The sequence below is a fragment of the Roseivivax isoporae LMG 25204 genome, from assembly GCF_000521865.1.
GTDB classification, from domain to species: domain Bacteria; phylum Pseudomonadota; class Alphaproteobacteria; order Rhodobacterales; family Rhodobacteraceae; genus Roseivivax; species Roseivivax isoporae.
Window position 1 is genome coordinate 1 of the sequence record NZ_JAME01000002.1, and the last position, 220,432, is coordinate 220,432.

Here is a 220,432-nt window from a genome sequence, read left to right on the forward strand (position 1 = left end):
ACTCCAAAGGGAGCAGGTCACGGTTGTCACGAACGACGGCGCGACAAGGAGTATCGGCATGTTTCACAAGATGGACAGGGTCAAGGTTGAAAACCCGAGAGCTCGAGTGATCGTGGTGAAGGAGATCTTCGACCCCAATGGCGAGGCTCTCCTGGGCGCGGTGGCGACCGTCGGCGGACCAAGGGCGCACCTGGGTTGTCTGCAACTGATGTGTGACATCGCGAGTTCTGCGCAGTTATCGAGGCCCATGCAGGCCGATCTCGAGCGCCGCCATCAGCTCCTGGCAAAGGCACGGACCGTAGGCGCTGCGCACGACGATGAAACGGATCGGTCTCGTGAGGAAGTCGGGCACATGACGGACCGACTCACCGAACTCCTGGAGGAGATCGGACCGGCGGGCCGAAAGGTCGATCTCAGTGAATGGCTCGTGCGACGGGCATGACCAACGCCCGGCCTCCGAGCCGGGATCTTGACGCGCGCAGCAAGGTGCTGCGCCGAGAAAAACGAGGAGTTGGCCATGAACAAAGACTATCTGGAAATGCCCCTGGAAAACCTCTGCGCGAAGATCCTGTTCGATCTCGAGGCCGCATCTGACGGACTGCTGTCGGCAGACATTGCGGGGAGTGCTCACGACCGCGCCGTAATGGCGCGATGGGCCGCGCGTGTGCGCGGAGGCGGCGGCCTGAGGCATGGCGTGTCGGCAACGATAACGCCCATACTCGCGCTGCTGCAAGCCGAGATGGACGAAGAAACGAGAGGTTACCGGAACGTTTTCGAGGGTCATCTCGACACGGAGGAGGGGCCGGTCGGCCACGTGGTCCGTAGGCGGTTCCTTACGGAACGTGGTGAGCGCATCCGCGCCTGGCACGACGGTCTTCGCCGTCTCAGGCATATGCTTCAAGTCGCCGAGGCCCGCCTCGACGCCGAGCGGGCGGTCAATCGGAGGATGGCGCGGTGAAGCGGGACAGAACCGTCTGCCGCTCCGCATCGGAGGTGTGGGCATGATAAGGAGGTCCGACCCCTTCGGCGGCGACCGGGCACGGCTCGCGTTTGATCTCGGCAAGGCGTGGGCCTGGTGCGAACATGTTCATCGCGATATCGGGCCGTTCACCCTCGTCGCAGGGGTGTTCGATCTGGGCGACGGCCGCTTCGGCGTCGAGCCCGGTATTGAAGAAGCAGAGTGGTATTTCGAGTGCGGTGTCATACGTGAGACGGCCCTCGAAGCGCTCGGCACGCTCGGCTATCTCGAAGCCCCGGTAGAATGGTATGCCCGATACCCAACCGCTTTCATATTCGCGCGGCGTCTCTCTGCGCATGAGGCGTTGCCGGCAGTCGGCTTCTTTCATGGTAAGGGCCTGCCGACACGCGGATAGCTCGGCGGAATGAAAAGACGAAGAAGGCCCGGGCAGTTGCGCGGGCCTTCTTCCAGTATCTATGGCTCAAGGATAAGGCCCTACATTGTCGAGGCACCTGCGGCAGAGCGAACCCTTTGCATGCTTCAGGTTTCATCCGACTGCCTGCATCACTCCGGGAATTTTCCTTCGACCACCTTCATGATGAGAGAGCGGCGCCAGCGGCTCGAACGCCCTTGTTTCTGTGCTTTGGGAAACGTTCCGCGGGCTATGTCGCGGTAGATGCTTGCCTTGGAGCGAGCCACGATCTCACAGACCGCCGTGATCGGCAGCAGAACATCGTGGGGGGTGTCTTCGTGGTTCATTCTTCTTCTCCGATTGCTGAACTGGAGAAGAAATGATGTCGATCAGGTTTCGCCGGAAACGCGGATATGCCAGTAATCGTGTCTGAGCCAATCGATCAAGGGAGGGGAGTCTGTCGTCCCGCTGTCGTCCCGGAGCAGCGTCCGCACAATTTCGACCAGCTCTTGGGTGCTAAAAACCATTGCCAATCAATGGTTTATGAGTGGTGCCCGGGGGCGGAATCGAACCACCGACACGAGGATTTTCAATCCACTGCTCTACCCCTGAGCTACCCGGGCACGGGTGAGGGCTGACCCTCGGGGTGAGCGGGGGGATAGCCGAGGGCCGCGGCGGTGTCCAGAGGGCGGGGACGAGAAAAATCGCGCCGCGTGCGGGCGGCCGTGCGTGCGGGCTTTCGCTGGTCCGCGGAGGGCGCTAGGTCAGGCGGATGAGCTACACAGCGACTTCTGCCGACGACCTTCTCGCGCATGGCTTCGACACGGTGATCGACGTGCGCTCGCCGTCGGAATTCGCCGAGGACCACGTGCCGGGGGCAATCAACCTGCCGGTCCTCGACGATGCCGAGCGGGCCCGCGTCGGCACCATCTACAAGCAGCAATCGCCGTTCCTCGCGCGCAAGATCGGCGCGGCGCTGGTGTTCCGCAATGCCGCGGCGCATGTCGAGGGGCCGCTCGCCCTGCATGACGGCGCCTGGCGGCCGCTGGTCTACTGCTGGCGTGGCGGGCAGCGCTCGGGGTCGATGCGCTGGATGCTCGAGCAGATCGGCTGGCGGGCCGAGGCGCTCGGGGGCGGCTATCGCACCTGGCGGCGACTCGTGACGGACCGGCTCTACGCGGCGCCGCTCGGTTTCTCGCTCGTGCAGCTCGGCGGCTACACGGGCACGGCCAAGACCGCGCTGCTGCCGCGGCTTGCCGCGCGGGGCGTGCAGGTGATCGACCTCGAGGGGCTCGCGCGGCACCGCGGCTCGCTTCTCGGCGACCTGCCGGGCGGGCAGCCGTCGCAGAAGGCCTTCGAGACGGCACTGGTGCAGGCGCTGCACGGACTCGACCCGGCGCGGCCGGTGGTGGTCGAGGCGGAGAGCTCGAAGATCGGGCGCATCCTGCTGCCGCCGTCGCTCTGGGAGGCGATGAAGGTCGCGCCCTGGATCGAGGTCGAGGCGCCGGTCGAGGCCCGGGCGGCCTATCTTGCAGAGGCCTACGACGACATCCTGTCGGATGAGGCCGCGCTCAGGCAGAAGCTCGACCCGCTGCGCCGGCACCGCGGCCACGAGGTGGTCGACCACTGGACGGATCTCATCCGCGCGGGCGACCGCCGGGCGCTCTGCGCCGCGCTGGTCGCGGACCATTACGACCCGGCCTACCGGCGCTCCATGCGCGCGGTTGGGCCGGTCGTGGCGGGGCGCGTCGACACCGCGCGGCTCGATCCGCCGGCGCTCGAGGCGGTGGCGGACCGCGTCGCCGCCATGGTGGCGGGCATGGGACCCGCCGCGCGGGTCAGTCCGTGACGTCGATCTGGCCGGCCATCCCGCCGGTCAGCCAGCCGATCTGCGCCGCCTCGGTGTAACCCTCGGCGTGGAGCGCCGCGAGAAGGCCGCGGGCATCCTCGGGGGCGACCGCGGCGAGGAGCCCGCCCGCCGTCTGCGGGTCGAAGACCAGCGCGATTTCGGCGGTTTCGGGCAGGTCGGGCATCACCGCGCGGTTCTGGGGGTAGAGCGAGGACCGCACGCCGCGGGCCGCGAGGGCAAGTGCGCCGTCCAGATGCGGGATCGCGTGCAGCCAGAGTTCCGCGCCGGTGCCGGAGGCGGCCGCGAGCGATTGCAGGTGGCCGGCGAGGCCGAAGCCCGTGACGTCGGTCATGGCGCGCGCACCCCGCAGGACATGCGCCGCGAGCGCCTCGGACCGGGTCATGGCGGCAAGTGCCGCGGCGACCGTGCGGGCGCCGGCGCGGCGGTCCATCTCGGCCGCCATGATCGTTCCGGAGCCGAGGCCCTTGGTCAGGATCAGCGCGTCGCCCGGGCGCCCGCCCGAGAGCGTCACCGGCGCGCCGTCGCAGAGGCCCGTGACCGAGAAGCCGATGCTGAGCTCGTCGCCGACGGAGGTGTGCCCGCCCACGAGATCGGCGCCCGCAGCCCGCAGGACCTCCTCGGCGGTCTGCAGGATCTCCTGCAGCGTGCGCGCGGCGAGCGCGTCCGAGAGCCGCGGCAGGATGACGTTCGCGGTCGCGGCCTGCGGGGCCGCCGCCATGGCGTGCACATCGTTCAGTGCGTGCACGGCGGAAATGCGGGTCATGACGGCGGGGTCGGGCCAGAGCGCGCGCAGATGGTCGGTGCTGATGACCTGCCGCACGCCGCCCACGACCAGCACTGCGGCGTCGTCGTTGGCCAGCCGCTCCACGTCGTCGCGCTGCGGGGGCGAGATGCGGCGGAGCGCGTCGTTCAGCGTGCCGCGCCCGACCTTGGCGCCGCAGCCGCCGCACATGGGCTTTGGACCCAGCGCCTCGCGCAGGCCGCGGGCGCGGGGCCAGGGCAGGTCGGGCGCGGGCATGCGCGGCAGGTCCGACAGCTTCTCCATGAAGCGGCGGTCGATGCGGTCCTTCCAGCGCCAGACCCAGCCGCCCGAGAACGACAGGCCGAACCGGTCGCCGAGCGCGCGCGTGCCGCCGAGCGAGACGAGCTTGAGGTAATCGCGCTGCGGCCGGTAGCGGCGATAGCCGCCGCGCCCGAGCGCAACGCGCAGGTTGTGGTCGAGAACCGGCGCCTGCCGCACCGCGTAGACGCCGGCCTTGGGGCGCGGATGCTCCGCCATGTGCGCGCAATCGCCCACGGCGAAGATGCCCTCGGCCGAGCTCTGCAGTCGCGGGCCGACGGTCACGAAGCCGTCGGTCATGTGGAGCCCCGAGCGGGCGAGCCAGGGCTGTGCCCGCGCGCCGGCGGCGCCCGCGACGAAGGCTGCCGGGATCGCGGTGCCGTCGGCCAGCACGAGACCCGCGGCGTCGACGCGGGTGATCTCGACGTCCTCGTGCAGGACGATCGCCGCCGCCCGCAGCGCCTCGCCGAGCCGCCGCCGCGTGCCCGCGCGCAGGCCCGCGACGGCACGGCCGCTGTCGAGGAGGTGCACCTGCCGCTCTGGCGCCACCGCCGCGAGCCGGTGCGCCATGGCGAGCGCGAGCTCGGTGCCCGCGATGCCCGCGCCGATCACAGCCGCGTCGCCTTCCGCGCCCGAGGCGAGGAAGCGCTCCCACCGTTCGGCGAAGGGACCGAGCGGCTTGGCCGGGACCGCGTGGGCGCCGAAGCCCACGAGGTCGGGCATGTCCGAGGTCACGCCGATGTCGAGCGAGGCCACGTCGAAACCCACGGGCGTCCGCCCCTCGACCGCGATCTCGCGGCGGTGCAGGTCGAGGTCGCAGGCCCGCCCGAGGATGAGCCGCGCGCCGGCAAAGCGCGCAAGCCGCACGAGGTCGATCTCGAGCGCCTCGCGGGGGTAGTGCCCCGCGACGAAGCCCGGCAGCATGCCCGAATAGGCGGTGGCGGGCGTGGGGTCGATCACCGTCAGCCGGACGCCCGGCAGCGGCTTCATCCCCCAGCGCCGCAGCACCAGCGCGTGGGTGTGGCCGCCGCCGATCAGGACGAGGTCGCGGGTCAGCGGCAGGGGCGGGGCGGCAAGCATGGGCAGTCTCCGGCTGTCGCCACCCGCAATAGCATGCATGCCCCGCCACTCAAGGGCGGACGGGCCGCGGCGTCAGATCGACACGCGCGACAGGAGCGCCTCGCGGTCGATCTCGCCCGCCTTGCCCGAGAGGGACACCGCGCCGCGCGTGACCGCCACGAAGCGGTCGGCGAGGCCCCAGGTGAAGTCGAAATACTGTTCGACGAGGACGATCGCCATCTCGCCCTCGTCGCGCAGCTCGGCGATGACGCGGCCGATCTGCTGGATGATGTTGGGCTGGATGCCCTCGGTCGGTTCGTCGAGCAGAAGCACGCGCGGCCGGGTGATGAGCGCGCGGGCGATGGCGAGCTGCTGCTGCTGGCCGCCCGACAGGTCGCCGCCGCGCCGCGCGCGCATCTCGCGCAGCACCGGAAAGAGCCGCCAGATGCGGTCGGGCACGCCGCGCTCGGGCCCCGACAGGCAGGCAAATCCCGTCTCGAGGTTCTCCATCACCGTCATGAGCGGGAAGATCTCGCGCCCCTGCGGCACGTAGGCGATGCCCGCGCGGGCCGCCTGCATGGCGGTCGGATGGTCGAGCCGCCGGCCATCGAGCGTGACCGTGCCGCCGGAATAGGGATGCCGGCCCGCGATCGCCTTGAGCAGCGACGTCTTGCCCACCCCGTTCGTGCCCATGACGGCGGTCACGCGGCCCGCTTCGGCCACGAGGTCGATGCCGTGCAGGATCTGGCTCTGGCCGTAATGCAGCGTCAGGCGGTCGACCTCGAGCATGTGCGGCGCCTCCTCAGCGTCCCAGGTAGACGTCGATGACGTCGCGGTTTGCGGTGACGTGGTCGAGGCTGCCCTCGGCCAGGACCGAGCCCTCGTGCAGGACGGTCACCTTGCAGCCGAGCCTGCGGACGAAGTCCATGTCGTGTTCCACCACCACCACGGCGTGGCGTTCCGCGAGCCGTTTCAGCAGGTCCGTGGTGTGCGCGCGCTCTGCCGGGGTCATGCCGGCGGCGGGCTCGTCCACGAGCAGGAGCCGCGGATCCTGCGCCAGCAGCATGCCGATCTCGAGCCATTGCTTCTGGCCGTGGGACAGCTCGCCCGCGATGCGGGGCAGGTCGTCCGAGAGGCCGATCTCGGCCGCGATCGCGGCGATGCGGTCCGCGCTCGCCTGCGTAGGCCGCAGGCGCAGCACGTCGAGCGGCCCGCGCGGCGCCTTGAGCGCCATGGCGAGGTTCTCGCGCACGGTCTGCGCCTCGAACACGGTCGGTTTCTGGAACTTGCGCCCGATGCCCGCCCGCGCGATCTGGCTTTCCGAGAGCTTGAGGAGCGACACCGACTTCTCGCCCCAGAGGACACGGCCGGTGTCGGGCCGGGTCTTGCCGGTCACGATGTCCATGAACGTCGTCTTGCCGGCGCCGTTCGGACCGATGATGGCGCGCAGCTCCGGCTCGCCGATCTGGAACGAGAGGTTGTTGATGGCGCGGAAGCCGTCGAAGGACACCGAGACGCCGGACAGCTCGAGCAGCGACGCCATCACTCCGCCGCCTCCGCGCGCGTGCGGGCCGGCGCGGCCGTCGGTGCCGGGCGGCGGGCCACGAGATCGAAGAGGCCGCCGATGCCCTTCGGCGCGAACAGCGTGACCGCGACGAAGGACAGGCCCAGCAGCACCAGCCACCAGTCGGTCCAGCGGATCTCGTAGACCCCGAGGTCGATGTCGGGGGCTCCGCCGCCGGTGAACCACGAGGACAGGAGCGACACGAAGGCCGCGCCGATCACCGCGCCGTAGAGCCGGCCGCGCCCGCCGATCGCCACCCAGACCGCGAGGTAGATGGAGGCGATGGGCGCCACCTCGGCCGGGTTGATGATGCCCGCCTGCGGGTAGTAGAGCGCCCCCGCGATGCCCGCGACCACCGCGGAGAGCGTGAACACGAAGAGCTTGAAGCCCTCCACGTGGTAGCCGAGGAAACGCACCCGCGCCTCGTTGTCGCGGATGCCGCGGATTACCGACCCCATCCGCCCCGAGACGACCCAGGCAAAGAGCACGTATCCGAGCGCGAGGGCCAGCGCGGAGGCCCAGAAGAAGGCGATCGAGATGACGCTCTGCGGCGTGTCGCGGAAGAAGGGGATGTTCTGCAACCCCGAGAGGCCGTTGTTGCCCCTGAGACCGCTGTCGTTCTGGAAGAGGTAGAGCGCCAGCGCGAGCGTCATGGCCTGGGTCAGGATCGACAGGTAGACGCCGGTCACCCGGCTGCGGAAGGCGAGCCAGCCGAAGACCAGCGCGAGAAGCCCCGGCACCAGCACGACCATCAGGAGCTGCAGCGCGAGGCTGTCGGCGAAGGCCCAGATCAGCGGGAACTCGTTCGCGCCCACCACTCCGAAGATCTGCGTGGCGATGGCGTCCTCGATCTCGGCCGGGGTGGGCGGGATCGGCGCGTTGGCGAGGCTCCCGGTCACGATGATCTCGGTCCGGGCATACATGAGCCACATGCCGATCGCGTAGCCGCCGAGCCCGAAGAACGCCATGTGCCCGAGCGAGAGGATGCCGCAATAGCCCCAGACCACGTCCATCGCGATGGCGACGAGGCAGAGGCAGAGCGTCTTGCCCAGCGTCTTGACGAAGGACGTGGACAGCATCCCGACGCCCGTCGCCTCGGCCATGAGCGTCACCCCGAGGCAGAAGGCCGCGAGAATGGCGAGGAACCACGGGATCGAGGGGTTCTCGCGGATCAGCGTGCGGGTCATGGACGGGCCTCCCTCGCGGGGGACGCGGGGAACGGCGCGCGCAAGGTGAGCCGCAGGGCGCAGGCCCGCGCCTTCTTCAGAAGATGCGCTGTGCCCGGCGGGACAGGAAGAAGCCGTGCCCGTCGGCGTTGTGGCAGGTGAACCCCGTGCTCTCGGAGGTGCAGGCGATGGCCCCGAAGCGGCCGGTCACGCCGTAATCCGCCACGTCGGTATAGGTCGAGAGCCGCTTGGGGCCGTTCACGCACTGCGCGTGCGCGGGACCGCGTTCGCCCATGCCCACGTGCAGTTCCAGCCCGGTCGGGCATGTCTGGCCCTCGTGGTTGACGATCACGCAGTCGAGGAGCGCGCCGCCCTCCATCGAGCCGTTGCAGTAGATGTTGCCCGTCGGGGTCCGGAAGCCGAAGCCGTCGGCGAGGGAAGGGGCCGGCGCGGCGGCCAGGAAGGCGAGGGTCATGAAACGGCGCATCGTCAAATCCCGCTGATGAAAACGGGTGGACGATAGCAGCCCGGAGCGCGCAGGTCATGCTCAATCTCCCGCCGCACGGCCCTTCAGGGCGACGATGCCCTTGGGACGGAACTGGATGAAAAGGATGATGAAGAGGATCATGTAGGTCTGCGCGGCGAGCGTGTTCGACGGGTTGAACCACTCGATCCCCTTCTGCAGGACGCCGATCAGCGCGGCGCCGGCGAGGGTGCCCCAGACATTGCCGACCCCGCCCACGACCACGGTCATGAAGCTCTGCACGATGTAGTCGGCGCCCATTTCCGAGGTCACCTTGGCGTAGAGGCCGATGGCGACCCCCGCGATCCCCGCGATCCCCGAGCCGAGCCCGAAGGTCAGCATGTTGATGCGGTCGGGATCGATGCCCATCGACCCGGCCATCCCGGGATTCTGCGTCACCGCGCGCACCTCGAGCCCGAGCCGCGTGCGCTTGAGGATCCACAGGAGCAGCGCGAGGAAGATCAGCGCGAGGACGAAGATCGCGATGCGGATGTTGGCAATGGCCACCACGTCGTTGACCACCCACGCGCCGTCGAGCCAGGACGGCGCCGTGAGCGGTCGGGCCTGCGTGCCGAAGACGTTCTTGGCGATCTGCTGGAGCGCGATCGAGATGCCGAAGGTCGCGAGAAGCGTCTCGAGCGGGCGATGGTAGAGGTGGCGGATCACCAGCCGTTCCATCGCGACGCCCGCGGCGAAGGTGACGACGAAGGCGAGCGGCAGCGCCACGATCAGCGAGGCGGTGTAGTTCGGCACCACCTGCTGCACCACGTAGCCCGTGTAGGCGCCCATCATGATGAACTCGCCGTGCGCCATGTTGATCACGCCCATGACGCCGAAGGTGATGGCGAGCCCGATCGCCGCGAGAAAGTAGATCGAGGCGAGCGAGACCGCGTCGAGCCCGATATCGAGGACCTGGTAGCGGGCGACGCGGGCCTCGACCTCGTCGAGCGCCGTGCGGGCCGCGTCCGTCACCGCCGGGTCGTCCTCGGCGTAGACCTCGTAGAACACGTGGTCGGCAACCGCGGCACGGCGGTCCGCGTCGGTCACGAGCGGGGCGACGGTGCCCGCCTCGGCGAGCGCCGCATAGGCCTCGGCCCGAGCGGCGGGATCGGACAGGCGGCCGACGGGGATGCCGCCCACGCGCCCGTCCACGACGTTCGCGGCGAGCGCGTCGCGCACCGCCGCGTTGGTGACGGCCGGCGGAGCGAGGTCGGCGGCGACGAGCCGGCCGTAGGCGTCGGTCTCGCCGAGGTCTGTGCCGACTTCGAGCACGCGGGCCACGTTCGCGTCCGAGGGCATGGCCGGCGCCACGGCGCTGTCGGCGGCGAGAATCTGCGACAGGACCGAGCGCGTCTCGAGGTCCATGGCATCCGACAGGCTCTCGATCGCGGCGACGCGGGTCTCTGTGCCCGCGCCGAAGCGCGCCTCGAGCATGGCGACGAGGCGCGTCTTGCGCGCGGCGAGCACCGCGTCCGGTTCCTCGGCGATGGAGTTGCGCAGGGGGGCGAGCTGGTCGGGATCGGGCCGGCGCGAGATCGCGTCGAGCGCGGCCACGCGCGCCGCCCGGTCCGGGTCCGACAGCTGGAACTGCACGAGGGCGCCGGCGATCACCCGACGCACGCCGCCATTCGGCCGGATCTCGGTCATCGCGTCCGCGGGGGCGGTGCCGGTCCCGGCGTCGCTCGAGATGTCGCGCAGCGTGTACGTGTCGCCCGCGCGGTCGGCATAGTAGAAAAGCCCGTCTCCGGCGTTCCGGAACACGCCCTTGTTCTGCCAGCGCTCGAGAAACAGCGCGACGCCCGGCAGGTCCGAGGCCAGCAGGTCCGCGATCACGGGACCGACGGTCTGGCGCCCGGGATCGGCGACCTCCTCGGCGTGACCCTGCAGCAGCGCCTGCAGCGTTCCCGCCTCCTGCGCGCGCAGCGCGGCGGGCAGCGCGAGGGCCGTCACGGCAAGGACGAGGGCAGCGAGGAGCGCGCGCAGCATGAGGGGCACCGGGGTCATGAGGGAAAGGGGTGCGGCGCCGGGCGGCATGCGCGGGGGCGGCCTGTCGCCCCGCCTGTCGCCGGCGCCGCGCGGGGCCGCGTCAGTAGTTCGACTTCATCTGCACGCAGCTCGACGTCTCGGTGTTGTACATGCCGCAGCCCAGGTCCTTCCAGTCCGAGGTCAGCACGGCGCTGTCGGGCAGGTAGTCGGTCCACGCGTCGCCCGGCACCTCCTCGGTCTCGCTGATGATGTCGAACTGGCCGTCCGCCCGGATCTCGCCGATCAGCACCGGTTTCGAGAGGTGATGGTTGACGCCCATGACCGCCGTGCCGCCGGTGAGGTTGGGGAATTCCTGGCCCCACATCGCCTCGCGCACCGCGTCGACATCGGTGGTGCCCGCCTGCTCGACGGCGTTCACCCACATGTTGAAGCCGATGTAGTGCGCCTCCATCGGGTCGTTGGTCACGCGGGCGTCGTCGCCGATGAACGCATGCCAGGTCTCGATGAATTCAGCGTTCTCGGGCGTGTCGGCGGACATGAAGTAATTCCACGCCGCGAGGTGGCCGACGAGGTTCGAGGCGTCGAGGCCCGACAGCTCCTCCTCGCCCACCGAGAAGGCCACGACGGGGATGTCGTCGGCCGAGACGCCCGAAGCGGCGAGTTCCTTGTAGAAGCCGATATTGGCGTCGCCGTTGATGGTCGAGATGACGCCCACCTGCTTGCCGTCTGCGCCGAGCGCCACCACGTCCGACACGATCGTCGCCCAGTCGGAATGGCCGAAGGGCGTGTAGTTCACGAAGATGTCCTCTTCCGCGATGCCCTTCGACTCGAGGTAGCTTTCGAGGATGTTGTTCGTGGTGCGCGGGTAGACGTAGTCGGTGCCGAGCAGCGCGAACTTCTCGACGCCGAGCTCCTCGAGGAAGTAGTCGACCGCCGGGATCGCCTGCTGGTTCGGCGCGGCGCCGGTGTAGAACACGTTCCGCGAGCTTTCCTCGCCCTCGTACTGCACGGGGTAGAACAGGAGCCCGTTCAGCTCCTCGATCACCGGCAGGACCGACTTGCGGCTGACGCTGGTCCAGTTGCCGAAGATCACGTCGACCTCGTGCACGCTCAGTAGCTCGCGCGCCTTCTCGGCAAAGAGCGGCCAGTCCGAGGCGGGGTCGACCACGACCGCCTCGAGTTCGCAGCCCAGAAGGCCGCCTGCCTCGTTCTGCTGCGCGACGAGCATCAGCATCGTGTCCTTGAGCGTCGTCTCGGAGATCGCCATCGTGCCCGACAGCGAGTGCAGCACGCCGACCTTGATCGGGCAGGACGCCTCCTGCGCCAGCGCGCTGCCGGCGCCGCAGGCGACGGCGAGCGCGGTGGCGGCGGCCAGTCTGGATTTCGAAACCATCGTCGTTCCCCCTTCGGACGCTCGAGCGGGACCGGTCGGGCGCACGTGGCCCGGCCGGGCGGTTCGCGCCCCCTGAAGCGTCGCAGATTTTGCGGTTGTGTCGGGCTGCCTCACCTGACGCGGATCGGCCCCTTGCCCGACGGCCCGGGGCGCGCCGGTCCGGGCGCGTCCCGACCACCTGAGTAAGGGACGCCTCCGCGCCGCGCAGAGGGATCAGTGCACGCTGACCATGCGTAAACCGGATTCTGCGCGCGTTCTCACCGTTTTCGCAGGGGCCTGCCCGGAAAAGCGGCAGGACGGGCGCCGCGCCGGCCCCGGGCGGTCCTGCATCTGCCCGTTCGGCGGGCGGAGGGCGCGGTCGTGATGCGGAATCACGGCGCGCCGGGCGCCTGCTGTGGCGGCGGGGGCGCGGCCTGCGTGCCATGACATTCAAAGTGTTTGCGGATCAGCGTGTTCCGGTGCTTGTCTGTGCGGGAAAGGGGCTCAGCACATGACGCAAGACTTATCGGGTACGTTCAACGAGATGATGAACGGCGCGGACATCCGGGCTGCGTACAGCAACCTGGAACGCTGGCACAACGAGATGCCGGCCGACCTGCGCAGCCTGAAGCAGCACGAGGCGGAGAACCTGTTCCGCCGCGTCGGGATCACCTTCGCCGTCTACGGCGAGGGCGGCGACCCCGAACGGCTGATCCCGTTCGACATGTTCCCGCGCGTCTTCACCGCCGCGGAATGGCGCCGGCTCGACCGCGGCATCCGCCAGCGCGCCGCGGCGCTGAACGCCTTCCTGGCCGACGTCTACGACCGGCGCGAGATCATCCGCGCGGGCCGCATCCCCGAACACCTGGTGACCCGCAACGCCGCCTTCGAGAAGGCGGTGGTGGGCGTCCGGCCGCCACGCAACGTCTGGAGCCACATCGTCGGCATCGACATCGTGCGCACCGGCCGCGACCAGTTCTACGTGCTCGAGGACAATTGCCGCACGCCGTCCGGCGTCAGCTACATGCTGCAGAACCGCGAGATCATGATGCGCATGTTCCCGCAGCTCTTCGTCGACAACCGCATCGCGCCGGTGGACGGCTACGCGGCGCTCCTGAAGAAGACGCTGGCCTCGGTCGCGCCGCAGAAATGCGAAGGCGAGCCAAACGTGGTGATCCTGACGCCCGGCCAGTTCAACTCGGCGTATTACGAGCATTCCTTCCTCGCGGACCTCATGGGCGTCGAGCTGGTCGAGGGGCAGGACCTCTTCGTCGAGGGCGATTTCGTCTGGATGAAGACCACCGAGGGTCCGCAGAAGGTGGACGTCATCTACCGCCGGATCGACGACGCCTTCCTCGACCCGCTCTGCTTCCGCGCCGATTCCATGCTGGGCGTGCCGGGGCTCATGAACGTCTACCGCTCGGGCGGCGTGTCGATCTGCTCGGCCCCCGGTGCGGGTGTCGCCGACGACAAGGCGATCTACACCTTCGTGCCCGAAATGGTGCGCTTCTACCTGGGCGAGGCGCCGATCCTCGAGAACGTGCCGACCTGGCAATGCGCAAAGCCCGACGAATGCCAGTACGTGCTCGAGCATCTCGACGAGCTGGTGGTCAAGGAGGTGCACGGCTCGGGCGGCTACGGCATGCTGGTCGGGCCCAAGGCAGACCGCGCGCAGATCGACGCGTTCCATGCCAAGATCACCGAGCGGCCCGAGAACTACATCGCCCAGCCGACGCTGGCGCTGTCGACCTGCCCGACCTTCGTGGAAGAGGGCATCGCGCCCCGCCACGTGGATCTCAGGCCCTATTGCCTCGTGGGCGAGACGATCGAGCTGGTGCCCGGCGGTCTGACCCGCGTGGCGCTGAAGGAGGGCTCGCTCGTGGTCAATTCGAGCCAGGGCGGCGGCGTCAAGGACACCTGGGTCCTCGCGGACTGAGAACGGAGCGACGTGACAAGATGCTGAGCCGGACGGCCTCCCACCTCTACTGGATGGCGCGCTACATCGAGCGTGCCGAAACCACCGCGCGCCTTCTGCAGGTGGGGGCGCGCAACGCGCTCCTGCCGGACATCGGCGGCGGTTTCCGCAACGACTGGGAGGCGATCCTGCAGGCCACCGGGTCGCTGCACGCGTTCCGCGACAAATACGGCGAGACCAAGCAGCGCAACATCGAGACCTTCATGTTCTTCGACACGGAGAACCCGTCCTCGGTGGCGTCCTGCCTCGCCATGGCGCGCGAGAACGCCCGCGTGGTGCGCACCGCGCTCACGAGCCAGGTTTGGGACGGGCTGAACGGCGCCTACCAGGAGCTGCAGGAGTTCCACCGCACCGAACGTTCGCGGATGCAGCTCACCGACCTGACCGAGTGGACCATGAACGCCTGCGCGCTCGCGCGCGGGGGCATCGCCTCGACGCAGCTCCGAAACGATGGCTACTACTTCATGGGGCTCGGCTTTTCGATCGAGCGCGGCGACAACACCGCGCGGCTGCTCGACGTGAAATACTACGTGCTGCTGCCCTCGCTCAGCTACGTGGGTTCGGGCCTCGACCAGACGCAATGGGTCACGCTCCTGCGGTCGATGTCGGCGCACCGGGCGTTCAACTGGACCTATCGCGGCGAGATCACCGCGGCCAAGATCGCGCATTTCGTGATCCTGAACACCAAGTTCCCGCGTTCGCTGCTGAACTCGGTGCAGATGACGGTGGACAGCCTCGACCATCTCTCGCGCGGCTACGGCCAGCCCTCGCGGGCGCAGTCGGTGGCGCGCGCGCTGCTCGCGGAACTTGCCGAGGCGCAGGTCGAGGACATCTTCGACGAGGGGCTGCACGAGTTCCTCACCCGCTTCACGCGCCAGAACGCCGAGATCGCGGGCACCATCCAGGACACCTACCTGCAGGGAGAACCGGCATGAAGCTGCACGTGCGGCACGAGACGCGCTACGCCTTCGACGCGCCGGTCAAGCGGCTGGTGCAGTCGCACCGGCTCTGGCCCGCGGACAATGCCGCGCAGCGGGTCCTCAGCTGGTCGGTCGACGTGCCGGGCGGCGTGGTGGGCGCAAGCTTTCGCGATGGCGCGGGCGACATGACGCAGACCGTCAGCGTGCGCGGCCCGGTGACCGAGCTGACCGTGACGGTCGAGGGCCAGATCGAGACGGCGGATACCGCGGGCGTCCTCAAGGGGCACCGCGAGCTGGTGCCGCCCTCGGCCTACCTGACCGCGACCCGTCGCACCGCGCTGACCGCCGAGCTGCGCGGGCTCTCGCGGGACGCGCTCGACGGGCTCGAGGGCGCCGGCACGCTCGACCGCGCGCACGCGCTCATGCGCGCGGTGGCGAACGCCATCGCCTTCGTGCCGGGCGAGACCGAGCCCGCGACCACCGCCTCGGAGGCGCTGAACGGCGGGCAGGGCGTCTGCCAGGACCACACCCACGTCCTCATCGCGATCGCACAGGCGGCGGACATCCCGGCGCGCTACGTGACCGGCTACCTGCTGTCGACCGCGGACAGCGTGGGCGACGAGGCGGGCCACGCCTGGGCGGAACTCTGGGTCGACGGGCTGGGCTGGGTCGGGTTCGACGCGGCCAACCGCAAGTGCCCGGATGCGACCTATGTCCGGCTCGGTTCTGGATTCGATTCGCACGATGCGGCGCCGATCCGGGGCGTCCTGCACGGGCAGGCGGGCGAGACGCTGGGCGTCTCCGTCAGCGTGTCGCAGGCCGGGCAGGCGCAGCAGCAATCGCAGGGGGCCGGGCAGCGGCAGCAGTAACCGCGCGGTCACGCCTGCGTGTCATCCTGGGCCCGCGACGCGCAGCCGATGGACGCAGGGTCCGCGATCGGCTAGCTCGGGGTGTCTTGAGGGCAGGGGGCCGGGACGATGACCTATTGCGTGGGACTTCTGCTGGACGCCGGGATCGTGCTCCTGTCGGACACGCGCACGAATGCCGGGCTCGACAACATCGCGACCTACCGCAAGATGTTCACCTTCGCCAATGACGGCGAGCGTGTCGTCGCGATCATGACCGCAGGCAGCCTGTCGGTCACGCAGACCACGCTCGCGCGCCTGACCGAGGCGGCGGAGGATCAGGATGCCGACGAGAGCCGGTCGATCCTGAAGGCGCCGTCGATGCTGAAGGTCGCCGAACTGGTGGGCCAGACGCTATCGGACGTGACCGCCGAGGTGTCGGGCAAGATGGACCGCATGCGGCAGGCGGCCTCGGCGTCGATGATCGTCGCGGGGCAGCGGCGGGGCGGGCCCATGCGGCTGTTCCTGATCTATCCCGAGGGAAACTTCATCGAGGCGACGTCGGACACGCCCTACCTGCAGATCGGCGAGCACAAGTACGGCAAGCCGATTCTCGACCGGGTCATCACCCCCGGCACGCCGCTCGCCGACGCGGAGAAGGCGGTGCTCCTTTCCATGGATTCGACGCTGCGCTCGAACCTGAGCGTGGGCATGCCGCTCGACCTCGCGGTGATCGAGGCCGACGCGCTGCGGATCACCCGCCAGCGGCGGATCGAGGCGTCGGACGAGGGGTTCGCGCGCATGAGCCGGGCGTGGTCGGACGCACTGCGCGACGCCTTCCAGAAGATCGACCCGGTCTGAGCGGCGCTCAGCCCGCGGCCGCGATGCGCCCGAGCATGGCGGCAAGCCAGTCCCGCGCCTCCGGCCGGTCGCCCGCGTCGCAGACGAATTCCTGACCCCGTGACACGCTCCGCAGGATGCCCGGCTCGGACCAGCGGTCCGGATGGGCGTGGTAGCTGAGCCCCGCCTCGCGCAGCCAGTCGGGCACCCGCCAGTGGCAGAGCGGCCCGCCCGGCCGGGTCAGGCGCAGCGCGTCGGGCGCCGTCCGGGCGAGGGTGCCGCGCCCGAGGTAGAGCGCGTTCGCCGCGGGCCAGCGCCCCTCCGTGTGCGGGTGCCGGCGGGTGAAGCCATGCGGCTGACCGGCGGCGTCCGGTGCAGGCCCGAGCGGCACGACCTCCTCGACCTCGAGCGCGCCGAAGATTCGGTGATGGCGCTCGCGCGTGCCGGGCGTCTCGAAGAGGCCGAAGAACAGGAACACGTCGCCGGCGCCCACGCCGCGATTGGCAAGGTGGGCCTGCGCCGCGCCTGCCTGCCCGAAGGCACAGCGCCCGTTCTCGAACATCGGGTCGAGATGGCAGGGATCGTCCGCGGTGACGCGCCCGCGCGACGCCGCGGCGACCGCGTCCCCGAGCCCGAGCGCGCCGTAGGGGATGCCCCTGCCGCGGCGTTCCGGGATCGGCAGGCTGACCGGGCGGCCGTCCACGACGGGCGAGGCCCCGCCGCCCGATCCGGTGTCGAAGCCCTTGCGGCTGAACACGATCTTCATGGCGTGCGACCCTCGGTCCTGCGCGCCCGGATGGCAACCGCGCTCAGCGCGCGAGCGCCTCGTCGAGCTCCTGCGTCAGCCGGCGTTCCTCCTCTGCGCGGGGCGAGGAGAACCGCGCGAGGAGCAGGTAGGCCACCGGCGTCAGGAACAGCGTCGAGAGCGTCGCGAGCCCGAGCCCCCCCACGATGATCCAGCCCAGGGCCTCGCGCGCCTCGGCGCCCGCGCCCGCGGACAGGATCAGCGGCACGCCGCCCAGCACCGTCGAGGTCATGGTCATCATCACCGGGCGCAGCCGGATGGTCGAGGCGTCGAGGATCGCGTCGCGCACGCTCGCGCCGCCGTCGCGCAGCTGATTCGCGAACTCGACGATGAGGATGCCGTTCTTGGCCATGATCCCGATCAGCATGACGAGCCCGATCTGGCTGTAGACGTTCAGCGAGAGCCCGGTGAAGACCAGCGCGAAGATCGCGCAGGCCAGGCCCAGCGGCACCGTCGCCATGACCACCACCGCCGAGATGAAGCTTTCGAACTGCGCCGCCAGCACCAGGAGCACCACCGCGATGGCGAAGCCGAAGGTCAGGAGCAGGCCGGACGACGTCTGCTCGAGCTCCGCGGCCTCGGCGAGCGGCACGATCCGGTTCTCCTCCGACAAGACCTCGGCGCCCATGCGCTCGACCTCGGCGAGGGCGTCGCCCAGCGCCAGGTCGGGGGACAGCGAGGCGGAGATTTCGACCGACCGGTTCTGGCCCTCGCGGTTCAGTTCGGGCGCGATCGCGCGCTCCTCGAGGCTGACGAAACTCGCCATCGGCACCATCGTCCCGTCGCCCGCCTGGACGAACACGTTCTGCAGGTCTCCCGGATCGTCCACCGGGTCGGAGGTGGACAGCATCTGCACGTCGTAGCTCGTGTCGTCGATGAAGACCGACCCGGCTGTGCGTCCGTCGAGCACCGCCTGCAGCGCCTCGCCGAGGCCGGTGATGTCGACCCCCAGATCGGCGGCGCGCTGGCGGTCGATCTCGATGAAGAGCTGCGGCTGCGTGGTCTCGTATTCGAGCTGGACCTGGCCCATGGCCGGGTTTTCCTGCATCCGCGCGACGAGCGCCTCGGCGACCTCCGAAAGCTGCGTGTAGCTCGTGCCGGTGATGGCGAAGGACAGACCGCGCCCCGCGCCCCGGATGCCGAGCGAGTTGGGCTGGATGGCGAAGGCGCGCACGCCCACGATGTCGCGCAGGCCGCGGTTGATGTCGCCGACGATCTCGTCCTGGCTGCGGTCGCGCTCGGACCAGGGCGCGAGCGAGAACACCATGAAGCCCGAATTGTCCGCGCCGAAGCCCGTGATCGAGAAGGTGTTGCGGATCTCGCCCGAGGCCTCGAGCGGCGCCACCATCTCCTCGATGGCGCGCATCTTGGCCTGGGTGTAGTCGAGCGACACGCCCTGCGGCGCGGTCACCCGCAGGAGGGCCACGGCCCGGTCCTCGCGCGGGGTCAGCTCCTGCCGGACGCTGCCGAACATCGCGACCGCCGTCAGGGCAAAGAGCACGGCGGCGAGGACCACCACCATCGGCAGGGCGAGCGCGGCCTCGAGGCAGCGCCGGTAGAGCCCGGCCAGCCGGTCGCCGAGCCATGCCATGGGCCCGCGCGCCTCGCCCTCGGGCGGACGGGTCAGGAAGCGGCTCGCCAGCACCGGGCAGAGGGTCAGCGCCACCACCGAGGACAGCATCACCGCGAAGGCGAGGGTGAAGCCGAACTCGCGGAAGAGGCCGCCCGCCTGCCCGGGCAGAAAGGACAGCGGCACGAAGACGGCGGCGAGCGTCGCGGTGGTGGTGACGACCGCGAAGAACACCTGCCGGGTGCCGAGCACGGCGGCGGCGCGCGGCCCCATGCCCTCGGACCGCCGCCGCACGATGTTCTCGAGCACGACGATCGCGTCGTCGACCACCATGCCGGTGGCCAGCACAAGCGCCAGCAGCGTCAGGATGTTGACCGAGAATCCCACGAGGTAGATCGCGGCGAGCGTGCCGATCAGCGCCACCGGCATGGTCAGCGTCGGGATCAGCGTCGCGCGCAGGTCGCGCAGGAAGACGTAGATCACGAGGACGACGATGGCGACGGCCATGCCGAGCGTCTTCAGCACCTCCTCGATCGAGCCGTTGATGAACACCGCGTCGTCAGAGGTGACGAAGATCGACACGTCCTCGGGCAACGTCTCGTTCAGCTCCGCCACCGCGGCGCGCACGTCGGCCGAGATCTCGAGCGTGTTGGAGGTGGCCTGCCGGATCACCCCGATGCCGACGCCGGTCTGGCCGTTCGCGCGCAGCACGGTCTCGTTCGGGGCGGGGCCGAGGGTCACGCGCGCGACCTCTCCGAGCCGCACGTCGTCCGTGATCGGCAGGTCCTCGAACGCGGCCTCGGTGTCCACCGTCGCGGTGGTGCGCACGTTGATCGACTGGCGCGATCCCACGAGGTCGCCGGCCGGCGTGTCGTAGGCCACGTCCGCCAGCGTGGTGCGCACGTCGGCCAGCGTCAGCCCGCGGGCGGCAAGCTGCCCGAGGTCGATGTCGACACGGAAGATCGGTTCGCGGTCGCCGTAGATCTGCAGGTCCGCCACGCCGTCGATCGAGATCAGGCGGTCCTCGATCCGCTCCTGCACGATCTGGGTCAGGTCCTGCGGCGAGCGTCCGGCGGCGGTGACGGCCACGCGCAGCACCGGCTGGGCGTTGTCGTCGGCCTTGACCACGCGCGGCGTCTCGGCGCCGTCGGGCAGCTGGTTGGTGATGCGCGCGACCGCGTCGCGGGCATCCGTCGCCGCCACGTCGAGATCCACGTCGTCCTCGAACTCGATGGTCACCCGGCTGTCGCCGAAGCGCGACTGGGACGAGATCGTGCGGATGCCGGGGACCCGGCCCACCGCGCCCTCGATGCGGCCCGTCACCTCCTGGTCGACGCTTTCGGGCGAGGCGCCGGGATAGTCCGTGCGCACTGTCACCACCGGCCGGTCCACGTTCGGCAATTCCCGGATCTCGACGCCGAACAGGGCGGCGAGGCCCGCGAGGACCAGAAGCGTGCTGAGCACGAAGGCGAGGATCGGCCGGCGCACGAACAGGGCCGTGCCCGAGCCCGAAACCAGCGCCGCGTCCTGGGGATCGCTCATGCGGGCACTCCTCAGAGCTCGGCGCGCGGGGCGGACCCGTCGCGTGCCAGTTCCGCGTCGCGGCCGTCCACCACGCTGACCGCCGCGCCGGGCCGGAGGCTCTGCACGCCTTCGACCACGACCGGCTCGTCGGGCGCGAGATCCGCCTCGACCAGCACCCGGTCCGCGTCGCGCTGCCGGATCGTCACCGGCACCCGCACCGCGGCCGCGTCGCGCACGACCCAGACATAGGACCCCTCGGCCGACCATTGCACCGCCAGCGGGTCGACCGAGGGCAGCGTGTCGCCCGGGAACGTCATCTCGACGGTGAAGGCCATGCCCGCGCGCAGGAGATCGTCCGCGTTGTCGACCCGGGCCTGCACCCGCAGCGTGCGGCTCGCGCGGTCGACCACGTTGTCGATGGCATGGATCCTGCCCTCGAGCGTGACGCCGGGCCGCGCCAGCGGATGGGCGATGACCGGGCTGCCGGCATCGATGCGTCCGATCACGCGTTCGGGCACGCGGAAATCGATGAGGAGCGCCGAGCGGTCGGTGATGGTGCCGATCTCGTCGCCCGCCGACAGCCGGTCGCCCACCTGCACGTCGAGCACGCCGAGCCAGCCCGACAGCGGCGCGGGCACCACGCGCTGGGCGAGGTCGTATTCCGCCTGCCGCAGCGCCAGTTCCGCCGTCCGCAGCGCGAGGCGCACCTCGCGCGAGCGTACCTCGGTCACGGCGCCGGTCTCGCGCAGCTGCTCGATGCGCTCGGCCTCGACGCGTGCCTCCTCGAGCAGGAGCCGCGCACGTTCGACCTCGATGCGCTCGGCCGCGTCATCGAGCCTCAGGATGACCTGGCCCTCCTCGACATAGCCGGTCGTCGACAGGCCGATCTCGGCCACCTCGCCGCCGACCTCGGCGCGCAGCGTCACCGCGCGCAGGGCCTGGCCGTCTCCCAGCGCCTCGACCCGGTCGCCGATGGTGCCCGAACCCGCCGGTGCCACCACCACCTGCGCGGGGCCGCCGCCGCCGAAGCCGCCCGCGGCAGGCGCCGCCGCCTCGGCCACCTCGATGCCCAGCATGTCGGCGATGCCGTAGCGGTCGAGGACCTGCGCGGCCGAGGGCACGTAGCGCGCCCAGAGGACGACCGCCGCCGCCAGCACCGCGACGCACAGCAGGAGTTGCTTCAGGACGGACATGCGCATTTCCCCGTTGGTGCCGGCACGGTTCGCCGTCCGTGCACGGTCGTGTTACGGCACGACTGCACGATCCAGTTCACACATCCACCGCACGATCACGTGATGATGCGTCGCCCGGCGCAGGCGGGCAAGACGCCGCGGCACTTCGGTCACGCCGCGAAGAGCGGAAAGCTCACGCCGAGGGCCCAGGCGAGCACGAGGCCCAGCGCGATGCCGGGGGCGAGGGGTCCGGTGCGCGCCGACACCGCCCGGCCGGCGGTGCCGAAGACCGCGTAGAAGAGCAGGATCACCGGCGCGATCATCACGAGGAAGAACAGCTCGCGCGGGGCCAGCGCCACCGCCAGGCCGAGCGAGACGAGGAAGGCGCCGCGCAGCGCGATCCGCCGCCCGAGCGGCGCGCCGTGCGTCAGGACAGCGTCGGCCAGCATGAATGGGAGGGCGCCTGCCGCCAGGGCCGCGATGATGGGCAGCCGCTCCGCCACCGGCCAGAAGTTCGCGGCATAGCGGTCGAGCGCCACGCCGAAGAGGACCGACCATGCCAGCAGCAGCCCGAGCCCCGCGAGGGACAGCCCGCCGGGGCGCGCGCCCCAGCGCCACAGGAGCGCGAGCTGCAGCGCGCCGAAGAGGCCCAGATGCACCGCGAGGTGGTCGGCGACGAGCACCGGCAGCGCCGAGACGTCGAGAAGGACCGCCCCTGCCGGCGCGGCGATCGCGGGCACGAGCGTGACCGCGGCGAGCCGTCCGCGGCCGAGCGGGAGGGGCGGTGCGGCGCGGGCGGGCAGGCGGCGCGCGAGCGGCACGATGCCCGCCACGAGGCCGCCCAGCACCGCGAGGATGGCCCAGCCCGTGGGCGGGATCGTCACCGGGTGCGTCCGCCCGTAGGCGCGGTCGAGCCAGCCCACGGCCTCGGCCCGGCCGACGCGGCTTTGCAGGACCGCCACGTGTTCGGAAAAGGGCGCGGCGACCGCCCGCCGGATCACCGTGCCGGCCCGCGCGGTGTCGCCCTCGTCCGCGGCGGGATCGACCATGCGCAGGGCCTCGCGGGCGAACCCGCGCAGCCCGGGCTCCCATGCTCCCGCGATGATGAGGAGGTCGCGCGGCGTCGTGGCGTCGATTGCCCCCGAATAGGCCGAGACCAGCACCACGGGACCGATGTCGTCGCGCGCGGCGGCGACCCGCGCCAGAACGTCCGTCGCCATCGAGTGCCCGAGGAGCGCCACGGGCGTGCCCTCCGCCACGGCGTCGATCACCGTCTCGGTCTGCACGACGAGGCGCCGCGTGGCGCCGTCCTGCGCGGTCACGTCGCCCGACATGGGCACCGGGTTCCGCCCGTGCCCGAGGAAGTCGAAGGCGTGGACACGGTAGCCCGCCCGCGCCAGCGGAAGCGCGTAGCCCGCCATCATCTGCCGCGACCCGGCGAACCCGTGGGCGATGACCACGACGGGCCCGTCCGCCCCGGGGCGCGCGTAGCGCGTCACCGGCGTCGCGCCCACGTCCGCGCGCGTGATCGCGACGCCCGAGCGCGCCGCCTCGAGGCACCAGAGCCCCGCGACGACGAGGACGAGGGCGAGCAGGCTGCGCAGCACGGGCGGGACCTCCTGTCGCGACGGCCTCTCGCGCCGCCGGTTCCCGCGCAATTTGGTCCGCCGGGCCGCGCGGCCAAGGGGGAGGGGCGCACCGACTGGGTCGAAATCTACGGATTGTCCCGCCCGCAGGCGGAGCCGCCTTTACTGCGCCTTAAAGGCTTCTCGGCGAATGTCGCCGGCGACCGGAGCGGCGCGGTCCCCATGCGCCGCCGGACCTCGGCACGCCAACCAGCAAGGAGCTTTCGGCATGCACGGCAAGATCACGTTGACCGCTCTCGGCCTCACCGCGGCCCTGGCGACCGCCGGGTGGGCGTCCGGCGACACTGCCGCCATGACGTCCTACGTGCAGGAGCAGGTCGCCGCCTGGGCGTCGGATCCCGAACTCGTGGCGGCGGTGCAGGCCAGCAATGTCCGCCATGCGGGCATGGCCGAGGCCGACCTCCTCGCGCTCGACGTCGCCTGGCGCGCCGAGGTGGGCGCCGCGACGGCCCCCACGATCGGGGCTGTCGCCGACAGCGCCGCCTCGGGCATCCTCCGCGCGGCGGTCGCGGCGTCGGGCGGGCGCATCACGGAGATCATCCTGATGGACGATCACGGCATGAACGCCGCCATCAGCGCGGTCACGTCGGATTTCTGGCAGGGCGACGAGCCGAAGTTCCAGGAAACGTTCCCCACGGGGGCCGTACACGCCAGCGAGGTCGAGTTCGACGAGTCGACCCAGATCTACCAGGTCCAGATCTCTATGCCCTTTACGACCGCGGACGGCGTCGCCATCGGCGCGGTCACCGTCGGCGTCGACGTCGACGCGTTCTGATCCCCCATCACGGCCCCACTTCCCCCGCGAGACCGGAGTCCCTGCCCATGACCTCCCGAAAAGGTTCGATCCTGCGCTCCCTGTCCCTCAAGATCGCGCTCCTCACGGTGGCTTCGATCCTCCTCGTCGCCGCGGTCGTCGCCACGATCTATTCCCGCGGGGTCGAACGCGCAGTGCTCGACGAATTGCGGAGCGCCGCCCGGGCCGAGACCATGCTCTTCCGCAGCATCGTCGTCGGCGCTGCGCGGTTCTCGCGCCCGGACCATGCCGGGCTGCTGATGGACGAGTTCTTCGTCTCCGCCAGCGACGACCTCGAGGCCGTCACCATCCTCGATGCCGGCGGGCAGGTCCTGGCGCGCGAGGCACGGGCGCTCGATGCCGGTGCGGGGGTCGACGACCTCGCCCGCGCGGCCCTGCAGGCGGGGGAGCCCGCCTTTTCCGCGGACGGTCTGACCATCGCCTACCCGATCCTCCACGGACCGGAGGAATCGGTGGTTGGCGCCGTCGCCACGCGCTGGAGCACGGCGAAAGCCATGGCCGGGATCACGTCGATCAACAACAGGGCACTGGGTGTCGCCACGGGCGCGCTCGTGGTCACGCTGCTCTGCGCGCTCTTCGCCTACAACCTCGTGATCTCGCGGCCCGTGCGTGCGCTGCGCCAGACTGTGGGTCGCCTGCGGGACGGCGCCTACGACGACCCGGTGGCGCAGACCAGGCGGTCGGACGAGTTGGGCGAGATCGCCTCCGCGCTGGACGAGCTGCGCGTCTCGCTGGCCAATGCCGCCGAGACCCGGCGCGCGGTCGAGTACCAGAGCACCGCCTTCAGCAACGCCTCCGCGCCCATCATGCTGGTCGACGCCGACACGAAAATCGTCGAGGTGAACCGCGCGCTGGTCGACCTCCTGCGGCGCTACGCCCCCGAATTGCGGCAGGGCGCCCGGACGAATTTCGACCCCGACGATCTGGTGGGGCGCAATGTCGACCATTTCCACGGCCACGGCCAGGGCGACCAGATCAAGAACCGCATTCGCAGCCTCGGCAAGGAAGCGCTCGAGATCGACATTCCCGTGGGCCTCGGCCGGCTGATGCTGCGGGTACAGGCGATCCATGGCGGCGATGGCACGATCATGGGCTATCTCCTCGAATATTCCGATGTGAGCGAGCTCTGGCTCAAGAACGCCATGATCGACACGATCGAGGGCAACCAGATGCTGGCCGAGTTCACGCCTGACGGCCGCGTCACCCGCATGAACGCGCTGATGCGCGATGGACTGCGCGTGGGCGAGGCCGCGATGGGCACGCGGCGACTGGCGGACCTCGTGTCGGGCTTCGGCGACGATGCGCGGCGACCGGCCGCCGTGGTGGACGCGGTCCTGAAGGGCGAGCCCTTTGCGGGCGTTGTCCAGTTGGCCTGCGCGAACGGCTCCAAGGTCTTCCTCGAGGGCAGCCTGAGCTGCGTGCGCGACCGCAAGGGTGAGGCGATCCGCCTCCTGCTCCTGGGCACCGACATCACCGCGGCGCGCGAGGCGCTGCAGGCGGCGGAAACCGAGCAGAAGGCGGTCGAGGCGCAGCGCGTGCAGGTGGTCGAGGAACTCCGGGTGGGTCTGCGCAAGCTCAGCGACGGCGACCTCACAGCCTGGATCGACACGCCCTTCGCCGGGGGGTATGACGCGCTTCGCCAGGACTTCAACGCCACCGTGCAGACGCTCGAGCGCGCCCTCGTCGAGATCGCCGAGAGCGCGTCCAACATCCGCAACGAATCTGGTGACATCAGCAACACCGCGGACGCGCTCTCGCGGCGCACCGAAAGCACCGCCGCGACGCTCGAGGAGGCAGCCGCGGCGCTCGACGCGCTGACCACTTCGGTACGTGCGACCGCCGAGGGCGCGCTGCGTGCCGACACGGCGGTCAGCGCCGCGAAGGTCAACGCCGAGGAAAGCGGCCAGGTGGTGGTCAAGACGGTCGCGGCCATGGACCAGATCGCGGCCTCGTCAGAAAAGATCACCTCGATCATCAAGGTCATCGACGACATCGCCTTCCAGACCAACCTGCTGGCCCTCAACGCCGGCGTCGAGGCGGCGCGGGCGGGGGACGCGGGCCGCGGCTTCGCGGTCGTCGCCTCGGAGGTGCGCGCGCTCGCGCAGCGCTCCTCGGACGCCGCGCGCGAGATCAACGGCCTGATCGCAGACAGCGGCGCCCAGGTGCGCACGGGCGTCGACCTCGTCGGCCGCACCGGAGACGCGCTGCACCAGATTTCGCAATCCGTGGCCGAGATCTCGACGCTGGTCTCGGAGATTGCGGGGTCGGCCCAGAAACAGTCGCTGAACCTCGAGGAGATCAACGCCTCCGTGAACCAGCTCGATCAGACCACCCAGCAGGTCGCCGCACGTCTCGAGGAAACCACCGCTGCCAGCGAGGCGCTGCGCAACGACGCGGTCGGCCTCGTCGAGACCATCTCTCACTTCCGGCTGTCGCGGCCGGCGGAACCCTCGGCCCGCCGCGGCTCCCCCGAGCCCGCACAGCGGGAAGGCGGCACGGCCGCGGCGCCGGCCCGCGCCGCGGCGGGCGGCGGCCGGGCGGCGCCCGTCGCGGAGCAATGGACCGATTTCTGACGCGGCGCGCGCCGACGAGCCGGCGTGCGGACCGAGAGACCCGATGGCCCGAGGAGCGACCGGATGCCCGATGCCCAGACACGCGACGACCTCGACAATGCCCGGACGCACCTCGTGGTGCAGGGCGAGTACGAGGTGACCGACGACCCGGGTGTGGTTCTTTCCACGCTTCTCGGCTCCTGCGTGGCGACCTGCCTGTGCGACCCGGTCGCGCGCGTGGGCGGCATGAACCACTTCCTGCTCGCGGAGGGTGACGGTTCCGGTCGGTTCGACGAGCGCTACGGCACCTACGCGATGGAAGTCCTGATCAACGCCCTGCTCAAGCGCGGCGCGCGGAAGTCGCGGCTCGAGGCGAAGCTCTTCGGCGGCGCGGCCATGGCCGGACGTATGGCGCGGATCGGCGAGAGCAACTGCGCCTTCGCGCTGAACTTCCTCGAGACCGAGGCGATCCGCCTCGTCTCGAGCAGCCTCGGCGGCGAGCGGGCCCGGCGCATCCGCTACGTGCCCACGACCGGACATGCCCGGCTCCTCTTCGTGCGCGACGAGCTTCCCCCGCTCAGCGCCGCCCCTGCGGGCGCGCCGCAGGGCGACGTCACGCTGTTCTAGAAAGGTTCGCAATGACCACGGACATCCTCCTGCCGGACAAGCTCGACACCGACGCGGCGGCACCGCTCTTCGACGTGCTCGCCGAGGCGCTGGGAACCGACGCGACGCTCGACGGTCGCGGTTGCCGCGGCATCGGCACGCTCTGCGCGCAGGTGCTCCTGCTGTTCGTGCGCGCCTCGGAAGGACACGGCACGACGATCCGGCTTCTGCCCTCGGACGGGCTGGCCGACGACCTCAGGCTGCTCGGCCTCGACGGCCTGCTGCCGGACCAGGGAGAGCATGCATGACGCTGAAGATCCTTGCCATCGACGATTCCCGCACGATCCGCGAGATGCTCCGGCTCTGCCTCGTGCGCGCGGGGTTCGACGTCTACACTGCGGAGGACGGCGTGGACGGGCTCGAATCGCTCGACGAGGTCGATCCCGATGTGGTCATCACCGACATCAACATGCCGCGGCTCGACGGCTTCGGCGTGATCAGCGCGATCCGTGCCGCAGAATCGCGTGCAAGCCTGCCGATCCTCGTGCTCACCACCGAGAGCGCGGCGGAGCTCAAGGAACGTGCCCGCCGCAGCGGCGCCACGGGCTGGATCGTCAAGCCGTTCGACGACGTCAAGCTCGTCGCCGCGATCCGCCGCATCGCAGCCATGTGAGTGCCGCCATGTCCTCGCTCGACGACATCAAGCAGACCTTCTTCCTCGAATGCGAGGAATTGCTCGAGGCCCTGAATGACGGGCTCGCCGACATCGAGGCGGCGATCCCCGACGACACGTTCGACACGGAGACGATCAACGCCGTGTTCCGGACGGTACATTCGATCAAGGGGGGCGCGGCGTCCTTCGGGCTCGAGCCCATTGTCCGGTTCTCCCACTGTTTCGAGACGGTCCTCGATCTGATGCGTTCCGGCAAGGTGCGGCCGGACACGACGAACGTGCGCGTGCTGCATCGCGCCGCGGATCACCTTGCCGATCTCGTCGCCGCGAGCCGGTCCGACACGCCGCTCGATGCCGCAGCCGGCGATGCGCTGCTTGCGCAGCTGAACGCGCTCGCAGGACATGCGCCGCAGGTCGCGGCACCCGTCGTCCCGATCCCGGACGTCACGTCCGCGGGTCCCGACGACGGGGATCTGGCGTTCCTGCCATTGGCGATCCCGTTCGACTTCGACCCTGCAGGGGCGGGGGAGCCGATCCCGCGCACGTTCCGCATCGAAATGACCTGTTCGCGCGAGCTCTTCGCGAACGGGCACGACCCGGTCCACCTCTTCCGGGAACTTGCGGCGCTGGGCGATCTGACGGTCGAGGCGGACCTGTCCGCGCTGCCCGACTTCGATGCGCTCGATCCGCTCGTGTGCCTGCTGTCCTGGCGCCTCGAACTCCTGAGCGAGGCCAGCGAGGAGGACCTGCGCGAGATATTCGAGTTCGTCGAGGGACTGGCGCAGGTCCGGATCGAGGCATCCTCCGGTGCACAGGACGCGACCGGCAGTCAAGACGCGGTGGAGGCGCCGCACGAGCTGCCGCCACCGCCGGTCGCCACCTTCGATGCAGATCCGGCGGCCCGACCACCGGCGCCTGAAACGTCGGAGGCCGACGCGCCCAGCACGCGGCGCGAGGCGAAGGCCGCCCCCGGGCGGGCACCGAAATCGACCGTGCGCGTGGATCTCGACCTCGTCGACAGCCTGATCAACATCGTGGGCGAGCTGGTCATCAACCAGTCGGTCCTGAGCCAGAGCCTGAGCGACGCCAACGTTGCGCACCGGTCCGAGATCGGCGGTTCCCTCGACGAGTACAAGAACCTCGCGCTGCAGATCCAGGAATGCGTCATGTCGCTGCGGGCGCAATCGGTGAAGCAGCTGTTCCAGCGCATGGCGCGGATCGTGCGCGAGACGTCCGAGATCGCCGGCAAGTCCGTCGCCTTCGAGACCGATGGAGAGGACACCGAGATCGACAAGACCGTCATCGAGCGGCTGATCGAGCCCCTCACCCACATCCTGCGCAACGCCATCGATCACGGGCTCGAGGCTCCGGACAGGCGCCGCGCCGCCGGCAAGACGCCCACCGGCACGGTGCGCCTGTCGGCCGGTCACCGGTCGGGGCGGGTGGTCATCGAGGTGTCGGATGACGGGTCGGGCATCAACCGGCCCAAGGTGCAGGCGATCGCGGTGAAGAAGGGCCTGATCGCCCCCGATCTGCAGCTGTCCGACAACGAGATCGACCGGCTCCTCTTCCTGCCGGGCTTCTCCACCGCGGACAGCGTGACCGATCTGTCCGGACGCGGCGTCGGCATGGACGTCGTGCGCAGCGAGATCCAGAAACTCGGCGGACGCGTGGGCATCTTCTCGCATCCGGGGAAGGGCACGACGTTCTCGATCTCGCTGCCGCTCACGCTCGCCGTGCTCGACGGGATGGTGGTCGACGTGGCCGGCCAGACCATGGTCGTGCCGATCACCTCGGTGGTCGAGACGATCCGCCCCGACCTGTCCGACCTGCACATGATCGGTGCGACGAGCCAGGTGATCAAGGTGCGCGACGCGCTGGTGCCGATCGTCGACCTGGGCATGATCTTCTCGTACCGCGACGAGCCGGTCGACCGCGCGCGCATGGTGATCCTGCTCGTCGAGACCGAGCAGAGCGAACGCTGGGGGCTCGCGGTCGACCGGATCATCGACCAGCGCCAGGTGGTCATCAAGAGCCTCGAAGGCAATTACGGTCATGTCGACGGGGTGGCCGCGGCCACCATCCTCGGCGACGGCAAGATCGCCCTCATCATCGACCCCGAGGAGACCGCGCGCATGGCCGACAGCGGGTCGGCGGTCGCCTCACTCATGTCGGCCGCGGGAGGTTGAGTGATGACGGATGCTCTCGACATGCAAGGCAACGCGACGCGCGAACTGGTGTCCTTCGCCATCGGCGAGCAGGATTTCTGCATGGACATCATGCTGGTGCGCGAGATCCGCGGCTGGACCAACGTCACCATGCTGCCGCACGCCCCGGCGCACATCCTGGGCGTGATCAACCTGCGCGGCGCGGTGGTGCCGATCGTGGACCTCGCCGCGCGCCTCGGGCTCGAGCCCATCACCCCGACCGAGCGGCACGTCATCATCATCGCGGTGCTCGGCGACCAGACCGTCGGCTTCCTGGTCAGCGCGGTCTCGGACATCATCGGCATCTCGCCGAGCGAGATCCAGTCGCCGCCCCGGGCGACCTCCGAGAACGCCGCGGACTTCATCGAGGGGGTGATCGCGGACGAGCGGCGCATGCTGCGCATCCTCAACATCGCGTCGGTCCTGCCGAGAACAAGGGTGGTCGAGGAGGCATGACCCCGTCGCTGCCCGCCGAGACGGCCGCGTGGACCGGCGCCTACGACTGCGCCTTCACCGACCGCGATTTCGCCGAGATCAGCGCGATGCTGCGCACGGATGCCGGCATCTCGCTCGGGCCGGAGAACCGGCAGCTGGTCTTCGCCCGGCTGGTCAAGCACGTGCGGCGGCTCGGGCTGTCGTCCTTCGCGGACTATGTCGACCTCGTGCGGCACGGCGACCCTGCGGAACGTTACGGCATGGTCATGTCGCTGACCACGCACACGACGCGCTTCTTCCGCGAGGGCCAGCATTTCGACATCCTCGCCCGCGACGTGCTGCCCGGGCTCGTCGACCGGGTGCGCGGCGGCGGGCGGCTCCGGCTCTGGTCGGCGGGCTGTTCCACCGGAGAGGAGGCCTACAGCATCGCCGCGGTCCTTCTCGGCGCCTTTCCCGATGCCGGGCGGTTCGACGTGCGCATCCTTGCCACGGATATCAGCCGAGAGGTCCTCGAGGTCGCGGCACTCGGCCGCTACCGCGATGCAGGCCTGAATGCGGTACCCGAAACGCTGCGTCCCGTCCTCTTCGAGCCGGGCGGCGCGGACATGGTGCAGGTCCGGGCGGACGTGCGGCGCCTGGTCAGCTTCCGCTACATGAACTTCATGGAGCCCTGGCCCATGCGCGGGCCCTTCGACGCCATCTTCTGCCGCAACGTGGCAATCTACATGGACGAGGGCACGCAGGCGCGCATCTGGCGCGGCCTCGAACAGGTGCTGGGCCCCGAGGGATACCTCTTCATCGGTCACTCGGAACGGCTCGGTCCGGAATTCCGCGACCGGCTCGAACTGTGCGGCAAGACGACGTTCCGGCGCCCGCGTGCGCCCAAACCAGACAGCAGGACGCTTACCCATGTCACTTAAGAACTCGCTCTCGGTGATGGTCGTCGACGACATGAGCACGAGCCGCTCGCTCATCCTCATGGCGCTGGAACAGATCGGCATCAAGAACGTCGATTTCTGCAAGGACGGCCAGTCCGCGCTGCAGAAACTCGCGGCAAAGCCCGTGCACATCGTCATCTCCGACTACAACATGCCGGGGCTGAACGGCCTGCAGCTGCTGAAGGCGCTGCGCGAGAACAAGACGACGCAGCGCATCGGCTTCGTGCTCGTCAGCGGCCGGCTCGACAACGAGATCCTGACCACCGGCAAGAAGCTCGGCCTCAACAACTTCATCCAGAAACCCTTCGACACCAACCAGATGCGCACCTGCCTTCAAGCGGTGGTCGGGCCGCTGTGACCGATCCGCGTCCCATCCGGCCTGCGGCGGTGCCGCTGGCCGACCTCTTCCGGCGGCTCTCGACCGAGATCCTGCGCCTCGAGGAGGATGGCCTCGTGGTCGAGGACTGGATCACGCGCAGCCTGCAGGCCGGCGCGGCGGGCCCCTCCATGGACCCGCTCACCCTGCAGCGGCTCGATCGCAAGCTGCAGACCCTGCGCGAACTGGGCGAGCTTCTCGAGAAGGTGGCCGAGACGGTACCGCCGGGCCTTGCGCTCGACATCGGGGAACTCTTGCAGGGCCTGCGGTTGCGCGACCTCGCACGCGCCCTCGACGGGCAGGACCATGCGCGCCCGGGCGCGGCGGATGGCGAGGTCGACTTCTTCTGACCGGGGGCCGGCCGGCGTGCGTCCGCCCGCAAATCGCCGCATTCCGCGCCGCTGGCGCGCTGCCCGATTTCCGTCCGATTCGCCTGCCGCTCCCGGTCTGACGCGTCGAAGCGCACGCAAACGCGGAACAAATGCGCGATGTGAGGCGCATTGACGGCTTTCAAGACAACAATGACGTGCATTCGGATCCGCGCACTGCCGCAATTGCGCGCCGTGCCGCCCGATTTGCAGATCGTTTCCGGTATGGAAACCTAATCCGCGTCCCGAGTCGGCATTTGCCTTGTTTTCCGAAGCGCGGAGATGGGCATTGTCCCGGCGTTTGGAACGAACCTTCAATCAGAACGTGTCGAGATCGGCAAAAATGCGCCGCAAAGCGGGCAGGGCGGCCCTGATCAAGACGCTTTTCCGACACTTTTGCTCTTTGTGCCCCGGTGCGCTGCGGCTAAGACTCGGATCACGCCCGACTGGGGGGCGACAACAATAGGCCACGGGGGCGGCCGCCAGCATGAAGTGAGTTCGCAGGGATGCGACGGGTCGCATGTGCCGGGCAATCGGCCGTGCTCCGACGGGATCGGCTTGCCTGACGGCAGGTTCGGGCCCGACGACGATCCATCCTCCGGCAGCCCGTCATGCGTGCAGACCAAGGTACCGGATCAAACGGTGCCGCAACGCCGCCGTGCCGGGGATGCGTCCCGGTTGTTTTTTGGAAGGGTCGAGTAATGGTAGATCGCATCGGGAACGTCGCGCCGGACGCGCAGGACGACACCGTCAACACCGCCACCGGGACGGCCGTCAACATTCCCGTCCTCGCCAACGACAGTGATGCCGAGAACGACATCCTCGGTGTCACCTCGGTGACCCAGCCGGCCAATGGCACCGTGGTCGTGAACGACGACGGCACCATCACCTACACGCCGACCGGCGCCTTCACCGGCGTCGACACATTCACCTACGAGATCGATGACGGCCACGGCGGTACCGACACCGCGACCGTGTCCGTGACCGTATCGAACGACGGTGACGGCAACGTGGCGCCGGTGGGCGTCGACGACACCGCGATCACCACCGCGGGCGAGGCCGTGTCGATCGACGTGCTGGCGAACGACACCGACGGCGACGGCGACATCCTCGGCGTCTCGGCGTTCCTGTCGGGCCCGGCGAACGGCACGCTGAGCCAGGCCGATCCGCTCGGCCCCGTGATCTACACCCCGGCGCCGGGCTTCGTCGGCACCGACACTTTCACCTACGAGGTCGATGACGGGCAGGGCGGCATCGACACCGCGACGGTCACCGTGACCGTGACCGGCGGGCGCGACGGCATCGTGACCGGCACCGACGACGGCGACCTGATCGACGAGGATTATCTCGGCGATCCCGACACGCCGCCCGACCGGATCGACAACGACGACGCGATCATTCCGGGCGATGCGCCGAACGACGACCGCGTGGTCGCCGGCGGCGGCGACGACACCGTGCAGTCGGGCGAGGGCTCGGACACGGTCGAGGGCGGGGACGGCGACGACCTGATCGACACCGGCAAGCCCTTCGCGGACGGCGCCATCGACACCGACGTCCTTCCCGTCGAGGACCTGCCCGCGGGCTCGCCCTTTTCCCAGGCCGACGATCCGTTCGACGGCTTCGACGAGGATGCCGACCCCGAGGACGACCGCGACAGCGTCGACGGCGGGGCGGGCAACGACACCATCTCCACCGGCGACGACCGCGACACCGTTCTGGGCGGAGCCGGCAACGACGTGATCGAGGCGGGCGTCGACGACGACCTGGTCGACGGCGGCACGGGCGACGACCTGATCACCGACGCGCAGGGCGCGGACACCATCACCGGCGGGCAGGGCGACGACACCATCGTGGCCGGCACCGACACCTATTCGGACTATCCCGACGGCGCGTTCCCGATCCCGCTCGGCTTCGAGGCGGACCCCAACACCGGTGACGGCCGCGACAGCGTGCAGGGCAACACCGGCAACGACCTGATCTTCACCGGGGACGATGCCGACACGATCGACGGCGGCGCGGACAACGACACCATCGACGCGGGCATCGACGACGACCTCGTCATGGGCGGCATCGGGGACGATTCGATCCTCGGCGGCCACGGCTCCGACACGCTGGACGGCGGGCAGGGCGACGATTTCATCGACGGATCGAACCTCGCGGCGCTCGAGTTGACCGACGACGTCGACCCGTCGCCCGAGAACGACCGCGACTCGATCGACGGTGCGCTGGGCAACGACACGCTGATCGGCGGCGACGACGACGACACGCTGAACGGCGGCTCGGGCAACGACCTGCTGGACGGCGGCATCGACGAGGACGTTCTGAACGGCGGCGACGAGTCCGACACGCTGCTGGGCGGGCAGGGCGCCGACCTGCTGAACGGCGGCGCAGGCATCGACGACATCGACGGCGGCGCAGACCGCGACCGCATCGTGGTGGACACGGCCGCCGATGGCGCGGGCGACGTGGTGCGCGGCGGGTCGGAAGGCGACGATTTCGACACGCTCGACCTGTCGGGCGTCGGCGCGGGCAACTATCGCCTGACCAACGTCACGGCAGACGACGACGGCCCGGATCGCGACCCGAACGGCATCGACGGCACGGTCGAGTTCCTCGACGGCGCCGGCAACGTGACCGGCACGATGGACTTCTTCAACATCGAGGAGGTCATTCCCTGCTTCACCCCCGGCACGCTGATCGCGACGCCGCAGGGCGAACGCCTGGTCGAGGAACTGCGCGAGGGCGATCGCGTCATCACCCGCGACAACGGCATCCAGGAGATCCGCTGGGTCGGCCGCAAGGACCTGACGCCGTTCGACCTGGCCCGCAAGCCGCACATGAAGCCGATCCTGATCCAGAAGGGATCGCTCGGGAACGGCCTGCCGGCGCATGACCTTCTCGTGTCGCCGAACCACCGGGTCCTCGTGAACAACGACAAGACCGCGCTCTACTTCGAGGAGCGCGAGGTCTTGGCCGCGGCCAAGCACCTCACCGGTCTGGCAGGCGTGGACGAGGTGACGGCCCTCGGCGTGAGCTACATCCACTTCATGTTCGATGCCCACGAGGTGGTGCTGTCGAACGGCGCGTGGACCGAGAGCTTCCAGCCCGGCGACTACAGCCTCAAGGGCATCGGCACCGCGCAGCGCCAGGAAATCCTCGAACTCTTCCCGGAGCTCGAGCACGCTGACGGCATCCGCGCCTATACCTCCGCGCGCCGGTCGCTGAAGAAGCACGAGGCGCAGCTGCTGACGCGCTGACGGGGTCTGTGACGTAACGAGTATATGCAGCTGCCGGGGCACCGTTTGCCTCGGCGCACCCGGACCGGGACGGCCGACCGCCGTTCCGGTCCTTTTTTCAGGTGCGGCCCGGCCGCTCCGCCCGCCACGCGGCCCACGCCTCGGGCGTGTCGAGGTCGGTGAGTGCCCGCCGGTCATGCAGCGCCACGTGCCGCAGCCGCGCCCGGTGCGCGCGCAGCACGTCCCGGGCGCCGCTGTCGCCCGCAACGGTTGCGAGCGCGTCGAAGCAGTCCGCAGGGAAGAGCACCGGATGGCCGGGCGTGCCATCGGCCGCGGTGGCCTGCACCAGCGTCGGCGCGTCCGGGTCGAAGGCCTGCGCGATCGCGGCGAGGTCGGCCGCCGCGAGGTCCGGCATGTCTCCGGGAACGATCATCGCCGCGGGCGTGCCGGGCGGCAGCGCGGCGATCCCGCGGCGCAGCGAGGCGGCCATGCCTTCCGCGCGGTCCGGGACGGGAACGAGGATTGCCCCGACGTCCGCGAGCGCCTGCGCGCGCGGATGGTCGGCGGCAGGCACGGTGACCACGACCGGCCCCGGCAGGGTGCGGGCCGCGGCGCAGATGCGGCGGAGCTGCGGCACGCCGTCCACAAGCTCTAGCAGCTTGTCGCCGCCCCGCATGCGCCGCGACAGCCCGGCGGCCGGGATCAGCAGCGCGATGCCGGCCGTGATCCGCCCGTCGGACGTCATGCGGGCTCGGCCTCGAGGTACGGGGCAGGGGTCGTCATGCCGTAAAATGTCATGCAATTGTAATATGCAAATGACATCCATTTTTGTCCGAGCGTGTTGACATGGCGTTGCTCAACCTGCGAAATTGGAATGTGAAGCAGCGCCAGATTGCATTCCGTCCACATCCTCGGGATCTACACCCACGCCGCGAACCGCAAGGTTCCGGTGCACCCTTAACGCGAGTTCGAAACACGAGACCATGCGCGCACCGACTCCCGAAAATCAGGCCGAACGGCTCGAGGAGCTTGCGAGCTACGGTATCCTCGATACGGCGGCCGAGGCGAGCTTCGACGAGGTGGCGGCCCTGGTCAAGACGCTGTGCGACGTGCCGATCGCGCTGGTCAGCCTCGTGGACCGGGACCGGCAATGGTTCAAGGCGCGGGACGGCTTCGACCTGCCCGAGACGCCGCTCGACCAGTCGATCTGCTCGTACACGATCCTCGGCGACGACATCCTCGAGATCCCGGACACGCTGAACGACGTCCGCACCTGCGAGAACCCGCTCTGCACGCGTCAGGAAAAGCCGATCCGGTTCTATGCCGGCGCGCCGCTCGTGTCCCGGGCGGGCTACGCGCTCGGCTCGCTCTGCGTGCTCGACACCCAGCCGCGCACGCTGTCGAAAACACAGCGCGACGCGCTCGGCACGCTGGCGCGGCAGGTGATGCGGCAGCTCGAGCTCGCCCGCGCGCTCCGCAACGAGGAGGTGTTGCGCAGCGAGATCGACCACCGGGTCAAGAACTCGCTGCAGACGGTGTCGTCCTTCATCCGGCTGCATTCCGTGCGGGCCCGGCAGGACGAGACGCGCGATGCGCTGGCGGCGATCCAGCGGCGCGTCACCGCGATCACGCAGCTCCACAGCGAGCTGTACCGCACCTCGGAATTCGACATGATCCGGCTCGATACCTATCTCGACCGGGTGACGGATCTCCTGAGGGGCTCGTTCGAGGGCAATGTGCGGCTCGAGACGCGGCTGGCGCCGGCACGGGTGGATTCGCGCAAGGCGGCGACGCTCGCCATGATCGTCAGCGAGTTCACGGCGAACGCCATCAAGCACGCCTTTCCCGACAACCGCGACGGCGTCGTGACGATCAGCCTGACCCGCGATGCGGACAACGCCATCCGGCTCGAATGCCGCGACAACGGGATCGGGAACCGCGCGACGCGCCTGCCGCGCCCCGAGACGGAGATCTCGTCGATCGGGATGCGGCTCATGGAAAGCGCGGCCGAGCAGATCGGCGGCCAGATGAGCGTGGAGGCGACGGCCGAAGGCTACTGCCTGCGGCTCGTCACTGATCCTGGGATTGCCGAGCCTGGGCCTCGAGCGGTCGTATTTTCAGCCGAGTGAGGCGGTTGTTCTCGCGGGCCACGACCTCGAAGCGGAAGCCGTGGAACGTGAACGCCTGGCCGACGGTGGGGATCATCTGCGCTTCGTGGATCACCAGGCCCGCCACGGTATTGGCCTCGTCATCGGGCAGGCTGTAATCCGTCGCGCGGTTGAAGTCGCGGATCGTCATCTGCCCGTCGATCCAGTAATAGCCGTCGTCGTGTACCGAGATCGTGTGGTCGGCGTCCGGGTCGAATTCGTCCGTGATCTCGCCCACGATCTCCTCGAGGATGTCCTCGAGCGTGATGAGGCCCTGCAGGGCGCCGTATTCGTCCACCACCAGCGCGAAGTGCGTCCGCCGGCGCAGGAACTGCCGCATCTGGTCGTCGAGCGACGTGGTGTCCGGCACGAAGTAGGGCGGCATCGCCACGTCCGCGATCTTGAAGCTCTTGAGCGCCTCGAGCGACGCCTCGGAGCCCTCCATCAGCTTGTACATGGCGCGCAGCAGGTCCTTGGCGTGGATCACGCCGACGATGTTCTCGGGGTCGTCCTTGAAGACCGGCAGCCGGGTGTGGCTGCTCTCGAGGCATTGCTGCAGGATCTCGGCCGGCTCGGTGTCGGCGTTGATCATCTCGATCCCCGAGCGGTGCAGCATGATCTCCTCGACCGTGCGCTCGCCGAGGTCCAGCGCGCCGAGGATGCGGTCGCGGTCCTCCTTCTCGACCACACCCTCGGAATGGCCGAGGTTCAGCGCGCCCGCGATCTCCTCGCGCACGGCGAGGATGCGGCTGTCGGGGTCGGTCTGCACGCCGAAGAGCCGCAGCACCTGCCGCACGAAGGCCCGCACCGCCATGACCACCGGCGAGAACACGAGGATCACGAGCTGGATGATCGGCGCCACGCGCGTCGCGGCGCTCTCGGGATTGGTGATGGCGTAGGTCTTGGGCAGCACCTCGGCAAAGATCAGGACGAGAAGCGTCATGATGAGCGTCGCGAAGGCCACGCCGGATTCGCCCAGGAGCCGCGTGAAGAGCGCGGTCGCGAGCGAGGTCGCGAGGATGTTGACGAGGTTGTTGCCCAGCAGGACCGAGCCGATCAGGCTCTCGTTGTCCTCGGTGATCTTCAGCGCGCGTTCCGCTCCTTTCGATCCCTTGTCCATCGCCGCGCGGAGCTTGCCTCGGGAGGCCGCGGTCAGCGCGGTTTCGGAGCCCGAGAAGAACCCCGACAGCACGAGGAGGAGAAGGATGGCGCCGGACGTGATCCAGAACGCGGCGTCGAAGGCAGGTGCGGTTTCCATGGGTCCGTTGTGTTGGGGACAGGCCAGACGGTTATGTGGCCCTACGCCGCGCGCTTCAAGTGCCGCCGTCGCGGGCCAGGGGATGGTGTTCGAGCACGAGTTCGCGCAGGCGTTCCTCGAGCACGTGGGTGTAGATCTCGGTCGTGGCCACGTCGGCATGACCGAGAAAGGACTGGATGGCGCGCAGATCGGCACCGTTTTCCAGCAGATGCGTGGCGAAGGCGTGGCGCAGCGTGTGGGGCGTGACCTTGGCGGGCGAGACGCCGGCAGCGACCGCGATGTCCTTGATCAGCGCGTAGAACCCGTGGCGCGTGAGGTGGCCCGCCCGTCCGCGCGAGGCGAAGAGGTGCGGCCGTGCCGGGCGGCCCTCGCGGCGCGAGACCTCTTCCTGCGCCTCGCGTTCGGCCAGCCAATCGGCCAGCGCCGCGCGGGCAGGCGGACTGAGCGGCACCATGCGTTCCTTGCCGCCCTTGCCGCGGATCAGCAGCATCCGCGGATCGCCCCGTGCGGCCGACAGCGGCAGGGTCACGAGTTCCGACACCCGCATGCCGGTGGCGTAGAGGAGCTGCAGCAGGCAGGCATTGCGGAGCCTGTCGGCGGTGCTGCGCCCGTACACCGCCGCGGCCTCGAGCAGGCGGTCGACCTCGGCGGTGCTGAGGGTCTTCGGCAGGCGCTTGTCGCGCCCGGGCCCGGCGATGCGGATCGCGGGATTGTCCGCGCGGAACCCCTCCTCGAAGGCGAACCGGTAGAGCTGCTTGATCGACGACAGTCGCCGGGCACGGGTGGCACGCGCAAAGCCCTGTGCGTCGCAATGCACGAGGTAGGCCTCGATCCCGGCCGCAGAGGCCGTCGCGAAATCTTCGTGTCGTGCCTGAAGAAAGGACGAGAAGTCTTTGAGATCCCTCGCATAGGCCAGCTGCGTGTTCTCGGCCGCACCCCGTTCGGCGGCCTGCGCCTCGAGGAAGGCCGAGATCCAGCGCATGTCGTCGGCGGCACCGCTCATGGACGCGCGTCCTCCGACCCGAGGATGGCGAGCTGCAAGGCCGCGCGGCGGGCGGTGTCCTCGAGCCCGAGCGCGCGCAGGGTCGCGATCGCCTCGGTCAGCGCGCCGCCATTGCCCGCGGCGCCGCTGCGGAACAGCGCCATCGTCTCGAGGATCGCCTCGCCGAGCCGCGCCTCGCCGGCCAGCACCGTGAGCGGGGTCGCCGGGCGCGGATCGGCGAACGCCGCGGCAAGCGCGTCGGCCTGCGGCAGGTCGGCATCGGTCACAGGGGCGCGGCCGCGCGCGAGCGCGGCGAGGAACCGCGCCTCGGCACCGCCCGTCCGAACGGCGCTGTCCGCCGCCTCCTCGTAGTCCTCCGACAGGAACCGCGTGCGCAGCGCGAGGTCCGCGGCCGGACCGTCGAGCCGCAGGCCCGCGAGCTGCCCGCCGAAGAGCCGCGCGAAGGGCACGAGCAGGCGCGCCTCGCGCATGCGCGCCCAGGCCCGCGTCAGCGTCCCGCCGATCCGGTCGGCATCGCCAGATTGCAGCGCCGCTTCGAGGTCCTGCACAGCCTCGACGCGTTCCCAGACGCCGCCCGACGCGGCGGGGCTGCGTTCGGTGTAGATGCCGAGGAGCCGGTTCTCGGCCAGCGCCCCGGTGCGCGCGAGCCGCTCGGCGGCCTCGATCTGCGCCTTCCAGCCGTGATCGCCCGACAGTTCCGCGACGGCGAAACGGCGCTTGAGGCTGCGCGCGGGCAGCGGTTCTCCCACCGCCTCGTGCAGGCGGAACTGCAGGGGCGAGGGGTCGCGCGGCGGCGGCAGCGCCGGCAGCTCCTCCGCCATCTCGGGCGACAGGAACCGCTCCAGGAGGTCGGCGTCCCGGCCGCGCAGCTCGCCCAGGGCGCGCCCGGTTTCGAACGCGAGCTGCGCCCGCGGCCAGTCGCTGGAGCGCGCGGCGCAGAAGACGCGCGGGGCCACGGCCTCGGTCAGGCGCGGATTGGCCTCGAGCGCGGCGCAGGGTTCGGCCTCGCGCCCGGTCAGGAGCGCCACGTCGAACCAGAGCCCGAAGAGCGCGCGCCGGTCCGGACCCGCCCGGTCGAGAAGCGCCGCCGCGGCGTCGAGCGCGCCGTCCTCGATCAGCCGCATGACCCGCACGGCCAGAAAGCCCGCGTCGCTGCCGCCCGCGGCATCGGGAGGATCGGCCTCGGCCAGCATCAGCGTGTTCATGAGCGCGGCGAGCGCGGGCACCGCCGGTTCGGCCTCGGCGATCAGCGCGGAGAGCCGGTCCGGCGTGCTGCCCTGCCAGAGCGACACCGGCAGCCCGGTCACCCGCGTCGGCAACAGCCCCACGGCCGAGACGTCCGGCGCGCCGAGCGGGCGCACCTCGATCTCGGGAACCACCACGCGGTCGGCCACGGGCGGCTCGTCGGGACGGAAAGGCTGGGTGGAACGCGGGTCCGAGGGGGGCGGCGCCGCTCGCGGTGCAATCGAGGGCTGCGCGCCCTCGCGGCCGAGCCAGTCGATGGCGGACAGCGGCGCCTGCGCACCCGCACCGGTCGCGAGCACGATCAAGCAGGCCGCTGCGGCCCTACTCCACATTCAGGTCGACCGGCTGGCGCACCTCTGTCTGCGGAGGCGAGAAGTCGGCGCCGAAATATGGCCCGACATAGGCGTAGCCCACCAGGAGGATCGCCCCCAGTACCGCCAGATAGAACAGCCATTTGAGGATGCGGCCCATGCTCTCGCCCCGAATTTTTTTCCACTTATAACTGGCCTTTCATGCGAGTTCACGTCATTGACGCGATTATTTTCGGATTGGGCGCGGGATGGCCGAAAGACTGGCAGTCAGCGATCTGCGGTTGCGCAGGACCGTCGTGCTCGTGGGCATGATGGGCGCGGGAAAGACCGCCGTGGGACGCGCGGTGGCAACCGCGCTGTCGGTGCCGTTCCGGGATTCGGATGCCGAGATCGAGAACGCCGCGAACATGTCGATCGCAGAGATCTTCGCCCGTGACGGCGAGCCGTTCTTCCGCCGCAAGGAGGCGCAGGTGATCGCGCGGCTGCTCGCGGACACGCCGGCGATCCTGTCGACGGGCGGCGGCGCCTTCCTGCAGGAAGAGAACCGCCGCGCGATCTCGGGGACCGGGGTATCGGTCTGGCTGAACGCGGACCTGTCGCTCCTCTGGGCGCGGGTGCGCCACAAGGACACGCGGCCGCTCCTGCGCACGCCCGACCCCTACGGCACCCTCGCGGCGCTCTACGAGGCGCGGGTGCCCGTCTACGCGCTGGCCGACATCGAGGTGCGGACCCTGCCGCGCATGACGATCGAGCAGACCGCGGGCAAGGTGATCGAGGCGCTGCGCGACCGGGGCGTCGTCACGCCGGAAGAAGGAGCCTGAACATGGACGCAGCTGCAGCCGCCGACACGGCCGAGGTGGTGCACGTGCCGCTCGGGGGGCGCGCCTACGATGTGCGCATCGGGCGCGGACTGATCGCGCGGGCGGGCGCCGAGATCGCGCCGCTGCTCGCGCGCCCCCGTGTGGCGGTGGTGAGCGACACCCACGTGGCCGAGGCGCACCTGCCGGCCTTCCGCGCGGCGCTCGCTGCAGAAGGCATCGCCTGCGAGGCGCTGATCCTGCCGCCGGGCGAGGCGACGAAGTGCTGGGCAGAGCTGTCGCGGACCGTCGAATGGCTGCTCGAGCGGCAGGTCGAACGCCGCGACGTGGTGGTGGCCCTCGGCGGGGGCGTCATCGGCGACCTCGTGGGCTTCGCCGCGGCGATCCTCCGGCGTGGCGTGCGCTTCGTGCAGGTACCGACCTCGCTCCTCGCGCAGGTGGACAGCTCGGTGGGCGGCAAGACCGGCATCAACGCGCCGCAGGGCAAGAACCTCGTCGGCGCATTCCACCAGCCGTCGCTGGTGCTGGCCGATACCGCGGCGCTCGACACCCTGCCCGGGCGCGACCTCCTGGCGGGCTACGGCGAGGTGGTGAAGTACGGGCTGCTCGGCGACGCCGACTTCTTCGCCTGGCTCGAGGCGAACGGCCCGGCGCTGGCACGCGGCGATGCCGCGGCCCGTGCCCGCGCGGTGCGCCGCTCGGTCGAGATGAAGGCGGAGATCGTCGTGCGTGACGAAACCGAGCAGGGGGACCGCGCGCTCCTGAACCTCGGGCACACGTTCTGCCACGCGCTCGAGGCGGCGACCGGCTATTCCGACCGTCTCCTGCACGGCGAGGGCGTCGCGGTCGGCTGCGCGCTGGCGTTCGAGCTGTCCGCGCGGCTCGGCCTCTGCGCCCAGGAGGAGCCGGGCCGCGTGCGCGCGCACCTGCGCGCCATGGGCATGAAGACCGATCTCGCGGACATTCCCGGCGACCTGCCCGACGCCGACGCGCTGCTTGCGCTCATGGCGCAGGACAAGAAGGTGGTGGACGGCACGCTGCGCTTTGTCCTCGCGCGCGGGATCGGCGCGGCCTTCGTGACCCCGGACGTGCCCGGCCCGACCGTGCATGCGCTCCTGACCGACGCCCTCGCCGCGCGCGGCTGAGGCTCAGGCGGCGCGCGCCGTCGTGAGCCGCGGCAGCATCAGGGGCGTCAGGTACATGGGGATCTGGTAGCAGCCGACGAAGACCATGAGCGGCGCCGCGACCTCGGACGGCACCGCGGCGAGGAACAGGGCGAGGTTGCGGTTCGCGGCGACGATGGCCACGGCCTGCGCCTCGGGTCTCGGCAGGGTCCGGCGGGCGGCGTGCCAGCCGCCGAGCGTCTGCGCGAGGTGCAGAGCGAAGGCGAGCGCCAGCGTCACGGCCAGAACGAGCGGGGTGCCCGCCGCCGCGGGCGCCACCGCCGACATGAGGCCAACGACCACGAGCGCCATGCCGATCGCCATCAGCCCGTCAAGCGCGGGCCGTGCGGCAGGCCGCGTCACCGCCGGGACCGCCGCGCGCAGGCCCGCGGCCACGAGCGCCGCGAGCCCCACGAGCAGGAGGAGCCGCAGCGCGCCCGCGAGCACCGCGAAGGGATCGGGAAAGACCGGCAGCAGCGCGAAGACCGGCGCCGCGGTGAACGGCAGGAGTGCCGTGCCGAGGGTCAGGTGGCGCAGCGTCGCGCCTGCATCCGCGCCGGTCATCACCGCGAGCCCCGGCGCCCCGGTGATGGGGGCGGCGGCAAGGGCCAGCAGCATGCCCGTCACCACCGGCTGGCCCAGCACGCCCGCGGTCCAGAACGCGGCCCCCGCCGCGAGCGGCAGCGCAAGCTGCAGGACGAGCGTCGCGGCAAGCGCGGGCCCGAACGCGCCGCGCCGGGGCAGCGCCGCCCGCGGTCCCTCGCGCAGTGCCGCGACGCAGAGCATGGCGGCAAGCGTCGGCACGAGGGCGGGCGCGAGCCACGCGGCGAGGTCCGGGAGCGCCACCCCCGTCACGAGCCCGCCGATCAGCAGCCACCGCCCGTGGCGCGCGCAGGCGGCGAGGAGCCTCACAGCGTTGTCGCCGCACGCGCGGCATGGTCGTAGCTGCCCGAGATCGCCCGCAGGAGCGCGGCGAGGCGCGACATCTCCTCCGGCGCGAAGCCGCTCTCGCGGGCGAGTTCCACCAGCAGGCCCGCACGCACCTCGGCGTAGCGGGTGCAGAGGGCTGCGCCCGCGGCGGTGATCTCGACCGACTTCTCCTTGCCCTTGCGGGCGGTCGCCACGAGCCCGCGCTCGTCGAGCTTGCGGACCGCGTAGCTGACGAGATGCGCGTCCTCCACGTGCAGGACGAGCCGGATGTCGCCCAGCGTCTTGGCCCGGTCTCGGTGGTTCACGAGGTGCAGGATCAGCACCTCGAGCGGTGCCATGCCCGGGGCGCCGGCGGCATCCATGCAGCGCACGATCCAGCGCTGGAAGGCGTGGTTCGCCATGGTCAGCGCGTATTCGACCTCGGACAGCTCGGGCAGGCCCGAGGCGGCGAGGTGGGCCGAGCTGACGACGGGCCCGATGGCCGATGGTCTGCGCTCGTCGGAGGTCATCGCGACAGCATCGTGCCCGGCAGCCAGAGCGCGATCTGCGGAAAGACCGACAGGATCGCCACGGCGAGCACCAGCAGCAGGAAGAAGGGCAGCGCGTAGCGGGCCACCGCGAAGATGTCGCGCCCGGTGATGGTCTGGATCACGAAGAGGTTGAAGCCCACGGGCGGCGTGATCTGGCTCATCTCGACCACCAGCACGAGGAAGATGCCGAACCAGATCGGGTCGATGCCCGCGGCCGTCACCATCGGCAGGATGATCGACACGGTCAGCACCACGATCGAGATCCCGTCGAGGAACATGCCCATGACGATGAAGAACACCGTCAGCATGGCGAGCAGCGCGTAGGGCGAGAGCCCCATCTCGCCGATCAGCCGGGCGAGGTCGCGCGGGATGCCGGTATAGCCCATGGCGACGGTCAGGAACGACGCGCCGGCGAGGATGAAGGCGATCATGCAGGTGGTGATCGTGGCCGAGCGCAGCGCCTCGAAGAAGCCCGGGAGGGACAGCGCGCCGGTCGCGGCCGCGAGGACGAGCGCCCCCGCGACGCCGATCACGGCGGCTTCTGTCGGGCTCGCGATGCCGAGATAGATCGACCCGATCACCGCCACGATGAGCCCGATCACCGGCAGGAGCCGCGCCGCGGCGGCCATGGTCTCGCGCCGGTCGACGGGCGGCTCGGCGGCGGGCATCCGGTCGCGGTTCATCAGCGACCAGAGCATGATGTAGCCGCCGAAGAGCGCCGCGAGCATGATCCCAGGCACGACCCCCGCGAGGAAGAGCCGCGCGATCGACTGCTCGGTGGCCGCGCCGTAGACGATCAGGATGATCGAGGGCGGGATGAGGAAGCCGAAGGTGCCGGACCCCGCCAGCGTGCCGATGGCCATGCGGTCGTCGTAGCCGCGTGCCTTGAGTTCCGGCAGCGACATCCGCCCGATCGTGGCGGTGGTGGCGGCCGAGGATCCCGACACCGCTGCGAAGAGCGCGCAGCCCAGCACGTTCACGTGCAGGAGCCGCCCGGGCAGCCGCGCGGTGAACGGCGCGAGGCCCGAGAACATGTCCGAGGACAGGCGCGAGCGCACGAGGATCTCGCCCATCCAGATGAACATGGGCAGCGCCGTCAGGTCCCAGACGGTGAGCCCGCCCCAGACCTTGGTGGCGAAGACAAGCTCGGGCGGGGCGGGGGCCGCGGCCAGCATGGCGACGAGCCCGACCGCGATCAGGGCGAAGCCGACCCAGAGGCCGAGCGCCAGCGCGCCGAAGAGCACGAAGACGAGAAGGGGCGCGAGCGTCGCGATCTCCATCACTCGCGCTCCCCGCCGGTCTCGATCTCGGAGGTGGCATAGGCCGGGCGCCCGCCGCGCAGAAGCGTCGCCATCGCGTCGAGGAGCGCCACGCAGAGAAGCGCGAGGCCGAGCGTCATCACCGCCTGCGGGATGACGAGGGGGATGGGGATGGTGCCGTAACTCACCGACCCGAACCGCAGGCTGTCGAGCGCCTGCAGGGCGCTCGACCAGGTGGCGAAGGCGCCGAGCGCCGCGCCGCCGAGGCAGACCAGCGCGGCAAGCCAGCGCGCCGGCGTCTCGGGCAGGGCGCCTGTCAGGAGCTTGACCCGGACATGCCCGCCCGCCTGCAGCGTGCCCGCAAGGCCGAGGAACACCGCGCCCGCAAAGAGGAAGGCGCCGAACTCGGCCAGCGAGGGCACCGTCACGCCGGGGGGCGGCAGGGCCAGCGCGCGCGCCGCCCGGTCGGCCAGCCGGCCGAGGATCTGCACGAGCACCAGCACCGCGATCAGCGCGAGGGTGAGCGCGGCCAGCCACAGGGCCGCGTCGTAGGTTCGGTCGAGAAACCGGCGCATCCGTATCCTCCGCGACGGAAAATGGGCGTCGGGCGGGACCGCGGCCGGCCCCGCCCGCGGGCGGTCACTCGGCGGAGCGGTAGGCGTCGATCACGCCCTGTCCCGCATCGCCGGCCTCCTCGAGCCATTCCTGCGTCATGGTCTCGCCGATCTCGGACATCTCCTGCGACAGCGTCTCGGAGGGCTGCGCGACGGTCATGCCGTTTTCCTCGAGCGTGGCGATCTGGCTCTCGGTCTCGGCCTCGGACATCTCCCAGCCGCGGGTCTCGGCGGCTTCGGCCGCCTCGAGCAGCGCGGTGCGCTGGTCCTCGGGCAGCGCGTCGAACATGCCGGTGTTCACGATCACCATGTTCTTGGGCAGCCAGGCCTGGGTGTCGGTGTAGTACGAGGTGAAGTCCCAGGCCTGGCTCGACACGCCGGTCGAGGGCGAGGTGATCATCGCGTCGACGCGGCCGGTGGCGAAGGCCGTGGGGATGTCGCCGGTCTCGATCTGCGTGGGCACCGCGCCCATCAGCTGCGCCAGCCGCTCGGTCGCGGCGTTGTAGGCGCGGAACGACGCGCCCTCGAGGTCGGCGCTGCTTTCCACCGGCTCCTGGGTGTAGAGGCTCTGGCCCGGCCAGGGCACCGCGAAGAGCAGCGTCAGGCCCTGCGCCGCGAGCTTCTCCTCGACGATCGGGCGCGAGGCGTCCCAGAGGCCGCGGGCCTCCTCGTAGCTCGACGCGAGGAAGGGGATCGAATCGATGGCGAAGATCGGGTCCTCGTTGGCGAGCCGCGACATCAGGGTCTCGCCGATGGGCGCGAGGCCGCGGCGCACGGAATCCTTGATCTCGGGGTGTGCAAAGAGCGAGCCTGCGGAATGCACCGTGATCTCGATGTCGCCCTCGGTGGCCGCCGACACGTCCTCGGCGAACTGCATGATGTTCTGGGTGTGGAAGACGCTGTCGCCGTAGGGCGTGGGCATGTCCCATTCGGCCGCGGCGGCCGGCAGGGCGGCGAGCGCGGCAAGGGCCGTTCCGGCAAGCAGGCGGTGGAGGTTGATGGTCATCGCGGTCATCCCTGTTGTCCTGTCGGTTTCGGGCGGTTCTCTGCGCCGTTCGGCGCGTCCGGACCCGAAGCCCGTTTCGGGGTCCGATGACGGAAGCTTGACCAGACGTCGACAATTTGTCAACGTTTTGTCATCGAATGATCAGCGAGGGACGCGGCATGGCCGAAAACGGGGGCACGACGACGGATCGCGGCCGGTGGGATTTCTGGATCGACCGCGGCGGCACCTTCACCGACGTGATCGGCCGGTCGCCCGGCGGCACGCTCTCGGCGATGAAGCTCCTGTCCGAGAATCCGGGCGCCTACGACGATGCCGCGATCGAGGGCATCCGCCGCTTCCTCGACGTGGCGCCGGGCGCCATCCCGCCCGAGCGCGTCGGCACCGTGCGGATGGGCACGACCGTGGCCACGAACGCGTTGCTCGAACGCAAGGGAGACCGCACGCTCCTGCTGATCACCAGGGGGTTCCGCGACGCTCTGCGCATCGGCTACCAGGACCGGCCCGACATCTTCGCGAAGGAGATCGTGCTGCCGGAGATGCTGTATGACCGGGTGGTCGAGGTCGACGAACGGGTGCGGGCGGACGGCACGGTCGAGCGTGCGCTCGAGCCCGACAGCGTCGCCGACGCGCTCGCGGCGGCCAGGGCCGACGGCATCGACGCGGTCGCCATCGTCCTCATGCACGCCTGGACCGCGCCCGATCACGAGCGGCAGCTGGCCGAGGCGGCGCGTGCCGCGGGCTTCGGGCAGGTCTCGGTCAGCCACGAAGTGTCGCCGCTCATCAAGCTCGTGGGCCGCGGCGACACCACCGTGGTCGACGCCTACCTCACGCCGATCCTGTCGCGCTACGTGCGCAAGGTGGCCGACGCTCTGGGGGCGACGCCGCCCGACGAGGAGGGGCCGAGCCTCCAGTTCATGATGTCCTCGGGCGGGCTCACCGCGGCCGACCGCTTCAAGGGGCGCGACGCGATCCTGTCGGGGCCGGCGGGCGGCGTCGTCGGCATGGCGCGCACCGGCCAGATCGCCGGCGAGGATCGCGTGATCGGCTTCGACATGGGCGGCACGTCCACGGATGTCGCGCATTTCGACGGCAGCTTCGAGCGCGCCTTCGAGACCCAGGTCGCGGGCGTGCGGATGCGCGCGCCGATGCTGCGCGTGCACACCGTGGCGGCCGGCGGCGGGTCGATCCTGCACGCCGATCCCGGCCGATTCCGCGTCGGGCCCGACAGCGCCGGCGCCGATCCCGGCCCGGCCTGCTACCGCCGGGGCGGGCCGCTCACCGTGACGGATGCGAACGTCATGCTGGGCAAGCTCAATCCCGACTACTTCCCGGCGATCTTCGGTCCCGGCCAGGACGAGAAGCTCGACCGCGACACCGTCGCCGCGCGCTTTGCCGAGATCGCCACCGACGGCAAGGCGCCCGAGGAGGTGGCCGAGGGGTTCCTGCGCATCGCGGTCGAGAACATGGCGAACGCGATCAAGAAAATCTCGGTCCAGCGCGGATACGACGTGACGCGCTACCTGCTCAACGCCTTCGGCGGCGCGGGCGGACAGCATGCCTGCCTGGTGGCCGATTCGCTCGGGATGACAAAGGTGCTGGTGCACCCTCTCTCGGGGCTGTTGTCGGCCTACGGCATCGGGCTCGCCCGGGTGACCGAGGCGCGCCAGCGCGCGATCGAGGCCGATCTCGACGATGCCGGCGCGGCGGCGGCACAGTCCGCGCTTGACGCGCTGGCGCGGGAGGTCCGCGCCGAGCTCGCGGCGCAGGGCGTACCCGACGCGGGCACGACGCTCACGCCGCTCCTGCACCTGCGCTACGCCGGCACCGACACCGCGATCCCTGTGGCGTGGGACGGCGACATCAAGGCGGCCCGCGCGGCGTTCGAGACCGCGCACGAGGCCGAGTTCGGCTTTACCGATCCCTCGGCGACGCTGGTCATCGAGGCGGCCGAGATCGAGGGGCAGGCGGCGGAGCCCGCCGCCGATCCCGAGCCGCGCGAGGCGCTGAGCGAGGGCGCGGCCGAGGCCGAGGCGACGGTGCCGGTCTTTTCCGGCGGGCGCACGCACGAGGCGCGCGTCGTGCGCCGCGAGGCGCTGACGCCCGGACGTCACGTCGACGGGCCGGCCCTCGTGATCGAGCCAAACCAGACCATCGTGGTCGAACCCGGCTGGCGGGCGGAGGTGACGCGCCACGACCACGTGCTGATGACCCGGCGCGCCGCGGCCGAGCGCGAGCTCGCCATGGGCACCGAGGCCGACCCGATCCTGCTCGAGGTGTTCAACAACCTCTTCATGAACATCGCCGAACAGATGGGCGTCGCGCTGCAGAAGACCTCACGCTCGGTCAACATTAAGGAACGGCTCGATTTCTCGTGCGCGGTCTTCGATGCCGACGGCGCGCTCGTCGCGAACGCGCCGCACATGCCGGTGCATCTCGGCTCCATGGACCGCTCGGTCGAGACGGTGATCCGCCTGAACGAGGGCGAGGTGCGCCCGGGCGACGTCTTCGCGCTGAACGCGCCCTACAACGGCGGCACGCACCTGCCGGACATCACGGTCGTGACGCCGGTCTTCGACGCGGACGGCGCGCACATCCTGTTCTGGGTGGCCTCGCGCGGGCACCATGCCGATGTGGGCGGCGTCGCGCCGGGGTCGATGACGCCGCTCGCCACGAATGTCGACGAGGAGGGCGTGCTGATCGACAACTTCCGGCTCGTCGAGGGCGGCCGTTTCCGCGAGGCCGAGATCCACGCGGTGCTGACGGACCACGCCTATCCCGCGCGCAATCCCGCCCAGAACATCGCCGATCTCAAGGCACAGGTCGCCGCGAACGCCCGCGGTGCGGCCGAGCTGCGCGCCATGATCGACCAGTTCGGACTCGACGTGGTGCAGGCCTACATGGGCCATGTGCAGGACAACGCCGCGGCCGAGGTGGCGCGCGTCATCGGGCGACTCAAGGACGGGGACTATGCCTACCCGACCGATACCGGGCAGGTGATCCGGGTCAAGGTGACAGTCGATCGCGAGGCGGGCAGGGCCGTCGTGGACTTCACCGGCACGTCCGAGGCGCAGGCCAACAATTTCAACGCGCCCGAACCGGTGACACGTGCCGCCGTGCTCTATGTCTTCCGGGTGATGGTCGAGGCGCCGATCCCCATGAATGCGGGCTGCCTCAGGCCCGTCACGATCATCATCCCCGAGGGGTCGATGCTGTCGCCGCGCTACCCGGCGGCGGTGGTCGCGGGCAATGTCGAGACGAGCCAGCACGTCACGAACGCGCTCTTCGGCGCGCTCGGGGCCATGGCGAACAGCCAGGGCACCATGAACAACCTGACCTTCGGCAACGCGCGCCACCAGTACTACGAGACGCTCTGTTCCGGTAGCCCGGCGGGGCGGCGAAACGACGGGACCGGCTTTGCCGGAACCGACGCGGTGCACGTCCACATGACCAACTCGCGGCTGACCGATCCCGAGGTGCTGGAGCTGCGCTATCCGGTCCTGCTCGAGGAGTTCCGCGTCGATGCGGGCTCGGGCGGGGCCGGGCGCTTCAGGGCGGGCGACGGCACCACGCGGCGCATCCGGTTCCTCGAGGACATGGAGATGGCGATCCTGTCCTCGCACCGCGATCGCGCGCCGCAGGGGCTCGACGGCGGGGCGGCCGGCCGCGTCGGCCGGACAGAGATCGTGCGCGCGAACGGCGCGACCGACGTGCTGCGCGCCGCCGACCGTGCCGAGCTCGGGGCCGGGGACGCGGTCGTGGTGGTCACGCCGACCGCCGGCGGCTACGGCGCGGACTAGGGGGCGAGCGCGTCGCGGCCGTCGGCGCGCAGGATGCACGCCGTCGCCACGTGGCCCTGCCAGTGCCAGAGCCGCGCGTGGATCGCCGCCCGCCCGCTGTCGCGGGCGAGGCGGGGGCCGAGGTCGAGGCGGAGCCGCTCGGCGTCACAGGGCGTCGCGCGCACCTCGTCGAAGCCCACGAACCGGCCGAGCCGCGGGTGGAGCGCCTTGTAGAGCGCCTCCTTCGCCGAGAAGACCGCGGTGAAGGCCGCCTCGCCCAGGACCTCTGCCGCGCGGGCATGCTCGCCCGCGTCCATCACCTGCGCGACGAGCGGGGCGGCCTCGTCCGCGGCCACCGGGCGTTCGATGTCGATGCCGATGGCCGAGAACGCGGCGGCGCGGCCGGCCGCGCAGATCACCCGCGAGTCGGTGTGGGACAGGCTGCCCAGGCAGCCCTCCGGCCAGACCGGACGGCGATCGGCGCCGAAACGGGGCCACGGATCGGCCATGTCCTGCCCGGCGCTCAGTCCGAGCGCCGCCAGCGCGCGGGACGCGGCAGCCCGGCCCGCGCGGAACTCGCCCTGCCGCTTCGGCACGGCGCGCGCGAGGGCAGGCGGCAGCGCGACGCCCAGCCTGTCCTGCGCGCTGCCGTCGAGCGGCAGCCAGGCGGACGCGATGCCCAGGGCGGAAAGGTCCGCCGGCAGCGCGTCGTGGTCCTGTCGTTCCGGTCCGTCCATGGCATGCCCCGTGAGCTTGCCCGGTCATAGCGCACGCGCGGGGGCGGCGATACGGGCCTCGCGTCAGGACCCGCCCGGCAGCGCCTCGAGATAGGCCGCGACGGCCTCGCGGTCGGCGGCCGGCAGCTGCGCGAAGTTCTCGATGACCGCGACCATGTGGCCGCCGGCGCTGTCGTAATCGGGGGTGAAGCCCGTCTCGAGGTAATAGGCGATGTCCGTGGCGCTCCAGTCCAGGTCGGCGGGCTGCAGCGACGGGATGCGGCCCTCGCCCGCGGGGTTCGGCGCACCGCCGAGCCAGTCCGACCGGTCGAGCGCCCCGAGCGCGTTCCGCGGCGTGTGGCATTCGCCGCAATGGGCGAGCGCCTCGACGAGGTAGCGCCCGCGTTCGAGCGTCGCGTCCGGCACGTCCGTCATCACCCATGCGTCGGTCAGGTAGAGCGCCTTCCACGCTCCGATCCCCCGGCGGATGTTGAAGGGAAAGCCCACCTCGTGCGGCGCGCTTGGCGTCGCGTCGGCCGGCAGCGTCTGGAGGTACGCCCAGAGATCCGTGACATCCGCATCCGCCATGCGCGCGTAGGCGGCGTAGGGAAAGGCCGGGTAGTAATGCGCGCCGTCCGGCGAAACCCCGCCCGTCACCGCAGAGGCGAACTCGGCGAGCGTCCAGTCGCCGATGCCCGCGTCGGGATCGGGCGAGATGTTGGGCGCAACGAAGGTGCCGAACTCGGAGGGAAAGCGCTGTCCGCCGGCAAGGACGCGCTTGGCCTCGCCCTCGGCCTCGGGCGCGTGGTGACACGAGGCGCAGCCCGCCGCGACGAACACGGCTTCGCCGGCCTCGGCATCGCCATCGAGCGCCGCGAAGCGGTCTGCGGCGACGGGGGCCGCGCGCGTCAGCCAGAGCCCCGCCGCGATGGCGGCGAGGGCAAGGCTCGCGAGGGCGAGAAGGGGCCTGCGCATCGCTCGGCCCGGTCAGTTGTCCGAGGCGCGGTACTCGTCGTGGCAGGCCTTGCAGGCGTTGCCCACCTGTCCGAGCGCGGGGCCGAGCGCTTCCTGGCCGGTCGCCGCGACCTCCTGCAGGTTCGTTGCCGCGTCGCCGAGCGCGTTCCACTTCGACACCACGTCGTCGAGATCCTCCCAGATCGCGGGCAGGGCGCGGGTGCCCTCGATCGCGGCATTGTCCGACCCCTCGGGGAAGAGCGGGGCGGGGTTCACCATCGACACGCCGACGATGCTGTCGGCCGCGGCCTGCGCGGCGTCCGCGTCATAATCCGTCTCGCCCTTGGCCATATCGCCGATGATCCCGAGATTGATGGAGAGGATGTTGAACATCCCCTGCCGCGCCTTCAGCGGGGCCTCGAAATCCTGCGCGAGGGCAGGCGTGGCGAGCAGGCCGAAAGCGGCCAGCGTGGCTGCGGTTCTGATCATCGTTGGCTCCCTGTTGCCATGGTGCGGCGTTTTCGCCGCGCCCCAGAGCTTAGGCCGCGGATCCGCCCGTGCAATCTGCGCGTGCAGCGTCGGGCGGGGGATAACGCGGTTGTGTCCGCTCGTTCAGCCGCGCGTGCGGCCCTCGAACCGCGGCAGCATGGCCGAGAAATCGCGCCCCGCGCCGTCCTCCTCCTCGACGAATTGGGCGTAGAGCGCGGTGGCCGCTGCGCCCATGGGCGTGTCGGCGCCGGCCTGCTCGGCGGCCTGCATGGCGAGGCGCAGGTCCTTCAGCATGAGCTCGGCGGCAAAGCCCGGCCGGTAGCCGGTGTCGGCGGGCGAGGTCGGTCCGACGCCCGGGGCCGGGCAGTAGGTGTTCATCGACCAGGACGATCCCGACGAGGTCGAGACCACGTCGAACATCGCCTGCCGGTCGAGCCCCAGCCGGTCGGCGAGCGCGAAGGCCTCGCAGGTCACGATCATCGTGGCACCGAGGATCATGTTGTTGCAGATCTTGGCGGCCTGCCCGTTGCCCGAGGGCCCGCAATGCACCGCCTTGCGGCCCATCACGTCGAAGAGCGGGCGAGCGGTCTCGAAGCCTTTCGCGTCGCCGCCCACCATGAAGGTCAGCGTGCCTGCCTGTGCCCCGCCGACGCCACCCGACACCGGCGCGTCGAGCGCCGAGAGCCCCGCCGCCCGCGCCTGCTCCGCCACCGCGCGCGCGCTCTCCACGTCGACGGTCGAGCAGTCGAGGAAGACCGCGCCCGGCTGCATCGCCGGCACGATCTCGTCCGCGACGGCGCGCAGGATGTTCCCGTTGGGCAGCATGGTCAGCACGACCTCCGCGCCCCGGACGGCCTCTGCCGCGCCGGCGGCCATGGTCACGCCCGGCACCACCACGTCCGCTCGGTCGTAGCCGGTCACGTCATGGCCGGCGGTGACGAGGTTCGCGGCCATGGGCGCACCCATGTTGCCGAGGCCGATGAAGGCGATCTTCATGACGCGGTATCCTCCCAGTCGTGAAAGTCGAGGCCGACGCCGTCGAGCGGCTCGAACATGTGCGCGACGTCCTCGGACGTCAGCGCATCGGCGGCATGGCGCCAGCGCGGGCGCTTGTCCTTGTCGACGATGAGCGCGCGCACCCCCTCGAGGAAATCTGCCTCCGCGAGCGCGCGGTGGGTGAAGCGGTATTCGAGCTCGAGCGCGCGGCGGATGCCCGCGCGCTCGGCCTTGAGCCGGTGCAGGAGCGCGAGCGTGCAGCCGAGCGACAGCGGCGCGCCGCGGTCGAGGGCCGCGCGGGCCTCGGCGGCAAAGGCCCCGTCATCGGCCTGCAGCGCCGCGCGGACATCCACGAGCGTCTCGCCCGCAAAAAGCGCCTCGGCCTCGTTCAGCAGGTCGGGCAGCGTCGCCGCGGGGGCCGGCGCCGCGGCAGCGGCCACCGCGGCGGGCTGGCCTGTCTCGACCAGCGCGCGCTTCAGCTCGGTCCAGCCGTCCTGCGGCACGTGAAGGTCGGCGAAGCCCGCGTAGATCGCGTCGCCCGGTCCCATGCGTGCGCCCGTCAGCCCGAGATATTCGCCGAGCCGGCCCGGCACGCGGGCGAGCAGCAGCGATCCGCCCACATCGGGGATGAGCCCGATCCCGCATTCCGGCATGGCGATGCGGGCGCTCTCGCAGACCACCCGGTGCGAGGCGTGGCAGCCGAGCCCGACGCCCCCGCCCATGACGTAGCCGTGCAGGAAGCTCACCACCGCCTTGGGGTATTCCGCGATCATCGCGTTCATGCGGTACTCGTCGCGCCAGAAGGCCTGTACCTCGGCCTGCCGGCCCCCGGTTGCCTCGCGGTGCACGCGCGCCACGTCGCCGCCCGCGCAGAACGCCCGCTCGCCCTCCGCGTCGATCAGCACGACCGACACTTCGGGGTCCTGCGCCCAGTCGATCAGCGCGGCCGAGATCGCGCGGCACATCTCGTGGTCGAGCGCGTTCAGCGCCCCGGGCCGTGTCAGCGTCACGCGCCCGGCGCGCCCCTCGCGTCGGATCGACACTCCGTCCGTCATGCCTGCTCCAGCATCTTGCGCGCCACGATCAGGCGCATGATCTCGTTCGTGCCCTCGAGGATGCGGTGCACGCGCAGGTCGCGCACGATCTTCTCGATCCCGTAATCCGCGAGGTAGCCGTAGCCGCCATGCATCTGCAGGCATTGGTCGGCGACGCGGCTGCCCGCCTCGGTGACGAAGGCCTTCGCCATGGCGCAGCGCTTGGTGGCATCCGGCTGGCCCGTGTCGAGCGCCCAGGCGGCCTGACGCAGGAAGGTGCGCGCCGCCTCGAGCTCGATCTCCATCTCGGCCAGGCGGAACTGCAGCGCCTGGAAGCTGTCGAGGCGTTGCCCGAAGGCCGTGCGCTCGCGCATGTAGGCGAGGGTCGCGTCGAGCGCCGCCTGCGCGGCCCCGAGCGAACAAGCCGCGATGTTGAGCCGCCCGCCGTCGAGCCCTGCCATGGCGTAGGAAAAGCCGCGCCCCTCCTCGCCGAGCAGGGCGTCGGCCGGGACCTCGCAGCGGTCGAACTGGACCTGCCGTGTCGGCTGCGCGCGCCAGCCCATCTTGTCCTCGAGCCCGCCGAAGCTCAGGCCCTCGGCCCCGTCGGGCACCACGATGGCCGAGATGCCGCGCGGGCCGTCCGCACCCGTGCGGCACATGACGACATAGGCATCGCTGTAGCCGCCGCCCGAGATGAACGCCTTGGTCCCGTCGAGCCGCCAGCCGGCATTGGTGCGCTCGGCGCGGGTGCGCAGGGCCGCGGCGTCCGACCCGGACCCGGGTTCGGTCAGGCAATAGGCCAGCACCGTCTCCATCGACAGCGCCCCGGGCAGGAGCCGCGCGGCCATGTCCTGCGATCCGAAGCGGTCGATCATCGACGCGCACATGTTGTGGATCGACAGGAACGCCGCGACCGACGGGCAGGCCATCGACAGCGCCTCGAACACGAGCGTGCCGTCGAGCCGGGAAAGACCGGCGCCGCCCGCGTCCTCGGAGACGAAGATGCCGGCGAGACCGAGCCCGGAGACCTTCGGCCAGAGCGCGCGGGGGATGCTGCCCTCGGCCTCCCAGCTCCGCGCGTGGGGCGCGATGTGCTCCGCGCCGAAGCCGCGCGCCATGTCGAATATCGCGCGCTGTTCCTCGCTCAACCCGAAATCCATCGCCTGCCGTTCCTCCCTCGAACGCCGGGGCATGCCCTCTCTCCGAGACGGACTGTCTCAGCAGCGTGACGGAACCGCAAGGTTCGAGGCTCGCCCGGTCCCGCCGACAAAGGTCTGGGCGGGCGGCGGCGGACCGCCGAACCGGGCGGGTGCGCCGGAACGGAAGGAAGCGGTGGCAGGTTGTCAGCGCGAGCCCGCGGCCGCCGTGGTCGCGGCCGCAGACGAAGGAGGAAGCCATGTCTTCCCGGACACTTCTCATCGCGCTTGCCGGCGCCACCATGCTCGGCGGCGGTGCCGCGCTGGCCCAGGGGCAGGGCGAGATGACCTGCCGCGACTTCCTGCTGCTCGACGATGCCGAGCAGGGCAACATCGCGGTGGAACTCGCGCCGCTGCCCGAGGGCAGCACCGCCGATGCCGCCACGACGACCGATGTCGAGGGAGACGTGGCCGTCGGAACGCTCGATGCCATCGTGCAGATCTGCGAGGAAAATCCCGAGATCGCGCTGAACGACGCGGCCGACCGCAACGGCGAGGACACGCTGACCGGCGGCACCGAACCGCCCGAGAGCTGGACCGGCGGGGCACCTGCGGACGTGGAGGAAGGGATCGATCCCGCAACGGGCGATCCGGTCGGCGAGGACGACGCGGTCGGCGGCACGACCGCGGACGGCACCGCCGCGCAGCCGGGCGCCGAGACCGGGGCAGCGGCCAGCGCTGACGCCGAGGCCGGCGACGCGACGGACACGGGCGATGCGTCGGGGGCCGACATCACGGGCGACACGGCGAGCGACCGCGCAGGCAATGCGGCGAGCGATGGCGCGGGCAATGCCGGCAGCGGCGGGGCCGGGGACGCGGGCAGCGACGGCGCGGGCGATTCGGGCAGCGACGGTGCGGGCGACGGCGGCAGCGACGGCAGCGCCGACTGAGCCCCGCAAAAGGAAAGGGACGGCACCGTCCGGCGCCGTCCCTGCTCGTGTTACCGGAACATGGGCCCGGTTTCAGTCCATGGCCCTGAAGTTGAACTCTCCGCCTTCCTTGATGCCCGACGGCCAGCGCGCGGTGACGGTCTTCGTCCGCGTGTAGAACTTGAAGCTGTCGGTGCCGTGCTGGTTCAGGTCGCCGAAGCCCGATTTCTTCCACCCGCCGAAGCTGTGATAGGCGAGCGGCACGGGGATCGGCACGTTCACCCCGACCATCCCGATGTTCACGCGGTTGGCGAAGTCGCGCGCGGTGTCGCCGTCGCGTGTGAAGATCGCGGTGCCGTTGCCGTATTCGTGGTCCATGGCAAGGCCGAGCGCCTCCTCGTAGCTGCCCGCGCGCACGGTCGACAGCACGGGGCCGAAGATCTCCTGCCGGTAGATGTCCATGTCGGGCGTCACGCGGTCGAAGAGGTGGGGGCCGACGAAGAAGCCGTCCTCGTAACCCTGGAGCGAGAAGTTCCGACCGTCGACCACGAGCTCCGCGCCCTGGTCGACGCCGGACTGGACGAGGCCCAGGATCTTCTCCTTCGCGGCGGCGGTCACCACCGGGCCGTAATCCACGTCGTCGCCCGCGGTGTAGGGGCCGACCTTCAGCTTCTCGATCCGCGGCACGAGTTTCTCGATCAGGCGGTCGGCGGCCTCGTCGCCCACGGGCACCGCCACCGAGATCGCCATGCAGCGTTCACCCGCGGCCCCGTAGCCCGCGCCAACCAGCGCGTCGGCGGCCTGGTCCATGTCGGCATCGGGCATGACGATCATGTGGTTCTTGGCGCCGCCGAAGCACTGCACGCGCTTGCCGGCCGCGCAGCCGCGCGAATAGATGTACTGCGCGATGGGCGTCGATCCGACAAAGCCGATCGACTGCACGACCTCGTGGTCGAGAAGCGCGTCCACCGCCTCCTTGTCGCCGTTCACGACCTGCAGCAGGCCCTTGGGCAGGCCAGCCTCCTCCATGAGCTCGGCCAGCATCAGCGGGCAGGACGGGTCGCGCTCGGACGGCTTCAGGATGAAGGCGTTGCCGCAGGCGAGGGCGGGCGCGAACATCCACATCGGGATCATGGCGGGGAAGTTGAACGGCGTGATGCCGGCGCAGACGCCGAGCGGCTGGCGCATGGAATACATGTCGATGCCGCGGCCCGCGTTGTCGGTATACTCGCCCTTCAGCAGGTGCGGCGCGCCGATGCAGAACTCGACCACCTCGAGCCCGCGCTGCACGTCGCCCTTGGCGTCGGGAAAGGTCTTGCCGTGCTCGCGGCTGATCGCCTCGGCGAGCTTGTCCATGTCGCGGTTCAGGAGCTCGACGAACTTCATCATCACGCGCGCGCGGCGCTGCGGGTTGGTCTCGGCCCAGGCGGGCTGGGCGGCAGCGGCAATCTCGACCGCGCGGTCGACCTCGGCCGCGCTGGCGAGCGGGGTGCGCGCCTGCACCTCGCCGGTGGCGGGGTTGAAGACATCGGCGAAACGGCCCGACGTGCCCGCGACGCGGGCCCCGTCGACGTAATGGGTAAGGTCCTGCATGAGATCCTCCTTCTCTGGTTGCGGGGACCATAGGCTTGCATTTTCGCCGGGCATAGCCGCAAGTTTTCAAAAGGGCTTTGCAGAAATGCCGGCACGCTGCCGGACGGGGGGACATGACCGACTGGGACGACCTGCGCATCTTCCTGGCCGTGGCGCGCGGCGAGAGCTTGTCGGCGGCGGGCCGGGCGCTGCGCCTCGACCCCGCCACGGTGGGCCGCCGGGTGGCGCGGCTCGAGCAGGACACCGGCGCGGCGCTGTTCGTGAAGGGCCCGCAGGGCTATGCGCTGAACGGTGCGGGGGAGCGCATGCTGCGCCACGCCGAGGCGGCCGAACAGGCCATGCAGGCCGCCGAGGAGGCGGTGGCGGGCGGCGCCGAGACGCTGTCGGGGCAGGTGCGCATCGGCGCGCCCGACGGCTGCGCGACCTTCGTGCTGCCGCAGGTCTGCGCCGCCATCGCCGACGAGAATCCCGATCTCGAGGTGCAGATCGTCGCGCTGCCCCGCGTCGTGAACCTGTCGAAGCGCGAGGCGGACATGGCAATCGCGGTCTCGGCCCCGACCGCCGGGCGGCTGACCGTGCAGAAGATCACCGACTACAAGCTGCACCTCGCCGCGTCGCGCGCCTATCTCGAGGCGCATCCGCCGATCCGCACGCTCGACGATCTGCGGGGACACCGCATGGTGGGCTACATTCCCGACATGATCTTCGACAAGGAACTGGATTATCTCGCGGATCTCGGGCTCGTGTCGGTGCCGCTCGCCTCGACCTCGGTCGCGGTGCAGTTCCGGTGGCTGCAGGCCGGGGCGGGTGTCGGGATCGTGCACGACTTCGCGCTGTCCTCGGGCAGCGATCTGGTGCGCGTTCTCCCCGAGGCGTTGTCGCTGACCCGCGCCTTCTACCTGGTGCGGCATGCGGACGACCGGCGGCTCGCGCGGCTCAACCGGTTCGCGGCACGGCTCGCCGATGGTGTCCGGCGCGAGGTGGCCGCCCTCGAAGGTAGGTCTTGACAGGAGCGGCCCCCGGCAAGGACGCTTCGGCCAGGCACTTCGCCGAAGGAGGCAAATCGATGCAGGTCCAGCACATCCTGAAGAGCAAGGCGGATGACGGCGTGGTCACCGTGCCGCCGGGCGCGACGATCGCCGAGGCGGCGCGCATCCTTGCCGAGCGCCGGATCGGCACCGTGGTCGTGTCCGAGGACGGAGAGACCGCCGAGGGCATCCTGTCCGAGCGCGACATCGTCCGCGTGCTCTCGCAGCGTGGCGCGGCGGTGATGGAGGCGCGCGTCTCCGAACACATGACGTCCAAGCTCGAGACCACCACCCGCGCGGAATCGGCCGACCAGGTCCTGTCGCGCATGACCGAGGGGCGGTTCCGCCACATGCCGGTGGTCGAGGAGGGCAAGCTCGTGGGCATCATCACCATCGGCGACGTGGTGAAGGCGCGCCTGACCGAGCTCGCCATGGAGAAGGACGCGCTCGAGGGCATGATCACCAGCAACTGGTGAGCAGTCGGCAAGAGACCGCTTGCATTCACTTGCGCAATATCGTTGCGTGCGACCCCAAGACGGCACGGAGGGCTGCGCATGCGAACCGGTCTCTACCCCGGGACGTTCGACCCGATCACGCTCGGGCATCTGGATATCATCCGCCGTGCCACGATCCTGGTGGATCGGCTGGTGATCGGCGTCGCCATCAATCGCGACAAGGGGCCGCTGTTCGACCTCGATGCGCGGGTGGCCATGATCGAGGCCGAGTGCGCCGAACTCGGTCGCGAGACCAGCACCGAGATCGTGGTGCACCCCTTCGAGAACCTGCTGATCGATTGCGCCCGCGACGTGGGGGCCGCGCTGATCGTGCGCGGCCTGCGCGCGGTCGCGGATTTCGAGTACGAGTTCCAGATGGTCGGCATGAACCGCACCCTCGATCATTCGATCGAGACCGTGTTCCTCATGGCCGAGGCGCGGCACCAGGCCATCGCCTCGAAGCTCGTGAAGGAGATCGCGCGTCTGGGCGGCGACGTGTCGAAATTCGTCACGCCCCGAGTGAACGCCGCGCTCAAGGAGCGCTTTGCCTGCGCTCAGCCGTAGATCGCGCTGCGTGCGACGGCCTTCTCGTCGCCGGCGATGTCGAGGTCGAGGCGCACGTCGAGCGGCGCCGCGCGCAGCTCCCTGAGGGTGCGGCGATAGGCTGCGCGCTTTTCGATGCGGGTGCGGAACGTGCTGAAGAGGCTGGTCATCGAGGGCCCCCTTTCGGTGTATGTGTGTGTCTGACTGTCGAGACCGAACCTAAGCATGCTGCGCCGCGGCACAACTTCGCGGTGGCAAGACCCGTCATGCACGCCGTGCAAGGCGCGCGTTAACCGTCCGGCAAGGTCCGCGCGTGCATGCTGTCCGCGCAGACCCGGTGTCAGGAGGTGTCGGATGGATCAGGTAACGGCCACGGGCGTGGCGCAGGCCCGCGTCGCGGGCCCGGCAACGGGGACACGTCAGCCGCCCGCCACCCGCGCCGATTTCGCGGCGGAGCTTGCGCGCGCGGCCCTTGCGGCGACGTCGCTGACCGTGGCATTTCGGGCACCCCCGGAGGTATCGAGCGCACCGCTGCCGCCCGCCGATGCGGTTTCTCCGAAAAGGTGAGGGGACGCGCGTCGGGCCGGGCCCGGGGCGGCGCCTACCAGCGCAGGACCACCGCGCCCCAGGCCAGCCCGCCGCCGATCGCCTCGGTCACGAGCAGGTCGCCCTTGCGGATCTGTCCGCGCGCCTGTCCCACCGAGAGCGCCAGCGGGATGGATGCGGCGGAAGTGTTGCCGTGATCCTGCACGGTGACCACCACGCGCTCCATCGGCAGGCCGAGCTTGCGCGCGGTGCCCTGGATGATGCGGATGTTGGCCTGGTGCGGCACGACCCAGTCCACGTCCTGTCCCGTGAGGCCGGCCTTGCCGAGCGCCGCCTCGGCGGTGTCGGCGAGCTTTTCGACCGCGTGGCGGAAGACCTCGCGGCCCTGCATCCGCAGGTGCCCGGTGCTTTGCGTGGACACGCCGCCGTCGACGTAGAGGATGTCGCGGTGACGGCCGTCCGAATGCAGGTCGGTCGACAGGACGCCGCGGTCCGACACGTCGCCGGTACCCGCCTGCGCCTCGAGCAGGAGCGCGCCGGCCCCGTCGCCGAACAGCACGCAGGTCGACCGGTCCGTCCAGTCCATGATGCGCGAGAACGTCTCGGCGCCGATCACGAGCACGCGGTTCACCTGGCCCGACACGATCAGCGCATGCGCGTTGGCCAGCGCGTAGACGAATCCCGCGCAGACCGCCTGCACGTCGAAGGCGAAGCCGCCGGTCATGCCGAGCTCGGCCTGCACCATGGTCGCGGCCGACGGAAAGGTCAGGTCGGCGGTCGAGGTCGCGAGGATGATGGCGTCGACATCCGCGGGCGTGCGTCCCGAATCGGCGAGCGCCGCGCGGGCGGCGCGGGCCGCCATGTCCGACGTGGTCTGGCCGTCCGCGGCGAAATGCCGTCGTTCGATGCCCGAGCGGGCCCGAATCCATTCGTCCGAAGTGTCGAGGGTCTTTTCGAACTCGGCATTCTCCACGATGCGATCCGGCAGGTAGTGGCCGCATCCCGCGACCACGGCACGTGTCGTCATGAGTGGGTTCCGTCCTTTCCGGTGGCCGGATCGGCCGCCTTGGGCGCATCGTGGGCAAGCTCCGCCGCGGATGCAACCCGCGCTGCCAGCCGGTCCGAAAAGCCCGATTCCGCCAGCCGGTAGGCCAGCTTGACCGCGGCCGAGATGCCGGTGGCATCGGCCGCGCCGTGCGACTTCACCACCGTGCCGTTGAGGCCGAGGAAGACGCCGCCGTTCACGCGGCGCGGATCGATTCGCTTCTGCAGGCGCTTGAGCGAGGTCAGCGCGAGCAGCGACGCGATCCGCGACAGGAAGGAATAGGCGAAGGCCTCGCGCAGCAGCGCGCCGATCAGGCTGGCCGTGCCCTCGCCGGTCTTGAGCGCGATGTTCCCGGTGAAGCCGTCGGTGACGATCACGTCGGCCCGGTCGCCGGGGATGTCGCCGCCCTCGACGAAGCCCACGAACTCGTAGTTCGCACCGCCCGCGCCCGCGGCCATCAGGTCGTGTGCCGCCTTGAGCTCGGCTCGGCCCTTGTGCTCCTCGGTGCCGACGTTCAGCAGCCCGACGCGCGGACGGTCGAGCGCCAGGCCGTTGCGGGCATAGGAGGCGCCCATCAGCGCGTATTGCAGCAGGTCCTCGGCGTCGGCGCGGATGTCCGCGCCCACGTCGAGCATGATGTTGAACCCGTGCGGATTGCGCGACGGCCAGAGCACGGCGATCGCGGGACGGTTCACGCCCGGCAGCTTGCGCAGGCGCACCATCGACAGCGCCATCAGCGCGCCGGTATTGCCGCAGCTCACCGCGACCGTCGCCTCGCCGTCCCGCACCGAATCGAGCGCCGACCACATGGAGGTCGACCGCCCGTGGCGCATGACCTGGCTCGGCTTGTCCGCCATGGTGACCACGTCGTCCGCCTGGCGGAACGTGCAGCGGCCCTCCAGGTGCCGCGCCACGCCCCGCTTGGAGGCGAGGCGCTTCAGCTCGGCGACGTCGCCGTGCAGGATGAACCGGATGTCGGGGTTCTTCTGCGCCGATTGCGCGATGCCGGCGATGACTGCGGACGGTCCCTGATCGCCGCCCATGGCGTCGATCGAGATCACCACAGGCTCCGAGCCCGCCGTGGACCGATCCTGTTCGGAAGTCATGTCACGCGGGCCTTCGGCCTTTGCTTGCTCAGGCGGCGTCTTCGTCCAGGTCGATCTCGTCGTTCGTCGCGACGACCTCGCGCTCGGCGTAGTGGCCGCAGGACGGGCAGACGTGATGCGGACGCTTCAGTTCGCCGCAATTGTCGCATTCGTTCGGGTTCGCCGCCACGAGTGCGTCATGCGCGCGCCGGTTGTTGCGGCGCGATTTGGAAACTTTGTTCTGTTGGACGGCCATGTCTCAACCTCGGTGCTGTTTCTGGCGGGCGCGCGGACGCTGTCCCCGGGTTTCGTCGTGTCGGAAATCACCGCGCTCATAGTGCGTGACGCCGGCCGGTGACAACCCTGAATCTGTCGTGAGGGCGCGAACATACGCGCGTTCTGTCCGAGCACAAGGGGAATCCGGCGCGCAGGCGGAATGTGGCGGCCTCAGTCCGCCTCGCCGTCGCCGTCCGCCATCCGATCGCGCAGTGCCGCGAGACCCGAGAACGGCTTCGTCTCCTCGGGGCGGATCGGCTCGGCCCCCTCGGGGCGCGCCTCGGCCTGGCCAAGATGCGCGCCGTCGGCGCGGGGATAGTCGGGCAGGGCAAGCGCCAGCGCCTCGGCCATGACGGCGGCGGGGTCGATGACGTCGGGCAGCGGCTCGGTCGTGTCGTCCTCGGGCATCTCCACCTCCGAACCCGGTTCGGGCTCGCCCAGGATGGCGGGCGGCAGGAAGGTGCGCACCACCTCGGTGTCGATCCGCGTGGTCACGGGATCGAGCGTCACGACGCAGGGCTGGACCACCGTCGCGCCGAGCTCGGCACGCAGCTCGAAGCCGCGCTTGCCGACGGGCCGAATCTCTCCGGCGAACCGCAGCTTGCGCACGCGGGTGATGCCGAGCGTCTCGGCAAGGGCGGCACAGGTGTCCGCGTCGGGGGCAACCTCGAACGCGGTCGGGACCGCCTGCGAGAGCTCTGCGGTGCGGAAGGGGCCGGGATGCGGATGGGATGCAGGCATTGAGGGTCGTGTTTTCCGTTACTTGATCGCTGGACGCCGAATGTATAATCGACATGAAGGAACGATGGCAGCCGGGTGCAAGGGCGTCGAGGGGCAGGAATGCAACGCAAGAGCTACGGGATCCGGCGTGTGGTGCCGTTGATCGCCGCACTCGCGCTCGCGGCGTGCAGCGCGCAGTACAGGAATCACGGCTACGTCCCGCGGGACGAGGACCTGGGCCAGATCGTGCCCGGGATCGACACGCGCGCCACCGTCGAGGAGGTCGTGGGCGTGCCCACCTCCTCGGGCGTGCTGAACGAGAGCGGGTTCTACTACATCTCCTCGGAGATGCGTCAGTTCGCCTGGCGCGCGCCCGAGGTGATCGACCGGGAGGTCGTCGCCATCAGCTTCGACGGCGCGGGCGTGGTCACCAACATCGAACGCTACGGGCTCGAGGACGGCAACGTGGTGCCGCTGTCGCGGCGCGTCACGCAATCGGGCGGCGGCGACATCAGCTTCATCCGCAAGCTCTTCGGCAATATCGGCCGGATCGGCACCGAGGGTCTTCTCGGCGGAAGCTGAGGCGCGGGCGCGTCCTGTCATGGTCGTGTCGCGGAACGGCGTCACATCCCGGCGCGGGCCACCATCGGGGAACGCGATGCTCAACTTGGTCAGGGGCCGCTACGCCGTGCGCACCGCCGCCGGGGAAGACGACGTGGCCCGGGCGCAGCGTCTGCGGCATCTGTGCTTTCGCGGCAACGATCGCGGACTGGATCGCGACGGGTTCGACCCCGTCTGCGTGCACGTCCTGATCGAGGAGCGCGCGACCGGGCGGCTCGTCTCGTGTTTCCGCCTGCTGCCGCTGTCGGGCGGGGCGGAGATCGAGGCGTCTTATGCCGCGCAGTTCTATGGCCTCGCGGGGCTGCGCGACTTCACGGGCCCGATGGTCGAGATGGGCCGCTTCTGCATCCATCCCGAGGCGCGCGATGCCGACATCCTGCGCGTCGCATGGGGCGCGCTCACGGCCTACGTGGACGGGCAGGGCGTCGAGCTCATGTTCGGCTGCGCGTCTTTCGCGGGGACGGACACCGCCGCCCATCTCGACGCCTTCGCGCTCCTCGGGGCGCGCCACCTCGCGCCGCGGCGCTGGCTGCCCCGGATCAAGGCGCCCGACGTCTTCCGCTATGCCCAGCGTCTGGCGTCGGTACCCGCCGACGCGCGCAAGGCCATGGCGGCGATGCCGCCGCTCCTGCGCACCTACCTCGCCATGGGCGGATGGGTCAGCGACCACGCGGTGGTCGACCGCGACCTCGACACGCTGCACGTCTTCACCGGGGTCGAGATCGGGCGCATCCCGCCGGCGCGCAAGCGGATCCTGCGGGCCGTCGCGGGGCGCGACGCCGGCGCCGTTGACGCGGCGCGCGCCGCGCGGTAGCGCGCAGGAATGGCACAGCCCCCCCTTCTGCAACTGACCGACATCTCGCTGACCTATGGCGGCGATCCCGTGTTCGACGGCCTCAGCCTCAACGTCCAGCCGGGCGACCGCGTCGCGCTCGTCGGCCGCAACGGGTCGGGGAAATCGACCCTGATGCGGGTGATGGCGGGCCTGACCGAAACCGACCGCGGCGACCGCGTGGTGCCGCCCGGGGCGACCGTCGGCTACATGGAACAGGACCCGGACCTGTCGGGCTACGAGACCCTCGGCGCCTTCGCGGCCTCGGGTCTCGACCCGGCCGAGGCGTACAAGGTGGAACGCGCGAGCGAGGGGCTGAAGTTCGACCCCGCGCGGACCGTGGCGACCGCCTCTGGCGGGGAGCGGCGGCGCGCGGCGCTGGCCAAGCTCATGGCCGAGGACCCGGACCTCATGCTGCTCGACGAGCCGACGAACCACCTCGACATCGAGGCGATCGGCTGGCTCGAGACTGAGCTGCGCGCCACGCGCAAGGCCTTCGTGCTCATCAGCCACGACCGGCGCTTCCTGACCGAGCTGACGCGGGCGACGCTCTGGATCGACCGCGGCGCGGTGCGCCGGTCCGAACAGGGCTTCGCGCATTTCGAGACCTGGCGCGACAAGGTGTGGGAGGACGAGGACACCCAGCGTCACAAGCTCGACCGCCGGATCAAGGCCGAGGCCCGCTGGGCGGTGGAAGGCATCAGCGCGCGGCGCAAGCGCAACATGGGCCGCGTGCGCGCGCTCCAGGACATGCGCGAGACGCGCGCCTCGATGATCCGCCGGCAGGGCACCGCGGCCATGGATCTCGCCTCCGGGCCGACCTCGGGCAAGCGCGTGATCGAGGCCGAGGGCCTCGCCAAGCGCTTCGGCGAGCGGACCATCCTGCGCGACTTCTCGCTGCGCGTGCTGCGCGGCGACCGGGTGGCCTTCGTCGGGCCGAACGGGGTGGGAAAGACCACGCTGATCCGCATGCTGACCGGCGAGATCGCCCCGGACGAGGGCACGGTGACACTCGGCACCAATCTCGTGCCGGCGGTGTTCGACCAGACCCGCGCCGCGCTCGATCCCGACATGACGCTCTGGGACAGCCTGACGGGCGACCCGGACATGCGGGTGTCGGGCAAGGCCGACCAGGTGCTGGTGCGCGGCGAGCCGAAGCACGTGGTGGCCTATCTCAAGGATTTCCTCTTCGACGAGCGGCGGGCGCGGGCGCCGGTGCGCTCGCTCTCGGGCGGCGAGAAGGCGCGGCTGCTGCTCGCCCGGCTCATGGCGCGCGAGTCGAACCTGCTTGTGCTCGACGAGCCGACGAACGACCTCGACGTCGAGACGCTGGACCTGCTGCAGGACCTGATCGGCGAATATGACGGCACGGTGATGCTCATCAGCCACGACCGCGACTTCCTCGACCGGGTGGCGACCACCACCGTGGCGATGGAGGGCGACGGTCTTGCGGTGGTCTATGCCGGGGGCTGGAGCGATTACCGCGCCCAGCGGGCCGAGGGGCAGGCCGAGGCCGCGCCCGCGCGTCCCGCGGCGAAACCGGCGACCGCGCCCAAGGTGGAGCCGAAGCCCGCGGCCGCGAGGAAATCCGCGGGTCTCAGCTTCACCGAGAAGCACCGCCTGCAGGCGCTGCCCGACGAGATCGCGCGGCTCGAGGCCGAGATCGGCAAGCTCAACCAGCTGCTGACCGATCCCGACCTCGCCCTGCGCGAGCCGGTGAAGTTCCGCAAGGCGACCGAGGCGCTGGCCGAACGCCAGTCGAAGCTCGACGCGGCCGAAACCGAATGGCTGTCGCTCGAGGAAAAGGCGGAGGCGGCGGAGTGACCGCGCGCCGCCCGTGAGCCTCCTGTCGGCCAGCGCGCTGTCGGTGTCGCGCGGCGGCGTGCCCGTGCTCGACGGCGTGTCCTTCACGCTCGGGGCCGGGCGCGCGCTGGTCCTGCGCGGTCCGAACGGGGCCGGCAAGACCACGCTCCTGCGCACCGTCGCGGGCCTGCAGCCGCCCACCGCCGGCGCGGTCGACGGAACCGACCGGGTGGCCTATGCCGGCCATGCCGACGGGCTGAAGGCGATGCTGAGCGTGTCCGAGAACCTGACCTTCTGGGCGGCCGTGTTCGCCACGCGCGGCATCGACGCGGCGCTCGACGCCTTCGAGCTGCGCGAACTCGCCGACCGTCCCGCGGGCACGCTGTCGGCCGGGCAGAAGCGGCGGCTGGGCCTCGCGCGGCTGCTCGTGACCGGGCGGCCGGTCTGGGTGCTGGACGAGCCGACAGTGTCGCTCGACACCGCCTCGGTCGCGCTCTTTGCCGAGGCGGTGCGCCGGCATCTCGGGCAGGGCGGCGCGGCGCTTGTCGCCACGCATATCGACCTCGGGCTGCCCGAGACCGACACGCTGGACGTGACGCCGTTCCGGGCGGCGCCGCGCGCGGCGGTGCAGGACGAGGCGTTCCTGTGATCGCGCTCCTCCTGCGCGATCTGCGGCTCGCCGTGCGCGCGGGCGGCGGCTTCGGTCTCGGGCTCGCCTTCTTCCTCATCGTGGTTGTGCTGGTGCCCCTGGGCGTCGGTCCGGAGACCGCGCTCCTGTCCCGGATCGCGCCCGGCATCCTCTGGATCGGCGCGCTGCTTGCCTGCCTCCTGTCGCTCGACCGGATCTTCGCGCTCGACCGCGAGGACGGCACGCTCGACCTCCTCGCCACCGCGCCCCTGCCGATGGAGGGGATCGCCGCGGTCAAGGCGCTGGCCCACTGGATCACCACCGGGCTGCCGCTCGTCCTCGCGGCACCGGTGCTGGGAGTCCTGCTGAACCTGCCGGCCGGGGGCTTCGCCTGGCTCTTCCTGTCGCTCCTTCTCGGCACGCCGGCGCTGTCGGTGATCGGCACCTTCGGCGCGGCGCTGACCGTGGGGCTGAAGCGCGGGGGGCTCCTTCTGTCGCTGCTCGTCCTGCCGCTCTACGTGCCGACGCTCATCTTCGGGGCCGAGGTCGCGCGCCGCGGCGCCGAGGGGCTCGCGGTCGAGGCGCCGCTGCTGCTGCTCGCGGGCGTCAGTCTCGGCGCGCTGGCGCTCCTGCCCTTCGCCTCGGCCGCGGTGCTGCGCGTCACGCTGCGCTGACCGGTCGGCTGGACATTCCGCGCCGGGACATGTGATTTGGTGCATGGGTCCGCAGCACGTAGAGGAGCGTCCATGTCGCTTTGGGAATACGCCAATCCGGTGCGCTTCATCCGTTTCACGGATCGCGTGCTGCCGCCGCTCGCGGTGCTGGCGGTGGTCTGCCTCGTGGTCGGCCTGATCTGGGGCTTCTTCTTCACCCCCGACGACTACCGGCAGGGATCCACGGTCAAGATCATCTACCTGCACGTGCCCGCGACGCTCATGGCGATCAACGCGTGGCTCATGATGCTGGTGGCCTCGATCATCTGGATCGTGCGGCGGCACCATGTCTCGGCGCTGGCGGCCCGTGCGGCGGCCCCGGTGGGCGCGACGATGACGGTGATCGCGCTTGCGACCGGCGCGATCTGGGGCCAGCCCATGTGGGGCACCTGGTGGGCCTGGGACCCGCGGCTCACGTCCTTCCTGATCCTGTTCCTCTTCTACCTCGGCTACATGGCCCTGTGGGAGGCGATCGAGAACGACGACACCGCGGCGGACCTCACCTCGATCCTCTGCCTCGTGGGCTCGGTCTTCGCGCTCCTGTCGCGCTACGCGGTGAATTTCTGGAACCAGGGCCTGCACCAGGGCGCGTCGCTGTCGCTCGACAAGGAGGAGAACGTGGCGGATGTCTTCTATTTCCCGCTGCTCGTGTGCATCGCGGGGTTCGTGCTCCTGTTCGTGGCACTCGTCTTCCTGCGCACGCAGACCGAGATCCGGGCCCGGCGGACCCGGGCGCTCATCGCGCGCGAGAGGGCGGCATGATGCCCGATCTCGGTGATTACGCGGGCGCGGTGCTGTCGGCCTATGCCGTCTCGCTGGGCCTTATCGTGGGGCTGGTGGTGCTGAGCCTCTGGCGCGCCCGCCGAGTCCGCGCGGCGCTCGACAAGGTGGAAAGACGGGGACGCCGAACATGAAGTTCAAGCCGCTCATGGTGCTGCCGCCCCTGATCTTCGCGGCCTTCGCGGGGCTTGCGTATGTGGGCATGTATCGCGAGGATCCGCAGGGCCTGCCCTCGACCCGCGTCGGCCAGCCGGCACCCGCCATCACGCCCGAGGCGCTGACCGGCTACCCGCCCGTGGGGCAGGAGATGCTGGCCTCCGGCGAGGTGACGCTCGTCAACTTCTGGGCCAGCTGGTGCCCGCCCTGCCGCGCCGAGCATCCGAAGCTTCTGGAATATGCGGGCGACGGCATCCGCATCGTCGGCGTGAACTTCAAGGACCAGTCGAACGCGGCGCTGACCTACCTGCGCGACGAGAGCAATCCCTTTGCCGCGGTCGCGTTCGATCCGCAGGGACGCACCGCCATCGACTGGGGTGTCACGGCGCCGCCCGAGACCTTCATCGTCGACGGCGACGGCACCGTGCTGTTCCGTTTCCAGGGACCGCTCGTGGGCTCCGATTACGAGCAGCGCTTCGTCCCCGCGCTCGAGGAGGCGCTGAGGGACGCGTCGTCCTGATCCGGCCGGCGGGGAGCTAGCGGGTGCAGCCGTCGTGGCTGAGCGTCACGCAGGCGGGATCCGCGGCCGTCTCGACCGAGGTCTCGCTCGCCGCGTAGGCGCCGAGCACGGTCAGCACGACCAGCGCGGCGGCCTGGATCAGGGTGAGGAGTTTCATGCTGCTCTGCCACTTCATTGCGACGACCTCCGCTCAGATGGGGGCTTTTGCCCTCATTGGTAGGCCCGCGGGCGCGGCGTGTCGTCTCACGTGGACGTGACGGAGGGGCGGGCGCGGCGGAAACCGGCCGGTTGCCGAAACAACCGGCCGGCTCGTGCAACACTGCCCGCCGTGCGGGCGCGCGCCGAAGCTCAGAGCAGGGTCAGGCCCGCCCCGATGATGAGGCCCGACAGGATCAGGTGCATGGTGCAGAAGCCCATGATGTCCTTGGCGCGCAGCCCCGCGATGCCGAGGATCGGCAGGGCCCAGAACGGCTGCACCATGTTCGTCCACGCGTCGCCCCAGGCCACCGCCATGGCCGCGCGGGCCGGGTCGAGGCCGAGCGCCTCGGCCGCGGGCAGGATGACCGGCGCCTGCACCGCCCACTGGCCGCCGCCAGAGGGCACGAAGAAGTTCACGATGCCCGCCGACAGGAACGACCAGAGCGGCAGCGTGGTCGTCGAGGCGAAGCCCACGAGCCCTTCCGAGATCGCGGCGGCGAGGCCCGACTGCACCATGATCGCCATGATCCCGGCGTAGAACGGGAACTGGATGACGATGCCCGCGCCGCCGCGCACCGCCTGGCTGAGCGAGGCGAGAAGGTTCGCGGGCGTGCCGTGCAGGATGATCGCGAGCGTCAGGAAGAGGAAGTTGATGACGTCGAGCGTGAGCCCGCCGCCGGTGGCGAAATGCTGGATCAGCCAGGCCGCGCCGCCCGCTCCGATAAGGCCGGCGAGGATGCGGCTCTGCTCGGCGCGCTCGGCCGGTGTCCGGGCCGGCGGGATGTCCGTCTCGCCCTGGTCGAGAAGCGCGCGGTCGACCAGCACCCGGTCCTCGTCGCGCGGCATCATCGCGCGGTTGATGAGCGGCACCGCGATGAACAGCGCCACCACGATGGCGAGGTTGTAGAAGGCGAAGATCGTCTCGGACGTGGGCACCACGCCGATCTGGTCGGCGAAGGGATGCCCCTCGGTCGCGATCGACAGCGGGATCGACCCGGCAAGCCCGCCATGCCAGACGATGAAGCCCGAATAGGCCGAGGCGACCAGCAGGCGGTAATCCACCTCGATCTTGCGCGCGAGTTCCTTGGCGAACAGCGCGCCGACCACGAGGCCGAAGCCCCAGTTGATCCAGGACGCGGCCAGCGACACGACGCTGACCAGCAGGATCGCCCCGCCGGCACTGTCGGCGAAGCCCGCGAGCGTCGCGAGGCCGCGGCGCACGAGCGGCGTCGACGCCATCATGTAGCCCGTCACGAGCACGAGAAGCATCTGCATCGAGAACTGCAGCAGCGACCAGAACCCGTCACCCCACATGGTGACCACGGCCAGGGGCGTCGTGCCCTGCGTCAGCATCGCGGCGAGCGCGGCGACGAGCGTCAGCACCAGCACGAACACGAACGGGTCGGGCAGGTAGCGGTCCATCAGCCGCACGAGCGGCCGCGACAGGACGTTGAGCATGGATTTCCTCCTCTGATCTCCCTCGACGTGCCGGCCGGCCGGCACGTCGCATCATTGTCGAACGCCGGGTGCGCGATCCGGTTCTGGGCCCGGATGCCTCCCGCGCAAACGCAAACGGCCCCCCGGGGATCGCCCGGGGGGCCGTTCATTCAGCCGTGGCGCGCTCAGGCGGCCTTGGCGAGGTGGCGCAGCACGTAGTGCAGGACGCCGCCATGCTTGACGTAGTCGACCTCGATCGCCGTATCGATGCGGCACTTCAGGGTGATGTCCTTGGTGCTGCCGTCCTCGAAGGTGATCGTGCAGGGCACATCGGCACCCGGGGTCACGTCATCGAGCCCGTGGATCGACACGGATTCCTTGCCGGTGAGGCCCAGCGAGGTGCGCGTGTCGCCGTTCTTGAACTCGAACGGGATGACGCCGAAGCCCACGAGGTTCGAGCGGTGGATGCGCTCGAAGCTTTCCGCGATCACCGCCTTGACGCCGAGGAGCGCCGTGCCCTTGGCGGCCCAGTCGCGCGAGGAGCCCGCGCCGTACTGTTCGCCGCCGAAGATCACGAGCGGCGTGCCCTGCTCCTGGTAGGCCATGGCCGCGTCGTAGATCGACGTCTGGTTGCCCTCGGGATCGAGCGTGTAGCCGCCCTCGACGCCGTCCAGCATCTCGTTGCGGATGCGGATGTTGGCGAAGGTGCCGCGCATCATCACCTCGTGGTTGCCGCGGCGCGAGCCGTAGGAGTTGAACTCGCGCGGGGCGACCTGCCGCTCGACCAGGTACTGGCCGGCGGGTGTCGTCTCCTTGAACGAACCCGCGGGCGAGATGTGGTCGGTGGTGATCATGTCGCCGAGGATCGCCAGCACGCGGGCGTTCTCGACATTGGTGATCTCGCCCGGCTCCTGGCTCATGCCCTGGAAATAGGGCGGGTTCTGCACGTAGGTGGACGAGGCCGGCCAGTCGTAGGTCTCGGCATCGGTGGTCTCGACCGAGCGCCACTTCTCGTCGCCCTTGAACACGTCGGCATATTTCGACTGGAAGCTCTCGCGCGTCACCGTCTCCTCGACGAGATCGGCGATCTCCTTCTGGCTCGGCCAGATGTCCTTGAGGTAGACCTCGTTGCCGTTCTTGTCGGTGCCGATCGGGTCGTTGGCGATGTCGACGTTCATGTCGCCCACCAGCGCGTAGGCCACCACGAGCGGCGGCGAGGCCAGGTAGTTGGCACGCACGTCGGGGCTGATGCGGCCCTCGAAGTTGCGGTTGCCCGACAGGACCGAGGTCGCGATCAGGTCGTTGTCCGAGATGCACTTCGAGATCTCGGGCGCGAGCGGGCCGGAATTGCCGATGCAGGTGGTGCAGCCGTAGCCCACCAGGTTGAAGCCGACCGCGTCGAGGTCCTCCTGCAGGCCCGCGGCCTCGAGGTAGGCGGACACGACCTGGCTGCCCGGGGCGAGCGAGGTCTTGACCCACGGCTTGCGGTCGAGGCCCAGTTCGCGCGCCTTGCGCGCCACGAGGCCCGCGCCGATCATCACGTAGGGGTTCGACGTGTTGGTGCACGAGGTGATCGAGGCGATCACCACCGAGCCGTCATGCAGCTGGAACTCGACGTCGTTGCCGTCGATGTCCTTCATGCGCACGTGGCCGCGCTTGTGGCTGCCGGTGTCGCCGGGGATCTGCTGCGGCTCGGGCATGCCGCCTTCGCCTTCCCAGCGGACCTCTTCCTTGGCGTCGGCGTCCTTGGCCTTGCGCTGGCCTTCCACGTAGGCGTGGAACGTCTTGGCCGCCTCGTCGAGGTTGACGTGGTCCTGCGGACGCTTCGGGCCCGAGATCGCGGGCTTCACCGTGCCCATGTCGAGCTCGAGCGTGTCGGTGAACACGGGCTCGGCGCCCGGTTCCCGCCACATGCCCTGGGCCTTGGCGTAGGCCTCGACCAGCGCGATGCGATCCTCGTCGCGGCCGGTCTGGCGCAGGTAGCGCAGCGTCTCGTCGTCGATCGGGAAGAAGCCGCAGGTCGCGCCGTACTCGGGCGCCATGTTGCCGATCGTCGCGCGGTCGGCGAGCGGTACGTTGTCGAGCCCGTCGCCGTAGAATTCCACGAACTTGCCGACGACGCCCTTCTGGCGGAGCATCTGCACCACCTTCAGCACGAGGTCGGTCGCCGTGGTGCCCTCGGGCATCGCGCCGGTCAGCTTGAAGCCGACGACCTCGGGGATCAGCATCGAGATCGGCTGGCCCAGCATGGCCGCTTCGGCCTCGATCCCGCCGACGCCCCAGCCGAGAACCGCCGCGCCGTTCACCATGGTGGTGTGGCTGTCGGTGCCGACCAGCGTGTCGGGATAGGCCACGGTGTCACCGTTCTGGTCGGTATCGGTCCAGATCGTCTGCGCCAGGTATTCGAGGTTCACCTGGTGGCAGATGCCGGTGCCCGGCGGCACGACGCGGAAGTTGTTGAACGCCTTCTGGCCCCACTTGAGGAAGGTGTAGCGTTCGATGTTGCGTTCGTATTCGCGGTCCACGTTCATCTGGAACGCGCGCGGATTGCCGAACTCGTCGATCATCACCGAGTGGTCGATCACGAGGTCGACGGGGTTCAGCGGGTTGATCTTCTGCGGGTCGCCGCCGAGCGCCTTGATGCCGTCGCGCATCGCGGCCAGGTCGACGACCGCCGGCACGCCGGTGAAGTCCTGCATCAGCACGCGGGCGGGGCGGTAGGACAGCTCGCGGTCGCCCTTGCCGCCGTTCTTGGCCCAGTCCGAGAACGCCTTGATGTCCTCGGTGACGACGGTCTTGCCGTCCTCGTAGCGCAGCATGTTCTCGAGCACGACCTTCAGCGACATGGGCAGGCGCGAGAAGTCGCCGAGCCCGGCCTTTTCGGCCGCCGCGATGGAATAGTAGGAGACCGTCTGGCCGCCCGCGTCGAGCGTCTGGCGCGTCTTGGAGGTGTCCTGGCCTACAGTGATGGGCATATGATGCCTCCCTGAAAATGCTTGGAGAGAACGGTACTCGTTGAGAGGGTTCTGCCCCAGGTCGAGTCGCCGTTCAAGGGGTGGTCGCGCGTTGTATACCATCGTGCACATTGCGTCGCAAGATGGTCCCGGGCCATAAGGGCAGGGCGGGGGCACGCGCTCTCTCAAAACCTTGATTGGTCATTTCAATGACCGTTGTCTAATCGAAACGGGCCTGAACGGTCCGGGGAAACCTTTCGCATGCGCCTGTCGGCCTTCCGCCTCTTCGCTGTCTGCGCGTCGCTCATGGCCAGCGCCGCACCCGCCGAGGAGGCACGACCGGTCGTCGTGGAACTCTTCACCTCCCAGGGCTGCTCGTCCTGTCCGCCGGCCGACGCGCTCCTGCACGAGCTCGGCCAGCGCGACGACGTGATCGCTCTCGCGCTTCATGTCGATTACTGGGACTACATCGGCTGGAAGGACAGCTTTGCCGAGGCGCGGTTCACCGAGCGGCAGAAGGGCTATGCCACCGCTGCCGGCCGCACCTCCATCTACACGCCGCAGATGGTGGTGAACGGGGTGCACGACGTGGTCGGCAACCGCCCCAAGGACGTCGCCAAGCTGATCGAGAAACACCGTGCGAAGGCGTCGCCGGTGACGCTCGACATCGCGCGCGAGGGCGAGATGCTGCGCATCGCCGCCGACACCACGCGGCCGGTGGGGCCGGTGCATGTCTATCTCGTGCGCTACGATCCCGAGGAATCGGTGCGCATCAAGCGCGGCGAGAACGCGGGCAAGCGGCTGACCTATTCCTACATCGTGACCGACTGGGACGTGGTGGGGATCTGGGACGGCACGGCGCCCTACCTCGAATCCGTGCCGCTGACCGGGGCCGAGCCCGCGGTCGTCCTGGTGCAGCAAAAGGGTTACGGCGCGGTGCTGGCGGCAGCGCGCTTGCGCTGACGGCGCTCCTGGCGCTCGGGCTTCCAGCGGCGGTGGATCCAGAACCATTGTGCGGGATCGGCGATGACCCGCGCCTCGAGCCGCCGCGTCGCCTCGCGCATCATCTCGACCGGGTCGCCGTGCGGAACGGGCGCCTCGAACACCGCCTCGAACCTGATCCCGTCGGGCTGCCGGATGCCGAAGAACGGCACCATCAGCGCTCCGGTCCGCAGCGCGATCTCGGCTGCCGAGGTCAGCGTCGGCGCGGGCCGGCCGAGGAAGTCGATGGGCACGCCCTTGCCGGAATAGAGGTCGAAGAGCAGGACGCCCGCGCCGCCCTGCTGGATGTGCCGCAGGAGGCCCATGGTCCCGCGCCGCCCCTGTTCGAAGACCGGGCCGGACAGCGCGTGCATGTTGCGCGCGTAATGGTCGTTGAAGAACGGGTTCGACATGGGCCGGTAGAGCCCGCCGATCTGCCAGCCGCGTGCCACCAGCGCCGCCCGCGGCGCCTCGAAGTTCCCGTAATGCCCGGTGACGAACAGGATGGGCTTGCCCTCCGCGCGCGCGGCCTCGATCTCGGGCAGGCCGTCGCCCGTCACGGTCGCGTCGCGCATCCGGTCGCGCAGGCCGTCGACGTCGTAGTTCTCGATCATCGTGCGGCCGGCATTGTCGGCGACCCGGCGGGCGAGGGCGCGCCGCTCCGCCGCCGGCATGTCGGGCCAGACATGGGCGAGGTTCGCCTCGGCCCGCGCGCGGTAGCCGGCGATCGGCGCCACGACGCGCGAGACGAGCCAGCCCATGAGCCTCAGGCGCATCCCGAGCGGCAGCGCGAGGCAGAGCGCGATCCAGCCGCGCAGCACGCGGTCGGTGATCCAGTCCGCGAGGCTGCCGTCGGAAATGTCCTCGTCGTCCTTGCCTGCCACGCGCGCTCCCCGTCCTTCATCGGTGGGACCACATAGGCAGGCCGCGGCGCAAGCTCAAGCCGCGCGGGGCGGGGGCGTCACGCCTCCTCGGGCTCGACCAGCGTGACCTCGCCGCTCGCCACCATGGCGCGGATGCGGTCGATCACCGTGCGGAACGCGGCCTCGGCGTCCCGCGGCTTGACCTCGCCGCGGTCGGCGGCCTCCTCTCCCAGCGCGGCGGCGACGCGTTTCGACATGTTGGCCAGCAGGAAGTCCGCGGCGGGGCGCAACTCGTCGCTCTTCGCCGCGGCGAGCGCGGTGACGAGCGCGCCGTTGTCGATCTCGCGCACGATGCGGGGCACGTCCGCGGGCGAGATCCGCGCGGGAATGTGCGCGAAGGTGAAGATGGCGCGCCGCACGGCCTCGGCGAAGGGGCGGTCGGTTTCATCGAGCCCCTCGAGCACGTCGTCGCGGGTGCGGTCGCTCGAGTAGTTGAGGATCGCGCCGACCCGTTCCGGCGGCGCGTTGGTGAACGCGCGCGCGGGCTCGGCGTCGATCTGCGCGGCCAGCGACAGTCCGATCCGGTCGACCGTGTCGGGAGTGACGCCGGCCGTCTGCGACATGGCGTAGGCGATGCGCCGCGCCTTCGGCCCGGGCAGGCGGTTGAGCACCTGCGCGGCCTTGCCGACCTCGATCTTGGACAGCAGCACCGCCGCGATCTCGGTGCTTTCCGACAGCACGAAGCGTTCCAGCCGGTCGACGGTCTGCGCGTTGATGCACGTCCAGGGATCGCCCATCTGCCGCACGCCCGCCTCCTTGCGCAGGCGGCGCGCGGTGTGCGGGCTGATCTTGCCCTCGAGAAGGTCGAGCGCCCCGGCGATCCCGCCCGGGAAGGACAGTCCGACCGCGTCGAGCTCGTCTGCGAATTCGCGGATCACCGCGTTGAGCGTGGCGCGGTCGACATAGCGCATGGCGCCCAGTTCGTGCGTCAGCTGTTCCTGCAGGTCGTCGGGCAGCGACGAGAGCGGCACGTCGGCGCCCTCGTTCAGGATGAACTGCACGACGATGGCGGCCTTGGCGCGGCGGGACAGCCCGCCCGGGCCCGACCGGCGCGAGGCGGGCAGGCCGGGACCGGGAAGCGCGGCGAAGGGAACGGGTGCGGACATGGACGGAACGGCTCCTGCGGCACAAGCAGGGCCGGTTCTAGGACCCGAACCTTAAGATCCGCTTGCCCGGGCCCCGGCACGCGAAAGGGGGCGGCCGCGTCCGGCCGCCCCCCTGATCCGGCGCTCCGCGCGGGGTCAGCTGTTGACCACCACGCAGGTGTTGCTGTCGGCGTCGTAGACCGAACCCGCGGCGCAGGTCATGGCCTGTTTCGACCAGTTGCATTCCGCGGCGGCGGGCAGCGCGGCCCCGGCGGCCATCGCGGCCGCGAGAACGAAGGTCCTGAACTTCATCGCATCTCTCCTCTGGACGACACGCGGGACGGTAACACGGGTTGACGCAGGGTCAAAAAGCCCGCGCCTCGCGCATCCTCACGAAAGCGAGAGGTGCCGATCCAGCAGGCGGTCAGGCCTCGCCGAAGACGCGGCGGAAGATCGTGTCCACGTGTTTCGTGTGGTAGCCGAGGTCGAACTTCTCGGCGATCTCGTCGGCCGACAGGACCGCGGTGACCTCGGCGTCCGCCAGGAGCTCGGTCTGGAAATCGGCACCCTGTTCCCAGACCTTCATCGCATTGCGTTGCACGAGGCGATAGGCGTCCTCGCGGCTGACGCCCGCCTGGGTCAGGGCGAGCAGCACGCGCTGCGACATCACGAGCCCTTTGAACTGGTTCATGTTCCGCATCATGTTCTCGGGGTAAACCACGAGTTTCTCAACGACATTCGTCAGGCGCGCCAGCGCGAAGTCGAGCGTGACGGTGGTGTCGGGTCCGATGTTGCGCTCGACCGAGCTGTGCGAGATGTCGCGCTCGTGCCAGAGCGCCACGTTCTCCATCGCCGGGACCACTGCCATGCGCACGAGCCGCGCGAGGCCGGTCAGGTTCTCGGTCAGGACCGGGTTGCGCTTGTGCGGCATGGCCGAGCTGCCCTTCTGCCCGGCCGAGAAGAATTCCTCGGCCTCCAGCACCTCGGTGCGCTGCATGTGGCGGATCTCGATCGCGATGTTCTCGATCGAGGACGCGATGACGCCCAGCGTGGCGAAGAAGGCGGCGTGCCGGTCGCGCGGGATCACCTGGGTCGAGATCGGCTCGGGCACGAGGCCGAGCTGCGCGCAGACATGCTCCTCGACATGCGGATCGATGTTGGCGAAGGTGCCGACCGCGCCGGAAATCGCCCCGGTCGCAACCTCCTGGCGGGCGGTCTTCATGCGCGTGAGGTTGCGGTCCATCTCGGCGTAGAAGCGCGCGAAGGTCAGGCCCATGGTCGTGGGCTCCGCGTGGATACCGTGCGAGCGGCCAATGCGCACGGTGTCCTTGTGCTCGAGCGCGCGGCGCTTGAGTGCGGCCAGCAGCGCCTCGAGATCGGCGATCAGGATGTCGGCGGCGCGCACGAGCTGGATGTTGAACGTGGTGTCGAGCACGTCCGACGACGTCATGCCCTGGTGCACGAAGCGCGCCTCGTCCGAGCCCACGATCTCGGCGAGATGCGTCAGGAACGCGATCACGTCGTGCCGCGTCACCGCCTCGATCTCGTCGATGCGGGCCACGTCGAACTCGACGTCGCGCGCCTTCCAGACGGCCTCGGCATTGGCCTTGGGAATCACGCCGAGCTCGGCCTGGGCATCGCAGGCATGCGCCTCGATCTCGAACCAGATGCGGAACTTCGTCTCCGGTGCCCAGATCGCGACCATGTCGGGGCGGGAATAGCGGGGGATCATGGAACCGGACCTTTCGCAGCTTGTTCTGTGACCTGAGGGTCTCCTAGACTGGGGTCGCGCAGGGAACAAGGGAGGTGCCCGCCCTTTGCACCGCAGATCATCGCGCGATCGCCCTGTGGCGAACCCGGGGCCGCAGGGGCTCGCCTGTTTCGCGGGCGCCTGGCGGCTCAGCCGGCACATCACCGACAACCACGTGGGCCAGACCGGCCACGCCGAGGGCCGGATGATCCTGTCGCCCGACGGCGCGAGCCTCGTCTACGACGAGCGCACGACGCTGCGCCTGCCGGGCGCGCCGCCCCTGCAGGGCACGCGGAGCTACCGCTGGCACGCGGCGGCGGGCGGGGTCGCGGTGCGTTTCGTCGACGGGCGGGCCTTTCACGCCATCGCGCTCGACACGGCCCGGCCCGAGGACGTGCACCTCTGCGGGGCGGACCGGTATGCCGTGCGCTACGATTTCGCCGACTGGCCGGTCTGGTGCGTCACGTGGGTGGTGACGGGGCCGCGCAAGGACTACCGGATGGAGACGCTCTTCGCCCGCGACGGCAGCGTCGACCCCTGACCGGCCGGGGGGGGGGTGGCTTGCAACTCGGCGCGCGCGGCGCTCTGATCGGGCCCGGGGCCTGGTCGGTCCCGAGACGAGGAGACGCCATGATCCTGCAGCAGTCGATGCCCTATGACGCGACCGAGGAGCGGCGACTTCCGGGCATCCAGCCCCTTGGCGATGCGCCGTGGCTCATCGCGGACGATGCGCACGCGGCGCAGATGGCCTATCGCGACAGCCTCCTGGCCGAGCGGCGCGACGCCGTGATCGCGGTCCGCCCCGAAGCCGCGGATGCGCTCGACGAGCTTCTCGACACCGTGCTCGATGCGCTGCCCGCGGGCCATGCGCGGCGGCAGGAAGAGGTGGTCCGGCCGGACGGCGTCGCCGTGCCGCTTGACCGTTCCGATCCCATCGGCACGCTCTGCCGGCTCGTACAGGAGGATCTGTGCCTCATGCAGAAGGCGGACGGGCCGGAGCACGTGCTGACCGCCGCGGCGCTCTGCTTTCCCGCGCGCTGGAGCCTCGCGGAAAAGATCGGTCGCCCCATGACCACGATCCACGCCCCCGTCGAGCGCTACGACGCGGACGTGGCGCGGCGGGTTCAGCGCCTGTTCGACGGGTTGCAGGTGGCCATGCCGATCTGGCGCTACAACGAGCTCTGGACCTCGGATCCGCGGCTGTTCCAGCCCGAGCGGCCGAAGAGCTGGCCGAAATGGACCCGCGAGGCGCCGCTCTACCTGCGGTCCGAACGGCAGGTGCTGCGGCGGCTGCCGCGGACGCGGGCCATCGTGTTCTCGATCCACACCTACATGCTGGATCGCGCGAACGTGCAGGGCACGCGGCCGCCGCTGCCGGCGGAGGAGCCGCGGACCCTCAGCGCCAGCGCAGGGCCGACAGCCTGAGATCGGCGCCGCGCAGCGCCTGCATCGCGGAGGCGAGGAAGCCTGCGGGCGCATGCTGGCGCGCGGGCGCGGCCTCGCCGCGGGCCAGGTCGGGGAACGGGCTGGCCTGCGGGCGCGTGGCCTCGGCGGGCGCGGCCGCCGCCGGGCGGGTCTCGAACAGCGTGCGCTGCTCTTCCATCATCCGCGCGAGGTTGCGTTCGATCGAGGCGAGGCTCTCGTCGGTGGCGGGCAGGGCCGCTGCGTCCGTCCGGGCGCGGCGGGGCGAGATGTAGCTCTGCGAGGCGCGGAACTCCTCGGGAGCGAGCTTCACCCCGGGCGACAGCCATTCCACGTGGTCGGCCTCGGCGAGGGGCAGCGCCCGCATCACGATCTCGGCCAGCACCGACACCGCGCGGGTCTTGGGCGGAAGCGGATGGCCGGGCCGCCCCGCCAGGTGGAACGCCACGCGCGGGGTTCCTGCCGCGTCGGCCGCGAGGTCCAGCTTCACGATCAGCGTGTCACCCACGACCGCGCAGTGCCGGGCCGAGGCGCGCGGCGCCGCCCCGCTTTCCGCGTCGAGCCGCTTCAGCACCTCGGCCACGGCCCGCAGGAAGGTGCGGGGTCGCAGGGCGTCGGCGGTGGTCAGCGCGATGGCGGCGTGGGGGCGGAACGTGTGCGGCATGGACGGTCTCGGCGGTCGCTTTCGATACCGCCGAGGATGTCGCCCGAATCGGGAGAATTTTGGGCGCCCCGGGACCGCTTCCGGGGCGCCGGGCCTCAGCCGCCGATGCGTTCGGCGGCGTAGGCGATGGCGCGCTGGTAGTTGCCGCTGTCGTTCCACGCCGACAGGACGCCGAAATTCGCGGTCCCCTGGCCAAAGGGCTGGCCCGGCTGCCAGCCGTTGCGGCGGAGCATGTTCGCGGCAGAGGCGAGCGCATCGACCGCGTTGTAGGGATCGGCCCGGCCATCGCCGTTCGCGTCGACGCCGAAGCGCGACCAGTTGCTGGCGAGGAACTGCATGTGGCCGAGCTCGCCCGACGGGCCGCCGCGGGTCGACGCGGTGATGACGCCGCGGTCCACGAGCTGCAGCGCCGCGATCGCGTCGCCCTCGAAACGGGGATGCCGGCGGCAATAGGAGGCGAGCGTCACCGCGCCGCCGACGATCGGCGTCTCGCCGAGATAGCCGCCGAACCCGGTCTCGAGCCCCCAGATGGTGACGAGGATGCTGCCCGGTACGCCGTAGGCGCGTTCCAGCGAGGCGAAGAGGTCGGCGTTCTGGGCCATGCGGTTCGAGGCCTGGCTGATGAAGCCCTGCGCCGATCCGCCCGAGCGCTTGCCGAGGAAGGTGGCGGGGTCGCTGTAGGACACGCCCGTCTGGCTGGACGGGCTCGACTCGAACCGCCAGGTGATGCCCGAGAGCTGCGCGGATTCGAGCGCCTGCAAGCCGCGCTGGCCGACGCCCGCGGAGGCGGCCTGCTGTCCCAGCGCCTGCTTGTAGCCGCCAAAGCCGCCCTGGTTCGTGATGCAGGGGGCGGCCAGTGCCGGCGCGGCAAGGAGCGACAGGCACAGGGCGGACAGGATTCGGCGCATGGGGGTCTCCCGGGGGTTGTTGCGGAACGCTCCGGGGCACCCTAGCGCGGATTCGCCGGGCCGTTAAGTCCCCAGCGCCGCAACGTCTTTCGGGCCGCGCGGGCCGCTAGAACAGGGCCAGCACCTGCGCCATGGTGTCGGAGGCGTCGAGCGCGAGGAACAGCCCGGCCAGTGCCAGTGCCAGCGACGCGCGCCGCAGCGCGACACTGCCGAGCCGCGCGCGCGGCTCGGTCTCGACCAGTGCGGGACGCAGCGCGGTGCGGCGGTCGTCGAGGTTCACCACCTGCACCGCCGGGCGCGCGGGCCGCGCCGCCGGGCCCGCATCGGCGCGCTGGCGCACGCGGCGCGGCACCACCCGCGGCGGCTGGTCGTCGAGGAGATCGCCGAGCGTCGCGAGGAAGGCCGCCCGCGGCAGCACCACGTCCCCGTCGAGCCAGGCGAGGGCGCCCGCCTGCGGCAGTGCCTGCAGCAGCCGGTAGGACAGCATCGCGAGCCGTGCCTGAAGCTGCGGCCCGGTGACGTCCCCGTCGCGGGCCCGCAAGGTCAGCGACAGCCGCATGCCGCCATCCCAGCGCTCGGGGGCCAGCATCGCGACAAAATCCGGTGCCTCGCAGCGCACGCCGCAGATCGCGGGTTCGGCCGGCCTGTCGGGGGCGAAGCCCTGCGCGACCAACGCGCCGGTCAGGAGCATGCCGAGCTCGCGTGCCGCGAACGCCCGGTCGGCATCGAGGATCAGCGCGGCGGTGCAGGCAACGGGGGTCATCGCATCATCTCCGTAGGTGGCTTACGGGAATCATGCTCGGGGGCGTTCGCGTCCTAATTGTGGGCGAAACACGAAACGGGTGTGGCGTCGGGGCCGGTTCGGGGCGCTCCGCGTCGATTGTCGCCACGATTTCGACGCGGTTCGGCACCTTTGCCCCGATCGATGCCGCGTGCATTGGCGCGGGCGCGATCCCGGCACAATCGCGGGGTGCCGGGGGCGGTCCCGATTGCGGCGCCGCGCGGGCAGGGGCGCCACATGCGAAACCCGCCGGCAGGAACCGGCGGGATCGCGTCTTGCGTGTGCCGTGCCGGCTGCCAAGGGCAGGCCGGCACGGAACCCTGTCCTGGTCCCAGCGGGATCAGCAGGAATAGTACATCTTGAACTCGACCGGGTGCGGCGTGTGCTCGTAAAGCTCGAGCTCTTCCATCTTGAGGTCGATGTAGCCGTCGATCTGGTCCTTGGTGAACACGTCGCCCGCGAGAAGGAAGGCGTGGTCGTTCTTGAGCGCGTCGAGCGCCTCGCGCAGCGAGCCGCAGACGGTCGGGATGCCCTCGAGCTCTTCCGGCGGAAGGTCGTAGAGGTTCTTGTCCATAGCCTCGCCCGGATCGATCTTGTTCTTGATCCCGTCGAGGCCGGCCATCAGCAGCGCCGCGAAGCAGAGATAGGGGTTCGCCGACGGGTCGGGGAAACGGGCCTCGACGCGCTTGGCCTTCGGGTTTTCGGTCCAGGGGATCCGGATGCAGCCCGACCGGTTGCGGGCCGAGTAGGCGCGCAGCACGGGGGCCTCGAAGCCCGGGATCAGGCGCTTGTACGAGTTGGTCGACGGGTTGGTGAACGCGTTCAGCGTCTTGGCGTGCTTCAGGATGCCGCCGATGTACCACAGCGCTTCCTGGCTCAGGTCGGCGTACTTGTCGCCGGCGAAGAGCGGCTTGCCGTCCTTCCAGATCGACATGTTGCAGTGCATGCCGGTGCCGTTGTCGCCGTAGATCGGCTTCGGCATGAAGGTCGCCGACTTGCCGTAGGCCTCGGCCACGTTGTGGATGACGTACTTGTACTTCTGCAGCTCGTCGGCCTGCTTGGTCAGCGTGCCGAAGATCAGCCCGAGCTCGTGCTGGCACGACGCCACCTCGTGGTGGTGCTTGTCGACCTTCATGCCGATCCGCTTCATCGTCGACAGCATCTCGGACCGGATGTCCTGGCCGTGGTCGACCGGGTTGACCGGGAAATAGCCGCCCTTCACGCCCGGACGGTGCCCGGTATTGCCCATCTCGTACTCGGTGTCGGAGTTCCACGACGCATCCAGCGCGTCGACCTCGTAGGACACCTTGTTGATGGTGTTCGAATACCGGACGTTGTCGAAGATGAAGAACTCGGCCTCGGGGCCCCAGTAGGAGACGTCACCGATGCCCGACGACTTGAGATAGGCCTCGGCCAGCAGCGCGGTGCCGCGCGGGTCGCGGTTGTACGGCTCGCCCGTGTCGGGCTCGACCACGGTGCAGTGCAGGCAGAGCGTCTTCTCGGCGTAGAACGGGTCGATGTACGCGGACTCCGGGTCGGGCATCAGCTTCATGTCGGACGCCTCGATCGACTTCCAGCCGGCGATGGAGGAGCCGTCGAACATGAACCCTTCCTCGAGGAAATCCTCGTCCACCTGGTCCGCCATCACCGTCACGTGCTGCAGCTTGCCGCGCGGGTCGGTGAAGCGGATGTCGACGTAGGCGACGTCTTCGTCCTTCATCAACTTGAGAACGTCACTGTTGCTCATCCTGTCGTCCTTCTCTGTCTCATGAGCTTTTGGTCGGGCGAAGCGGGGGCCGCGGTCAGAGCGCGTCCGATCCCGTCTCGCCGGTGCGGATGCGGATCGCCTGCTCGACGGGCGACACGAAAATCTTTCCGTCGCCGATCTTGTCGGTCTTGGCTGCCGCGATGATCGCCTCGATGGCGCCGTCGACGATGTCGTCGTCCACGACCACCTCGATCTTCACCTTGGGCAGGAAATCCACGACGTATTCGGCGCCGCGGTAGAGTTCGGTATGGCCCTTCTGGCGGCCGAAACCCTTCACCTCGACGACGGACAGGCCCTGGATGCCTGCCTCCTGAAGGGCTTCCTTCACCTCGTCGAGCTTGAACGGCTTGATGATCGCCTCGATCTTTTTCATGACCCTCGCCTCCAGTCCTGCTTAGGCTGCGGTCAGACCATGTCTGTCGCAGCGCCACAATCCGACAGAAGCGGCTGGCGGGGACGGGCGCCAGCCCATTCGTGGGAGAAGATCAAATTTTGTGCGAACTGCCATTAAAATGGGCAGAAGTGAATCGAAAGGCAGCGCGATGGCGGAAGTGCTGACAGCGGAGGCGATGCGCGCGGCCGAGCGCGCGGCGATCGGGAGCGGCCGCGTGACGGGACGGGCGCTCATGGAACGGGCGGGGCAGGGCACGGCGGAGGCCATCGTGCAAGCCTGTCCGGGCGGCGGGACCCGGTCCGCGATCGTGCTCTGCGGGCCCGGCAACAACGGCGGCGACGGGTTCGTCGTGGCCCGGCACCTCCTTGCGAAGGGCTGGCGCGTCGACGTCTTCCTGTGGGGCGATCCGGCGCGGCTGCCGCCCGACGCCCGGCACAACCACGACCTCTGGCGGGCCCTCGGCGACGTGCGGCCGCTGGAGGAAACCGGCCTCCGGGCTGCCCTCGCCGCCGCCGCGGGCCGGCCGGTGGTCGTCGACGCGCTTTTCGGGATCGGGCAGCGCGCGCCGCTCGACGACGTGCTGGCGCCGGTGCACCGAGCGCTCGACGCGGGGCCCGCGCCCTTCGTCGTCGCGGTCGACGTGCCGACGGGCCGTGACACCGACAGCGGCGCGCCGCTCGCCGGGCGGCCCATGCGGGCGGACCTGATCGTGACGTTCCACGCGCCGAAGCCGCTGCACGACCTGCCGCCGCTTGCCGAGGTGCCGCGGATGGTCGTCGACATCGGGCTCGACCCGGAGGAGGAGGCATGACGGATGCCGCGCGGATCACGCATCTCGACGACACGCGCCGCGCCGCGCTCGCAAAGTCGGTCGCGGCGCACAAGTACGGACACGGTCATGCCCTTGTCCTGTCCGGACCCGCGGGCCGGACGGGCGCCGCGCGGCTTGCCGCGCGGGCCGCGCTCAGGATCGGCGCGGGCCTCGTGACCGTGGGCGCGCCGCGGTCGGCCGAGGCGGAATGCGCGGCGCAGCTGACGGCGATCATGCTGCGGCGGATCGAGGAGGCGCCGGACCTCGCGGACGCCCTCGGCGACGCGCGGCTCAACGCGCTCTGCCTCGGGCCGGGGCTCGGGGCGGGCCGTGCGCGCGCGCTCGTGCCCGTGGCGCTCGGGGCGGAGCATCGGCCGGCCGTCGTGCTCGACGCCGATGCGCTGACCGCCTTCTCGGAAGCGCCCGATGCGCTTTTCGCGATGCTGCACGGGCGGGTCGTGCTGACGCCCCATGGCGGCGAGTTCGCGCGCCTCTTTCCGGACATCGCGGGGCGGATGACGGAGGGCACGGACACCAGGGTGGAGGCAACGCGCGCGGCGGCGCAGCGGTCCGGTGCCGTCGTGCTGCTGAAGGGGGCGGAGACCGTCATCGCCGCGCCGGACGGGCAGGTGGCGATCCATGCGGCGACCGGCGCGCGCGCCGCGCCGTGGCTTGCGACGGCAGGGGCGGGAGACGTGCTCGCGGGGATGATCTCGGGTCTCGTCGCGCGCGGCCTCGCGCCCGCCGAGGCCGCGGGGACCGCGGCGTGGCTGCACGTGGAATGCGCCCGCAGCTTCGGCCCCGGCCTGATCGCCGAGGACCTGGCTGAGGAACTGCCGAAGGTCTTGCGGTCGCTGGGAGTCTAGGCGGGAACGAGGTCCGCCACGTGCGCGGCGACCTCGAGCCCGTCAGCGTAGACGATGTGGGGGGCGTCGAAGACGAGTTCGACCACCGTCACCTCGCGCCGCCCGAGCGCCGCCACGAATTCCCCGTCGCAGAGGCGCCGCGCCGGCACCAGCGCCTGCGCCTGGCCGAAGAGCGCCTGCGCGCGCCAGTCGCGCACCAGGATTTCCTGCGCGGCGGGCAGGATCACGTCGCGGTCGGGCCGCGCATTGCCGAGCGAGCCCGCGCGGATGCGCACCACGTCCAGCACCAGCCGGCGCGTCCGCACGGCCCTGAGCATCGCCACGCCGCTGTCGCGGGTGATGACGCGGTCACCGGGCGCCAGCACTTCCACCGGAAGGGTGCCGTCGAGGGTGTATATATCGGTGCCCGCCACAAGGGCGTTCCGCACGACAAATTCGGTGCGCACGGGGTCAAGCCCCGTTCCGCGCCGGACCGTTATCGGTTCCATGGGCGCTATCCTGCTTTCACTGCCTCAGTTTTTTCCCAGAATACGGCAAGAAAGCGTTGCTGTCGTGCCTTTTCTGGGCTGATTTTTTCCTCTCGCATCCGCGTGGTCGCTTTGCTAGAGAGCGCCGGAACCGGCGCCTGCCTGACGCGAGCGGGCCCGTTGCGCGTTTGCGGGTGTGGCGGAATTGGTAGACGCACCAGATTTAGGTTCTGGCGCCGCGAGGCGTGGGGGTTCGAGTCCCTTCACCCGCACCAGATGATAAAGAGGACGAACACGACGATGCAGGTCACCGAGACCCTGAACGAAGGCCTCAAGCGCGGCTACGCGATCACGCTGACCGCCGACGAACTCGACGCCAAGGTGAAGGAAAAGCTGGCTGACGCCCAGCCCGACATCGAGATGAAGGGCTTCCGCAAGGGCAAGGTGCCGATGGCGCTTCTCAAGAAGCGGTTCGGCCAGCAGCTTCTGGGCGAGTCGATGCAGGAAGCCATCGACGGCGCGATGAACAAGCATTTCGAGGAAACCGGCGACCGTCCGGCGCTCCAGCCCCAGGTCAAGATGACCAACGAGGACTGGAAGGAAGGCGAGGACGTCAAGGTCGAGATGCAGTACGAGAAGCTGCCCGACGTGCCCGAGGTGGATTTCACCGATCTCGAGATCGAGCGCCTCGTGGTGCCGGCGGACGATGCCGCGGTCGATGACGCGCTGAAGAGCCTTGCCGAGAATGCCCAGAGCTTCGAGGCGCGCGCCAAGACCGCCAAGGCCAAGGACGGCGACCAGGTCGTGATCGACTTCGTCGGCAAGCTCGACGGCGAGCCCTTCGAGGGCGGCACCGCCGAGGATTACCCGCTGGTGCTGGGCTCGGGATCGTTCATCCCCGGCTTCGAGGAGCAGCTCGAGGGCGTGAAGACCGGCGAGGAGAAGTCGGTCGAGGTCACCTTCCCCGAGGATTACGGCGCGGAGAACCTGGCCGGCAAGCCGGTGGTGTTCGACGTCACCGTCAAGGAAGTTAAGAAGCCCGTCGCCGCCGAGATCGACGACGAGCTGGCCAAGAAGTACGGCGCCGAGGATCTCGAGGCGCTCAAGGGCCAGATCCGCGAGCGGCTCGAGGCCGAGTATCGCGGCGCGGCGCGGCAGGTGCTGAAGCGCAACCTGCTCGACCGTCTGGACCAGAAGGTGTCCTTCGACCTGCCGCCGAGCCTCGTCGACGCCGAGGCCAAGCAGATCGCGCACCAGCTCTACCACGAGGAGCATCCCGAGGATCACGGCCACGACCACGGCGAGATCACGCCGTCGGAAGAGCACGTGAAGCTCGCCGAGCGCCGCGTGCGCCTGGGGCTCTTGCTGGCCGAGGTCGGCAACAAGGCCGAGGTCCAGGTGACCGATGCCGAGATGACGCAGGCGATCATGCAGCAGGCGCGTCAGTACCCGGGCCAGGAGCGCGCGTTCTTCGACTTCGTGCGCCAGAACCCGCAGATGCAGCAGCAGCTGCGCGCGCCCATCTTCGAGGACAAGGTCGTCGACCTGATCGTCGAGCAGGCCAAGGTGACCGACAAGGAAGTCAGCAAGGACGACCTCCAGAAGGCCGTCGAGGCGCTGGACGAGGAAGAGGCCTGAGGCCCTTCCGGGCGGCCATGCGCCGCCCCTGGCCCGGCGTCGACCGGGCACGGATCATGAGACCTGCCGGCCGCGACGCCGGCAGGTTTTTTCATGCGCGGGGCGCGGTGACGTCATGGCACCGGCCGGACACGAGGAAACGGGCGACGGTCAATCCGTCGCCCGTGGTTCCGTCCGTGAGTTTTGCCGTGTCCGGTCGTCAGCCGTCGAGTGCGACCTCGAGGTGCTGGCGCACGCAGTTCCAGTCCTCGGGGCTCATGGTGGTCGAGATGCTCTGCAGGAGGCTCAGCGCCGCGCGACGCTCGTCCTCGGTGCGGGCGGTGGCCAGCTGGTCGCGGCAGTAGCTGACCATCATGCTGACGCTGTGCGAGGCCGGTGCGCGGTCCTCCGCCGTCACGCGGCGGGGGCGGTCACTCCGGAGCTCGGTCACGTTCGCCGCGCGCGCGACCTGTGCCTCGGTGCTGCGGCCGGCATCGACCAGCGCGCGGGCCTCGGCCTCGCCCAGGAACACGTCGTAGTCGATGCCCGAGAACGACCGGATGCCCGAGATCCGCTCTTCCGAGCAGTCCATCAGCGCCGCCATGGCGGTCGCCACGCCGAAGTTCTTGGGCGTGCCCAGGTAGCCGTGCGGCGCGTTGTTCGAGCGCTTCATCAGCCGGTTCATCACCGGGTCGATCACCGCCACCGCGTCCTTGACGCCGGCCTGGCGGGCATATTCGAACGCGCCGATCATGACCTCGGAGGTCACGAAGGACACGGAGTTGCGGCCACGACCGTTGTCGAGGCGGTTGATGTCGACGCAGAACCGGGTCGCTTCCCAGGTCTGCGGATCACGCGGCGCAGGCTCGCCGTCGAGAATTTCGTGGAAGACGTCGTTCAGCATGTTGGGCCCGAGCGTCTGGAGGAGGCGCATGCACCCGACCGCGCGTCCAGAAGCGTCGAGGCTGACCACATAGGCGGGGTCGAGCGCGTCGAAGTGATCGACCTCGCGACCATCCTCGGTCACCTCGACATCCCAACCGAGACGATCGCGGAAAACGCGCGCCCGAAGCTCGAACACGTCCGCCAGGACGTCCTCGAAGTCACACCTGTTCAACCCATCGATTACGATAATCACGACCAAATCCCCTCTATGGTCTGCAGTTCTGAATGAATCGTTAGCTCAGATCACAGCAGAATCTATTGGGGCTTTCCCGTATCAGAGCGAGAAAGTCCGCAACGTCAGGCCCTTGGAGGACAGGTTGGCGGTGTTCAGCCGGGCTCGATCACGCCGCAGACAAGGGCCCGGCCGACCGCCTGAGCGGTGGTCAGGGCGCTGAGCTTCGTCCGCGAGGACCGCAGGTGCACCTCGACGGTGCGGTGCGAGATGCCGAGGATCGCGGCGATGTCCTGCTGGGTCTTGCCCATGGCGCACCATTGCAGGATCTCGACCTCGCGGGTGGACAGCTGGCTCGCGCCCAGCAGGCTCGCCATCTGGCGCGACTGCACGACGTGGTCGTGGATGTGCACCGCGGCGGTCTGCAGGTTGCCCATGACCTTGGACTTGAGCATGTCCCATTCGCGGTCGACGCAGTTCCGCGTCACGCTCAGCAACCCGCATTCCCCGAGAGGGCCGCGGATGGGCACGGTCAGGCCGCGCGGCGAGATGCCGAATTCGGAGGCGTCGTTGAAGACCGACGAGAAGTTCTCGTCGCGCCGAAAGCGCGACCAGTCCACCGGCGCGACGCTGCGCATGGACTGGTAGATCGTCGGGTCGATGGTGTGATAGCCGGACCGGCCGTAATGCTCTTTCCACGCCTCGGGATAGGTGTGGTAACCCTGCACGTCGTTCGTGAGGGGATGGGAGACCGCATAGGACGCAAAATCGAACTCCAGCTCGTCGCACAGACGGTGGAGGTACTTGTCAAACCGCTCGGTGTCCCCGGGCAGCTCCGCAAGATCGATCAGCTTCATCGGGCATCCCGAACAGACTTACATCCCGACAGGGATGCCCGACAGTCTCACACTGTTTCGTCTGTTCGTGCAAGGGATCGCAGGAAGGCCATCACCGCATCGCGCTGGGATGTGTCCAATTTAGCAAAGATTCGGGTCAGTTCGCGGTTCTGGGCCAGCGTGAGCGGGTTTTCCTGAGCCTTCGCGGGCTTGCCGCCCTCGAACTCCATGTCCTGGAAGAAATGGTCGACGCCGACGCCGAGAAATTCGGCGATGGCAAAAAGTTGTGCAGCCGAGATGCGATTCTGGCCGCTCTCGTACTTCTGGATCTGCTGAAACCGGACCCCCAGGTGCTCGCCCAGGTTGCGCTGCGTCAGGCCCCGCGATTGGCGGAGGACGCGAACACGATTTCCGATATGTTTGTCAACGGGATTCACAAAATGACCTCTGTTCCGATTTGTGTCAATCTCACGCGATCTGCCATGTTTTGGCAAGCTTTACGTAAGGTCACAAACTGCTGCCTACCGAAAACAGTTATTTCCCGATCGGACAAAAAAAATCAACCGTCCCGTGTGCACGGGACGGTTGCAAATTTGTGGCGGGTCGAACGGGACCCGGAGAAGATCAGTCGCGCGGGTCGTCCAGGCTCGACGGCGCGTCGGAGCGGCGCTGGCCCTCGTCCTCGTCGTCGTCCGACTGCGCGGCACCGATATCGTCGAAAAGCTCCGAGATTTCGAATTCCGCCTGCGCCTCTTCCTCGGCCGCGATGTCCTGGATGGTGCGGCCCGACGCCTGGATCTCCGCCTCTTCCGGCGAGCGGGCGACGTTCAGCGTGATCGTCACCACCACCTCAGGGTGCAGGTGAAGCTCGACCTCGTGCAGGCCCAGCTCCTTGATCGGCGTGCGGATGATGACCTGCTTGCGGTCGACCGCGTAGCCGGCCTCGCTGCACACGTCGGCGGCGTCGCGGGTCGTCACGGACCCGTAGAGGTTGCCGCCGTCGGACGCCTGGCGAATCACCACGAACTGCTGGCCCTCGAGCTTCTCGGCGACCTGTTCGGCCTCCTTGCGGGTCTCGAGGTTCTTCGCCTCGAGATTCGCCTTCTCGGACTCGAAGCGGGCGATGTTCTCCTGCGACGCCGTCAGCGCCTTGCCCTGCAGCAGCAGGTAGTTCCGCGCGTAGCCGGGCTTGACGTCGACGACGTCGCCCATCTGGCCCAGCTTGGCCACGCGCTCCAGAAGGATGACTTGCATGGGGCTCTCCTTACTTCACGGCGTAGGGCAGGAGGGCGAGGAAGCGGGCGCGCTTGATCGCGCGCGCAAGCTCGCGCTGCTTCTTCGACGACACCGCGGTGATGCGGGACGGGACGATCTTGCCGCGCTCGGACACGTAGCGCTGCAGCAGCTTGGTGTCCTTGTAGTCGATCTTGGGCGCGTTCTCGCCGGAGAACGGGCAGACCTTGCGGCGGCGGAAAAACGGTTTTGCAGCCATTGGTTATGCTCCTGTTGTCCGGGGATCAGTTGCGGCGTTCGCGACGGCGGTCGTCGCGTTCGTCGCGCTTCTGCATCTGGATCGACGGGCCTTCCTCGTGCTCTTCGACCTTGATGGTGAGCACACGCATCACGTCGTCGTGCAGGCGCATCAGGCGCTCCATCTCCTGCACCGCCTCTGCCGGGGCGTCGGTGCGCAGGAAGGCGTAGTGCCCCTTGCGGTTCTTGTTGATCTTGTACGCCATCGTCTTGACGCCCCAGTACTCGCTTTCCACGAGCTTGCCGCCGTTGTCGGCGAGGACGGTCGAGAAGTGTTCGATGAGGCCTTCGGCCTGCGCGTTGGACAAGTCCTGGCGCGCGATGAAGACATGCTCATAAAGCGGCATGCGGTCTCCGTTCCGGTCTGGCGGCTTTCAAAGAACAGGCTCTCGGTCCTTTCGCGCCTGTCCACGAGGGAGCGCGCGGTTCACAACGTCTTGCGAAAGGAGGCGCCCGTATACACGGATCGTGCCGCGACGCAAGGGTGCCAAACCGGGCGGAATATGTGCGCGGTTGCCGCTTTTGCGCCCAATTCCCGTCTCAGTTGTCACAGAATGTGGAGTTAACCAAGATTAACACGCATCACGTGGCGGAGTTGAGCGATGAACTGGAGCGAACCCGATACCTTGCGCGAGCCGCAGGAGCCCGCGTTCGCGATCGTGCGGCGGATCGTCCTCTACGTAGCGGGCGCGATCATGCTCGGCATCGCGAGCGGGCTGTGGCTGCTGCCGGGCGCGGGCACGGCGCCGGCGATCCTCACCATGAAGCTCGGACTGACGGCCTTCCTGCTGCCGGCGGGACTGTGCTGTCTCGCGCTTGCACACAAATCGGGCGTGGGGGTGTTCATCCCTCAACAGCCCCTGTGAGGCATCGCTGATTGAAGCGCGGCTCAGGGCTGGCATCTGTGTGACCATCTGAACGTCACATGGAGTGAACCCGATTATGAAACGCCTCGTCCTCGCCTCGACCTTCCTCGGCCTCCCGTTCGCGGCAGCCGCCGAGCCCGAGGCCTACGTCCTCGATTCGAGCCACAGCCAGATCGTGTTCCACTACGATCACCTGGGCTTCTCCACCGGCTACGGCATGTTCTCGGGCTTCGAGGGCGACATCATGTTTGACCAGGAAGATCCCGCCAACTCGTCGGTCGAGGTGTCCTTCCCGGTGCGCTCCATGCTGACCGGCTGGGAAGCGCGCTTCGAGCACTTCATGTCCGACGACTTCTTCGGTGCGTCGGACGACGAGATGGTGACCTTCACCTCGACCGGGATCGAGGTCACCGGCGAGAACACCGCGCTCATTACCGGCGACCTGACCCTGAACGGCGTGACCAAGGAGGTCGTGCTCGATGCGGTCCTGAACCAGGCCGGCACCCACCCGATGGAGAACAAGCCGTGGGCGGGCTTCTCGGCCACCACGACGCTCGTGCGCTCGGACTTCGAGCTCGGCATGTTCGCGCCCTACGTCAGCGACGAGATCGAGGTCGAGCTGTCCGTCGAGGCGATGAAGGCCGACGCCGAGACCGACAGCTGATCTGCGGACACCGCGACGGAACGCGAAACCCCGCCGGACGCACCGGCGGGGTTTTTTCATGCACCGTGACGTTGCGTCACTCGGTGCGGGTCGCGGTCAGTTCCACGCGCACGCGCACCTCGAATCCCACCTGGCTCTCGTCTTCCATGTTGCGGCCGATGCCGTAGTTCCGCCGGTCGAGCGTCGTCGTGCCCTCGACCCGCGCGGTCCCGTCCTCGAGCGTCAGCTGGAAGGGCAGGGTGACCGGCACCTCCTCGCCCTTGAGGGTGAGGGTGCCCTGCACCTCGTAGCCGTCGGCGACGCGCACGATGTCGCCCGCATAGGTGGCGGTGGGAAATTCCGACGCGGCGAGGAAATCCGCGCCCTTGGCCTGCTCGCTCACCGAGCCGAGCGTCAGCGAGGGCACGGCGATCTGCACCTCGACCTCGCCGGCGGTACCGGGTGCGCCGCGCTCCTCGAAGGCGATGCTCGCCGTCCAGTCGGCAAAGCGGCCCTCGATCTCGGACCCCATCTGCACGACCGAGATGGCGAGCGTCCCCTCGGTCACCTGCCAGTCGGAGTCCGCGGCGGCGAGGGTCGGGGGTTCGGCGGCGCCGGCTTCCTGTCGGAAGAGCCCCGCGCCCGCACCCGCGCCGAGCGCCACGGCCCAGAAGGCCACGGCAAGCACGACCGGCGTCGCGGTGCGATGGCCGTGTCCCGTCGCCGTCCCGGCGCGCGTCGCGCCCGGCAGCATCCGGCGCAGCGTCGCGTCGCCGTCGACAAGGTGGTGCTTGAGCGCGCCGGCGACGTGCAGTCCGAGCGCCGCGATCAGCACCCAGATGAAGATGAAGTGCAGCGTCCACGCGGTTTCGGCCAGCGCGGGCGATTTCGGCACGAAGGGCAGCGACTGCCCGACCGGGCCCCAGATCGGTGCGAAGCCCTCGCTTGCCGCGTGGCCGACCCAGCCGGTGAGCGGCACCAGCACCAGGCTGCCGTAGAGCAGCCAGTGAACCGTGTCGGCCGCGAGCGTCTCGGCCCGCCGCTCGGGATGGAGCGGCACCGGCTTCGGCTGCGTCAGCGCCCAGAGGATGCGCAGGAGCGCCAGCGCGAAAAGCGTGGTGCCGAGCGTCTTGTGGATGGAAAAGAGCGTGGTCTTGACCGCGACGGCGCCGCTTGTGTCGCTCGGCCAGAGATCCGCGACGAAGCCGAGCGGCAGCATCGCGAGGATGCCGAGTGCGATCAGCCAGTGAAAGGTCTTGGCGACCGCGCCGTAGCGGTCGGCCGCGTTGGTTGCGGGCATGGACGACTCCCTGAATGCCGTTCTGTTTGCCGCAGAGCTATCGCGCGCGCGCCCGCCTGCAAATCACCAGCGCGCGCACAGCACGTCTGCGCGGCGGCGCCCGTCGCGTTGCGCCGCCCCGGCGGGGCGGCTAAGGAGCGGGGCAGTGCGCAGAGCGGCAAGAGGAGAGGCGGATGAGCCGAGCCTTCGTATTCCCCGGTCAGGGGGCACAGACGGTCGGAATGGGCAGGGATCTCGCCGAGGCCTACCCGGCCGCCCGCGCGGTCTTCGAGGAAGTGGACGACGCGCTCGGCGAACGCCTGAGCACGCTCATCTGGGAAGGTCCGCAGGACGCCTTGACCCGGACCGCCAACGCGCAGCCCGCGCTGATGGCGACCTCGATCGCCGCGCTGCGCGCGCTCGAGGCGGAAGGCGTGCCGACAGGCGGCGCGGCCTTCGTGGCGGGCCATTCGCTTGGCGAGTATTCCGCGCTGGCGGCCGCCGGGGCGTTCGGGCTTGCGGATTGCGCGCGGCTTCTGCGGATCCGCGGACGCGCCATGCAGGATGCGGTGCCCGAGGGTGTGGGCGCCATGGCCGCGATCCTCGGCCTCGACCTCGAGGCCGTGCGCGGCGTGGCGGAGGAGGCCGCGGGCGACGATGTCTGCGCCGCCGCGAACGACAACGACCCCGCGCAGGTGGTGGTGTCCGGCCACAAGGAGGCCGTCGAGCGCGCGGTCGAGATCGCGAAGGGCCGTGGCGCGAAACGGGCGGTCCTGCTGCCGGTCAGCGCCCCTTTCCACTGTGCGCTGATGTCGCCTGCGGCCGAGGTCATGCGCGGCGCGCTCGCCGACGTGACCATCGCCGCGCCGGCGGTGCCGCTCGTGTCGAACGTGCGCGCCGAGGCGGTCAGCGACCCGGACGCGATCCGCGAGCTGCTTGTGGCGCAGGTGACGGGCATGGTCCGCTGGCGCGAGAGCGTGGCATGGATGGCCGCCCAGGGCGTCAGCGAGACGTGGGAAATCGGCGCGGGCAAGGCGCTGTCGGGCATGGTCCGGCGGATCGACCGCGACCTCGCCACCCGCACGGTCGGATCGCCCGACGACGTGCGCGCCGCCGCCTCGGACGCCTGAGGCACGGGCACGGTGGACGGGCCCGCAACCCGGGCCCGCAGGAACAGCGGCGGACGTGCGGGGCACGCCGCAGCGACAGGAAAGGAACGCGACATGTTCGATCTGACGGGGAAATGCGCGCTGGTCACCGGCGCTTCTGGCGGCATCGGCGGGGCCATTGCCCGCAGCCTGCACGGCGCGGGCGCCACGGTGGCGTTGTCGGGCACCCGCGAGGCGCCGCTGCGCGAGCTCGCGGAGGCGCTCGGCGACCGGGCGCACGTGCTGCCCTGCAACCTCTCGGATGCCGAGGCGGTCACCGCGCTGCCGAAACAGGCGGCCGAGGCGATGGGTGCCGTCGACATCCTCGTGAACAATGCCGGCATCACCCGCGACAACCTCTTCATGCGCATGACCGAGGAGGAATGGGCGCAGGTGCTCGAGGTGAACCTCACCGCGACCTTCCGGCTCTGCAAGGGCGTGCTGCGCGGCATGATGAAGGCGCGCTGGGGCCGCATCGTGAACATCTCGTCGGTGGTGGGTGCGACCGGCAACCCGGGGCAGGGGAACTACGCGGCCGCCAAGGCAGGCATGGTCGGCATGTCGAAATCGCTGGCCTACGAGGTCGCGAGCCGCGGCATCACGGTCAACGCGATCGCCCCGGGCTTCATCGAAACGGCGATGACGGACAAGCTCAACGACGACCAGAAGTCCCAGATCCTGAACCAGATTCCCGCCGGACGCATGGGCACCGCCGACGAGATCGCGGCGGCCGCACTGTATCTCTCCAGCCCCGAGGCGGGATATGTCACAGGCGCGACCTTGCACGTAAACGGCGGCATGGCCATGCTCTGAGATGCGGTTGCGGGCTTGCGGGGGAAAGCGTTTGCCATCCCCGATCCATATGCTATAGGCGCTCGCAGCTTCGATCCGGGCCCTCAGGCGCCGGGTGGCTAAGGCCCGTCCCATAGGACGGGGAGAGGCACCGCCCGCGGACGGGCAACACGAGGATGACCCCCGCGCGGGGCGAGGGCAAATCCGGGCCTGGCGCCCGAAACCAATGTGAGGAAGACAAGATGAGCGACATCGAAGATCGCGTGCGCAAGATCGTGGTCGAGCACCTCGGAGTCGAGGAAGACAAGGTGACGGAGAACGCCTCCTTCATCGACGATCTGGGCGCCGACAGCCTCGACACCGTCGAGCTGGTGATGGCCTTCGAGGAAGAGTTCGGGATCGAGATCCCCGACGATGCCGCAGAGACCATCCAGACCTTCGGCGACGCGGTCAAGTTCATCAAGGACGCCGCCTGAGCGACCTTTTCCCGCAAGGGATCATCAGAGTTTCGAAAGGGCGGCCTCAGGGCCGCCCTTTTTCCGTTCGGGGGATCGCGCGGGACGTCAGGGGTCCGGCGCGGTCGCCAGCGTCGCCCCGGTGCGCGTCTGGGTGTCCCCGGCCGGGCGGTCCTGCCCGATCGTTCCGCCCTCGTCGCGGCGCGTCTTGTTGCCCTCGATATGGGCGTTGAACTCGGCCCCGAGGAGGACGATGAACGCCGAGAGCCAGAGCCAGGTCAGAAGGATGATGACCCCGCCCAGCGTGCCGTAGGTCTCGTTGTAGCTGCCGAAGTTCTGGACATAGAGCGAGAAGCCCATGGTCCCCGCGATCCAGAGCGCGCCCGCGATCAGCGCGCCCGGGGACACCATGCGCCAGCGCGGCCGGCGGCGCGAGGGCGCGAAGCGGTAGAGGAACGAGAGCCCGAGCACCGTCATGCCCGACATGACGATCCACTTGATGAGCGACAGCAGCACCTCGAGCCCGAGCGAGATGCCGAGGAACGCCATCACCGCCGGGATCACGATCACCACGTTGAGCGCGAGGATGACGCCGACCAGCAGCACCACGGTCAGCATCACCGCCACGACGTTCAGCGTGAAGAACCCGCGCCGCTCGCGTTCGCCATAGGCGATGTTCATGCCGGACATCAGGGTCTTGACCCCGCGCATGGCGCCGTAGACCGCGAGCGCGAGCGCGAGCATGGCCGCAAGCCCCGTCGCCGTCTGGTCGCCGCCGGTCACCTCGAGCACCTGGTCCTGGATGATCGTGGCCGCGTCCTGCGGCAGGATGTCCACGAGCTGTTCCAGCTGCGCGGTGAGGTCCGAGGGATCGAGCACGTAGCCCGCGAGCGAGATCATCGCCGTGGCGGCCGGAAAGATCGACAGGAGTGTGTAGAACGCGACGCCCGCCGCCACGACCGAGATGTTGTCCTCGACCGTGTCCGTGGCCACGTCGCGCAGGACGCGGTACCAGCGCCAGCGCCGCTTTTCCGCCGCGGGGGCGGCGTCGCGGTCAGGCATGTCGGCGGTGGTTTCGCTCATCGCGGCAGGTCCGTGGTCGTTGAAGGCCCGTGGCAAGATAATGTGATCGCACCGGACTTCAAAAACGGAATCGCCTTTCCGGGGCGGGACGCGGCGAAAAGATCGACGGTCTGTCCGCGCGTTGCGCGGCGATCCTCACGTACGGCGCGGAGCGTCCGCGCTCAAGCGCGGGCCTTCTCCGCCGCCTTTGCCGCGTCCCAGAGCGCGTCCATCTCGGCGAGGTCGCTGTCCGCCGGGCTGCGGCCCTCGGCCGCCAGCGCCGCCTCGATCGCGCCGAAGCGCCGGGTGAATTTCGCGTTCGCCGCCCGCAGCGCCGCCTCGGGATCGATGTCGAGATGCCGCGCGAGGTTCGCCATGACGAAGAGCAGGTCGCCGAATTCCTCGGCGCGGTGGTCCGGATCGGTGGCGGCGCGCAGCTCCTGCGCCTCCTCCACGATCTTGTCGAGCACCTGGTCGGTCTCGGGCCAGTCGAATCCCACGCGCGCGGCGCGCTTCTGCAGCTTGACCGCGCGGGTGAGCGCCGGCAGCCCCAGCGCCACGCCGTCGAGCACGCCCTTCTGCGCGGTCTCTGCGCGCTCGGCCGCCTTGATGCGCTCCCAGTCCTGCACCTGCTGCTCGGGGGTCTTGGCGTTCGATTCGTCGCCGAAGACGTGCGGATGCCGTGCAACCATCTTGTCCGAGATCGCGTTCGCCACCTCGTCGAAGGTGAAGAGGCCCGCCTCCTCGGCCATCTGCGTGTGGTAGACCGATTGCAGCAGCAGGTCGCCCAGCTCGCCCTTGAGCTCGTCCCACGCCTCGCGCGCGATGGCGTCGGCGACCTCGTGCGCCTCCTCGATCGTGTAGGGCGCGATCGAGGCGAAATCCTGCGCGACGTCCCACGGGCAGCCGGTCTCGGGATCGCGCAGGCGGCGCATGATCTCGCGCAGGCGCGGCAGCCCGCCGTTCGGGTCGTGGATCAGCTCGTCGGTCATTGCGCCCGCTCCGCTTTTCGGGATTCACTCGCCCCGAAGTGCGCCAAAGGTCCCGAGGAGTCCACCCATGCCCGTCGTCAACCGCATCGCCGGCTTCGCCGAGGACATGACCGCGTGGCGCCGCCACCTGCACGCCCATCCCGAGCTCGGCCTCGACTGCCAGCAGACCGCGGCCTTCGTGGCCGACAAGCTGCGCGGCTTCGGTGTGGACGAGGTGCATGAAGGCATCGCGCGTTCGGGCCTCGTGGCGCTGATCCGCGGCCGCGGGCCGGGCCCCGTCACGGGCCTGCGCGCCGACATGGACGCGCTGCCCATGGACGAGGCGACCGGCGCCGAGTGGGCGTCGACCGTTCCGGGGCGCATGCATGCCTGCGGCCATGACGGGCACACGACCATGCTGCTCGGCGCGGCGCGCTACCTCGCCGAGACGCGCAACTTTTCCGGCGCCGTTGCGCTGATCTTCCAGCCCGCCGAGGAGACCATCGGCGGCGGGCGCCTGATGGTCGAGGAAGGCATCATGGACCGCTTCGGCATCGACGAGGTCTACGCGCTGCATACCGATCCGTTCTCCGATCTTGGCACCTTCGGCACGCGGCCGGGCCCGATCATGGCGGCGGTCGACGATTTCGAGATCGTGCTGACCGGCCGCGGCGGCCACGCGGCCTATCCGCACGACTGCGTCGACCCGGTGCCGGCGGCGCTGTCGCTCGGGCTCGCGCTGCAGACCATCGCCTCGCGCAACGCCTCGCCGCTTGCGCAGCTCGTGGTGTCGCTGACCACCGTTCAGGCCGGATCGGCGATGAACGTCATCCCGAACTCGGCGCGGCTCGCGGGCACCGTGCGCAGCTTCGACCCCGAGGTGCGCGACATGGCCGAACGCCGCCTGCGCGAGATCGTCGCGGGGCAGGCGGCGAGCTTCGGCGTCACCGCCGATGTGGACTACCAGCGGAACTACCCGCCCACGGTGAACCATGCGGCGCAGACCGCGTTCGCGGCCGGCATCGCCCGCGACGTGGCGGGGCAGGAGGCGGTCGACGCAGAGCTCGCGCCCGAGATGGGCGCCGAGGATTTCTCCTACATGCTGAACGCGCGGCCGGGCGCGTTCCTGTTTCTCGGGCAGGGCAAGGGGCCCTCGGTGCACCACCCGGAATTCGACTTCAACGACGCGGCCGCACCGATCGGCGCATCCTTCTTTGCCCGCCTCGTGGAACGCCGCCAACCCGTCGCGGCCTGATTGTCCACGGCAATGCGCCCGCGGGACTGGCCGCGCGGCGCGATCCGTGGCAGAGGTGCGCTCACACCACCACCGGACGGATGCCATGGCCCTCGAAGACGCCAAGACCCAGATTGACCACGCCTTCACCCGCCCCGACACGCGCGGGCTGTCGTTCGAGAATGCCTTCGCGGGCGCGCCGTCCTTCCTGAGGCGCCGCTACACCAAGGACCTGGCCGGCGTCGACGTCGCGGTCACGGGCATCCCGTTCGACCAGGCGGTGACGAACCGTCCCGGCTGCCGCTTCGGGCCGCGCGCGATCCGCGAGGCGTCGACGCTCCAGCCCTACGATCCGCCCTATGGCTGGGACTATTCGCCGCTCGAGGCGTTCTCGGTCGTGGATTACGGCGATCTCGCCTTCGACTACGCCAAGGTGTCGTCGGTGCCGCAGGCGATCACCGATCACGTGCGCGGCATCCTCGCGGCCGGGGCCGCGCCGCTGACGCTCGGGGGCGACCATTTCGTGACGCTGCCGATCCTGCGCGCCATGGCCGAGAGGCACGGGCCGCTCGCGCTGCTGCAGTTCGACGCACATTCCGACAGCTGGGTCGACGACGATCCCGACCGGATCGACCACGGCACCTTCGTCTACAAGGCGGTCAGGGAGGGGCTCATCGACCCCGCGCGCTCGGTCTCGGTGGGCATCCGCACAACCAATCCCGACACGATGGGCCTGACGATCATCGACGCGCCCGAAGTGCACCGGACAGGACCCGACGCGGTCGCCCGCCGCATCCGCGAGGTGATCGGCGACGCGCCCTGCTACCTCACCTTCGACATCGACGCGCTCGACCCGGCCTTCGCGCCCGGCACCGGCACGCCGGTCTGGGGCGGGCTGAGCTCGGGGCAGGCGGCGCTGATCCTGCGGGAAATCGCCGGTCTGAGCCTCGTCGGCGGCGACGTGGTTGAGGTTTCCCCGCAATACGATCACTCCGGCGCCACGGCGGTCGCGGGTGCGCACGTGGCCATGGAGATCCTCTGCCTCTGGGGCTGGACGCGGCGGGGCTGACCGCGCGGCACGGCCGCACCTCCGAGAAACCGGGAGTTGACGACGTGAAACTGCTCTTCTGGCTCATCGTTCTTGCCGCGATCGGCGCGCTCGCGTGGATCCGGCTCGCGCCCTCGGACCCGGCCGTGTGGCACGTGGACCCGCAGGTCACCGCGGACCAGGACCTCTCGACGGGAGTCCGGCGGCGGATCGAGGGCGACGACGCCACCTTCGCGCAGCTGAACGGCATCATCCTCGCCACGCCGCGCACCGACCTCGTCGCCGGCAGCCCGGACGAGGACCGCGTCACCTATGTCACGCGGTCGAAATGGTTCGGCTTTCCGGACTACACCACGATCCAGCACGAGGACGACGTTATCGAGCTTTGGGCGCGGCTACGTTTCGGGCAGTCCGACATGGGCGTGAACCGTGCCCGCGTCGAGGGCTGGCTGTCGCGGCTCGATGGCGAGGGATGAACTGAGGCAGCCCTCGTTCAGCTCGCGCCACATGGGCACGTTGAGCGACATCTGGCATTGCGCGGTGAAGCTGCGCCCGCCCACATGCAGGCAGATGATCTCGCCCATCTCGACGCGGTCGCCTTCGGTGTCGGTGCAGTAGCACTCGATCACCCGGCCGCCGCCCGTCGCGTCCGCCCCCGCGGGGGGCGCGGCGAGAAGAACGAGAAGGGCTGCGACACCGCGGGTCATCCGATCACGTTACCATGGCCGGGCGCTTGACCAAAGCGCGGCTTTGAAGGACAGACACGGCCCATGATCCCCGAGGAACGCCTGATCCAGATCGTCGACCGGTTCGAATACCTCGAGGCCCGCATGGCCGAGGGAACGGGCGACATCGCCGCGCTCGGTCGCGAATATTCCGAACTGCGCCCGGTCGTCGACACCATCGCCACCTGGCGCGCGCTGCGCCGCGAGCTGTCCGACGCACGCGCCATGCGCGACGACCCCGAGATGCGCGCGCTGGCGGACGAGGAGATCGCCCGCCTCGAGGACGCGCTGCCCGAGGCCGAGGCGGCGCTGCGCCTCGCGCTCCTGCCGCGCGACGTGGCCGACGCCCGCCCCGCGATCCTCGAGATCCGCCCCGGCACCGGCGGGGAGGAGGCCGCGCTCTTCGCCGCCGACCTCTTCCGCATGTACGCGCGGTTCGCCGAGGCGCAGGGCTGGCAGGTCGAGGTGATCGAGGAGCAGGCGACGGAACTGGGCGGCCTGCGCGAGATGGTGGCGCGCATCTCGGGTGACCGGGTCTTCGCCCGGCTCAAGTTCGAATCCGGCGTCCACCGCGTGCAGCGCGTGCCCGCGACCGAATCCGGCGGGCGCATCCACACCTCCGCCGCGACCGTCACCGTCCTGCCTGAGGCGCAGGAGGTCGACGTGGCGATCGACCCGGGCGACATCCGCATCGACACGATGCGGTCCTCGGGCGCGGGCGGGCAGCACGTGAACACGACCGATTCCGCGGTGCGCATCACCCACCTGCCCACCGGGATCGTCGTGACCTCGTCCGAGAAATCGCAGCACCGCAACCGCGAGATCGCCATGGGCGTGCTGCGTGCGCGGCTCTTCGACATGCAGCGACAGAAGGCCGCGTCCGAACGGTCGGACCTGCGCCGCCTGCAGGTGGGCAGCGGCGACCGGTCGGAGCGCATCCGAACCTACAACTTCCCGCAGGGGCGGCTGACCGACCACCGCATCAACCTCACGCTCTACAAGCTCGACCAGGTGATGGCGGGCGACCTCGCCGAGATCATCGACGCGCTGACCGCCGATGCGCAGGCGATGCTGCTGGCGGAGATGGCGGAATGACCGACGCCGTGTCGGCGACCGGCGCGGACCTCGTCGCCCGCGCCACGCGCGCGCTTGCGGCGGCCGGCGTGCCGGACCCAGCGCGCGATGCGCGGCGGCTTCTGGCGCATGCGCTCGGCCTTGCGCCGGGGCGGGTCACGCTCGCGCTGCCGGACCCGGTGGCGCCGGGGCGGCAGGCGGCCTTCGACGCGCTCGTCGCGGCCCGCGGTCGCCGCGTGCCGGTAAGCCACCTCGTGGGCGAGCGGCTGTTCTGGGGCCGGGCCTTTGCCGTCGGCCCCGCGGTGCTCGATCCGCGGCCCGAGACCGAGACGCTGGTTGCCGCGGCACTGGCGCGGCCATTCCGCACCGTCCTCGACCTCGGGACGGGGTCGGGCTGCATCCTCCTGACGCTTCTCGCGGAACGTCCCGCGGCGGAAGGCACCGGGACCGACATCGATCCGGCCGCGCTCGAGGTGGCGGCGGGGAACGCGGTGCGGCTTGGCGTGGAGGCGCGCGCGCGCTTCTCGCGGGGCGACTGGGGGGGCGCGGTGCCCGCGGGGGCGCGCTTCGACCTCGTCGTGTCGAACCCGCCCTACATCGCGGCGGACGAGATGGCGGGCCTCGCGCCGGAGGTGCGGAACCACGAGCCGCGCCACGCGTTGACCGACGAAGGCGACGGGCTCTCCGTCTACCGGCACATCGCCGGTCAGGCCGGATCCCTGCTTTCCCCGGGTGGCCGGGTCCTTGTGGAAATCGGCCCGGACCAGGGCGCGGCGGTGGCCGCGATCTTCGAAACAGCGGGGCTTTCGGACATCGGGGTGCTGCCCGACTTCGACGGACGGGACCGCGTGGTGACGGCATTCTTGGCGTGAATCGCCGGCCGCGAACGCATTTTCAGGGTTTTTGGCTTGTAATGCACCCGGGGACGTGTTTACTCATGCGCCAGTCGGGCCGGTGGATGGCGCATGCGGTCCCGCCCGACGGCAAGCCAGCAGAGAGCGACGTGATCCGGCAGTGCGGGCAGGCTGCGCCTGAGGATCACCACACCAGTCACAGACAAGGCTGAAATTCAGACATGCGATCTTCGAAATCACGCTCGCGGTCGAAGTCGAACCGCAACCGGAACACGGTCGGAAACGTGGTGAACCGCGTCTTCGACAGCTCCGGGCCGGACGGCAAGGTGCGCGGCACCCCGCAGCAGATCATCGACAAGTACAACCAGCTGGCCCGCGACGCGCAGCTCGCCAACGACCGCGTGGCGACCGAGAACTTCCAGCAGCACGCGGAGCACTACCTGCGCCTGCTGGGCGAGGCGCAGCGCGAGCAGGAGAGCCGCCGCGAGCAGCAGGAACGCGAGAACCGCGAGCGCCAGGCGCAGCGCGACCGCGACCGCGGCGACCAGCGGCAGGACGACGGCGACGGCCGCCGGCAGGACGACCAGTCCCAGCCGCAGCACTCCCATCAGCAGCAGCAGCCCGAGCCCGAGTCGCGCGAGCAGGCCGAACCGGCCGAGCAGCAGCAGCCGCAGCCACCCCGGCGCAGCCGGCGGGCAAACGGCGCGCAGCAGGGCGCCGAGCAGGCCGAACAGCCCTCCGCGGGCGCCGGCGACGTGGTGGATTTCTCCGAGGGCGAGGACGATTCCTCGGGTCTCGTGGAGACGCCGGAAAACGCGGCCAGCGAAAAGCCCAAGCCCAAGGCGCCCCGCCGCCGCTCCCCCCGCGCCAAGAAGGCCGACCAGGGCAGCGACGGTGACGAGGGCGGCAAGGGCGCGCAGGGCGACGCCGAGGGCGGCAAGGAAACCAGCGCGGCGGAGTGATCCGCCGTCAGCGGGTGGCGTCGAGCGCGCGCGCAAGCGCGCAGAACCCCTCGAGCGGCACCTGCTCGGCCCGGTCCGTCGGCGACAGCCCGGCCTCGGCCAGCCTGTCCTCGATATCGGGCGCAACCCCGCGCAGCGCCGCGCGCAGCATCTTGCGCCGCTGGTTGAACGCCGCCGCGACCACCCGTTCCAGCGTCTTCGGTGCCGCCTCGAACCGCGGTTCGGGCAGGGCGTCGAGCCGCACCACCGCCGAGGACACCTTGGGCGGCGGGGTGAAGGCCGAGGGCGGCAGCGACAGCACGATCCGCGCATCCGTCCGCCACTGGGCCAGCACCGCGAGCCGGCCGTAGGTCTTCGATCCCGGTGGCGCCACGATCCGTTCGGCCACCTCGCGCTGGAACATGAGCGTGAGCGAGGTCCAGAAGGGCGGCCAGACGCGCGGCGTCAGCCACCGCACCAGGAGCTCGGTCCCCACGTTGTAGGGCAGGTTCGCGACGATCGCGACCGGCGGCGTCAGGTGCGCGAGCGGATCGACGTCGAGCGCGTCGCCGCACACCACCTCGAGCCGGCCCGGATAGGTGGCGGCGATCTCCTCCAGCGCGGGCAGGCAGCGCGGATCCTTCTCGATCGCGAGCACGCGCCGCGCGCCCGAGGCCAGAAGCCCGCGGGTCAGCCCGCCGGGCCCGGGGCCCACCTCCAGCACGTCCATCCCCGTCAGGTCCCCCGCGGCCCGCGCGATCTTGGACGTGAGATTCAGGTCGAGCAGGAAGTTCTGCCCGAGCGCCTTGCGCGCGCTCAGCCCGTGGCGCGCGATCACCTCGCGCAGGGGCGGCAGGTCGTCAATGGCCACGGCGTCCTCCGGCAGAGCTCACGCCGTGCCCCCGGCGAGCCGCCAGGCGAGCTTCAGCGCCTCGATGGTCGAGGACGGGTTCGCCTTGCCCTGGCCCGCGATGTCCAGCGCGGTGCCGTGGTCGGGCGAGGTGCGGATATAGGGCAGGCCCAGCGTCAGGTTCACGCCGCGGTCGAAATCGAGCGTCTTGATCGGGATCAGCGCCTGGTCGTGGTACATCGCCACCGCCACGTCGTAGCTCTTGCGCGCCGCGGCGTGGAACATCGTGTCGGCGGAGAGCGGGCCGGCGATCTCCATTCCCTCCGCCCGCAGGCGTTCGATCACGGGCACGAGGATCTCGATCTCCTCGCGGCCGATCTTGCCGCCTTCGCCCGCGTGCGGGTTGAGACCCGCCACGGCGAGCCGCGGCTCGGCGATGCGGAAGCGGCGCACGAGGCCGTCATGGGTGATGCGGAGGCAGGATTCGAGCAGGTCCGCGGTCAGCGCGCCGTGCACCTGCGCGAGCGGGATGTGGATCGTCGCCGGCACCACGCGCAGCGTGTCCGAGGCGAGCATCATCACCACGTGCCGCACGCCCGCCCGGTCGGCGAGGTATTCGGTGTGCCCGGGAAAGGCGAAGCCCGCGCCGTCCTGCAGCGCCTTCTTGTGGATCGGCAGCGTGCAGATCGCCGAGGCGTGCCCCATGTCGGCAAGGTCGACCGCGCGCGCGATCGACGCGACCACCTGCGCCGCCTGCGTCGGCTGCGGAACGCCCGGCACGCGCGGTCCGGGAAAGGGCAGCGGCAGGACGGGCAGGGCCGTGGCGGCGACGCGGGCCGCGTCGCGCAGGGTCTCGATCGGCTTCGTGGGCGTACCCTCGGGCAGGTGATCGGGATCGCCGATCCAGGCAAACGGGATCGTGTCGCGCAGCTGGCGCCAGGCGTCGACGGCAAGTTCGGGCCCGATGCCCGAGGGTTCGCCGCAGCTCATGGCGATGGGCGCGGGGCTCATCGCTCCACGATGCGGGCCTCGGCGCGCAGCTCGGCAAGGTATCCGTCCGCCAGCGCACCGAGGCGCCGGTTGCGCAGGCCGAGCGCAAGTTCCTCGCGCGCGGGCGCGGCATCCTCGCCGTCCTCGCCCTGCTGCGGCGCCACGCTCGAGCGGCTGCACAGCATGAGGAACACGAGGCTCTGGCCGTTTGCGCGGGTCAGCGCCGTCGACGCCTCGCCGGGGTCGAGCTTCGACAGCTCGATCGCGTAGTCGGCGGGCAGCTGCGCGGGCGGCAGGGTCTGGCGGTCGAGCACGTTCGCCGGCTGGCCCTTGGCCACGCCGTAGAGGTCGTCGCAGCGGTCGACGGTCTGCGCCAGCACCCGCGCGCGGGCCAGCGTCTCGGGCGACCGGCCGCCCGGCATGAAGTAGGCGGCGTATTCCACGGCGCCGATCTCGGGCGCGGTGTAGCCCGTCTCCTCGATGCCGCGCAGCTGGAACAGCGCGACCGCGTTGGTGATAGGCAAGGGGTCCGACACCTCGCCCGGGGACAGTCCCAGCACGATCGGGCGCAGCACGGGCGGCAGGTCGGTCAGGTCCTGCCACGGCAGGCGGCCGCCGTTGCCGCGGCTCTGCGTTGCCGAGTACTCGCGGGCCGCTGCCGAGAACTCGGCCTCGCTGCGGACCTGCGAGATGCGCTGCGCCAGCGCGCGCACCTGCTCCGCCTGCGGCGGCGGGGCTGGGATGATGATCTCGGACAGGAGCACGCGCACGTTGCTGCCGCTGTCCTGCGCGTTCTGCGCGCGGTCGATCTCGACCTCCGAGACCTGGCTCTGGGGGCCGAAGCGCTGGCGCACCAGCTCGCGCCAGGCGACGCCTGCCCGGACGAAGTCGCGGAACGTCTGCTCGGACACGCCGCCCTGCGCCAGCGCGGCCACGAATTCCTCGCGGCTGAGGTTCGCGCGGCCGGCGAATTCGGCCATGCCCTCGGTCACCTGCTCCTCCGTCGGCACGATCCCCTCGCGCGCGGCTGCGGCCACGCGCAGGCGGTCGTCGATGAGCTGTTCGCGCGCCAGTTCCTCGAGGTTGCCGGGCGCGTTCAGCACGGCGTTCATCCGTTCGCGCTGCTGCAGTTCGTAGGTCGTGATGACGTCGTCGTTGACGGTGATCGCCGGGGCGAAGAGGTTCTGCGCCTCGGCGCCGCCGGGCAGGGCGGCCATGCCGAGGGATAGCGCGCAGACAAGGGGTGCGAGCCGGCGGGTCGCGGTCGTCAGAAGCTCGAGCATGTGCGGCGTCTCTCCTTCGCGCTGCCGCCGGTGCTGAAGCCTTTCAGCGCGACGGTCAGTCCGAAATCGGTGGATGGTTCGAGGTTAGTCGACGAGGCGAAGCGGCGCGAGACCGAAAAGTTCACGCCGACGCACTCGTTCTCGTAGGTCAGGCCGAGCCCGGCCCGGGCGAAGCGGTTGTCGGACAAGTCGTAGCGACCGTAGGCGTCGCCCGACCAGGTGTCGTTGAAGACATAGGCGCCGTCGAAGCTCCATTCCGAGACCGACCCGTCGCGGTCCTCGTCGGGGTCCTGCCCGAGCAGCAGGTAGGAGGCCTCGAGCGCGATGCGGTCGTTCTGCCAGAGCGCGCTGGCCTCGGCCTTGGAAAAGGCGCTGCCGTCCGGTTCGAGCAGTCCGCGCGCGGTCAGCGCGAAGCCGTCGAAGGTCGCGAAATGTCCCGCGATCAGGACGTCCGAGTTGCGGTCGTCGAGACCCGAGGTGCGGGTGAAGGCGTCGTCCTCCTCCTCGCGCCAGAGGCGGCCGACCGTGAGGCCGGCGCTCCAGCCGGTCGGGTTGTCGTAGAGCCAGCGCAGGCCCGCCGCCGTCACCCGGCCGCGCTCGCGCCGGTCCGCGGCGGGAAAGCGCGAGAGCGACAGGAGGTTGCCCTCGTCGAATTCGGCGCGGGTGCTCTCGTCGTTCGGGTTGTCGAACCGCTCGCCGCCCACCCACGCGGTCTGCAGCACCGGCTCGATCAGCGTTCGCGAGCCGCCGAAGCCCGTGCGCGTCCACGGCCAGCGCAGCTCGGCCGACAGCCCGGGGGTCAGCTGGCTCTCGCTCTCGGACGACGTCGCGTCCTGCCGCACTTCGAACCTGTCCGCCCAGAGCTGTGCCAGGACGCCCGCACGGATGCCTCCGGCCAGCGTGAAGCGGCGGCGCCAGGATGCGTCTGCCGTCACCCGCGCGACGTCCCGGCCGTCGACGATGTCGTCGTCGTCGTTACCGTCGGTGTCGCGGTCGGAATAGCGGTAGTGCCCGTGCGCGATGGTGCCCACGCGCAGCTCGCCGCCGATCAGGTCGGGAAAGTAGCGCCGCTCGTAGCTCGAATGCAGGATGATCGTGGGCTGCGTCGAATCGCGCTCGCTGTCGCGCAGGGTCTGGTAGTGGATCAGCTCGGCCAAGAAGAAGCTGTCGGGCGTCGCGCGGGTCAGGGCGATGGCGCTGTCGAGCCGGTCCTTCGACGAGTAGTCGTAATCGTTGAGATAGGCCTCGTCGGACGTCGTCTCGATGTCGAAGCTCAGCTTGAAGCGGCGCGGCAGGTCGAACTCGCCCTCGGCGAAGAGGTAGGCGCGCGTCTCGTCGTCGATGAGCGTGTCCTGCGAGACCGCGGTGTTCACCTCGATGCTGCCGTAACGGAAGGCGCGGCGGTAGCGCGTCTCGAGCGTGCGCGTCACCGGCGAGACGTAGGGCGTGAACGTGAAATCCTGGTGATCGCCCACCGGCACGAAATAGGGCACCTTGATGCCGAAGCCGAGCAGCGTCGAGGTGCGGAAGGTGGGCGTCAGGAAGCCGCGCGCGCGGGTGAGCGTCGGGTCCGGCACGCGCAGGCGCGGCAGGTACGCGATGGGCACGTCGAGCACGCGGAACTGCGCGTTGTCGAAGTAGATCTGCTGCTCGGCCTCGTCGTGCACCACGCGCGAGGCGCGGATCTGCCACAGCGGGACCTCGTTGCGCCCGCAGACCTGGCACGACGTCACCGCGACCTTCTCGAGCGCGGTGTATCGGCCGTTCACCCGCCGCGCCTCGACCGAGGCGAGCTGCAGCTGCTCGTCGAGCACCAGCCGCGCGCCGCGCAGGAGACCGTTCTCGAAATCGCTGTCGAGGTCAGCGCTGTCCGCGACCAGCACGCTGCCTTCGGGGTCGATCAGCCGCACGGGGCCCTCGATCGTCAGCGCGCCCGCCTCCTGGTCGTAGACGACCCGCGTCGCCTCGAGCCGGTTGCCCTCGTGCAGCGCCTCGACATTGCCTTCGGCCACGAGCCGCGAGCGGCCCTCGATCGACACCCGGTCCGCCACGAGGAGCGCGGGCGTCTCGGTCGCGGCCTCCTGCGCGCGGAGGGCCGCGGGCGCCAGCAGCAGGCAGGACAGGAGCGCGGCGCGGATCATCCGTCTTCCCTTTGCAGAACGATGCCGAGCGCCAGGAGGAGCGAGGCGACAGGCGGCACCCAGGCCGCGGGCAGGGCAGGAATCTGCCCCGTTTCGCCAAGGATTTGCGCGAAGTTCCGAATGTAGTAAAGCCCGAAGCCCAGAAGCACCGCCGTCAGCACCGACAGGCCGGTGCGACCGAGGCGCGAATGCTTCATCGTGAGCCCCGCGCCCAGCACCACGAGCGCCACGAGAAACAGCGGGCGCGCCAGTTCCATCTGCAGCCACACCACGTGCCGGCGGGCGGAGAAACCGGCCTCCTCGAGATCTGCGATGTAGGCCGGCAATTCCCAGATCGGCACCGACGAGGGCCGGCCGAAGCGGTCGCGGATGCTTTCGCGGGTCAGGGTCGAGGGAACCTCGAGCGTGTCGTGGGTGCGTGCCTCGGCCTCGGGATTGCTGCCGCGCGCAAGCGGCCATTCCTTTGCGGCCCGCAGCGTCCAGGTGCCGTCGCCGAGTTCCGCCTCCTCCGCCTCGATCCGGCGGAGCGGCCCCGCCTCGGGATCGTAGGCGAAGAAGCTGACGTCGTAGAGGATGGTCGCGTCGGCATTGGCGCGCGAGGCGCGGATGACCGTCTGCCCGCTCGCGTCGCCCTGCCGGAGCCACAGTCCCTCGGCGCCGATGGACAAGATGTTGGAATCGCCGTTCGACCAGCGTTCCGACAGCACCTCGAACCGTTTCGACGTCGCGGCCGAGATCGGGTTCAGCACCGCGACCGCGAACACCCCGACGAGCGCCGCCACCGCCACCGGGCCCACGAGCGTCATCAGGCCCGAGCGTCCGGCCGCACGCGCGACCACCAGTTCCGAGGACCGCGCGAGGCCGAGGAACAGCCCGATCGCCGCGAGGATCACGATCAGCGGCAGCATCTCGTAGAGCGAGGAAGGCATGTTCAGGATCGTGAGCTGCACGATCCGCCCGAACGCCACCTCGCCGTCGAAGCGCCGCAGCTGCTCCACGAGGTCGAGAAGCCCGAGAAACAGCGCGAAGACTGCGAGGATCCCGAGGAAGATCGTCAGGAAGCGCCGCGCGAAATAGAGGTGGAGCGTCATGTGGCGGCCCCCGGCGCCGCGCCGCGTCCCGGCCGGAAGGGCCGCGCGGCCACGTGCAGGAGCGCCGCCGCCATGGCGAAGCCCGCCAGCGAGGGCAGGTAGATCAGCGGCCAGAGGTTGCCGTTGGCGCGCACCGGCGTCGTCACGACGCTCTCCACGAGCTTGACGAGCACGAGGAGGAAGATGGCGAACACGATCTGCCGGCCGAGGCCGAAGCGGCTGAACCCGCCGACCATGAGCGCCGAATAGCCTATGAGCGCCGCCACCACCGCCAGAAGCGGCTGCTGGAAACGTCCGTGCACCTCCTCCAGTACCTCGCCGACCGGGTCGTCCGCGAGGCGCGCGCTCTCCTCCGTGCGCAGGAGCAGGTCGGCCGTCGACATCGCGTAGGTGCGCGGCCGGCGCGAGGTGTCGGAGGAGATCAGGTTGGTGATGTCGTAGGTCAGGTCCTCGAAGGTGGTCACCGACAGCCGCCCGGTTTCCCCGTCGAGCGTCTGCGCCAGCCCGTTCAGCATGACGATGTTGGAGGCACCGTCCTCGCGCAGCACGTAGGCGGTCGCGGCGGTGTAGGTCACGGCGCGATCCTCCTGCCGGCGGTCCGACAGGAACACGTCGCGCAGCTCGCCGTCCGCGGTGATCTCGCGGATGTAGAAGGTCACGCCGGTGGAGGGGTTCAGGAACGCGCCCTCGCGCAAGAGCTGCGCGCTGACCGATCCCGAGATCTCGACTTCGCGCTCGCGCAGCTGCGCGAGGCTCGCGGGCACGAGGTAATGGGAGAGAACCAGCATCATCATCATGACGATCAGGCCGAAGGCGAGGGCCGGCCGGGCGAGCCGCCATGGCGAGTAGCCCGTCGCCTGCACCACGGCCAGCTCGGAATCCCCCGACAGCCGGTTCGTGACGTAGGTGGTGGCGGCGAAGGCCGCCATCGGCAGGACCAGCAGGATCACGTTCGGCAGGCTCAGCATGGTGAACTCGAGGAAGATGCGCGCGGAATGGCCATCGCCGATCAGGCGGTCGAACAGGATCACCGCCCGGTTCACCCAGTAGACCGACACCAGCACCAGCGCGAAGAAGCCGAAGAGCATCATGAAGCGCGACAGCATGTATCTGTCGAATCTCGCCAACATGTGCCTCCCGGGTGGTGCCCTGCCGTTCCGCGCGACCCTAGACGATCCGGCGGGGGCGGAAAAGCCCGGGCGCGCCGCGGCCCGGGTCCCGGGGCTGGCCAAGCCATCCGGGGCGGGATACCTGTGGGCGCACCGAATTTCCGAGGAGCCCCAGAATGACCGATATCCGCGAGATCCGCTTCATCGAGCCCGACTTCGACACGCTGGCCGAGGCGGAGGGGCGCGTCGCGGTCTGCGTGCCGGCCGAGGGCACGATGGGACGCGCCGCGCGCCGGCTGAACCGGCTGACCCGCGGCGCGGTGAAGCGCGCGGTCGAGGCCGAGCGCTGGGGCAAGCTCAAGGACGGCGACGTGCTGTCGCTGGCCTTTCCCGCGGGACTCGTCGCCGAGGGGCTCGACATCGTGCGCCTGCCGCGCCGTCCGAAGCCCGAGGATGCCCGCCGCGCGGGCGCGGCGCTGGCGCGCGCGGCCGGGACAAAGGCCGTGACGCTCCTGCCCGACGGGACCCGCACGCCCGAGCAGATCGCCCTCGGGCTCGCGCTGCGCAGCTATGCCTTCACCGCCCACAAGTCCGAGAAGGCCGACGCGCCGGCCGCCGCGCGCGTGATGTGCGACAAGGCGGACGACGTGCAGGCGGCCGCGGCGCCGCTCCTCGCCGTGGCCGAGGGCGTCCTCTTCACCCGCGACCTCGTGAACGAGCCCGCGAACGTGCTCTCGACCGTGGCCTTCGCCGACCGGCTGCTGGCGCTGAAGGATCTCGGCGTCGAGGTCGAGGTGCTCGAGGAATCCGATATGGAGGCCCTCGGCATGGGCGCCTTCCTCGCCGTGTCGAAGGGGTCCGAGACGCCGGCGAAGCTCGTGGTCATGCGCTGGAACGGCGGCGGCGACGCCGCGCCGCTGGCGCTCGTGGGCAAGGGCGTCGTGTTCGACACCGGCGGCATCTCGATCAAGCCGTCGCAGGGCATGGAATCGATGACCATGGACATGGGCGGCGCCGGCACCGTGGCGGGCACCATGATGGCCCTCGCAAAGCGCGGCGCGCGTGCGAACGTCGTGGGCCTCGTGGGGCTCGTCGAGAACATGCCCGACGGCAAGGCCTACCGGCCGGGCGACGTGCTGACCTCGATGAAGGGCGACACGATCGAGGTGATCTCGACCGACGCCGAGGGCCGGCTCGTCCTCGCCGACGTCATGTGGTACGCGCAGGAACACCTGAAGCCCGCCGCGATGATCGACCTCGCCACGCTGACGGGCGCCTGCATCATCGCGCTCGGCAACGACAACGCAGCCTACTACGCCACCGACGAGACGCTGTCGCAGGCCTTCGCCAAGGCCTGCGCGGACGAGGCGGAGGGCGCCTGGCGCATGCCGTTCGGGCCGGGCTACGCCGAGCAGATCAAGTCCGACATCGCGGACATCAAGAACTCGGGCGGCCGCGCGGCCGGCTCGATCACGGCGGCGGAATTCCTCAAGCGCTTCGCCCGGGACGACGTTCCGTGGATCCACATCGACATCGCGGGCGTGGCGCACGTGGCCAAGGACCTGCCGCTCTCGGGCAAGGGTGCGACCGGATGGGGCGTGCGCGCGCTCGACCGGCTGGTGCGCGACGCCTACGAGACGAAGGACTGACCGGCAGGGGGGCCCGATGGGGGCGGCCTACTTCTACCACCTGACGCGCCGCCCGCTCGAGGCGGCGCTGCCCGCGCTGCTCGAGCGGGCGCTGGCACAGGGCTGGCGCGTGGCGGTGCGCGGCACCGATCGCGCGCGGCTCGAATGGCTGGACGAGAAGCTCTGGCTCGCCCCCGAGGACGGCTTCCTGCCGCACGGGCTGTGCGGCGGGCGTCATGACGCCGCGCAGCCGGTGCTGCTGACCGACCGCCCGGACCTGCCGAACGGCGCGGTCTGCGTGATGTCGGTGGACGGCGCCGAGATCGCGCCGGACGAACTGGCCCGGCTCGAACGGGCCTGCGTGCTCTTCGACGGGAACGACACCGCGGCGCTCGCCCGCGCCCGCGAGCAGTGGCGCGCCCTGACCGCTGCCGGTGCCTCGGCGCAGTACTGGTCCGAGGAAAGCGGCCGCTGGGAAAAGAAGGCCGAGCGCTGACTCAGCGTTCGAGCACGAGCTGCCCGCGCGTGATCTCGAGCCGGTCGAAGCGCTGCAGGTAGCTCATGCCGAGAAGCGACTGCGCCATCTCGCCCTCGTTCACGTAGGCCGGCACGTTCGCGTCGACGAAGGGGCCGAGCGCCACGCTGTCGAGCCGGACGGGCGCCGTGCGCACCGGGCCGTTCGCGGTCATCGCCTCGGAATAGTAGACGAGATCGTCCTCCGCGAGGCCCGCGCGCTCGGCGTCGCGCCGCGTGAGCACCGTGCCGCTCGCGCCCGTGTCGACCATGAAGCGCACCGGCGTCCCGTTCACCTCGAGCGTCACGTAGTAGTGCCCGTCCGGCGCCTGCGGAAGTTCCACCCGTCCGTCCTCGGCGATCACCGATTGCGAGGGCATCACGTCCTGCCGGATGTCGCCCCAGAGGCCGACCGCGGCGATGGTGCCGAGGAAGATCAGCCCCCAGGCCGCCGCCTGCTGCAGCGTCCGCCCGAGGCCCGCGCGCGACTGCACGATGTACCACACGAACAGGACTGCGCCCAGGAGGACGAGGTAGATGAGCGATCCGATGTCGTCGCCGGTCATGGGAAGGTCCGCCGCTGCATGCGACAGAGGTAGGGCGCGCGAGGCCGGAAGTTAAGATCCCGCGCGCCGCGGCCTCAGGACGCGATGCCCGCGCCGAAGCCGTAGGCGGTGAGCCCGTCGAGCACGAACTGCACCGAGAGCGCGGCGAGCAGCATGCCGAGGAGCCGCGTGACCACGGTGATGCCGATCCGCCCGAGGACCCGCTCGATCGGCCCCGACAGGAGCAGGAGCACGAGCGCGATGCCGAGGACCGCGAACATGACGCCGAGCACCGCGGCGCGGCCGCCCGGGCCCTGCGCCTCGCCCATGAGCAGGATCACCGTGGTGATGGAGCCCGGCCCCGCGAGAAGCGGGATCGCCATGGGAAAGACCGACGGGTCGGGCGCGTCCTCCTCGCGTTCGGCCTTGTCCTCGCGCCGCTTGGTGCGCCGCTCGAACAGCATGTCGATCGCGGTGAGGAACAGCAGCAGGCCGCCCGCGATCCGGAAGGCCGGCATGGAGATGCCGATCGTGTCGAGCACGCCCTCGCCGAGGAAGGCGAAGAGGCAGAGGAGCGCCGCCGCGATGGCGCAGGCGCGCAGGATGATCGCGCGCTTCTGCAGGGGGCTCGCGCCCTGGCTCAAGGCGATGAAGACCGGCGTGATGCCGATCGGGTCGATCACCACGAAGAGCGTCGCAAAGGCGGAGATGAGGAAGGCCGCGTCCATGTCCCACCCGATAGGCGAGCGCGCGGGCCTCGGCAAGGGGCCCGCGGCGCACCAGGGCTGCCGCCGGGTCACCGCTCCGGCGGTGTCGCAAAGTCGGCTGCGGGGTTGGCGGTTGGTCGGCTTCCTCTACACTTGGTCTGGATCCCTGACGCGCCGCGTTGCGCAGAGCATCTATCCAGGAGCTGACCATCATGAAGACGTCCCTCATCCTCGCCGCCGGCCTGTCCGGTGCGCTCGCCACGGCGGCCCAGGCCGACATCACGGTATCCTCGAAGATCGACACCGAGGGCGGGCTCCTCGGCAACATCATCGCGCTGGCGCTCGAGGACGCGGGCCTGCCGGTGGAGCGGCGCCTGCAGCTGGGCGGCACGCAGGTGGTCCGGGAGGCGCTGCTGGCCGGGCAGATCGACATCTATCCCGAATATACCGGCAACGCGGCCTTCTTCTTCAACGAGGCCGACAGCGAGGTCTGGAAGGATCCCGAGGCCGCCCGCGCCCGCGCGGCGGAGCTCGACGCGGAGGCGAACGACGTCACCTGGCTCGAGAGCGCGCCGGCGAACAACACCTGGGCCATCGCCGTCACCGGGCCGGTGGCCGAGGAGAACGGCCTGTCGACCATGTCGGATTTCGGCGCCTGGGTGTCGGGCGGCGGCGACGTGACGCTCGCGGCCTCGACCGAGTTCGTGTCCTCGCCGGCCGTGCTGCCCGCGATGCAGGAGACCTACCGCTTCGAGCTGACGCAGGACCAGACGGTCATCCTGTCGGGCGGCGACACCGCCGCCACGATCCAGGCCGCCGCGCGCGGCACCTCGGGCGTCAACGCGGCGATGGTCTACGGCACCGACGGCGGCATCGGCGCCACCGGGCTCGTTGTGATGGAGGACGACAAGGGCGTGCAGCCGGTCTACGAGCCGACGCCCATCGTGCGGGCCGAGGTGCTGGAGGAATATCCCGCGATCCCCGAGGTCCTGAACCCGATCTTCACCGGGCTCGACATGGAGACCCTGCAGCAGCTGAACGGCCGCATCCAGGTCGGCGGCGAGCCGGCCGAGGCCGTGGCGCGCGACTACCTGACCCAGACCGGCGTCCTCGAGTGACGGCTGCCGGTCGATCGGCCGGGCGCGTCGCGCGGGGCATCTCTCCGCCCGGCGCGCTCTTTGCCGTGCTCGGCCTGGCGGCGCTGCTCGTCCCGTTCATGACGATCGCGGCGAATCGCATCGTCGCCGGGGAAGGGGTCATGGTCTGGCGCCTCGCCACCCCGGCGGCAGCCCTGCCGGGCGTGGCCTGCATCGTCGCGGCGCTGCTCGTCGGCCTGCGCACCCACGGACAGCCCCTGCGGCTCGCCGGCGCGATCCTCGGGCTGGCCGGGCTTCTGTGGCTGCTGGTGCAGGGTGCCCCGGCGCTTCTCGCCGATGCGGGCGATTACGCGCGGGTGTCGCCGGCCATCGGCTTCTGGTGCCTGCTCGTGATCCTGATGCTGCTGATGGCGGACGCGCTGGCGCAGATGACGCCCGGGCCGCTCGCGCGGACCGGGCTCCTGTCGGCGGTGCTGGGCGCGCTGGCGCTGATCCTCTGGTCGGGCGCGCTGTCGCCGCTGTCGATCCTGCAGGAACATGCCGGGCGCAGCGGCGCCTTCGCCGACGCCGCGCTGCGGCACCTCGCGCTCGCCTTCGGCTCGCTGGCCGTCGCGGGGGCGATCGGGTTCCCGCTCGGCATCCTGTGCCACCGCCGGTCCGGCCTGCGCGCGAGCCTGCTGCCGGTCCTGAGCCTGCTGCAGACGATCCCGTCGCTGGCCATGTTCGGCCTGATGATCCCGATCCTGGGCTGGGTCGGCGACAGCGTGCCGGGCGCGCAGGCCCTGGGCATCGCCGGGATCGGCTTCGCCCCGGCCTTCCTCGCGCTGGTGCTCTACTCGCTCCTGCCGGTCGTGGGGAACACGGTGGCCGGTCTCGCCGCGACGCCGCCGGCCGCGCTCGACGCGGCGCGCGGCATGGGCATGACGCCGGGACAGCGCCTCCTGCGGGTCGAGCTGCCGCTGGGCCTGCCGGTCATCCTGACGGGCCTGCGCATCGTGCTGGTCCAGAACATCGGGCTCGCCGTCATCGCCGGCCTGATCGGCGGCGGCGGCTTCGGCACCTTCGTGTTCCAGGGACTGAACCAGACCGCCACGGACCTGATCCTGCTGGGCGCCCTGCCGACCGTCGCGCTCGCGCTCTGCGCGGCGATCGTGATGGACATCCTCGTCGACCTGACGCGCCCGACGCCCAAGGAGGCCGCATGATCGAGATCGACCGCATCACCAAGACCTACGGGGACAGCACCGCCGTGGACGGCGTCACCATGACGGCCGAGACCGGCACGATCACGGTGATCGTGGGCACCTCCGGGTCGGGCAAGACCACGCTCCTGCGCATGATCAACCGGCTCGAGGAGCCGAGTTCGGGCGAGGTCCGGATCAACGGCGAGAGCACCCGCGCGACGAAGCCGCACCTGCTGCGACGGCGCATCGGATACGCGATCCAGGGGCACGGGCTCTTCCCGCACCACACGGTCGGCCGCAACATCGGCGCGGTGCCGCAGCTCATGGGCTGGAAGAAGGACCGGATCCGCGCGCGCGTCGACGAGCTGCTGTCACTCTTCTCGATGGAGCCCGACGCCTTCCGGGACCGCTATCCGGCCGAGCTGTCGGGCGGCCAGCAGCAGCGCGTGGGCGTGGCGCGCGCGCTCGCCTCGCGCCCCGACCTGCTGCTGATGGACGAACCCTTCGGCGCGCTCGATCCGATCATCCGCGCCCGGGCGCAGGACGATCTCCGCCGCATCCAGCGCCGGCTCGGCTCGACCATCCTCCTCGTCACGCACGACATGGAGGAGGCGATCCGCCTCGGCGACCGCGTGGCGGTGATGGACGGGGGCCGGCTCGTGCAGCACGCGACCCCGGCCGAGATCATCGCGCAGCCGGCGACGCCGCTCGTGGCCGACATGGTGGGCGATGTGGAGCGGCCGCTGCGGCTCCTGTCGCTGATCCCGCTGTCCGAGCTCCTCGAGGAGGGCACCGCCCCGGGCGAGGCCATGCCCGCCGAGGCGAGCCTGCGCGATGCCCTCGCGGCCTGCCTCTGGAGCGGGCGGTCGGCGGTGCCGGTCACGGTCGACGGCGTGCCGTCCGGGCGAGTGACCTTCGAGGCCATCCGCGCGCGCGCGGAACTGCACGCATGAGGATCGGTACGGTCCTGCGGCCCGCGCTGGTCTTGCTGCTCGTCGCGCTGGTGCTGCGGCCCGCCTGGTTCACGCCGCTCTTCGCCCCGCTCGCGCCGGCGAACGCGCCGGTGATCTACGAGCGCAGCTCGCTCCTGTCGCTGTCGCTGAGCCATCTCGGCCTCGTCGCCGCGGCCACGGCGGCGGCGACGCTCGTGGCGGTCGGGCTCGCGATCTTCGTGACCCGGCCCGCGGGCGCGGCGTTCCGCCCGCTTTCGCGGACCATCACCAACATGGGCCAGACCTTCCCGCCGGTCGCGGTGCTGGCGCTCGCCGTGCCCGCGCTCGGCTTCGGCGCGGGCCCGACGCTCGTGGCGCTCTTTCTCTACGGGCTCCTGCCGATCTTCGAGAACTCGGTCACGGCGCTCTCGACCCTGCCGCCCGCGACCATGGAGGCGGCGAGGGGCATCGGCCTCAACCGCTGGCAGCGGCTCGTGCGGGTGGAGCTGCCGCTCGCCCTGCCGGTCATGCTGACGGGCATCCGCCTGTCGGTGGTGATCGCGCTCGGCACGGCGACCATCGGCTCCACGGTCGCGGCGCGCACGCTGGGCGAGGTGATCATCGCGGGGCTGCTGACCAACAACACCGCCTTCGTCCTGCAGGGCGGGCTGATCGTCGGCCTCTTCGCGGTGCTGATCTACGACGCGCTGGTCCAGCTCGAGACGCGTCTCGCCCGCCGCGCCGGCGCGTGAGGGCCGGGGCCGGGGAAGAGGGGCGCTGCCCCTCTTCGTGCGCGGACGCGCACGAATTCACCCCGGGATACTTGCACCAAGAAGAAGCGGGACAGGTGCGCCGGGAAGCCGGCGCGGCGGCCGCGCGCCGTCAGGCGGTCTCGGCCGCCTCGAGCTTCTCGAGCGCGGCCATCCAGAGGGCCTCGGCGCGGTCGAGGCCTTCCATCACCTCGGCGTATTTCTTGTTCCAGACCTCGAGCTCGCCCACGCGGGCATCCTCGTAGAGGTCGGGATCGGCGAGCTTCGCGGCGAGGCGGTCGCGCATGTCGTTGAGCTTTTCCACCCGCGCCTCGCACTTGCGCACCTCGGCGCGCAGCGCCAGCACCGTCTCGCGCGAGGGGCGCTGGGGCTTCTTCGGCGCCTCGGCCTGCGCCTTCTGCGTGCCGCGGGGCTTCTCGGGGGCGAGCAGCATGCGGCGGTAGGCGTCGAGGTCGTCGTCGTAGGGCGCGACGGTGCCGCCACCCACGAGCCAGAGCCGGTCGGCCACGAGGCTCAGCAGGTGCATGTCGTGGCTCACGAGGATCACCGCGCCCTCGTACCAGGTCAGCGCCTCGACCAGCGCCTCGCGGCTCTCGATGTCGAGGTGGTTCGTCGGCTCGTCGAGGATCAGCATGTGCGGCGCGTCGAGCGTGGCGAGGAGGAGCGAGAGCCGCGCCTTCTGCCCGCCCGAGAGCCGGCCGACCTCGGTCTCGGCCTGGGCGGCGCCGAGGCCGAATCCCGCGAGCTGCGCGCGCAGCTTCGGGGGGGCGACGCCGGGGCGCGCGCGCAGCAGGTGCTGGAGCGGCGTCTCGTCCACGTGCAGCTCGTCCACCTGGTGCTGGGCGAAGTAGCCCACGCGCAGCTTCGAGGCCGCGACCTTCCTGCCCTCCATGAGCGGCAGGCGGTCGGACAGGAGCTTGGCCAGCGTCGACTTGCCCTGGCCGTTGCGGCCGAGGAGCGCGATCCGGTCGTCCTGGTCGATCCGGAGGTTCAGCCGCGACAGCACCACGGTGTCGCCGTAGCCGGTGGAGCCGTTCTCGATCGAGACGATGGGCGGCGACAGTTCCTCGGGCTTGGGGAAGGTGAAGACGCGCTTCTCCGCCTCCTCGGGAAGCTGGATCGTCTGCATCTTCTCGATCATCTTGACCCGGCTCTGGGCCTGGCGGGCCTTCGACGCCTTGGCCTTGAAGCGGTCGACGAAGCTCTGCAGGTGCGCGCGGCGGGCCTCCTGCTTCTTGGCCATGGCCGAGAGCACCGCGCGCTGCTCGGCGCGCTGGCGGGCGAACTGGTCGTAGGGGCCCTGCCAGTAGGTCAGGGTCTTCTCGCTGAGGTGCAGGATGCCGCCCACGGCGCGGTTCAGCAGCCCGCGGTCGTGGCTGATCACGATCACCGTGTGGGGGTACTTGGCGAGGTAGCTCTCGAGCCAGAGCGCGCCCTCGAGGTCGAGATAGTTCGTGGGCTCGTCGAGGAGCAGCAGGTCGGGCTGGGCGAAGAGCACGCCCGCCAGCGCCACGCGCATGCGCCAGCCGCCGGAAAAGGCCGAGCAGGGCATGCGCTGTTCCGCGTCGTCGAAGCCGAGCCCCTTCAGGATCGCGGCCGCGCGCGCCTCGGCCGACCAGGCGTCGATGTCGGCGAGCCGGGTCTGAACCTCGGCGATGCGGGTGCCGTCCACCGCCTCCTCGGCCTCGGCCATCAGCCGCGCGCGTTCGGTATCGGCCTCGAGCACCGTGTCGAGGAGCGTCGTCTCCGACGACGGCACCTCCTGCGCGACGCCGCCGATCCGGGCGCGGGCGGGCAGGGTGATGCGCCCGCCGTCGAGCGTGAGCTCGCCCCGGATCAGCCGGAAGAGCGTGGTCTTGCCCGTGCCGTTGGCCCCGACGAGGCCCACCTTGTGGCCTTCGGGAATGGTGGCCGAGGCGCCGGCAAAGAGCGGGCGTCCCTCGACCGAGTAGGAGATGTCCTCGATCCTCAGCATGTGCGCCCCTCTGCCTCAGCCCGCGCGGTTCGTAAAGGGCGTGCGCGCAGGACGGGGCGCGGCGAGGGGCCGCGCGGGCGGGGATGCCCGCCCGCGGTGCCCGGGCGTCAGGAGCCGCCGGCGGCGCGGTGTTCCTCCTCGACGTGGCGGTTCCAGATCGAGGCGTCGATGCCGCGGCTCAGGCCCGCGTGCTCGCGGATGCGGAAGAGCGGCTCCCTGCCGGCCCGGCGCTGCGCGAAGTAGTCGATGGTCAGCCGCCGCACCGTTCCCGACAGCAGGAGCAGCGCCACGAGGTTGATCGTCGCCATCGTCGCCATGGCCGCGTCGGCGAAGTTGAACACCCGTGTCACCGGCTGCACCGCGCCCCAGAGCACCATGGCGAGCTGCATGCACTTGAAGACGGTGAGCGGCACCCGGCCGGACAGGCCGAGGAACTCGAGCACGTTCTCGGAATAGGCGTAGTTGCCGATGATCGAGGTGTAGGCGAAGAACAGGATTGCCACCGCGATGAAGAGCGGCCCGGCCGCGCCGATATGCTCGGCGAGCGCGTTCTGGGTCAGCTCCATGCCGGTGACGCCGTCCGGACCGTAATCGACAGCGCCCGAGAGCAGGATCATCAGCGCCGTCGCGGTGCAGATGAGGATCGTGTCGATGAAGACGCCGAGCCCCTGCACGAGGCCCTGCGACGAGGGATGGTGCGGCTCGGGCACCGCGACGGCGGCGATGTGCGGGGCGGAGCCCATGCCCGCCTCGTTCGAGAAGAGGCCGCGCTTCACCCCGTTGAGCAGCGCCGCGGTCATGCCGCCCGCAAATCCGCCGGCCGCCTGGTCGATGCCGAAGGCCGACGTGACGATGGTGGCGAGCGCGCCCGGCACCTCGGTGATGTTCATCACGATGATGGCGAGCGCCACCAGCAGGTAGATGCCGGCCATGAACGGCACGACCTTCTCGGCCACGCGGGCGATCGAGGGGATGCCGCCGAAGATCACCACCGCCACGAGGCCCGCGATGACGACGCCGGTCGCGAGCTTGGGGATGCCCATGGCGCCCTCGGCCGCGTCGGCGATGGAGTTCGACTGCACCGACACGAAGATCAGCCCGAAGGAGCACAGGAAGAAGAAGCAGAAGACGTAGCCGAGCCACTTGGCGTTCAGGCCGTGCCACATGTAGTAGGCCGGCCCGCCCCGGTAGCGCCCGTCGGCATTGCGCACCTTGTAGAGCTGCGCGAGCGTCGATTCCGCGTAGGCGGTCGCCATGCCGACCAGCGCCACCATCCACATCCAGAAGATCGCGCCGGGGCCGCCGAGATAGATGGCGACCGCGACGCCGGCGAGGTTGCCGGTGCCGACGCGGCTCGCGAGGCTGATGGTCAGCGCCTGCAGCGGCGAGATGCCGTCGGTCCCGGTGTTGCGGGAGGAGGCGATGACGCGGAAGAATTCGCCGAAATGCCTGAACTGGAGGCCGGACAATCGGATGGTCAGGAAGAGACCCGCACCGAGCAGCCCCCACACCAACACGTAGCCCCACAGGACGGTGTTCAGGAAATCGACGACGGCATTCATGTGCCTCTCCCTCGCTGGTTATGATTCAACATCTTGAAGACAATTGAGGGGTGAACGCGGAAGATCCCGCTCCGGGTCCGCAACGAGGGCGGTTTTCAAGCCCCGGGGGCCGTGCTACGGGAGCGCCGATCCGGTCCGCGCGCCGCGCGCGGGCACGCAAACCGAAAGGCACATCATGGCGACCGAACGCACGCTCTCGATCATCAAACCCGACGCCACCAAGCGCAACCTCACCGGCAAGATCAACGCCAAGTTCGAGGAAGCGGGCCTGCGCATCGTCGCGCAGAAGCGCATCCAGCTGAGCAAGGAGCAGGCGGGCGAGTTCTACAAGGTGCACGCGGAGCGTCCGTTCTACGACGAGCTGTGCACGTTCATGGCCTCCGCCCCGGTGGTGGTGCAGGTCCTCGAGGGCGACGGCGCGATCCAGAAGAACCGCGAAGTCATGGGCGCCACGAATCCCGCCGATGCCGCGCCGGGCACCATCCGCGCCGAGTTCGCGGAATCTGTCGGCGAGAACTCGGTCCACGGCTCGGACGCGCCCGAGACCGCCGCCGAGGAGATCGCGTACTTCTTCTCGGGTCTCGAGCTGGTCGGCTGAGCCGGCTCGGGCATCCGCACGACAGGAAGGGCGCGCCGGGTGGGCGCGCCCTTTCTCGTATCCGGACTGCGGTTCGCCGTCACTGGGACGGCGGCACCGCCCCGTGACGCGATTCCAGGTGCCGGCGCAGGAGCGCCGCGTTCTTCGAGTTGGACTTGAAACCCACGTCGAAGAGGTCGCCCACCAGCGGCACGAGGCCGATCAGCCAGTCGATGCCGACATTCGCGCCCATCTGCACCAGCGTGGGCGTGGGCACGCCCATCCGGTAGGCGCTGTGCAGGATGTAGGCCGCGGGCAGCGCCGCCAGCGTGTCGCCGACGCCGGGCACCAGGCCCACGATGCTGTCCCAGCCGACGCGGATGCCGGTGCCCGGCAGGCGGAAGGCGCGATCCATGCGGTGCGCGATCCGCTCGATCCGGTGCAGCCGGGCGATGTCGTCGGTCACGCCGGGCGCGGCGGCGCCCGGCGGCATGCGGTGCACTTTCTCCATGGGCCTGCCTCCGGTCACACCGTCCGCGGGCCGGTGCGGGCGATCACCCAAACCGCGTGCACGATGCCGGGGATGTAGCCCAGGATGGTGAGGATGATGTTGATCCAGAAATGCTTGCCGATGCCCACCTGAAGGAAGACGCCAAGCGGCGGCAGCAGGATCGCGAAGATGATGCGGACAAGGTCCATGACGCTTTGCTCCGGACTCGTTGAAGTTGCCATGGCAACGCAGCCGGCCGGGCCGGGGTTCCGCTAGCCGTGACGCCGCGGCGGGCGCAGGCCGATCCGGTCCATGAAGGCCGCGAGATCCGGCGGAGGCAGGCCCGCGCTCTTCGGGCGACGCCTGAGAAGCGCGTCGTAAGCCTTTCGCATTTCGTCCTTTTCCGCACCCTTCAGGTCGTTCCACGGACGTCCCTGCAGGGCCATGTGCAGCGCGTAGTAGGCGATGAAATGCGGCCGGGCGCCGACCGAAAGCATGCGCAGATAGGCCTCGTCGGCGCCGATCCGACGCAGCGTCTCGGCGCTGTCGATGCCGGCTGCGGCGAGGAGGCGTTCCTGCGCGGGTCCGATGCCGCGGATCGCGGTGACCGGCGTCACGATCGCGCCGCGTGCCGCGGTGCCCGGGCAAGGCTGTCCGCGAAGGCCGCGAGCGTCTCGACCGCGGCGACAAGCCTCTCGTCCGGCACGGTGAGCGCCACGCGCACATGTCCTGCCGCCGAGGGGCCGAAGCTCTCGCCGGGCATGACCGCGATCCGGTGCGCGTCGAGCAGCGCCCCGGCGAAGGCCGCGCCGTCGAGGCCCGTCGCGCGCACGTCGAGCATCACGTACATGGCGCCCTGCGGCGGGACGGCGCGGACCGCCGCGTGGCCTTCGAGCGCCTCGAGCACCCGCGCGCGGCGACGGCCGAAGGGTTCGGCCACGCGGCCCTCGCGCGCCACGCCCTCCGCCAGCGCGAAGCAGGCGGCATCCTGGATGAAGCCCGGCACGCCGTAGGTGGTGACGGTGGCTAGGTCGATCAGGTGTCCGATGACCGCCTCCGGCGCGACGATCCAGCCGATCCGGCTGCCGGTCATGGCGTGGCTCTTCGACATCGACCCGACGACGAGCGTTCGCGCGGCCATGCCGGGCAGGGCGCGGGGCGACAGGTGCGCACCCTCCCAGACCTGGCTGTCGTAGACCTCGTCCGAGATCAGCCAGAGGTCGTGCGCCTCGGCGACCTCGGCGACCGCCTCGAGCGTCTGGCGCCCGTAGACCGCGCCGGTCGGGTTGTTGGGCGTGTTCAGGAGCAGCGACGCGGCGCCGGGCGCGGCCCGCATCAGCGCCGCGCGGTCGGGCAGGAACCCGTCCTCGGGCCGCGTCGGGACCGGGCGCGGCACGGCACCCGCGCCGCGGATCGTCCCCGGATAGGTGGCGTAATGTGGCTCGACCAGGAGCGCGGGCGCGCCCGGCGGGCAGCAGGCCACGTGCGCGGCAAAGAGCGCCGACTGTCCGCCCGGCGTCACCAGCACGTTGGCACGCGTGGTCGGCACGCCCGTCCGCTCGGCGACCCGTGCCGCGATGGCGTCGCGCAGCGTGTCGGTGCCGGGCACGGTGGCATACCCGGTGTGCCCGTCCCGCGCCGCCGCGTGCATCGCGTCGAGGATCGCGGGGTCGGTGCGCTCGTCGTGTTCGCCGATGGTCAGCTCGGTGACCTCGACGCCCCGGGCGACGAGGGCGCGTGCACGGTAGAACACCTCCCAGCCGTCCGATCCGCCGCCGTTGAGGCCGGTCAGGCGCGGGGAAAGTTCGGGCATGGCTGCGACTCCGTCTTGGTTTCGGCGCCACTCAACAGCGCCGGCGGTCCGGGCTCAACCCCAAGCTGGCGCGGACACCGGGGATGTGCTATCGGCGGCGCATGAGCAACGCTGCACACCGCATCACCTGCTGCAATACCCGCTGAGATTTCCGGCGGGCCGCTCTCCTGTTTCCCTCATGACATCGAGTTGCTAAAGCCCGCCGCGAGCGACCCCGCGCGCGAGGACCGACATGGCACCGACGATCAGGCTGACGAACACCCGGACCCGGACGAAGGAGGACTTCGCCCCGATCGACCCCGGCAACGTGCGCATGTATGTCTGCGGGCCCACCGTCTACGACCGGGCGCATCTCGGCAATGCGCGGCCCGTCGTGGTGTTCGACGTGCTCTACCGCCTGCTACGGCACGTCTACGGCACCGACCACGTGACCTACGTGCGCAATTTCACCGACGTCGACGACAAGATCAACGCGCGCGCCGCTGAGACCGGCCGCGACATCGCCGCGATCACCGAGGAGACCATCGGCTGGTTCCATGAGGACATGGACGCGCTCGGCGCGCTGCGTCCCGACCATGCCCCGCGGGCCACGGGATGGATCGCGCAGATGGTCGAGATGATCGCGGACCTGATCGCGCGGGGCCACGCCTACGCGGCCGAGGGGCACGTGCTCTTCGACGTCAACTCCTATGACGGCTACGGCCGGCTTTCGGGCCGGTCGGTCGAGGACATGATCGCCGGCGCCCGCGTCGAGGTCGCGCCCTACAAGAAGCACCCGATGGATTTTGTCCTGTGGAAGCCGTCCGGCCCCGACCTGCCCGGCTGGGACAGCCCGTGGGGCCGCGGCCGGCCCGGCTGGCACATCGAATGCTCGGCCATGGCCGGCGGCCTCCTGGGCGAGAGCTTCGACATCCACGGTGGCGGCAACGACCTGATGTTTCCCCACCACGAGAACGAGATCGCGCAATCGGCCTGCGCGCATCCCGAGGGCGATTTCGCCCGCGTCTGGCTGCACAACGAGATGCTGCAGGTCGAGGGCAAGAAGATGTCGAAATCGCTCGGCAACTTCTTCACCGTGCGCGACCTGCTCGACGACGGCATCCCGGGCGAGGTGATCCGCTTCGTCCTGTTGTCCGCGCATTACCGCAAGCCCATGGACTGGACCGCGCAGAAGCGGCAGGAGGCCGAGGCGACCTTGCGGCGCTGGTACGGCCTGGCGGGTGCGGCACCCGATGGCGGTGACGTTTCCGAGGGTGTCGTCAACGCCTTGGCGGACGACCTGAACACGCCCGCGGCGATTGCCGAACTGCATCGGCTCGCCCATGCCGAAGATGCGCCGACCCTGCGCGCGACGCTGAATTTCCTCGGCTTCATGTGCCCGGACCTTCCCGCATGGGCGGTGGAGCCCGCGGCCGATCTCGGGCACTGGCGCGACCGGCTCGCGGCCGAACGCGCGGCCGCGATGCAATCCAAGGACTTCGCGGGCGTCGACCGGCTGAAGGCGATCCTCAAGGAGGCGGGCGTCGAGGTGCGCATGTCGAAGGAAGGCGTGGACCTGCTGCCCGGGCCCGGCTTCGACGCGTCGAAGCTCGAGGATCGGGAATGACGGGGCTTTCGGGACGAGTCACCGTGACCGGGGCGGTGCAGCGCGGAGAAGATGAAGGCGAAGGTGCCCATGGCTGAACGGCTCTACCTCTACGACACCACGCTGCGCGACGGGCAGCAGACGCAGGGCGTGCAGTTCTCGACCGCGGAGAAGCGGCGCGTCGCGGCGGCGCTCGATGCGCTGGGGGTCGACTACATCGAGGGCGGCTGGCCCGGCGCGAACCCCACCGACAGCGCCTTTTTCGAGGACGCGCCGGAGACCCGCGCCACCATGACCGCCTTCGGCATGACCAAGCGGTCGGGCCGGTCGGCCGAGAACGACGACGTGCTCGCGGGCGTGCTGAACGCGGGCACGGGCGCGGTCTGCCTGGTCGGCAAGACGCACGACTACCACGTGGAGCGCGCGCTCGGCATCCCGCTCAAGGAAAACGTCGACAACATCGCGGCCTCGCTCGCGCATTGCGTTAAGGAAGGCCGGGAAACCCTTTTCGATGCGGAACATTTCTTCGACGGCTACAAGGCGAACCCGGGCTATGCCCTGACCTGCCTCCGGGCGGCGCGGGATGCGGGCGCGCGCTGGATCGTGCTCTGCGACACCAATGGCGGCACGTTGCCCGACGAGATCGGCCGCATCGTGGCCGAGGTGATCGCGGCGGGGATCCCGTGCGACAGGCTCGGCATCCACACCCACAACGACACCGAGACCGCGGTCGCGGGCGCCCTTGCCGCCGTGGCCGCCGGCGCGCGGCAGATCCAGGGCACGCTGAACGGGCTCGGCGAGCGCTGCGGAAACGCGAACCTCGTCTCGCTGATCCCGACGCTGGTGCTGAAGGAGCCGTGGGCGAGCCGCTACGACACCGGCGTCAGCCGCGCCGCTCTCGAGGACCTGACGCGCACCAGCCGGATGCTGGACGACATCCTGAACCGCGTGCCGCTGAAGCAGCTGCCCTATGTCGGCGCCTCGGCCTTCGCGCACAAGGCGGGGCTGCACGCGAGCGCGATCGAGAAGGACCCCTCGACCTACGAGCACGTGGACCCTTCCGCGGTCGGCAACCGCCGCTTCATCCCGATGTCGAACCAGGCCGGCCGGTCGAACCTGCGCCGGCGCCTGACCGACATGGGCCTCAGCGTCGCGCCGGACGATCCGGCGCTCGGACGCATCCTCGACCGGGTGAAGGCGCGCGAGGCCGAGGGCTATGCCTACGACACCGCGCAGGCGTCGTTCGAGCTGCTCGCCCGCGAGGAGCTGGGGCAGGCCGCGGATTTCTTCGAGGTCAAGCGCTACCGGGTGACCGTCGAGCGGCGCAAGAACAAGTACAACCGGACGGTGTCGCTGTCCGAGGCGGTCGTGGTGGTGAAGATCGACGGCGAGAAGAAGCTGTCGGTGAGCGAATCGATGGACGAGTCGGGCGGTGACCGCGGCCCGGTCAACGCGCTCGCCAAGGCGCTGGCCAAGGATCTGGGGCGCTACCAGGACGTGATCGCCGACATGCGGCTCGTCGACTTCAAGGTGCGCATCACCCAGGGCGGGACCGAGGCGGTGACCCGCGTGATCATCGACAGCGCCGACGGGCAGGGGCGGCACTGGTCGACGGTGGGGGTGTCGCCGAACATCGTCGACGCGTCCTTCGAGGCGCTGCTCGACGCGGTGCGCTGGAAGCTCGTCAGGGACGTGACCGGGTGAGGCGAGGCTTCTGGCGGCTTCATTCGGGGCTCGACCGCGAGGGACCGGGAACGCCCGATGACGTGCTCTGGGCGCTCGATCGGGCGCGGGTGCGGCCGCGGGCGCGCATCTGCGACGCGGGCTGCGGCCCCGGTGCGGACGCGGTGACGCTGGCCACGGCGCGGCCCATGGGCACGGTCGACGCGATCGACGCCGCGCCCTCGCTCGTGAACGAGGCCTGGGCGCGGTGCGCGGACCTTTCCAACGTCACGGTGCGGCGCGGCGACATGCGGCTTCTCTCGGGACCCTACGACCTCATCTGGAGCGCGGGCGCGATCAGCTTCCTCGGCGTGACGCAGGGCCTGTCCGCGTGGCGCCGGGCGCTCGCCCCCGGCGGCACGGTGGCGTTCTCGGAGCCCGTGCGTCCGCGGGCGCCCTATCCGGCCGAGGTCGCGCGGTTCTGGGCGGACTATCCCCAGATCACCGACCTCGACGGGATCGCCGCGCAGGTGGCGGCGGCGAGGTATCGCGTGATCGATCACCGCATCATCGGTGTCGAAGGATGGGACGCCTATTATACCCCGCTCGCGGCGCGCATCGCCGAGCTGCGGCCCGACGCGGCGGAGGACCCGGACCTGGCCGAGGTGCTCGACGCGGCCGAGGCCGAGATCGCGCTCTGGCGCGCGGCGCGCACGCACGTGACCTACGCGCTGATCCTCGCCCGGCCGGTCCCTGTGCCCGGCCGGCCTTCGGGCTAGGTGCGGCAGCATGCAGTTCGACGACGATCTCAACGCCTGCGCCGCGGCCGTGGAACGCGGCGATCCCGACCGGTTCCGCGCGGCCATGGCGGCGCCCGTGCCGGCGCGGCGCGTGCTCTTCCCGATCTACGCCTTCAACCTCGAAGTGGCGCGCGCGCCCTACGTGACGCAGGAGCCCATGATCGCGCAGATGCGCCTGCAATGGTGGGCCGACGCGCTCGACGAGATCGCGTCGGGGGGCATGGTGCGCCGGCACGAGGTGGCGACGCCGCTTGCGCTGGCGGTCGGTCCCGAGGGCGCGGAGCTGCTGCGACCCGCGGTCGAGGCGCGGCGACGCGACGCGGACGGCAGCGACCCGGCCGATGCGGAGGACCTCGAGGCCTACCTGTCCGATACCGGCGGTACGCTCATGTGGGCGGCGGCGCGGGCGCTCGGCTCGGCGCGCGAGGCGCGGGTGCGGGCCTTGGGCACGCATCTCGGCTTCGCGAACTACCTCCTGGCCGTGCCCGAGCTCCTGCGGCGCAACCGCCAGCCGTTTCCGGACATGTCGCCCGGGGCGATCGGGGCGGCGGTGCGGTCGCGGCTGCCGCTGCGCGCGGATCCCGACCTTGCAGAGAGGCCCGATGCCGGTGCGCGGGTGGCTGAGCTCTCCGCCTGGCGCGTGCCGGCGATCCTGGCGCGGGCCGCGCGCGATCCGCAGGCGGTCCTCGACGGACGGCTCGGCGGATCCGAGGCCGGGGCACGGCTGTCGCTGATGCTGACGGCGGCCGGGCTGCGCCGGCTGCCCTGACCTATTCCGCGGGCCGCGCGGCGGGCCGCAGCACGAGCCAGATCAGCGCCGCGCCCGCAAGGAACAGGAACGGCGCCATCGCGAGGTTGACCGCCGTCCAGCCTTCGACCGCGCTGCCGCCCGAGCAGTTCATGAGCCCGCCCGAGGCGAGCGAGGCGACCGTCACCCCGCCGAACACGATGAGGTCGTTCATGCCCTGCACGCGGCCGCGTTCGTGCGCGCCGTGCGAGGCGGCGAGCATCGAGGTCGCGCCGATGAAGCCGAAGTTCCAGCCGAGCCCGAGCAGCACAAGCGCGCCGAAGAAGTTGGCGAGCTCGACACCCGAAAGCGCGACTGCCGCCGCCGCGCCGAGAAGGGCGAGACCGATGGCGACGATACGTTCGGCGCCGAAGCGGGCGACGAGGTGGCCGGTGAAGAAGGAGGGCGCGAACATGGCAAGGACGTGCGCCGACACGACGTCCGCCGCCGCGCCCTTGTCGTAGCCGCAGCCCACGACGGCCAGCGGGGTCGAGGTCATCATGAGGTTCATGAGCGCGTAGGAGACTGTCGCGCAGATCACCGCGACGGCGATCCGCGGCGTGGTCAAGAGCTCGCCCCACGACCGCCCGCGCGGCGCGTCGACAGAGGGTTTCGGCGGGCGAGGGATGTCGAGGAAGAAGAACAGGAGTGCGCCCACGAGGTTCACGCCGATCACCGCCGCGTAGGTACCGAGGAACGGCGCCACGAAGGCGTCCGCCGTCACCTTGACCAGCTGGGGGCCGATCAGCGCCGAGGCGAGCCCGCCCGCCAGCACGTAGGAGATGGCCTTGGGCCGGAAATCCTCGGACGCGGTGTCGGCGGCGGCGAAGCGGAAGAAGCCCTGCGAGGCCATGTAGAGGCCGGTCAGCAGGCTGCCCGCGAGGAAGATCGCGAAGGACTGCTCGTAGAGGCCCCAGGCGCCGATGGCGCCGCCCGCGGCACCCGACGCGGCCCCGAGGAAGAAGCCCGCGCGCCGGCCGAAGCGCTGCATGAAGGCGGAGAGGGGCGTGGCGCTCAGCATGGTGCCGAGCACGATGAGCGAGATCGGCAGCGTGGCGAAGCAGGGGTTCGGCGCCAGCGACTGGCCGGCGAGCCCGCCGATGGTGAAGATCATCGGCATCTGCGCGCCGAGGATCGCCTGCGCGCCGACAAGCACGGCGACGTTGCGGCGGGCGCGGGTCTGGGCTGCGGCACTGTCCATGCACCTTGCGTAAGCCGCGGGCGGTGCGGGGGCAAGACCCGCCGCTTTGCCATGGTGCAAGGGCGGTGTGCGCGATATGACGGGAGCCATGTCCTCCGATCCCCGCCGCGCCCCGAGCCTCGCAGAGGCCGCCCGCGACGCCCCGCCCGTGCCGGTCGACCCGGTGGGCCGCGTCATCGTGAGCGATGCCTGTGTCGCGGAAGGCGCCGACTGGCTGGCCCGCGCCGAGCCGCGCTTTGCCCGCGCGCTCGAGCTGACGGGCACGCTGCCGCTCCGGCGCGCGCCCGACGGCTTCGACCAGCTGCTGGCCGCGATCCTCGGGCAGCAGGTGTCGGTCGCCTCGGCGCGCGCGATCCGCGGCCGGCTCGAGGCGGCGGGCATGACCACGCCCGAGGCGATCCTGTCGGTCGACGAGGCGCACCTGCGCACGCTCGGCCTGTCGCGGCAGAAGGCGGCCTATGCCCGCGCGCTCGCCGAGGCGCGCATCGACTTCGCGGCGCTGCGCGGCGCGCCGACCGACGAGGTGATCGCGACCCTCACGCGGGTGAAGGGGATCGGCATCTGGACCGCCGAGATCTACGCCATGTTCTCGCTCGGGCGCGCGGACGTCTTCGCGCCGGGCGACCTTGCCCTGCAGGAGGGCGCACGGCACCTCTTCGAGCTCGACGCGCGGCCGACCGAGCGGGTGCTGCGCGGCATGGCCGAGGCGTGGTCGCCCTGGAGATCGGTTGCGGCGCGCGCGCTCTGGGCCTACTACCGCGTCGCGAAGAACAGGGAGGGCATCGCATGACCCGCGTGCTGCAAGCCGGCCGGCGTGCGCCGGCATCCGGAGAAACCCGCTCGGCAGTGGTGTTCCTGCACGGCTACGGCGCGAACGGTGCCGATCTCCTGGGCCTCGCCGAGCCCCTGTCCGAGCACCTGCCGGACACGATGTTCGTGGCGCCCGACGCGCCCGAGGCCTGCGCGGTCAATCCCGGCGGCTACCAGTGGTTCCCGATCCCCTGGATCGACGGGTCGAGCCAGGAGGAGGCCGAGACCGGCATGCGCGCCGCGGCGAAGGACCTCGACGCCTTCCTCGACGCCTTCATGGTCGACGAGGACCTCCTGCCCGAGCAGGTGGTGCTCTTCGGCTTCAGCCAGGGCACGATGATGTCGCTGCACGTGGCGCCCCGGCGCGAGGACCCGGTCGCTGGCATCGTCGCCTTTTCGGGCCGGATCCTGCAGCCCGAGCTGCTCGAGGACGAGACCGTGAGCCGCCCGCCGGTCCTGCTGGTCCACGGCGACCAGGACGACGTGGTGCCGCCGCACTCGATGCCCGAGGCCGCCGAGGCGCTGCAGAAGGCCGGCTGGAAAGAGGTCTACGCCCATGTCATGAAGGGCACTGCGCACGGCATCGCCCCGGACGGGCTGTCCGTGGCGCTGGCCTTCATGCGCGACAAGTGCGGGCTCTGACCCGCACGTCCTGAGCCTTGTCCGCGGAACCGGACGGGGCCGCGGCCCACCCCCGTGCCGGCGGCGTTGCAGGCACCGGGCGGCTCTTGTATCACACGCCAGTCGGAAAGGCAGGATCACCAGATGCGGGCAGACGTCGAGAACACGGTCGAGCGGATCGAGAAGTCGCTGGAGCTTCTGGCGCAGCGCATGGACTGGGAGACCGCGCAGCACCGGCTCGAGGAATTCAACGCGCGCGTCGAGGATCCGAATCTCTGGAACGACCCGGCCGCCGCGCAGAAACTCATGCGCGACCGCCAGATGCTGGTCGACCAGATCGAGACCTACCGCACGATCAGGCAGGACCTCTCCGACCAGGTCGAGCTGATCGAGCTGGGCGAGATGGAGGACGACAAGGAGGTCGTCGCCGATGCCGAGGGCGCGCTCAAGGCGCTCGCCGAGAAGGCCGCGACCAAGGAACTCGAGGCGCTGCTCGACGGCGAGGCGGACGGCAACGACACCTTCCTCGAGATCAACGCGGGCGCGGGCGGCACCGAGGCCTGCGACTGGGCGCAGATGCTGCAGCGCATGTATGTCCGCTGGGCCGAGAAGAAGGGCTACGAGGTCGAGCTGCAATCCGAGGAAGCGGGCGCCGAGGCGGGCATCAAGTCCTGCGCCTACAAGATCTCGGGGCCGAACGCCTATGGCTGGCTCAAGACGGAATCGGGCGTGCACCGGCTCGTGCGCATCTCGCCCTTCGGCAAGGGCACGCGCGAGACGTCCTTCGCCAGCGTCTGGGTCTACCCGGTGGTCGACGACAACATCGAGATCGACATCAATCCCTCCGACATCCGGATCGACACGTTCCGGTCCTCGGGCGCGGGCGGCCAGCACGTGAACACCACCGACTCGGCCGTGCGGATCACCCACCACCCGACCGGCATCGTTGTCACCAGTTCCGAGAAGTCGCAGCACCAGAACCGCGACATCGCCATGAAGGCGCTGAAGTCGCGGCTCTACCAGCTCGAGCTCGAGCGCCGGCATGCCGAGATCAACGCCCAGCACGAGGCCAAGGGCGATGCCGGCTGGGGCAACCAGATCCGCTCCTACGTGCTGCAGCCCTACCAGATGGTGAAGGACCTGCGCACCCAGGTCGAGACGTCGGACACGCAGGGGGTGCTCGACGGCGCGCTCGACCAGTTCATGGCGGCGACGCTGGCGCTCAAGGTCTCGGGCAAGAGCCGCGCCGACGCGCGCGACTGACGCGCCCGGCGCTCAGCCCTCCACCCGGGCGTGCAGCATGCGGTGGGGGTCGGGCAGGTCGTCGAGCAGGTGCAGGCCCGAGACGCGCATCGAGGGCAGGGCGTCCGCCACGCGCCGCCCCAGGTGTTCGCAGATCAGCGCGATGGTCGGCCCCGCCGACAGGACGTCGCGGCCGCTGCGGCTCGTGTGGCCGACCCAGACCCGGACACCCCCCGCGACGACACGGTCGAGATAGCTGAAGGTCGCGCCCTCTGCATTGCGGCGGCTGCCGAGCGCCGCGATCCCCTTGTCCTGCCGGAACGCCGCCCCGCGATATTCGCGGTCGCGCCGCAGGACCGACCGGCCCGCCGCCTGCGCCATCGCCACCGGGTCGAAGCCGCGGAAGAAGACGAGCCCGTCGCGCCGGTAGACCCGGAAGACGCGTAGCACGTAGCGCTCGGGCGCGGGATCCGCGGGATGCGTCATGCGGTAGAACCCCGAGGGGAACGCCGATTCCGTCAGCGTGAGCCCCGCGCCGAGGAACTGCGCGAGCTCGGGATGGCCGAGGGCGCCGTCGCGCAGGCGCATGACCTCCTCGACCGGCTGCAGCAGGATGCGCGCGTCGACACCGAAATGCGTGCAGATGCGGTGCAGGACGTCGGGACGGGGAAAGCTCTCGCCGGCACGGTAGCGGTTGAACTGCGTGCGGTTGATGCCGAGCTCGCGGCAGAGCGCCGACACCGAGCCCTCGGTGCTGTCGGTGAGCTTCCTCAGGTTGTCGCCGAGGATGTCGCGTAGCTCCGCCGGACTGGGCACGGGCGTTTCGGCAAGCACGTCTGGGACTCCTCCGCGTATCGGTGCGGGCGCTCCCGGACTCGGCTGGGTGAGTGGCCAGATCCCGGCGCAGGCAGCGCCCGGAGATACCGGTCGAGGGGCGGACCGCGATGCCCTCAGTCACACCATTTCCGCGACGGAATGCAAGCAGGTCCCTTGACGTGCCATGCTACCGCCTTGGTTGCGGCGCAAAATCGTCGCCGTGGCGGGAACACGGTGTCTCCTGACGGAATTCTGCCGGAACGGGAGACGATGAAGAGAGCGACCATGCTGGGAGTTGTCCTTCACCGCAACGACGCCCTCGGACAGGCGGTGATCTGGTGCGAGGACCACGCCGACCTCGCCTATGCGCCGATCGCCGAGTCGGCGCCGGCCGTGCCGGGCGACCTCGTGAGGTTCCGGCTGCGGCGCGCGGGCGACCGCCGCATCGCGGGCGAGGTCGAACTGGTCGCGCCCGGCGAATATCCCGACATCGCCCGCGGGCTCGGCCCGGGCGCCGAGCGCCCGGGGAGGCGCCCGGCGCCGGTCGCCTGACCGCTCAGAGCCCGCGCGACAGCGCCGCGACGCCGGTGCGGGCGATCTCCACGAGGCCGAGCGGCCGCATGAGCTCTGCGAAGGCGTCGACCTTCTCCGGCGTCCCGGTGATCTGGAAGACGAAGCTCTCGAGCGTCGAGTCGACCGCCTGCGCGCGGAAGATGTCGGCGAGCCGCAGCGCCTCGACGCGCTTCTCGCCGGTGCCCTCGACCCGCAGGAGCGCCAGCTCGCGCTCCACCGACCGGCCCTCGGCGGTCAGGTCGTGCACGTCGTGCACCGGGATCATGCGGCCGAGCTGCGCCTTGATCTGCTCGATCACCTGCGGCGTTCCGGTGGTCACGATGGTGATGCGGCTCTTGTGGCCGGCATGGTCCACCTCGGCCACGGTCAGGCTCTCGATGTTGTAGCCGCGCCCGGAGAAGAGCCCGATCACCCGCGCGAGCACGCCCGCCTCGTTGTCGACGAGCACGGCCAGCGTGTGGGTCTCGATCGTCTCGGAAAAGCTCGGGCGCAGGTTGTAGGCCGAATGCTTGGTCGACCCCTTCTTGATGTTCAGAGCGTTCATGTCCTGTCCTCGGCCTGTGGTCGCAGCGCGCGGGCTGCAACAATCCATGGGGTGGGACGCGGGGAAACCGCGCCGATTGTTTCAGAAACCGCCCCGCGGCGGGGGCGGGCGCCACGGCTGCGTGAAGCCCGTTGTTTCCGCGACGTCGGTGCGCAGATTTGCCGCAGCCTAGCCACATGACGTCCAGCACCGGAGACACGACCATGACCGCCGCAACCAACCGCCTGAGGCCCGCCAGCGATGCCGGCCTCGCCACGCTCGTCCTGAGGATCCTCGTCGCGGGCGCCCTCTCGACCGTCGCCTTCGACTTCTTCGGCCAGAGCGTCAGCCCCGGCCTCGGCTTCGCGAACCTCGCGCCCGTGCCGCTCGCCAACCAGGTGATCCAGACCCTCTTCGGGGCGCCCTACAGCCCCGGCGCGCAGTTCCTGCACTACTTCGCGGGCATGATCGCCTATCCCGCGGGCTGGTTCCTCTTCGTCGAGCCGCTGCGCCGCGCCGTCGCGCCGGGCGTGCCCTGGCTCGCCGCGGCGGTGCTCTACGGCGTCGTGCTGTGGATCTTCGCGCTCTACGTGATGGCGCACCTGATCGCCGGCAACCCGGCCTTCCTGGGCTTCACCGGCATCACCTGGGTCGCGCTCGTGGGGCACGTGCTCTTCGCCGTGGTCACGGCGATCGTCGACCGTGCGCGCATCGGGGCGTGACATCGACAGCGCTCCTGCTTCTTCTTGGCGGAAATATCCTCGGGGGGTGCGGGGGGCAGACAGCCCCCCGCGGCCTCACACGAGGACCGCGCCGCCGGCCTTGATCGCGTCCTTGGTCGACGCCTCGCCCAGCAGCATCTTGTTGTGCGGCTCGCCCGACGGGATCATGGGGAAGCAGTTCTCGTGCTTCTCCACCAGGCAGTCGAAGATCACCGGCCCGTCGTGGTCGATCATCTCCATGATCGCGTCGTCGAGGTCGGCCGGGTCGTCGCACTTGATGCCCTTGGCGCCGAAGGCCTCGGCGAGCTTGACGAAGTCGGGCAGGGCCTCGGACCAGGAATGCGAGTAGCGCTCGCCGTGCAGCAGTTCCTGCCACTGGCGCACCATGCCGAGCCGCTCGTTGTTCAGGATGAACTGCTTGACCGGCAGTCGATACTGCACCGCGGTGCCCATCTCCTGCATGTTCATGAGCCATGACGCCTCGCCCGCGACGTTCACGACCAGCGCGCTCGGATGCGCCACCTGCACGCCGATCGACGCCGGGAAGCCGTAGCCCATGGTCCCGAGCCCGCCCGACGTCATCCAGCGGTTCGGGTCCTCGAAGCCCAGATATTGCGCCGCCCACATCTGGTGCTGGCCGACCTCGGTGCAGATGTAGCGGTCGCGCCCCTTGGTCAGCGCCTCGAGGCGTGCGAGCGCGTGCTGCGGCTTGATCGAGCCCTCGGAGGGCTTGAACTTCAGGCAGTCGGTCTTCTTCCAGTCCTCGATCTGCGCCCACCAGCGCTGCAGGCCCTCGCGGTTGACCTTTCGTCCGCGCGCCTTCCACAGGTTCAGCACGTCCTCGAGCACGTGCGCGACGTCGCCGAGGATCGGCATGTCGGTGTGCACGACCTTGTTGATGGACGACGGGTCGATGTCGATATGCGCCTTGCGCGAGCGCGGGCTGAACGCGTCGATGCGCCCGGTGATCCGGTCGTCGAAGCGCGCGCCCACGTTCACCATGAGGTCGCAGCCGTGCATCGACAGGTTCGCCTCGTAGAGCCCGTGCATGCCCAGCATGCCGAGCCAGTTGCGGCCCGAGGCGGGATAGGCGCCGAGCCCCATCAGCGTCGAGGTGATGGGGATGCCGGTGGCGTCGACGAGCTCGCGCAGCAGCTGGCTCGCCGCCGGCCCCGAATTGATGACGCCGCCGCCGGTGTAGAAGACCGGCCGCTCCGCCGTCTCGATCGCCTCGACGAGCCGCTCGATCATCTCGGGGTCGCCCTTGACCCGCGGCTGGTAGCGCGCGGTCTTGGCCTTCGCCTTGGGCTGGTATTCCGCGCTGGCGAACTGGACGTCCTTCGGGATGTCGACCAGGACCGGGCCCGGCCGTCCGGCGGTGGCCACGTGGAACGCCTCGTGGATGGTCGCCGACAGGTTCGCGGTGTCCTTCACCAGCCAGTTGTGCTTGGTGCAGGGGCGCGTGATGCCGACGGTGTCCGCTTCCTGGAACGCGTCCGAGCCGATCATGAACGTGGGCACCTGCCCGGTGAGGACGACGATCGGGATCGAATCCATCAGCGCGTCGGTGATGCCCGTGACCGCGTTCGTCGCGCCCGGGCCGCTCGTCACGAGCACGACGCCCGGCTTGCCGGTGGCGCGGGCATAGCCCTCGGCGGCGTGCACCGCGCCCTGCTCGTGCCGGACGAGGATGTGGCGGATCGCGTTCTGCTGGAAGATCTCGTCGTAGATCGGAAGCACCGCACCGCCGGGATAGCCGAATACAACGTCCACACCCTGATCCCTCAGGGCCTGGACCACCATCTTCGCTCCGGTCATCGCCTTGGTCATCGTCTTGCTCCGTCTCAGGCGTCAGTCAGCAGTCGCGCACGAAAAAGCCCCCGAGGGTCAGGTCGGGGGCGCATGGGGTTCCGTTATGGGGTACCGTCACCGGCCCATGCGCCAAGGTCCTTCGAGAAGTACGAGGAGGGTCGTCATCGGCCCAGGGTCCTTATCCGCGTCGTGGCCGGGAACCTACGGCGGTCATGGGGGAGGGTCAAGCGCGGATTGCCGGAAAAAATGTCCGCGGCGGGCAAAAATCTTTCCTGTTCTTGCGTGCCGGGGGTTGCCACGGACATTTTCGGCAAGAACCGCGCGTCCGGCGCGACCGTTTGCGCCGGCAGCGGCCCGATCCGTCCTCCGGGCGCACGCAAGTGTGAGGACCGCGCGGGCTGACGCGCGGGGCGGCATGCGACACATCCCACCACGAACGACACCGAGCAGGACGACCCGCATGCGCCAGAACCGCCGCCATTTCATCGCCGCAGGGACGGCCGCGCTCTTGTCCGCGCCCCGGCTCGCCGCGCAGCCGGCCGATCCGGCCTATGCCGCGGAGGCGGACGCGCTCGGCCAGCTGCACGCGCTGGTCGTGCGGCGCGACGGCGCCGAGGAATTCGCGCGCGCCTTCCGCGGTCGCGGGCTCGACCGGGTGGCGAACGTCAAGTCGGTGTCGAAGACGCTCCTCGCGCTCATGACCGGCATCGCCATCGACCGCGGCGTGCTCGAGGGCGTCGACCAGAGGGTGGTGCCGCTGCTCGGCCGCGGGCCGTTCGACGATGCGCGCGACGCGATCACGGTGGGGGACCTCCTGTCCATGCGCGCGGGCCTCGACAGCGTGTCGGGCGGCGATTACGGCGCGTGGGTGTCGTCGGGCGACTGGGTGGGCTACGCGCTCGACCGGCCGCTCGTGTCCGATCCGGGCGGACGTTTCATCTACTCGACAGGCGGCTGGCACCTTCTCGGCGTGGCGCTCGCGCGCGCGGCGGACCGCAGCCTCCTGGCGCTTGCCCGGGACTGGCTGGGCCAGCCGCTCGGCGTCGACTTTGCGCCCTGGGTCGCCGATCCGCAGGGCAACTACCTGGGTGGCAACGACATGGCGCTGACGCCGCGGGGACTTGCCCGCGTGGGGCAGGCGGTGCTCGACGGCGAGGGCGAGGTGATCCCGCGCGACTGGATCGACGCGTCGTGGGAGCCGCGGGCCCGCTCGCCGTTCTCGGGCGACCGCTACGGCTACGGCTGGTTCCTCACGACGCTCGCCGGGACGCCCGTGCGGTATGGCCGCGGCTATGGCGGGCAGGTCCTGGCCGTGGCCCCCGAGCGGGGAACGGTGATCGCCATCACCTCGGATCCGACCGAACCCGCGCGGTCCGGCGGCTATTTCGGCGAGCTCAAGACGCTCATGGAAAGCATCCTCGCCTGAGCGATCGGCGCGCTTCCGCGTGCGCCGTCATCCCGCTGTTGCTTTACCCTGCGTTAATGCGAACATAGAGTGAACATAGCGGAGGGAATCGCCATGGACGTGAAGACGATCGCAAGCGAACTGGTGGCCGGCTGCCGCGAGGGCCGGACGACCGAGAACCTGGGCAGGCTCTATGCCGACACGGCGGTGTCGGTGGAACCGATGCCCATGCCGGGCAGCGCCAGCCGCGAGACCCGCGGGCTCGAGGGCATCCGCGGCAAGCACGCATGGTGGGACGGCGCGATGGAGGTGCATGCGCAGGAGGTCGACGGGCCGTTCCTGCACGGCGACGACCGGTTCGCGGTAATCTTCGCGGTCGACGCGACCGACAGGTCGAGCGGCCAGCGCATGAAGATGCGCGAGGTGGGCGTCTACCACGTGGCCGACGGGCGGATCGTGCGCGAGGAGTTCTACTACATGTCCTGAGGCCGGCGGCGAAACCGCTCAGCCCCCGGAGGACTTGCGCAGCAGGTCCGCCGCGTCGGCGCGCCGCAACAGCGCCTCCTGCACCTCGAGGTCGCGGTGCCAGCTGTCGCCGTGGTCGAGCGCGCCGTCCATGTCCTCGGGCAGCGCGGCGCGCGTCCGGGTGTCGAGAAGCATGGATTCCGCCGCGATGCCCTCGGCATAGACGATCTGGTGCTGGTCGAAGAGCAGCTGGAAATAGTCCACGAAGCCGCCTTCGCGGCGGATCACGCTGTCGCCGTTCACGAGATGCCGCGCCTTGACCAGGAGCTCCGAGCGGCCCGCGCCCAGCCGGTCTGTGCGCTGGTAGATGAACAGCCGGTGGTCGGGGCTGACGACGAGGTCGCGGGCGTTGTGCAGGACGCCCGCGCGGATGACGATGGGCGCGAACGCGCCCACCGCGCGCGTGGTCGTGTGCCCGATCCAGCGGATCTCCTGCGGGCCGTCGTCGCGGGTCAGCACCCGGTCGCCCACGCGAAGGTCCTCGACCGGGCATTGCGCGCCCGAGGCGAGCGTGATCGCCGTGCCGCGGCTGAAGGAGACGCAGGCCACCTGAGCGAAGGCCCGCAGCGCGCGGTCGCGGTCGATGCCGACGAGCGCGTAGTCGACGCGGGCCGCCATGGGCGCGAGCGGCAGCAGCCAGACCGCGTCGATGTCGCCCTGCGCATCGGTCTCGACCAGCACCAGCGCCTCGGTCGTGCTGCCGTCGCCCGACATGAAGGTGAGCGCGCAGTCGAGATGGATATCCGCGCCGGGGCGCGCCGCCTCTGAGGCGGGTCCGACGACGAAGGGGGGCGTGTCGCGCACCACGAGGGACAGCCGCAGGGGTGCTGCCACCGGCGACAGCCGGTAGATGTCGTCGAGCATCAGGTCGTCGGCGACGGACACCCCGTCGCCCAGGTTGGCCCCGTTCGCCACGCGGAAATGGTCCGCGCGGTAGACCGCGACGCTCTGCGCGGGGCGATGCTGTGGGTCGTCCGTCATCAGGTCCCGTATCCGTGGCGTTGCGGTGGTCGCGGCGCCGTGCGGCGCGCTGTTGCCCGCAGGGCATGGCCCGCGCCGCATCCTGCCAGTATAGGTGCACAACATGAAGAAGGAATATGTCATCATCTGGCGGCGGGACGGGCGCTTTTCCGGCACCGCCGGCGGCCGGTGACGGCACCAACGGCGGGAGAAAAGGACATGGACCTCGGCATTCGCGGCAAGCGCGCACTCATCACCGCATCGTCGAAGGGGCTCGGGCGCGGCTGTGCCGCGGCGCTGGCCGAGGCGGGCGTCGACCTCGTCCTGAACGCCCGCGGCGCCGAGGCGCTCGAGGCGACGGCGGCGGAGCTGCGCGACAGGTTCGGCGTGGCGGTGACCGCGATCGCGGCCGACATCGTGACCGGGGACGGCCGCGCCCGGGTGCTCGACGCCGCGGGCGATGTCGACATCCTCGTGACCAATGCCGGCGGGCCGCCGCCGGGCGTCTGGTCGGATTGGGACCGCGGCGATTTCATCGCGGCGCTCGACGCGAACATGCTGACGCCCATCGCGCTGATGACCGCGCTCCTTCCAGGGATGATCGAGCGCGGCTGGGGCAGGGTGGTCAACATCACCTCGCAATCGGTCAAGGCGCCGATCCCGCAGCTCGGGCTGTCGAACGCCGCGCGCACGGGTCTCACAGGCTACGTCGCAGGGACCGCGCGGCAGGTGGCGCCGCACGGCGTCACGATCAACAATCTGCTGCCCGGCATCCACGACACCGACCGCGCGGCGGCGCTCGACGGGGCGGTGGTCGACCGCGAGGGCATCACGCCCGACGAGGCGCGGGCGCGCCGCGCCGCGACCATTCCCGCGCGACGCTACGGCACCGCCGAGGAGTTCGGGCAGGCCTGCGCGTTCCTCTGCTCGCAGCATGCGGGCTTCGTCGTCGGGCAGAACTGGCTGCTGGACGGCGGCGCCACCAACGCGACGATCTGACCCCGTGGCGCGCGGTCCGGACGGAACGGGCGGCGGCAGCGGGTTCTCGCTGGCCGACCGCCTCTTCAACGCCGAAAGCGTCGGGCAGCTCGCCGCCGAACACGCGGTGCTGCCCGGCTTCGACGCCGACAGGTTCCGGCAGGAGGCGCTGGCGGGCCTGCCCGGCCGCGGGCTGCTCGAGCGGCTCGACTGGCTTGCCACCTGCCTCGAGGCACAGCTGCCGCGGGACTTCCCCGCCATGGCCGAGGCGCTCGAGGCGGCGATGCCGCCGCCGCTCGATCCCACGCGCGACGACGACGATTTCGGCCGGTTCATCCACGCGGTGCCGGGCATCCTCGCGGTGCGCCACGGGCTCGAGAATCATCGCGACCGCGCGCTCGACCTGCTGCACGCGGCGACGCGGCGGTTCTCGATGGAGTTCTACATCCGCCCGTTCCTGAACCGCTGGCCGGACGCGACGCTGGCCCGGCTCGACGCGTGGACCCATGACCCGAACTACCACGTGCGCCGCCTCGTCAGCGAGGGCACGCGGCCGCGGTTGCCCTGGGCCGCCAACGTGACGCTCGATCCGCTGGTGCCGCTGCGCTTCCTCGACGTGCTGCACGCCGATCCCACGCGCTACGTGACGCGGTCGGTCGCGAACCACCTGAACGACCTGTCGAAGCGGGTGCCGGACGCGGTGACCGAGCGCCTCTCCGCCTGGGCCGCTGACGGGCGGCAGGATCGGACGGAGCTCGACTGGATCACGCGGCACGCGCTGCGCACGGCGGTGAAGCGGGGCGAACCCGGCGCACTGGCGCTTCTCGGCTACGATCCCGACGCCGACGTCGAGGTCGACCTGTCGGTGCCCGCGGCGGTGCAGGTCGGCGACAGCCTCGCCCTGCGGGTCGGGATCGCCGGCGCGGGCCCCGCCAAGGTGGTCGTCGACTACCGCGTGCGGTTCTTCCGTCCGGGCGGCCGCGTCGGCGAGAAGGTGTTCAAGCTCGGCCGAGGCACCGTGTGTCCGGACCGGCCGCTGGTCCTGTCCAAGGCGCACCGGATCAAGGGCGACGCCACCACCTTCACCTGGCATCCCGGGCCGCATGTCCTGATCGTGCAGGTGAACGGCCGCGACCGCGCGCAGGCGGAGTTCGACGTGCAGGGCGCCTGAGCGCTCAGGCCCTCGACCAGCGTGCCTCGAGCGCCTCGAGCGCCGCGATGCGCTCGGTGGTCTTCGGGTGGCTCATGAGCCAGGCGGGCGCCCCCTTGCCACCCGAACGCGTCAGCGCGTCGAGCTTGGTAAAGAGCGATTTCTGCGGGCCGATGCCGATGCCCGCGCGGCTCAGGAGGGCCGCGGCATAGGCGTCGGCCTCGTATTCGTCGCCCCGGGACAGCCGTGCGGCGAGCAGCGTCATCAGGCCGTTGGCGATGGCGACGCCCACGCCCGGCAGGAACCGGTTCAGCACCATGGCGAGCGCCGTGCGGATCGCGTTCTGGCCGGAGAAGTCGATCATCCGCCGCCGCGCATGCCCGAGCGCCACGTGGCCCAGCTCATGCGCGATGACGCTCGCGAGTTCCTCCGCCGTCACCTCGCCCGCGCGGTATTTCCGGTAGAAGCCGCGGGTGATGAAGATGCGCCCGTCCGGCGCAGCGAGCCCGTTCACCGGGTCGATCTCGTAGATGTTCACGCGGATGCGCTCGAGGTCGAGCGCGCGGGCCATCCGGTCGGTCAGCTTGCGCAGCGCCGGATCGGCAAGCTCGGTCGAGCGCGCGTCAAGCTCCCGCGCCGTGCGCCAGGCCGAGAAGCGGTACATGGCGAGCGCGTAGAGGATCGCGAGGAGGATCGGCGTGAACTTGAGCATGCGGGAAATATGGGGTGGGGGCGGCGCCGCGCCAAGCGGGAAACGCCGCGCACCGGGGCCCGGTCGAGGGGCCCCGGCAAGGTCGCGAGGGCCGGGGTCAGGCCAGCTTCGCGTCCATGGTGATCTCGGCGGTGCCGCCGGCATAGAGCTTGGAGATCGGGCAGCCTTCCTTGGCGGCGTTCGCGGCCTTGGCAAAATCCTCCTCGGACATGCCCGGCACCTTCGCCGTCACGTCGAGATGGATCTTGGTCACGGAGAAGCCGCCGTCGACCTGCTCGAGCGACACGGTCGCCTTGGTCGCGATCTCGTCCGGTGTCGCGTCGTGCTGGCCGAGGATCATCGACAGCGCCATCGAGTAGCAGGCCGCGTGCGCCGCGCCCACGAGCTCCTCGGGGTTCGAGCCCGCCTGGCCCTCGAAGCGCGTGTTGAAGCCGTAGGGCGTGTCGTTCAGCACGCCCGACTCGGTCGAGACATGGCCCTTGCCGGACTTGAGGTCGCCCGACCACTTCGCGGAACCGCTCTTGTTGATCATGTGCCGTCTCCTTTCAGGAAATTGGTGGCTTTCGGCGGGCGACCTAATCCGCGGCAACCGCAAGTCCACAGCGGTCAGCGGCTGAGCATCCGCATCCCGCGGTCGATCCCGTCGAGCGTCATCGGCACCATCCGGTCGTCGAAGATCTCGCGGATCATGCCGATCGACTGGGTGTAGTCCCAGTACTGCTCGGGGACCGGGTTGATCCAGAGGTGGTCGGGCCATTGCGTCCGCGCGCGGTCGAGCCAGACCTGTCCTGCCTCGGCGTTCCAGTGCTCGTTCGCGCCGCCGGCATAGGCGATCTCGTAGGGCGACATCGACGCGTCGCCGACGAAGATGCACCGGTAGTCGCCGCCATAGGTCCTGAGCAACTCGGCGGTCGGGGTCTGCGCGTCCCATCGGCGGCGGTTGTCGGTCCAGACACCCTCGTAGAGGCAGTTGTGGAAGTAGTAGGCGCGCAGGTGCTTGAACTCGGCGCGCGCGGCCGAGAACAGCTCCTCCACGACCTTCACGTGCGGGTCCATCGATCCGCCCACGTCGAGGAACAGCAGGACCTTGACCGCGTTGCGCCGCTCGGGCCGCGTCTGCACGTCGAGATAGCCGTGCTCGGCCGTGGCGCGGATCGTGCCATCGAGGTCGAGCTCCTCTGCCGCGCCGTCGCGGGCCCACTTGCGCAGGCGCTTGAGGGCGACCTTGATGTTGCGCGTGCCGATCTCGACCTGGTCGTCGAAGTCGCGGAACTCGCGCCGGTCCCAGACCTTTACCGCGCGCCGGTGCCGCGAGCGGTCCTGTCCGATGCGCACGCCCTCGGGATTGTAGCCGTAAGCGCCGAAGGGCGAGGTTCCGGCGGTGCCGATCCATTTCGAGCCGCCCTGGTGGCGGCCCTGCTGTTCGCGCAGCCGCTCCTTCAGCGTCTCCATCAGCTTGTCGAAGCCGCCCAGCGCCTCGATCTCGGCCTGTTCCTCCGGCGTCAGGTGCTTTTCTGCCATGCGCCGCAGCCAGTCCTCGGGCAGGTCCACGGCCTGCATCACCGCCTCGGCCGGGATGTCCTCGAGCCCCTGGAAGCAGTGCGCGAAGGCCCGGTCGAACCGGTCCATGTGCCGCTCGTCCTTGACCATCGACGTGCGGGCGAGGTGATAGAACGCCTCGATGTCGTAGGTTGCGAGCCCCGCGCGCACGGCCTCGAGAAAGGTGAGGTACTCGCGCAGCGAGACCGGGACGCCCGCGGTGCGGAGGGTATCGAAGAAGGGCACGAACATGGCCCGGTTCTAGCGCAAGCGGCGGCCCCTGGCGATGGGGCGGCGGCCTCAGGCCAGGGTCTTTTCCAGCGCGATGGTGGCGACGAGCCCGACCAGCGCGAAGAGGATCGCGTAGCCGGCCGCGTATTGGGCGATGTCGAGCCGGTTGCCCTTGCGCCGCTTGGCGGTCATCCCGCCGATGACGGCGCCGAGGAGCGCGCCCAGAATGACGATCATGTGCGCCCGATCCTTCCGTCCAGCGTGCCGTTGAGCGGGTTGAGCGCGCCGATCTCGCGCATCTTCGCGCGCACCGCCCAGTCCGCGCCGAACCCGTATCGTGCCCAGCCGAGGCTGTCCAGACGCACCGCCTGGCCCTCGGCCACGCGCCCGTCGAGGTCGAGCGCCTCGGCCCTGAGCAGCATGAGCGTCGACAGGAGCGCGGCGTTCTCGTGGCGCGCCGCCACCTCGAGATGCGGGCGCAGGAGCGCCAGCGCCTCGTCCGGGCGGTTGCGGGTGATGGCGTAGGCGGCCAGTTGCGAGGCCACGTAGGCGCGGTGGAGCGTGGTGTAGGGGCTCGTCGCGAAGATGCGGTCGGCGCGCTCGAACTCGGTCTTCGCCGCCTCCGGGTTCTCGTCGAGCAGGATGCGCCCGACCGCGTAGTGCGAGAAGCCCCGCCGGTGGTCCCGCCAGCCCGCCTCCGCGGCGATGCGGAGCGCGCGCAGCGCCGCCGCGCGCCGGTCGCCGTCGCCCGCACCGGGGCCGAGCGCGGTCTGGATCGCGTCGATCCATGTCCGCGGCGTTGCCGAGACGGCCCGCGGCGCCACCCGCTCGCCCGCCGGGTTGAGGCGGGCGAGGATGGCGGGCAGGCGCGCGGCCACCTCCTCGCGCGTCATGCCCGAGGCAAGCGCCGGGTCGTTGTAGGCGCGCAGGACCAGCATGTCGAAGCCGGTGAGCACCGTGTGCACGTTGTCGTCGTTGAAGACCGAGTCGGGCAGCCGGTAGAGGTCGTTGAGCGGCCCGATGGCCTGTGCGAGCTCCTCGTGCAGGCAGTCGCGCACCTCCTGCGGCGGGGCGTCGGCGGGGACGAAGATCGCGGCGGTCTCGCGCCGCTCGAGCTTCGACCAGGATACGCGGGACGACCGGCGCGCGGCGCGGTATTCCGCGAGCGACGCGACGCCCGGCACGACGAAGCAGGCGGCCTGCGGCAGGTTCGCGCGGATCTCGGAGCGCGGCACCGCCTCGACCACGAGTTGCGCGCGTCCGCTGGTGCGCGCGATGTCGATGCCGGCCTCGGTGCGCAGCCGCTGCAGCAGGCGCGCGAGGTCGGGGCCGAGGGTGGGCGGCGGCGTGCCGGCGACGCGCACGCGGATCGGCTCCTCGAACCGGGTGAGCCGGGGCAGCGCGCGGCCCGATTCGAGCGTGAAGGACAGATCGAGGAAGTCCCGCGCGATGTCGGCGTTCGAGAGCCCGGGCGCGTCCGGGCGCGGGGCGGGAAAGACCTTCATCGCCGGCAGGGTGCTGTTCTCCACCGTCGCGGCGCGGGTGGCCACGTCCTGCGGCACGGCCGGCACGCAGGCGGTGGCGAGCAACACGAGCGGAAGGATCAGCCGGCGCATCACGACCGCTGGTACTTCAGGAACGGGGTTTCCACGCCGACCCGGTCGTAGAGCCGGCGCGCCGTCGCGTTGAAGCTCTGCGTCAGCCAGTAGACCTGTCCTGCGCCCGCGCGGTCCGCCTCGGCATACACGGCCTCGATCAGCGCCCGGCCGACGCCGGTGCCGCGCCTCTCGGGCACCGCGTAGAGATCCTGCAGGTAGCACACCTCCTCGACCCGCCAGGCGTGGCGGTGGAAGAGGAAGTGCACGAGCCCCACGAGCCGGCCGTCCGCCTCGGCCACGAGCGCGCGGTGGCTCCGCGGGTCGTCGTCGAGAAGGCGGGCAAAGGTCGTGCGGTAGACCTCCTCGGAGACCTGCGTCTCGTAGAAGTCGAGATAGGCCGTCCAGAGGTCGCGCCAGCAGGGCTGGTCCTCGGGTACGAGCGGGCGCACCGCCGGGAGGGATGTGTCGGTCACGTCGGTCCTGCCTGCCTTGTCGGGCGGCCGCGGGGGGCCATGCCGCTCTTCTTGTCGTTTCTCGCGCCAGCATAGGACAATCCTTCGCCGCTTGGCCATCGCCGCGGCGCCGGGCACGGCGAAACCGGCGGAACCTGTCGCAGCGCCGCCGCAGCCGGCGCCGTTGACCGGGGCCGACGGGCCCTATGTCCTGCCCGGACCGACCGCACCGACCTGCCGCAGGAGAGCCCATGCCCGACGCCCCGACGCTTTTGTGGATGCGCCGCGACCTGCGGCTCAGCGACCACCCGGCGCTCGCCGCCGCCCTCGACCGGGGCGGGCCGGTGATCCCGGTCTTCATCCGCGACGGGCTCGTGGACGCGCTCGGGACCGCACCCGCCTGGCGCCTGGGTCTCGGCATAGGCCATCTCGACGGGGCGCTGCGGGACAAGGGAAGCCGCCTGACCCTGCGCAGCGGCAACGCCGCCGAGGTGCTGCTGGAGCTCGTCGAGGAGACGGGTGCCCGCGCGGTCCACTGGATGCGCGCCTACGATCCCGACAGCGTCGACCGCGACACCCGGGTGAAGGAGGCGCTGAAGGCGCGGGGCATCGCCGCCGAAAGCTTTGCCGGGCACCTGATGTTCGAGCCGTGGACGGTCGAGACCGGGCAGGGCGGCTACTACAAGGTCTACACGCCCTTCTGGCGCGCGGTGAAGGAGCGCGATGTCGCCGCGCCGCTCGCCGCGCCGTCGGACCTTGCCGCGCCGGACAGCTGGCCCGGGAGCGAGACGCTCGGGGATTGGGGGCTCGGCCGCTTCATGGACCGCGGCGCGGAGGTCGTGCGCCCCTACGTGCGGCTCGGCGAGGATGCCGCGCAGGGGAGGCTCGGCGCCTTCATGGCGTCGAAGGTGGCGGCGTACGACACGGCCCGCGACATCCCCTCCGAGGACGGGACCTCGGGGCTGTCCGAGAACCTGAGCCTCGGCGAGATCACCCCGCGCCAGTGCTGGCACGCGGGCCTGCGCGCCCGCGAGGAGGGCAAGACCGGTGCCGAGACCTTCCTGCAGGAGCTCGTCTGGCGCGAGTTCGCCTACCACCTCATGTGGCACACCCCGCGGCTCTTGACCGGGAACTGGCGCGAGGAATGGGACGGCTTTCCCTGGAACGAGGACCGCCGGCGCGCCGAGGTCCGCGCGTGGGAACGCGGGCGCACCGGCGTGGCCTTCGTCGACGCGGCCATGCGCGAGATGTACGTGACCGGCCGCATGCACAATCGCGGCCGCATGATCGTCGCAAGCTACCTGACCAAGCACCTGATGACGCATTGGCGCATCGGCTGCGACTGGTTCGAGGACTGCCTCATCGACTGGGATCCGGCGTCGAACGCGCTTGGCTGGCAATGGTCGGCGGGCTCCGGCCCGGACGCCACGCCCTATTTCCGGGTGTTCAACCCCGAGACGCAGCTCGACCGCTTCGACAAGGGGCGCACCTATGTCCGGCGCTGGATTGCGGAAGGGCAGAAATCGCCGCCCAAGGAGGCGCTGAGCTATTTCGACGCGATCCCGCGGTCGTGGAAGATGTCGGCGCAGGACGATTACCCCGCGCCGGTCGTCGGCCCCAAGGAAGGCCGCAAGCGCGCGCTCGAAGCCTATGAAAATCGCGACTTCTGAGCGCAGGACGCGCGGTCCGGGCGGCCATGCGCTTGCCTGTGCGAAGCGCCCCGCTATAGCGTCTGGTGAAACCGGGCCCGCGGCATCGACGTGGCTTGGACACGGACAACGGGGAAACCGGACATGACTGCGACCCTTCCGCGACGGACGACGCCGCTGGCGGAGCTGCGCGACGCGCCGCCATACTTCCTGCGCGCCGCCGAGGCCGCCGGCCCGCTGGTGCCCGGCAAGCTCTATGTCACGCTGCCCTCGGGCGACTGCGTGCTGCTGTCGAACGGCCGGCCGGGGCCGGTGAGCGAGATCGTCGTGCACGACCCGGAGGTGTTCCGCACGCTTTTCCGCGACGGCTGGCTCGCCTTCGCCGAGGCCTATCTCGAGGGCGGCTGGTCCTCGCCCGACCTGCAGGCGTTCCAGGATCACACCTACGCGATCGACTTCGACCTCTACGACACGCATTTCGCGGGCGCGGCGCTCGTGCGCGCCTTCGAGAAGCTGCGGTTCTGGCTGCAGTCGAACACGAAGCGGCAGGCGCGGCGCAACATCGCCTACCATTACGATCTCGGGAACGAGTTCTACCGGCTCTGGCTCGACGACACGATGACCTATTCCTCGGCGCTCTTCCGCACCGGGCAGGAGAGCCTCGAGAAGGCGCAGACCGCGAAATACGATTCGATGATCGATCGGATGGGCGCGCGCCCGGGCGACCACGTGCTCGAGATCGGCTGCGGCTGGGGCGGGTTCGCCGAACACGCGGCGGGCCAGCGCGGGCTCCGGGTCACGGGCGTCACCATCAGCCGCGCGCAGCTCGACTACGCGCAGGCGCGGATCGCGCGGGCGGGGCTGTCGGACCGGGTGGACCTGCGGCTGCAGGACTACCGCGACGTGCAGGGCACCTTCGACGGCATCGCCTCGATCGAGATGTTCGAGGCGGTCGGCGAACGCTACTGGCCGACCTACTTCCGCACCGTCCGCGAGCGGCTCAAGCCCGGCGCCAACGCCACGCTGCAGATCATCACCGTCGATCACGGCCGCTGGGACGCCTACCGCAAGGGCGTGGATTTCATCCAGAAATACATCTTTCCGGGCGGTATGCTGCCGTCGCCGGTAGTGCTGCGCGACGAGGTCCGGCGCGCGGGCCTCGACGTGGCGGGGTCTGTGGAGTTCGGCGAGAGCTACAGCCAGACGCTCCGTCGCTGGCACGACACATTCAACGAGAAATGGGACGAGGTCAGCCGGCTGGGGTTTGACGAGACCTTCCGCAGGATGTGGAACTTCTACCTGACGTCCTGCGCCGCGACCTTCGCCAGCGGGAACTGCGACGTCACCCAGATCACCGTGACGAGGCCAAGCTGACCTGCCATGCCCACCGCCGCCAAACTGGTCGCAGCGCTGTCGCTGGCGGCGCTCGGCTATCTGGCCTCCGAGATGGTCAAGACGTTGATGACGGAACGCACCGCGTTCGGGAGCTTCTCTCTCCTGAACGCGGGCCTCGGGTTCCTCTGCGGCTGGATCGTGATCGGCAGCCGCGCCGGGCGCGGGATGGCGGCTGCCGTGTCGAACGGGCTGACCGGGGTCGTGGCGCTGGTCTTCTGGGCGCTCTTCATCCAGTCGGTGGCCGAGATGGTGCGGCTCTCGCTGGCGCGGCGTTACGATTCCCCGGTCGAGGCCTTCGCGGCGATCTTCGAGATCATGGTGTCGTACGGCACGGTCCTGCTGAACGGATCGCTGATCGTGCTGCTGCTCGTCGGCGCGCTGGTCTGCGGGCTTCTGGCGGAGATCGGCGCGCGGCGCTGGCGCTAGGCCGCCCGCGATGACCGCGCTTTTCCTGTTCGGCACGCTGCGGCACCTGCCGCTCCTCGCGCGCGTTCTGGGCCGCGAGGAGACCGACATCGCCACGCGCCCGGCGGCCCTGCCGGACCACCGCGTCGCCGCCGTCGCCGGCGAGGATTTCCCCATGCTGGCCGAGGCGCCGGGCCGGCGCGCGGAGGGCATGCTGGTCGAGGGGCTGGGCGCCGGGGACGTGGCGCGCATCGACCATTACGAGGACGGCTTCGGCTACGCGCTCGCCCCGGTCACGGTCGAGACCGAGCAGGGTCCCGTCGCGGCGCGGGCCTACATGGCGGACCCCGCCCAGTGGAGCCCCGGCGAGGACTGGTCGTTCGACGCCTGGCGCGACCGCTGGGGCGAGATCGCGACCCGCGCGGCGGACGAGGCGATGCTGAACCTCGGCACCGGGGCGGAAGGCCCGCCGCGGTTTGCGCGGCTGGCCCGCGCCTGGGCGCGCATGATGGCGGCCGCGCCCGCGCCGCAGACCCTGCGCACCCGCATGACCGCGGCCTCCGACGTGGCGCTGCGCCGCTGGCTGCCGGGTCATGACGGCTTTTTCCGGCTGCGGCGGTTCGAGCTGTCGCACCGCACCTTCGCGGGCGGCTGGACCGATCCCGTGCGGCGCGAGGCGTTCGTGGCCTTCGACGCGGCCCTCGTGCTGCCCTACGACCCGGTGGCGGATCTCGTGCTCGTGATCGAGCAGCTGCGCTACGGGCCCATCGCGCGCGGCGACCCGGCGCCCTGGGTGCTCGAGCCCGTGGCGGGCCTCGTGGATGCGGGCGAGTCGCCCGAGGACACCGCGCGCCGCGAGGCGGTGGAGGAGGCGCATCTCGCGCTGGACCGGCTTGAGCCCATCGCGCGGGTTTATGCCTCGCCCGGCTATTCGAGCGAGTTCTTCCACTGCTTCCTCGGCCTGTGCGATCTGTCGGACCGCGGCACCATCGTCGCGGGCCTCGACGAGGAGAACGAGGACATCCGCAGCCACGTGCTGCCCTTCGACGAGGCCATGGCGCTCGTGGACTCGGGCGAGGTCAACGCGGGCCCGCTCGCCATGATGCTCCTGTGGCTGGCGCGGGCACGGCCACGCCTGCGCGAGGCTTCTTGAGATCCGGAACCGGGCAGCCTAAACCGGGGGCCCAAGCCATCTGAAGGGCTGCCACATGCGCATCGCGAGCGACCTGGCCGACGCGGTCGGCCGAACCCCCCTGATCCGGCTTCGCAAGGCCTCGGAACTGACCGGCTGCGAGATCCTCGGCAAGGCGGAATTCATGAATCCCGGCCAGTCGGTGAAGGATCGCGCCGCCCTCTTCATCATCCGCGACGCGGTCGAGAAGGGTCTCCTCGAACCGGGCGGCACCATCGTCGAGGGCACCGCCGGCAATACCGGCATCGGCCTCGCGCTCGTGGGCGCGTCGATGGGGTTCCGGACGGTCATCGTCATCCCCGAGACGCAGAGCCAGGAAAAGAAGGACATGATCCGCCTCGCCGGGGCGGAGCTCGTCCAGGTGCCCGCGGCGCCCTACAAGAACCCCAACAACTATGTGCGCTATTCCGGCCGTCTGGCCGAGGAGCTGGCGAAGTCCGAACCGCACGGCGCGATCTGGGCCAACCAGTTCGACAACGTCGCGAACCGCCGCGCGCATGTCGAGACGACCGGCCCCGAGATCTGGGAACAGACCGAGGGCCGGGTCGACGGCTTCATCTGCGCCGCGGGCTCGGGCGGCACGGTCGCCGGGGTCGCCGAGTACCTCAAGCCCAAGGGCGTGAAGGTCGGTCTTGCCGATCCCGAGGGCGCGGGGCTCCTCAAGCTCTATACCGGGCAGGACAATCCGGGCGATTCCATCACAGAGGGGATCGGGCAGGGGCGCATCACCGCGAACCTCGAAGGGTTCGAGCCCGATTTCGTCACCCGCATCGCCGATGCCGAGGCGCTGCCGGTGGTCTACGACCTGCTGCAGCACGAGGGGCTCGTGATGGGCGGCTCGACCGGCGTGAACGTTGCCGGCGCGATCCGCATGGCGCAGGAGATGGGACCGGGTCATACGATCGTGACGATCCTGTGCGATTTCGGCAACCGCTACCAGTCCAAGCTCTTCAATCCGGACTTCCTGCGCGGCAAGGGACTGCCGCCGCCGCCATGGCTCGAGCGGGCGCCGGCCTCGATCCCCGGCGTGTTCGAGGACGTGTGAGGCCACCGCCATGCGCACCCTCCGGCTCTGCCTGACGCTCCTGTGCCTCGTGCTGGGCGGCGCCGCGGCGGCGCAGCAGCAGGACGGGGGCTTCGACTACGGGCCGTGGGAAGGCACCGCCGAGCGCGCCGAGGAGGCGCTGCAATCGGGACAGGTATCGGTGCCCACGCTCGAGGCGCTGCGGACCGAGATCGCGGGCTTCCGCCAGCGGTTCATCGAACTGCAGGACACAGAGGCCGCGCGGATCCAGACCCTGCGCAACCAGATCGACGCGCTGGGGCCCCCGCCCGAGGACGGTGACGAGCCTGCCGAGATCGCGCAGCGGCGCGCGGAGCTGAACCGCCAGCTGCAGCAGACCAGCGCGCCCGCCGTTGCCGCGGGCGAGGCCTATCGCCGGGCCGACGGGCTCATCCGAGAGATCGGCGCGCAGATCCGCGAGCGCACGGCGGCCGAACTGCTGTCGCGCGGCCCGCCGCCGGTGAACCCGGTCCTCTGGCCGGGCGCGGTGCAGGACATGATGTCCTCGCTGCGCGCGCTCTTCGTGGAGGTGGACGACGCCTGGCTCAGCCCGGCGCGGCGCGGCGCGTTCCTGTCGAACCTGCCGGCGGTGATCCTGCTGAGCGCCCTCGGCATCCTGCTCGTGGCGCGGGGCGGCGCCTGGGCGGAAAGCGGCACCAACTGGCTGCGCGAACGTACCCGGCGGGGCACCGGCATCTGGCGCTTCATGGTCTCGCTCGGCCAGATCTTCCTGCCGCTTCTCGGGGTGATCGCGCTGCTCTATGCGGCGCAGACCAGCGGGCTCGTGTTCGGGCGCATCCAGGCCCTGCTGGTCCAGGTGCCGATCTGGCTCACGATCTTCTTCTACGTCCGGTGGCTCGCGGGGCAGACGTTCTCGCGCGACGACGACGTGGCGACCCTGCCGATCGAGACGCCGCGCCGGGCCGAGGCACGCGCCTACCTGAGCGTGCTGGCGCTGCTCCTCGTGCTCCGCCGCGTCCGCATCGAGCTGTCGACCTTCGACGCCCACGGCCCCGAGACGGTGGCGGTCCTGAGCTTTCCGCTGATCCTGCTGACCGGGATCGTCATGTTCCGGCTGGGCCAGATCCTGTCGCGCGCCCGGTTCGACGGCGAGGGCGAGGAGGCGCTGCAGCGGCAGGACGCCATGCACCTGCGCCTGCGGGTCGCGCGCTTCCTTGGCAAGCTCGTGATGTTCGTGTCGGCGGGCGCGCCGGTCATGGCCGCGGCGGGCTACGACGGCATCGCCATGGCCACGCTCTACCCGATGGTGGCGACGCTGATCCTGTCGGGCACGGTGCTGGTGCTGCTGCGGGTCAACGGCGACCTCTACCGGCTAATCACCGACCGTCCGGTGAGCGAGGCGCAGTCGCTGATCCCGGTTCTCGTGGGCTTTCTCATCGTCCTCTCCGCGCTGCCGCTCCTGGCCCTGGCCTGGGGCGCGCGCGTCGCGGACCTGACCGAACTCTGGACCATCTTCACCACGGGCTTCGAGCTCGGCGAGACGCGGGTGTCGCCGGGCGTGTTCCTGACGCTGGTCGCGGTCTTCGTCATCGGCTTCGTGCTGACGCGGCTCCTGCAGAGCAGTCTGCGCTCGGCGGTCCTGCCCAAGACCAAGATGGACATCGGCGGGCGCAACGCGGTGGTGGCGGGCACCGGCTATCTGGGCATCTTCCTCGCCGCGCTCGCGGCCTTCGGCGCTGCGGGCATCGACATGTCCTCGCTCGCGCTTGTCGCGGGCGCGCTGTCGGTCGGCATCGGTTTCGGCCTGCAGAACATCGTGCAGAACTTCGTCTCGGGCATCATCCTGCTGATCGAGCGGCCGATCTCCGAGGGCGACTGGGTCAAGGTCGGCGACAACATGGGTTTCGTGAAGGACATCTCGGTCCGCTCGACCCGGATCGAGACCTTCGACCATTTCGACGTCATCGTGCCGAACGGCGACTTCATCTCGGGCGTCGTGACCAACTACACGCGCGGCAACACGATCGGCCGCCTGATCGTGCCGATCTCGGTCGCCTACGGGTCAGACACCCGCAAGGTGGAATCGATCCTGCTCGGGATCGCGCGGGAACATCCGCTGGTCATGATGAACCCCGCGCCGTTCATCTATTTCTCGGGATACCAGAATTCCGCGCTGAACTTCGAGATCCGCGTCTACCTCATCGACGTGCTCGAGATCCTCGCGGTGCAGACCGAGATGAACCACCAGATCGCCGAACGCTTCGCGGCCGAGGGGATCGAGATCCCGTTCCCGCAGCGCGACATCTGGCTCCGCAATCCCGAGACGCTGGTGGGTCACGGCGAGCCCGCCCACCGCGCCTTCGCCGGCGAGGGGCAGGACGTGCGGGCCATGCCGCAGACGCTGCAGCGTCGCCGCGGCGTCGCCGGGGATCCGGAGTGAGCCCGCGGGGCAGGCTGACAGCGAACCACTGGGGCACGGGCGTCGTGACGGTGCGGGACGGCCGCATCGTCGAGGTTGCCGCGCACCCCGCCGACCCCGATCCCTCGCCCATCAACGGCAACCTCGCGGGCAGCCTGAACGGCCGCGCGCGCATCCTGCGACCCGCGGTGCGGCTGGACTGGCTCGAGGACGGGCCGGCGCCCGCGCGCGGGCGGCGGGGGCCCGATCCCTTCGTCGAGGTGACGTGGGACACCGCGCTCGACCTCCTTGCGGCCGAGATCGCGCGCTTGCGGCAGAGCCACGGCAACGACGGCATCTATGCCGGCTCCTATGGCTGGGCCAGCGCCGGGCGGTTCCACCACGCGCAGGGCCAGCTCAGGCGGTTCCTGAACGGGCAGGGCGGCTTCGTCGCCTCCGAGGGGAACTACAGCTACAACGCCGCGCTCGGGATCCTGCCGCACGTGGTCGGGCCCTACATGCGGCAGGTGGTGGACGCCACGCGCTGGTCCGTCATCGCCGCCGAAAGCGACCTCGTGGTGATGTTCGGCGGACTGCCCGACCGCAACGCGCAGGTCTCGGACGGGGGACTCGGGCTGCACCGGATGGCGGGCAACCTCGCGGCCTGCCGCGCCGCCGGCGTGCGCTTCGTCAACCTGAGTCCGCTCAGGTCGGATGCGGCCGAGGGCATCGGCGCGGAATGGCTGGCACCGCGTCCCGGCACCGATGTCGCCGTGATGCTGGGCCTCGCCCACACGCTTCTGGCCGAGGGCCTGGCCGACCGCGGCTTCCTCGACCGCTACACGACCGGCTTCGACCGCTTCGCCCGCTACGTGACCGGCGAGGCCGACGATGTGCCCAAGGATGCGGGCTGGGCCGCCGCGGTCTCGGGACTGCCGGCCGGGCGCATCGCGCGGCTTGCGCGCGAGATGGCGGCGGGACGCACGATGATCACCTGCGCCGCGGGCCTGCAGCGGGCGGACCACGGCGAGCAGCCGCTCTGGATGACCGTGACGCTGGCCGCGATGCTGGGACAGATCGGCCTGCCGGGCGGCGGCTACGGCATCGGCTACGGCGTCAACGCCACGATCGGCAACACGCAGCGGCCGTTCCGCGCCGGCGCGCTGCCGCAGGGCCGGAACCCGGTGCGCCGCGCGATCCCCGTGGCCATGGTCGCCGACATGCTTCTAGACCCGGGCGGCAGCTACGCCCACCAGGGCGCGACCCATCTGTTTCCCGACATCCGCATGGTCTGGTGGGCCGGGGGCAACCCGTTCCACCACCACCAGGACCTGAACCGCCTGCGGCGCGCCTCCCAGGTCCCCGAGACGGTGGTGGTGAACGAGATCAACTGGACCGCCACCGCGCGGCATGCCGACATCGTCCTGCCTGTGGCCGCGGCGCAGGAACGCGACGATTTCGCCGCCGGCAATTCCGACAACGCGCTGATCCCGATGCCCGCCTGCGCCCCGCCGCCCGGCGCGGCGCGGACCGAGTTCTCGATCTACGCCGCGCTCGCCGCCCGCCTCGGCGGGGCGGAGGCGTTCACGGAGGGGCTCGACGAGGACGGCTGGCTGCGCAGGCTCTGGGACGAGACCCGCGCCGCGGCCGGGCGCACGGGCGTGGACCTGCCGGACTGGGACGATTTCCTCGCGGGCGACGTGATCGCGCTGCCCGATCCCGCGCCCGACCGGGTGTTCCTGTCGGGCTTCCGCGACAATCCGGACGCGCGGCCCCTGCCGACCCCGAGTGGCCGGATCGAGATCTTCTCGGAGCGTGTCGCGGCGATGGACCTGCCCGACTGCCCGGGCCACGCGACCTTCCTGCCGGTGCGCGACGCCGTCGCCCCAGACGCCGCGGCGCATCCCTTCCACCTTCTGTCCGGCCAGCCCGCGACGCGCCTGCACAGCCAGCTCGACAACGGCGCGCTGTCGCGGGCGCACAAGGTCGGAGGACGCGAGCCGGTGCTGATCCACCCGGACGACGCGGCGGCGCTCGGCATCCGCGACGGCGACGTGGTCGAACTGTCGAACGCGCGCGGCCGCTGCCTTGCCGGGGCGCGGATCACCGACGAGGTGCGGCAAGGCTGCCTCTTCCTCTGGACCGGGGCGTGGTACGATCCGGACTTCGACGATCCGCACCACCGCTGCCGGCACGGGAACCCGAACGTGCTTACCCACGACCTGCGGACCTCGGCGCTGACGCAGAGCCCGGCGGCCCATTCCGCGCGCGTCGCGCTGCGCCGCGTGGACGGCGCGGTGCCGCCGGTGCGCGCGCACGAGCCGCCGGTCTTCGTGCCGTGGCCGCGCGCCCGAGGAAGCGTCACGTCCGGGGCGGCACCGTCTCGACCGGGCCGCCCTGCGCCACCCAGTCGGTGAAGCCGTCCTTTAGGTGCGCCGCCTCGAAGCCCATGTCGCCGAGCGCCGCGGTCGCCAGCGCCGACCGCCAGCCCGAGGCGCAGTGCAGCACGTAGGTCTTGCCCTCCTGGGCGAAGACCGGCCGGTGATAGGGGCTCTCGGGGTCGACCCAGAACTCGAGCATGCCGCGCGGCGCGTGCACCGAGCCCGGGATGGCGCCCGACCGCTCGCGTTCGCGGATGTCGCGGATGTCGACGATCACCACGTCGTCGCGGCCGTGCATGTCGATCAGCTCGGCTGTGCCGATCTCGCGGATGCGCGTGCGCGCGGCGGCGACGAGGTCTGCTGACGAGGTCTTGAGCATGCGCGGGTCCCATCCGTCCTGTTCGCGCCGATGTTGACGCGCCGCGCGCCGCCCCGCAAGGTCGCCGCCTGACGACAGGGAGGCACCGGGCATGACGCATCAGGACGCGCCGGAGCGGCCGCGCATCTCGCTCTGGGACGTCTCGGCCGACGAGGCGGGGCCGCCCGCCGAGGGGCTGTCGCGCGACCGCGTGGACGTGGCGGTCGTGGGCGGCGGATATACCGGCCTCTCGACCGCGCTGCATGCGGCCGGGGCGGGGCTGTCGGTGCAGGTGATCGAGGCCGCGCGCGTCGGGCACGGCGGGTCGGGGCGGAACGTGGGCCTCGTGAACGCGGGTGTCTGGCTGTCGCCTGGCGCGGTGCGCCGCGTGCTGGGGCCCGAACGGGGCGGGCGGTTCCTCGACTGGTTCGGCGACGGCCCCCGGCGTGTCTTCGACCTGATCGAAGCGCACCAGATGCGGTGCGCGCCGACGCGCGCGGGCACGATCCACGCCGCCCATGCCCCCCGCGCCATGACCGACCTGCGCGCGCGTCACGCGGCATGGGCGGCGCTCGACGCGCCGGTCGAACTGCTAGACCGCGACGCGGTGCGCGCGCTGACGGGGTCCTCCGCCTTCCATGGCGGGCTGCTCGACCGGCGGGCGGGCACGGTCAACCCGATGGGCTATTGCCGGGGGCTGGCGCGGGCCGCGCGCGGCGCGGGCGCGCGGATCGCCGAGGGTGTGCGCGCCATGGGCCTCCGGCCCGATCCGGGCGGCGGCTGGGTCCTGGCGACCGACGCGGGCAGCCTGCGCGCCGGTGCCGTGGTTCTCGCGACGAACGGGTATTCGGATGCGCTCTGGCCCGGGCTCGCGCGGGTCTTCACGCCGATCCGCTTCGTCCAGTTCGCGACGCGCCCGCTCGACGGGCGCGCGCCCCGCGTCCTCAAGGACGGGCAGGGCGTCTGGGACACCGGGCGCATCATGGTGTCGCTGCGCCGGGACGCGCACGACCGGATCGTGATCGGCTCCATGGGGCGGCTGCACGGCACGGTCGCCGGCGGTCTCTCGCGCCGCTGGGCCGACCGGCAGATCGCGCGGCTGTTTCCCGACCTCGCGGGCATCGGTTTCGAGGACGCGTGGGATGGCGTGATCGCCATGACCCCGGACCACCTGCCGCGGATCGCGACGCCCGCGCCCAACCTCTTCGTGCCCGTGGGCTACAACGGGCGGGGGATCACCACCGGCACGCTTTTCGGACAGGCGATCGCGGAATTCCTGACCGGGCGGGACCCGGCGCGCCTGCCGCTGCCCGCGGGCAACCTCGCGCCTGCCCGGGGGGGCCGGATCGCGGCCGCCGTCTACGACATGGCCTTCACCGCGAACCAGGCGCTGCGCGGGTTCTGAGGTTCGGGGGCTGTCGCTTCGCCGCCGCGCGCGCTAGGCAGGGAGCTGCCGGCCGCGCGCCGGCGAGATACCAAGGGAGAGACAGACGACATGGCGGACAAACCTCTGGCGCTCGTGACGGGGGCCGCTCAGGGCATCGGGCTCGCCTGTGCCGAGGCGCTGGCCGAGGACGGGGCGTCGGTGATCCTGGCGGACATCAAGGGCGAGGCGGTGATGGCCGAGGCCGCGCGGCTCGGCGGGCACGGCTATGCCTGCGACCTGGGCAAGCCTGCCGAGATCGCGGTGCTTTTCGACCGGATCGAGGCCGAGCACGGGCCGGTGTCCGTCCTCGTGAACAACGCGGGCATCGCCCGGCCGGGCGATTTCCTGGAGCTGTCGCTCGAGGACTGGCAGGCGGTGCTCGACGTGAACCTGAACGGCACGTTCCTCGCCACGCAGCGCGCCGCGCGCGGCATGGTCGCGCACGGCATCCGCGGCTCGATCGTGAACATGTCCTCGATCAACGCGCAGGTGGCGATCCCGGCGATCGCGTCCTATTGCGCGTCGAAGGGCGGCGTGATGCAGCTGACCAAGGCCGCGGCGCTTGCGCTCGCGCCCCACGGCATCCGGGTGAACGCCGTGGGCCCGGGCTCCATCGACACGGACATGATGGCGGGCGTGAACGCCAATCCCGAGGCGATGGCGCGGGTCCTGTCGCGCACGCCGCTCGGCCGCGTCGGCACCGCGCGCGAGATCGGCGACGTCGTCGCGTTCCTCGCCGGGCCGAAGTCGAGCTACGTCACCGGCGAGACGATCTACGTGGACGGCGGCCGGCTTGGCCTGAACTACACGGTGTGAGGACGGCTGGGCCGCCACGCGGAGGACGACCATGAAATCCCTTTTCGACCTGCAGAGCCCGCGGATGCGTCCGCTCTGGCTCCGGATCGCGATCACCGGGCTGACGCTCGCCTGGGCGCTGGTGGAGCTGTCGAACGGCGCGATCGGCTGGGCCATCCTGTTCGGGGCCGCGGGGCTCTGGTGCGCCTGGCAGTTCTTTGTGGTCTGGGACCCGGACAAGGCCGCGCCGCCGCGCGACGGGCAGGACGAGGGGCCGCGGTCCGACTAGCGCGGGCGCCCCGTGTCGCCGCGCGCCGCGTGCAGCGGCGCGCGGGGAAGCATCCTCAGAACGGGATCTCGTCGTCGATGTCGCGGGAGGGAGCGCGCGAGCTGCCGCCGCCCGCGCCACCGCCGCCACTGCTGCCGCCGCCGTAATCGCGGTCGCCACCGTAGCCGCCGCCGTAATCGTCGGAGTAGCCGCCGCCGCCTCCGCCGCCCGAATAGCCGCCGCCGCCGCTGTCGCCACGGCCGTCGAGCAGGGTCAGCTCGCCGCGATAGGGCCGCAGCACGATCTCGGTCGAATAGCGGTCCTGGCCGGACTGGTCCTGCCACTTGCGGGTTTCGAGCTGGCCCTCGATGTACACCTTCGAGCCCTTCTTCAGGTACTGCTCGGCGATGCGCGCGAGGGGCTCCGAAAAGATGGCGACCGAATGCCATTCGGTCTTTTCGCGCCGCTCGCCGGTGTTGCGGTCCTTCCAGTTCTCCGAGGTGGCGATGCGCAGGTTGCACACCTTGCCGCCGTTCTGGAACGTCCGCGTCTCGGGGTCGCGCCCGAGGTTGCCGACGAGGATGACCTTGTTCACGGAGCCTGCCATGACGTCCTCTCGTTGTCCGATTCTGTTGCCGCGCGCGGCGTCCGCCGGAGACTACACCAGCCCTCCGGGCATCGAAACCGGATATGGTTAACCACCCGTTTCCGCGCGGGGGCCCGCATCCGGTCAAGGGGGCTGTTCCGAAAGCGCCGTTCGGGTATAGTGGCGCAAAATTTCGCCAATGCGCATCGAGGGACAATGATTGGGACGAAGCGTTTGATCGGCGCGCTGGCCATGGTGCTGGCCATCGCGCCGCTGGCGGCAACGGCCGACGTGCTTTCGACGAAGAATCGTACGCGGCTGTTCTCCTCCCAGACCCGCGTGCTCGATACCCGGGCCGCGCGGCAGTACAACAACTCCGTCCGCCTGCAGCCGCCGACCGTCGTGACGCCGACGAAGTGGGACAGTGCCGGCGCCGAGACCGCGCCGGCCTATCGCGGCCGCTACCGCGGTGTCTATCTCGAGGTGGCGCGGGCCGCCGCGCGTCGTCACGGCGTGCCCGAGGACATGTTCCTGAGGCTCGTCCAGCAGGAATCCGGCTGGAACCCCACGGCGCGCTCGCACAAGGGCGCGCTCGGGCTCGCGCAGCTCATGCCGCAGACCGCCGCGCTCCTGCGGGTCGACCCGAACGATCCGCACCAGAATCTCGAGGGGGGCGCGCGCTACCTCAAGGCGCAGTACGTGAAGTTCCGGTCGTGGCGGCTGGCGCTTGCGGCCTACAACGCGGGTCCCGGCGCGGTCGAGAAGCATGACGGCATCCCGCCCTATGCCGAGACGCAGAACTACGTGCGCGCCATCCTCGGCGGCTGAGACCGGGCGGACTGCCGCTCAGGCGGCGAAGCCCAGCGCGTAGAGGTGGATCTCGAAGGAGGGATGCATCTCCGCGCCGACGACCTCGGGCCGGAAATGGCGGTAGAGCGAACGCCAGTAGGGCTGCACGATCACCGCGTCCTCGCGCAGGAGGCCCTGCAGCCTCGCCATGATCCGCGACCGCTCGGCCGGGTCCGACAGCGTCAGCGCCTCGGCGAGCGCCGCGTCGAAGGCGGGGTTGGCATAGCCCGTCTCGTTCCAGACGGCGCCGGTGCGGTAGGCGAGCGCCATGGTCTGCACCCCGAGCGGCCGATGATTCCACTCGGTCACCGACAGCGGGTAGCTCATCCATTCCGACCAGAACCGGAAGCCGGGCAGGATGGTCTGCCGCGCACGGATGCCGGCATCGAGCAGCAGCGCCTCGAACGCCTCGCCGGTGCGGCGGGCCACGCCGTCGTCCAGCGTGACGATCTCGTGGGTGAAGTCGGAATACCCCGCCTCCTCGATCAGGGCGGCGGCGCGATCGGGATCGAAGGGCGCGGGCCCGAGGTCGGCATGGTCGGGCTGGATCGGCGCCACGTGGTCGTTCGCGGCGAGCGTGCCGCGCCCGCCATAGCCGAGCTCGAGGCAGATCGCGTTGTCGGTGGCGAGCACCAGTGCCTGGCGCACGCGCTGATCCGCGTAGGGCCGCCGGCCGTCCACCTCGGCCTCCTGGTTGCCGCGCAGGACGACGGTCGCCGAGGTCTGCACCTCCGACTTCTCCCAGCCGAGCGCGTCGGCGGCGTCGATGAACCGGCCCACGTTCTCGTAGAGCATGTCGACGCGGCCCGTCTCGATCGCCGCGACCCAGCTCGCGGGGTCGGTGCCGATGTCCACGAACTCGATCCGGTCGAGCGTCACCGGACCCCAGCCGGGCAGGTCGGCCCCCCACCAGGCATGCGCGTCGTTGCGCACGAGGACGGCGCCGCTGCCGGGCGTCACGCTTTCGGGCAGGAAGGGCCCGGTGCCGACGGGCGCCTCGAGCATCGTCGCCGGATCGAAGCCCGGCGGCACCACGGCGGCGGGATAATCCGAGAGCGCGACGACGAGCGTCGCGTCGGGTCGCAGCAGGCGGAGCCGCACCCTGCCGTCCTCGACGCTGACCGCGCCCGCGCGCAGGCGCCGCGTGTCCGGATCGACGAGGCTCGACAGGCTTTCGGCCATGACGTTGCCTTCGACCTCGGCGTCGCACCAGTAGTCGAACATGCGCGCGACATCCTCGGCGGTGAAGGGCGTGCCGTCGTTCCAGGTCACGCCCGCGCGCGGCACGAGGAGGTATTCGCTCGCGTCCTCGTTGACCTCCCAGCTGTCGAGCAGCATGCCGCGCAGGCTGCCGTCGCGGCGGTATTCCACCAGATATTCGAGCCAGCCGCGCGTGACGTTCGCGATCTCGGACCAGTCGAAGGTGCGCGGGTCCTTGAGCGCGCGCACCTCCTGCTGGATGCGGAGCGTGCCGCCCGGGCGGCGTTCGCGCTGCGCTGCGGCCGCCGCTGGCAGAGGCAGGCCGCCGAGCGCCGCCGCGGCGGTTGCGGAAAGCCCGAGCGCCGTCGCCTCGGTCAGGAACTCGCGCCGCGACAGATGTCCGCGGTCCAGCGCGCGGGCGAGCGTGCGGGCATGGGGATGGGGCGTGCGGCTCATCCGCGGCGCAGGGCCGAGGGGGCGCCGGGGCGCGGTTTCGTGCCCTCGGCGCGGAGCGCGGTCGGGGTCATGCCGGTGTGGGAGTGCACGAAGCGCGTGAAATAGGCCGGGCTCGAAAAGCCGAGCGCCGCGGCGATCTCGTTCACCGCCGGTTCGGGGCGGGCCAGCATCTCGCGCGCGGCGTGCACCACGCGTTCGGTCAGCATGTCGGCCGCCGTCCGCCCGCAGGCGGCGCGCGCGACGCGCGTCAGGTGCGTCGGCGTCACGTCGAGCCGTTCGGCATAGTCGGCCATGACCATGGGGCTGCGGAAATGCTCCGTCACGAGGCGCGCGTAGCGGCGGATCAGCCGGGGCGCCGCCGTCTCGCGCGGGGCATCGACGGCGCCGTGGTCGCGCTGCCGCGCGAGCCAGACCGACACGAGCGCCAGATGCGCGCCGAGCGCTTCCTGCACCAGCGGGCGGTCGCGCTGCAACTCGCGCTGCATCGCCTCGATCTCGGCGGTGAGCTCGGCCTGGGCGAGCGAATCGCGCGGCCGCAGGTGCACCGGCGTCCGCGGCAGCGAGGGCACGAGCCCCGGCGGGCTCTGGATGACCTGCGCGTAGCTCTGGGGTCCGAGCTCCACCGCCATCAGCGTGCCCGCCGGAAGGAAGATCGCGTTGTGGGTGCCGAGCCCCCGGCGCACGCCGTCGATGATGATGCGGCCCTGGCCGCGGGTGACCCAGAGCAGGAGGTCGTCGGGCCGGTCGTGCAGCAGCGTCATGCGCCAGGGCGCGCCCGCGACCACCTGCGCGAAGGGGGTGCAGCGGATCGCGGCGATCTGCGGCGCCGGTTCGTGGATGCGCGAGGGTTTGCGCAGGAAGGCCGGTCCGGTCATGTCACACGCCCTCTGCCGCGGGGTGAAGGTGCCGCCAAGCCCCCATGCGCGCGCGGAACCAGGTGCGCTGGCGCTTGGCGAACTGGCGCGTCTGGATCACGGCGCGCTCGATCGCCGTGTCGCGGTCGAGGCGGCCCTCCACGTGCGCGACGAGCTCTGTCGCGCCGATCGCCTTCGACGACGGTCGCGCAGGGTCGAAGCCCGGAGCATTGGCGCGCGCCTCGTCGAGCGCGCCCTCGTCCAGCATGGCGCGGAAGCGTCGCGCGATCCGCGGCCCGAGCCAGTCCTTCGGCGCGTCGATCACCAGCGGCTGCGCGGCGGCGAGCGGAAGGAGCGGCGGTGCGGGGTCGTCCTGCCACGCCGCGATGCCGCGTCCGGTAAGCTGCAGCACCTCCCACGCGCGCTGGACGCGGACGGGGTTCGCGAGGTCGATCCGCGCGCGGCTCTCGGGGTCGAGCTCGGCCACCATCGGCGCGAGCCCGGCCTCCTCGAGGCGCGCGCCCGAATGCGCGCGCAGCTCTGGCGGGGTCTCGGGAATGTCGGCCAGCCCCTCGGTCAGCGCGGTGAAGTAGAGCCCGGTGCCGCCGACGATGATCGGCCGGTCGGGCCCGTCGAGGATGCGACCCAGATCGCGCAGCCAGCGGCCGACCGAATAGGGTTCGTCCCCGGGCAGGAAGCCGTAGAGCGCGTGCGGCGCGCGTGCCTCGTCGTCGGGCGAGGGGCGTGCGGTCAGAACGCGCCAGTCGCCGTGCACCTGGATCGCGTCGGCGTTCACCACGACGCCGCCCTGCGCCTCGGCGAGGGCGAGGGCGAGCCCCGACTTGCCGCTGGCGGTCGGACCCGCGATCAGCACGGGGCAGTCCGGTGAGAGGCGGTCGAGATCGATCATCCGGCGATCCTTTCGGCACGGGCCGAGGCCGCGCGCTGCGGCATCGCTGCATCCGGTCGCGGCAAAGCCCCGCCGGCGCCATTGTCCTGCCGGCGTTTTTCCGACATCAACGCGGAGGATTCTAGACCCGCCGCGGGGACATGCGCAACACGTCGCCGGTCCGGGCGGCGGCATGGGCATCGCGGTCGCGCACGTTCCGCGGGCAGTGCATCTATACAAGGGACGCCGCTTGCCGATAATGTGCGCGCGGGCAGGCGAGAAGGACAGAACGGAACCATGGCTGACGATTTCGAACTCGATGTGGACGACCTCAGGCGCCGGATGGAAGGTGCGATGAGCAACCTGCGCACGGAATTCGCCTCCCTCCGCACCGGGCGCGCATCGGCCTCGATGCTGGAACCGGTACAGGTCGAGGCTTACGGGCAGATGACGCCGATCAACCAGGTGGGCACGGTCAACGTTCCCGAGCCGCGGATGGTCACCATCAACGTCTGGGACAAGGGCCTCGTCGGCAAGGTCGAGAAGGCGATCCGCGATTCCGGCCTCGGCATCAACCCGCAGCTCAACGGCACCATCATCATGCTGCCGATCCCCGAGCTGAACGAGGAGCGCCGCCGCGAGCTGGGCAAGGTCGCCGGCCAGTACGCCGAGGGTGCGCGGGTGTCGATTCGCAACGTGCGCCGCGACGGCATGGAGCAGATCAAGAAGAACAAGGACAGCATGTCGGAAGACGACGCGAAGTTCTGGGAATCCGAGGTCCAGGACCTGACGGACCAGTTCATCGCGAAGGTCGACAAGGCGCTCGAGACCAAGCAAGAAGAGATCATGCAGGTCTGATCCTGCGACCGACCGGGCGGGGGCTCGAAGGAGGGTAGGCGATGGCCAAACCGATCCGCGGCAGCGCAGGCCCGCGCCATGTCGCTATCATCATGGACGGCAACGGGCGGTGGGCGACGCAGCGCGGCAAGCCGCGGCTCTTCGGCCACCAGGCCGGCGCGCGCCGCGTGCGCGAGATCGTGGAAGCCTGCCCCGAATGCGGGGTGTCCTACCTCACGATCTTCGCGTTCTCGACCGAGAACTGGAAGCGGACACAGACCGAGGTGGCGGGGCTCATGAGCCTCTTCCGCCGCTACATCCAGAAGGAGGCGCGCGCCCTCCGCGAGAACGACGTCCGCGTGCGCTTCATCGGCGATCGCGTGAAGCTCGACGTCAAGCTGCGCATGCTGATGGACGAACTCGAGGCGGCCACCGCGCATTGTTCGGGCGTGAACCTGACCGTGGCGCTGAACTACGGCGGCCGCGACGAGGTGGCCCGTGCCACCCGCAGGCTGGCCGAGGACGTGGCCGCAGGCAGGCTCGATCCCTCCGGCGTGAACGAGGAGACGCTGCCGCGCTACCTCGACACCTGCCTTCTGCCCGATCCCGACCTCGTGATCCGCACCAGCGGCGAGGCGCGGATCTCGAACTTCCTCCTCTGGCAGTCGGCCTACGCGGAATACGAGTTCGTCGACACGCTCTGGCCCGACTTCACCGCCGCGGAATTCATGCGGCTGACCGAAAGCTTCGGCGGACGCGAACGGCGGTTCGGTGCCGTGCCGGCATGAGCCAGCGCCTGCGTTCCAAATGGGATGACCTGGGCGAGCGGCTTCTGTCCGGTGCGGTGCTCGTCGGGCTGGGCAGCGTCTGCGTCTGGATCGGCGGCACCGTCTTCCACCTGCTGGTGGCCGCGGTCTGCGGGATGATGGTCTGGGAACTGGTGTCGATGCTCGACACGCGGCGCGAACGCTCGCCGCTGATCCTGGGGGTCGCGGCGGCGGCGGCGATGCTCGTCGCCTCCGAGGTCCCGGCCTCGTTCGCGCTGCCGCTCGTGCTGGCGCCCTCGATGCTGGGGCTCGGGCAGATGGAACGCGGCGGCGTCACCTACGCGAGCTTTGCCGCGCTGATCCTGCTCGCGGGCTACGGCATGATCGTCCTGCGCGACGTCTACGGGGCGCAGTGGCTCCTGTGGCTCATCCTCGTGGTGGTGACCACCGACGTCGCCGGCTACTTCGCCGGACGGTCGATCGGCGGCAAGCTGCTCTGGCCGCGGGTCAGTCCCAAGAAGACTTGGGCGGGCGCCATCGCCGGCTGGGTCGCCGCGGGCGGCGTGGGCGTGGCCTATGCCATGCTGACGCCGGCGCATGCGGGGCTCATGGGCCTCAGCATCGCGGCCTCCATGGCCAGCCAGATCGGCGACATCGCCGAGAGCGCCGTCAAGCGGCGCGCGGGCGTCAAGGACAGCTCGAACCTGATCCCGGGCCATGGCGGCCTCTTCGACCGGTTCGACGGCATGCTCGGCGCCTCGGTCTTCATCCTGATCGCGGGCCAGATCACCGGCTTTCCCCCAGGCATAGGGCCCGCCCTGCCGTGACGCAGCCGCGCCGGATCTCGATCCTCGGCGCCACCGGGTCGATCGGTCAGAACACCATCGACCTCGTGGCGCGCGATCCCGACGCCTATGATGTCGTGGCGCTGACCGGCGGGCGCAACATCGCGCGGCTCGCGGCGGACGCGCTTGCCCTGCATGCCGAGGTGGCGGTGACCTGCCACGAGGACGCGCTGCCCGAGCTGCGCGCGGCGCTCGCGGGATCGTCGGTCGAGGCGGCGGCGGGCGACGCCGCCCTGGTCGAGGCCGCGCGCCGTCCGGCGGACTGGGTCATGTCGGCGATCGTGGGCTATGCCGGCCTCGCGCCGGGGCTCGCGGCGCTCGAGGGCGGCGCGACGCTCGCGCTTGCGAACAAGGAAAGCATGGTCTGCGCCGGTGCGCTGATGCTCGAGACCGCGCGCCGCAGCGGCGGGCGCATCCTTCCCGTGGACAGCGAACATTCGGCGGTGTTCCAGGCGCTGATCGGCGAGGACATCTCGGCGGTCGAGCGCGTGGTCATCACCGCCTCGGGCGGCGCCTTCCGCGACTGGCCGATCGAGAGGCTGGCGGGTGCCACGCCGGAACAGGCATCGACGCATCCCAACTGGGCGATGGGGCAGCGGATCACCATCGACAGCGCGTCGATGTTCAACAAGGCGCTGGAACTCATTGAAACACGGGAATTCTTCGGCCTCGACCCCGACCGGATCGAAACCGTCGTGCACCCCGAATCGCTGATCCACGCGCTCGTGGGCTTCACCGACGGTGCGTTCATGGCCCATGTGGGGCCACCCGACATGCGCCATGCGATCGGCTTCGCGCTGCACCATCCGCAGCGCCGGGCGCTGCCGGTCGCGCGGCTGGACCTCGCCGCCATCGGCACGCTGACCTTCCGCCCCGCGGACGAGACGCGCTGGCCCGCGCTCCGGCTCGCCCGGGAGGTGATGCACCGGCGCGGGCTTTCCGGCGCGGTGTTCAATGCCGCGAAGGAGGCCGCGCTCGACGCCTTCATCGAACGGCAGATCGGTTTCCAGCAGATGTCGCAGGTGGTCGAACACGTGCTCGACCGGGTTTCCGCACAGGCGGGACTTGATGATGCCGTGATCGATCTTGATAAGGTGCGCGCAGCGGACCATCTGGCACGGCAACTCGCCGCCGAATTCATCTCGCAGCAATAGGGGCACGGAGCTTTGGACATCGTGACGCTTGTGCCGCAGTTCGGCGGATTGCTCTGGACGCTCCTGGCTTTCGTTGTCGCGCTGTCGATCATCGTCGCGATCCACGAATACGGCCACTACATCGTCGGCCGCTGGTCCGGGATCGACGCGGAGGTGTTCAGCCTCGGCTTCGGGCCGGTGCTGTTCTCGCGCACCGACCGGCGCGGCACGCAATGGCAGTTCGCGCTCCTGCCGCTCGGCGGCTACGTGAAGTTCCGCGGCGACGCGAACCCCTCGGGCGGCACCGACGCCGAGGCCATGACCGGCCTGACCGAGGCGGAGCGGCGGCGCACCATGACCGGGGCGCCGCTCTGGGCGCGGGCGGCGACCGTTGCCGCGGGCCCGATCTTCAACTTCATCCTGTCCATACTGATCTTCGCGGGCGTGTTCCTCGCGCGGGGCACGGTGTCCGAGCCGCTGACCGTGGGCGAGATCTACCCGCTGCCGGTGCAGAACGAACTGCGCGTGGGCGACGAGATCCTCGGGATCGAGGGGCAGCCGCTGCCGCCCTATGACGATCCCGTGGCGTTCGAGGAATACCTCGACGCGCTGCCGGTCGCGCCGCAACTCGACTATACCGTGCGCCGAGACGGATCCGAGACGGTGGTGCCGGGGCCCTACGTGCACCCGCCGCTCGCCACGCAGGTGCTGCCGCTCTCGGCCGCGTCCGAGGCCGGGCTCGAGGAGGGCGACGTGATCCTCGCCATCGACGGCACCCCGATCACCGGATTCGAGGACCTGCGGGACATCGTCGAGGGGTCCGAGGGCGCGCCGCTGGCGCTGTCGGTCTGGCGCGGCGGCGAGGAGGTCGCGCTGACGCTCGAGCCGCGCCGCGTCGACGAGCCCCAGCCGGGCGGCGCGTTCCGCACCGTCTACCGCATCGGCGTGGCGGGCGGGCTGTTCTTCGCTCCCGCGACCGAGACACCGGGCGTCGGGCAGGCGGTGGGCTCTGCCGTGGGACAGGTGGGCGAGATCATCCGCGGGTCGATCTCTGGCCTCTGGCACATGGTCACCGGTGCCATCTCGACCTGCAACCTCTCGGGTCCGATCGGAATCGCCGAGACCTCGGGCGCGATGGCGAGCGAGGGCACGCAGAGCTTCATCTGGTTCATCGCGGTCCTGTCGACCGCGGTGGGGCTCCTGAACCTCTTTCCGGTGCCGGTGCTCGACGGCGGACACCTGTGTTTCCACGCCTACGAGGCCGTATCGGGGCGACCGCCCTCGGACAAGGCGCTGCGCGTCCTGATGTCCATCGGGCTGACGCTGGTGCTGGGTCTCATGGTGTTCGCGCTGACGAACGACATCTTCTGCCCCTGACACGTCCCGGCCCGGCGCCACGCCGGGCCTCCGTCGCGCCAAATTGATGCCTCAATCGGACGATACCCGGCCTCGGTCGATCTCGACCGGAGCGAGGGAATGCAGACGATCCGAAGCGGTGCACGCGGCCTGTGGCTGATCTGGAACCTGAACTGGGACCGGCTTCTCTATGCCGTGACGATCCTCGTCTCGCTCTGGATCGGGGCCTTCATCGGCACGCTCTGACCGGCATGCGGCACGCCCCGGCGTGGCCTCCGCGCCGCGCCCGGCGAAAGGCGCGCCGGACCTCTTTCCAAGCTTTTGACAAGTCTCCACCGGACCGATACTCACGTCCCAACGAGGGATAGATGACGGGGTGGGCGGCATGACCGAGACCAACAGGACGGGTCGCCGGAACGCGAAGGGATTGCGGCCGCTGCTGGCTTCGGGGGCCGCGGTCCTCGCGCTGGCGATGTCGGCGGGCGTCGCCACGGTTCCGACGCCGGTGGTCGCACAGAGCTACACGTTCACGAATGTCGCGATCGAGGGGAACCGGCGCATCGAGGCCGGAACGATCCTCAGCTATGCGGGCATCGCCCGCGGCCAGACGGTCAGCGGCGCGGACCTCAACGACGCCTTCCAGCGGATCCAGGGTTCCGGCCTCTTCGAATCCGTCGAGATCGTGCCGCAGGGCTCGACGCTCGTCATCCGCGTCGTGGAATATCCCACGATCAACACCATCGCCATCGAGGGCAACCGCCGCATCGATGACGAGGACCTGTTGCCCATCATCGACAGCCAGTCGCGCCGCGTCTTCAGCCCGACGCAGGCCGAGGCCGATGCCGACGCCATCACCGACGCCTACCTGCAGCAGGGCCGGATCGCCGCCCGCGTGCAGCCACGGGTGATCCGCCGCACGGAGAACCGCGTCGACCTCGTCTTCGAGGTCTTCGAGGGCGGCGTGACCGAAATCGAGCGCATCGGCTTCGTCGGCAACGACGCCTATTCCGACCGCCGCCTGCGCCGCGTGGTGCAGACCAAGCAGGCGGGCCTGCTGCGCGCGCTGATCGGGTCCGACACGTTCATCGAGGACCGCATCCAGTTCGACCGCCAGCTGCTGCAGGACTTCTACTCGTCGCGCGGCTACGTCGATTTCCGCATCACCGGCGTGAACGCCGAGCTCGCGAACGAGCGCGACGCCTACTTCCTGACCTTCAACGTCGAGGAAGGCCAGCAATTCGCCTTCGGCACCGTGTCCGTGTCCTCGGACCTGCCGGAGGTCGACACCGACACCTTCCGTGGAGCGGTGCAGGCGCGGGGCGGCGAGACCTATTCGCCGCTGCGGGTCGAGCGCGACATCGCGCGGCTCGAGCGGCTGGCGATCCGCGAGGGCCTCGACTTCGTGCGGGTCGAGCCGCGGGTGACGCGCAACGACCGCGCGCTGACGCTCGACGTCGATTACGTGCTGACGCGCGGCCCGCGCATCTTCGTCGAACGCATCGACATCGAGGGCAACACCACCACGCTCGACCGGGTGATCCGGCGCCAGTTCAACACGGTCGAGGGCGATCCGTTCAACCCGCGCGAGATCCGCGAGGCGGCCGAACGCATCCGCGCGCTCGGCTTCTTCTCCGACGCAGAGGTCGAGGCGCGCGAGGGCTCCTCGCCGCAGGAGGTCATCGTCGACGTGAACGTCGAGGAGCAGCCCACGGGCTCGATCAGCTTCGGCGGCTCCTACTCGACCTCGTCGGGCTTCGGCATCGCCGCGGGCTTCAGCGAGACGAACTTCCTCGGCCGCGGCCAGCGGCTGTCGTTCAACATCGCCACGGGTGTCGACAACCAGCGTTACAGCTTCTCCTTCACCGAGCCGGCGCTGCTCGGGCGGGACCTCTCCTTCGGCCTCGGACTGAGCTATGCCGAGACGAACCAGGACAACAGCGAGTACAACACTGCGACCGGCACGTTCGAGCCGTCGCTGACCTTCCCGATCTCCGAGAGCACCCGGCTGCAGGTGCGCTACACGCTGCAATACACCGACCTGTCGATCCCCGACGAGAGCGAGGTGGGCGGCATCGTGCGCGCCGAGGCCGAGCGCGGCGAGCTCTACGAAAGCTCGGTGGGCTACACGCTCAGCTACGATTCTCGGCGCAACGGGCTCGACCCGAACTCGGGCGTCCTGCTCGAATTCGGCCAGGATTTCGGCGGCCTCGGCGGCGACACCACCTTCATCAAGACCTCGGCGCGCGCGGTCGCGCAGAAGCTCGTGATGAACGAGGAGGTCACGCTGCGCGCCACGGTCGAGGCGGGCGCGCTCAACTACGACGGCGACGGCAGCCGCGTGACCGACCGCTACTTCCTCGGCTCCTCGCGCATGCGCGGCTTCGCCCCGGGCGGCATCGGTCCGCGCGAGGTGGGCGGGCCCGACGACGTCGATGACGCGCTCGGCGGCAACTACTACGCCGTGGCGCGCTTCGAGGCGGAATTCCCGCTGGGCCTGCCGGACGAATACGGCATCTCCGGCGGCGTCTTCTACGACGTGGGCAACCTCTGGGGCCTCGACAACACCGACAGCGCCACCGGCGACGTGCTCTACGAGGATGGATCGTTCCGGCACGTGGTCGGCGTGTCGCTGTTCTGGGATACCCCGCTCGGGCCGCTGCGCTTCAACTTCTCCGAAGCAGTGCGCAAGGAATCCGAGGACGAGGAGCAGAACTTCGAGCTGACGATCTCGACGCAGTTCTGATGCGGCGGCTCCGCGCGATCGCCCTCGCGCTGGCATTCGCCGGCGCGCCCTTCGCGGCCGGTGCCCAGGAAGGCGCGCAGGCGCCCGTGGTGCGCAGCGCCATCCTCACGGTCGAGACCGAGAGGCTCTTTGCCGAAAGTGCTTTCGGCATGCGGGTCGAGCGCGAGATCGAGGAGGCTGGACAGGCGCTCGCCTCCGAGAACCGCGAGATCGAGGCGGAGCTTACCGCCGAGGAGCAGCGGCTGACCGAGCAGCGCGCGAGCATGGACCCGGCCGCGTTCCGCGCGGCCGCCGACGCCTTCGACGTGCGCGTGCAGGAGCTGCGTCAGCAGCAGGACGCCAAGGCGCGCGCCCTGTCGCAGCGTACCGAGCAGGCGCGCCGGCGGTTCCTTTCGGCGGTGCAGCCGGTCCTCGCGGACATCATGCGCGAGGCGGGCGCGGCGGTCATCCTCGAGCGGCGGGCGGTTCTGGTCAGTCTCGACGCGACCGACATCACCGGACTTGCCATCGAGCGGATCGACGCGGCCATCGGTGACGGCAGCGACCTTGAGCCCCTCGACGACGAGTGACGGCGCGCGGGCGCTGAGCGTCCTCCGCGCGCTTGCCCCCCGGGGCGGGCGTTGCTAGGGCTTCGTCCACCAGACAGGCCGAAGGACAGCCCATGACCGACACCCCCACGCGCGCAGACATCCAGCTGATCCAGCGGATCCTTCCGCATCGCTACCCGTTCCTGCTGGTGGACCGGGTCGAGGACATCGAGGGCACGTCGCGCGCCGTGGGGATCAAGAACGTCACCATGAACGAGCCGCATTTCCAGGGCCATTTCCCGGGAACGCCGATCATGCCGGGCGTCACCATCGTGGAGGCGATGGCGCAGACCGCGGCGGTGATGGTGGGCACCACCATGGGTCTCGCGGACCGCGAGATGCTGATCTATTTCATGGGCATCGACAACTGCAAGTTCCGCCGCAAGGTCGTGCCGGGCGACGTGCTGCGCATGACGCTGGAGACGGTGCGCGGCAAGCCCGGCGGCAAGGTCTGGAAGTTCCGCGGCGTGGCCGAGGTCGACGGCGAGATGGCCTGCGAGGCCGAGTTCACCGCGATGATGGACCTGCCGGCGTGACCGACGCGATCGTGCATCCCTCCGCCGTGGTCGAGGACGGCGCGACGCTCGGTGCGGGCGTGCGCATCGGTCCGTTCTGCCACGTGGGTCCCGACGTGGTGCTCGGCGACCGCGTCGAGCTGAAGAGCCACGTGGTCGTCACCGGCGACACGCAGGTCGGCGAGGACACGATCATCTTCTCCTTCGCGGTGATCGGGGAGATCCCGCAGGACCTGAAGTTCCGGGGCGAGAAGACCCGGCTCGAGATCGGCGCGCGCAACCGGATCCGCGAACATGTCACGATGAACTCCGGCACCGAGGGCGGCGGCGGCGTCACCCGCGTGGGCGATGACGGGCTCTTCATGGCGGGCTGCCACGTGGCGCACGACGTGCAGGTGGGCAACCGCTGCATCCTCGTCAACAATTCCGCGCTGGCCGGGCATTGCGTGCTCGAGGACGAGGTGATCGTCGGCGGGCTTTCGGGCGTGCACCAATGGGTCCGGATCGGCCGCGGCGCCATCATCGGCGCGGTGACCATGGTGACGAACGACGTCATCCCGTACGGCCTGGTGCAGGCGCCCCGCGGCAAGCTCGACGGGCTGAACCTCGTCGGGCTGAAGCGCCGGGGCGTCGCGCGGTCGGACATCACCGCGCTGCGCGCGGCGTTCCAGATGCTGGCGCAGGGCGAGGGCGCCTTTGCCGACCGCGCCCGGCGGCTCGGCGACGAGACACAGTCGGATTACGTGCGCGAGATCGTTGCCTTCATCCTCGCCGACACCGACCGCCATTTCCTGACCCCGGGCTGAACCCCATGGGCCTCGCGCTCATCACAGGGCGGGGAGCGCTGCCGCGCGCGGTGGCCGAGGCGCAGACGGTGCCGCCGCTCGTCTGCGCGCTGTCCGGACACGCGCCCGAGGGGCTCGTGCCCGACATCGTCTTCCGGCTCGAGCGGCTGGGCGGGCTCATGGCGCGGCTGCGCCGGCGCGGGGTCGACCGCATCTGCCTCTGCGGCGGCATCGACCGGCCGCGGCTTTCACCCTTCGCCTTCGACCTCGCCACGCTGCGGCTCCTGCCGACGATCCGCCGCGCGCTGCGGCGGGGCGACGACGGCGCGCTGCGGCTGACCGTCGCGCTGTTCGAGACGGCGGGGTTCACGGTGGTGGGCGCGCACGAGGCCGCGCCGGGCCTGCTGCCGCCGGCGGGCGTGCCGACCGCGGCGGAGCCGGACGGGGCAACCCGCGCGGATGTACGCGCCGGCGACGCGATCCTTGCCGAGATGGGGCGCGCCGATCTCGGCCAAGCCTGCATCCTGCGGGACGGGCAGGCCCTCGCGCGCGAACGGGACAGCGGCACCGACGCGATGATCGCGGGCCTCGGCACCGCGGGCAGGGGCGCGATCCTCTTCAAGGCGCCGAAGCCCGGCCAGGACCGGCGCGTGGACCTGCCGACCATCGGTCCCGCGACCGCCGCGGCGGCGGTCGCGGCGGGCCTCCGCGGCATCGTGATCGAGGCCGGCGGCGTCATCGTGCTCGACCGCGACGAGGTCGTGCGCCGGCTCGACGCGGCGGGGCTGTTCCTCTGGCTCAGGGAAAGGCAGGGCTGATGCGGGTCTTCATCACGGCGGGCGAACCCTCCGGCGACCGGCTGGGCGCCGCGCTGATGGCCGGTCTCAACGACCTGACCGGCGGCGAGGTCAGCTTTACCGGTATCGGCGGCCCGCTGATGGAGGCGCAGGGCCTCGCCTCGATCTTTCCCATGGACGAGATCTCGATCATGGGCATCGGCGAGATCCTGGCGCAGTACCGCAGCCTGAAGCGCCGCATCCGCGAGACCGCCGAGGCGGCGATCGCCGAGGCCCCCGACGTGCTGATCAGCGTGGACCTGCCCGAGTTCTCGCTGCGCGTGGCCAAGATCGTCAAGGCGCGGTCGGACATCCGAACCGTGCACTACGTCGCGCCGACCGTGTGGGCGTGGCGGCCCGGACGTGCGCGGCGCATGGCGCGCCACATCGACCAGGTGCTGGCGCTCCTGCCGTTCGAGCCGCCCTACATGGAAGCGCACGGCATGCGCTGCGACTTCGTCGGTCACCCGGTCGTGACCGAGCCGCGGGCGAGCGACGCCGATGCTGCCGCCTTCCGCGCCGGACACGGGATCGACGACGCGCCCCTCGCGCTGATCCTGCCGGGCTCGCGCCGCTCCGAGGTCGCGCGCCTCGGTCCCGTCTTCGGCGAGGTGGTGACGCGGCTCGTGGCCGACCGCCCGGACCTGCGCTTCGTGGTGCCGGCGGCGCCCGCGGTCTCGGAGGCGGTGCACGCCATGGCGTCCGGCTGGCCCGGCGCGCCGGTGGTGCTCGACCCGCGCGGCCGCGACGCCGCCGTCGCCCTCGACGACAAGCGCGCGGCCTTCGCCGCCGCCGACGTGGCGCTCGCGGCCTCGGGCACCGTCTCGCTGGAACTTGCCGCCGCGGCGACACCCATGGTCATCGCCTACGACATGGCATGGCTCTCGCGGCAGATCATCGGGCGGATGCTCCTGACCGACACCGTGACGCTCGTGAACCTCGTCTCGGACACCCGCGTCGTGCCCGAGTTCATCGGCAGCGACTGCCGCCCCGAGCCCATCGCGCGCGCCGTCCTGTCGGTCCTCGACGCACCCGAGGCGCAGCGGGACGCGATGGCGCTGACGATGGCGCGCCTCGGCCTCGACGGCCCACCGCCCGGCGAGCGCGCCGCGCGCGCGGTGCTCGAGGGGATCGGCCGCCCGGCGCCGGAGCCGCGGGCATAAAAAAAGGGGGTGTCCGCAAACCGTGTTGGCGCGCTTCGTGATTGCTTGGAATGGCTTATATCTCTCCGCTTTGCCCGCGGAGGATGCCCTTGCTACACCATGATTTTCGCCGATTTCTCGACGCCCTCGACCGCCTGAACCCGGCCCAGATCGAGGATGCTCAAACGAAGATCCGGGATCTCCGGCGCAAGACGGAAGCGATCTCGGAGATCGAAGCACGGACAAACCAAGAACACAAGTGTCCATTCTGCGCCGACGAGCGGCGCCAGAAATGGGGCCGCACACGAACCAAGATCCAGCGCTACCGATGCTCCGGCTGCAAGAAGACCTATTCCGGCCGCACTGGCAGCGCACTTGGCCGCATTCATCGCCCGGACCTGTTCATGGTCGCGCTGCGGGATATGCTGGGCACCTCTGCGCCCAAGTCGGTGCGCAAGCTCGCCAAGCAACTCGACGTCAACAAATATACGGTCTGGCGCTGGCGGATGCTCGTATTCTCGATCATCCGGAACAGCAACGTGGCGGCGAGTTTCTCGGGAATCATCGAGGCGGACGAGACCTACCAGCGAGAGTCGCGCAAGGGTTCTCGCGAATGGGTCCGTCACTTTGCAGATCCCAAGAATGTCGCGGCGCCGCCCCGTCCCAGGTGGGAGGATTACACGACAAAAGGGCTGAAGATGATGCGGGGACTCTCCAGATGGCAGCTCCCCATTCTCACGGTCGCAGACCGTGGAGGCGCGCGCCTCTTCCGACGCCTTCCGAACCGCAAGGGCATAACGCTCGAGCGTGCAATGAAGCCGCTGGTGCCCGTCGATGCCGTGCTCTGTTCGGATGGCGCCAATGGCTACATGAATCTGGCGACCGCAGTCGGCCTGGAGCATTTCGTTGTCGGCAGCAAGCCAGGCAAGCGCGTGACCGCAGGATGCTATCACATCCAGAACGTGAACTCGCTCCATGCCCGCTACAAGAGGTTCATCAAGCCATTCTGCGGACCGGCCACGAAGAACCTTGCCGGCTACATCCGCTGGCTGGAGGTGCGGCTGGCGGGCACGCGCGCAGCGGATGTCATAAGGTCTTCATAGCCAATCGCTGTGACGAGCTCCGAGCACCATTGCGAACGCTTGGAGCCGCAGATAGCAAGATACGAAGCAACGGTCGGAATAGTGCAGATGCGAAAGCTCATTCTCGTCCTGATTGGGATCGCCGCGACTGGCTGCAACCTGGAGACCCATCGCGCCCAGGTTGAGGTCGAAGATGGTGCCTCTGTTGCGCTCGTAATCAGCCCCATGTTCAGCTTGCAAAGCGATTGGCATCGGAAGCTATCGATTGAGACACCGGCGGGCGCGCTGGTGAGTGATCTTTTCGAAGATACCGGCTGGTGGAGAGGGAGTAATCTGTATCGCCATTCGTCAGGTGCTTATGTTCTGCACGAGGGGCAAGCTGGGTGTGTTCTCTTCCGCGTCTCCCCTCCTGAGCTGATTAGCGACCCAGCCATTTCGTGCAATAAGACCGAGCGGACTTCCGACGGTGACATGGTTCAGACGCGAACTTCACCGGAGGAGCTTCCGCCATCGAAATTCTATAAAGACTTCGAATATATCGGTCGCTTCGAGGAAACCTCGCGAAGACAAGAGCCGATCATCTTCATCGGTGCCGATGAGAAGACTGAAGCAGAACTGCCCGAAATACTATAGATGCGCGCTTCGCTCCATCTAACTGACCAACACGGTTTGCGGACACCCCCTAAAAAAAGGCCGGGCATGCGGCCCGGCCTGACGGAGTCCGGGGCGATGAGGCCCCGGATCGTGCTGCGATCACTGCGTCTGGATCGGCTCCAGCGCGTCGAAGCCCGCGGTGAAGCCCGACAGCGACATCTCGGTCACGACCTGCTGGTCCGGCGCGAGGGCGGGAACGATCGACACGCGTGCGACGGCGCCGCGGCGGAACTGGTTCACGTCCTCCTGCGTGAAGCCGATCCGCGCAATGCAGCCGATCTGCGTGCAGAAGGCGAAGTCGTAGCGCTTGGCCTGGCCGTTGTCGACGGCGATGGTCAGCTTCTGGGTCAGCAGGGTCTCGAGCGGCACGATCATGTTCGCGCCGGCGACGACCTGGCCGCCACCCTCGACCTTGAAGATGCGGGCCTCGGCGACGGGGTTGCCCTCGGCCGCCTCGAGCAGCTGGAACAGCTGGCACGGCCCCTCGGAGCCGTCGGGCAGCCGCACGCATTCCACCTGCCACTCGCCCTCTTCGGACTTGATGAAGGTCCGGTCCTGATCGGGCTGGGCGTTCACCGCCTCGCCGGTGTCGAGCGCGTTCTGCACGCCCTCGTCCGCGTCGCCGGTCTGCGCCTCGGGAGCGGCGGTCTCGCCGGCGGGGGCCTCCGTGCCCTGGTCCTGCGCGGCCCCGGCGGGCGCTTCGGCCTCGGGAGTGGTGCCGGTCGTCGCGTCCTGGGCAAAGGCGGGCGCCGCGGACATCGCCGCGATCAGGGCAAGGTGGGTCAGTCGCATGGTCATATGGCTCCTCCGAGCGGTCGTCGTCGTGTGGTCGCGCCCGCGATAGCATGCGGACCGGCAAGTGTCAGGGGGCAAAGCGGCAGCCCGGGGCGAGGGCCTGCGGCGGCTCCGCGCCGACCATAGAAAAAGGGGCCGCACCGGGCCCCTTTTTCCCTTGTATCTCCCCGTCGGACCGGCCGACTTTGTCATTGGCGTGACGCTACGACGCGGCCATGCCATCGGTCAACAGGCAAAAACGTGCCGGTTTCGGCATGTGAGGCCCGCGGAAAAAAGCCGCGCCCGGGGGCGCGGCCAGTCAGACAGGGAGGAGACCCGGGGAAGAAGAGGAAGACACCCGGGCCGCCCTCGGTATGACGCAGAAAGGTTAACCAGTGGTGGCCGGACCGGTCGCCGAAGCGAGGAACGGACGATGCAAGAAGGTGTCTTCGTGGGGGGCGCGGGCGAGGGCTACGCCGAGAAGCAGTTCCTGCCGCTGGGCTATGCCAACCGGCACGGGCTGATCGCCGGTGCGACCGGCACCGGCAAGACGGTCACGCTGCAAATCCTTGCGGAGGGCTTTTCCGCCGCGGGCGTGCCGGTCGTCCTGTCCGACGTCAAGGGCGACCTGTCGGGCCTCGCGGCGCCGGGATCGGTGGACCACAAGCTCCATGGCGCCTTCGCCGAACGCGCGCGGCGGATCGGGTTCGACGACTACGCCTATGCCGGCTTCCCGGTGACGTTCTGGGATCTCTTCGGCGTGCAGGGCCATCCGGTGCGCACGACGGTGGCCGAGATGGGCCCTCTCCTGCTGTCGCGGCTCCTCGACCTGACCGAGGCGCAGGAGGGCGTGCTGAACGTGGCCTTCCGCGTGGCCGACGAGGAGGGGCTGCCGCTTCTCGACCTGAAGGATCTGCAGGCGCTGCTCGTCTGGGTCGGCGAGACCCGCGAGGCGCTGTCGCTGCGCTATGGAAATGTGGCGGTGCAGACCGTGGGTGCGATCCTGCGGCGGCTCCTCGTCCTCGAGACCGAGGGGGCCGCGGATTTCTTCGGCGAGCCGGCGCTCGAACTCGGCGACCTGATGCGGACGGCGCCGGACGGGCGCGGGCAGGTCAACGTGATCGCCGCCGACCGGCTGATGGCGGCGCCGCGGCTCTACGCGACCTTCCTGCTGTGGCTCCTGTCCGAGCTTTTCGAGGAGCTGCCCGAGGTGGGCGACCCCGAGAAGCCGCGGCTCGTCTTCTTCTTCGACGAGGCGCACCTGCTCTTCGACGACGCGCCGCGTGCGCTGATCGACAAGGTGGAACAGGTTGCTCGGCTGATCCGGTCCAAGGGCGTCGGCGTCTACTTCGTCACGCAGAACCCCGACGACGTGCCGCAGGACATCCTGGCCCAGCTCGGCAACCGGGTGCAGCACGCGTTGCGCGCCTTCACCGCGCGCGACCAGAAGGCGCTGAGGATGGCGGCCGAGACCTATCGCACCAACCCCGCCTTCGACACCGAGGCGGCGATCCGCGAGGTCGGGACGGGCGAGGCGGTGACCTCGTTCCTCGAGCGCAAGGGGGCCCCCGGCATGGTGCAGCGCACGCTGGTACGGCCGCCGTCCTCGCGCCTTGGCCCGCTGCCGCCGGAGGAGCGCGCGCGCCTTCTCGCGGCCTCGGAACTCGCGGCGAAATATGCCGCCGCGCTGGACCGCGTGTCGGCCCACGAGATCCTCGCCGAACGGGCCGCCGCCGCCGCGCGCGCCGCCGAGGCCGCGGCGCCGGAGGAGGACCCCGCGCCCGAAGGCCGGCGCGCGGGCGGGGGGCGGCGCTATTCCGGCCCGCGGTCGGGCGGGGGAGCATCGCCGGCCCCGCGCGAGGACGGGGGCCTCGGGGCCGCGCTCGCGCAGGCACTGGTCAAGGAACTGAGCGGCACGACAGGCCGGCGGATCGTGCGCGGCGTCCTCGGCGGACTTTTCCGAGGACGCTGACATCTCATGAAAGTTGCATTTGAATTGTTCTAAGGTCGATACATCTGGGCCTGCGTAACGCAATCTCCCGGCGTCGGGACCGGGAGACGAAGACAATAGGGACGGTCCGGCCGAATGCCCGACGGCGCCGGACCGGAAAAGTTCAGGGTCACCGCATTTGAAACGATCGATCTGCAGGATTCCGGGTCCGCGCCCGGCCCATCGTGCGTCCCCGGATCATCCGGGCCGCGCCATCCGGGGAGCGGCGCCATGAGCGTGCGCGACGCGCGGGTGGACGACGCCGCCGAGATCGTGGCGCTCGTCAATCCGGTCATCGCGCTCACCACCGTCACCTTCACCTCGTCGCTGCGGGACGAGAACAGCATGCGCGCCACCATCGCCGCGCGGCCCGGCGCCTTTCTCGTGGCCGAATACGAGGGGCGCGTCGCTGGCTTTGCCACCTATTTCCAGTTCCGCGTCGGCAACGGATACGCCTCGACGATGGAGCACACGATCAACGTGGGGCCGGGCGCCCGGCGCATGGGGTTCGGCCGGCTCCTGATGGCGGAACTCGAGGGGCGCGCGCGGCAGAACGGCGTCGGCAGCCTGATCGCGGCGATCAGCGGCGAGAATCCCGAGGCCATGCGCTTTCACGCCGCGATCGGCTTCGTCGAGGCCGGCCGCCTGCAGGCCGCGGGGCGCAAGTTCGACCGCTGGATCGATCTGGTGCTGATGCAGAAAATGCTCGTGACCTGTGCCTGACAAGCCGAGGGCCGTGCCCTACACTTCCCCCATGTCCCTCTGGTCGCGCATAACCGAGGCGCTTGCCGCCCTCGCAAACGGCGAATCGCTCGCCACGGTGTTCGACCGGCTGCGCACGCCGCCCGAACGCTCGGTCGCCTTCGCCATCGCGGTGATCGCGCTGTCGGCCAAGATGGCCAAGGCGGACGGCCTCGTGACCCGCGACGAGGTCACCGCGTTCCGCGAGGTGTTCCACATCGCGCCCGGCGACGAACCGGGCGCCGCGCGCGTCTTCAACCTCGCCCGGCAGGACGTGGCGGGCTACGAGGACTATGCCGCGCGCATCAAGCGCATGTTCGGCGACGAGACCGCGACCCTCTGCGACCTGCTCGAGGGGCTTTTCCACATCGCGCTTGCGGACGGGGACTATCACCCTGCCGAGGACGCGTTCCTGTCGCGGGTGGCCGAGATTTTCGGTATCGAGGAGACGCGGTTCCGCGCGCTGCGCTCGCGCTACGTGCCCGATGCCGATCCCGATCCCTACGCCATCCTCGGCGTGGACCCGGGCATGACCCTGCCCGAGATCCGCAAAGTCTGGCGCGGCCTGGTGCGCGAGAGCCATCCCGACCGGATGGTGGCGCGCGGCCTGCCGCAGGAGGCGGTCAAGATGTCCGAGAAGCGGCTCGTCGCCATCAACCGCGCCTGGGAGGAGATCTCGGGCCGCCACGCGGCCTGACGCGTGCTGCGGCTCGCCACGTGGAACGTCGAGTGGTTCGACGCGCTCTTCGACGACGACGGCAAGCTCCTCCCCGGGGACGCACCGTCGCGGCGCCACGGGGTCAGCCGGGCCGAACAGGCCTCTGCGGTGGCGCACGTCCTGAACGCGCTCGACGCCGACGCGGTGCTGGTCGTCGAGGCGCCCGACACCGGGTCGCGCCGGTCGACGCGGCTCGCGCTCGAGGGCTTCGCGGACCGCCACGATCTGCGCCAGCGCGCGGCGCTCATCGGCTTTGCCAACGAGACGCAGCAGGAGATCGCTCTCCTGCATGATCCCACCCGCATCGTCGCGCGCCACGACCCGCGCGCGAGCGCGGAGGCGCCGCGCTTCGACGGGCGCTTCGCCATGGACCTCGACATCGACGCGGCGCCCGAGGACGTCAGCTTCTCGAAGCCGCCGCTCGAGGTCGCGCTGTCGCGTCCCGATGGCAGCACCCTGCCGCGCCTCATCGGCGTGCACCTCAAGTCCAAGGCGCCGCATGGCGCGCGCGGCCCCGATGACGTGATGCGCCTGTCGATCGCGAACCGCCGCAAGCAGCTGGCGCAGGCCGTCTGGCTGCGCGCGCGGATCGACGACCATCTCGCGGCGGGCGAGCCGCTGATCGTCGCGGGCGATCTCAACGACGGCCCGGGGCTCGACGCGTTCGAGGCGCTCTTCGGCCGCTCGTCGATCGAGATCGTGCGCGGCGCGGGCGCGGGCGTCCTGCACGATCCCCATGCCGAGGCCGCGATGCAGGGCCGGTTCGGCGCGCGGGCGACCACCGCGCGGTTCTACATCGCCGAGGAGCGGCGCTACCTGCAGGCATTGCTCGACTACCTCTTCGTCTCTCCGGAGCTCGTGCCGGTGGCCCGCGGCTGGCGGATCTGGCACCCTTTCGACGATCCCGAATGCTGGCACGACGTGCCCCTGCGCGCGGCGCTCCTGGCGGCGTCCGACCACTACCCGGTGACGCTCGACCTCGACCTGTGACCGCGCACCTTTCGCGGATGCTCGCGGCTCCCTATATTCGGGCCATGACACGTCTCGCCGCCGCCACTCTTGTCCTGTCGCTCGCCGCGGCCCCGCTGGCCGCGCAGGAGGACGGCGCGGAGGAGGGCGGGGGCTTCGGCCTCATGGAGCGGGGGATCGAGCTGTTCTTCCGCGGCATGATGGACGAGATGCAGCCGGCATTCCGCGAGTTCCGGCAGCTGGCCGAGGAGGCGGGCCCGGCGCTCAACGATTTCCTGACGCAGATGGGACCGGCGCTGCGCGACCTTCTGGCCGAGGTCGAGGACTGGTCGGTCTACGAGGCGCCCGAAATCCTGCCGAACGGCGACATAATCATCCGCCGCAAGCCCGAGGCGCCGGATGCGCCCAAGCCGGAGGAGCTGCCCGAGGCGGGCGAGGACGGCGCCGTCGACATCTGACGTGTCACATGCGCGCCATATGGCCGGTACACATGGCTAAATTGAGCGGCCCGTGGTTTCGTGCCATATATTCCAACGGTGCAATGTGGGGGTTTTCGCCCATGGCGAAGAAAACGGTGTCCCGGATACGGGGCGGCGTCCGGCCGGCGCGTGCCTCCGCGGAGGCGGCGGTCGAGACGCTCTGGCTGAGCGATGACGGGGGCATTCCGAACAATCCGGACCTGCCGGTGGTGCTGATCCACGGAGCGCTCGACGCCGAGGCCGGGGACGCGGCGATCCGTGCGCTGTTCGAGGCGCAGGGCTGGCGCGGGACCTGGACGTGGACGGTGTTCGACTTCCATCACTATCACCCCGACGCGCACGAGGCGCTGGCGGTGGCGCGCGGCTGGGGCGACATCCAGCTCGGCGGGCCGTCGGGGCCGGTCCTGCACCTGCGGGCGGGCGACGCAATGGTCCTGCCGGCGGGTACCGGCCATTGCCGCATCGCGCAATCCGAGGACTTCGCGGTCTGCGGCGGCTACCCGCCTGATCATACCGATGTGGGCCTGGCGCGCGCGGACGATCCCGACCAGGACCGTCACCGGGCGCAGATCGCGCGGGTGTCGCGGCCCGAGACCGATCCCCTGTTCGGCGCCGCGGGACCGCTCGTCCGGCTCTGGGACGACGTAGGCGCCTGAGAACGGCGGCGCCTTCCGTGGTGCGGGCGGGCCACGGGCCCGCCAGCCGCAGGATCAGACGGCGAAGAGAGCGGCGCGCGTGCGCGTCGACATGAAGCCCGAGAACAGCGCCCCCATGAGGGTCGCGCCGCCGCGGCGCGGGTCCGAGAAGAAGCCCGTCGGGCTTTTCATCGCGCCGGCGAGTGCGAGGGCCAGCACCTCGCGGGCGGGGGCGTTGCTGCCCAGCGCGCGGCGGGCGAGGTCGCGCAGGTGGATCGCCTCGGCGCGGGCGCCCGGGCGGTGGCCGTAGCGGGCCGCGGTGGCGAGCGCCATGGCCCGTCCGGCCCGCATGGCGGCGAGGTCCGAGGACAGCGCGCCGGGGCGCGTCGCCTGCCGCACCAGCACCTCGTTCAGGGCCACGACGCGGTAGCCCTCGGCGACGATGCGAACCAGCCATTCCAGGTGCTCGTTGTGCAGCATGGTCGCCTTGAAGCCGTTCGTCGCGACGAAGGCCTCCCGGCGGATGCAGAGGTTCGACAGCGTGCGGACGGGGTTCTCGCCGAGCAGCGTCTGCATGCCGAGGTCGCCCGACGGGACCGAGGGTTCGGAACGGACGTGGCCTGCCTCGTCGAGGACCGCCACGCGGGCGAAGACGCCGTCGATCTCGGGGTCGCGGAAGAGCGTGTGCATGCGCGACAGCTTGAGCGGCTCCCAGGTGTCGTCGGCGTCGAGGAAGGCGATGATGTCGCCGCGCGCCTCGGTCACCGCGACGTTGCGGGCCGCAGCCGGGCCGTTGCCCCAGGCGCTGCAGGCGCGGATGCGCGGGTCGCGTGCGATCGCGGCGTCGATGATGGCGAAGGTCCCGTCGGTCGAGCCGTCGTCGATGAGCAGCGCTTCCCAGTCGGTCAGGGCCTGCGCCTCGAGGCTTGCCAGCGTGGCGGGCAGGGTCGCGGCGGCGTTGTGGCAGGGGATGACGACGGTGAAGCGGGGCATGTCAGCGAACCTTCTGCAGCGTTGGACTGCCCGGGTGCCGGGCATGCAGAAGATGTAGCGACGCCCGTCCCCGGATGCGCGCGCGCCGCGGGAGAGGACGCGGGCGCAACCGGCGCGGCCCCTATCCGGGCGGATAGGACGGGATCGCCGACCGGTCCGCGGGGTGCGCCGTGCGGGCATGGAACCTGCCCCCGCGGTCGCCGCACATGGCGCCTGCCACCCGTCCCGCAGGCGTGTTACGACGTCGCCGGCGCAGGGCGGAGCGGCGCGGCCGATCCGCGGCACAGCACAGCACGAGGAGGAAGGACGTCATGAAACTGCTGCGATTCGGAGCCGAGGGCGCGGAGCGGCCCGGCCTCCTCGATGCCGACGGGACGGTGCGGGATCTCTCCGGGGTCGTTCCGGACCTCGGCGGCGATGGCGTGTCGCGCGTGGCACTCGACCGGATCCGCGCGCTCGACCCCGCGGCGCTGCCCTCGGTGGCGGAGCCCGGCCGGATCGGCGCCTGCCTGAACTTCGTGCCGAACTTCTACTGCATCGGGCTCAACTACGCGCGCCATGCTGCCGAGACCGGGTCGAAGACGCCGTCCGAGCCCATCCTCTTTTCCAAGGCCGCCTCGGCGCTGTCGGGCCCCTACGACCCGGTGGTGCTGCCGCGCGGGTCGCAGAAGGGCGACTGGGAGGTCGAACTGGGCGTCGTCATCGGGCGCGAGACGCTCTACGTCTCCGAGGCCGAGGCGCTCGACTGCGTGGCCGGTTATTGCGTGGTCAACGACGTCTCCGAGCGCGAATTCCAGATCGAGCGCAAGGGCCAGTGGATCAAGGGCAAGTCGGCGCCGACCTTCGGTCCGGTGGGCCCGTGGCTCGTGACCGCGGACGAGGTGCCCGACCCGCAGGCGCTGACCCTGTCGCTGACCCTGAACGGCGAGACCGCGCAGGCGAGCTCGACCTCGGACATGATCTTCGGCGTGGCCGAGATCGTCTCGTACATGTCGCGCTTCATGAAGCTCGTGCCGGGCGACATCATCGCCACCGGCACGCCCGAGGGCGTCGGCATGGGCATGACCCCGCAGCGCTTCCTGCAACCGGGCGACGTGATGGAGCTGACGGTCGAGGGGCTCGGCACGCAGCGGCAGGAGGTCGTCGCGGCGGGCTGAGGGCCGCGGGTCAGTCCGAGCGCGGCTTGCCGGGCAGGGGGACGCCGTAGAGTTCCATCCGGTGTCCCTCGAGCCGGTAGCCGAGCCGCCGCGCGATGCGCTCCTGCAGCGCCTCGATCTCGGGGTCGACGAACTCGATCACCTCGCCCGTCACGGTGTCGATGAGGTGGTCGTGGTGCGCGCGCTCGGCATCCTCGTAGCGCGCGCGGCCGTCGCCGAAATCGACCCGCTCGAGGATGCCCGCCTCCTCGAACAGCTTGACCGTCCGGTAAACCGTGGCGAGCGAGATGCGCGGGTCGCGCGCGTTGGCGCGGGCGTGCAGTTCCTCGGCGTGGGGGTGATCCTCGGCCTCCTCGAGGACGAGCGCGATGGTCCGACGCTGCCCTGTGATGCGCAGGCCCTTTTCGGCGCAACGTTGGAGGATGGTGTCGGTCATGGCCTGCGGGCGGGTCGAGAGGTGGTCCGCGTGTCTAACCCCTTCGCCCGGTCCGCGCCAAGCGCGGATTTCCGTGCCCGCCGCCGGCCGTGCAGGATGTAGACCGCGAGCGCGCCCACCACGATGGCGCCGCCGGCCATCATCCGCGGCGTCGGCGCCTCGCCGGTGCCGAGCCAGACCCAGAGCGGGCCCAGCACCGTCTCGAGCAGCATGATCAGGCTCACCCCCGCCGCGGGCGCGTGGCGCGACGCCTCGGACAGCGAGAAGAACGAGACGGGCAGGATCAGGAGGCCGGTCACGAGGATCGCCCAGACGTGGCCGTCGGTCATGCGCGCGGGTCCCGTCAGCGCGAATCCGAACGCCCCCGCCGCCATGCCGCCGAGCCCCATGGCGAGAAGGAGCGGCACCTGCGGGTTGTGGCGCAGCGTGACGAAGGTGGTCGAGAGCGACAGCGCGACGCCGAGGCCCGCGAGCGCGCCGAGGGCGGCGCGCGGGTCGAACCCCATCTCGCCCTCGCCGGTGACGGCGAGCGCGATGCCCGCCAGCACCACGGGGATGGTGACCCAGGTGGCGCGGTCGGTGCGCTCGCCATAGAGGATGCGCGCGAGGATCGCCGCGCAGACCGGCACAGTCGCCACGGCAAGGAGCATCACCGCAACAGGGGCCAGCGCGATGCCCGCGGGAAAGAGCGTGGCGTTGAACATCTGCGCCACCGCCACGGTCAGGCCCGCGCCGGTCAGCAGCGCGGCGCCGTCGCCGCGGCGGTTCCGGCTGGTGACGGCCCAGGCCAGCAGGAAGAGACCCGCCATGGCGGGCGCACGCCATGCCAGCATCTGTGCGCCGTCCATCTCCGACCAGCGCATGAAGAGCGCGTCGGGGGTCAGGACCAGCGCGCCGAAGGTCGCGAGCGCGAGCCCGTTGATCCGTCGCGTCGTCATTGTGCCGAATGTGTCCGGATGCGGGTCAGGAATAGAGCGGCTGCAGGCCCTGCTGCACGTGCAGCGCGTTCACGGTCGGCTCGTCGAGACCGAGCGCCTTGGCAAGCGCGTCGAGATACTGCGCCTCGGCCTCCGTATCGACGCGGATGGTCATCAGCGAGGCCGAGTAGATCGGCATGCGCTGCGCCGGCGGCACGTCGCGGGCGAGCCCCTCGATGTCGATGGGCGCCTCGAGCGTCTTCTTGACGAAGTCGATGTCGTCCTCGGTGGCATCGTCGCCCACGAGTTCGAGGATCTTCGCCTTCTCGTCGGCGTCGATCTTGCCGTCGGCCTTGGCGGCCTGGATCATCGCGCGCAGCATCAGGCCCGCGCTCTTCTCGAGCTCGGGCGCGGTTTCCTCGGTGTTGAACTGGTCGAGCAGGGCGCCCACGCCCTTGCCGCCCATCGCCGCCGCGCCGCCGGCGGCCGCAAGCATGCCCGCAACGCCGGTGCCGCCCGCGGGAACCGAGGAGAGGAGCCCCTTGTGGCCCTGCGCGGCCCCGGTGCCCTGCGGCGTCATGCCCGCGCCGCCCATCATCGCCGAGAGGTCGAACCCGCTCGCGCGCATCTTGTCGAGCAGCGCCTGCATCGGCTGGCTCGCCTGCGCCGCGCCGCCGCGCATGGCGTCGCCGATCTGGCTGCCCGCGCGGGTGGCCGGGTGGCTTCCCTTGATCTGCGCGCCGCCGCCGAAGAGGCCGGACAGCCCCTTGCCGCCGGACATCCGGTCGACGCCGCGCGCGGCGGCGTACCCGATGGCAACCTTGGCGAGAGTTTTCATCATGCCCATGGGGTCGGCTCCTTGATCAGGGAAACGTCGGGGGTGGGTCGTTGGCAGGGTGGCACATCCGGGCGCGGCGTGCATCCGAAAGCGGGCGGCGAAGCTCTCACAGCAAGCGGAAGCCGCGCAGGACCAGCCAGACAACGATGCCGAGCGCGAGGCTCGCAAGCGTCAGGAGGCCGAACGCGACGGAGGTGGAGGTGCCGGGCATGCCCGCGACGTTCACGCCGAAGAGCCCGGTCAGGAAGCTCATGGGCAGGAAGATCGCCGCCACCACCGACAGCACGTAGGAGTTCTTCGACAGGCGCATGCCGTGACGCAGGTCCACGTGGTCGGACAGCGCCGCGAGCCTGTCGCGCACGGCGGTGATCTCCTCCACCGCGCGCTGTGCGCGGTCCGCGATCTCGGACAGGTCCTCGCGTGCCTCGTCGTCGATCACCGGCAGGCCGGGCGCGGTCAGCGCGTGCAGCGCGCTCGCCTGCGGTCCGAGGAAGCGGTGCAGCCGGATCGCCGCGGTGCGCATCTCGGGCAGGAGCTTGCGGTCGGGATGGCGATCGTCGGCGAAAAGCAGGTCCTCGAGCGCGTCGAGGCGGTCCTCCATGGCGACGCCGCGATCCTCGATGCGCCCCATGAAGTTGGTGGCGAGCGCAACGAGCAGAAGCTGCGGGCTGCGCGGCGGCGCGCCTTCGCGCACCTGCGCCTCGATGTCGCGCGCGGCCTGCACCGGGCGGCGCCGGACCGTCACCACGCGGCGCGGCTCGACCCATGTCCTGAGGCCGACCATGTCCTCGGGGTCGTCCGCGGCCGGATCGAGGTTCAGCCCGCGCAATAGGACGATCAGTCCGCCCGCATGGGACAGGGCGCGCGGGCGCGTCTCGGGTTGCGACAGGATCTCGGCCGTGCGCTCGGGCAGGGCGGCAAAGAGCCACTCCCGCGTGCCCTCATGGGTGAAGTCGCAGTGGATCCAGCGATAGCCCTCGTCGGGCAGCGGCGCGTCGGGACCGGTCTCGCGCGCGGTGCCGTCGGGCGCGATGTCGTAGGCGAAGATCGGGATCATGTCAGGTGCCGCAGAAGGTGGCGCGCACGACCTCGGCCGGCAGCGGCGTGCGGGCGAGATCGGCGGCGTCGGGCTGATCCTCGAAGGGCCGCGCCAGCACCGCGTTCAGGCGATGGAAGGGCGCGTCGTCGCCGGCGACCGCCGCCTCGATCATCTGCTCGATCCGGTGGTTGCGCGGGATGAAGGCGGGGTTGGTCCGCGCCATCAGGGCTTCGGGTTCGGGTTCGTCCGCGATGCGCGCCTGCCAGCGGGCGTGCCAGTCGTCGTAGGCGTCGCGGTCGGCGAACTCGTCGCGGGCGGTGCCGTGCAGGAGCCCCCTGAAGGTGTTGGTGAAGTCCGCGCGCCCCGCCTGCATCTGCGTGAGCAGGTCGGCCACGAGCGTCGCGTCCCCGGCTTGCGGGGTGGAGATGCCGATCTTCGCGGCGAAGCGGCGTTCCCATTCGGCGCGGATCGTGTCCGCCATGCCGTGCACCCGCGCGGTGAAGTCCTGCACGGCGGCCTCGGGATCCGGCATCAGCGGCACGAGCGCCGTGGCGAGCTGCGCCATGTTCCACACGATGATGTCGGCCTGCGCGGCATAGCCGTACCGCCCGAAGCGGTCGATGGACGAGAACACCGTGTCCGGGTGGTAGGCGTCCATGAAGGCGCACGGGCCGTAATCGATAGTCTCGCCCGAAAGCGTGCAATTGTCGGTGTTCATCACGCCGTGGATGAAGCCGAGGCTTGTCCAGTGCGCGACGAGCGCGGCCTGCCGGTCGATCACGCGCTGGAGGAGGTCCGCGGGGCCGTCCGCGTCCGGGTAGTGCCGCGCGATGGTATAGTCGCAGAGTGCCTGCAGCGCGTCGATGTCGCGCCGCGCGGCGAAAATCTGGAAGGTGCCCACGCGGATGTGGCTCTGGGCGACGCGGGTCAGGACGGCGCCGGGCAGGGGCGCCTCGCGGAGCACGGTCTCGCCGGTGCGCACGGCGGCCAGCGCGCGGGTGGTCGGCACGCCCATGGCATGCATCGCCTCGGACACCACGTATTCGCGCAGGACCGGACCGAGCCACGCGCGGCCGTCGCCCATCCGCGAATAGGGCGTGCGGCCCGAGCCCTTGAGCTGGATGTCGCGGCGCACGCCGTCGGTGCCCACGACCTCGCCCAGGAGATGCGCGCGCCCGTCGCCGAGTTGCGGGTTGAACTGCCCGAACTGGTGGCCGGCATAGAGCTGCGCCAGCGGTGCGGCGCCCTCCGGCACGGCATTGCCCGAGAAGATCGCCGCGAGCTCGTCCCGGTCCGTCGGAACGTCGATGCGCAGGAGGGCCGCCAGGTCCGCGTTGAACGCCACCAGCGACGGCGCCGCGACGGGTTCGGGCGCGAGCCGCGTGTAGAAGCCCTCGGGCAGGGCGGAGTAGCTGTTGTCGAAGGGGATCGCGATGGTCATGCCGGGGATATAGGCACTTGGCGGCGGCCCTGCCAGCCGCGGCGCGCCCGGCTCAGGACAGGACGCGCGACATGAAGGCGTAGCGGTCGCGCAGCGCGAACTTGGCGCGGCCGTAGAATCGCACCGCGCGCTCGTCCTCGCGGTCGACCTCGAGGTGCAGGGCGCGGACGCCCGCCTCGCGCAGCGCCTTGGCGATGCCGTCGAGCGCATCGCCGCCCATGCCGCGGCCGCGGACCGCGGGGCGCACGTACAGCTCGTCCACGATCGCGTCGAGACCGCCATATTCCACGGACCAGCCGAAGGTGATCACCACGTAGCCCACGGGAGCCTTGCGCGGCCCGATCAGCCACGCCGCGCCATGGGGCGAGCCGTCGAGCAGCGGCGCGAGCGCGCGCGCATGGTGCTCGGCATCGGTGTCGTAGCCCTGTTCGCGGTGGAAGGCCGCGACCATGGGCAGGATGCGTTCGGCGTCGTCGACGCCGGCGAGGTGCAGCGATTTCACAGGCGGGCCAGCCTTTCGGTCAGGAGCGCGAAGAACGCGTCGGCGTCGAGGTCGCCCATGAAGGTCGCGTTGGGCGTGCGGCCCGACACGCCCCACCAGTCGGCGACGGTCATGCCGAGCGTGAGCTCGGATCCGGTCTCGATCTCCACGTTGATGTGGCGGCCGGTGAAGATGTCGGGCCGCAGGAGATAGGCGATCACGCAGGGATCGTGCAGCGGCGCGCCCTCGGAGCCGTATTTCTCCTTGTCGAAGCGCTCGAAGAAGTCGGTCATCTGCGCCACGGCGACGCCCGCATCGGTGCCGAGCGCGCGGAACGCGTCGTTGCGGGCCTTGGTGACCAGTGCCTTGTGCGTCACGTCGAGCGGCATGACGGTGATTGGCGCCCCGCAAGCGAAGACCGCCTTGGCCGCCTCGGGATCGACGTAGATGTTGAACTCGGCGGTGGGCGTGATGTTGCCGACCTCGAAGTAGGCGCCGCCCATCAGCACGATCTCGGCGATGCGCCCGGCGATGTCGGGCGCCATCTCGAGCGCGGTCGCGATGTTGGTGAGCGGCCCGAGCGGGCAGAGCGTCACGGTGCCCGTCGGCTCGTTCCGGAGCGTGTCGATGATGAAGTCGACGGCATGCCCCTCCGCGAGCGGCATCGTGGGATCGGGCAGGTCGGGCCCGTCGAGGCCGGTGCGCCCGTGCACGTGTTCCGCGGTCACGAGCTTGCGCGCGAGCGGGCGGTCGCACCCCGCGAAGACCTTGACCTCGCGCCGTCCGGCCAGTTCGCAGACGATGCGCGCGTTGCGCGCGGTCAGGTCGAGCGGCACGTTCCCCGCGACGGCGGTGATTCCCAGCACCTCGACGTCCTCGGGCGAGGCGAGGGCGAGCAGGATGGCGACGGCGTCGTCCTGCCCGGGATCGGTGTCGATGATTATCTTGCGCGAACCCATGCGCGGCACTCCCCGGTTCTGCGCCCGTTGCGTCGCATGCATGGCGCGCCGCTTCAAGCGGAACCGAATTGGGGGCAGGGTGACATTCCTGCAGCGATCGTTGTCCTCGGCCAAGCGAGTGTTAGACTTGCGGGGCAAGGTGGGGTAAAGGGGCGTCGTTAGCGCTAACGGTCCCGTTGATCTCGCAGGCCCCGGCCCGGGACAGCCACGGACAGGGACACTAGATTCGGTAGAGGGCCGCCATGGTTTCGCGTGTCATTCCCGTCGACACTTTCGATCTCGTCATCTTCGGCGGGACGGGCGACCTTGCCCGCCGCAAGATCCTGCCCGGGCTCTTCCGGCGCTACTGTGCCGGGCAGATGCCGCCCGAGGCGCAGATCATCGGTGCCGCCCGGTCCGAGATGACCGACGACGAATACCGCGCCTTCGTGCGCGAGGCGGTGGACGAGTTCGGCAGCACGCCGCACGAGCCCGGCCAGTTCGACGCCTTTCTCGGGCGCGTGGGCTACCAGCGGGTCGACGCCAAGGGGTCGGACGGCTGGGAGGACCTCGGCGCGCGGCTGCGCGACGACGCGGTGCGGGCCTTCTACTTCTCGGTCGGCCCCGCGCTGTTCGGCGATCTGGCCGAGCGGCTGCGCACCTTCGGCCTTGCCACCCAGGACACGAGGATCGTGGTCGAGAAGCCCTTCGGCCACGACCTGCAGAGCGCCCGCGCGCTCAACCGCGAGCTGGCCGAGCATTTCAACGAGGGCCAGATCTACCGGATCGACCACTATCTCGGAAAGGAGACGGTCCAGAACCTGATGGCGGTCCGCTTCGGCAACATGCTGTTCGAGCCGCTCTGGAACGCGCAGCACGTCGATCACATCCAGATCACCGTGGCCGAGACCGTGGGCGTGGGCGGCCGCGGCGGCTACTACGACAAGTCCGGCGCCATGCGGGACATGATCCAGAACCACCTGATGCAGCTCCTGTGCCTGATCGCCATGGAGCCGCCGGCGCGGTTCGAACCCGATTCGGTGCGCGACGAGAAGCTCAAGGTGATCCGCGCGCTCGACCCGGTGGAGCCGCACCACGTGGTGCGCGGGCAATATGCCGCCGACGAGAACCAGCCGGGCTACCGCGCGCATGTCGAGGATCCGCGGTCGACCACCGAGAGCTTCGTCGCGCTCAAGGCGCATATCTCGAACTGGCGCTGGGCCGGCACGCCCTTCTACCTGCGCACCGGCAAGATGCTGCGCGCCCGCACGTCCGAGATCGCGGTGGTGTTCAAGGACGCGCCGCACTCGATCTTCGGGGCGGAAGCGGGACGCCACCGCAACATGCTGGCGATCCGGCTCCAGCCGAACGAGGGCATGACGCTCGACGTCACCATCAAGGAGCCGGGACCGGGCGGCATGCGGCTTGTGGACGTGCCGCTCGACATGTCCTTCGCCGACGCGCTGGGGCCCGATGGCGCCGACATGCCGGACGCCTACGAGCGGCTGATCATGGACGTGATCCGCGGCAACCAGACGCTGTTCATGCGCGGCGACGAGGTCGAGGCCGCCTGGGCCTGGACCGACCCGATCATCGAGAGCTGGGCGCGCCGGGGCGACGTGCCGAAGCCCTACGATCCCGGCGGCTCGGGCCCGGACGACGCGCTGATGCTGATGCACCGCGACGGCCGGCGCTGGCGAGACATCAAGGCCTGAGGAACGGCACCCGCGCCGCTTGCAGGCGGGCGCACACTCGGCGAGGAAGGGGCATGGCTTACGAACTGATCGAATATCCCGACCGCGAGATGATGTTCATCGACCTCGCGGACAAGCTCGCGAGCGAGCTGCGCGCGGCACTCGCGCGCGCCGAGCGGGTCACGATGGCGGTGCCCGGCGGGACGTCGCCCGGCCCTGTCTTCGACGACCTCTGCTCGGTCGAGCTCGACTGGGACCGCGTGGACGTCATGCTGACCGACGAGCGCTGGGTGCCGGAGGACAGCGAACGGTCGAACACCCGCCTTCTGCGCGAGCGGCTGCTGGTGGACAAGGCGGCGCGGGCGCGGCTCCTGCCGATGTTCCTGCCGTGCCGCGAACCCGAGGACCGGCTGGCGGAACTGGCCGAGACCATCCGCCCGAACCTTCCGCTGTCCATCGTTCTGCTGGGCATGGGCGCGGACATGCACACCGCGTCGCTGTTCCCCGGGGCGGACCGGCTGGACGAGGCGCTGGCGCGCAATGCGCCGATCCTCATGCCCATGCGCGCGCCGGGCGCGCCCGAGCCGCGGGTCACGCTGACCGCGCCGGTGCTCGACGGGGCCCTGTCGAAGCACGTTCTGATCATGGGGGCCGAGAAGCGCGCGGCGCTCGAGAACGCCCGCGGCAAGCCCGCGCGCGAGGCGCCGATCAACGCCATCCTCAACGACGCATGGGTCCATTGGGCGGAGTGACTACGGCATGTGGGACGACCTGAAGCGGCTGGGCGGCATCGCCGCGGAACGCAGGATCGAGGACCTGTTTGAGAACGGGTCGCGGGCAGGCGAGTTCAGCCTGAACGCCGCCGGGCTGCTCTTCGACTATTCCAAGACGCAGCTCGACGAACAGATCCGCGCGGCCCTCGTCAGGCTCGCGCAGGACGCGGACGTGGAGGCGCGGCGCGACGCCATGTTCGCGGGTGCCCCGATCAACGAGACCGAGGGGCGCGCGGTCCTGCACACGGCGCTGCGCAACCTCGATGGCGGACCCGTCATGGTCGACGGCACCGACGTCATGCCCGAGGTGCTCGGCACGCTCGACCGCATGGCTGCGCTCGCCGACGAGGTGCGTGCCTCGGACGTGACGGACGTGGTGAACATCGGCATCGGCGGTTCGGATCTCGGGCCCGCCATGGCGTACCGGGCGCTCTCGCCCTATCGCGACGGGCCGCGCTGCCATTTCGTGTCGAACGTGGACGGGGCCGACATCGCCGACGTGCTGCGCGGGCTCGATCCCCAGACGACTCTGTTCGTGGTCGCCTCCAAGACCTTCACCACCATCGAGACGATGACCAACGCGCGCACCGCGAAGGCGTGGCTCGACGATCGCGGCGTGTCGAGCGCCGAGCGCTTCGTCGCGCTGTCGTCGAACCGTGCCAAGGCCGCGGAATGGGGCATCCCCGAAAGCCGGACCTTCGGCTTTGCCGACTGGGTCGGCGGCCGCTATTCCATGTGGGGCCCGATCGGCCTGTCGCTGATGATCGCCATCGGACCGCAGGCCTTCCGCGCGTTCCTGCGCGGCGGGCAGGAGATGGACCGCCATTTCCTGGCCGCGCCCCTGCACCAGAACATGCCGGTGCTGCTGGCGCTCGTGGGCATGTGGCACAACCAGGTGCTGGGACATGCCACCCGCGCGGTGCTGCCCTACGACAACCGGCTGGCCCGGCTGCCGGCCTACCTGCAGCAGCTCGAGATGGAATCGAACGGCAAGGGCGTGTCGATGGACGGCGCGGACCTGCGCTGCGAATCCGGCCCTGTCGTCTGGGGCGAGCCCGGCACGAACGGCCAGCACGCCTTCTACCAGCTGATCCACCAGGGCACGCGCGTCGTGCCGTGCGAGTTCATGGTGGCCGCAACGGGACACGAGCCCGAGCTGCGCCACCACCACGATTTGCTCGTCGCGAACTGCCTCGCGCAGTCGGAGGCGCTGATGAAGGGCCGCTCGCTCGAGGAGGCACGCGAGATCATGCGCGCCAAGGGGCTCGAGGGAGACGAACTGGAACGTCAGGCGCGACACCGGGTCTTTCCCGGCAACCGGCCGTCGACGACGCTGGTCTATCCGCAGCTCACGCCCGAGGTGCTGGGCAAGATCGTCGCGCTCTACGAGCACCGCGTCTTCGTCGAGGGCGTGATCCTGGACATCAACTCCTTCGATCAGTGGGGCGTCGAGCTTGGCAAGGAGCTTGCCACCGCGCTGGGGCCCATCGTCAGCGGCGAGGCGTCGGCCGAGGGCAAGGACGGATCGACCCGGCAGCTGGTCGATTACGTGCTGCTCTACCGGACGTGAAAACCTAGCGATACCACATGGATGGCCGGCATCTCTCGCGTGGTGCGCGAGGCGCCGACCGTCACGGGATGTCGAAGCCCGGCGGCGCCAGGGTAAAACCCTCGAAGCGGAAGCCGGGAGAGACCGTGCAGCTGACGAGCGTCCAGTCGCCCGTGCTCCGCGCCGCCTGCCAGTGATGCGGCGGCACGACCAGTTGCGGCCGCGCGCCCGAGGCGAGGTCGGGGCCGAGCACGTGGTCCGTGCGCGGCCCGGTCTCGGCTGCCGCCATCGACAGGATCAGCGGCGCCCCCGCGTGGAAATGCCAGACCTCCGTCGCGTCGACCCGGTGCCAGTGGCTGCGCTCTCCGGCCGCGAGCAGGAAGTAGATCGCGGTCCCGGCGGGGCGTTCGCCGTCGCCCGCCTCCGCGATCCATGTCTGCCGGAAACGTCCGCCCTCGGGATGCGGTGCGAGGACCAGCAGGTGCGCGATCTCGTCGGCGGTCATGGCGGTCTCCTTCCTGCGCACGCTGCCCGCGTGCCCCGTTAACCCGGCCGTCCCATCGTCCGCCGCGAGCGTCCCGACAGCAAGGAGACAGAGGCGATGGCGACGAACGGCCCGGATGTGCGGCAGATCGCGGAGGAAATCGTTTCCCGCGAGGGCGGCTATGTCAACGACCCCGACGATCCCGGCGGGGCCACGAATTTCGGCGTGACGCTGGGCACGCTGGTGGGGCTCGGCATGGACCTGACCGGCGACGGCAGGGTGACCGAGGCGGATGTGCGCGCGCTGAGCCGCGAGCAGGCGGTCGCGATCTTTCTCGAGCACTATTTCCGGCGTCCGGGCATCGGCGGCCTGCCGGAGCCGCTGCAGGCGTCGGTCTTCGACATGTACGTGAACGCGGGCACGCACGCGGTGCGCATCCTGCAGCGGCTCCTCGGCCAGATGGGGGTCCCGGTCGCGGTCGACGGCCGCATCGGCCCCAAGACGCTCGCGGCGGCGGCGCGCGCCTACGCGGCGGCACCCGCGCACATGGTCGACGCCTACGGCATCGCCCGGCGCAACTACTACTTAGCGCTGGCGGACCAGCGGCCGGCCTCGCGCAAGTATGCGCGCACCCGCGACGGCGGCAAGGGCGGATGGATCCGGCGGGCCGAGACCTTCATGGCGCCGCGCTATCACCTGAGCGATGCCGAGTTCCGCGCACGGGTGGCATCATGGGCCTGATCGAGGGGGCCATGGGCGTGGTCTTCGGCTCGGGGCGCAACGTGATCGCCGAGACCGCCGAGGTCTTTCGCGTGAACGCCGAGGCGCAGGCCGGCCGCGACGCCGCGGCGCAGGCGGCGGCGCTGGCGCAGTTCGGCCAGGAATTCGCGCAGAAGCGGCGGTCATGGTTCGACCGGCTGATGGACGGGCTGAACCGTGTGCCGCGCCCGGCGATGGCGCTCGGCACGCTCGGGCTCTTCGCCTCGGCGATGATCGACCCGGTCTGGTTCTCGGAGCGCATGGTGGGCATCGCGCTCGTGCCCGAGCCGCTCTGGTGGCTGCTGGCCGCGATCGTGAGCTTCTATTTCGGCGCGCGTCACCAGGCGAAGGGGCAGGAATTCCGCCGCGAGATCGCGACGACGCTCGCCGCGGTGCCGCAGGTCGCGGCGCAGCTCACGGAGCTCGGCCGCCTGCGGGACGAAGCCGCGCCGCCGGCGCCCGACAACGCGCCCGGGACCCCCGCAGCCGCGGCACCCGTGGCCGGCAGCGACTCCGAGAACGCCGCGCTCGACGAGTGGCGCCGGGCCGGCTGAGGCCGGTCGCGACCCGCCCTGCGACAAAGTGAAGGCGGCGCCCCCGATAACCGTTGGACGGTGGTGCGGCGCTGCCTATACATGGGGCATGATCACAGAACTCGGCCACTTCGCCCTCATCCTCGCCTTCCTGGTCGCCATCGTTCAGATGGTCGTGCCGCTCGTAGGTGCCCACAAGCGATGGCCCGGATGGATGGCGGTGGCCGAACCGGCCGCGACGGCGCAGTTCCTGCTGACCGCGGCGGCCTTCGCGGCGCTGGTCCATGCCTTCGTGACCTCGGACTTCTCGCTGAGGGTGGTCACGCTCAACTCGCATTCCGCGAAACCAATGATCTACAAGTTCACCGGGACGTGGGGCAACCACGAGGGCTCGATGCTCCTGTGGGTGCTGATCCTCACGCTGTTCGGCGCGATGGCCGCGTGGTTCGGCGGCGGCCTGCCGCCGAGCCTGCGCGCCCGCGTGCTGGCCGTGCAATCCTCGGTGGCGACGGCGTTCTTCGCGTTCATCCTCTTCACCTCGAACCCGTTCGAACGGCTCGCCGTGCCACCCTTCGACGGCGAGGATCTGAACCCTCTCCTGCAGGATCCGGGCCTCGCGATCCACCCGCCCTTCCTCTATCTCGGCTATGTCGGGCTTTCGATCTGCTTCTCGTTCGCGGTGGCGGCGCTGATCGAGGGGCGCGTCGACGCGGCCTGGGGTCGGTGGGTGCGTCCCTGGACGCTCGCCTCCTGGGCGTTCCTGACCATCGGCATCGGCCTCGGTTCCTGGTGGGCCTATTACGAGCTCGGCTGGGGCGGCTTCTGGTTCTGGGATCCGGTCGAGAACGCGTCGTTCATGCCCTGGCTCTTCGCCGCGGCGCTGCTGCACTCGGCGATCGTGGTCGAAAAGCGCGAGGCGCTGAAGGCGTGGACGATCCTCCTCGCCATCCTCGCCTTCGGCTTCTCGCTCATCGGCACCTTCATCGTGCGCTCGGGCCTGCTCACCTCGGTGCACGCCTTCGCCAACGACCCAGAGCGGGGCGTCTTCATCCTGATGATCCTCGTCTTCTTCACCGGTGGCGCGCTCACGCTCTTTTCGCTGCGGGCCTCTACGATGCAGGCCAAGGGCGTGTTCGGGCTGGTGAGCCGGGAATCGGCGCTGGTCGCGAACAACATCCTGCTTGCGGTGTCGTCCTTCGTGGTCTTCGTCGGCACGATGTGGCCGCTCGTGGCCGAGATGGCCTTCGACCGAAAGCTGTCGGTCGGCCCGCCGTTCTTCGACATGGCGTTCACGCCGTTCATGCTGGTGCTCGGGCTGATCCTGCCGGTGGGCGCGATGCTGTCGTGGAAACGCGGGCGGGCAGGGCGGTCGATGCGCGCCCTGGTGCCGGCGTTCCTGCTTGCATTGGCGCTCGGCGCGCTGGTCTGGGCGATGCAGACCGGGCGTTCGGCGCTCGGGCCCATCGGCGTGTTCCTCGGAGCGTGGCTCGTGGGCGGCGCCGCGACCGACCTCTGGAGCCGGACGGGTCAGAACGGGTCGGTCGCGCGGCTCCTGCGGCTGCCGCGGGCGGACTGGGGCAAGGCGGTCGCCCATGCGGGCCTCGGCATCACCATGCTGGGCGTCGCCGGCCTGACCGCCTGGCAGCAGGAGGACATCCGCGTCGCGCAGCTCGGCGAACGGTTCGAGGTGTCGGGCTTCGAGCTCGAACTCGCGGCGGTGGAGGATGTCCGCGGGCCCAACTACCTCTCGACGATGGCAACGGTCATCCTGCGCCAGGACGGAACCCAGATCGCGACGCTGCGGCCCGAAAAGCGGACCTATCCCGTCGCGGGCATGCCGACGACCGAGGCCGCCATCGACTACCGCTTCCTGCGGGATGTCTACGTGGTGATCGGCGACGCGCAGGAGGGCGGCGGCTGGGTCATGCGGACCTACATCAAGCCGCTCGCGAACTGGATCTGGGCGGGATGCATCCTGATGGCGCTCGGCGGCACGCTGAGCCTGTCGGACCGGCGCTTCCGCGTGGCGGCCGGCGCGCGCAAGTCGGCCTCGGCACCGGTGCCCGCGGAATGAGCCGCCGCGCCGCATTCCGCCGCGCGGGCGCCGCGCTGGTCCTGACCTGCGCGCTGGCGCTTCCGGCGCTGGCCGTGCAGCCGGACGAGATGCTGGGCGATCCGGGTCTCGAATCCCGCGCGCGCGAGATCAGCGAGGGCCTGCGCTGCCTCGTCTGCCAGAACGAGTCGATCGACGAGTCGAACGCCTCGCTGGCACGTGACCTGCGCATCCTGGTGCGCGAGCGGCTGCTCGAGGGCGACAGCGACGCCGAGGTCGTGGACTTCATTGTCGACCGCTACGGCGAGTTCGTTCTGCTGCGTCCGACGACCGGCGGATGGAACTGGATCCTCTGGGCGGCGGGCCCGGCGATGGCGCTGCTGGCGCTGGGGCTGGCCGGCGTCTACGTGCGCGGCCGCTCCGCGGCGCCCGAGAACACGCCGCCCTTGTCCGACGCCGAACAGGCGCGCCTGCGCCAGCTGCTCGAGGACCGCTGATCCCGCCACGCGCGGGCCAATGACGCGGCGTCCGGCTTTGCCACGGCGCGCCGCGCGGTGTTTGATACGCGGGCCGACAGGACGAGGAGAGGCCCCGAATGCGCTACGACACCATCCGCTACGACCTGGCCGAGAACATCGCGACGGTCGTGATGAACCGGCCGCAGGTGATGAACGCGCTCAACACCCAGATGCGGGCCGAGATCACCGACGCCGTGACCCGCGGCGGCAAGGAGGCGCGCGTCGTGGTCCTCACCGGCGAGGGGCGCGCGTTCTGCTCGGGCCAGGACCTGGGCGACGGCGGCAACGCGGCGAGCCTCGACCTGGAACGCACGCTCCGCGACGAATACGTGCCGATGCTCATGGCCATCGCCGATTGCCCGGTGCCGACGATCGCCGCGGTCAACGGCGCGGCGGCGGGCGCGGGCGCGAACCTCGCGCTCTGCGCCGACGTGGTGATCGCGGCCGAAAGCGCGACCTTCACGCAGGCCTTCACGCGGATCGGGCTGATCCCGGACGCGGGGGGCACGTGGCTCCTGCCGCGGCAGGTGGGTCTCGCCAAGGCGATGGGCGCCGCGCTCTTCGCCGAGCGGATCGCGGCCGCCGATGCCGCGCGCTGGGGCATGATCTGGGAAGCGATGCCGGACGACGGGTTCGCGGAGGGGTGGCGCGCGCGGGCGCGGCACCTCGCACAGGGGCCGACCGCCGCCTATGCCCGGGTGAAGCAGGCGCTGCGGGACTCGTCCTCGAACACGCTCGAGGAGCAGCTGTCACTCGAGGCGCGGCTTCAGGGCGAGTGCGGCAAGACGCGGGATTTCCGCGAAGGTGTCGTGGCCTTCCTCGAAAAGCGCCCGGCGCGCTACGAGGGGCGCTGACGACATCGGGGCCCGGTGCGCCCACCGCGCGCCGGGCCCCGTGTGGCACGGGTCCGGACGGGACGCCCGGACCGCGCCGTCAGGCCATGACCTCTTCGAGGTCCTCCTCGAGGTCCTCGTCGAGATCCTCGGCAGGGTCCTCGACAGTCTCCCGGGCGGTGTCGAGCAGCGAGTCGAAGACGATGTCGTACTGGCTGCCCGCGTCGTCCCCGGTCTTCGCTTCCTCGCCGAGAACGGTCAACTCGACGTTGTCGATGTAGATGTTCTCGTTGTTGTGGCTGATGTCCGACACGAAGCGGAACTGCACGCTCGAGCTCGCGGTCTCGAGCACGCCGCCCTCGTAGCTCAGGGTGCTGAAATCGCGGCCGATCTCCTGGCCCGTCTCGGAGCCCACGAGCGCCGTGCCCTTGTCGTTCACCACGAACGTGTCGAGCGTGTTCCAGTCGCCGTCGTCGACCTGAACCTGCACCTTCAGGCTGTCGCCGTGCCAGCCGTGCTGCTCGAAATGGCGCGCATGCGGCGTCTTGGCGTCGAAGTTGAACCGCACGTCGCCGTCGGTCTCGACCTTCTCGAAGGTGATGCGACCATCGTCGCGGCCGTCGGTGTGCAGCATGCCGTGCTTGACGTCCCAGTCGGTCCATCCCTCGACGATGTCGCTCTGGCTGGCGAACCAGAGGTGGCCGAAATCCTCGGACTGGACGACCTCGTCCTCGGGGGTCCGATCCTCGCCGGAGACCGTGCGCGTCACGCTCACGTTGTCGATGTAGATGTCCTCGGACGAGGAGGAGATGTCCGACACGAAGCGGAACTCGGCCGTGTCCGACACCTCGTCGAGGATGCCGCCCGAATAGTCGAGATGGGCGTAGTGCCCGCCGAAGGTCTGGCCGGTTTCCGAGCCCACGAAAACGTCGCGGTCCTCGTCCACCACGAAATCGTCCAGCGTCTGCCAGCGGCCGTCGTCGAGGCGCACCTGCAGGCTCAGCTTGTCCGCGCCCCAGCCGCGGGCTTCGAACTGGCTCGGGCAATCGGCGCGGATGTCGAAGGAGATGCCCACCGGGCCGTCTGTGTCGACCGGGGCGAATTGCAGCACGCCGCCATCGTCACCGTCGGTCTGCAGGCGGCCATGCGACACGTCCCAGTGGTCGTCGCGCACGATGTTCTGGCTGTGCGCGGGATGCCAGAGCCGGTCGAACGTCTCGGTGAAGGCGACCTCGGTGGTCGTCTCGGGCTCGGAGGGTTGCAGCACCTGGCCGGTGCCGTCGTCCGAGTTCACCACGGCGGTCAGCGAGGACAGGTCGATGCTGTCCACGGTCAGCGGCGCGAGGCTGTCGAGGTAGAAGGTGAACTTGCCATCGTTCACGTCGCCCGCGGTCGACGAGGGCAGCTGGCCGAACTCGACCTTCACGTCGTAGCGGTCCGCCACCACCGCACCGTTCGACAGGGTGTCGAGCGCGCCCGGGTTCGCCGCGAAGCCCGTGACGTTGCCGTTCGCGAGGTCGTCGACCGAGGGGAAGATCACGAGGTCCGAGGCCGCCGCGGGGTCGGTGAGGTTGAAGAAGGCGCCGTCGAGATCGACGAGATCCGGCTGGTCGGCAAGAAACTGGATGAAAAGGTTGCCGTTGTCCTCCTCGATGCGGACCTTCACCTTGGGATCGACACCCAGCGACACTTCGCGAACGGTTGCTGTAGACATTCCTGAACTCCACTCGACGGTCCGAACATGGACACGGACGCAATCGAGGCCCTGACTACCGCAATCCCTTCACAATTGTGGCGAAAACGTCGGAAACAGTCGGTTTCCGTCCGGAATTCGCCGCAATCCGGGGGCTTGGGTGCCGCCGTGGAAACGGTCGGGCGCCATGGATCGGATTGTCGCCCGGATGTGTCCCGGACTGCGACAGGAAAAAGGCCCGCGCGGCATTCGTGCCGCGCGGGCCTGTCCAATGCCGGTGCGCCGGTCGCCGGCGACCGGGCGGTGGCGTCAGCGGTTCTCGATATCCACGTAGTCGCGCTGCGTGGGCCCGAGATAAAGCTGGCGCGGACGGCCGATCTTGTTCTGCGGATCGCCCAGCATTTCCTTCCACTGCGAGATCCAGCCGACGGTGCGGCTGATCGCGAAGATCGGGGTGAACATCGAGGTGGGGAAGCCCATCGCCTCGAGGATGATGCCCGAGTAGAAGTCGACGTTCGGAAAGAGCTTCTTGTCGACGAAGTAGTCGTCGGCGAGCGCGGCCGCCTCGAGGTCCTTGGCGACCTGAAGCGTCGGGTTGTTCTCGATCCCCATGAGGTCGAGCACCTCGTCGGCCGACTGCTTCATCACCTTCGCGCGCGGGTCGAAGTTCTTGTAGACCCGGTGGCCGAAGCCCATCAGGCGGAACGGATCGTTCTTGTCCTTGGCGCGCGCCAGGAATTCCGGGATCCGGTCCGGCGTGCCGATCTCCTTGAGCATCTCGAGGCAGGCCTGGTTGGCGCCGCCATGCGCGGGTCCCCACAGGCAGGCGATGCCGGCGGCGATGCAGGCGAAGGGGTTCGCGCCCGAGGACGAGGCCAGCCGAACGGTCGAGGTCGAGGCGTTCTGCTCGTGATCGGCGTGCAGCGTGAAGATGCGGTCCATTGCGCGGGCGAGGATGGGGTCGACCACGTATTCCTCGGCCGGCACGGCAAAGCACATGTGCAGGAAGTTCGCCGCGTAGTCGAGGTCGTTGCGCGGATACACGAAGGGCTGCCCGATCGAGTACTTGTAGGCCATGGCCGCGATCGTCGGCATCTTCGCGATCAGCCGGTGGCTCGCCACCTCGCGCTGGTGCGGGTTATTGATGTCCGTCGAGTCGTGGTAGAACGCCGACATTGCGCCCACGACACCCACCATCGTCGCCATCGGATGCGCGTCCCGCCGGAACCCCCGGAAGAAGTTGTGCATCTGCTCGTGGATCATCGTGTGGCGGGTGATCGTGTTCTCGAACACCTCGAGCTCGGTCGCCGACGGAAGCTCGCCGTAGAGCAGGAGGTAGCACACCTCGAGGTAGTGGGATTTCGACGCCAGCTGGTCGATCGGGTAGCCGCGGTGCAGCAGCTCGCCCTTGTCTCCATCGATGAAGGTGATGGTCGAGTCGCAGGACGCGGTCGAGGTGTAGCCCGGGTCGTAGGTGAACACGCCCGCCTGCGCGTAGAGCTTGCGGATGTCGATCACGTCCGGGCCAGCGGTCGGCGAATAGATGGGCAGCTCGTAGCTCTTGCCCTCGATGTCGAGTCGCGCGGTCTTCGAAGTGGAGGAATCTGCCATGGATCAAGTCCCTTCGTCGGTCTGGAGACGCTCGGGCAGGGCCCGCACGTCCATGCTGTCACGTCTTCGGCGCAGGATGCGCGACCCCTCGGGATCGCTCCTCCACGTTGCGCCGGAACCGCCCCGGCGCCCCGCCTCGGGACCTGCCGGAGGCGTCGGTCGTCCACGGCAGGATGCGGCCGTGGTGGGGCGTTCAGGCCTGCGCCTGGGGTCGTCCGGGCGGTTTTACATCCCTGCCGGCCATGCGGCAGGAACGTGGCTGTCCCGGTCGGCGTCCAGCTATCATTTTGCACATGCGGCGTCAATTGTCCTTGTATACAATAGAATACCGATGGCGCGCCTTCGCGGTCGTGCGTGACCCGAGCGCCGTTCGTAAATCAATAATCTTATCAACGTGTTGAGTCGTGCTCCTGAAGTGGGCGCGTGACCCGCGGGAGTCGGGGTGTCGCGGCGGAAATCTCGCCTCCGGCCGCACGGTCCTGCCTCATGCAGCAGCGCAGCATCACGGGCCGCGCGGGTCCCTGGGCGCATTAACGCTTCGCTAACCACTTTCGCCCTAGGGTCAGCCTGTCTTCCGCGGAACGAGGGGGGCGCAGGACATGCGGTTTCCTGGAGGGGCCATCGGCGATGTGCTGGCCCTGCAGCGGGGACACCTCTTTCCGTGGATGCCGGTCGCGCTTGCGGTGGGGATCGGGCTCTACTTCGCTCTCGGGGCGGAGCCTGCCGCCTGGCTGCTGGCCGGGGCGGGAATGGCGGCGCTGGCGGGCCTTGGCTGGTCCTGCCGATCCGGAGCGTCGCCATTCCCGCCACTCCTTGCGCTCGCGCTGGTGGCCGGGGGCTTTGCCATCGCCGGGGCACGCGCGCATCTCGTGGCCGCGCCGGTCCTGTCCTTCCGCTACTACGGTCCGATCGAGGGACGCATCGTCGACATCGACCGTTCGGCCTCGGACGCGGTGCGCCTGACGCTCGACCGCGTGGTGCTCGCGCGCACGGACCCGGACAGGACGCCCGCGCGCGTGCGCGTCGCGCTGCACGGGGCACAGGACTGGATCGACCCCGTGCCAGGAATGACCGTGATCCTGACAGGCCACCTCGCGGGGCCGGGCGGTCCGGCCGAGCCGGGCGGGTTCGATTTCCGCAGGCATGCCTGGTTCCTCGGCCTCGGCGCGCAGGGCTACACGCGCACGCCCGTCCTCGCGCTGGCGCCGCCCGATGGCGGCGTGCCGGTCTTCACCGCGCGGCGCTGGCTGGCCGAGCGTGTCACGGCGCGCCTGCCGGGCGAGACCGGCGCCTTTGCCGCGGCGATCCTCGCGGGCGACCGCAGCGCGATCCCGCGGCCCGTGACCGATGACCTGCGCCGGTCGAACCTCGCGCATCTCCTCGCGATCTCGGGGCTGCACATGGGACTTCTCGCGGGCGTCGTGTTCGCCAGTCTGCGGGTGGCGTTCCTGCTCGTCCCTGGGGTCGGCCTGCGCTGGCCGGTCAAGAAGATCGCGGCGGCCGGCGCGATCCTTTGCGGCGCGGGCTATCTTGTTCTGTCGGGCGGCAACGTGGCGACCGAGAGGGCGTTCGTCATGGTCGCGGTGGCGTTCGCGGCGGTCATGCTGGACCGGCGGGCGCTGTCGCTACGGTCGGTGGCCTTCGCCGCGCTGATCGTGCTCGTGCGCGCGCCCGAGGCGCTGCTGAGCCCCGGCTTTCAGATGTCCTTCGCGGCGACCGTGGCGCTTGTGGCGGTGTTCACCTTCCTGCGCGACGCGCCCGCGGGATGGCGCCTGCCGCGCGCGGCCCGTCCGCTGGCCGCGCTGGTCCTGTCCTCGGCGGTCGCGGGGGCGGCAACGGGCCCGGTCGCCATGGCGCATTTCAACATGGTGTCCCATTACGGGCTCCTCGCGAACCTCGCCGCGGTGCCGGTCATGGGCGCCGTGGTGATGCCCGCGGCGGTCGCGGCGCTGGTGCTGATGCCCGTCGGGCTCGACTGGATCGCCTTTGCGGTCATGGGGCTGGGGCTCGACTGGATCCTCTGGGTGGCGCGCTCGGTCGCGGACTGGCCGGGCGCCGTCGGGCAAGTGATGGCTCCGCCCCCTGCCGTCCTGCCCATGCTCGCGCTCTCGGCGCTCTTCGTCGCGCTCTGGCAGGGGCGACTACGCTGGGCGGGCATCCTGCCGGTGCTGCTCGCCGCGGCGCTCTGGACCATGGCCGACCGGCCCGTGCTCCTCGTGTCCGAGGACGGCGCGCTGGTCGGCGCCATGACCGACACGGGCCGGGCGCTGAGCCGCGCGCGCGGCTCAGGCTTCGTCGCGGAACTCTGGCTCGAGAACGACGGGGACGGGGCCGACCAGGAGCGCGCGGCGGCGCGCTGGCGCGGCGAGGGCGCCCCGCTCGCGACGACTGCCGGGACAGTGCGGCACGTGCGGGGTGCACGCGCCGCCGCCGCCTTCGACGGGTGCGCGGCCGGAGAGATCGTCGTGTCTGACATGGTGCTGCCCGGCCGCTGGCCCTGCATCGTCGAGGATGCGGGCCGGCGCGGCGCGGACGGGGCGGTGGCCTACCGGGCCCGTGGCGGCCGGGTCGAGCGCGTCACCGCGCGGGACCTTTCGGGCGACCGGTTGTGGAACCCGGCGCCGCGCCGAGGAGCCGCGGCGCTGGCGCTCGCGGCGCGTCAGTAGGTGCGGATCAGTCCCACGAGGCGGCCCTGCACCTTGACGGCGCCGGCGGGCAGGATGCGCGGCTCGTAGGCGGGATTGGACGCCTCGAGCACGATGGTGTCGCCGCGGCGGCGGAAGGTCTTGAGCGTCGCCTCGTAGCCTTCCACCTGCGCGACGACGATGTCGCCGTCGTCGGCGCTCGATGTCTCGCGGATCACCACCACGTCGCCGTCGTTGATGCCGGCACCGATCATGGAATCGCCCCGCACCTCGAGCGCGTAGTGGCGCGCGCCGGCCGACAGCATCTGGCCCGGCACCGCGATCCCCGGCGGGGTGTCGTCGATCGCCTCGATGGGGCGGCCGGCGGCGATGCGGCCGAGCACCGGCAGTTCGGTGGCGTAGGCGGCCTCGACCGGCCGGGCGTCCGCGGGCAGTTCGTCGGGGCGGCCGCCGTCGACCACCCGCGGGGTGAAGCCCGGCTGCGGCGGGCCGCCGAGGCTTTCGGGCAGCTTCACGATCTCGATGGCCCGGGCGCGGTGCGCGAGCCGGCGGATGAACCCGCGCTCCTCGAGCGCGGTGATCAGCCGGTGGATCCCGGACTTGGAGCGCAGGTCGAGCGCCTCCTTCATTTCGTCGAAGGAGGGCGGAACGCCGTCCCGCACCATCCGGCGGTTGATGAAATCCAGCAGATCGAGTTGCTTGCGTGTCAGCATCGAGCGTTTTCCCGCGGTCCCTGTTCGCACTTGTTCTAACAATGTTCGCTGAGAGCGTCAACATCTGGTCGTTTTGTTCCCGATTCGGCCCAAGCTGTGCGGTGCTGCCGCGCATTCGGGGCTGGCCTTTTCCCACGTCCGCCGGTAGGCGACCCGCAACCCGACCTTTTCCTATGAGACTGATCCCATGGACCTGCGCAACGTCGCGATCATCGCCCACGTGGACCACGGCAAGACGACGCTGGTGGACGAGCTTCTGAAGCAGTCCGGTGCCTTCCGTGAGAACCAGCAGGTCTCCGAGCGGGCGATGGACTCGAACGACCTCGAACGCGAACGGGGCATCACCATCCTCGCCAAGGCCACCAGCGTCGAGTGGAAGGGCACGCGCATCAACATCGTCGACACGCCCGGCCACGCCGATTTCGGCGGCGAGGTCGAGCGCATCCTGTCGATGGTGGACGGCGTCGTGCTCCTGGTCGACGCCGCCGAAGGCCCGATGCCGCAGACCAAGTTCGTGACGTCCAAGGCGCTGGCGCTCGGCCTGCGGCCCATCGTGGTGCTGAACAAGGTCGACAAGCCCGACGCCGAGCCCGACCGCGCGCTCGACGAGTGCTTCGACCTCTTCGCCAACCTCGGCGCTGACGAGGACCAGCTCGACTTCCCGCACATGTATGCCTCCGGGCGGTCGGGCTGGGCCGATCACGAGCTCGACGGTCCGCGCAAGGACCTTTCGGCGCTCTTCAAGCTGATCGTGGACCACGTCCCGGCGCCGCGGCAGATCAAGCGTGTGGACGAGGATTTCCGCATGCTCGCGACCACGCTGTCCTCCGATCCGTTCCTGGGGCGGATCCTCACGGGCCGCGTCGAATCCGGCAAGCTGCGGGTCGGTGCGACGGTGCAGGCGCTGTCGCGCGTCGGCCAGAAGATCGAGCAGTTCCGCGTGAGCCGCATCCAGGCGTTCCGGGGCCTGGCCTACCAGGACATCGAGGAAGCGCGCGCCGGCGACATCGTCACGCTCGCGGGCATGTCAAAGGCCACCGTCGCGGACACCATCTGCGCGCTCGCCGTGGACGAGCCGCTCGACGCGCAGCCCATCGACCCGCCGACCATCACGGTGACCTTCGGGATCAACGACAGCCCGCTCGCCGGCCGTGACGGCAAGAAGGTGCAGTCGCGGGTGATCCGCGAGCGTCTCCTGAAGGAGGCGGAATCGAATGTCGCGATCAAGGTGAAGGACACGCCCGGCGGCGAGGCCTTCGAGGTGTCGGGCCGCGGCGAACTGCAGATGGGCGTGCTGATCGAGAACATGCGCCGCGAGGGCTTCGAGCTGTCCATCGCGCGGCCGCAGGTCATCATGCGCGATGGCGAGGCCGGGCTCGAGGAGCCGGTCGAGGAAGTCACCATCGACGTCGACGAGGATTATTCCGGCGCGGTGATCGAGAAGGTCACCGGCACCCGCAAGGGCGAGCTGGTGGAGATGAAACCCGCCGGCACCGGCAAGACGCGCATCGTGGCCCATGTGCCCTCGCGCGGCCTGATCGGCTATCATGGCGAGTTCCTGACCGACACGCGCGGCACGGGCGTGCTGAACCGCGTGTTCCACGGCTGGACCGCGCACAAGGGCCCGATCCCGGGCCGGCGCGCGGGCGTGCTGATCTCGATGGAATCGGGCGAGGCGGTAGCCTACGCGCTGTGGAACCTCGAGGAGCGCGGGCGGATGTTCATCGGTCCGCAGGAAAAGGTCTACGAGGGCATGATCATCGGCGAGCACAGCCGCGAGAACGACCTCGAGGTGAACCCGCTCAAGGGCAAGAAGCTGACCAACGTCCGCGCCAGCGGCACGGACGACGCGGTGCGGCTGACGCCCGCCACGATCTTCTCGCTCGAGGAGGCCATCGCCTACATCAACGACGACGAGCTGGTCGAGGTCACCCCGAACGCGATCCGCCTGCGCAAGCGCTTCCTCGATCCGCACGAGCGCAAGCGCATGGCCAAGGCCTCGTGAGCGGGCTGAAGTTCTCTCCGGGAACGCGCGGCCACGTGACCGGTCGCGAGATGGGCGTGGACGTGACGGTGCTGTTCGTCACGTCCGACCGGGTGGGCAGCGGGCCGCGCCTGCATGTCCACCCCTATGACGAGCTGTTCGTGATCCGGCGGGGCCGGGCGCGCTTCACCGTCGGCGACGAGACGGTCGAGGCGACCGCGGGCGACGTGGTCCGCGGGCCCGCTGGCGTGCCGCACCGCTTCGAGGTGCTCGACGTGCCCTACGAGGCGCAGGACATCCACCTGTCGCCCGAATGGATCCAGACCGACCTCGACTGAGGGTCAGAACGGTCCCCGGAACACGAAGAACGCCCCGAGCGCGATGAAGCCGAAGCCCACCGCGTGGTTCAGGGTCATCGGTTCCTTCAGGTACATCACCGAGAACGCGGCGAAGACGACGAGGGTGATGACCTCCTGCATCGTCTTGAGCTCGGCCGCGCTGTAGACGCGGTGGCCGATGCGGTTCGCCGGCACCGCGAAGCAGTATTCCACCAGCGCGATGGTCCAGCTCGCCAGCACGACGATCCAGAGCGCGCGGTCCGGGAACTTCAGGTGCCCGTACCACGCGAACGTCATGAAGACGTTGGAGGCGACGAGCAGGAGGACCGGCGCGATATGCGCCGGCGTCATTCGGTGATCTCGACGATCACCAGTTCGCGTTCGGACGCGCCGCGGGCATGGTCGAGCGCAGCCTGGTACTCGGGCGAGTGATAGCAGGTCTCGGCCGCCTCGACGCTCGGGAAGCGGGCGACCACGTTGCGCGGCCGTTCCTTGCCCTCGAGCTGCACGAAACGCCCGCCGCGCGCGATGAACTCGCCGCCATGGGCGGCGATGGCGGGGCCTGCCAGTTCGGCATATTTTCCGTAGGCCTCGGTGTCGGTGACCGAGACGTGCGCAATCCAGAGTGCCGGCATCATTCCCCTCCGATGACCGCTTCCGCGGCGCGGATCGCGGCCTCGGCGTTCTCCGCCGAGGGGCCGCCGCCCTGCGCCATGTCCGGACGGCCGCCGCCGCCCTTGCCCCCAAGCTCGGCCACCGCCGCCTTGACGAGGTCCACCGCCGACACGCGGCCGGTCAGGTCGCCCGTGACGCCGGCCGCGACAGCGGCCTTGCCGCCCGCGTCGGCGATGAGCAGCACGGCGCCGGATCCCATCCGCGCCTTATGCTCGTCGATGAGCGGGGGCAGGTCCTTGCCGGTCACGCCCGCCACCACCTGCGCGAGGAATTGCACACCCCCCACCTCGCGGGCGGCCGGCGCCGCGCCGCCGCCGCTGCCGGCCATGGCGAGGTCGCGGCGCAGCTGCGCCACCTCGTTGGCGAGCGCCCGGCGTTCGTCGGCAAGCGCGCGCACGCGGTCGCGCAGATCGGCGCGCGAGGTCTTGAGTTCCGCGGCGAGCTCGGCCACCGCGCGGTCCTGCGCGGCGAGATAGGCAAAGGCCGCCTCGCCGGTCAGCGCCTCGATCCGGCGCACGCCGGCCGAGGATGCGCTGTCGGCGGTGGTCACGAACACCCCGATGTCGCCGGTCTGGCGCACATGCGTGCCGCCGCAGAGCTCGATCGAGTAGGTCTGGCCGTCCGCGCCCTTCATCGAACCCACGTCCGAGCCCATGGAGACCACGCGCACCTCGTCGCCGTACTTCTCGCCGAAGAGCGCCTGCGCGCCGATGCCGCGGGCGTCGTCGGGCGTCATGATCCGTGTCACGACCGGCGCATTCTGCCGGATGAAGCGGTTCACCTCTGCATCGACCTGCGCCAGCTCCGCCTCGGTCAGCGCCTTGGTGTGGCTGAAGTCGAAGCGCAGCCGGTCGGGCGCGTTGAGCGAGCCGCGCTGCGCCACGTGGGGTCCGAGCGCGCGCCGCAGCGCCTCGTGCAGAAGGTGCGTGGCCGAGTGGTTGGCGCGGATGGCCGCGCGGCGGTCATGGTCGACCGCGAGCTTTGCCGCCGCGCCGGTCGCGATCTCGCCCTCGACCACCTCCGCGAAGTGGATGAAGACGCCCGCGACCTTGCGCGTGTCGGTGACGCGCGCCCGCCCGCCCTCGGTGGCGATCTCGCCGGTATCGCCCACCTGGCCGCCGGCCTCCGCGTAGAAGGGCGACTGGTTGAGGACGATCTGCACCTCGGTACCCGCGCCGGCGCGCGCCACCTCGGCGCCCTCTGCCACGAGCGCCAGAACCTGACCCTCCGCGGTCTCGGTGTCGTAGCCCAGGAAATCGGTCGCGCCGTGCCGGTCGGCGATGTCGTACCAGACGCCCGCATCGGCGGTCTCGCCCGAGCCGGCCCAGGCCGCGCGCGCCTTGGCCTTCTGTTCGGCCATTGCGGCGTCGAAGCCCTGCGTGTCCACCGTCCGGTCGCGCTCGCGCAGCGCATCCTGCGTCAGGTCGAGCGGGAAGCCGTAGGTGTCGTAGAGCTTGAACGCCGCCGCGCCGGGCAGTGCCGCGCCGTCGGGCAGCGCCTCGAGTTCCTCGTCGAGAAGCTTCAGCCCGCGGTCTAGCGTCGCCTTGAACCGCGTCTCCTCGAGCTTCAGCGTCTCCTCGATCAGCGGCTGCGCGCGTCCGAGCTCGGGATAGGCCGCGCCCATCTTCTGCACGAGCGCGGGCACCAGCCGGTGCATGATCGGGTCCTTGGCGCCGAGGAGGTGCGCGTGCCGCATGGCGCGGCGCATGATCCGCCGCAACACGTAGCCGCGCCCGTCATTCGACGGCATGACCCCGTCGGCGATCAGGAACGAGGTCGAGCGCAGGTGGTCCGCGATGACCCGGTGATGCGTCTTGCCCGGACCGTCGGGATCGGTCGAGCTCGCATGCGCCGAGGCCTCGATCAGGGCGCGCATGAGGTCGGTCGCGTAGTTGTCGTTCGTCCCCTGCAACAGCGCCGCGACCCGTTCGATCCCCATGCCGGTGTCGATCGACTGCGCGTCGAGCTCGCGCCGGGTCTCGTCGGCGAACTGCTCGTACTGCATGAAGACGAGGTTCCAGATCTCGACGAAGCGGTCGCCGTCCTCCTCCGGGCTTCCCGGGGGACCGCCCCAGTACTGCTCGCCATGGTCGAAGAAGATCTCGGAGCAGGGGCCGCAAGGGCCGGTCGGCCCCATCATCCAGAAATTGTCCGAAGTCTTGATGCGGATGATGCGGTCGTCCGGGAGGCCCGCGACCTTCTTCCAGAGGTCCGCCGCCTCGTCGTCGGTGTGGAACACGGTGACGAGGAGCCGCGAGGCGTCGATGCCGAGCTCCTTGGTCACGAGTTCCCACGCGAACGGGATCGCCTGTTCCTTGAAGTAGTCGCCGAACGAGAAGTTGCCGAGCATCTCGAAGAACGTGTGGTGCCGCCGCGTGTAGCCCACGTTGTCGAGATCGTTGTGCTTGCCGCCCGCGCGGACGCATTTCTGCGCGGTGGTCGCGCGTGTATAGTCGCGCGTCTCGACCCCGGTGAAGAGGTTCTTGAACTGCACCATGCCCGAATTGGCGAACATGAGCGTGGGGTCGTTCCGGGGCACGAGCGGGGAGGAGGGGACCACACGGTGGCCCTGTCTCTCGAAGTAGCTCAGAAAGGACGAGCGGATGTCGTTGAGGCTCGGCATGGATGTCCTGCGGCAAGGCGAAATTGTCTGTCGCAGGAGGTGTATCCCCGGGGCGGGCGGGTGTCTACACGGCGCCGCGCGCGAACGTGCCCGCGCCGTCCGGTGGGAACCCCCGCGGCGCGCGGGGCGTATTCAGGAATTGCAGGGAGGATCAGGATGACGGATCAGGACGACGCGACCTCGGGCGGCGAGGGGACCCGCGATGCGCGCTGGCTCTGGGGGCTGCGCGCGCTCGGACTTGTGGCGGCGGGCCTCGTCTGGCTCCTTCTCGGCGGATCGGAGGATCTGAGCCCAGACGCCCGCGCCGTGGCGGCGGTGGGCACGCTCATGGCGATCTGGTGGATGACCGAGGCGCTGCCGCTCTCGGCCACGTCGCTTCTGCCCATCGTGCTCCTGCCGGCGCTGACCGGGGTGAGCGTGGGCGATGCGACCGCGCCCTATGCGAGCTCGGTCGTCTTCCTGTTCCTCGGCGGCTTCCTCATCGCCATCGCCATGGAGAAGTGGCACCTGCACACGCGCATCGCGCTCATGACGCTGTCGCGCGTGGGGGTCGCGCCCCGGCGCATCGTCCTTGGCCTGATGCTCGCCACGGGCTTTTTGTCCATGTGGGTGTCGAACACCGCGACCACGCTCATGATGCTGCCGATCGGCCTGTCCGTCCTGTCGCTGGTGGTCGCGCGCAGCGCCAGCAGCCAGGGCGCCGAGGTCGAGGAGGAGCTGCAGCGTGGCGGCGCCATCAGCGACACCGTGCAGGACCCGCAGATCCAGCGCTTCGGCGTGTGCCTGGTCCTCGCCATCGCGTGGGCCGCGTCCATGGGCGGGCTCGGAACGCTGCTCGGCTCGCCGCCGAACGCCATCGTCGCGGGCTATGCCTCGGACGAACTCGGCCGCGAGATCGGCTTCCTCAACTGGATGATGATCGGCTTTCCGCTGGCGCTCGTCTTCATCCTGGTCGGCTGGGTGCTGATGACGCGGGTGCTCTACCGCTTCACGCTCGACGAGATCCCGGGCGGGCAGAAGATGATCGGCGACGAGCTCGCCCGCCTCGGTCCGCTGTCGCAGGGCGAGAAGATGGTGCTGGCGGTCTTCTGCGGGGCGGCGTTCTTCTGGATCGTGCCGGGCCTCGTGGCGCAGGTGACGGGGCTCGACTGGATCGACCCGTTCGACGACACCGCCATCGCCATCGCGGCGGGCCTCGCGCTCTTCATCCTGCCCGGGCGCGGGCGGTCTGAGATGGTGATCGGCTGGGCCGACGCGGAACGGGGTCTGCCCTGGGGGGTGCTGCTGCTCTTCGGCGGCGGCCTCAGCCTGGCCGCGGCGGTGTCGGCCACGGGCCTCGACAGCTGGTTCGGCGACCGCGTCGCGGGCCTGGGCGTGCTGCCGATGCTGGCGCTCGTGGGGGCCGTGGTGACCATCGTGCTGTTCCTGACCGAGATCACGTCGAACACCGCGACGGCCGCGACCTTCATCCCGATCCTCGGGGGCGTGGCGATCGGCCTCGACGTGGACGCGCTGACGCTGCTCATTCCCGCGGCCTTCGCGGCCACCTGTGCCTTCATGCTGCCGGTGGGCACGCCGCCCAATGCCATCGTCTTCGGCTCGGGCGCGGTCACGATCGGGCAGATGGCGCGCGGCGGCGTGGTGCTGAACGTGGTGGGCATCCTGCTCATCACCGCGTTCTGCTACCTGCTCGGCGGCGTGGCGCTGGGGCTCGAGTTCTGAGGCACCCCGAAACGGAAGGGGCCGGCGCCGGGTGATCGGCGCCGGCCCCGGGATCGGGCGGAGAAGGCGGGCGTCAGCCCTCCATCACCTCGTCGTCACCGTCGGACATGTGGAAATCGAGCCCGTGTGCCGCGCGGATCTTGTCCTCGATGTCGAGCGCGATCTTGCTGTTTTCCTTCAGGAAGGTCTTCGCGTTCTCGCGGCCCTGGCCGATGCGTTCGTCGCCGTAGGAATACCAGGCGCCGGATTTCTCGACCACGCCGGCCTTCACGCCCAGGTCCAGAAGCTCCCCGGTCTTGGAGATTCCCTCGCCGTACATGATGTCGAACTCGACCTGCTTGAACGGCGGCGCGACCTTGTTCTTCACCACCTTCACGCGCGTGGCGTTGCCCACCACCTCGTCGCGGTCCTTGATCGCGCCGATGCGGCGGATGTCGAGCCGCACGGACGAGTAGAACTTGAGCGCGTTGCCGCCGGTCGTCGTCTCGGGGCTGCCGAACATGACGCCGATCTTCATGCGGATCTGGTTGATGAAGATCACCATGCAG

221 protein-coding genes and 2 tRNA genes (1 of these 223 cut by a window edge) are annotated in these 220,432 nt (G+C 70.4%); 117 read left to right on the forward strand and 106 right to left on the reverse strand.

From position 1 onward, the window contains the following. Both RISW2_RS01125 and RISW2_RS01130 read left to right on the forward strand, forming a co-directional pair. On the forward strand, positions 1–442 hold a 442-nt coding region (locus RISW2_RS01125; RefSeq protein WP_043765528.1), incomplete at its 5' end, for a hypothetical protein. Between the two features lie 75 nt (positions 443–517). Continuing rightward, on the forward strand, positions 518–958 hold the full coding sequence (locus RISW2_RS01130; protein ID WP_043765530.1) for a hypothetical protein: 441 nt from the start codon (positions 518–520) through the stop codon (positions 956–958). Here RISW2_RS01130 and RISW2_RS24440 read toward each other — a convergent pair. The 3 genes from RISW2_RS24440 to RISW2_RS01140 all read right to left on the reverse strand — a co-directional run bounded on the left by RISW2_RS24440 (position 936) and on the right by RISW2_RS01140 (position 1,993). Further along, complete coding sequence (locus tag RISW2_RS24440) at positions 936–1,346, reverse strand: hypothetical protein (RefSeq protein ID WP_156943752.1); 411 nt, start codon at positions 1,344–1,346, stop codon at positions 936–938. The two genes, RISW2_RS01130 and RISW2_RS24440, sit on opposite strands and share 23 nt — an antisense overlap. Before the next feature lie 176 nt (positions 1,347–1,522). Then, the gene (locus tag RISW2_RS23835) at positions 1,523–1,717 is read right to left on the reverse strand and encodes a helix-turn-helix transcriptional regulator (protein ID WP_084615201.1); all 195 of its coding nucleotides are present in this window, start codon (positions 1,715–1,717) and stop codon (positions 1,523–1,525) included. Between the two features lie 201 nt (positions 1,718–1,918). Next, positions 1,919–1,993 (reverse strand) — tRNA-Phe (locus tag RISW2_RS01140). A 149-nt stretch (positions 1,994–2,142) separates the two neighbouring features. On the opposite strand from RISW2_RS01140, the gene mnmH reads away from it, so the two are divergent. Then, positions 2,143–3,219 (forward strand): tRNA 2-selenouridine(34) synthase MnmH, encoded by a 1,077-nt coding sequence (gene mnmH / locus RISW2_RS01145; RefSeq protein ID WP_043765534.1) that lies wholly within the window; start codon positions 2,143–2,145, stop codon positions 3,217–3,219. Here the strand turns inward: mnmH and selD are convergent. The 7 genes from selD to urtA form a co-directional block, all read right to left on the reverse strand. Beyond that, positions 3,209–5,380 (reverse strand): selenide, water dikinase SelD, encoded by a 2,172-nt coding sequence (selD, locus tag RISW2_RS01150; protein WP_043765537.1) that lies wholly within the window; start codon positions 5,378–5,380, stop codon positions 3,209–3,211. The genes mnmH and selD overlap by 11 nt on opposite strands. Before the next feature lie 72 nt (positions 5,381–5,452). Next, positions 5,453–6,148, reverse strand: coding sequence for an urea ABC transporter ATP-binding subunit UrtE (urtE, locus tag RISW2_RS01155; protein WP_043765539.1), 696 nt, complete (start codon positions 6,146–6,148; stop codon positions 5,453–5,455). Positions 6,149–6,161: 13 nt separating this feature from the next. Next, entirely contained in the window at positions 6,162–6,902 is a 741-nt protein-coding gene (urtD, locus tag RISW2_RS01160; RefSeq protein ID WP_043765540.1) for an urea ABC transporter ATP-binding protein UrtD, read from the reverse strand. After that, positions 6,902–8,110: an urea ABC transporter permease subunit UrtC gene (gene urtC / locus RISW2_RS01165; protein ID WP_051491725.1), complete on the reverse strand. Its 1,209-nt coding sequence runs from the start codon at positions 8,108–8,110 to the stop codon at positions 6,902–6,904. Before urtC ends, urtD begins: the two co-directional genes overlap by 1 nt. A 76-nt stretch (positions 8,111–8,186) precedes the next feature. Beyond that, positions 8,187–8,576, reverse strand: coding sequence for a hypothetical protein (locus RISW2_RS01170; RefSeq protein ID WP_043765542.1), 390 nt, complete (start codon positions 8,574–8,576; stop codon positions 8,187–8,189). A gap of 60 nt (positions 8,577–8,636) precedes the next feature. Further along, entirely contained in the window at positions 8,637–10,598 is a 1,962-nt protein-coding gene (urtB, locus tag RISW2_RS01175) for an urea ABC transporter permease subunit UrtB (protein WP_156943762.1), read from the reverse strand. Positions 10,599–10,698: 100 nt separating this feature from the next. Continuing rightward, entirely contained in the window at positions 10,699–11,991 is a 1,293-nt protein-coding gene (urtA, locus tag RISW2_RS01180; RefSeq protein WP_043765544.1) for an urea ABC transporter substrate-binding protein, read from the reverse strand. 490 nt (positions 11,992–12,481) lie between these two features. Between urtA and RISW2_RS01185 the strand changes: the two genes are divergently transcribed. From RISW2_RS01185 to RISW2_RS01200, 4 genes are all read left to right on the forward strand, one after another. Beyond that, positions 12,482–13,906, forward strand: coding sequence for a circularly permuted type 2 ATP-grasp protein (locus RISW2_RS01185; RefSeq protein ID WP_043765546.1), 1,425 nt, complete (start codon positions 12,482–12,484; stop codon positions 13,904–13,906). A gap of 20 nt (positions 13,907–13,926) precedes the next feature. Further along, on the forward strand, positions 13,927–14,880 hold the full coding sequence (locus RISW2_RS01190) for an alpha-E domain-containing protein (protein WP_043765548.1): 954 nt from the start codon (positions 13,927–13,929) through the stop codon (positions 14,878–14,880). Continuing rightward, positions 14,877–15,734, forward strand: a complete 858-nt coding sequence (locus RISW2_RS01195) for a transglutaminase family protein (protein ID WP_043765550.1) — start codon at positions 14,877–14,879, stop codon at positions 15,732–15,734. Before RISW2_RS01190 ends, RISW2_RS01195 begins: the two co-directional genes overlap by 4 nt. Before the next feature lie 108 nt (positions 15,735–15,842). After that, positions 15,843–16,571, forward strand: coding sequence for a proteasome-type protease (locus RISW2_RS01200; protein ID WP_043765552.1), 729 nt, complete (start codon positions 15,843–15,845; stop codon positions 16,569–16,571). 7 nt (positions 16,572–16,578) lie between these two features. Here RISW2_RS01200 and RISW2_RS01205 read toward each other — a convergent pair whose 3' ends face one another. The 4 genes from RISW2_RS01205 to RISW2_RS01220 all read right to left on the reverse strand — a co-directional run bounded on the left by RISW2_RS01205 (position 16,579) and on the right by RISW2_RS01220 (position 23,228). Next, complete coding sequence (locus RISW2_RS01205; RefSeq protein WP_043765554.1) at positions 16,579–17,316, reverse strand: Nmad3 family putative nucleotide modification protein; 738 nt, start codon at positions 17,314–17,316, stop codon at positions 16,579–16,581. Positions 17,317–17,359: 43 nt separating this feature from the next. Then, entirely contained in the window at positions 17,360–20,467 is a 3,108-nt protein-coding gene (locus RISW2_RS01210) for an efflux RND transporter permease subunit (RefSeq protein ID WP_043765556.1), read from the reverse strand. An 11-nt stretch (positions 20,468–20,478) separates the two neighbouring features. Further along, a complete protein-coding gene (locus RISW2_RS01215; RefSeq protein WP_043765912.1) occupies positions 20,479–21,642 on the reverse strand; it encodes an efflux RND transporter periplasmic adaptor subunit in 1,164 nt (387 codons plus the stop codon). 149 nt (positions 21,643–21,791) lie between these two features. Continuing rightward, positions 21,792–23,228, reverse strand: a complete 1,437-nt coding sequence (locus RISW2_RS01220; protein WP_051491727.1) for an alpha/beta fold hydrolase — start codon at positions 23,226–23,228, stop codon at positions 21,792–21,794. Positions 23,229–23,475: 247 nt separating this feature from the next. On the opposite strand from RISW2_RS01220, the gene RISW2_RS01225 reads away from it, so the two are divergent. From RISW2_RS01225 to RISW2_RS01275, 11 genes are all read left to right on the forward strand, one after another. After that, entirely contained in the window at positions 23,476–24,042 is a 567-nt protein-coding gene (locus RISW2_RS01225) for a PDC sensor domain-containing protein (RefSeq protein ID WP_043765558.1), read from the forward strand. 47 nt (positions 24,043–24,089) lie between these two features. Continuing rightward, positions 24,090–26,654: a methyl-accepting chemotaxis protein gene (locus RISW2_RS23385; protein ID WP_051491728.1), complete on the forward strand. Its 2,565-nt coding sequence runs from the start codon at positions 24,090–24,092 to the stop codon at positions 26,652–26,654. A gap of 63 nt (positions 26,655–26,717) precedes the next feature. Further along, positions 26,718–27,260 (forward strand): chemotaxis protein CheD, encoded by a 543-nt coding sequence (locus RISW2_RS01235; RefSeq protein ID WP_051491729.1) that lies wholly within the window; start codon positions 26,718–26,720, stop codon positions 27,258–27,260. Between the two features lie 11 nt (positions 27,261–27,271). Continuing rightward, on the forward strand, positions 27,272–27,547 hold the full coding sequence (locus RISW2_RS01240) for an STAS domain-containing protein (RefSeq protein ID WP_043765560.1): 276 nt from the start codon (positions 27,272–27,274) through the stop codon (positions 27,545–27,547). Next, complete coding sequence (locus tag RISW2_RS01245) at positions 27,544–27,912, forward strand: response regulator (RefSeq protein WP_043765562.1); 369 nt, start codon at positions 27,544–27,546, stop codon at positions 27,910–27,912. The genes RISW2_RS01240 and RISW2_RS01245 overlap by 4 nt, the downstream gene beginning before the upstream one ends. An 8-nt stretch (positions 27,913–27,920) precedes the next feature. After that, positions 27,921–30,101: a chemotaxis protein CheA gene (locus tag RISW2_RS01250; RefSeq protein ID WP_043765564.1), complete on the forward strand. Its 2,181-nt coding sequence runs from the start codon at positions 27,921–27,923 to the stop codon at positions 30,099–30,101. A 3-nt stretch (positions 30,102–30,104) separates the two neighbouring features. Then, the gene (locus RISW2_RS01255) at positions 30,105–30,575 is read left to right on the forward strand and encodes a chemotaxis protein CheW (protein ID WP_043765566.1); all 471 of its coding nucleotides are present in this window, start codon (positions 30,105–30,107) and stop codon (positions 30,573–30,575) included. Continuing rightward, positions 30,572–31,474: a CheR family methyltransferase gene (locus tag RISW2_RS01260; RefSeq protein WP_043765568.1), complete on the forward strand. Its 903-nt coding sequence runs from the start codon at positions 30,572–30,574 to the stop codon at positions 31,472–31,474. Before RISW2_RS01255 ends, RISW2_RS01260 begins: the two co-directional genes overlap by 4 nt. After that, complete coding sequence (locus RISW2_RS01265; RefSeq protein WP_043765570.1) at positions 31,464–31,850, forward strand: response regulator; 387 nt, start codon at positions 31,464–31,466, stop codon at positions 31,848–31,850. The genes RISW2_RS01260 and RISW2_RS01265 overlap by 11 nt, the downstream gene beginning before the upstream one ends. Further along, entirely contained in the window at positions 31,847–32,218 is a 372-nt protein-coding gene (locus RISW2_RS01270; RefSeq protein WP_043765572.1) for a hypothetical protein, read from the forward strand. Before RISW2_RS01265 ends, RISW2_RS01270 begins: the two co-directional genes overlap by 4 nt. A 719-nt stretch (positions 32,219–32,937) precedes the next feature. Next, positions 32,938–35,493 carry a Hint domain-containing protein gene (locus RISW2_RS01275; RefSeq protein ID WP_051491730.1) on the forward strand — a complete coding sequence of 852 codons (2,556 nt, stop codon included), beginning with the start codon at positions 32,938–32,940 and terminating at the stop codon, positions 35,491–35,493. Between the two features lie 97 nt (positions 35,494–35,590). Here RISW2_RS01275 and RISW2_RS01280 read toward each other — a convergent pair whose 3' ends face one another. Beyond that, the gene (locus tag RISW2_RS01280) at positions 35,591–36,217 is read right to left on the reverse strand and encodes a nucleotidyltransferase family protein (RefSeq protein WP_043765574.1); all 627 of its coding nucleotides are present in this window, start codon (positions 36,215–36,217) and stop codon (positions 35,591–35,593) included. 238 nt (positions 36,218–36,455) lie between these two features. Here RISW2_RS01280 and RISW2_RS01285 point away from each other — a divergent pair, with 238 nt between their 5' ends. Next, on the forward strand, positions 36,456–37,601 hold the full coding sequence (locus RISW2_RS01285) for a histidine kinase dimerization/phosphoacceptor domain -containing protein (protein ID WP_051491731.1): 1,146 nt from the start codon (positions 36,456–36,458) through the stop codon (positions 37,599–37,601). Here RISW2_RS01285 and RISW2_RS01290 read toward each other — a convergent pair. The 4 genes from RISW2_RS01290 to RISW2_RS25365 are packed head-to-tail and all read right to left on the reverse strand — an operon-like array spanning position 37,543 to position 41,596. After that, positions 37,543–38,877 carry an HlyC/CorC family transporter gene (locus tag RISW2_RS01290; RefSeq protein ID WP_043765576.1) on the reverse strand — a complete coding sequence of 445 codons (1,335 nt, stop codon included), beginning with the start codon at positions 38,875–38,877 and terminating at the stop codon, positions 37,543–37,545. The two genes, RISW2_RS01285 and RISW2_RS01290, sit on opposite strands and share 59 nt — an antisense overlap. Positions 38,878–38,932: 55 nt before the next feature. Further along, positions 38,933–39,880, reverse strand: coding sequence for a site-specific tyrosine recombinase XerD (locus RISW2_RS01295; RefSeq protein WP_043765578.1), 948 nt, complete (start codon positions 39,878–39,880; stop codon positions 38,933–38,935). Beyond that, positions 39,877–41,424 carry a hypothetical protein gene (locus RISW2_RS01300; protein WP_244437489.1) on the reverse strand — a complete coding sequence of 516 codons (1,548 nt, stop codon included), beginning with the start codon at positions 41,422–41,424 and terminating at the stop codon, positions 39,877–39,879. Before RISW2_RS01300 ends, RISW2_RS01295 begins: the two co-directional genes overlap by 4 nt. A gap of 22 nt (positions 41,425–41,446) precedes the next feature. After that, the gene (locus RISW2_RS25365; RefSeq protein WP_164490718.1) at positions 41,447–41,596 is read right to left on the reverse strand and encodes a hypothetical protein; all 150 of its coding nucleotides are present in this window, start codon (positions 41,594–41,596) and stop codon (positions 41,447–41,449) included. Between the two features lie 88 nt (positions 41,597–41,684). On the opposite strand from RISW2_RS25365, the gene RISW2_RS01305 reads away from it, so the two are divergent. Next, positions 41,685–42,257 (forward strand): shikimate kinase, encoded by a 573-nt coding sequence (locus tag RISW2_RS01305; protein WP_043765580.1) that lies wholly within the window; start codon positions 41,685–41,687, stop codon positions 42,255–42,257. 2 nt (positions 42,258–42,259) lie between these two features. Then, positions 42,260–43,399, forward strand: a complete 1,140-nt coding sequence (gene aroB / locus RISW2_RS01310; RefSeq protein ID WP_043765582.1) for a 3-dehydroquinate synthase — start codon at positions 42,260–42,262, stop codon at positions 43,397–43,399. 3 nt (positions 43,400–43,402) lie between these two features. On the opposite strand, the gene RISW2_RS01315 is transcribed toward aroB, so the two are convergent. The 5 genes from RISW2_RS01315 to RISW2_RS01335 all read right to left on the reverse strand — a co-directional run bounded on the left by RISW2_RS01315 (position 43,403) and on the right by RISW2_RS01335 (position 47,765). Continuing rightward, entirely contained in the window at positions 43,403–44,329 is a 927-nt protein-coding gene (locus tag RISW2_RS01315; protein WP_043765585.1) for a hypothetical protein, read from the reverse strand. Then, positions 44,326–44,856, reverse strand: coding sequence for a winged helix DNA-binding protein (locus RISW2_RS01320; RefSeq protein WP_043765588.1), 531 nt, complete (start codon positions 44,854–44,856; stop codon positions 44,326–44,328). The genes RISW2_RS01315 and RISW2_RS01320 overlap by 4 nt, the downstream gene beginning before the upstream one ends. Next, on the reverse strand, positions 44,853–46,157 hold the full coding sequence (locus RISW2_RS01325; protein WP_043765590.1) for a TRAP transporter large permease: 1,305 nt from the start codon (positions 46,155–46,157) through the stop codon (positions 44,853–44,855). Before RISW2_RS01325 ends, RISW2_RS01320 begins: the two co-directional genes overlap by 4 nt. Then, positions 46,157–46,711 carry a TRAP transporter small permease gene (locus RISW2_RS01330; protein ID WP_043765592.1) on the reverse strand — a complete coding sequence of 185 codons (555 nt, stop codon included), beginning with the start codon at positions 46,709–46,711 and terminating at the stop codon, positions 46,157–46,159. The genes RISW2_RS01325 and RISW2_RS01330 overlap by 1 nt, the downstream gene beginning before the upstream one ends. A 64-nt stretch (positions 46,712–46,775) precedes the next feature. Then, positions 46,776–47,765: a TRAP transporter substrate-binding protein gene (locus RISW2_RS01335; RefSeq protein WP_341871998.1), complete on the reverse strand. Its 990-nt coding sequence runs from the start codon at positions 47,763–47,765 to the stop codon at positions 46,776–46,778. 149 nt (positions 47,766–47,914) lie between these two features. Between RISW2_RS01335 and RISW2_RS01340 the strand changes: the two genes are divergently transcribed. Continuing rightward, positions 47,915–51,553: a hydantoinase B/oxoprolinase family protein gene (locus RISW2_RS01340; RefSeq protein WP_051491748.1), complete on the forward strand. Its 3,639-nt coding sequence runs from the start codon at positions 47,915–47,917 to the stop codon at positions 51,551–51,553. Here RISW2_RS01340 and RISW2_RS01345 read toward each other — a convergent pair. The 6 genes from RISW2_RS01345 to RISW2_RS01370 all read right to left on the reverse strand — a co-directional run bounded on the left by RISW2_RS01345 (position 51,550) and on the right by RISW2_RS01370 (position 56,881). Continuing rightward, on the reverse strand, positions 51,550–52,269 hold the full coding sequence (locus tag RISW2_RS01345; RefSeq protein WP_051491732.1) for a 4'-phosphopantetheinyl transferase family protein: 720 nt from the start codon (positions 52,267–52,269) through the stop codon (positions 51,550–51,552). The two genes, RISW2_RS01340 and RISW2_RS01345, sit on opposite strands and share 4 nt — an antisense overlap. Positions 52,270–52,332: 63 nt before the next feature. After that, the gene (locus RISW2_RS01350; RefSeq protein ID WP_043765594.1) at positions 52,333–53,223 is read right to left on the reverse strand and encodes a cytochrome c; all 891 of its coding nucleotides are present in this window, start codon (positions 53,221–53,223) and stop codon (positions 52,333–52,335) included. A 12-nt stretch (positions 53,224–53,235) separates the two neighbouring features. After that, positions 53,236–53,691, reverse strand: coding sequence for a c-type cytochrome (locus RISW2_RS01355; protein WP_043765596.1), 456 nt, complete (start codon positions 53,689–53,691; stop codon positions 53,236–53,238). Between the two features lie 123 nt (positions 53,692–53,814). Continuing rightward, positions 53,815–54,687: a 3-hydroxyisobutyrate dehydrogenase gene (gene mmsB / locus RISW2_RS01360; RefSeq protein ID WP_043765598.1), complete on the reverse strand. Its 873-nt coding sequence runs from the start codon at positions 54,685–54,687 to the stop codon at positions 53,815–53,817. Further along, complete coding sequence (locus RISW2_RS01365; protein ID WP_043765600.1) at positions 54,684–55,742, reverse strand: enoyl-CoA hydratase/isomerase family protein; 1,059 nt, start codon at positions 55,740–55,742, stop codon at positions 54,684–54,686. Before RISW2_RS01365 ends, mmsB begins: the two co-directional genes overlap by 4 nt. Continuing rightward, entirely contained in the window at positions 55,739–56,881 is a 1,143-nt protein-coding gene (locus tag RISW2_RS01370) for an acyl-CoA dehydrogenase family protein (protein WP_043765602.1), read from the reverse strand. The genes RISW2_RS01365 and RISW2_RS01370 overlap by 4 nt, the downstream gene beginning before the upstream one ends. A gap of 236 nt (positions 56,882–57,117) precedes the next feature. On the opposite strand from RISW2_RS01370, the gene RISW2_RS23390 reads away from it, so the two are divergent. After that, complete coding sequence (locus tag RISW2_RS23390) at positions 57,118–57,807, forward strand: HdeA/HdeB family chaperone (RefSeq protein WP_051491733.1); 690 nt, start codon at positions 57,118–57,120, stop codon at positions 57,805–57,807. Between the two features lie 72 nt (positions 57,808–57,879). On the opposite strand, the gene RISW2_RS01380 is transcribed toward RISW2_RS23390, so the two are convergent. Continuing rightward, on the reverse strand, positions 57,880–59,379 hold the full coding sequence (locus RISW2_RS01380) for a CoA-acylating methylmalonate-semialdehyde dehydrogenase (RefSeq protein WP_043765604.1): 1,500 nt from the start codon (positions 59,377–59,379) through the stop codon (positions 57,880–57,882). A 113-nt stretch (positions 59,380–59,492) separates the two neighbouring features. Here RISW2_RS01380 and RISW2_RS01385 point away from each other — a divergent pair, with 113 nt between their 5' ends. The 3 genes from RISW2_RS01385 to coaD all read left to right on the forward strand — a co-directional run bounded on the left by RISW2_RS01385 (position 59,493) and on the right by coaD (position 61,465). Further along, positions 59,493–60,386, forward strand: coding sequence for a LysR family transcriptional regulator (locus RISW2_RS01385; RefSeq protein ID WP_043765606.1), 894 nt, complete (start codon positions 59,493–59,495; stop codon positions 60,384–60,386). Positions 60,387–60,445: 59 nt separating this feature from the next. After that, entirely contained in the window at positions 60,446–60,883 is a 438-nt protein-coding gene (locus RISW2_RS01390) for a CBS domain-containing protein (RefSeq protein ID WP_043765608.1), read from the forward strand. Between the two features lie 78 nt (positions 60,884–60,961). Continuing rightward, positions 60,962–61,465, forward strand: a complete 504-nt coding sequence (coaD, locus tag RISW2_RS01395) for a pantetheine-phosphate adenylyltransferase (protein WP_043765610.1) — start codon at positions 60,962–60,964, stop codon at positions 61,463–61,465. Here the strand turns inward: coaD and RISW2_RS25370 are convergent. After that, positions 61,456–61,614, reverse strand: a complete 159-nt coding sequence (locus tag RISW2_RS25370) for a hypothetical protein (protein WP_164490719.1) — start codon at positions 61,612–61,614, stop codon at positions 61,456–61,458. The two genes, coaD and RISW2_RS25370, sit on opposite strands and share 10 nt — an antisense overlap. A 184-nt stretch (positions 61,615–61,798) precedes the next feature. Here RISW2_RS25370 and RISW2_RS24445 point away from each other — a divergent pair, with 184 nt between their 5' ends. Beyond that, positions 61,799–62,011, forward strand: coding sequence for a hypothetical protein (locus tag RISW2_RS24445; RefSeq protein ID WP_156943754.1), 213 nt, complete (start codon positions 61,799–61,801; stop codon positions 62,009–62,011). 34 nt (positions 62,012–62,045) lie between these two features. On the opposite strand, the gene RISW2_RS01400 is transcribed toward RISW2_RS24445, so the two are convergent. The 4 genes from RISW2_RS01400 to RISW2_RS01415 form a co-directional block, all read right to left on the reverse strand. Continuing rightward, positions 62,046–63,017, reverse strand: coding sequence for a beta-ketoacyl-ACP synthase III (locus RISW2_RS01400; protein WP_043765612.1), 972 nt, complete (start codon positions 63,015–63,017; stop codon positions 62,046–62,048). Further along, positions 63,014–64,141 carry a phosphate acyltransferase PlsX gene (gene plsX / locus RISW2_RS01405; RefSeq protein WP_043765615.1) on the reverse strand — a complete coding sequence of 376 codons (1,128 nt, stop codon included), beginning with the start codon at positions 64,139–64,141 and terminating at the stop codon, positions 63,014–63,016. Before plsX ends, RISW2_RS01400 begins: the two co-directional genes overlap by 4 nt. A gap of 28 nt (positions 64,142–64,169) precedes the next feature. After that, on the reverse strand, positions 64,170–64,376 hold the full coding sequence (gene rpmF / locus RISW2_RS01410) for a 50S ribosomal protein L32 (RefSeq protein WP_043765618.1): 207 nt from the start codon (positions 64,374–64,376) through the stop codon (positions 64,170–64,172). Between the two features lie 191 nt (positions 64,377–64,567). Beyond that, positions 64,568–65,137: a YceD family protein gene (locus tag RISW2_RS01415; RefSeq protein ID WP_043765620.1), complete on the reverse strand. Its 570-nt coding sequence runs from the start codon at positions 65,135–65,137 to the stop codon at positions 64,568–64,570. Between the two features lie 99 nt (positions 65,138–65,236). Between RISW2_RS01415 and RISW2_RS01420 the strand changes: the two genes are divergently transcribed. From RISW2_RS01420 to RISW2_RS01455, 8 genes are all read left to right on the forward strand, one after another. Beyond that, on the forward strand, positions 65,237–65,698 hold the full coding sequence (locus RISW2_RS01420; protein WP_043765621.1) for an outer membrane protein assembly factor BamE: 462 nt from the start codon (positions 65,237–65,239) through the stop codon (positions 65,696–65,698). Positions 65,699–65,774: 76 nt separating this feature from the next. After that, on the forward strand, positions 65,775–66,551 hold the full coding sequence (locus RISW2_RS01425) for a GNAT family N-acetyltransferase (protein ID WP_051491734.1): 777 nt from the start codon (positions 65,775–65,777) through the stop codon (positions 66,549–66,551). Between the two features lie 9 nt (positions 66,552–66,560). Then, positions 66,561–68,393 (forward strand): ABC-F family ATP-binding cassette domain-containing protein, encoded by a 1,833-nt coding sequence (locus tag RISW2_RS01430; protein ID WP_043765623.1) that lies wholly within the window; start codon positions 66,561–66,563, stop codon positions 68,391–68,393. 22 nt (positions 68,394–68,415) lie between these two features. Further along, positions 68,416–69,021 carry a heme ABC exporter ATP-binding protein CcmA gene (gene ccmA / locus RISW2_RS01435; RefSeq protein ID WP_211238651.1) on the forward strand — a complete coding sequence of 202 codons (606 nt, stop codon included), beginning with the start codon at positions 68,416–68,418 and terminating at the stop codon, positions 69,019–69,021. Next, complete coding sequence (gene ccmB / locus RISW2_RS01440; protein ID WP_043765627.1) at positions 69,018–69,674, forward strand: heme exporter protein CcmB; 657 nt, start codon at positions 69,018–69,020, stop codon at positions 69,672–69,674. Before ccmA ends, ccmB begins: the two co-directional genes overlap by 4 nt. Before the next feature lie 72 nt (positions 69,675–69,746). Continuing rightward, positions 69,747–70,475 carry a heme ABC transporter permease gene (locus tag RISW2_RS01445; protein ID WP_043765629.1) on the forward strand — a complete coding sequence of 243 codons (729 nt, stop codon included), beginning with the start codon at positions 69,747–69,749 and terminating at the stop codon, positions 70,473–70,475. Then, the gene (ccmD, locus tag RISW2_RS01450) at positions 70,475–70,627 is read left to right on the forward strand and encodes a heme exporter protein CcmD (RefSeq protein WP_425277782.1); all 153 of its coding nucleotides are present in this window, start codon (positions 70,475–70,477) and stop codon (positions 70,625–70,627) included. The genes RISW2_RS01445 and ccmD overlap by 1 nt, the downstream gene beginning before the upstream one ends. Beyond that, positions 70,624–71,169, forward strand: coding sequence for a DsbE family thiol:disulfide interchange protein (locus RISW2_RS01455; protein WP_244437485.1), 546 nt, complete (start codon positions 70,624–70,626; stop codon positions 71,167–71,169). The genes ccmD and RISW2_RS01455 overlap by 4 nt, the downstream gene beginning before the upstream one ends. Positions 71,170–71,185: 16 nt before the next feature. Here RISW2_RS01455 and RISW2_RS24450 read toward each other — a convergent pair whose 3' ends face one another. From RISW2_RS24450 to acnA, 3 genes are all read right to left on the reverse strand, one after another. Continuing rightward, positions 71,186–71,326: a hypothetical protein gene (locus tag RISW2_RS24450; RefSeq protein WP_156943755.1), complete on the reverse strand. Its 141-nt coding sequence runs from the start codon at positions 71,324–71,326 to the stop codon at positions 71,186–71,188. Between the two features lie 191 nt (positions 71,327–71,517). Beyond that, the gene (locus RISW2_RS01460) at positions 71,518–72,825 is read right to left on the reverse strand and encodes a short-chain fatty acid transporter (protein WP_043765633.1); all 1,308 of its coding nucleotides are present in this window, start codon (positions 72,823–72,825) and stop codon (positions 71,518–71,520) included. A 164-nt stretch (positions 72,826–72,989) separates the two neighbouring features. Further along, positions 72,990–75,779 carry an aconitate hydratase AcnA gene (acnA, locus tag RISW2_RS01465; RefSeq protein WP_043765635.1) on the reverse strand — a complete coding sequence of 930 codons (2,790 nt, stop codon included), beginning with the start codon at positions 75,777–75,779 and terminating at the stop codon, positions 72,990–72,992. A 240-nt stretch (positions 75,780–76,019) separates the two neighbouring features. Here acnA and RISW2_RS01470 point away from each other — a divergent pair, with 240 nt between their 5' ends. Then, positions 76,020–76,721 carry a DUF1223 domain-containing protein gene (locus RISW2_RS01470; RefSeq protein WP_043765637.1) on the forward strand — a complete coding sequence of 234 codons (702 nt, stop codon included), beginning with the start codon at positions 76,020–76,022 and terminating at the stop codon, positions 76,719–76,721. On the opposite strand, the gene RISW2_RS01475 is transcribed toward RISW2_RS01470, so the two are convergent. The 4 genes from RISW2_RS01475 to purB all read right to left on the reverse strand — a co-directional run bounded on the left by RISW2_RS01475 (position 76,685) and on the right by purB (position 80,479). Continuing rightward, positions 76,685–77,623 carry a lysophospholipid acyltransferase family protein gene (locus tag RISW2_RS01475; RefSeq protein ID WP_043765639.1) on the reverse strand — a complete coding sequence of 313 codons (939 nt, stop codon included), beginning with the start codon at positions 77,621–77,623 and terminating at the stop codon, positions 76,685–76,687. The genes RISW2_RS01470 and RISW2_RS01475 overlap by 37 nt on opposite strands. Before the next feature lie 77 nt (positions 77,624–77,700). Beyond that, positions 77,701–78,768, reverse strand: a complete 1,068-nt coding sequence (locus tag RISW2_RS01480; RefSeq protein WP_043765642.1) for a flagellar motor switch protein FliG — start codon at positions 78,766–78,768, stop codon at positions 77,701–77,703. A 135-nt stretch (positions 78,769–78,903) separates the two neighbouring features. Beyond that, a complete protein-coding gene (locus tag RISW2_RS24455) occupies positions 78,904–79,059 on the reverse strand; it encodes a hypothetical protein (protein ID WP_156943756.1) in 156 nt (51 codons plus the stop codon). Between the two features lie 112 nt (positions 79,060–79,171). Further along, positions 79,172–80,479, reverse strand: coding sequence for an adenylosuccinate lyase (gene purB / locus RISW2_RS01485; RefSeq protein WP_043765644.1), 1,308 nt, complete (start codon positions 80,477–80,479; stop codon positions 79,172–79,174). A 115-nt stretch (positions 80,480–80,594) separates the two neighbouring features. On the opposite strand from purB, the gene RISW2_RS01490 reads away from it, so the two are divergent. Together RISW2_RS01490 and RISW2_RS01495 are read left to right on the forward strand one after the other, a co-directional pair. Next, positions 80,595–81,038, forward strand: a complete 444-nt coding sequence (locus RISW2_RS01490; RefSeq protein ID WP_043765645.1) for a DUF6314 family protein — start codon at positions 80,595–80,597, stop codon at positions 81,036–81,038. An 89-nt stretch (positions 81,039–81,127) separates the two neighbouring features. Further along, positions 81,128–81,922 carry a heme-dependent oxidative N-demethylase family protein gene (locus RISW2_RS01495; protein WP_084615203.1) on the forward strand — a complete coding sequence of 265 codons (795 nt, stop codon included), beginning with the start codon at positions 81,128–81,130 and terminating at the stop codon, positions 81,920–81,922. Here RISW2_RS01495 and RISW2_RS01500 read toward each other — a convergent pair. The 5 genes from RISW2_RS01500 to RISW2_RS01520 form a co-directional block, all read right to left on the reverse strand. Beyond that, positions 81,894–82,583 (reverse strand): hypothetical protein, encoded by a 690-nt coding sequence (locus RISW2_RS01500; RefSeq protein ID WP_043765647.1) that lies wholly within the window; start codon positions 82,581–82,583, stop codon positions 81,894–81,896. The genes RISW2_RS01495 and RISW2_RS01500 overlap by 29 nt on opposite strands. A 95-nt stretch (positions 82,584–82,678) precedes the next feature. Further along, the gene (locus RISW2_RS01505; protein ID WP_043765649.1) at positions 82,679–83,491 is read right to left on the reverse strand and encodes a lytic murein transglycosylase; all 813 of its coding nucleotides are present in this window, start codon (positions 83,489–83,491) and stop codon (positions 82,679–82,681) included. Positions 83,492–83,597: 106 nt separating this feature from the next. Beyond that, positions 83,598–84,254: a hypothetical protein gene (locus RISW2_RS01510; protein ID WP_043765650.1), complete on the reverse strand. Its 657-nt coding sequence runs from the start codon at positions 84,252–84,254 to the stop codon at positions 83,598–83,600. A 358-nt stretch (positions 84,255–84,612) separates the two neighbouring features. Continuing rightward, positions 84,613–86,019 carry a type I glutamate--ammonia ligase gene (glnA, locus tag RISW2_RS01515; protein ID WP_043765652.1) on the reverse strand — a complete coding sequence of 469 codons (1,407 nt, stop codon included), beginning with the start codon at positions 86,017–86,019 and terminating at the stop codon, positions 84,613–84,615. 55 nt (positions 86,020–86,074) lie between these two features. Beyond that, a complete protein-coding gene (locus RISW2_RS01520; RefSeq protein ID WP_043765654.1) occupies positions 86,075–86,413 on the reverse strand; it encodes a P-II family nitrogen regulator in 339 nt (112 codons plus the stop codon). Between the two features lie 169 nt (positions 86,414–86,582). Between RISW2_RS01520 and RISW2_RS25875 the strand changes: the two genes are divergently transcribed. Beyond that, complete coding sequence (locus tag RISW2_RS25875; protein WP_341871999.1) at positions 86,583–87,245, forward strand: NAD(P)H-hydrate epimerase; 663 nt, start codon at positions 86,583–86,585, stop codon at positions 87,243–87,245. After that, complete coding sequence (locus tag RISW2_RS25880; protein ID WP_341872000.1) at positions 87,242–88,111, forward strand: NAD(P)H-hydrate dehydratase; 870 nt, start codon at positions 87,242–87,244, stop codon at positions 88,109–88,111. The genes RISW2_RS25875 and RISW2_RS25880 overlap by 4 nt, the downstream gene beginning before the upstream one ends. Here RISW2_RS25880 and RISW2_RS01535 read toward each other — a convergent pair. Beyond that, a complete protein-coding gene (locus RISW2_RS01535; protein ID WP_043765656.1) occupies positions 88,108–88,599 on the reverse strand; it encodes a Hint domain-containing protein in 492 nt (163 codons plus the stop codon). The two genes, RISW2_RS25880 and RISW2_RS01535, sit on opposite strands and share 4 nt — an antisense overlap. Positions 88,600–88,768: 169 nt before the next feature. On the opposite strand from RISW2_RS01535, the gene RISW2_RS01540 reads away from it, so the two are divergent. After that, positions 88,769–88,853, forward strand: a tRNA-Leu gene (locus RISW2_RS01540). A 25-nt stretch (positions 88,854–88,878) separates the two neighbouring features. Next, a complete protein-coding gene (tig, locus tag RISW2_RS01545; RefSeq protein ID WP_043765657.1) occupies positions 88,879–90,216 on the forward strand; it encodes a trigger factor in 1,338 nt (445 codons plus the stop codon). Positions 90,217–90,415: 199 nt separating this feature from the next. Here the strand turns inward: tig and RISW2_RS01550 are convergent, their stop codons facing one another. From RISW2_RS01550 to rpsF, 6 genes are all read right to left on the reverse strand, one after another. After that, on the reverse strand, positions 90,416–91,333 hold the full coding sequence (locus tag RISW2_RS01550; RefSeq protein WP_051491735.1) for an acyl-homoserine-lactone synthase: 918 nt from the start codon (positions 91,331–91,333) through the stop codon (positions 90,416–90,418). Positions 91,334–91,467: 134 nt separating this feature from the next. After that, entirely contained in the window at positions 91,468–92,169 is a 702-nt protein-coding gene (locus tag RISW2_RS01555) for a LuxR family transcriptional regulator (RefSeq protein WP_043765659.1), read from the reverse strand. Between the two features lie 47 nt (positions 92,170–92,216). Next, positions 92,217–92,585, reverse strand: coding sequence for a helix-turn-helix domain-containing protein (locus RISW2_RS01560; protein WP_043765661.1), 369 nt, complete (start codon positions 92,583–92,585; stop codon positions 92,217–92,219). Positions 92,586–92,772: 187 nt separating this feature from the next. Next, the gene (gene rplI, locus RISW2_RS01565) at positions 92,773–93,402 is read right to left on the reverse strand and encodes a 50S ribosomal protein L9 (RefSeq protein WP_051491736.1); all 630 of its coding nucleotides are present in this window, start codon (positions 93,400–93,402) and stop codon (positions 92,773–92,775) included. 10 nt (positions 93,403–93,412) lie between these two features. Beyond that, complete coding sequence (gene rpsR / locus RISW2_RS01570; RefSeq protein ID WP_043765662.1) at positions 93,413–93,640, reverse strand: 30S ribosomal protein S18; 228 nt, start codon at positions 93,638–93,640, stop codon at positions 93,413–93,415. Between the two features lie 25 nt (positions 93,641–93,665). Next, positions 93,666–94,025 (reverse strand): 30S ribosomal protein S6, encoded by a 360-nt coding sequence (gene rpsF / locus RISW2_RS01575; RefSeq protein ID WP_043765665.1) that lies wholly within the window; start codon positions 94,023–94,025, stop codon positions 93,666–93,668. Positions 94,026–94,280: 255 nt separating this feature from the next. On the opposite strand from rpsF, the gene RISW2_RS01580 reads away from it, so the two are divergent. Both RISW2_RS01580 and RISW2_RS01585 read left to right on the forward strand, forming a co-directional pair. Then, positions 94,281–94,544, forward strand: a complete 264-nt coding sequence (locus RISW2_RS01580; protein ID WP_043765667.1) for a hypothetical protein — start codon at positions 94,281–94,283, stop codon at positions 94,542–94,544. Positions 94,545–94,620: 76 nt separating this feature from the next. Beyond that, positions 94,621–95,208, forward strand: coding sequence for a YceI family protein (locus tag RISW2_RS01585; protein WP_043765669.1), 588 nt, complete (start codon positions 94,621–94,623; stop codon positions 95,206–95,208). Positions 95,209–95,284: 76 nt separating this feature from the next. On the opposite strand, the gene RISW2_RS01590 is transcribed toward RISW2_RS01585, so the two are convergent. After that, complete coding sequence (locus tag RISW2_RS01590; RefSeq protein WP_043765672.1) at positions 95,285–96,487, reverse strand: cytochrome b/b6 domain-containing protein; 1,203 nt, start codon at positions 96,485–96,487, stop codon at positions 95,285–95,287. Positions 96,488–96,660: 173 nt separating this feature from the next. On the opposite strand from RISW2_RS01590, the gene fabD reads away from it, so the two are divergent. The 3 genes from fabD to RISW2_RS01605 all read left to right on the forward strand — a co-directional run bounded on the left by fabD (position 96,661) and on the right by RISW2_RS01605 (position 98,882). Continuing rightward, entirely contained in the window at positions 96,661–97,596 is a 936-nt protein-coding gene (fabD, locus tag RISW2_RS01595) for an ACP S-malonyltransferase (RefSeq protein ID WP_043765674.1), read from the forward strand. A gap of 93 nt (positions 97,597–97,689) precedes the next feature. After that, a complete protein-coding gene (gene fabG / locus RISW2_RS01600) occupies positions 97,690–98,427 on the forward strand; it encodes a 3-oxoacyl-ACP reductase FabG (RefSeq protein WP_043765676.1) in 738 nt (245 codons plus the stop codon). Between the two features lie 221 nt (positions 98,428–98,648). Next, positions 98,649–98,882 carry an acyl carrier protein gene (locus RISW2_RS01605; RefSeq protein ID WP_043765677.1) on the forward strand — a complete coding sequence of 78 codons (234 nt, stop codon included), beginning with the start codon at positions 98,649–98,651 and terminating at the stop codon, positions 98,880–98,882. Positions 98,883–98,969: 87 nt separating this feature from the next. On the opposite strand, the gene RISW2_RS01610 is transcribed toward RISW2_RS01605, so the two are convergent. Both RISW2_RS01610 and mazG read right to left on the reverse strand, forming a co-directional pair. Further along, positions 98,970–99,944: a YihY/virulence factor BrkB family protein gene (locus RISW2_RS01610; RefSeq protein ID WP_051491737.1), complete on the reverse strand. Its 975-nt coding sequence runs from the start codon at positions 99,942–99,944 to the stop codon at positions 98,970–98,972. 161 nt (positions 99,945–100,105) lie between these two features. Continuing rightward, positions 100,106–100,915, reverse strand: a complete 810-nt coding sequence (gene mazG / locus RISW2_RS01615) for a nucleoside triphosphate pyrophosphohydrolase (protein ID WP_043765680.1) — start codon at positions 100,913–100,915, stop codon at positions 100,106–100,108. Between the two features lie 67 nt (positions 100,916–100,982). On the opposite strand from mazG, the gene RISW2_RS01620 reads away from it, so the two are divergent. From RISW2_RS01620 to RISW2_RS01630, 3 genes are all read left to right on the forward strand, one after another. Continuing rightward, a complete protein-coding gene (locus RISW2_RS01620) occupies positions 100,983–102,149 on the forward strand; it encodes a M20 aminoacylase family protein (protein ID WP_043765682.1) in 1,167 nt (388 codons plus the stop codon). Between the two features lie 85 nt (positions 102,150–102,234). Beyond that, positions 102,235–103,197, forward strand: coding sequence for an agmatinase (gene speB / locus RISW2_RS01625; protein WP_043765684.1), 963 nt, complete (start codon positions 102,235–102,237; stop codon positions 103,195–103,197). Between the two features lie 44 nt (positions 103,198–103,241). Then, positions 103,242–103,652 carry a DUF1499 domain-containing protein gene (locus RISW2_RS01630; protein WP_043765686.1) on the forward strand — a complete coding sequence of 137 codons (411 nt, stop codon included), beginning with the start codon at positions 103,242–103,244 and terminating at the stop codon, positions 103,650–103,652. Here the strand turns inward: RISW2_RS01630 and RISW2_RS23840 are convergent. Continuing rightward, positions 103,572–103,883: a hypothetical protein gene (locus RISW2_RS23840; RefSeq protein ID WP_084615205.1), complete on the reverse strand. Its 312-nt coding sequence runs from the start codon at positions 103,881–103,883 to the stop codon at positions 103,572–103,574. The genes RISW2_RS01630 and RISW2_RS23840 overlap by 81 nt on opposite strands. A 63-nt stretch (positions 103,884–103,946) precedes the next feature. Here RISW2_RS23840 and prfA point away from each other — a divergent pair, with 63 nt between their 5' ends. The 3 genes from prfA to RISW2_RS01640 all read left to right on the forward strand — a co-directional run bounded on the left by prfA (position 103,947) and on the right by RISW2_RS01640 (position 106,791). Beyond that, positions 103,947–104,996 (forward strand): peptide chain release factor 1, encoded by a 1,050-nt coding sequence (prfA, locus tag RISW2_RS01635; RefSeq protein ID WP_043765688.1) that lies wholly within the window; start codon positions 103,947–103,949, stop codon positions 104,994–104,996. Next, complete coding sequence (gene prmC / locus RISW2_RS23400; RefSeq protein ID WP_051491738.1) at positions 104,993–105,847, forward strand: peptide chain release factor N(5)-glutamine methyltransferase; 855 nt, start codon at positions 104,993–104,995, stop codon at positions 105,845–105,847. The genes prfA and prmC overlap by 4 nt, the downstream gene beginning before the upstream one ends. A gap of 203 nt (positions 105,848–106,050) precedes the next feature. Further along, a complete protein-coding gene (locus tag RISW2_RS01640) occupies positions 106,051–106,791 on the forward strand; it encodes a DUF4167 domain-containing protein (protein ID WP_043765689.1) in 741 nt (246 codons plus the stop codon). 7 nt (positions 106,792–106,798) lie between these two features. On the opposite strand, the gene rsmA is transcribed toward RISW2_RS01640, so the two are convergent. The 6 genes from rsmA to lptF are packed head-to-tail and all read right to left on the reverse strand — an operon-like array spanning position 106,799 to position 114,255. Further along, positions 106,799–107,641, reverse strand: coding sequence for a 16S rRNA (adenine(1518)-N(6)/adenine(1519)-N(6))-dimethyltransferase RsmA (gene rsmA, locus RISW2_RS01645; RefSeq protein ID WP_043765691.1), 843 nt, complete (start codon positions 107,639–107,641; stop codon positions 106,799–106,801). Between the two features lie 18 nt (positions 107,642–107,659). Beyond that, positions 107,660–108,631 carry a 4-hydroxythreonine-4-phosphate dehydrogenase PdxA gene (gene pdxA / locus RISW2_RS01650; RefSeq protein WP_043765694.1) on the reverse strand — a complete coding sequence of 324 codons (972 nt, stop codon included), beginning with the start codon at positions 108,629–108,631 and terminating at the stop codon, positions 107,660–107,662. Next, positions 108,628–109,893 (reverse strand): peptidylprolyl isomerase, encoded by a 1,266-nt coding sequence (locus RISW2_RS01655; RefSeq protein WP_043765696.1) that lies wholly within the window; start codon positions 109,891–109,893, stop codon positions 108,628–108,630. The genes pdxA and RISW2_RS01655 overlap by 4 nt, the downstream gene beginning before the upstream one ends. Next, complete coding sequence (locus RISW2_RS01660) at positions 109,878–112,034, reverse strand: LPS-assembly protein LptD (protein WP_043765698.1); 2,157 nt, start codon at positions 112,032–112,034, stop codon at positions 109,878–109,880. Before RISW2_RS01660 ends, RISW2_RS01655 begins: the two co-directional genes overlap by 16 nt. After that, positions 112,031–113,125: an LPS export ABC transporter permease LptG gene (gene lptG / locus RISW2_RS01665; protein WP_043765700.1), complete on the reverse strand. Its 1,095-nt coding sequence runs from the start codon at positions 113,123–113,125 to the stop codon at positions 112,031–112,033. Before lptG ends, RISW2_RS01660 begins: the two co-directional genes overlap by 4 nt. Then, positions 113,122–114,255 (reverse strand): LPS export ABC transporter permease LptF, encoded by a 1,134-nt coding sequence (lptF, locus tag RISW2_RS01670; RefSeq protein WP_244437486.1) that lies wholly within the window; start codon positions 114,253–114,255, stop codon positions 113,122–113,124. The genes lptG and lptF overlap by 4 nt, the downstream gene beginning before the upstream one ends. A gap of 155 nt (positions 114,256–114,410) precedes the next feature. Between lptF and RISW2_RS01675 the strand changes: the two genes are divergently transcribed. Further along, positions 114,411–115,883 (forward strand): leucyl aminopeptidase, encoded by a 1,473-nt coding sequence (locus tag RISW2_RS01675; protein WP_043765703.1) that lies wholly within the window; start codon positions 114,411–114,413, stop codon positions 115,881–115,883. 16 nt (positions 115,884–115,899) lie between these two features. Further along, positions 115,900–116,358, forward strand: a complete 459-nt coding sequence (locus tag RISW2_RS01680) for a DNA polymerase III subunit chi (RefSeq protein WP_043765705.1) — start codon at positions 115,900–115,902, stop codon at positions 116,356–116,358. 1 nt (position 116,359) lies between these two features. Here RISW2_RS01680 and RISW2_RS01685 read toward each other — a convergent pair whose 3' ends face one another. Together RISW2_RS01685 and RISW2_RS01690 are read right to left on the reverse strand one after the other, a co-directional pair. Beyond that, a complete protein-coding gene (locus tag RISW2_RS01685) occupies positions 116,360–116,941 on the reverse strand; it encodes a retropepsin-like aspartic protease family protein (protein ID WP_043765707.1) in 582 nt (193 codons plus the stop codon). Positions 116,942–117,015: 74 nt separating this feature from the next. Beyond that, positions 117,016–117,648 carry a MarC family protein gene (locus tag RISW2_RS01690; protein ID WP_043765709.1) on the reverse strand — a complete coding sequence of 211 codons (633 nt, stop codon included), beginning with the start codon at positions 117,646–117,648 and terminating at the stop codon, positions 117,016–117,018. Positions 117,649–117,839: 191 nt separating this feature from the next. Here RISW2_RS01690 and osmF point away from each other — a divergent pair, with 191 nt between their 5' ends. From osmF to RISW2_RS01710, 4 genes are all read left to right on the forward strand, one after another. Further along, the gene (gene osmF, locus RISW2_RS01695) at positions 117,840–118,745 is read left to right on the forward strand and encodes a glycine betaine ABC transporter substrate-binding protein OsmF (RefSeq protein ID WP_043765711.1); all 906 of its coding nucleotides are present in this window, start codon (positions 117,840–117,842) and stop codon (positions 118,743–118,745) included. Positions 118,746–118,843: 98 nt separating this feature from the next. Next, positions 118,844–119,929: an ABC transporter permease gene (locus RISW2_RS01700; RefSeq protein ID WP_084615214.1), complete on the forward strand. Its 1,086-nt coding sequence runs from the start codon at positions 118,844–118,846 to the stop codon at positions 119,927–119,929. After that, the gene (locus RISW2_RS01705; RefSeq protein WP_043765713.1) at positions 119,926–120,861 is read left to right on the forward strand and encodes an ABC transporter ATP-binding protein; all 936 of its coding nucleotides are present in this window, start codon (positions 119,926–119,928) and stop codon (positions 120,859–120,861) included. Before RISW2_RS01700 ends, RISW2_RS01705 begins: the two co-directional genes overlap by 4 nt. After that, entirely contained in the window at positions 120,858–121,592 is a 735-nt protein-coding gene (locus RISW2_RS01710) for an ABC transporter permease (RefSeq protein ID WP_043765715.1), read from the forward strand. The genes RISW2_RS01705 and RISW2_RS01710 overlap by 4 nt, the downstream gene beginning before the upstream one ends. Positions 121,593–121,722: 130 nt before the next feature. Here RISW2_RS01710 and RISW2_RS01715 read toward each other — a convergent pair whose 3' ends face one another. Beyond that, positions 121,723–123,585, reverse strand: coding sequence for an ABC-F family ATP-binding cassette domain-containing protein (locus tag RISW2_RS01715; RefSeq protein WP_043765717.1), 1,863 nt, complete (start codon positions 123,583–123,585; stop codon positions 121,723–121,725). 107 nt (positions 123,586–123,692) lie between these two features. Continuing rightward, complete coding sequence (locus tag RISW2_RS01720; protein WP_051491739.1) at positions 123,693–125,147, reverse strand: alanine/glycine:cation symporter family protein; 1,455 nt, start codon at positions 125,145–125,147, stop codon at positions 123,693–123,695. A 175-nt stretch (positions 125,148–125,322) separates the two neighbouring features. On the opposite strand from RISW2_RS01720, the gene ndk reads away from it, so the two are divergent. Continuing rightward, positions 125,323–125,745, forward strand: coding sequence for a nucleoside-diphosphate kinase (ndk, locus tag RISW2_RS01725; protein WP_043765719.1), 423 nt, complete (start codon positions 125,323–125,325; stop codon positions 125,743–125,745). A gap of 79 nt (positions 125,746–125,824) precedes the next feature. Here ndk and RISW2_RS01730 read toward each other — a convergent pair whose 3' ends face one another. The 4 genes from RISW2_RS01730 to RISW2_RS01745 form a co-directional block, all read right to left on the reverse strand. Next, positions 125,825–126,235, reverse strand: a complete 411-nt coding sequence (locus tag RISW2_RS01730) for a DUF4112 domain-containing protein (RefSeq protein WP_244437488.1) — start codon at positions 126,233–126,235, stop codon at positions 125,825–125,827. Between the two features lie 14 nt (positions 126,236–126,249). Continuing rightward, the gene (locus RISW2_RS23845; protein ID WP_043765721.1) at positions 126,250–126,423 is read right to left on the reverse strand and encodes a YqaE/Pmp3 family membrane protein; all 174 of its coding nucleotides are present in this window, start codon (positions 126,421–126,423) and stop codon (positions 126,250–126,252) included. Between the two features lie 63 nt (positions 126,424–126,486). Then, on the reverse strand, positions 126,487–126,831 hold the full coding sequence (locus RISW2_RS01740) for a TfoX/Sxy family protein (protein WP_043765723.1): 345 nt from the start codon (positions 126,829–126,831) through the stop codon (positions 126,487–126,489). After that, on the reverse strand, positions 126,828–128,027 hold the full coding sequence (locus RISW2_RS01745; RefSeq protein WP_043765725.1) for a pyridoxal phosphate-dependent aminotransferase: 1,200 nt from the start codon (positions 128,025–128,027) through the stop codon (positions 126,828–126,830). The genes RISW2_RS01740 and RISW2_RS01745 overlap by 4 nt, the downstream gene beginning before the upstream one ends. 232 nt (positions 128,028–128,259) lie before the next feature. On the opposite strand from RISW2_RS01745, the gene cysS reads away from it, so the two are divergent. From cysS to RISW2_RS01765, 4 genes are all read left to right on the forward strand, one after another. Next, a complete protein-coding gene (gene cysS / locus RISW2_RS01750) occupies positions 128,260–129,633 on the forward strand; it encodes a cysteine--tRNA ligase (protein ID WP_043765727.1) in 1,374 nt (457 codons plus the stop codon). A 69-nt stretch (positions 129,634–129,702) separates the two neighbouring features. Further along, positions 129,703–131,316, forward strand: coding sequence for a citramalate synthase (gene cimA / locus RISW2_RS01755; protein ID WP_043765970.1), 1,614 nt, complete (start codon positions 129,703–129,705; stop codon positions 131,314–131,316). Further along, positions 131,313–132,053, forward strand: coding sequence for a class I SAM-dependent methyltransferase (locus RISW2_RS01760; RefSeq protein WP_043765728.1), 741 nt, complete (start codon positions 131,313–131,315; stop codon positions 132,051–132,053). Before cimA ends, RISW2_RS01760 begins: the two co-directional genes overlap by 4 nt. Positions 132,054–132,063: 10 nt before the next feature. Next, positions 132,064–132,843, forward strand: a complete 780-nt coding sequence (locus RISW2_RS01765) for a squalene/phytoene synthase family protein (protein WP_043765730.1) — start codon at positions 132,064–132,066, stop codon at positions 132,841–132,843. A gap of 1 nt (position 132,844) precedes the next feature. On the opposite strand, the gene RISW2_RS01770 is transcribed toward RISW2_RS01765, so the two are convergent. After that, on the reverse strand, positions 132,845–134,062 hold the full coding sequence (locus RISW2_RS01770; RefSeq protein ID WP_043765738.1) for an MFS transporter: 1,218 nt from the start codon (positions 134,060–134,062) through the stop codon (positions 132,845–132,847). Between the two features lie 88 nt (positions 134,063–134,150). Here RISW2_RS01770 and RISW2_RS01775 point away from each other — a divergent pair, with 88 nt between their 5' ends. From RISW2_RS01775 to prfB, 3 genes are all read left to right on the forward strand, one after another. Continuing rightward, positions 134,151–134,852 carry a DNA-3-methyladenine glycosylase family protein gene (locus RISW2_RS01775; protein WP_084615206.1) on the forward strand — a complete coding sequence of 234 codons (702 nt, stop codon included), beginning with the start codon at positions 134,151–134,153 and terminating at the stop codon, positions 134,850–134,852. Beyond that, complete coding sequence (locus RISW2_RS01780) at positions 134,849–135,514, forward strand: alpha/beta hydrolase (RefSeq protein WP_043765740.1); 666 nt, start codon at positions 134,849–134,851, stop codon at positions 135,512–135,514. Before RISW2_RS01775 ends, RISW2_RS01780 begins: the two co-directional genes overlap by 4 nt. A gap of 123 nt (positions 135,515–135,637) precedes the next feature. Next, the gene (prfB, locus tag RISW2_RS01785; RefSeq protein ID WP_043765742.1) at positions 135,638–136,756 is read left to right on the forward strand and encodes a peptide chain release factor 2; all 1,119 of its coding nucleotides are present in this window, start codon (positions 135,638–135,640) and stop codon (positions 136,754–136,756) included. A 12-nt stretch (positions 136,757–136,768) separates the two neighbouring features. Here prfB and RISW2_RS01790 read toward each other — a convergent pair whose 3' ends face one another. Next, positions 136,769–137,569: a helix-turn-helix domain-containing protein gene (locus RISW2_RS01790; protein WP_051491740.1), complete on the reverse strand. Its 801-nt coding sequence runs from the start codon at positions 137,567–137,569 to the stop codon at positions 136,769–136,771. A 252-nt stretch (positions 137,570–137,821) separates the two neighbouring features. Between RISW2_RS01790 and RISW2_RS01795 the strand changes: the two genes are divergently transcribed. Further along, on the forward strand, positions 137,822–138,103 hold the full coding sequence (locus tag RISW2_RS01795; protein WP_156943757.1) for a hypothetical protein: 282 nt from the start codon (positions 137,822–137,824) through the stop codon (positions 138,101–138,103). 4 nt (positions 138,104–138,107) lie between these two features. Here the strand turns inward: RISW2_RS01795 and ilvN are convergent, their stop codons facing one another. Next, positions 138,108–138,668 (reverse strand): acetolactate synthase small subunit, encoded by a 561-nt coding sequence (gene ilvN, locus RISW2_RS01800; protein WP_043765745.1) that lies wholly within the window; start codon positions 138,666–138,668, stop codon positions 138,108–138,110. A 203-nt stretch (positions 138,669–138,871) separates the two neighbouring features. Here ilvN and RISW2_RS01805 point away from each other — a divergent pair, with 203 nt between their 5' ends. Continuing rightward, positions 138,872–139,369 (forward strand): hypothetical protein, encoded by a 498-nt coding sequence (locus tag RISW2_RS01805; protein WP_051491742.1) that lies wholly within the window; start codon positions 138,872–138,874, stop codon positions 139,367–139,369. A 75-nt stretch (positions 139,370–139,444) separates the two neighbouring features. Here RISW2_RS01805 and RISW2_RS01810 read toward each other — a convergent pair whose 3' ends face one another. Then, the gene (locus RISW2_RS01810; RefSeq protein ID WP_043765749.1) at positions 139,445–141,199 is read right to left on the reverse strand and encodes an acetolactate synthase 3 large subunit; all 1,755 of its coding nucleotides are present in this window, start codon (positions 141,197–141,199) and stop codon (positions 139,445–139,447) included. 442 nt (positions 141,200–141,641) lie between these two features. Here RISW2_RS01810 and RISW2_RS01815 point away from each other — a divergent pair, with 442 nt between their 5' ends. Together RISW2_RS01815 and RISW2_RS01820 are read left to right on the forward strand one after the other, a co-directional pair. After that, positions 141,642–142,607 carry a serine hydrolase domain-containing protein gene (locus RISW2_RS01815; RefSeq protein WP_043765754.1) on the forward strand — a complete coding sequence of 322 codons (966 nt, stop codon included), beginning with the start codon at positions 141,642–141,644 and terminating at the stop codon, positions 142,605–142,607. 93 nt (positions 142,608–142,700) lie between these two features. Beyond that, the gene (locus tag RISW2_RS01820) at positions 142,701–143,072 is read left to right on the forward strand and encodes a nuclear transport factor 2 family protein (protein ID WP_043765756.1); all 372 of its coding nucleotides are present in this window, start codon (positions 142,701–142,703) and stop codon (positions 143,070–143,072) included. An 18-nt stretch (positions 143,073–143,090) separates the two neighbouring features. Here RISW2_RS01820 and RISW2_RS01825 read toward each other — a convergent pair whose 3' ends face one another. Next, entirely contained in the window at positions 143,091–144,092 is a 1,002-nt protein-coding gene (locus RISW2_RS01825; protein WP_043765758.1) for a Hint domain-containing protein, read from the reverse strand. A 198-nt stretch (positions 144,093–144,290) separates the two neighbouring features. Between RISW2_RS01825 and RISW2_RS01830 the strand changes: the two genes are divergently transcribed. Together RISW2_RS01830 and RISW2_RS01835 are read left to right on the forward strand one after the other, a co-directional pair. Next, positions 144,291–145,070 (forward strand): SDR family oxidoreductase, encoded by a 780-nt coding sequence (locus RISW2_RS01830; RefSeq protein ID WP_043765759.1) that lies wholly within the window; start codon positions 144,291–144,293, stop codon positions 145,068–145,070. Between the two features lie 4 nt (positions 145,071–145,074). Beyond that, complete coding sequence (locus RISW2_RS01835) at positions 145,075–146,220, forward strand: hypothetical protein (protein WP_043765761.1); 1,146 nt, start codon at positions 145,075–145,077, stop codon at positions 146,218–146,220. Positions 146,221–146,224: 4 nt separating this feature from the next. On the opposite strand, the gene RISW2_RS01840 is transcribed toward RISW2_RS01835, so the two are convergent. The 6 genes from RISW2_RS01840 to RISW2_RS01860 all read right to left on the reverse strand — a co-directional run bounded on the left by RISW2_RS01840 (position 146,225) and on the right by RISW2_RS01860 (position 150,752). Then, on the reverse strand, positions 146,225–146,911 hold the full coding sequence (locus tag RISW2_RS01840; protein WP_043765762.1) for a M48 family metalloprotease: 687 nt from the start codon (positions 146,909–146,911) through the stop codon (positions 146,225–146,227). A 97-nt stretch (positions 146,912–147,008) separates the two neighbouring features. After that, positions 147,009–147,443, reverse strand: a complete 435-nt coding sequence (locus RISW2_RS01845) for an OsmC family protein (RefSeq protein WP_043765764.1) — start codon at positions 147,441–147,443, stop codon at positions 147,009–147,011. Positions 147,444–147,517: 74 nt separating this feature from the next. Beyond that, a complete protein-coding gene (locus RISW2_RS01850) occupies positions 147,518–148,702 on the reverse strand; it encodes a vWA domain-containing protein (protein ID WP_043765765.1) in 1,185 nt (394 codons plus the stop codon). Between the two features lie 48 nt (positions 148,703–148,750). Further along, on the reverse strand, positions 148,751–148,918 hold the full coding sequence (locus RISW2_RS23850; RefSeq protein WP_084615208.1) for an apolipoprotein acyltransferase: 168 nt from the start codon (positions 148,916–148,918) through the stop codon (positions 148,751–148,753). Further along, a complete protein-coding gene (locus RISW2_RS01855; RefSeq protein WP_043765767.1) occupies positions 148,915–150,297 on the reverse strand; it encodes a DUF2927 domain-containing protein in 1,383 nt (460 codons plus the stop codon). Before RISW2_RS01855 ends, RISW2_RS23850 begins: the two co-directional genes overlap by 4 nt. Further along, positions 150,297–150,752, reverse strand: a complete 456-nt coding sequence (locus RISW2_RS01860; protein WP_043765769.1) for a GNAT family N-acetyltransferase — start codon at positions 150,750–150,752, stop codon at positions 150,297–150,299. The genes RISW2_RS01855 and RISW2_RS01860 overlap by 1 nt, the downstream gene beginning before the upstream one ends. A gap of 230 nt (positions 150,753–150,982) precedes the next feature. Between RISW2_RS01860 and RISW2_RS01865 the strand changes: the two genes are divergently transcribed. From RISW2_RS01865 to RISW2_RS01895, 7 genes are all read left to right on the forward strand, one after another. Next, positions 150,983–152,401, forward strand: a complete 1,419-nt coding sequence (locus RISW2_RS01865; RefSeq protein WP_043765771.1) for a cryptochrome/photolyase family protein — start codon at positions 150,983–150,985, stop codon at positions 152,399–152,401. A gap of 123 nt (positions 152,402–152,524) precedes the next feature. Continuing rightward, complete coding sequence (locus tag RISW2_RS01870) at positions 152,525–153,754, forward strand: SAM-dependent methyltransferase (RefSeq protein ID WP_043765772.1); 1,230 nt, start codon at positions 152,525–152,527, stop codon at positions 153,752–153,754. A 6-nt stretch (positions 153,755–153,760) separates the two neighbouring features. Further along, entirely contained in the window at positions 153,761–154,201 is a 441-nt protein-coding gene (locus RISW2_RS01875) for a TrgA family protein (protein WP_043765774.1), read from the forward strand. Between the two features lie 10 nt (positions 154,202–154,211). Then, positions 154,212–155,333 (forward strand): NUDIX domain-containing protein, encoded by a 1,122-nt coding sequence (locus RISW2_RS01880; RefSeq protein ID WP_043765776.1) that lies wholly within the window; start codon positions 154,212–154,214, stop codon positions 155,331–155,333. 55 nt (positions 155,334–155,388) lie between these two features. Beyond that, positions 155,389–156,417, forward strand: coding sequence for a cysteine synthase A (locus tag RISW2_RS01885; RefSeq protein ID WP_043765778.1), 1,029 nt, complete (start codon positions 155,389–155,391; stop codon positions 156,415–156,417). 10 nt (positions 156,418–156,427) lie between these two features. Beyond that, positions 156,428–158,836 carry a DUF3772 domain-containing protein gene (locus tag RISW2_RS01890; RefSeq protein ID WP_051491744.1) on the forward strand — a complete coding sequence of 803 codons (2,409 nt, stop codon included), beginning with the start codon at positions 156,428–156,430 and terminating at the stop codon, positions 158,834–158,836. After that, positions 158,833–161,211 carry a molybdopterin-dependent oxidoreductase gene (locus tag RISW2_RS01895; protein ID WP_211238653.1) on the forward strand — a complete coding sequence of 793 codons (2,379 nt, stop codon included), beginning with the start codon at positions 158,833–158,835 and terminating at the stop codon, positions 161,209–161,211. The genes RISW2_RS01890 and RISW2_RS01895 overlap by 4 nt, the downstream gene beginning before the upstream one ends. Here RISW2_RS01895 and RISW2_RS01900 read toward each other — a convergent pair. Next, positions 161,156–161,554: a rhodanese-like domain-containing protein gene (locus tag RISW2_RS01900; protein WP_043765780.1), complete on the reverse strand. Its 399-nt coding sequence runs from the start codon at positions 161,552–161,554 to the stop codon at positions 161,156–161,158. The genes RISW2_RS01895 and RISW2_RS01900 overlap by 56 nt on opposite strands. Before the next feature lie 91 nt (positions 161,555–161,645). On the opposite strand from RISW2_RS01900, the gene RISW2_RS01905 reads away from it, so the two are divergent. The 3 genes from RISW2_RS01905 (at position 161,646) to RISW2_RS01915 (ending at position 164,043) form a co-directional block, all read left to right on the forward strand. Continuing rightward, complete coding sequence (locus RISW2_RS01905; RefSeq protein ID WP_051491745.1) at positions 161,646–162,938, forward strand: NAD(P)/FAD-dependent oxidoreductase; 1,293 nt, start codon at positions 161,646–161,648, stop codon at positions 162,936–162,938. A gap of 90 nt (positions 162,939–163,028) precedes the next feature. Then, positions 163,029–163,775, forward strand: a complete 747-nt coding sequence (locus tag RISW2_RS01910; protein WP_043765788.1) for an SDR family NAD(P)-dependent oxidoreductase — start codon at positions 163,029–163,031, stop codon at positions 163,773–163,775. 31 nt (positions 163,776–163,806) lie between these two features. Beyond that, positions 163,807–164,043 carry a hypothetical protein gene (locus tag RISW2_RS01915; RefSeq protein WP_043765790.1) on the forward strand — a complete coding sequence of 79 codons (237 nt, stop codon included), beginning with the start codon at positions 163,807–163,809 and terminating at the stop codon, positions 164,041–164,043. 55 nt (positions 164,044–164,098) lie between these two features. Here the strand turns inward: RISW2_RS01915 and ssb are convergent, their stop codons facing one another. Continuing rightward, positions 164,099–164,629, reverse strand: a complete 531-nt coding sequence (gene ssb / locus RISW2_RS01920; RefSeq protein WP_043765792.1) for a single-stranded DNA-binding protein — start codon at positions 164,627–164,629, stop codon at positions 164,099–164,101. 195 nt (positions 164,630–164,824) lie between these two features. Here ssb and RISW2_RS01925 point away from each other — a divergent pair, with 195 nt between their 5' ends. Next, positions 164,825–165,436, forward strand: a complete 612-nt coding sequence (locus tag RISW2_RS01925) for a lytic transglycosylase domain-containing protein (protein ID WP_043765795.1) — start codon at positions 164,825–164,827, stop codon at positions 165,434–165,436. An 18-nt stretch (positions 165,437–165,454) separates the two neighbouring features. Here the strand turns inward: RISW2_RS01925 and RISW2_RS01930 are convergent, their stop codons facing one another. From RISW2_RS01930 to miaA, 3 genes are read right to left on the reverse strand one after another with little or no spacing between them, the layout of a single operon-like run. Beyond that, positions 165,455–167,113, reverse strand: coding sequence for an ABC transporter substrate-binding protein (locus tag RISW2_RS01930; RefSeq protein ID WP_043765797.1), 1,659 nt, complete (start codon positions 167,111–167,113; stop codon positions 165,455–165,457). Continuing rightward, on the reverse strand, positions 167,110–167,988 hold the full coding sequence (locus RISW2_RS01935; RefSeq protein ID WP_084615210.1) for a helix-turn-helix transcriptional regulator: 879 nt from the start codon (positions 167,986–167,988) through the stop codon (positions 167,110–167,112). Before RISW2_RS01935 ends, RISW2_RS01930 begins: the two co-directional genes overlap by 4 nt. 1 nt (position 167,989) lies before the next feature. After that, positions 167,990–168,877 (reverse strand): tRNA (adenosine(37)-N6)-dimethylallyltransferase MiaA, encoded by an 888-nt coding sequence (miaA, locus tag RISW2_RS01940; protein WP_043765798.1) that lies wholly within the window; start codon positions 168,875–168,877, stop codon positions 167,990–167,992. Between the two features lie 276 nt (positions 168,878–169,153). On the opposite strand from miaA, the gene frr reads away from it, so the two are divergent. The 14 genes from frr to RISW2_RS24460 all read left to right on the forward strand — a co-directional run bounded on the left by frr (position 169,154) and on the right by RISW2_RS24460 (position 182,117). Beyond that, a complete protein-coding gene (gene frr / locus RISW2_RS01945; protein ID WP_043765801.1) occupies positions 169,154–169,714 on the forward strand; it encodes a ribosome recycling factor in 561 nt (186 codons plus the stop codon). Between the two features lie 41 nt (positions 169,715–169,755). Further along, positions 169,756–170,481, forward strand: coding sequence for a polyprenyl diphosphate synthase (uppS, locus tag RISW2_RS01950; protein WP_043765804.1), 726 nt, complete (start codon positions 169,756–169,758; stop codon positions 170,479–170,481). Beyond that, positions 170,478–171,287 (forward strand): phosphatidate cytidylyltransferase, encoded by an 810-nt coding sequence (locus tag RISW2_RS01955; RefSeq protein ID WP_043765807.1) that lies wholly within the window; start codon positions 170,478–170,480, stop codon positions 171,285–171,287. The genes uppS and RISW2_RS01955 overlap by 4 nt, the downstream gene beginning before the upstream one ends. Continuing rightward, positions 171,284–172,459: a 1-deoxy-D-xylulose-5-phosphate reductoisomerase gene (gene dxr / locus RISW2_RS01960; RefSeq protein WP_043765809.1), complete on the forward strand. Its 1,176-nt coding sequence runs from the start codon at positions 171,284–171,286 to the stop codon at positions 172,457–172,459. Before RISW2_RS01955 ends, dxr begins: the two co-directional genes overlap by 4 nt. Before the next feature lie 12 nt (positions 172,460–172,471). Next, positions 172,472–173,815 (forward strand): RIP metalloprotease RseP, encoded by a 1,344-nt coding sequence (gene rseP / locus RISW2_RS01965; protein ID WP_043765812.1) that lies wholly within the window; start codon positions 172,472–172,474, stop codon positions 173,813–173,815. Between the two features lie 99 nt (positions 173,816–173,914). Then, positions 173,915–174,040: a hypothetical protein gene (locus tag RISW2_RS25785; protein WP_280113146.1), complete on the forward strand. Its 126-nt coding sequence runs from the start codon at positions 173,915–173,917 to the stop codon at positions 174,038–174,040. 139 nt (positions 174,041–174,179) lie between these two features. Next, the gene (gene bamA / locus RISW2_RS01970) at positions 174,180–176,537 is read left to right on the forward strand and encodes an outer membrane protein assembly factor BamA (protein ID WP_043765986.1); all 2,358 of its coding nucleotides are present in this window, start codon (positions 174,180–174,182) and stop codon (positions 176,535–176,537) included. After that, entirely contained in the window at positions 176,537–177,106 is a 570-nt protein-coding gene (locus tag RISW2_RS01975; RefSeq protein ID WP_043765815.1) for an OmpH/Skp family outer membrane protein, read from the forward strand. Before bamA ends, RISW2_RS01975 begins: the two co-directional genes overlap by 1 nt. 92 nt (positions 177,107–177,198) lie before the next feature. Then, positions 177,199–177,660 (forward strand): 3-hydroxyacyl-ACP dehydratase FabZ, encoded by a 462-nt coding sequence (fabZ, locus tag RISW2_RS01980; protein ID WP_043765817.1) that lies wholly within the window; start codon positions 177,199–177,201, stop codon positions 177,658–177,660. Then, positions 177,657–178,445, forward strand: coding sequence for an acyl-ACP--UDP-N-acetylglucosamine O-acyltransferase (lpxA, locus tag RISW2_RS01985; RefSeq protein ID WP_043765820.1), 789 nt, complete (start codon positions 177,657–177,659; stop codon positions 178,443–178,445). Before fabZ ends, lpxA begins: the two co-directional genes overlap by 4 nt. Positions 178,446–178,450: 5 nt before the next feature. After that, the gene (locus RISW2_RS01990) at positions 178,451–179,242 is read left to right on the forward strand and encodes an LpxI family protein (RefSeq protein WP_043765822.1); all 792 of its coding nucleotides are present in this window, start codon (positions 178,451–178,453) and stop codon (positions 179,240–179,242) included. Further along, the gene (lpxB, locus tag RISW2_RS01995) at positions 179,242–180,423 is read left to right on the forward strand and encodes a lipid-A-disaccharide synthase (RefSeq protein ID WP_043765824.1); all 1,182 of its coding nucleotides are present in this window, start codon (positions 179,242–179,244) and stop codon (positions 180,421–180,423) included. The genes RISW2_RS01990 and lpxB overlap by 1 nt, the downstream gene beginning before the upstream one ends. An 89-nt stretch (positions 180,424–180,512) precedes the next feature. Beyond that, entirely contained in the window at positions 180,513–181,505 is a 993-nt protein-coding gene (locus tag RISW2_RS02000; RefSeq protein WP_162164306.1) for an IS1595 family transposase, read from the forward strand. Positions 181,506–181,592: 87 nt separating this feature from the next. Further along, positions 181,593–182,117, forward strand: a complete 525-nt coding sequence (locus RISW2_RS24460) for a hypothetical protein (protein WP_156943759.1) — start codon at positions 181,593–181,595, stop codon at positions 182,115–182,117. Positions 182,118–182,237: 120 nt separating this feature from the next. Here the strand turns inward: RISW2_RS24460 and RISW2_RS02005 are convergent, their stop codons facing one another. Further along, positions 182,238–182,936 (reverse strand): invasion associated locus B family protein, encoded by a 699-nt coding sequence (locus RISW2_RS02005; RefSeq protein ID WP_043765828.1) that lies wholly within the window; start codon positions 182,934–182,936, stop codon positions 182,238–182,240. Positions 182,937–183,345: 409 nt separating this feature from the next. On the opposite strand from RISW2_RS02005, the gene RISW2_RS02010 reads away from it, so the two are divergent. The 6 genes from RISW2_RS02010 to RISW2_RS02035 all read left to right on the forward strand — a co-directional run bounded on the left by RISW2_RS02010 (position 183,346) and on the right by RISW2_RS02035 (position 188,465). Beyond that, positions 183,346–184,884 carry a helicase HerA-like domain-containing protein gene (locus tag RISW2_RS02010; RefSeq protein ID WP_043765832.1) on the forward strand — a complete coding sequence of 513 codons (1,539 nt, stop codon included), beginning with the start codon at positions 183,346–183,348 and terminating at the stop codon, positions 184,882–184,884. Positions 184,885–185,133: 249 nt separating this feature from the next. Next, a complete protein-coding gene (locus RISW2_RS02015) occupies positions 185,134–185,625 on the forward strand; it encodes a GNAT family N-acetyltransferase (protein WP_043765833.1) in 492 nt (163 codons plus the stop codon). 31 nt (positions 185,626–185,656) lie between these two features. After that, positions 185,657–186,340, forward strand: a complete 684-nt coding sequence (locus RISW2_RS02020; protein ID WP_043765836.1) for a molecular chaperone DjiA — start codon at positions 185,657–185,659, stop codon at positions 186,338–186,340. A gap of 6 nt (positions 186,341–186,346) precedes the next feature. Beyond that, the gene (locus RISW2_RS02025; protein ID WP_043765989.1) at positions 186,347–187,351 is read left to right on the forward strand and encodes an endonuclease/exonuclease/phosphatase family protein; all 1,005 of its coding nucleotides are present in this window, start codon (positions 186,347–186,349) and stop codon (positions 187,349–187,351) included. Between the two features lie 44 nt (positions 187,352–187,395). Next, positions 187,396–187,788 (forward strand): hypothetical protein, encoded by a 393-nt coding sequence (locus RISW2_RS02030; protein ID WP_051491746.1) that lies wholly within the window; start codon positions 187,396–187,398, stop codon positions 187,786–187,788. A gap of 101 nt (positions 187,789–187,889) precedes the next feature. Continuing rightward, on the forward strand, positions 187,890–188,465 hold the full coding sequence (locus RISW2_RS02035; protein ID WP_156943760.1) for a cupin domain-containing protein: 576 nt from the start codon (positions 187,890–187,892) through the stop codon (positions 188,463–188,465). A 54-nt stretch (positions 188,466–188,519) separates the two neighbouring features. Here RISW2_RS02035 and RISW2_RS02040 read toward each other — a convergent pair whose 3' ends face one another. Further along, entirely contained in the window at positions 188,520–189,437 is a 918-nt protein-coding gene (locus RISW2_RS02040) for a glycosyltransferase family 2 protein (protein WP_043765839.1), read from the reverse strand. Between the two features lie 311 nt (positions 189,438–189,748). Here RISW2_RS02040 and RISW2_RS02045 point away from each other — a divergent pair, with 311 nt between their 5' ends. Beyond that, positions 189,749–190,594, forward strand: coding sequence for a fumarylacetoacetate hydrolase family protein (locus tag RISW2_RS02045; RefSeq protein WP_043765842.1), 846 nt, complete (start codon positions 189,749–189,751; stop codon positions 190,592–190,594). Between the two features lie 10 nt (positions 190,595–190,604). Here RISW2_RS02045 and RISW2_RS02050 read toward each other — a convergent pair whose 3' ends face one another. From RISW2_RS02050 to RISW2_RS02080, 7 genes are all read right to left on the reverse strand, one after another. After that, positions 190,605–191,030, reverse strand: coding sequence for a Fur family transcriptional regulator (locus tag RISW2_RS02050; RefSeq protein WP_043765844.1), 426 nt, complete (start codon positions 191,028–191,030; stop codon positions 190,605–190,607). Then, positions 191,027–191,968, reverse strand: coding sequence for a DMT family transporter (locus RISW2_RS02055; protein WP_084615211.1), 942 nt, complete (start codon positions 191,966–191,968; stop codon positions 191,027–191,029). The genes RISW2_RS02050 and RISW2_RS02055 overlap by 4 nt, the downstream gene beginning before the upstream one ends. 25 nt (positions 191,969–191,993) lie before the next feature. Beyond that, positions 191,994–192,794, reverse strand: a complete 801-nt coding sequence (locus tag RISW2_RS02060) for a DUF533 domain-containing protein (protein WP_043765847.1) — start codon at positions 192,792–192,794, stop codon at positions 191,994–191,996. A gap of 97 nt (positions 192,795–192,891) precedes the next feature. Next, positions 192,892–193,842, reverse strand: coding sequence for a CorA family divalent cation transporter (locus RISW2_RS02065; protein WP_043765849.1), 951 nt, complete (start codon positions 193,840–193,842; stop codon positions 192,892–192,894). Between the two features lies 1 nt (position 193,843). Next, a complete protein-coding gene (locus RISW2_RS02070) occupies positions 193,844–195,265 on the reverse strand; it encodes a protein adenylyltransferase SelO (protein ID WP_043765851.1) in 1,422 nt (473 codons plus the stop codon). Between the two features lie 52 nt (positions 195,266–195,317). Further along, positions 195,318–195,767: a GNAT family N-acetyltransferase gene (locus RISW2_RS02075; protein ID WP_043765853.1), complete on the reverse strand. Its 450-nt coding sequence runs from the start codon at positions 195,765–195,767 to the stop codon at positions 195,318–195,320. Next, positions 195,764–196,705, reverse strand: coding sequence for a nucleoside hydrolase (locus tag RISW2_RS02080; protein ID WP_043765856.1), 942 nt, complete (start codon positions 196,703–196,705; stop codon positions 195,764–195,766). Before RISW2_RS02080 ends, RISW2_RS02075 begins: the two co-directional genes overlap by 4 nt. 242 nt (positions 196,706–196,947) lie before the next feature. On the opposite strand from RISW2_RS02080, the gene zwf reads away from it, so the two are divergent. Genes zwf through pgi form a run of 3 tightly spaced genes read left to right on the forward strand, consistent with a single transcriptional unit; the run spans position 196,948 to position 200,721 of the window. Beyond that, the gene (zwf, locus tag RISW2_RS02085; protein ID WP_043765858.1) at positions 196,948–198,399 is read left to right on the forward strand and encodes a glucose-6-phosphate dehydrogenase; all 1,452 of its coding nucleotides are present in this window, start codon (positions 196,948–196,950) and stop codon (positions 198,397–198,399) included. Positions 198,400–198,452: 53 nt separating this feature from the next. Next, positions 198,453–199,130, forward strand: a complete 678-nt coding sequence (gene pgl, locus RISW2_RS02090) for a 6-phosphogluconolactonase (protein WP_043765860.1) — start codon at positions 198,453–198,455, stop codon at positions 199,128–199,130. Between the two features lie 7 nt (positions 199,131–199,137). Then, the gene (gene pgi / locus RISW2_RS02095; protein ID WP_043765863.1) at positions 199,138–200,721 is read left to right on the forward strand and encodes a glucose-6-phosphate isomerase; all 1,584 of its coding nucleotides are present in this window, start codon (positions 199,138–199,140) and stop codon (positions 200,719–200,721) included. Positions 200,722–200,782: 61 nt separating this feature from the next. Here the strand turns inward: pgi and RISW2_RS02100 are convergent, their stop codons facing one another. After that, positions 200,783–201,205, reverse strand: coding sequence for a cupin domain-containing protein (locus RISW2_RS02100; protein WP_043765865.1), 423 nt, complete (start codon positions 201,203–201,205; stop codon positions 200,783–200,785). Between the two features lie 96 nt (positions 201,206–201,301). On the opposite strand from RISW2_RS02100, the gene RISW2_RS02105 reads away from it, so the two are divergent. From RISW2_RS02105 to RISW2_RS02125, 5 genes are all read left to right on the forward strand, one after another. After that, the gene (locus tag RISW2_RS02105; protein ID WP_043765867.1) at positions 201,302–201,925 is read left to right on the forward strand and encodes a holin-associated N-acetylmuramidase; all 624 of its coding nucleotides are present in this window, start codon (positions 201,302–201,304) and stop codon (positions 201,923–201,925) included. Continuing rightward, the gene (locus tag RISW2_RS02110) at positions 201,916–202,497 is read left to right on the forward strand and encodes a holin family protein (protein ID WP_043765870.1); all 582 of its coding nucleotides are present in this window, start codon (positions 201,916–201,918) and stop codon (positions 202,495–202,497) included. Before RISW2_RS02105 ends, RISW2_RS02110 begins: the two co-directional genes overlap by 10 nt. 88 nt (positions 202,498–202,585) lie before the next feature. Further along, entirely contained in the window at positions 202,586–204,550 is a 1,965-nt protein-coding gene (locus tag RISW2_RS02115; RefSeq protein WP_043765872.1) for a heme lyase CcmF/NrfE family subunit, read from the forward strand. Further along, a complete protein-coding gene (locus tag RISW2_RS02120) occupies positions 204,547–205,026 on the forward strand; it encodes a cytochrome c-type biogenesis protein (RefSeq protein ID WP_043765875.1) in 480 nt (159 codons plus the stop codon). Before RISW2_RS02115 ends, RISW2_RS02120 begins: the two co-directional genes overlap by 4 nt. Positions 205,027–205,124: 98 nt before the next feature. After that, positions 205,125–205,901, forward strand: a complete 777-nt coding sequence (locus RISW2_RS02125; RefSeq protein WP_043765878.1) for an enoyl-CoA hydratase-related protein — start codon at positions 205,125–205,127, stop codon at positions 205,899–205,901. Between the two features lie 79 nt (positions 205,902–205,980). Here RISW2_RS02125 and RISW2_RS02130 read toward each other — a convergent pair whose 3' ends face one another. Continuing rightward, on the reverse strand, positions 205,981–207,594 hold the full coding sequence (locus RISW2_RS02130) for a hypothetical protein (protein WP_156943761.1): 1,614 nt from the start codon (positions 207,592–207,594) through the stop codon (positions 205,981–205,983). Between the two features lie 288 nt (positions 207,595–207,882). Then, positions 207,883–209,184, reverse strand: coding sequence for a citrate synthase (gene gltA / locus RISW2_RS02135; RefSeq protein WP_043765882.1), 1,302 nt, complete (start codon positions 209,182–209,184; stop codon positions 207,883–207,885). Between the two features lie 599 nt (positions 209,185–209,783). Between gltA and RISW2_RS02140 the strand changes: the two genes are divergently transcribed. Beyond that, entirely contained in the window at positions 209,784–211,850 is a 2,067-nt protein-coding gene (locus tag RISW2_RS02140) for a ComEC/Rec2 family competence protein (RefSeq protein WP_043765885.1), read from the forward strand. Here RISW2_RS02140 and lexA read toward each other — a convergent pair. Beyond that, positions 211,844–212,542: a transcriptional repressor LexA gene (gene lexA, locus RISW2_RS02145; protein ID WP_043765888.1), complete on the reverse strand. Its 699-nt coding sequence runs from the start codon at positions 212,540–212,542 to the stop codon at positions 211,844–211,846. The genes RISW2_RS02140 and lexA overlap by 7 nt on opposite strands. A gap of 187 nt (positions 212,543–212,729) precedes the next feature. On the opposite strand from lexA, the gene typA reads away from it, so the two are divergent. Both typA and RISW2_RS02155 read left to right on the forward strand, forming a co-directional pair. After that, a complete protein-coding gene (gene typA / locus RISW2_RS02150) occupies positions 212,730–214,547 on the forward strand; it encodes a translational GTPase TypA (protein WP_043765891.1) in 1,818 nt (605 codons plus the stop codon). Continuing rightward, the gene (locus RISW2_RS02155; protein ID WP_043765894.1) at positions 214,544–214,864 is read left to right on the forward strand and encodes a cupin domain-containing protein; all 321 of its coding nucleotides are present in this window, start codon (positions 214,544–214,546) and stop codon (positions 214,862–214,864) included. The genes typA and RISW2_RS02155 overlap by 4 nt, the downstream gene beginning before the upstream one ends. Positions 214,865–214,867: 3 nt before the next feature. On the opposite strand, the gene RISW2_RS02160 is transcribed toward RISW2_RS02155, so the two are convergent. From RISW2_RS02160 to alaS, 3 genes are read right to left on the reverse strand one after another with little or no spacing between them, the layout of a single operon-like run. After that, positions 214,868–215,215, reverse strand: coding sequence for a DMT family protein (locus tag RISW2_RS02160; RefSeq protein ID WP_043765897.1), 348 nt, complete (start codon positions 215,213–215,215; stop codon positions 214,868–214,870). Then, positions 215,212–215,499 (reverse strand): DUF1330 domain-containing protein, encoded by a 288-nt coding sequence (locus RISW2_RS02165; RefSeq protein ID WP_043766000.1) that lies wholly within the window; start codon positions 215,497–215,499, stop codon positions 215,212–215,214. Before RISW2_RS02165 ends, RISW2_RS02160 begins: the two co-directional genes overlap by 4 nt. Beyond that, on the reverse strand, positions 215,499–218,162 hold the full coding sequence (alaS, locus tag RISW2_RS02170) for an alanine--tRNA ligase (protein WP_043765899.1): 2,664 nt from the start codon (positions 218,160–218,162) through the stop codon (positions 215,499–215,501). The genes RISW2_RS02165 and alaS overlap by 1 nt, the downstream gene beginning before the upstream one ends. A gap of 156 nt (positions 218,163–218,318) precedes the next feature. On the opposite strand from alaS, the gene RISW2_RS02175 reads away from it, so the two are divergent. Then, on the forward strand, positions 218,319–219,884 hold the full coding sequence (locus RISW2_RS02175) for an SLC13 family permease (RefSeq protein ID WP_043765900.1): 1,566 nt from the start codon (positions 218,319–218,321) through the stop codon (positions 219,882–219,884). 73 nt (positions 219,885–219,957) lie between these two features. Here RISW2_RS02175 and recA read toward each other — a convergent pair whose 3' ends face one another. Then, on the reverse strand, positions 219,958–220,432 hold the 3' portion of the coding sequence (gene recA, locus RISW2_RS02180; RefSeq protein WP_043765904.1) for a recombinase RecA. The gene runs 593 nt beyond the window's last position; 475 of the gene's 1,068 nt are visible here — the last part of the coding sequence; its start codon lies beyond the right edge, outside the window — the gene reads right to left on this strand; the stop codon is at positions 219,958–219,960.

Bases quoted from the DNA above. Each gene is read 5' to 3' on its own strand.
- RISW2_RS01200 (WP_043765552.1), top strand. From the start codon at position 15,843: ATGACCTATTGCGTGGGACTTCTGCTGGACGCCGGGATCGTGCTCCTG.
- purB (WP_043765644.1), bottom strand. From the start codon at position 80,479: ATGATCCCCCGCTATTCCCGCCCCGACATGGTCGCGATCTGGGCACCG.
- RISW2_RS25370 (WP_164490719.1), bottom strand. From the start codon at position 61,614: ATGACCAGCCTCTTCAGCACGTTCCGCACCCGCATCGAAAAGCGCGCA.
- RISW2_RS01765 (WP_043765730.1), top strand. From the start codon at position 132,064: ATGCAGTTCGACGACGATCTCAACGCCTGCGCCGCGGCCGTGGAACGC.
- RISW2_RS02065 (WP_043765849.1), bottom strand. From the start codon at position 193,842: ATGATCCCGATCTTCGCCTACGACATCGCGCCCGACGGCACCGCGCGC.
- RISW2_RS01285 (WP_051491731.1), top strand. From the start codon at position 36,456: ATGCGCGCACCGACTCCCGAAAATCAGGCCGAACGGCTCGAGGAGCTT.
- RISW2_RS01350 (WP_043765594.1), bottom strand. From the start codon at position 53,223: ATGCGCAGGCCCCTTCTCGCCCTCGCGAGCCTTGCCCTCGCCGCCATC.
- RISW2_RS01210 (WP_043765556.1), bottom strand. From the start codon at position 20,467: ATGAGCGATCCCCAGGACGCGGCGCTGGTTTCGGGCTCGGGCACGGCC.
- RISW2_RS02040 (WP_043765839.1), bottom strand. From the start codon at position 189,437: ATGCCCCGCTTCACCGTCGTCATCCCCTGCCACAACGCCGCCGCGACC.
- RISW2_RS01215 (WP_043765912.1), bottom strand. From the start codon at position 21,642: ATGTCCGTCCTGAAGCAACTCCTGCTGTGCGTCGCGGTGCTGGCGGCG.
- ilvN (WP_043765745.1), bottom strand. From the start codon at position 138,668: ATGAACGCTCTGAACATCAAGAAGGGGTCGACCAAGCATTCGGCCTAC.
- RISW2_RS01875 (WP_043765774.1), top strand. From the start codon at position 153,761: ATGCCCACCGCCGCCAAACTGGTCGCAGCGCTGTCGCTGGCGGCGCTC.
- RISW2_RS01245 (WP_043765562.1), top strand. From the start codon at position 27,544: ATGACGCTGAAGATCCTTGCCATCGACGATTCCCGCACGATCCGCGAG.
- RISW2_RS01780 (WP_043765740.1), top strand. From the start codon at position 134,849: ATGACCCGCGTGCTGCAAGCCGGCCGGCGTGCGCCGGCATCCGGAGAA.
- selD (WP_043765537.1), bottom strand. From the start codon at position 5,380: ATGCTTGCCGCCCCGCCCCTGCCGCTGACCCGCGACCTCGTCCTGATC.
- RISW2_RS01655 (WP_043765696.1), bottom strand. From the start codon at position 109,893: ATGCTCGAGCTTCTGACGACCGCGACCCGCCGGCTCGCACCCCTTGTC.
- cimA (WP_043765970.1), top strand. From the start codon at position 129,703: ATGGCTGAACGGCTCTACCTCTACGACACCACGCTGCGCGACGGGCAG.
- RISW2_RS01195 (WP_043765550.1), top strand. From the start codon at position 14,877: ATGAAGCTGCACGTGCGGCACGAGACGCGCTACGCCTTCGACGCGCCG.
- RISW2_RS01745 (WP_043765725.1), bottom strand. From the start codon at position 128,027: ATGCCCGAACTTTCCCCGCGCCTGACCGGCCTCAACGGCGGCGGATCG.
- RISW2_RS01840 (WP_043765762.1), bottom strand. From the start codon at position 146,911: ATGCTCAAGTTCACGCCGATCCTCCTCGCGATCCTCTACGCGCTCGCC.
- RISW2_RS01340 (WP_051491748.1), top strand. From the start codon at position 47,915: ATGGCCGAAAACGGGGGCACGACGACGGATCGCGGCCGGTGGGATTTC.
- RISW2_RS02140 (WP_043765885.1), top strand. From the start codon at position 209,784: ATGCGGTTTCCTGGAGGGGCCATCGGCGATGTGCTGGCCCTGCAGCGG.
- RISW2_RS01535 (WP_043765656.1), bottom strand. From the start codon at position 88,599: ATGGAACCGATAACGGTCCGGCGCGGAACGGGGCTTGACCCCGTGCGC.
- RISW2_RS01320 (WP_043765588.1), bottom strand. From the start codon at position 44,856: ATGACCTCCGACGAGCGCAGACCATCGGCCATCGGGCCCGTCGTCAGC.
- RISW2_RS02020 (WP_043765836.1), top strand. From the start codon at position 185,657: ATGTCCCTCTGGTCGCGCATAACCGAGGCGCTTGCCGCCCTCGCAAAC.
- RISW2_RS25880 (WP_341872000.1), top strand. From the start codon at position 87,242: ATGACGGATGCCGCGCGGATCACGCATCTCGACGACACGCGCCGCGCC.
- RISW2_RS01810 (WP_043765749.1), bottom strand. From the start codon at position 141,199: ATGACCAAGGCGATGACCGGAGCGAAGATGGTGGTCCAGGCCCTGAGG.
- RISW2_RS01585 (WP_043765669.1), top strand. From the start codon at position 94,621: ATGAAACGCCTCGTCCTCGCCTCGACCTTCCTCGGCCTCCCGTTCGCG.
- prfB (WP_043765742.1), top strand. From the start codon at position 135,638: ATGCGGGCAGACGTCGAGAACACGGTCGAGCGGATCGAGAAGTCGCTG.
- urtC (WP_051491725.1), bottom strand. From the start codon at position 8,110: ATGACCCGCACGCTGATCCGCGAGAACCCCTCGATCCCGTGGTTCCTC.
- RISW2_RS01850 (WP_043765765.1), bottom strand. From the start codon at position 148,702: ATGTTCGTGCCCTTCTTCGATACCCTCCGCACCGCGGGCGTCCCGGTC.
- ssb (WP_043765792.1), bottom strand. From the start codon at position 164,629: ATGGCAGGCTCCGTGAACAAGGTCATCCTCGTCGGCAACCTCGGGCGC.
- tig (WP_043765657.1), top strand. From the start codon at position 88,879: ATGCAGGTCACCGAGACCCTGAACGAAGGCCTCAAGCGCGGCTACGCG.
- RISW2_RS01605 (WP_043765677.1), top strand. From the start codon at position 98,649: ATGAGCGACATCGAAGATCGCGTGCGCAAGATCGTGGTCGAGCACCTC.
- RISW2_RS01260 (WP_043765568.1), top strand. From the start codon at position 30,572: ATGACCCCGTCGCTGCCCGCCGAGACGGCCGCGTGGACCGGCGCCTAC.
- RISW2_RS01710 (WP_043765715.1), top strand. From the start codon at position 120,858: ATGAGGATCGGTACGGTCCTGCGGCCCGCGCTGGTCTTGCTGCTCGTC.
- RISW2_RS01680 (WP_043765705.1), top strand. From the start codon at position 115,900: ATGGGGGCGGCCTACTTCTACCACCTGACGCGCCGCCCGCTCGAGGCG.
- RISW2_RS25365 (WP_164490718.1), bottom strand. From the start codon at position 41,596: ATGGGCCGCATCCTCAAATGGCTGTTCTATCTGGCGGTACTGGGGGCG.
- RISW2_RS01955 (WP_043765807.1), top strand. From the start codon at position 170,478: ATGAGCCAGCGCCTGCGTTCCAAATGGGATGACCTGGGCGAGCGGCTT.
- RISW2_RS01845 (WP_043765764.1), bottom strand. From the start codon at position 147,443: ATGATCAACAAGAGCGGTTCCGCGAAGTGGTCGGGCGACCTCAAGTCC.
- RISW2_RS02060 (WP_043765847.1), bottom strand. From the start codon at position 192,794: ATGGGCATGATGAAAACTCTCGCCAAGGTTGCCATCGGGTACGCCGCC.
- RISW2_RS01330 (WP_043765592.1), bottom strand. From the start codon at position 46,711: ATGCGCCGGTTTCTCGACCGAACCTACGACGCGGCCCTGTGGCTGGCC.
- typA (WP_043765891.1), top strand. From the start codon at position 212,730: ATGGACCTGCGCAACGTCGCGATCATCGCCCACGTGGACCACGGCAAG.
- RISW2_RS01975 (WP_043765815.1), top strand. From the start codon at position 176,537: ATGCGGCGGCTCCGCGCGATCGCCCTCGCGCTGGCATTCGCCGGCGCG.
- RISW2_RS01715 (WP_043765717.1), bottom strand. From the start codon at position 123,585: ATGCTGAGGATCGAGGACATCTCCTACTCGGTCGAGGGACGCCCGCTC.
- coaD (WP_043765610.1), top strand. From the start codon at position 60,962: ATGCGAACCGGTCTCTACCCCGGGACGTTCGACCCGATCACGCTCGGG.
- RISW2_RS01240 (WP_043765560.1), top strand. From the start codon at position 27,272: ATGACCACGGACATCCTCCTGCCGGACAAGCTCGACACCGACGCGGCG.
- RISW2_RS01470 (WP_043765637.1), top strand. From the start codon at position 76,020: ATGCGCCTGTCGGCCTTCCGCCTCTTCGCTGTCTGCGCGTCGCTCATG.
- RISW2_RS01865 (WP_043765771.1), top strand. From the start codon at position 150,983: ATGCCCGACGCCCCGACGCTTTTGTGGATGCGCCGCGACCTGCGGCTC.
- RISW2_RS02165 (WP_043766000.1), bottom strand. From the start codon at position 215,499: ATGCCGGCACTCTGGATTGCGCACGTCTCGGTCACCGACACCGAGGCC.
- fabD (WP_043765674.1), top strand. From the start codon at position 96,661: ATGAGCCGAGCCTTCGTATTCCCCGGTCAGGGGGCACAGACGGTCGGA.
- RISW2_RS01905 (WP_051491745.1), top strand. From the start codon at position 161,646: ATGACGCATCAGGACGCGCCGGAGCGGCCGCGCATCTCGCTCTGGGAC.
- fabG (WP_043765676.1), top strand. From the start codon at position 97,690: ATGTTCGATCTGACGGGGAAATGCGCGCTGGTCACCGGCGCTTCTGGC.
- RISW2_RS01590 (WP_043765672.1), bottom strand. From the start codon at position 96,487: ATGCCCGCAACCAACGCGGCCGACCGCTACGGCGCGGTCGCCAAGACC.
- RISW2_RS02030 (WP_051491746.1), top strand. From the start codon at position 187,396: ATGACACGTCTCGCCGCCGCCACTCTTGTCCTGTCGCTCGCCGCGGCC.
- RISW2_RS01555 (WP_043765659.1), bottom strand. From the start codon at position 92,169: ATGAAGCTGATCGATCTTGCGGAGCTGCCCGGGGACACCGAGCGGTTT.
- RISW2_RS01480 (WP_043765642.1), bottom strand. From the start codon at position 78,768: ATGTCCGCACCCGTTCCCTTCGCCGCGCTTCCCGGTCCCGGCCTGCCC.
- RISW2_RS01815 (WP_043765754.1), top strand. From the start codon at position 141,642: ATGCGCCAGAACCGCCGCCATTTCATCGCCGCAGGGACGGCCGCGCTC.
- frr (WP_043765801.1), top strand. From the start codon at position 169,154: ATGGCTGACGATTTCGAACTCGATGTGGACGACCTCAGGCGCCGGATG.
- RISW2_RS01415 (WP_043765620.1), bottom strand. From the start codon at position 65,137: ATGCCTGCATCCCATCCGCATCCCGGCCCCTTCCGCACCGCAGAGCTC.
- rpmF (WP_043765618.1), bottom strand. From the start codon at position 64,376: ATGGCCGTCCAACAGAACAAAGTTTCCAAATCGCGCCGCAACAACCGG.
- RISW2_RS01505 (WP_043765649.1), bottom strand. From the start codon at position 83,491: ATGCGCCGAATCCTGTCCGCCCTGTGCCTGTCGCTCCTTGCCGCGCCG.
- RISW2_RS01705 (WP_043765713.1), top strand. From the start codon at position 119,926: ATGATCGAGATCGACCGCATCACCAAGACCTACGGGGACAGCACCGCC.
- RISW2_RS25785 (WP_280113146.1), top strand. From the start codon at position 173,915: ATGCAGACGATCCGAAGCGGTGCACGCGGCCTGTGGCTGATCTGGAAC.
- prmC (WP_051491738.1), top strand. From the start codon at position 104,993: ATGACCGACGCCGTGTCGGCGACCGGCGCGGACCTCGTCGCCCGCGCC.
- RISW2_RS01520 (WP_043765654.1), bottom strand. From the start codon at position 86,413: ATGAAAAAGATCGAGGCGATCATCAAGCCGTTCAAGCTCGACGAGGTG.
- RISW2_RS23835 (WP_084615201.1), bottom strand. From the start codon at position 1,717: ATGAACCACGAAGACACCCCCCACGATGTTCTGCTGCCGATCACGGCG.
- RISW2_RS01675 (WP_043765703.1), top strand. From the start codon at position 114,411: ATGACCGATATCCGCGAGATCCGCTTCATCGAGCCCGACTTCGACACG.
- RISW2_RS01910 (WP_043765788.1), top strand. From the start codon at position 163,029: ATGGCGGACAAACCTCTGGCGCTCGTGACGGGGGCCGCTCAGGGCATC.
- RISW2_RS01185 (WP_043765546.1), top strand. From the start codon at position 12,482: ATGACGCAAGACTTATCGGGTACGTTCAACGAGATGATGAACGGCGCG.
- RISW2_RS01430 (WP_043765623.1), top strand. From the start codon at position 66,561: ATGGCACAGCCCCCCCTTCTGCAACTGACCGACATCTCGCTGACCTAT.
- RISW2_RS01935 (WP_084615210.1), bottom strand. From the start codon at position 167,988: ATGACCGGACCGGCCTTCCTGCGCAAACCCTCGCGCATCCACGAACCG.
- gltA (WP_043765882.1), bottom strand. From the start codon at position 209,184: ATGGCAGATTCCTCCACTTCGAAGACCGCGCGACTCGACATCGAGGGC.
- RISW2_RS01305 (WP_043765580.1), top strand. From the start codon at position 41,685: ATGGCCGAAAGACTGGCAGTCAGCGATCTGCGGTTGCGCAGGACCGTC.
- lptF (WP_244437486.1), bottom strand. From the start codon at position 114,255: ATGTTGGCGAGATTCGACAGATACATGCTGTCGCGCTTCATGATGCTC.
- lexA (WP_043765888.1), bottom strand. From the start codon at position 212,542: ATGCTGACACGCAAGCAACTCGATCTGCTGGATTTCATCAACCGCCGG.
- urtD (WP_043765540.1), bottom strand. From the start codon at position 6,902: ATGGCGTCGCTGCTCGAGCTGTCCGGCGTCTCGGTGTCCTTCGACGGC.
- RISW2_RS01855 (WP_043765767.1), bottom strand. From the start codon at position 150,297: ATGCGCCGGCTGATCCTTCCGCTCGTGTTGCTCGCCACCGCCTGCGTG.
- RISW2_RS01885 (WP_043765778.1), top strand. From the start codon at position 155,389: ATGCGCATCGCGAGCGACCTGGCCGACGCGGTCGGCCGAACCCCCCTG.
- RISW2_RS24455 (WP_156943756.1), bottom strand. From the start codon at position 79,059: ATGAAGTTCAGGACCTTCGTTCTCGCGGCCGCGATGGCCGCCGGGGCC.
- RISW2_RS01445 (WP_043765629.1), top strand. From the start codon at position 69,747: ATGTCGCTTTGGGAATACGCCAATCCGGTGCGCTTCATCCGTTTCACG.
- RISW2_RS01235 (WP_051491729.1), top strand. From the start codon at position 26,718: ATGCCCGATGCCCAGACACGCGACGACCTCGACAATGCCCGGACGCAC.
- RISW2_RS01170 (WP_043765542.1), bottom strand. From the start codon at position 8,576: ATGCGCCGTTTCATGACCCTCGCCTTCCTGGCCGCCGCGCCGGCCCCT.
- RISW2_RS02125 (WP_043765878.1), top strand. From the start codon at position 205,125: ATGCGCTACGACACCATCCGCTACGACCTGGCCGAGAACATCGCGACG.
- RISW2_RS02160 (WP_043765897.1), bottom strand. From the start codon at position 215,215: ATGACGCCGGCGCATATCGCGCCGGTCCTCCTGCTCGTCGCCTCCAAC.
- RISW2_RS01255 (WP_043765566.1), top strand. From the start codon at position 30,105: ATGACGGATGCTCTCGACATGCAAGGCAACGCGACGCGCGAACTGGTG.
- acnA (WP_043765635.1), bottom strand. From the start codon at position 75,779: ATGCCCATCACTGTAGGCCAGGACACCTCCAAGACGCGCCAGACGCTC.
- RISW2_RS02055 (WP_084615211.1), bottom strand. From the start codon at position 191,968: ATGACGACGCGACGGATCAACGGGCTCGCGCTCGCGACCTTCGGCGCG.
- uppS (WP_043765804.1), top strand. From the start codon at position 169,756: ATGGCCAAACCGATCCGCGGCAGCGCAGGCCCGCGCCATGTCGCTATC.
- RISW2_RS01830 (WP_043765759.1), top strand. From the start codon at position 144,291: ATGGACCTCGGCATTCGCGGCAAGCGCGCACTCATCACCGCATCGTCG.
- RISW2_RS23845 (WP_043765721.1), bottom strand. From the start codon at position 126,423: ATGGACCTTGTCCGCATCATCTTCGCGATCCTGCTGCCGCCGCTTGGC.
- RISW2_RS02175 (WP_043765900.1), top strand. From the start codon at position 218,319: ATGACGGATCAGGACGACGCGACCTCGGGCGGCGAGGGGACCCGCGAT.
- RISW2_RS01700 (WP_084615214.1), top strand. From the start codon at position 118,844: ATGACGATCGCGGCGAATCGCATCGTCGCCGGGGAAGGGGTCATGGTC.
- RISW2_RS01610 (WP_051491737.1), bottom strand. From the start codon at position 99,944: ATGAGCGAAACCACCGCCGACATGCCTGACCGCGACGCCGCCCCCGCG.
- ccmD (WP_425277782.1), top strand. From the start codon at position 70,475: ATGCCCGATCTCGGTGATTACGCGGGCGCGGTGCTGTCGGCCTATGCC.
- RISW2_RS02120 (WP_043765875.1), top strand. From the start codon at position 204,547: ATGAGCCGCCGCGCCGCATTCCGCCGCGCGGGCGCCGCGCTGGTCCTG.
- RISW2_RS01460 (WP_043765633.1), bottom strand. From the start codon at position 72,825: ATGCTCAACGTCCTGTCGCGGCCGCTCGTGCGGCTGATGGACCGCTAC.
- RISW2_RS01640 (WP_043765689.1), top strand. From the start codon at position 106,051: ATGCGATCTTCGAAATCACGCTCGCGGTCGAAGTCGAACCGCAACCGG.
- glnA (WP_043765652.1), bottom strand. From the start codon at position 86,019: ATGAGCAACAGTGACGTTCTCAAGTTGATGAAGGACGAAGACGTCGCC.
- RISW2_RS01280 (WP_043765574.1), bottom strand. From the start codon at position 36,217: ATGACGTCCGACGGGCGGATCACGGCCGGCATCGCGCTGCTGATCCCG.
- RISW2_RS01380 (WP_043765604.1), bottom strand. From the start codon at position 59,379: ATGCAGGACCTTACCCATTACGTCGACGGGGCCCGCGTCGCGGGCACG.
- plsX (WP_043765615.1), bottom strand. From the start codon at position 64,141: ATGACTTCCGAACAGGATCGGTCCACGGCGGGCTCGGAGCCTGTGGTG.
- RISW2_RS02130 (WP_156943761.1), bottom strand. From the start codon at position 207,594: ATGTCTACAGCAACCGTTCGCGAAGTGTCGCTGGGTGTCGATCCCAAG.
- RISW2_RS25875 (WP_341871999.1), top strand. From the start codon at position 86,583: ATGGCGGAAGTGCTGACAGCGGAGGCGATGCGCGCGGCCGAGCGCGCG.
- RISW2_RS02035 (WP_156943760.1), top strand. From the start codon at position 187,890: ATGGCGAAGAAAACGGTGTCCCGGATACGGGGCGGCGTCCGGCCGGCG.
- osmF (WP_043765711.1), top strand. From the start codon at position 117,840: ATGAAGACGTCCCTCATCCTCGCCGCCGGCCTGTCCGGTGCGCTCGCC.
- RISW2_RS01690 (WP_043765709.1), bottom strand. From the start codon at position 117,648: ATGGACGCGGCCTTCCTCATCTCCGCCTTTGCGACGCTCTTCGTGGTG.
- RISW2_RS01205 (WP_043765554.1), bottom strand. From the start codon at position 17,316: ATGAAGATCGTGTTCAGCCGCAAGGGCTTCGACACCGGATCGGGCGGC.
- mazG (WP_043765680.1), bottom strand. From the start codon at position 100,915: ATGACCGACGAGCTGATCCACGACCCGAACGGCGGGCTGCCGCGCCTG.
- RISW2_RS24440 (WP_156943752.1), bottom strand. From the start codon at position 1,346: ATGAAAGAAGCCGACTGCCGGCAACGCCTCATGCGCAGAGAGACGCCG.
- RISW2_RS01385 (WP_043765606.1), top strand. From the start codon at position 59,493: ATGACCGACTGGGACGACCTGCGCATCTTCCTGGCCGTGGCGCGCGGC.
- RISW2_RS02010 (WP_043765832.1), top strand. From the start codon at position 183,346: ATGCAAGAAGGTGTCTTCGTGGGGGGCGCGGGCGAGGGCTACGCCGAG.
- lptG (WP_043765700.1), bottom strand. From the start codon at position 113,125: ATGACGCTCCACCTCTATTTCGCGCGGCGCTTCCTGACGATCTTCCTC.
- RISW2_RS23840 (WP_084615205.1), bottom strand. From the start codon at position 103,883: ATGACCCGCGGTGTCGCAGCCCTTCTCGTTCTTCTCGCCGCGCCCCCC.
- urtE (WP_043765539.1), bottom strand. From the start codon at position 6,148: ATGCTCGAGGTCGACCGCCTGACGCTGCATTACGGCCAGAGCCAGATC.
- lpxB (WP_043765824.1), top strand. From the start codon at position 179,242: ATGCGGGTCTTCATCACGGCGGGCGAACCCTCCGGCGACCGGCTGGGC.
- RISW2_RS02105 (WP_043765867.1), top strand. From the start codon at position 201,302: ATGGCGACGAACGGCCCGGATGTGCGGCAGATCGCGGAGGAAATCGTT.
- rpsF (WP_043765665.1), bottom strand. From the start codon at position 94,025: ATGCCGCTTTATGAGCATGTCTTCATCGCGCGCCAGGACTTGTCCAAC.
- RISW2_RS02045 (WP_043765842.1), top strand. From the start codon at position 189,749: ATGAAACTGCTGCGATTCGGAGCCGAGGGCGCGGAGCGGCCCGGCCTC.
- fabZ (WP_043765817.1), top strand. From the start codon at position 177,199: ATGACCGACACCCCCACGCGCGCAGACATCCAGCTGATCCAGCGGATC.
- RISW2_RS01390 (WP_043765608.1), top strand. From the start codon at position 60,446: ATGCAGGTCCAGCACATCCTGAAGAGCAAGGCGGATGACGGCGTGGTC.
- RISW2_RS01370 (WP_043765602.1), bottom strand. From the start codon at position 56,881: ATGGATTTCGGGTTGAGCGAGGAACAGCGCGCGATATTCGACATGGCG.
- RISW2_RS02070 (WP_043765851.1), bottom strand. From the start codon at position 195,265: ATGACCATCGCGATCCCCTTCGACAACAGCTACTCCGCCCTGCCCGAG.
- RISW2_RS01890 (WP_051491744.1), top strand. From the start codon at position 156,428: ATGCGCACCCTCCGGCTCTGCCTGACGCTCCTGTGCCTCGTGCTGGGC.
- miaA (WP_043765798.1), bottom strand. From the start codon at position 168,877: ATGATCGATCTCGACCGCCTCTCACCGGACTGCCCCGTGCTGATCGCG.
- RISW2_RS02015 (WP_043765833.1), top strand. From the start codon at position 185,134: ATGAGCGTGCGCGACGCGCGGGTGGACGACGCCGCCGAGATCGTGGCG.
- pgl (WP_043765860.1), top strand. From the start codon at position 198,453: ATGGCTTACGAACTGATCGAATATCCCGACCGCGAGATGATGTTCATC.
- RISW2_RS01870 (WP_043765772.1), top strand. From the start codon at position 152,525: ATGACTGCGACCCTTCCGCGACGGACGACGCCGCTGGCGGAGCTGCGC.
- RISW2_RS23390 (WP_051491733.1), top strand. From the start codon at position 57,118: ATGTCTTCCCGGACACTTCTCATCGCGCTTGCCGGCGCCACCATGCTC.
- RISW2_RS01620 (WP_043765682.1), top strand. From the start codon at position 100,983: ATGCCCGTCGTCAACCGCATCGCCGGCTTCGCCGAGGACATGACCGCG.
- mmsB (WP_043765598.1), bottom strand. From the start codon at position 54,687: ATGAAGATCGCCTTCATCGGCCTCGGCAACATGGGTGCGCCCATGGCC.
- RISW2_RS01495 (WP_084615203.1), top strand. From the start codon at position 81,128: ATGATCCTGCAGCAGTCGATGCCCTATGACGCGACCGAGGAGCGGCGA.
- RISW2_RS01660 (WP_043765698.1), bottom strand. From the start codon at position 112,034: ATGATCCGCGCCGCGCTCCTGTCCTGCCTGCTGCTGGCGCCCGCGGCC.
- RISW2_RS01365 (WP_043765600.1), bottom strand. From the start codon at position 55,742: ATGACGGACGGAGTGTCGATCCGACGCGAGGGGCGCGCCGGGCGCGTG.
- RISW2_RS01355 (WP_043765596.1), bottom strand. From the start codon at position 53,691: ATGATCAGAACCGCAGCCACGCTGGCCGCTTTCGGCCTGCTCGCCACG.
- RISW2_RS01685 (WP_043765707.1), bottom strand. From the start codon at position 116,941: ATGACCGGCGACGACATCGGATCGCTCATCTACCTCGTCCTCCTGGGC.
- RISW2_RS01880 (WP_043765776.1), top strand. From the start codon at position 154,212: ATGACCGCGCTTTTCCTGTTCGGCACGCTGCGGCACCTGCCGCTCCTC.
- RISW2_RS01825 (WP_043765758.1), bottom strand. From the start codon at position 144,092: ATGACGGACGACCCACAGCATCGCCCCGCGCAGAGCGTCGCGGTCTAC.
- RISW2_RS24445 (WP_156943754.1), top strand. From the start codon at position 61,799: ATGGATCAGGTAACGGCCACGGGCGTGGCGCAGGCCCGCGTCGCGGGC.
- RISW2_RS01130 (WP_043765530.1), top strand. From the start codon at position 518: ATGAACAAAGACTATCTGGAAATGCCCCTGGAAAACCTCTGCGCGAAG.
- RISW2_RS01730 (WP_244437488.1), bottom strand. From the start codon at position 126,235: ATGGAGAAAGTGCACCGCATGCCGCCGGGCGCCGCCGCGCCCGGCGTG.
- RISW2_RS01265 (WP_043765570.1), top strand. From the start codon at position 31,464: ATGTCACTTAAGAACTCGCTCTCGGTGATGGTCGTCGACGACATGAGC.
- RISW2_RS01250 (WP_043765564.1), top strand. From the start codon at position 27,921: ATGTCCTCGCTCGACGACATCAAGCAGACCTTCTTCCTCGAATGCGAG.
- RISW2_RS24460 (WP_156943759.1), top strand. From the start codon at position 181,593: ATGCGAAAGCTCATTCTCGTCCTGATTGGGATCGCCGCGACTGGCTGC.
- RISW2_RS01805 (WP_051491742.1), top strand. From the start codon at position 138,872: ATGACCGCCGCAACCAACCGCCTGAGGCCCGCCAGCGATGCCGGCCTC.
- aroB (WP_043765582.1), top strand. From the start codon at position 42,260: ATGGACGCAGCTGCAGCCGCCGACACGGCCGAGGTGGTGCACGTGCCG.
- RISW2_RS23850 (WP_084615208.1), bottom strand. From the start codon at position 148,918: ATGATCGTCATTCTGGGCGCGCTCCTCGGCGCCGTCATCGGCGGGATG.
- RISW2_RS01455 (WP_244437485.1), top strand. From the start codon at position 70,624: ATGAAGTTCAAGCCGCTCATGGTGCTGCCGCCCCTGATCTTCGCGGCC.
- RISW2_RS02115 (WP_043765872.1), top strand. From the start codon at position 202,586: ATGATCACAGAACTCGGCCACTTCGCCCTCATCCTCGCCTTCCTGGTC.
- ndk (WP_043765719.1), top strand. From the start codon at position 125,323: ATGGCGACCGAACGCACGCTCTCGATCATCAAACCCGACGCCACCAAG.
- RISW2_RS02100 (WP_043765865.1), bottom strand. From the start codon at position 201,205: ATGACCGCCGACGAGATCGCGCACCTGCTGGTCCTCGCACCGCATCCC.
- RISW2_RS01990 (WP_043765822.1), top strand. From the start codon at position 178,451: ATGGGCCTCGCGCTCATCACAGGGCGGGGAGCGCTGCCGCGCGCGGTG.
- RISW2_RS01345 (WP_051491732.1), bottom strand. From the start codon at position 52,269: ATGGACGGACCGGAACGACAGGACCACGACGCGCTGCCGGCGGACCTT.
- RISW2_RS01225 (WP_043765558.1), top strand. From the start codon at position 23,476: ATGCACGGCAAGATCACGTTGACCGCTCTCGGCCTCACCGCGGCCCTG.
- RISW2_RS01290 (WP_043765576.1), bottom strand. From the start codon at position 38,877: ATGGAAACCGCACCTGCCTTCGACGCCGCGTTCTGGATCACGTCCGGC.
- RISW2_RS24450 (WP_156943755.1), bottom strand. From the start codon at position 71,326: ATGAAACTCCTCACCCTGATCCAGGCCGCCGCGCTGGTCGTGCTGACC.
- prfA (WP_043765688.1), top strand. From the start codon at position 103,947: ATGATCCCCGAGGAACGCCTGATCCAGATCGTCGACCGGTTCGAATAC.
- RISW2_RS01190 (WP_043765548.1), top strand. From the start codon at position 13,927: ATGCTGAGCCGGACGGCCTCCCACCTCTACTGGATGGCGCGCTACATC.
- RISW2_RS01930 (WP_043765797.1), bottom strand. From the start codon at position 167,113: ATGAGCCGCACGCCCCATCCCCATGCCCGCACGCTCGCCCGCGCGCTG.
- RISW2_RS01925 (WP_043765795.1), top strand. From the start codon at position 164,825: ATGATTGGGACGAAGCGTTTGATCGGCGCGCTGGCCATGGTGCTGGCC.
- RISW2_RS01295 (WP_043765578.1), bottom strand. From the start codon at position 39,880: ATGAGCGGTGCCGCCGACGACATGCGCTGGATCTCGGCCTTCCTCGAG.
- mnmH (WP_043765534.1), top strand. From the start codon at position 2,143: ATGAGCTACACAGCGACTTCTGCCGACGACCTTCTCGCGCATGGCTTC.
- RISW2_RS01795 (WP_156943757.1), top strand. From the start codon at position 137,822: ATGAAGAGAGCGACCATGCTGGGAGTTGTCCTTCACCGCAACGACGCC.
- RISW2_RS01720 (WP_051491739.1), bottom strand. From the start codon at position 125,147: ATGAATGCCGTCGTCGATTTCCTGAACACCGTCCTGTGGGGCTACGTG.
- RISW2_RS01335 (WP_341871998.1), bottom strand. From the start codon at position 47,765: ATGACCGCGATGACCATCAACCTCCACCGCCTGCTTGCCGGAACGGCC.
- RISW2_RS01770 (WP_043765738.1), bottom strand. From the start codon at position 134,062: ATGGACAGTGCCGCAGCCCAGACCCGCGCCCGCCGCAACGTCGCCGTG.
- RISW2_RS01915 (WP_043765790.1), top strand. From the start codon at position 163,807: ATGAAATCCCTTTTCGACCTGCAGAGCCCGCGGATGCGTCCGCTCTGG.
- RISW2_RS01900 (WP_043765780.1), bottom strand. From the start codon at position 161,554: ATGCTCAAGACCTCGTCAGCAGACCTCGTCGCCGCCGCGCGCACGCGC.
- pdxA (WP_043765694.1), bottom strand. From the start codon at position 108,631: ATGAGCCCCGCGCCCATCGCCATGAGCTGCGGCGAACCCTCGGGCATC.
- urtB (WP_156943762.1), bottom strand. From the start codon at position 10,598: ATGCTGCGCGCGCTCCTCGCTGCCCTCGTCCTTGCCGTGACGGCCCTC.
- RISW2_RS02080 (WP_043765856.1), bottom strand. From the start codon at position 196,705: ATGGGTTCGCGCAAGATAATCATCGACACCGATCCCGGGCAGGACGAC.
- bamA (WP_043765986.1), top strand. From the start codon at position 174,180: ATGACCGAGACCAACAGGACGGGTCGCCGGAACGCGAAGGGATTGCGG.
- RISW2_RS01775 (WP_084615206.1), top strand. From the start codon at position 134,151: ATGTCCTCCGATCCCCGCCGCGCCCCGAGCCTCGCAGAGGCCGCCCGC.
- RISW2_RS23385 (WP_051491728.1), top strand. From the start codon at position 24,090: ATGACCTCCCGAAAAGGTTCGATCCTGCGCTCCCTGTCCCTCAAGATC.
- urtA (WP_043765544.1), bottom strand. From the start codon at position 11,991: ATGGTTTCGAAATCCAGACTGGCCGCCGCCACCGCGCTCGCCGTCGCC.
- zwf (WP_043765858.1), top strand. From the start codon at position 196,948: ATGGTTTCGCGTGTCATTCCCGTCGACACTTTCGATCTCGTCATCTTC.
- RISW2_RS02005 (WP_043765828.1), bottom strand. From the start codon at position 182,936: ATGACCATGCGACTGACCCACCTTGCCCTGATCGCGGCGATGTCCGCG.
- rplI (WP_051491736.1), bottom strand. From the start codon at position 93,402: ATGCAAGTCATCCTTCTGGAGCGCGTGGCCAAGCTGGGCCAGATGGGC.
- alaS (WP_043765899.1), bottom strand. From the start codon at position 218,162: ATGCCGAGCCTCAACGACATCCGCTCGTCCTTTCTGAGCTACTTCGAG.
- RISW2_RS01580 (WP_043765667.1), top strand. From the start codon at position 94,281: ATGAACTGGAGCGAACCCGATACCTTGCGCGAGCCGCAGGAGCCCGCG.
- RISW2_RS01425 (WP_051491734.1), top strand. From the start codon at position 65,775: ATGCTCAACTTGGTCAGGGGCCGCTACGCCGTGCGCACCGCCGCCGGG.
- RISW2_RS02050 (WP_043765844.1), bottom strand. From the start codon at position 191,030: ATGACCGACACCATCCTCCAACGTTGCGCCGAAAAGGGCCTGCGCATC.
- RISW2_RS01500 (WP_043765647.1), bottom strand. From the start codon at position 82,583: ATGCCGCACACGTTCCGCCCCCACGCCGCCATCGCGCTGACCACCGCC.
- RISW2_RS01510 (WP_043765650.1), bottom strand. From the start codon at position 84,254: ATGACCCCCGTTGCCTGCACCGCCGCGCTGATCCTCGATGCCGACCGG.
- cysS (WP_043765727.1), top strand. From the start codon at position 128,260: ATGGCACCGACGATCAGGCTGACGAACACCCGGACCCGGACGAAGGAG.
- RISW2_RS01275 (WP_051491730.1), top strand. From the start codon at position 32,938: ATGGTAGATCGCATCGGGAACGTCGCGCCGGACGCGCAGGACGACACC.
- RISW2_RS01325 (WP_043765590.1), bottom strand. From the start codon at position 46,157: ATGGAGATCGCGACGCTCGCGCCCCTTCTCGTCTTCGTGCTCTTCGGC.
- RISW2_RS02110 (WP_043765870.1), top strand. From the start codon at position 201,916: ATGGGCCTGATCGAGGGGGCCATGGGCGTGGTCTTCGGCTCGGGGCGC.
- pgi (WP_043765863.1), top strand. From the start codon at position 199,138: ATGTGGGACGACCTGAAGCGGCTGGGCGGCATCGCCGCGGAACGCAGG.
- RISW2_RS01400 (WP_043765612.1), bottom strand. From the start codon at position 63,017: ATGACGACACGTGCCGTGGTCGCGGGATGCGGCCACTACCTGCCGGAT.
- rpsR (WP_043765662.1), bottom strand. From the start codon at position 93,640: ATGGCTGCAAAACCGTTTTTCCGCCGCCGCAAGGTCTGCCCGTTCTCC.
- RISW2_RS01420 (WP_043765621.1), top strand. From the start codon at position 65,237: ATGCAACGCAAGAGCTACGGGATCCGGCGTGTGGTGCCGTTGATCGCC.
- RISW2_RS01820 (WP_043765756.1), top strand. From the start codon at position 142,701: ATGGACGTGAAGACGATCGCAAGCGAACTGGTGGCCGGCTGCCGCGAG.
- speB (WP_043765684.1), top strand. From the start codon at position 102,235: ATGGCCCTCGAAGACGCCAAGACCCAGATTGACCACGCCTTCACCCGC.